We start from the raw sequence: 230686 nt of genomic DNA on the forward strand, positions 1-230686 counted from the left end.
GGACGATCCGCAGGCAACGACACCACCTCGGGAAGATCAGCCAACTCCCGCCGCCAATAGGCCAGCTGCCCGGCGATCACGCTGGCCGGATCGGACTCATCGCCGAGCCGATCATGCTGCCACAACGTGTAATCGGCATACTGCACCGGCAACGGCAGCCAATCGGGTAGCTGTCCCACGGCCCGATTGGTGTAGGCCACGCCCACGTCGCGCACCATCGGCGCCAGCGACCATCCGTCAAAGGCGATGTGATGCACCACAATTACAAGAACATGCTCATCGCCGGTCAATGACAGTATCTTCGCGCGAACCGGGATCTCGGCCGACAGGTCAAACCGATACGCCGCCAGCGCTGTCAGTTCACCTGCGACGTCGGCCTCTGACACCGACTGGACCGCCGGCCCCGCACCCCGCCACATCCCCGCCACGGCGGGCAACACAACCTGCAGCGGCACCCCGTCAACGTCGAGGAACACCGTGCGCAATGACTCATGTCGGGCGATCACATCGTCAAGAGCCGCCGCCAACGCCGCCACATCCAGCGTTCCGGTGATCCGGAATGCGGTTGGCATGTTGTAGGTCGCCACCCCGCCCTCGAACCGGTTGAGGAACCACAGCCGTTGCTGCGCATAGGACAACGGGATGCGCTCGGGGCGCGGGCGAGCCTGCAACGGCTCGCGCCGACCCGTACCCGCACCGATGAGCGGTGCCAACTCGGCCACCGTCGGTGCGTCGAACACCGTGCGCACCGCAAGATCGGTGTCCAGGCCGGTGTTGACCTCAGCGATCACCCGCATCGCCGACAGCGAATCCCCACCCAGGTCGAAGAACGAATCGTCGATCCCGACCCGGTCCAGGCCGAGAACCTCGGCATAGATTCCGGCGAGGATCTCCTCGGTGGGAGTCGCCGGCGCGCGGTAGTGATCACCGTCGCTGTATTCCGGTGCAGGCAGGGCTCTTTTGTCGAGCTTGCCGTTCACCGTCAACGGCAGACCATCCAACACCACTACGGCCGCCGGCACCATATAACCCGGCAACCGCTCAGCCAACGCTGCACGGACGGCAACGGGGTCGAGCATGCCCGCCACCGACTCGGTGACATAACCGACCAGCCGTTTGTCCCCGGGGCGATCCTCGCGGGCCAGGACAACCGCCTGCGCCACACCATCCAGCTGCGCCAAAGCCGTTTGAATTTCGCCCAACTCGATGCGGTAGCCGCGGATCTTGACCTGTTCGTCGGCACGGCCCAGGTATCGCAGCTGCCCATCAGCGCCCCATGACACCACATCCCCGGTGCGGTACATGCGCAGCCCGGTGTCCCCGAACGGGCATGCCACAAAACGCGATCCGGTCAGCCCGGCCCGACGCCAGTATCCGACGCCGACATTGCGACCTGCCACATAGAGCTCACCCACCACACCGGTGGGCACCGGACGCAACCACTGATCCAAGACGAACAGCGCCGCACCCGGGAGCGGCGATCCGATCGGCGGTACGCCCGATCCGGCGGTCAGTGGCGAGCTCAGGGCCACCCACATCGTGGTTTCGGTCGGGCCGTACTGATTGATCATCACCCGGCCCGGGGCCCAGCGGTCCACCACCTCGACCGGGCAGGGTTCGCCACCGACCAGCAAGGCCACCGAGTCCAGACCGTCCGGTGACAACGCCGCGGCCGCGGTCGGTGTCAGACCCAGAACATTGATGCCTTCCGACTGCACCAGGGTGTGGAAGTCATGCGGTGAGCGGGCTGTCTCTTCGCTGACGACCACCAGCCGCGCACCGCTCAGCAGCGCATTGAAGATCTCCCAACCCGAGATGTCGAAGCTGTAGGAATGCCACTGCGACCACACCTGCCCGGTCGGGTCGAGCATGCCGTCGAGAGATCCGATCAGCTGCGTGACGTTCCGGTGGGTGATGGCCACGCCTTTGGGAACACCCGTTGTTCCAGACGTATAGATGATGTAGGCGATGTCGTCGGGGTCCGGTTCCGCAAGGCTCGTGCACGGGTAGGTCTCGATGGCCGGATCCTCGGAAACGACGACCGGCAGCGCGTAGTCGGCCAACCGCCCCGCCAACGCTCGGGTGCTCACCACCGCGACCGGCCCGGCATCGGCGATCAAGAAGTCAATTCGCGTCTGGGGATGCGCCGGATCGATCGGGAGGTATGCGGCACCCGTCTTGAGCACTGCCAGAATCGACACGAGCGCGTCGGCGCACCGGTTGAACAGCACCGCCACGCACTGTCCAGGGCCTGCCCCGTGTTCGGCCACCAGGTGTGCCAGCCGATTAGATGCCTCATCCAGCTCGCGATAGGTCATCGCGTGCCCGTCACCGCTGATCGCCACGGCGTACGGTGCGTGAATCACCTGCTCTGCGAACAATTCCGGTATCGAGGTCGCGACCGGCGTCTCGGACAGCATCCGGTGATTGCCATGGTCGAACAGCCGAGCACATTCGGTTTCATCCAGCACGTCCACCGAGGACAGCGACCGTGACCAGTCCGCCGTCATCGCGGTCAATACCTGTTGTAACCGCTCGGCCAGGTCGGCCACCCCAAGATCGGCCAGCGGATGGCCCGTGCCTGTGGTGCTCAGCATGAGCTGCTCTCCCACACCGGAGAAGAACAGTCCGAAGCCACCCACCACACCCGCGTTGGTCAGACACGCCGATGCCGTCGAACCACCGAAGTCCAACGTGAACGTCGACGGGAGGAAATTGATGCTCACTCTCCTGGCCGGCAGGCTCGCGACGCGAAGGTTGGCCTTGCGCTCGAGCGCGTGCACGGGGAACCGTTGGTGCTTCACGGCGTCCCGTATGCGGAGATCGACTTCTTCGCAGAAGCTCGCAACCGAAACGTCCGGCGATGCCTTCAGAACCAGCGGCACCACACCCGCGATCATTCCTGGAAGCGTCTTCGTCTCAGGACGCACCCGTCGACTGACGGGGAAGTCCAGCACCACCTGCGAGCCGTCACCCTGCCATCCACGCACCAACAGCGCGCACGCCGCGGTGATGACCGATGACCGGGGGAGATTCTTCGACTCGGCGAGCGCATCGGCGTGACGCAGCACCGCCGGGTCCAATTCCACCGGCGTCGAGGGCCAGCGCGCTTCACCGGCATCGACGGCATCGGCCGTCGGAGGAAAGGTCTGCGTTGGTTGCGGTACGTTGCCGGCCCAGTAGTCGGCGTCGTCGACGTAGTCCGGGGATGCTTCGTATTCCGCTTCGCACTTGATCAGTTCAGCCAGCGAGCCGAACAGCGTAGGTGGTATCGGGGCGCCCGACACTGTGGCCGAGTAGACCGAGGCCAACCGCTGACCGAACAGCGCAATGCCCGTGCCGTCCAGCACGATGTGGTGGCAGCACGCAATCAAGAACAGTTCATCGATCCGTGTCTGGAACAGGCCAAATCTGAACAGCGGTCCGGTCAACGGCATTGGCGTGTTCTGGATCGCGACTGCCATCTCGCGGGCTTGCCGCACCGGATCGTCCGCGCCGCTCAGATCGTAGAAATCCAACTCGATATCGGGGTAGTCGTGCACCCTCTGAAAGACGCGCCCGCCCGCCTCGCAGAAGCCGGCCCTGACTGGTTCGGCCTCTCGCATCACTCGGCGGATCGCCCATTCAAGGGCATCGCGTTCTATCGCTCCCGCGATTTTCACGAACAATCCCAGTTGCCACTCCGTACCGGAGCGGGCCAGGCCTTGCGCAAGCCATATGTCCAGCTGCGCACGTGTCAACGGCAGCGACTGTTCACCAAGCTGCATCGGAGCTCTCCCACCGCGAGACGTATACGTGCCCTCCCGTGGGCGTCAGTTGCCGGAGGGCTGGCGTTGCGCCAGCCGCTCGCGGAGACTCTTCGGCCGAATATCAGGCCAATTCTGCTCGATGTAGTCCAAACACGAAGAGCGGTCAGCCTCGCCGTGAACCACCTTCCAGCCGCCGGGAATGTCGGCGAAGGTGGGCCATAGGCTGTGTTGCTCCTCGTCATTGATCAGGACGAAAAAGCTGCCATTGTCATCATCGAACGGGTTGATCGTCACCTGGTTCTCCCCACGTCTGAGTGGACCGGAAATATCGTTCAACGAACCAGCTGCAAGGCAGTCCAGCCTTACACCTTGCCCCCCGTTGCCTGTTTCCTGCGGCCCACTACAGCTATGCCTTGAATAGTTGCAGGGCGCTAGCATATCCACTTCTTCTTGACGTTCGTGCAGAAATCGGTGATCCGGACTCCACCTGTTGCTACACCACGGACATTCGACTTCATGATCAACTCGAGCGTAAGCATGTAGCAAATGTTGTAGCATTTCGCATGCGGGACTTAGTAGCTGGTACAGTCACTAATTGTCTGCACTGTCGACGCACACGCATCATCATAGCAAACATTTTTCGATGAAAAATAGTTAGATGCTCGACAAATTGCGATAACAGTCGAGCGGGTGCATGTTAGCCAGAAATCTCACAGGATTCGATATTCAAGATCATGATCTACTCATTTGCGATTGCAAAAACAGGCGAACTTTTGCATCGAGTGATCGCAGCACATCGCCGGTGCACCGAGCGCATCCGAGCGTCCGGGCGGCACCACGAATTCGGTCACAGATTCCAGGACGTGCGACGTGACGGCTCGACGCTTATTTGAGTGAACAAACACCTTTATTTGACTTGTGAAAGACATTGACATCGACGTTGCTAGATACGCATATTGATGCGTCGCTATACACCGCTCAATCAATGATTTCCCGCACGGTGACCGAACACCTCAGCTGACGCTGGCCAACACGAACGGGAGCACCGCCGGCGCGCCCGCGTCGCGCAGCAGCCGGGTGGCCATGGTCAAGGTCCAGCCGGTGTCCGACATGTCGTCCACCAACAGCACCGGGCCCTCCCAGGGCACCTCTGGCCGTTCCCAGGCGCCGTCGAGGGCTGCCACCCGGTAGGCCGAGTTCGCGGCGGCGACGGGTCGGTGCTGTGAGGTATAGCGCAGGATGCCCAGGTTCGTCAGCCGCCCGATCTGCGCGAGCCGCTGCACGGTCGAGGAGATCAGCACCGGATGGGTGGCAGAGTCCAGCCCCATCACGGCAACCGGGCGCCGACCCCAATCCCAGGCCTTGAGTACGTCGACGGCCGCGGCCATCACCTCGTCGGGAACCTCGCCATCCGGCGCGGCCAGCAGCCGCCGCAATCGCGCTCCCCACCCAAGGTCGGTGAGCCTGCCGATCGCGCGTCCGGGTGCGGCGCCTCCGGTGATACGGCCCGACAGTTCCACACCCAACGCGGACAGCCCCGACGGCCACTGTTTGCGTGGGGCCACCACGACACCGGGCCTGGCCAGCCGCTGCGCGGTGTCACTCAGGATGTCCTCGGCGACCGCGGCCTCGTAGTGCTGGCCGGTGCAGTTGTCGCAACGTCCGCACCGCTCGTCGGGCGCCAGCTCGGGGTCATCAAGTTGACTGCGCAGGAACACCATTCGACATTCTCGGGTCGCCTGATAGTCCAGCATCGCCTGCTGCTCGCGTCTGCGGGCCTCATCGAGTGCGCGATAGCGGGCCTCGTCGTAGCTCCAGGGTTCACCCGTACCGATCCAGCCGCCCTTGACGCGGCGGACGGCACCGTCGACGTCCAGCACCTTGAGCACCATCTCCAACCGCGACCTGTTGAGGTCAACCAGTGGTTCCAAAGCCGGTGTGGATTGGGGCCGATCGGTTTCCAGCGCATCGATAACGTTGCGCACCATCGATTCCGAGGGGAATGCCACCGAGGCGAAGTACCGCCACACATCCTGATCCTCGGATCCCGGCAGCAGGATCACCTCGGCACTGTCAGTGGCACGCCCCGCACGGCCCACCTGCTGGTAGTAGGCAATGGGTGAGGACGGTGCCCCCAGATGCACGACGAAGCCCAGGTCAGGTTTGTCGAAGCCCATGCCGAGCGCTGACGTCGCAACCAGGGCCTTGACCCGATTCTCCAGCAGGTCCGCTTCGAGCTGCTCACGTTCAGCGGTGTCGGTGGAGCCGGTATAGGAGGCGACCTTGTGACCGCGCTCTGCCAGGAGCGTCGCCACATCATGAGCCTGGGCGACCGTGAGGGTGTAGATGATTCCCGATCCGGGCAGCGAATCGAGTTGCGCGGCAACCCATGCCGCGCGTTGAGCCGGGTTACCGGCACAAACCACCGACAGCCGCAAGGATTCCCGGTCCAGTCCCCCGCGCAGCACCAGCGTGTCACGACCGCCGACGCCCAACTGCGTTGCGACATCACCCACCACGCGGTCGTTGGCTGGTGGTGGCCAACACCGGGACGTCGGAACCCAGATCAGCGATCAGCGTGCGAATGCGGCGGTAGTCCGGCCGGAAGTCGTGCCCCCAATCGGAGACGCAGTGCGCCTCGTCGACCACCACGAGACCCGCGTCAGCCGCCAGCGACGGCAGTACGTTGTCGCGGAAGTCGGGGTTGTTGAGCCGTTCCGGGCTGACGAGCAGCACATCGAGATCGCCGTCGCTGACCTGCCGGTGGATGCCGTCCCACTCGGTGACATTGCCCGAGTTGATCGTCGCGGCCCGCACACCGGCCCGCTCGGCCGCGGCCACCTGGTTGCGCATCAACGCCAGCAGCGGCGACACGATCACCGTCGGACCGCGGCCCGCGGCACGCAACAACTTGGCCGCGATGAAATAGACCGCGGACTTGCCCCAGCCCGTGCGCTGCACGACCAGGGCCTGACGACGCTGGACCACCAGAGCCTCGATCGCAGTCCACTGATCATCGCGCAGCGTCGCCGTGGGCCCGGCCAGTTGTTCGAGTATCGACTGCGCCTGCTCGCGGGTTGCCATGGCACCTATGGTGCCCGGCCACTCCGACAGGCTGCCGTCACAGTCCCTGCAGTGCCTTCGAGACCGGCGTCGGCGTCACATCGACACCGCATCGGGCCGACAGTTCGGCCACCGGATGGTTGATCTGTCGCAGTTCGGAAGCGACCTGCGGGTTGTTCTCGAAATACGTCCGGTAGCCCGCGTCAGGGTTCCCGTCGGTCTGCCGGGCGATATCGGTCAACGCCTGGTCGACCTGTGGATTCGCGGCCAGGTACGTGCTGGTCGAGGCCGTGACCGTACTGACGGTGCCGGCAACTCCACTCTCTTGGCACGCATCGGGCGCCGCATTGGCCATCGGCAAGGTGAACGCGGCGGAGACGACGCCGCCGGCGCACATTCCGTAGAGACAACGGCGGACTGTGCGTGCGGACATCTTCTGCATCGAACTTCACTCCTTCGGTTGGCGATCTGGTGATCGCTACCGAAGGGTTATCCGTCAGCCGCCCACGCTAAACAGCTTGTGGCCTATCCGGCCGCGGCCTGCGCTGCCTCCTGCTCGCGCTTGATCTCCAGCGCGATGTCGATGAGCTGGTCTTCCTGGCCACCGATGAGCTTGCGCTGGCCGGCCCGGTGCAGCAGCTGGTGGGCGGGCACGCCGTAACGCTCTGACTGGCGGATGGCGTGCTTGAGGAAGCTCGAGTAGACGCCGGAATAGCCCATGATGAGCGCGTTACGGTCCAGCAGGCATTCGGCGGGCATGGCGGGAGCCACCACCTCTTCCGCGGCGTCGGCGATATCGAAGAAGTCGATGCCGGTCTTGACGCCGATCTTGTCGAACACCCCGATCAGGGCCTCGACCGGCGCGTTCCCGGCACCGGCGCCGAAGCGACGGCAGGAGCCGTCGATCTGCTTGGCACCGGCACGGACGGCCTCGATCGAGTTGGCGACGCCGAGGCCGAGGTTCTCATGCCCGTGGAAACCCACCTGCGCGTCGTCGCCGAGTTCGGCGACCAGCGCAGAGACCCGGTCGGCCACCCCTTCGAGCACCAGCGCGCCCGCGGAGTCGACGACGTAGACACACTGGCAGCCCGCGTCGGCCATGATGCGGGCCTGGGCGGCAAGCTTCTCCGGCGAAATGGTGTGGCTCATCATCAAGAAACCCACGGTCTCCAGGCCCAGCTCACGGGCGAGCCCGAAGTGCTGGATGGACACGTCGGCCTCGGTGCAGTGGGTGGCAATCCGGCAGATCGATCCGCCGTTGTTCTGCGCCTCTTTGATGTCCTCCTTGGTGCCCACGCCCGGCAGCATCAGGAAGGCGATCTTGGATTCCTTGGCCGTCTCGGCGGCCAGCTTGATCAGCTCCTGCTCGGGGGTTTTGGAGAAGCCGTAGTTGAAGCTCGACCCGCCCAACCCATCGCCGTGGGTGACCTCTATAACAGGAACGCCCGCACTATCTAGGGCCGCGACGATGGCGCCGACCTCGTCCTTGGTGAACTGATGACGCTTGTGATGACTGCCGTCGCGCAGCGACGTGTCCGTCATCCGAATGTCCCACATCGGGTTGAAGTAGATGTCGTCGATGCTCATGCTTGTCCTCCTCCGGCCGTCGCGGAAAGGCTTTCTTTGGCGATCTCTTCGCCGACCTTGGTCGCCGCCGCGGTCATGATGTCCAGGTTTCCAGCGTAGGGCGGCAGGTAGTCGCCCGCACCCTCCACCTCGATGAATGTGGTGACCAGCGCCTGTCCGCCGGAGTTGATCGACGGGTCGTCGAACTGCGGTTCGTTCAGGAGCCGGTAGCCGGGCACATAGGTCTGCACCTCGGCGACGACGTCGCGGATCGACTGCGCGATCGCCTCCCGGTCGGCGTCCTCGGGAACCGCGCAGAAGATGGTGTCCCGCATGATCATTGGCGGATCCGCCGGGTTCAGGATGATGATCGCCTTACCGCGCTTGGCGCCGCCGATGTTCTGCACGCCCGCACTGGTGGTCTTGGTGAATTCATCGATGTTGGCGCGGGTGCCCGGCCCGGCCGACGCCGAGGACACCGACGCCACGATCTCCCCGTAGGGCACTTCGACCACGCGGGACACCGCGTGCACGATGGGAATCGTGGCCTGTCCGCCGCAGGTGACCATGTTGACGTTCGGCGCATCGAGATGCTCACGGAGATTGGCCGGGGGGATGACGCCGGGACCGACCGCGGCGGGCGTCAGATCGATGGCGCGGATTCCCGCCTCGGCGTAGCGCGGGGCCGCGTCGCGGTGCACATAGGCACTGGTGGCTTCGAACACCATGTCCGGCTTCTCGCTCTGCGCCAACAGCCAGTCGACACCTTCGTGTGAGGTTTCCAGACCGAGTTTGCGGGCACGGGCCAGCCCCTCGGACTCCGGATCGATGCCGATCATCCAGCGCGGCTCCAGCCACTCCGAGCGCAGCAGCTTGTAGAGCAGGTCGGTGCTGATGTTGCCTGATCCGACGATCGCGACAGATGCTTTGTTCGGCATTAGTTTCTCCCTACCTATTCGAAACTCAGGTGTACTGAACCTAACCCGGTGAAGTCAGCGATGAAATCGCTGCCAGGGGGTGCATCTATCGCACGCGTGCACGAACCCGGCAACACGATGTCACCGGCCTTCAACCGCACCCCGAAACCCTCCACCTTGCGGGCCAGCCAGGCCACCGCGGTCACCGGATTGCCCAGCACCGCATCACTGCGACCCTCCGCGACGACCTCACCGTTGTTGGTCAGGACGGCGTCGATATTGCGGATGTCGATGTCTTTGGGCGACACCCGTGCCTCACCGAGCACCCAGCCGGCCGACGACGCGTTGTCGGCGATGGTGTCGCACAGTTTGATCTGCCAGTTGGTGATCCGAGTGTCGATGAGCTCGATGGCCGGGGCGAACGCGGCCGTCGCCGCCAGCACGTCCTCCTCGGTGCAACCCGCGCCGGGCAGGTCGTCGGCCAGGATGAACCCGACCTCCACCTCGACCCGCGGGTACAGGAAGTTCGACGAGGGGACCGGCCGGTTCTCGAACACCTCCATGTCATCGAGCAGATGGCCGTAATCCGGCTCGTCGACGCCCATCATCTTCTGCATGGCCTCACTCGACAGCCCGACTTTGTGACCGATCACGCGCGCGCCTTCGGCGACGCGTTGACGGATGTTGATCAGCTGGATCTCGTAGGCATCGACAACATCGATGCCGGGATTGCCGTCCGTCAACGGAGTGATCGGGACCCGGCTGCGTTCGGCTTGCGCCAGGTCAGCAGCCAACTGATCGCGCACCTCGACACTGAGCATTCTGGTGAAGTCCCCTCGCTTCTTTGACCGGGGCGGTTGTTGGATCGCTGGCCCATTCTATAACGTGTTCTACATGACTGGACAGGAGTACGACGTCGTCGTGGTCGGCAGCGGCGCTGCGGGCATGGTCGCCGCCCTCACCGCTGCCCACCAGGGCCTCTCGACAGTAGTCGTAGAGAAGGCTCCGCACTATGGAGGTTCCACTGCGCGGTCAGGTGGTGGCGTGTGGATCCCGAACAACGAGATTCTCAAGCGTGACGGGGTGAAGGACACGGCCGACGCCGCCCGCACCTATCTGCACGAGATCATCGGGGACGTGGTGCCTGCGGAGAAGATCGACACCTATCTGGACCGCGCCCCGGAGATGTTGTCCTTCGTGCTCAAGAACTCTCCGCTCAAGCTGTGCTGGGTGCCGGGGTACTCCGACTACTACCCCGAAACTCCTGGTGGCAAGCCCACCGGCCGCTCGGTGGAGCCCAAGCCGTTCAACGCCAAGAAGCTGGGCGCCGACGAGCCGGGCCTGGAACCGCCGTACGGCAAAGTGCCGCTGAACATGGTGGTGATGCAGCAGGATTACGTCCGGCTCAATCAGCTCAAACGGCATCCCCGCGGTGTGCTCCGCAGCCTCAAGGTGGGCGTGCGCTCCGTGTGGGCCAACGCGACCGGCAAGAACCTGGTCGGCATGGGCCGAGCGTTGATCGGCCCGCTGCGTATCGGCCTGCAGAAGGCCGGGGTGCCGGTGCAACTGAACACCGCGCTGACCGATCTGTACGTCGAGGACGGCATTGTTCGTGGGATCTGGACGCGGTCCACTGATGCGGCCGAAGATGCTGAGCCCGTGCTGATCCGGGCTCGCCGCGGCGTCATCCTCGGATCGGGCGGATTCGAGCACAACGAGCAGATGCGGGTCAAGTACCAGCGCGCGCCGATCACCACCGAGTGGACGGTCGGCGCCAAGGCGAACACCGGAGACGGCATTCTTGCCGCTGAGAAGCTCAATGCCGCACTCGAATTCATGGAGGATTCGTGGTGGGGCCCGACGGTCCCACTGGTCGACTCGCCATGGTTCGCCCTGTCGGAGCGCAACTCCCCCGGGTCGATCATCGTCAACATGGCAGGCAAGCGGTTCATGAACGAGTCGATGCCCTATGTCGAGGCCTGCCATCACATGTATGGCGGGCAGTACGGCCAGGGCGCAGGCCCCGGGGAGAACATCCCGGCCTGGCTGATCTTCGACCAGCAATACCGCGACCGCTACATCTTCGCGGGACTACAGCCGGGACAACGCATTCCGAAGAAGTGGCTGGAGTCCGGCGTCGTCATCAAGGCCGACACGCTTGCCGAGCTGGCCGAGAAGACCGGGCTTCCCGCCGACGCGTTCGCTGCGACGATCGAGCGGTTCAACGGCTTCGCGCGCTCCGGCGTCGACGCGGACTTCAAGCGCGGCGAAAGCGCTTATGACCGCTACTACGGCGACCCGACCAACAAACCCAACCCGAACCTCGGCGAGATCGACCACGGCCCGTTCTACGCGGCCAAGATGGTGCCGGGCGACCTGGGCACCAAGGGCGGAATCCGCACCGATGTGCACGGGCGGGCAGTGCGTGATGACGGTTCGGTGATCGAGGGACTGTATGCCGCCGGTAACGTCAGCTCACCGGTGATGGGCCACACCTATCCGGGACCGGGTGGCACGATCGGTCCCGCCATGACCTTCGGATACCTCGCAGCGCTGGACATAGCCGCCGGAAAGGTTTGACATGCCGATCGACGTCGACAAGGCGCTTGCCGCCGACCTGGATCCCATCGAATTCTCCTGGACCAGCAGCGATATCCAGCTCTACCACCTGGGCCTCGGTGCGGGCGCCGACCCGATGGACCAGCGTGAGTTGCGCTATCTGACCGACAACACGCCGCAGGTGTTGCCGACGTTCGGCAATGTCGGCGTCAGCTTCCACATGACCGAGGCGCCGACCGTGCAGTTCCCCGGCATCGACATCGAGCTGTCCAAGGTGCTGCACGCCAGCGAGGCGGTCACTGTGCCCGGCCCGATTCCACCCAGCGGGACCGCACAGTCGAAGCAGCGCTTCACCGAGATCTGGGACAAGGGCAAGGCCGCCGTCATCGTCAGTGAGACCACGGTGACCGACCCCTCCGGCACGGTGCTGTGGACGACGAAACGATCCATCTTCGCCCGCGGCGAAGGTGGCTTCGGCGGCGAGCGGGGCCCGTCGGCGTCGGTCGAGCCGCCCAGTCGCGCACCGGATATCGAGATCGCTCTACCGACGCTGCCGCAGCAGGCGCTGCTGTACCGGCTCTGCGGCGATCGCAATCCGCTGCACTCCGATCCGGCGTTCGCCGCCGCCGCGGGATTCGACCGGCCGATCCTGCACGGGCTGTGCACCTACGGCATCGGTTGCAAGGCCATCGTCGACAACCTGCTCGACGGCGATGTATCGGCCGTGAGCTCCTACGGCGCCCGTTTCGCCGGCGTCGTCATCCCGGGCGAGACGCTGCAGGCCAACATCTGGAAAGAAGACGGCAAGTTCGTCGGCAACCTGACTGCGCCGGCCCGCGACAACACCATCGTGCTCTCGGGTGTGGAGCTGACTCCGGTTTAGGCGACCGAGCAGGTTTCCCTCCGAGATGGCGTGAGGTTCGCAATAATCGTTTGACGCTGATGGTTGATGTCCCGACAGCCGGGCGCGTCGGTGGTGTGCGAGCGGAACGGCCCCGAACAGGAGCCGCCCCGATGGCGGGAGGCTGGCGGTGACATCAAAAGTGCTGCGCGGCTTCGGCTCTGGGGCAATATTGCTGAGCCTGCTGACCACCGGATGCGCGGAACCCCCCGCCGGGTATACCGATTTGCACGAGGATTACACCACCAAGCCGAATGGTGACCATCCCCCGACGTTCGACTCAGGCCAGGAAGCCGTCCTCACCTACACGCCGAACGAAATGGCGATTCCCACCATTTCTGGTGGGAGATCGGTCATCACCTACCGCGGCGACGGCAAAGGGGCAGGCTACGCGTCCGGTCAGCTCAATGTCACTGGCGCATACATCGAGGCCGACTGGGACTTCAGTTCATCGGGCACGACGGAAAGCGGCGTGTTGGCCCTGGGTCTGTACGCGAGCCCCCTGCCGCCCGGCGACCTCGGGTCCAGCCGCGTGCCCGACAGCCCAGCGCACGTTGTCTTTTCCAACGACCATTTCGAATACGGCGTGTGGAAAAACGACAACCTGACCGTGATCGCAAATGTTGCATACGGAACAACATTCACGACCGAAACTCAGCACGTGGCGGTCTTCGTCCGCAAAGACCTCGGCCAAGCGTGGGTCCTGGCCCCCACCGGCGCCCTATATGGCCCGTTCTCGCATCAGTCCATCAGCGATACCGAAGCCCCGTATGCCGCCGCCGAACAGTTCTACGACAATGCAGACACCGACAGGCGCGTGGAGATACAAAAGTGGCGTGCGACGGGCGAGCACATCGATATCCCTTGAAATCGAAATCGACTGCGCTGAGAAATAGTTTGACGCCGGCAACCATTGGCGCATTTCGGTGTAGATTGACCCCGTGACCTGGGCGCTCATCGACTTCGACGCGCTCGAAGTGAATCAGCTGGCCGAATGGCGTCAAGTTCGCGATGCTGATCCCACGCTCGACAGCCCGTATTTTCATCCAGCATTCGCCGGCGCGGTACACGCGACGTTCGGCGATGTTCAAGTAGCGACCAACGGCCACGAGGCCTGGTTTCCCATACAGGTCAAAAACCGGGTGGCACGGCCGGCGGGATGGCCGGGGGCCGACTTTCACGGTCCGGTCGCGGCGCCGGGGGTGTCGATCGATCCCCTCGATCTGGTGCGCTCCACCGGTCTGCGGGCGCTACGTTTCGATCACGTGTCTGACGACCGCACCGAATTCGCACCGTGGGTCGACGAACGCGAAGAGTCGCCCCTCATCGATGTCACTGACGGCCTCGACGGCTACCTCGGCCGACTCGGCAAGGCGAGCCGGGACAAATTGTCACGGGTGCGCAGGATGACCAACAAAGCAGCGCGTCAGCTTGGCGAAGTCCGTCTGGTTCACGACGTACAGGACCCGGCCCTCCTCGATTGGGTGATCTCCAACAAGCGTGCGCAGTACAACGCGACCGGTGCGTACGACTTCTTCGCGATGGCGGGCCGCCGCGAGTTCGTACACCGCCTTGCCGAGACCAGAGCCGACACCTTCGCCGGCATGCTGTCGGCGGTATATGCGGGCGAGACATTGTTGGCTGCACATTTCGGGTTGCGGGACGGCGGCGTCTTGCACTGGTGGTTCCCCGTATTCGACCGCGAGTATGCCGAGCTGGCGCCCGGGTGGATCCTGTTGCGCGAGTTGATCTCCGCCGCGCCTGCGTTGGGAATGACGCGCATCGACCTGGGACCGGGCGAAGAAGAGTACAAGCTCAAGGCCATGACCGGTTCGACCGTCGTGTGCCAAGGCGAAGTCACGCCCGACCGCCTCCGCCGAAAGTTACGGGTAACCCGGGTAGCCGCCCGCCGCGTTGCCATTGCGCGGCTGAAGAATTCTCCACTCAAACCTAAGCTCAGTGCAATGCGGGCAGCCGGATACCGCGCTCTTTCCACGCGCGACGCCAAGCGTTAGCCTTATCCGTGTAGTCCGGGAATGCGCCAGTACCCATTCCTTCGAGTCGGTTTGGTGAACGCCATGGTCGCCCGTGAACAGCGGGTCCTTTCATAATATTTCCATCTTCAACAGGAATCCCGATGCGCCGATTACTCATCTTGTGTCTTCCACTCATCGACCTGCTCCTGGTGCCGGTAGCGGCCTCGGCATCCGTGGCGATGCGACTGATCCGCCGAGCGGGTATAGATCGCCTACCGAACACATTGCGAGTTTTCCGCAGAATCGGCGTTTACCCTCTCCGAGACCACTACTACGAGCCGCTGTTCAACCCTGCCCATCTCGGAAAGCCACTGAGCGCGGATCGCGAGTTGCCTGGCGTGAATTGGAATGTCGACGAGCAGTTGGAGCTGCTGAAAGGATTCGACTTCAACAACGAGTTGGAGGCTATCCCCCTCGAGAACCGCGGCGAACTCGAATACTTCTACAACAACGAAGCCTTCGCGTCCGGTGACGCCGAATTCCTGTACAACATGATCAGGCTGTACAAGCCACGGCGCATTTTCGAGATTGGCAGCGGATCGTCAACGCTGCTGGCTGCGCGCGCCGTTCAGCGGAATCAGCGGGAAGACCCCGGTTACACGTGCGAACACGTCTGCATCGAGCCCTACGAGGCCGACTGGCTGGAAAGCTTGGGCATCACCACGATTCGTGAGCCGGTGGAACGGGTGGAGCTCTCGTTGTTCCGTGAACTCGAAGCGAACGACATCCTGTTCATCGACTCGTCGCACATGATCCGGCCCCAAGGAGACGTTGTCGTCGAATACCTTGAGATACTGCCGATTCTCCAGCACGGGGTGTTGATCCATGTCCATGACATCTTCAGCCCGAAGGACTATCTCGACGACTGGATCCGCAACGGCGTTCGGTTCTGGAATGAGCAGTACCTGCTGGAGGCCTTCCTGAGCTTCAACGCCGAGTTCAAGATTATGGGAGCGCTGAACTTCCTGAAGCATCGATATCCAGCAGAACTGGCAAGCTGCTGCCCAGTGCTCGAAGACCAGATGAACTCGCGGGAACCCGGATCCTTCTGGATCCAACGAGTCTGATCGCGAAACGACGCAAGCTACGTTCGTCGCCTGAGCAGACGCGGAATCCAGATGAAGTCCGGAATGACTTGCGCGGCGACCATCGCGAGGACGGCTGCGGCGATTACCCCACTCCCGCCCCATCTCCCAGCCCACCAGATGCCGAGCAGCACTGTCGTCACTCCCATAATGGTGATACAGGCCGACTGCCAACGTGCTTCCCGCGGCATCGTCAGCATCACACCGCCGGGTAAGTGGATACATTCGACGACGAGCAACGCGGCGAACGCCACTGCCAGAGTGCGCGTTGTTACCACTTGACCGTCCGATAGCAGCGAAGTGGCCCATGGCGCGAACGCCACGATGCCGATACCGGCAACCACGGACAGCGTCCCGAAGACGACTACGGACTTCAACCACAACTTCATAGAGGCATCGACGTCCGAACGGCGTTTGACGAACACCGGCCACAATGCCATCCCGGCAGTGTCGAACACCATCCACACCACCCCGAAGATCTGGGCCGTCAGCGCGTACCGGGAGAGTTCATCAGGGGTGGAAACATGCGAGAGGATCAGCCGGTGCGATTGAAGTCCCAGCGGGAGGCCGATACTCAACACAAACATCCAAAGCGAACCCTGTAGGAGCTTGCTTCTCGCGTACTCGACACTCGGACACGAGAACGCCGCCAGTCCCAGCCCGCTCAGCCGCAGCGCCAACGCCGTAGCGATGCAGTTTCCCGCCAAGGCACCAAAAGGTCCCGATACCGCATACCAAATACCGACAGCACCAATATTTTTCAGAGTCAAAGTAATCAGCAACGCGAATACCGCGTTTGACATGCTCAGCAGCACCGCCAGCGGATTCATGTTCAATCCGATGATGATCCGAATCCCGATGCCGGCCGGAATACCCAGAGCGATCAGGCATGTCGCCGAGGTGATCGCCCAGCGGTCGGCGGACCCCGTCGTGGCGCCGATGAAATAATGCCAGGTGTCCGTGGCCATGATGGCGGCACTGATCAGAATCAACACTGCCGCAACCGACATCAGCGTGCGCAGGCCGCGCTGGACTGTAGCAACGGCCTCCCGGTCTTCAGACAGGCGACCGGCCCGCGAGCACGCGGTGGTCACCACCGCGCCGATTCCGAGATCGGCGAACGGTATGAGCAGGGTCAGCGTCGTGACCAGTGACACCAGGCCGAACACGGCCTCTCCGGTCTGACGGACTATCAAAGCGGTATTCGCCAGCCCGATCAGAGCTATCAGCGGTGTCCCAGCCACTCGGAACGCCGTTCCCATCACAATTGCCTTGCGCTCCACGGGATGCAGTGTTGCGTCGTACCGGTCAGGGCCGGCGGTGCTCACGATCATGTTGCGAACGATTTACGGATTGACAGCGAGAAATACGCTGAGCGCCGGACAGTGCCCGACGCCATCAGTCTGGACAGCGTGGTGCTGTGCAACGAACGCAGCTGCAGGCCATCGACAATCAGCTGCACTGTTTTTGCCCGGTCGAACGTGCATGCAGGGTTGTCGGCGAGTACGTCGTGCAACAAGACGATGCTGCCGGGCTCAGCCCGATCAAGCACATCGGACGCCACCTTCTCCTCCGCCAGTCCGCGCCAGTCGAGACTGTCCACGTCCCACATCACCGTTTCCAGGCCTGCGTCGCGCTCCCCGAGGAATGTGCTGACAGTCTGAGCTCCGAAAGGTGGACGAAAATACTTGACTGGCATTCCGGTGATCTCGGCCAGCTCCGACGCAGCCGCGCCGAGCAGCAGTCGTGTTGAACGTCGCGAACCGCCCGCAAGTCTTCGATGATCGAGCCCGTGCAGACCGACTTCGTGGCCTTCGGTGACGACCCGACGCACCAGCTCCGGAAAGCAGCGAGCATTCTGCACCAGCATGAAAAAGCTGGCGTGAGAATCCTGTTCGGCGAGTATGTCCAGTATTCTGGGTGTCCATCCAGGATCAGGACCATCATCGAACGTCAACGCCACCAGGGGTTCATCGGTTCTCACATACCCGACCGAACCCCAGCGGGCTCCCCCGAGCTTATCGACAGTTCGGTGCGCAGCACGTTGGATGCGGCGGGTGAATGGATCGTTCATCTCAACTCCGTCATCACAGCAGTCCCGTGATCGGATCTGAGTGCTGCCTGCGTCTTCAGCGTCGTGACGGCACGGGATCCCGCCAACTTGATCTGAACCAGGTATTCCCAGCAGCGCAGATAGACCAGTGATGCCAACCGACCGTTGAACGGGTAGCGGTCCACCCGGTCCCACATCCGTCGCATGTCTTGGAAGCACTCGCTGACGGCCCGCACCGATCCGGCACCACCGGTGTCGAAGTTGGCCACCACGCGTGCGACCGTGATCGGTTCCACCACCAATGCGGCGCGAAGCATGAACAGTTGGTCAGCGGCAATCGGGAACTCGACGTCGTATGCACCCAGCCTTTTCACCAGCGAGGCGCCGAAGAACGCTGCTTGGTGTGGAATCGTGCCACGTAAAGTCAGAAATTTCCGCAGGTCAAACGGTATGGGCGCCTGGAAACCTGCGCTCGTACCATCCGGTGCGATCTCGTGCTCAATCCCGTAGCCCCACAGCTGGTCTACCTGACCATGGCGGGAGAGTATCCGCACCACGTCGTTGACCGCCGAGGCATCCGAGTAACAGTCCGCAGAATGCAGGAACCACAACAGATCTCCCGAAGCGTGTGCGATACCTTGGTTCATCGCGTCGTACCTTCCGGCATCGGGCGTTGATTGCCAGTACGCCAACGCGGGTTCATACCGGGACAGATAGTCCACGACGTCGGCGCCGGACCCACCGTCGATGACGATGTGCTCGATGCGTCCCGGGTAACACTGGCCGCGTACGCTTTCCACCGTCCGTTTCAGACCACTCAGGTCGTTCAGCGTGATCGTGATGACCGAGACGGTGGGCGATGATGTCACTGGGTTCTCCGTGCACTCATGCTGATTCCGCTCCTCGCATGCCGCAACCCGATTCTGAGCGCAGCAACCGACGCGTAGATCCATGCCCAGATTCCCGGACGTCCCCATCGGAGCGCAGCCACAACAGACCTGAAAACTCCACAGATCGAACCCACTTCGAGCGCTGAGCTGATCGGGCTGTACAACATGTAGTCACCCCGGACGCGCCTCGATTCATCGGCGAGCTCGCGAACACCCCAGTCGATGTAGTCCTGACTGCGATCCACCCCCGGTCGGGAGGTCGAACAAGCGGTTACGTTGACCTCCACCAGGCACTCAGGAATCTGAAGGATTGACACATCCGGAAGCGCGCGCTGCACTTTCATCAACCACATCGGATCGTCGTGAATCGAACCCGCCGAGGCCGACAGTGGTACCGCATCGGCAACGGTTTTCGGGAACACCAGCGTCGGCACCGCCAACGACGGTCGCGCCCTGCGCATCGAGCACAGTTTCATCAGGTACGGCGCCACGCGTTCGTGTGACCCGATCAACCTTTCCGGAATGATCAGTGGCTTCCGCCCGTTCGCGCGCCGCACGTAACGGCAGGACAGAATCCACCGCTCGCTCTGCGGCGCTGCCGCGACCTGCTTTTCGAGCTTGTCTTCATGCCACCGATCGTCGTCGTCGAGCAGAGCGATGATTTCCCCCTTCGCCGAGTCGATTCCAAGCTGTCTGGCACGACCGGGACCAACCTGACCTGAGGTCCGCAATACGCGGACCTCGGCGGCACGCGGTACGTCGGGTTCACAGTCCGAGTCCACTACCACGATGACCTCCATGGGGCGCATCGTCTGCTTCAAAGCGGATTCGACCGCCGTGCGCAGGCTCGCTCTACCCACCGTTGGGATGATGACACTGATTTGTGCCGTAGAAGTCATGCGAGACTCCCCTCGATCGAAGTTGAAGTGGAAGGCAGATGTCGCGCCGAAAAGGCGACCGCGAGAACGGCTAGTCCCGCAAGCAGCCCATAGGACCACGGTGAGAACAGCAGATCCCAGATGGCCTGGACCGAAACTACGATAACGAGTGCGGCCCAACGGCCATATCGCGGCGCGTTCCAGATCATCATCAGTGCTGCGACGAACAGACCCAGTGGGAGAAGCGCGGTGAACAGTCCCCCTTCGGCCCAGACGCCGAGCAAGATCGAGTGCAGGGAGACGTCGCCATTGGCGTAGTACCAGCCGCTCTCCAACGGAACGGCCGGGTTGAAGCCAACGGAAATCGCGAGCCTCTGAGCCTGGTCGAAAACCTGTGCGCTGATGTTGTTCGCGCTTGCCCATCCGAACCACGGACGCTCCATGATGGCCGCGATCGACAATGGTGATTCTGTGCGGCCGGCAAGTATCAGGGGAACACCCTCGTCCAGCTGGCTTTCCGTCTTACGTTGAATCGCCGTGCCCAAGAGCCCGCTTGCCGCCAGCCGCGGTAACAACATGTATACCGCGAGTCCCGACGTTGCGGCGAAAGCAAGCTGCCACCATCGCGGAATTCTCGCGGCAGCGGCCCATCCCACCAGAACGATCACCCCGGCCAGAAGACAATTTGTGGCCAGCGATCGATAGTCCTGGGCCAAGCTGAAGGCTCCGATCAGGATCAACAACAAGGCCTGCAGCGGTAGCGCGAGCTTCAGCGCTACCGCAGCGAACAGGACGATGATCACAATCCACTGGCCCAACCCGTACTTCCACACATCCGCGAGAGATCGATAGAACATCGCAGACGCGCTGCCGGGCAGCATGCCGTAAACCACTGTGCCGATTGCTATCCCGCAGTAGATCGAAAAACAACGAAGGAGGTCTCTGCCGCCCAGCACCAGGATGCCGAGGTAATACACGGCGAACGCCGCCCATTGTTGTACTCGTTCATCAACCATACTGAGACCGTTGATCTGCGCAGAGATACAGAAGGCGGCGAATCCGGTCAGAGCGAGCGCGAGTGGAAGCCACTGCCCAACCGTCGGTCGCGTGAGAAGCCATGCAGGAGCCAGGAAAAGGCAGATAGGGGCGAGCATCGTCAAGGTGTACCCCTCAACCTGGAACGCCGAGGTGGCCCCCAACCCCATCAGTACGACGACGCTGAGCACCCGCCGTGCGCCCGCTCGGCGACGGCGAAACGTCCCACCCGCCGATGCAGGATTGTGGCTTGGAACGTGAACGAGGTCGCGCGCGTCCCTGCTCAGCGGCCCGGAGAAGGTTCCCAGATCCGTCACCGCAGGCACGGTCCGTCAACCAATCCGCAATCGGTCCGCCATGCTCGATCACGCACGGTAGGATCACCAACCGACGGCAGCACGACCGATTCCCGGGTTTGTTCTCGCTCGATGTCGCACCCCGGGTTGGTGAGCTGCACGGGAGGCAGGCCTTGAATCACCTCAGAGACCGGAACGCGGCCGGCGGATTCTCGCGCCGGCTTGCCGCATTTGCCACCATCCCAATGATGCTCTTGGCCGGGTGCGCCGATTCTGCGCCGCCCGCGACGAGCAGGTCGCCCGCGACGAGCGCGTCGCGTACAGCCAGCCAGCTGCCCGCGCCCTTGCCAAATTCCCTGCAGCCCGGAACTATTGGACTGAACGCCGTCACCCTGATCCTCCCCGCGACGCGAACCCAGCAGTACGACTACCTCAAAGCCGAGGGCTTCCCTGCTGTCAGGCTGGCCATCGAATGGGATCTGATCGAAAGGTCTCCCGGCGAATTTGATTGGCGTGAAACAGATTCCCTGATCAACGGTGCGGTCAGACGCGGATTGAAGATACTCGGCCTCCTGACCTACGCCCCGTCGTGGGCGGTTCCGCCGCAATCCCGTCCTCTTGTCCACCCGGGGCCTGCGGACGCCAAGGCCTGGCGCAATTTCGTGGCACACGCTGCCCAGCGCTACCGGGATGTCGTCCACAATTGGGAAATCTGGAACGAGCCGAACGTCGACGACAGCTTCGCGCCGGCGCCCGACCTCGCCGTGTACTCGGCGATGCTCAAGGAGTCGTATTCGGCCATCAAGGCGGTGGATCGCGATTCGGTCGTAATTACCGGCGGGACATCCCCAGCCGTCGACACTCCGACAGAGATGTCGCCTCTTACCTTCATAAAAGGTCTGTATGACCATGGCGTGGGTGACTCCTTTGATGCGGTGGGCATGCATCCCTACAGCTCGCCCGAACTGCTCAGCACCGAGGGTGCCGCGGAGACGTCCAACTCGAATCGGGCGATCAAGGACGTTACTGAACTGATGGCTTTTCACGGACAGAGCGGAAAGCGGATTTGGTTCACGGAGTTCGGTGCATCGACGGCCGCCCCCGGTGGAACCGCACCTGATCTGTCCGGACAGCAAGTCGGCGTAACACTGGACCGTCAGGCCGATATTCTGACCGACGGCATCAACTACGTGCGGTCTCTGTCCAATGGCGGCCCGATATTCCTGTTCGACCATCGTGACATCGAAACAGGCAGCCGCAACGTGGAATTCAACTATGGTCTGCTCCGATCAGATTTCACAGCCAAGCCTTCGCTCGCTGCGGTCCAAGCCCTCCTACGCATCAGATGACGCCTGAGCAGTGACGAAGGCGCGGCCGTTCACCATCGAGGTTGCGCCACGGGGAAGGTCGATCCTCAGTTTGGTCGTAGCGCTGTCCTTTCGCTCGAACCACGTCTCACCTTCTGTCGGGTTTGACCTGATGAACTGGGCAGGAGAGCCTCCGTAGATGCCCGGAGCCGGACTGAGCTCCCTGCTCCTGCTCAGCGTCGAGTTCGCGACCAGTAGCGAGCGAGGCGGCAGGATGGCCCCCTTCAGCACCAGGCAGTTGGTCAGGACCACGGAACGCTCGCCGATGCTGACCAGTCCTACTGACTGGACGTTGAGCATTATGTCGATCTCGTGGCTCAGAATCGTGGTTCGCTGACCAGCGATACCGGACATGTCGCCGATCTGAACTATCCCGGAACAGTCGATATTGTGTCGACTGGTGATGATTGCGCCGTCACCCATGATCAAGCTGCCGACATCGGCATGCATCGCTTGATAAGCCGGATGCGCAGAGATGGTGTTGAAGGACCCCATCGTCGCGCCGTCACCCATCTTCAGCAGCCGAAGAGACCGAAAGACGTTCAGCCCGGCAATCGTTGTGTCCCTGCCGATGACGGCGCGGTGGACATTCAACGCCAGCACGGGACCGATGCGGGCCGCCTGAGAGATATCGTGTCCGAAGAGCCGCAGCACCTTGTTCTTCAGCGCACTGCTGGGCAGCAGCCAAACCAGCAATTCGATCCTCCTCACTGCGGCCTCCCTGCTGAGCAGTCCCCGTCCGGTGACTCGGTGAACCACGCGTACATCTTCTTCAAACCGGCTTCGAGCGTGACTGTGGGGCGCCAACCGAGGCCACTCAGTTTGCTGTTGTCCATGATCTTGCGCGGAGTCCCGTCCGGCCGGTTCGGATCGAACGTCACCTCACCATCGAAGCCCACGATCGTTTTGGTCAACTGGGCAAGGTCTCGGATGGAGATCTCCTGTCCAGAGCCGACATTGACGATTCCTCCGTCGTCGTATTCGCTCAACAAGAACACACAGGCGTCGGCAAGGTCGTCCGCGTCAATCAGTTCCCGTAGCGGTGAGCCGGTTCCCCACACGACCACTTGCGACAGGTTCGACAGCTTGGCTTCGTGGAAGCGACGCATCAAACCGGCGACCACGTGAGAGTTTTCCGGATGAAAGTTGTCCCCTACCCCGTATACGTTGGACGGCATCGCAGCGAACGCGTTGAAGCCGTACTGTTTTGCGTATGCGTCGCACATCGTCAGCCCGGCGATCTTCGCGATCGCGTACGGCAGGTTCGTCTCTTCCAGTGGACCGGAGAGAAGCGCATCCTCCCGGATCGGCTGTTGCGCGTATTTGGGGTAAATGCAGCTCGATCCCAAGAACATGAACTTCTTCGTGCCGTAGCGGTATGCAGCGTCGATGACATTTGTCTGGATCTTGAGATTCTCGCGGATGAAGTCGGCTCCCTGAGTCGAGTTGGCGATGATGCCACCGACTTTCGCAGCTGCGAGGACAACGTACTCAGGCCGCTCAGCGGCGAAGAACTCCGTCACCGCCGTCGCGTTGTCGAGAGGGAGTTCCTGGTGCGTGCGGGTCAGGACATTCCGATAGCCCGCGTCTCGCAGCCTTCGGGTGATTGCAGAGCCGACCATGCCACGGTGGCCCGCAACGTAGATGAGCGAATCAGTTTGCATGAGTGCCTCCATATTTGGGTAGATTGAACTCAGGACCTCTGGGCTGCCAGCACTGTTGTGCCAGCCGAAACATCGGCGGTTACCAACGCCGTCGCTCCGACCGTCGCGCCGTCTCCGACACGGACACCGCGCAGCACTGACGCCTTCGCCGCGACCCAGACCGAATCTCCGACGACTACCGGCGCGTTGTCGAATTCGAAAGTGGGACTGCGTCGGTCATGACTGCCAGTGCACAGGAAAACGCCCTGAGAAATACAGGTATTCGATCCTATGGTCACTTGTTCGAGGTTGAGGATCCAGACCTCTTCGCCGATCCAGGAGTTGTGTCCGACCTCCAGCTTCCACGGCCAATGGATCTTCACTTCGTGCCGAACGATCACTCCTCCGTCGATCTTGGCGCCGAACAGGCGCAACATCCCAATTCGCGCTCGGTTCGGACACCACCACCTCATCAACAGTCCGCGCGACATCAGCCACAGGATCTGAATCGGCAGCCCGCGACCGCGGTCGTATCCACGTCCGGTGAAGCCCTCGAGGGAAAAGCGGTTGCCTGCGCTCATCCTGGTGTCTCCCTTCATTCGACCTGATACCCGCCGGCTCACGACTTGGTCAGCACGACTGCGAGAAGGTGAGCCCGGGCAGCCTTGAGTTCGCCCAATGCCCTGTCCAACTGCCGGCGATGTGTCCGTCTCTTCTGGACCACCAGTAGGTCGGCGTCGACGACCGCCGACAGCACCGACGCGGCACTGCTGTCGATGACCGACGGAGTGATGATGACGACCCGGTCGCACTCTTTGCGGAGATCGTCGATGAATGCGCTCGTCGACGCCGAGGAGAGCAACGCCTCCAGGCCGGGCATACTGCCGCCCCGAACCAGGAACAAATTCTCACAAGAGGTGCTGTGGACGACTTCCTCGAAGGACGACTTTCCTTCGATCAGCTCGGCGAGACCGGGCGCGCCGTCCTCGATGCCGTAGGACGGCGCATACGCGGGATCGAGCTCGACGAGAGCGGTGGCTTCCCCGGTCTCTGCGAATGCCAACGCAAGGCCAGCCCCAACCGACGCAGCCGCCGGCCCGGCGAATGCCGGCGCGATCAGAAGGACATGTGGCGAAGGGTCGTGTGCCTCAAGTTGGACTCGAAGCCGCCGGAGCTGTTCGGCCTCCTCAGGAACCCAATCCACGAGTCGGTGTTTACCTACCCGCGCGGCGTGGTCGGGCGTTGCGATCGGACCGATGGTCGGCGCACCGGTGAACCGTCTGAGTTCTTCGACGGAATTGATCCGGGTTGACAGCACTCGCGTCAGCATCAGGACCAACAACCCGACAGCGAGACCGCCGACGACCCCGTACGCGGCATTCCTGCCGATCTTCGGCGAACTCGGTACCTGCGGCACCTCGGCGGGACTGACTACTGAGACCGTTGAGCGAGGTGTGCTCTGCCCGGCCGGTGTCTCCAGCGGTTGGACATAGCCGATGAAGGACTTGGCCAGTGAATTGGCGATAGCGGCTGCGCGTTTCCCGGAAGGATCTGTCGCAGAGACATCCACGAGTACGGTGCGAGGCACGATGGCTGCGTCCACCCTGCCTGACAACTCTTGCGCCGACATCGGCAGGCGGAGGTCGTCGACCACGCGCTGCGTCATCTGCTCACTGGTGATGATGTGTACGTACGATTCGGCACGCTGTTCGGCGAACTGCCCTCCGGAGAATGCCTCAGAAGAACTGTTTCCGCCCGTTGCGGAGATGAAAAGCCGTGTCGTCGCCGTGTACTCGGGAGTGACCTGCCTGCTCGCCAGGACGCTGACGAACACCCCCGCGGATATCGCGACCGCGAGGATCCACCAGCTACGCCGTATCGCGGCAACGATGGTATGAAAATCCACCGTGATCTCCTTGCTGTATCGGTTTGACGGGGGCGCCTAGCTGACCGGAAAGCGGATTGTCATCGATGAACACCACGCCCACCACATGTCCGCCTGCGAGCAGCAACCGATCGGACACCTCGCGAAGTTCGTCGAACGATGTGCGACTCGCCTTCGCTGTCAGAACGATCGCGTCCGCATGGCGGGCCAGCCGCGATGCCTCGCTGAATTCGATTGCCGCTGGAGTATCGATGATCACCCACTCGTAGGTGCTGCCGAGTGTTCGCAGCATTGCTCCGCTACCCGGCTCATCTGCCGTCGACCCTTCGTCCTCAGGATGAGATCCGAATGGAATAACCTTGATCCCATGCCAATTGGCTTGCGGGTCCGGCGACAACAATCCTGAGTGTTCACCGCGCGTTACCGTGCCGCAGACGAGATCTACGACGGTCTGCTGATTGTCGAGCGACAACGCCGACTCGAGGCGGGAGCCGCGGGAATCGAAATCCACGAAAGCCACCGCCGAGCCGCGGTCCGACAGCACTCGCGCGGCGGTGAGTGCGACCCCCGTCTTCCCGGCACCTCGTTCAGCTGAGGCCACCATGATGATTTTCGATCCGACGATGGAGAGTCGGTCGAGTGTGCTTCGAAGCGATCGGCCGGACTCACCGTCCAGCGGCAGGAATACAGATTTCTCCCACGGAACTGAAGAACGGAAGCTCGCCAGTACCGGTACCCCGGAGGCTTCCGCCGCGTCCTGGGCGCGACGGATCTTTCCGTCGAGCAGCGCCACCACCACCGCGGTGAACGCGCCGGTGATCAGACCCAGCGCACCCATCGCGCCGAGGATCACCCAGGCCGGGAACATTCCTACATGGCCCTGCACCGAAGGAGGTTGCACGGGGATCAACTCGACCCGCGAGACCAGGCCACCCGACACGGACTCGAGTGCGGCGACACTCCGACTTAGTTCATCGATATATGCGTACCCAATGGCTTCGGCTTGCTCCGGTGTATCTCCGGTGGTGATGAGTCGAAGCAGCACTGTGTCGACGACGGGAGCCAGGATGGTCCGGCCGATCAACTCCTGGCCGTCGATATCCAGTCCGACGTCGTTGATTACCCGCTCTGCGATCGACGGACTCCTACTGAGCGCGAGAAAGGTATCCCCCCGCTTCTTGGCGTAGTCGTTGCCCGCGTAGTCGCTCTGAGCATCATCGCGCGGTGTCGACACGAAAAGGATTGACTCGGCGCTGTATTCAGGAGGCGTCACGATGAAGTACAGCGCGGTTGCCGTGACCGCCAACAATGGAATGACCACGAGGATGCGCCACCACCGGCGCAGCACCCGTAGGTAATCATCGAGCGCGCGATTCATGACGGACTCGCAAAACCTTCGCTGATCAATGCTGCGGTGAGCAGATCAGCGATCCTCTTGGCCCCGTTGAAGTTGGGATGGATACCGTCATCGCCCACGTACGGCGACACGTCCGTGCCGGTGAACCAGCCGAGCGCGCCAGGATCGATGAGATCCACTTTGTCGAACTCAGGTGACGAGCGCAGGGCCGACAGGAATTCTTCGCCGACGGTGCGGCCTTCGAGCGTCGGCGGCCGGATCACCAGCTCATTGAGGAACCAGGGGGCGATCACCACGATGCGGCTGTTGGGCCACGCATCGATCACCTGGCTGACCGTGTACAAGACCGTCGGCATCACATCGCTCATGCTGTACACCACGTCATTGCGACCCCCGTCGAGAATGACGATGTCTGCCCGGTACAGCTCTCGTAGCCTCGGCAGGCGCTCGAGGAAAGAGGTTGACGGTCGGTAGTCCTGGCCCAACGGGAGTCGGTGGCCCGGACCACCGTTGATATAGCCAGTTCCCGGTTGAGCCGCGACGTTACATTCCCAACCCATTTCCGTGGCCGACATGTAGCCGTAGCTCAGATCCGGCGTAGTCGGGCCCTGTGTGTAGGAGTCGCCGATGAACAGCACGGCAGGATGGGCCTTACTGGGTAGGCTCGGCGGGATGCCCTCCGCCGCAAACGCCGGTTGCACCACCTGTTGGCCGACTGCCTGCGGGTGAGCGGCAACAAGCGATACACCTGCGACGATCGCGGCCGATAAGGCCAGCACAATCGTGGACAGCCGGGGTTCGCGGGTGTGGCTCACGGCAACACCGACTTGCGTGGATTGCGGATCTGATCCAGCAGAATCGGGTTCAGCTCACGTGCCAACACCGACTGCCCATCGTCGGTGGGCGCGGAATCACCCTGCATCAAACCGTCGGCGACAAGCCAATCCTTGTGGATCAGGGATATGTAGGTGGTATGCGTGACCCGGGCGGCCCTTTCGATGTCGATATCCAGTGTGATGAACACGTCTGGAACCGGCTGGGTATGCCATATCGGGCCGATGATCACAAGCTTCGTGGTCGGTGCTCGTCTTATCAGCTCTGCAAACAGATCGATCGCGGACTGTGTGATTTGTGCGTCGGGTTCTCCGACATCACCCAGCCCGCCGAAAACAACGATCACCGAAGGTTTGGACGCAAGCGCCCTGTCGATTTGTTCTGCGAAGCGTCCGCTTTGGCCGGCGCCACCCGCATAACTCGCGTCACGGGCAGCGGCGATGGAGATACTCAGCGGCGATCCCGCGGCGATCAGGATGGGCCACACGACCTGATTGTTCGTTCCGACACTGTAAGAATCGCCGATCACCGAGACCCGCACCGGGCCATCGTCCGGCGGAGGCAGCGACGGCCGCGTGCGGTCGGTCACCGCGGCCGTCGTGGTAGCGGTCGCAGCGATCAGCAGAAGCGACAACGCAATGGTGCCGAATGTAGACATCCGTGACGCAACCCAGTCCTTCATACGAGCTGCCTCGTATTGCATGCTGCGGCCACGTAGCTGGCCTCCAGTCGTTGCCCGACATTGGACAGTCCGAGATCGTGGATCACCGCGGCGCGCCCGCGATGCCCCATCGAGCGCGCTGCGTCGGGCGCCGCAAGCAGATCGTGGACGGCTCGGGCAACGTTGTGCGCCCCCGGCGCAATCACGATCCCACAGTTGTACTTCCGCACGGTTGGCGCCAGCCCGCACTGCTCGGTGACCACCACCGGCAGGCCCACGGACATCGCCTCGAGCACCGCCATCGGGTATGGTTCGGGCCCCACGGAGGGCAGCACGTACATCGTGGCCCGCCGCATCCGTGCCGGACCGTCGCCGCCGGCAACCGGCCCTTCCCAATTGATGTTGTCGGCCGGCGCCGCTGCTTGCCGGACCCGGCTTCCTTCCCCTTCATCGGGGCCGACAAGTGTGTAATCGGCCGTCACCCCGCGCGCGTTCAATTCGATCGCCGCTTCGACAAAATCAACCGGGCGTTTACGCGGGTGCAGACGAGCCAGATACAGCACCTCCGGTATCGCACGTGCATGAGATGCAGCTTCGTACAGCGGAACTCCGTTCGGCAGTAGCGTGAGGCACGCTTTGCCGGCGGAGATCTCGTCCAACGCATCCCGCTCATCGGTTGTCAGGTAGAACACCTCGTGGGCGCGGCGCAGCAACTTGCCCACGACCGCGTGATCCAGCAGTGGCGCCAACGGATGGGTACCCGGAAGGATCATGCCGTGCGGCTGGATTACGAAGGGAATTTTCAGTTTTGCCATGGTCACCGCGAGCGGAAGCAGTACCAGGTCGCGCGCGAGATGGATATGGGCCACGTCGAACTGAACGCGGGTCCGGATCAGCCAGGTGACCAGATCCGGCGCGCAGATGCCCGCGAAGCCGGTTCGCGGCACCAATCGTCGAGCCCGTCGGAGCACGAGAGGTGTTCCTTCTGTGGACGTCGGCGCAGCAGCGAAACCTCTTTCTGCGGCGGCGAGAGTGACCGCGTGACCTCTGCTCCGCAATGCCTGGGCTTGGTTGAGTGAAACCCGGATCGGTCCGCCGAAGGCGCCGTCGGGGCTCAGCAGCGTTGCCGCATGCAGAATTCGCAAATGCCCGGAAGCGGTTGCGCTCGTCATGATCCTGTCTCGCTCTGCTATTCCCAGTCGACCAGGGTCGGTTTGTCGACCCACGGCGTCCCTGCACATCGGAGTGCTGCGATGTCCGCGTCCACCATGATCACAGCGAGTTCAGGGGCGGACACCTCCGCCTTCCAATCGAGCAATCGGGCTGCCTTGGAGGCATCTCCGATGAGTGCGTCGACCTCAGTGGGGCGCATGTAGTACTCGTCGAATCTCACGTGGTCCTGCCAGTTCAGACCCACGTGTTCGAATGCGATTCGGACGAACTCCCGCACGGTGTGCCCCTGGCCGGTCGCCAGTACGTAATCATCCGGCTCGTCGGCCTGCAGCATCCGCCACATTCCTTCCACGAACTCAGGGGCATATCCCCAGTCACGCACGGCATCAAGGTTTCCCAGGAACAGCTCGTCTTGCGTACCGGCTTTGATCCGGGCGACAGCGCGCGTGATCTTCCGGGTCACGAAGGTCTCACCGCGCCGGGGCGACTCATGATTGAACAGGATGCCGTTGACCGCGAACATTCCGTAGGCTTCGCGGTAATTCTTTGTTATCCAATAGGAGTACACTTTCGCCGCGCCGTAAGGAGACCTGGGATAGAACGGCGTGTTCTCACTTTGTGGGGGCGGGGAGGCACCGAACATCTCAGAGCTCGACGCCTGGTAGTACCGGCACTCAAGCCCGGCCTGTCGCACCGCCTCCAATAGGCGAACCGAGCCCACGCCCGTGACACTTCCAGTGTGCTCCGGCTCATCGAACGACACCCGCACATGCGATTGCGCTGCCAGGTTGTACACCTCGTCCGGATTGACCTTGCTCAACAGCATCGACAGCCTCGCACCGTCGGACATGTCACCGTAGTGCAGGAACAACCTGGCACCAGGTAGGTGTGGGTCCTGGTAGATGTGTTCCACACGAACGGTGTTGAACGTCGACGCCCGCCTGATCAGGCCGTGAACTTCATAGCCCTTGGCTATGAGGAGTTCAGCCAGATATGAGCCGTCTTGACCGGTGATCCCGGTTATGAGTGCGACTCTGCTCATTGCTCCCCCTCGTGATTCGTCTGGGTGAAGGAAAAGTTCGCCTGCATCAGTGCGCCCCGACTGTCCCGGAGTCGACGGCGAGCGCTCTGGCGAAGTCCACGTAGTGCCGCCGGCCGTTCCGCTCCGAGAACTCCTCGCGCCCGAGCCGGCGGGCGTTGTGCACCAAGCGGGCTTGCAGAGCAACGTCGGTACGTACCTCAAACAGGCCATCGACAAGCGCTTCCGGATCGCCGTTGGGCACCAGCAGGGCGGCATCGTGGGAACGCAGAAACGATGCGGTGATGCTGTTCTCGGCGACCGCGGCCACTATCGGCCGAGACGCGGTGGTATATGAAGTGAGCTTGCTGGGAAGCGACATTTCCCTGACTTCGGGACGTTCGTGGACCAGCAGGATGTCTGCCGCTGCGAGCACGACTGGGTAGTCATCCTCGGAGACCGGGTCGACAAACCGGACACCGTCGAGGCCTGCTGCCTTGTCTCGCAGCGCCTGTCGGGTGTTGCCATCGCCGACAAGAACAAATTCAATGGCACCCGGATATCGCTCAGTGGCGAGCCGGGCCGCGTCCAGGACATGCTCCAGACCTTGTTTCATGCCCATATTTCCGGTATGCACGACAGTGAGTCGACCGGTGTCACGCCAGCCCAGTGCGCGGCGGGCCGCGGTCGGCGTGAGGTCAACGGGGTCCACATGTGAAAACAGGGGCACCTCGAGGATCCGGTCGGCGTCCACTCCGCCCGCGATCAGAGCGGGATTGAACCGCTTCGTGATCACGCCAACCCGATCAGCGTGGCGTAGCACCCAGTACTCTGCAGCGGCAACGGCATTCGCCACGCGCTCGCCTGTGCTACCAGACTGGACAGCGCCCTTTCCCACCTGGTCGTGCACGATGGCGCCGAACGGACGTCGATGCCGGCCCACCATGCCCGCGAACGCGGCGCTGACCAAGGGCGTCACGGCGATCACTATGTCGGCACGCGTTGCGGCCACGACAGGTGCGCTCAGCGCCGCAAAGCTCATTTCCTGTCGCATCCGCCCGATCAGGTCGGGTCTGGTCGGTACTGCATGCCGTAGGCGGAAGATGCTCACCGAATCGAAATCGTTTCCGGCAGTGTTATCTTCGCGCCACCAGAGGCCCCTCCGATAGTGCGGGTCTGCGAGGCGCCACTGAGGGTAATGCGGTACCCCGGTAACGACTCTCACGGTTGCCCCAGCCTCGGCGAGTGTGTCGACCAGAAGCGAGTTGTAGGGCGCGCTGCCTGACGGTTCGGGCCGGAAATGGCAGGCCACCACGCAAACCTTCAGACCGGACAGCGAGCCGGAGTCCGAGGCCGACACGCCTACCCGCATCGAAGCGGGCCGATTCACGATCAGTGCGTCACTGTGTCTCATGGTTAGTAAGCACCGTGCCCTTCGAGCACTGCCCGCACGGTTCGCAAGATGATCACCATGTCCTGGACATAGGACCAGTTGTCGACGTAGAAGTGATCGAGGCGGATGCGCTCCTCTGCAGAGGCGTCAGACCTGCCAGATACCTGCCACAGGCCTGTCATTCCTGGCTTGACAAGGCCCCTGCGCTCGATGAAGTACTCAACGGACGAGCCCTCGCCGGGCACCAGCGGCCGCGGACCCACAATGCTCATAGAACCGGCGATTACGTTGAACAGCTGGGGAATCTCGTCGATGCTCGTCTTCCGGAGCCACCCGCCGATCGGTGTAATGCGCGAGTCCGTAGCCGATTTGTAGAAGATGCAGTCGGTCTGTCCCGAGACGGCCCGCTCTGCATCAAGCTGTGTCTCGGAGGCACAGTTCATCGTTCTGAACTTGACGATGCGAAATGGAATGCCTTTGTAGCCTATGCGTTCCTGGCGGAAGAACACCGGCCCACCGTCGTGGAATTTGATCGCGAGCGCCGCCAACACGATGACCGGGCTGAGCATCACCAGCGCAACGGTTCCGAACACCATGTCGAAGAACCGCTTGTGATATCGCAACGCACCGTCGTGCCGAGGCCGGGCGACGTGGAACAGCGGCACATTGTCAATCGGACGGATCTTGAGCCGGGGGCCGACGATATCGACCATGCCCGGTACGACGATCAGGTCGATGCCTAACGCGTCGAGCTGCCAGGTCAGCGTCCGCATGTTCTCCTGGCCGAGTTGCTCGGCCGAAGTAACCGCCAAAGCATCGGCGTTGGTGAGGCGAACCACCTCCGCGACCGAATGTTCGTCCCCCAGAACCGGAACAGATCCGGTGGGCGTTTCGAGCTCAGACCCGACCGGCCCGTGGAAATCGGACAGACAGGCGCCGACCACCCGGTAGCCCGCAGAACTACACCGGTTCAAGGTGTTGCACAACGCGACTACCGAAGGCGGCTTGCCCAGCACCACAATCTGGTTCGTGAACGCACCGCACGCTCTCCTGCGGGCCAGGTTGCGTCGCAACAAGTACCTGCCGGCGAGCAGTCCGGCCACCCCGACCGGCAGGGCTATGGCGAGATAGCCCCGGACAATGCCCACTTGAAACAGCAGATCAGTGACGGCGATGATGCCGAATACCCAGGCGGTGGCGGTAACCACCCGGCGGTACTCCTCCGAACCGATTCCAGCCAGTGACAGATCCCACGACGCCTGTAGTCCCAGGGCCGCGATCCAGATGGCCGCGAGGCCGATCGAGTAGGCAGTAATGTACAGCCAGTCGTGACTGATCTGTGAGCCGTCCGGTGGTAGGCCGAACCGTCCGAGCTGGGCGACGGCGACCGCCGCAACCACGGCGACGGAATCCGTCACCACGACGCGCGTTCGATACGACCGCTTCCATTGACGGCCGCGTGCTTCGGCCTCCGCCATCTTTCGCATGACCCGGTCGGGAGATTCTGATCGGCCACCGGAGTGTGGCCGGAATACGCGGTTCCGCGTTCTGATCGGACGATCCCGCAGCTCGCGGGGAGGTGCGGTCATGATTCACCACCCTGGATAGTTGCCATGCCACTCTTCCGCCAGGATTCCTGGCCGGACACCGGTAAGCTGTCGATCGGATCGTAGAACGGGTAAACGCGGTTGGTGACATCGATATCCGTTGTCTCCAAACCGGTTCGGTAATTCTTGCTCCAGTAGGAGATCCCCAGTTCACGGTCGTAACTCACCGCCTGATGGACCCACCGCTTGCCGACGTAGGGCACATCGCACACGATTCGCGGCGTCGCGAATCCGGGCAGGTAGCCCATCATCGCCGCCTGCAGCTGTTGCGCTTGCGCCAGCGAGGTTCGCCAGTGCTCGGCGTTGGGGATCATGTCGCACATATAGAAGTAGTACGGGAGGATATTGGCCTCGCCCTGCAACGCAAAGCAGAGGTCGAGCAGATCGGTGAGGGTGGCGTTCACCCCGCGCAACAACACCCCCTGGTTTCGCACATCCCGCAGGCCCGCGTCGAGCAGTGCCCGGGTGGCTGCCGCGACCAGTGGAGTCACCGACTGCACATGGTTGATGTGGGTGTGCAGCGCCACGTTGACGCCGCGGGCAGCGGCGGTACGCGCGACGCGATTCACTCCCTCAATGACCTTCGCCTGCAGCCAGTGCTGCGGCAACGCGGCCAATGCCTTTGTTGCCAACCGGATATCGCGGATGGTGTCGATCTCCAGCAACCGCATGATGAACGATTCCAGTCGCGGCCAGGGAACGTTGGCCACATCTCCACCCGACACCACCACGTCACGGACCGTCGGGGTAGACCGAAGATAATCCAGCATCCGGTCTTGGCGATCGGCGGGTTGCAGGGTAAGCCTGCTCTTGATGGTCGTCGGTGTGGAATTGCCGACCAGGTCCATCCGCGTGCAGTGGCCGCAGTATTGAGGACAGGTCGAGAGCAGTTCGGCAAGTACCTTGGTCGGGTATCGATGGGTCAGGCCCTCCACCACCCACATGTCGCTCTCGTGCAACGAATCCCGCTCGGCGTACGGGTGTGATCCCCATTCCGGGGCGCGATCGCTGAGCACCGGCAACATGTAACGCCGGATCGGATCGACATAGAACGCCTCGGTGAGGCTGCCACGGTGCGGAACACATTGCGGAGCCATGGTGTTGAGCATCTGCGGCGGCAGCAACATCGACATGGTCGCGCGCTGTTGCTGATCAGCAGCCAGGTCGGCATAGAATCGCTCGTCGAGCAGATCTCCCACCACATTGCGCAATTGCACAATGTTCTTGATGGAGTGTGCCCGCTGCCATTGCGGTTCTCGCCACTCCGCCTCGGTGACCCGCACCCAGCCCGGATAACGGCGCCAATCCGGCTCGGACAACTTCCGACGTTGGTAGGTGTACGGCTGATCCGCAGCAGCGGTGAAACCAGTGCTCTCAACGCGTTCGGCGAGTGTGGTCATAACGCCATGGCCTTTCGCGAGACGGTTACTTGTTCGGTACCGTGGATCAATTCGGCTGCTACCCGGCGACCCGATCTGATTGCGCCCTCCATGAGCCCGAAGAACTCCAAGCTGGTTTCGGTGCCCGCCCAATGAACGCGGCCATGCGGGGCGGTCAGACTCGGCCCCAGCCGCAGCCAGTCGCCGGGGCCGAACAACGCGGCGTAGCATCCCCTGCTGTATTTCTCGGCCAGCCAGTCGGTCACCGTGCACTGCGTCGGCGGTGGCAACTGCGGAAAGAGCACGCGGGTGTGGGCGAGCACCGCCTCCCGCTGCTCGGCCGCCGAAAGTGCGGAGAAGGCTGATGCCGCCGCCCCGGTGACGAATCCCGTGAGCACACCGGCAGATCCATCCGGCGGAGAATCATCGACCGTGGACAACAACGGTCCGGCCGAGCTCACGGACCAGCCGGACAAGCCAGACTCACGCCACATCGGAGTCGGATAGCTCAGGTGGACCTTGACCGCGCAGCCCCGGCCGGTTGCCGCCGTGGCTCGCGGCATGCGCAGTGCGGGACGGAATTCGATGCGCTGCGCCAACAGCGGGGGTATGGCGACGACCACCTGATCGGCTCGATACTCCGAACAGGTGTGCGCAACATCCGGGACGGTCTGCACCACGACCTCGCCGGCGTCCTGTTTGATCGCACAGACCGGATGGCCCAGCCGCACCCGGTCGCCGAGCCGTCGTGCGAGCGCCAGGGTCAGTAAGTGCGCGCCTCCGTCGATCCGCCACTGCTGAGCCCCACCCTCGAACGCGTTGAGATAGCGGATGCCGCCGCCGGAGCGTAGATAGAACGCCATGTGCAGAGCAGATATCGCCGTCGGATCGGCCGCCATCATCTCCCCGATGAACAGTGGGAAGAACGTACCCGCGTCGGGATGCCTGATCTCCTCGGCGAGCCAACGCGCGGCGGACATCCGGTCGAGACGTCCCGCCTGGCGGCTCTGCCACGGCGCGTCAGTCCGGACCTGTCCGACGAGATCCTCAAGCCGATCGAACAGTTCGCCCAACGCGACTGCGTCCAGCGGAGGCACCCGGCTCGCTGTCGTCGTCCGGTGATCCGACATCAGGAACGTGCTGTCGCCGGTCATCGCTGTCGATGCCACGTCAAGCCCGTGTTCCCGGATCAACGCGAGTAACTCGGTGTGCCGCACGCCCAGATACGCAGCACCCCCGTCGGCCACGACGCCCGACATTCCGACGCCGTGCATCCGGCCGCCCACTCGATCACGGGCCTCCAACACTGTGACATCCGCGCCCGCGGTGGCCAAATCGACCGCAGCCGTCAGTCCGGCCAGTCCGGCACCGACCACGACGACCCGCAGGCCTGGCCCGTTCATGGCACCACGGCGGCAACTTTGGCGAACAGCCCCTCCGCCGAGGGGTTTTCGATGAAGTCCTCCCATGAGAGTTCCGGCCCGAATTCACGTGCGATTGCACTGAGCACGCGGGTGGCGAGCAACGAATCTCCGCCGAGTTCGAAGAAATCGGAGTTCGCATACACCCGTGGGGCATCGAGAACCCGACGGAAGATCTGCACAATATGGTCCGGGCTCATCAACCTGCTCCTTTGTTGCCATAGTCCGCCGCGGCAAGCCGCGTTGCGGTCCGATCGATTTTTCCGCTGGCGGTGTAGGCCAGCGCGTCGACGAATTCCACTCGGCTGGGCACGAATTGGCCGGGTAACCGATCGCGTAGATAGCGTTTCAACTCACCCGCGGTAGTTGCGCCGGCCGCGACTACGTAGGCCGTCAGGACGGTACGGCCCAGCCGCCGTTCACCGGTCACGACGGCGCCCGCTACCGCCGGGTGGGCGGTCAGCTGCATCTCCACCTCAGCCGGATGGACCCGAACGCCAAGGACTTTCACCTGCTCATCGGTCCGGCCAAGTGCGTACAGCAGACCGTGTTCGACGCGCATGACCAGATCTCCGGTGTGGAACCATCGGGTCGCTCCCCAGCCGTGATCGTCGATCGGGAACCCGGTCGCGGTGAGTTCCGGCAACCCGAGGTACCCCGTGGCCAATGAGGGCCCCGACACCAGCAGTTCACCCTCATCGGTCAGGTGGTCGCGCACGTGGGGCAGCGGTCGCCCGAGTGGCGCCTCTGCGCCGTGCGACGTGACATCGGGCTCGGTCCCAGGGCCGCTCAGCTGCACCGCATGGGTGATCATCGTCGTTTCGGTGCACCCATAGGTGTTGAGCAATCTGATGTGCCCGAGCTCGAGAGCACGCCACTGATGCAATCGGGTCGGATCGATCCGTTCACCGCCGATCACCACGAGCCTGACGCAGGCCGGCAGTGTCGCGCCCTCCTCGTGCAGGAAGAACACCAGTTCGTGCCAGAACGCCGTCGGCAGGTCGAGCACGGTGATTTCACGCGCCTCCAGCATGCGAACGAACCGTGGGAATGAGCCGGAATGGGCCTCATCGTCGAAAACCAATGCCGCGCCTGCGGTGAGCGCGGGCAGGATCTCCTCCAAGCAGGTATCCCAGCCGAGCGAGGCGAACTGGAGCACGCGGTCCTCGGGGGTCAGGGCGAAGAGGCGGCGTAGCGCACGCACCGTGACCGTCAGGGCACCCCGCGAGACCACCACCGGCTTCGGCGCCCCGGTGGAACCGGAAGTACACAACACATAGGCTGGGTCGCCGGGGTGCCATAACGGCTGCGGCAGTTGGTCCATCGGTTCGTGTGGGCTTCCGGCGGCGACGAACAATCGGTCCAGGCCGAGCACCGAGGCGAGCATCTCTTTTCGGGCGGCAGGAAGGCTCGCGTCGATCGGGCAATAGGTGGCGCCGGCCTGCAGTATCCCCAACAGGTGAGCGACTACAGCGGGGGTGTGCGAGACCAGTGCACCGATCAGACCGGCTGATCCGGCGGCACCTGTTCTGCGTGCCCGGTAACCCGACGCGGTAGCGCCGACCCACGCTGCGAGATCTCGATACTCGATGCTGCTCCCGCTGTGCACGACAGCAGCGCGATGCGGCCAGTCTCGGGCCGCGGCGGCGAAGTCCGCCACCACATCGCCGACAAGGTTGCTTTCGGGAATGTCGATTCCGTTGGCAGCTGCCAACTGTGCATGCAACATGTCCTCACTCCACCGTGACCGATTTGGCGAGGTTTCGGGGCTTGTCGACATCCCGCCCCAACGCAAGGGCAAGGTTGCGGGCCAGTATCTGCAGCGGCACGGTTGCGGTGATCGGACCCCACGGCGCCGCCGGGTTGTCGATCACGGGAATCGCACTGTCCGCGGAGCCGATAGTGATGATGCGACCGCCGCGAGCCTGAACCTCTGCGACGTTGACGGCCAGCTTGGCGTCGCCGTTGTCGACGACAACGACGGGTGTGCCAAGGTCGATCAGGGCCAGGGGGCCGTGCTTGAGTTCGCCGGCCGGGTAGTGTTCGGCCCACCGGTAGGTGAGTTCCTTGAGTTTGAGGGCACCTTCGGCCGCGTACGGTAGGCCCGTTCCGCGGGCGATGAAGATGAAGCCGCCTGCCGAGACGAGGTCGTCGACGATCGGCGGCACGACGCACTTGGAAACCGCACCGGCGGCGGCCAACTGGTCCGGCAAGCGCCGGAGATCGTCAACAAACCTGGTGGCCGATGCTCTGGACAGCCGATTCGTGGCGACGAGCGCCGACATCATCAGTGCTGCACCAGAAATCACCTGGCACACGAACGTCTTGGTGGCGGCCACCCCGATCTCCGGGCCGGCGGAGCAGCCGATGACAGCGTCGGCGAGCCGCGCCAGTGTGGAATGTGAATTGTTGGTCAGCGCCACCAACGGCGCCTCGCCCATTGACGGAGATTCGACTGCCCGCAGGACATCGGTGGTCTCGCCGGACTGACTTATCGCCACGCACAACTGATGCTCATCGGGTACGTCCGCGGCAGCTTCGCTCCCCACAGAGACAGTCACAGGTACTCCACCGAGCTGGCGCGTCAAGTTGGCGATCACGCCGCCTGCATTCAACGACGTTCCACACCCGATGAGCCTCAACCGTTCGAACCGTGGCAATCCAAGTTGCTTCCAGACCGCACCGTTTGCGATTCCGTCAACCAATTCATCGAGGACCCTGGCAGCCGCTTGGGGCTGCTCGTCGATTTCCTTCGCCATGTAGTCCGTGTAGCCGTCGAGTTGGACATCTCGGCCACGCCACCTGCAGCGGGTGGCTACCGGTGGTCGTACGGCTGATCCCGAACGGCTCCATCGGCCATTCGTGAGTTCGACGACGTCCCCGTGATCGAGTACTCGAAACTCGTCTACCCAGTCGGCGATCGCGGCAATGTCACTGGCTGCGAAGTCACCGTGTGGGGTGTGGGCCACCAGCAGAGGAGACCCGTTGGCAGCCACTGTGATACATCCGGTACCGCGCTCCAGTGCAGCCAGCGCCCACGACCCCTGAGCCCTGGCTAGCGCATGCTGCACAGCTTGGGCAAGATCCCCGCAACTGCGTCGTTCATCCTCGATCAGATGGCACAGCACCTCGCTGTCGACTGTCGTCGCGAACCGGTGCCCGGCAGCCGACAGCTCGGCCCGCAGATCGGCGGCATTCTCGATAATGCCGTTGTGGACGAGGCTGATTGTTCCGGTGCAGTCGGCGTGGGGATGGGCATTTCCTTCACTGACGCCCCCGTGGGTCGCCCATCGCGTATGCCCGATCCCTACCCCGTCGAATGCGGGGCCGGTCCACTGGTCCAGCAGTTCCTCCAAGGCGCCGATCCGCCCGGTGGTGCGTAACCGGATAACGTCCCCGGACGTGGTCCCCAGTGCGACTCCGACAGAGTCGTAGCCGCGATATTCAAGCCGGCGCAATCCCACCCGCAGGTATTCGATTGCCGGCCGATCTGTCCGGCACGCAATGATTCCGCACATCACCGGGCCCCTCGATCGAAGCCGGGGAATGGTGGCTCAGCATCCAGCGACCCTGACGGATGACTCTGAGTTAACTCTCCAAACACCCCTTTACTATGGATGTCTGAAAGCTGTTGGTATATGGGTCAATCGAGCGATTTTGGGATTGGACCTAGCACTAGATCGCGAACTAGTTCCTGGGAGGATCCTCGGCATGCAGCACCGTGCGGGCAAGCGCCGCTGCTTGAGCACGCGTACTCACACCCAGCTTGGCCAGCAGGCTGTGTACATGGTTCTTCACGGTGTGAACTGCGATGCAGAGCTTCTCGGCAATGTCGCGATTGGACAGGCCTAGTTCCAGCATCCTCAAGATCTGGATCTCACGGGCTGTAAGGACCAGTTCCTTGGCAGCCGGCTGCCGCTGAGAAGCCAGGGCTGACAACCGTCGGAGCAGTATCGCCGAAACTCGTGGCGAACACAGCGATTCGCCGGCAGCTACCTTATGTGTCAATACAAGCAAGTCCTCCAGGGACTCATTACGTAAGTGGTAACCCGCCACACCCGCCTCGGCACATGCCACAATTTCCGATTCGTCGTCCTCGGATAATCCGGAAACCACCACGCGCACATGCGCGCTCATATTCAAAGCGTGCCGCAATAGCGTCGCGCTGTCACGAGTCGCCATATTCAGCAGAATGACGCGCGGCAGCGTCGCATCAAATGCCGCGATCAACGAAGGCAGATCCCAGGCCACCCCGGGAACAAGAGCGCCCTGTGAGGCAATAGCGCCTGCCAGGTACTCGCGGTAGAGGGTGCAGTCATCGACGACCAATATCCTGGTGTCGTGGAGTAGGCCGAAAACACCAAGCTTCTCCCGGTACGAATGCGCCCAGACTCCCGCGGTCAACGACGGATCGCCATCCAGACGCCCCCCTGGCGCTGAGAATGCTCGCGAGTTTGCCGCAGCTCGTCCGTTGCCTGGGGCATGGACGGACACCGTGCCAAGGCCGGCATCCGGGTCATCCGGTAGTTCATCGACGCCGGCGACCGAATCAAGTAGCTGGAATTTGTCTGGCTGCCCTAGTTCGCGGACCTGTCCTCCACGATCTCGGTCAAGCCCGAAATTTTCGCTGGTCATTCCCTCTGCGGGGCGCACATGCTGCACTATCGACTCTCCTCCCCGACGAAAATGTGGTGCTCCCCGACGACCCAGTCAGGGTTTCGCCGATGGTATGCGTTTGCCATAACTGGCGTCAACGGAACAAATACGAGGCAGGAGGCAAATATTGCGGTCGCAACTAGGTCGCTCGACAGCCACATGCGGGCCGCTCAAGCCGCAGGCGCATCAGCCCTGGTACCACAAGATCACCAGACTAAACGTCCTATGCGGACGGCTTTTTCATACCTTAAGTTTGTTTTCGGCATTTTTGTTACCGGAATGATACTGAAAACAGGTTTGAGCTCAATTGCGGTCCGCACCGACGTTCCATCTTTGCCGCAGCGCGCATAGGAGAATCATGACATTCGGCCAGCAAGGCAACTGGCACGGAAACTCGGGCGACCGCAGCATATTCTTTGCTGGAGGCTTGGTCGGCAGATCCGGCGGGATCTACATCCGGCGTGCAAGATCGTCGTCGCCGCTATGACGCGGTGGTTCATGCGGGGCCACCGGAGCCTGAGGCGGCGCCACCGGCGCGGGCCCGGCACTGGGCCGATTCTCGCTGGGTCCGGCGGCAGCCGCGGGCGGAGCGGCGGCCGGGGCTCCCGACGATCCGGCTGGTGCAGACCGTTCGTTGAGCTGTGACTCGCGTGCGTCCTGGGCGGCCTGACGTTCGTTCTGCCGGGTCTCCCGCTCGTCCTGCTGGTGGTCGCGTTCGTTCTGCCGGGCTTCCCGCTCGGCCTGTTGCTGTTGCGGATTGTTCGGTCCCTGGCCGGGCCCGGCCTGGCCGCCACCGGGAGCACCCTTGTCGCCGTCCCCGCCCTTGGCACCCTCCATGGCCTTCATCAGCGGCTCCATCAGCGAACCGAACTGCCCACCCATTTGTCCCGCGGCTTGTGCCGGCGCGCCTGCCATCTGGCCCATCTGGCCGAGCTGACCCATCATCTGGCCCAATTGCCCGACGCCCTGCTGGCCGGCCTGGTCGGCGTTCTCGTACGCGCCTTGAGCGTCGCCGAGCTTCCCGTTGAACATGTTCTCCTTGGCCGACAGTGCCGTGACGTTCGCAGTCAACGACGCAGCCAGGGTCGGAAGCAGTCCGGCGATCGTCATGCTCATGGCATCCTCGCCCGGCGCGATCGTCGGCATCTCCGGCAGTTGTATCGGTGCGGCATTCCAGTTCAGCGCACCGGGTGTGGTCATCGGCTGATTCATCGGGGACCTCCATCTACGTTCACGGCTGAGATCACGACCGGCTCACCAGTCATCGTCGACGTCCTCGTCACCAAGGTCGTATTCCAGCGGTGCGGGCAGAGACAGGCCCGTGGCGGAGCCTCCGCTTGTCCCGCGCTGGCCACCCATCATTCCCATACCGCCCATGCCGCCGCCCATTCCACCGGCGGCAACCGGCGCGACTCCGCCGACCGCGGTGGCAGCCGCGGCCTGGTCGGCCGCGACCGAAACCGGTGCGGTACTGCCGACGAGCTTGGCCATCACGGGAGTCTGCGGACCGACACCGCCGCCGCCACCGGGCAATCCGGCGGCCTTGACCAGGCCGGCGCCTCCGCTCGGGCCTGACCCGCCCGCCGCGGGGTGATTGGAGAAAGCCGAGAAGGGACTCGGCCCTCCGCCGGTACCCCCCTTGCCTGCCGAACCGAACATCTGCGTCAGTTGCTGCAACGGCTGCGAGAGCTGCTGTAGCGGCTGCATCATCTGCTGTGGCATCTGTCCCAGCTGGCCGAGCATCTGGGGCAGCTGACCCGCCATCTGCATCATCTGTTGCATCATCTGCTGGCCGGCCTGCTGAGCCTGGGCCGTCGGCGGGGTGCTGACCTGCGGAACGTTGGCGACAGTGCCGAGGCTGCTCGCAAGCTCGGTGGTGCCCGCGGTAACGGTGGCGATGTTCTGCGAAAGCCCCATCTTGATGCGGCTCTCGATCAGCTCCTGCTTGTTGCTGAACGGGAGCGCCTGCAGTGCGGTCACTTCCTGCTGCACTTCCTGTGCAGCGGCGTTGACCGCCGTTTTCGTCTGGACGACCGCGGCCGCCATGGCAGTGAGCGAGGTGGCGATCGCCTGAGCCTGCGCGGCGTTCGCCTCATGCCCGGCGATCATCGTGGTGGCCTCACCGGCGGCGGCCGCGGATCCACCGCCCTGCCACACCTCGGACAGCTTCATCAGCTGACCGTGCTGCTCGGGCACGACCGAACCGCTGATCTTCGCGGCTAACTTCTCATACGATGCCGCGGCTGCGGTGAGCTGCTCTTCGTCGACGTTCGGCCAGCCGGGGCCCGTCACCGTCTGAGATCCGAACGGGCTGCTGTCAGGCATCATGCCCACGACACGGCCCCCCTTCCACGCGTCCTGCTGTGTGTAGCAAAGATTACCGTGTCGAAGCGGGGTGGCAACGCACCTTTATCCCAAGATCAAGCCAGAAGTCGGCACCCCGGTGCCCGCGGTGACCAGCACATGCTCCACCTTGTCGACCTGGTTGACCGAGGTGCCCCGCAGCTGGCGCACTCCTTCGGCAATGCCGTTCATCCCGTGGATGTACGCCTCGCCGAGCTGGCCGCCATGGGTATTGATCGGCAGCCGGCCACCGATCTCGATCGCGCCACCGGCAATGAAGTCCTTGGCTTCGCCCTTGCCGCAGAATCCCAGCTCCTCCAGCTGGATCAGCGTGTAGGGGGTGAAGTGGTCATAGAGGATGGCCGTCTGGATGTCCTCCGGTGACAGGCCGCTCTGTTGCCAGAGCTGGCGGCCCACCAGCCCCATCTCGGGCAGCCCGAGCTCGTCGCGGTAGTACGAGTACATGGTGAACTGGTCGACACCCGCACCCTGAGCGGCCGCTTCGATGACGGCCGGCCGATGCTTGAGATCCTTGGCCCGCTCGGGGGTGGTGACGACGATCGCGACGCCGCCGTCGGTTTCCTGGCAGCAATCCAGTAGCCGCAACGGTTCGGCGATCCACCGGGAGTTCTGGTGATCCTCGATCGTGATCGGCTTGCCGTAGAAGTGCGCTTTGGGGTTGTTCGCGGCATGCCTGCGGTCGGCCACCGACACGGCGCCGAAATCCGCACTCGTCGCGCCGTATTCGTGCATGTACCGCTGGGCGATCATCGCCACCGAGGCGGCCGGTGTGCTCAACCCGTGCGGGTAGGACCAGCTGTATTCGACCCCGCGCGAATCCGCATTGGTCGTCAGACCGCTCATCACCTGGCCGAAGCGGAACTCCGAACGCTCGTTGAAGGCGCGGTAGGCCACCACCACTTCGGCCACGCCGGTCGCGACCGCAAGCGCCGCCTGCTGCACGGTAGCGGCGGCCGCACCGCCGCCGTAACCGATCTGGCTGAAGAACTTGAGCTCCCCGATCCCGGTGGAGCGGGCAACCGCGGTCTCCAGGTTGGAGTCCATCGTGAAGGTCACCAGGCCGTCGACATCTGAGGGCGACAGGCCGGCGTCGTCCAGCGCGTCGAGCACCGCTTCCGCGGCGAGCCGCAGCTCGCTGCGGCCGGAATTCTTGGAGAAGTCGGTGGCGCCGATACCGGCGATGGCCGCCTTACCGGAGAGCATCAGTTGTCCCCCACTGTGAGAGTTGCGGTGGCGATGACGTGGTCGCCAAGACTGTTGCTGCCCACCACTTTCACCGTCGCCACGCTGGCGCCATCTTTGCTCCTCGCGTCCGCGGCATCCACCGCGGTGACCTCTCCGCGGAAGGTCACGGTGTCATACGCATACCAGGGCACACCGAGCCGAAGCCCGATCGACTTGATCCGCGCCGACGGACCGGCCCAGTCGGTGAGATACCGCTGCACCAGGCCGGTGTCGGTGAGGATGTTGACGAAGATGTCCTTGGAACCCTTGGCCAGCGCCTTGTCCCGATCATGATGGACGTCCTGGTAATCGCGCGTGGCGATTGCCGTGGAGACGATGAACGTCGGATCGCCGTAGAGCTCGAGTTCGGGCAGTTTGGTACCGACCGCGATCACCGGCGCGCTCACTGGGCCGGCTCCCATGTGTACAACGTCCACGCCGGGCTGACATCGCTGTCCGGGAAATCGATAAAGGTTGCGCGCACTGGCATTCCGATCTGCACCTTCGCGGGGTCGATGTTGCGCAGCTCGCCGAGCATCCGCACGCCTTCGTCGAGTTCGACGAGCGCGATGATGAACGGCAGGCTGCGGCCCGGCACCTTCGGCGCGTGGTGCACGACGTAGCTGAATACGGTGCCGGCTCCGGACGCCACGACATAATCGGACGGCCCTACCGGATCCTGGTGGTCCTTCCACATCGCAGGCACCGGCGGGTGCTGCAGCGTCCCGTCGGGACGCTGCTGGATCCGCAGCTCATGTGCGTTGACGCCGTCCCAGAAGAACTGGGTGTCCTTGGACGCGGCAGGCCGCATCAGCTTCTCCGGGTCCAGGTCTGCGGGGATCTCCGCCTTGGACGCCCTATCGGCAGGGATGAACTTCATGATCCGCCAGTCCATTTCGGCGACATCCTCGTCGCCGACCTGCCAGGTGATCTTCTGGTTGATGAAGTAGCTCTCGCCCAGAGCGGTCTGTTTGGGCCCGATCACGTCGGTGAGCTCAGCGCTGACGCTGACTTCCTCACCGGGCTGCAGATAACGGTGGTAGGTCTGCTCACAGTTCGTCGCCACCACACCGACATACCCTGCGGCATCGAAGATCTCGATGATCTTGCCCAGCGGATCATCGTCGGGCCGCACACCGCCGAGCCCCATCATGGTCCACACCTGGATCATGGCAGGCGGTGCCACGATGCCGGGGTGTCCGGCCGCTTTGGCGGCCGCCTCGTCGACGTAGATCGGGTTCCTGTCGCCGATGGCGTCCACCCAGTGATGAATCATCGGCTGGTTCACCGGATCCCGACCGACCCGTGGCTTGCTGCGGCCTGCCGCCTTGACCTGCGCGACCGCATCGTCGAATTCGCTCATCGCGGAACCCTCGGTACTTTCAGACCCGATGCGGCGATCATCTCGCGCATCACCTCATTGACGCCACCGCCGAACGTGATGACCAGGTTGCGCTTGGTCATCTTGTCCAACCAGTCCAGCAGGTGGGCGGTATCCGGATCTGCGGGGTTGCCGTACTTGCCGACGAGTTCCTCGGCGAGCCGGCCGACCTCTTGAATACGTTCGGTGGAGAAGACTTTCGTGGCGGCCGCATCCGCGACAGCGATCGTCTCGCCCGATGCCGCCACCTGCCAGTTGAGCAGCTCGTTGACCCGCCAGATCGCCTTGATCTGGCCGAGCAGCCGGCGCGCGTCATCGTGTTCGATCGGCGTCACCCCGTCCGAACCCGGCTTGGAGGCCCAGGCGTGGACCTGGTCATAGATGCCGGCCACCCGACCGGCCGGACCGAGGCCGACCCGCTCATGGTTGAGCTGCGTGGTGATCAGCTTCCAACCGCCGTTCTCCTCACCGACCAGCATGTCGGCGGGCACCCGCACGTCGTTGTAATAGGTCGCGTTGGTGTGGTGGGCGCCGTCGGACAAGATGATCGGGGTCCACGAGTAGCCCGGGTCTTTGGTATCGACGATGAGGATCGAGATGCCGCGGTGCTTGGCCGCTGTCGGGTCGGTGCGGCAGGCCAGCCAGATGTAGTCGGCGTCGTGGGCACCGGTGGTCCACATCTTCTGTCCGTTGACGATGTACTCGTCACCATGGCGCACCGCGGTTGTCCGCAGCGAGGCCAGGTCGGTACCGGCGTCCGGTTCGGAGTAGCCGATCGCGAAATGGATGTCACCCGAAAGGATCCCGGGTAGGAACTTCCTCTTCTGCTCCTCAGTCCCGTAGACCTGCAGGGTGGGGCCTACGGTCTGCAGGGTCACCAGCGGCAGCGGTACGTCGGCGCGGTTGGCCTCGTTGACGAAGATCTGCTGCTCGATCGGCCCGAACCCGAGGCCGCCGTACTCCTTGGGCCAGCCGACGCCCAGCTTGCCGTCGGAGCCCATCCGTTTGATCACCGAACGGTAGGCCTCGTTGTGGCGATCGGTTTCCATCGCCGCGGCCTCATCGGGGGTGATGAGTGTCGAGAAATACTGTCGCAGTTCAGCTTGCAGCGCACGCTGCTCGGGTGTCAGCTCGATGTACATGTTTTAGTTCCCGTCGCTTCGCTCGCCCATGTCATGCTCCCACCAGGTCAAGACGATGCGAAGGACCGCCGAGCAGCCGGGTCAGATCCTTGATCGAGGAGTAGTAGCGGTCCATGGGATAAGTGATGTCCATACCCATACCACCGTGCAGGTGATGGCAGATGCGCATTGCCGGAGGCGCCTGGGCGGTCAACCAGTATCCGAGGATGAGCAGGTCGTCGCCGGCGTCCAGGCCCTGGGAGAGCCGCCAGACCACCGAGGTGGACACCAGATCGATGGTGCGCGAAGCGATGTAGACCTCGGACAGCTGGGCTGCGACAGTCTGGAAGGTGGACAACGGCCTGCCGAACTGCTCGCGGGTGGCCACATAGTCGGCGGTGAGCCGTAGCGCCCCCGCGACCAGGCCTGCGGCGAACGCGCCCGTCATCGCCAGCGCGAGCTGGTTGACCCGCGCCACACCGGCACTGTCCAGGACGTCCTCGGCGCCAACCGCGACATCGGCGAACGTCACCACGTACTCGTCGGAGCCGGTGGCGGTCGGCACTTTGGTAACTGTCACGCCGGAGGCCTGCGGCGATACCACGACGACCGCGGTATCTGCGGTGACCACCAGAAATTTCGCCGACTCGGCGTAGGGCACACCGATTTTGGTGCCGTTGAGTTTCCCATCGGCAAACGTGACCGACGGCCGGTCCGGAAGCGAGGTGCCGGGTTCGTTGAGCGCGGCGGACAGCAGCGCACCCTTGGCGACATCGGCCAGGTAGCGGTCCTGCTGGGTATCTGTTGCCAGGTCCAGCAGCGGCACCAGGCCGAGGCCGAGAGTGGCCAACGCGGGGCTGATGGTGCCGCGCCTGCCGATCTCGGTCAGCGCGGTCGCGACCTCCAGCAGACCGAGCCCGTCACCGCCCAGCCGTTCAGGCACCGCCAGGGCGGTGACCCCGCCGGAGACCAATGCGTCCCAACTGTTGTCCCGCTCCAGCACGGACGTCACCACATCGGCGACAGCCTGCTGTTCCGGGTTCGGTGTGAAGTCCACCCGAATCCTCCTCGATCCGATTTCGGCTCAGTGGCTGACGGGACACTGTGCCGGATTTGCCGGCCCGCCGGCGCCGGTGTAGTCGACCTGCCAGTGCTTGATGCCGTTGAGCCAACCCGACTTTAACCGCTCCGGGTCACCGATCGGCTTGAGATCCGGCATGTGATCGGCGACCGCATTGAAGATCAGGTTGATGGTCATCCGGGCCAGGTTGGCGCCGATGCAGTAGTGCGCTCCGGTGCCGCCGAACCCGACGTGCGGGTTCGGATTGCGCAGAATATTGAAGCTGTGCGGGTTTTCGAAGACCTCGTCGTCGAAGTTGGCCGAACGGTAGGACATCACCACCCGCTCGCCCTTCTTGATCTTGATACCGCCCAGCTCGGTGTCCTCCAACGCGGTGCGCTGGAAAGCGGACACCGGAGTGGCCCACCGGACGATCTCGTCGGCCGCGGTGTCGGGACGGTCGCGCTTGTAGAGCTCCCACTGCTCGGGGTGCTGCGAGAACGCGATCATGCCGTGCGTGATCGAGTTGCGCGTGGTCTCGTTGCCGGCCACCGCGAGCATCACGACGAAGAAACCGAACTCGTCGTCGGACAGCTTCTCGCCGTCGATATCGGCTTCGATCAGCTGCGTGACAATGTCGTCGGTCGGGTTCTTGGACCGTTCCTCGGCCATCTTCATGGCGTAGCTGATGAGCTCGAACGAGGACATCGCCGGATCGACATCGGCGTACTCGGGGTCATCGCCCGCGGTCATCTCGTTGGACCAGCGGAACAGCTTGTCGCGGTCCTCCTGCGGCACTCCCAGCAGGCCGGCGATGGCCTGCAGCGGCAGCTCGCACGACACCTGCTCGACGAAGTCGCCGGTCTCGGCCGCCCTGGCACTCTCGGCGATCTTCTGGGCGCGCTCGGCGAGTTCGGCTTCGAGCCGGCCGACGGCGCGCGGGGTGAAACCGCGGGAGATGATCTTGCGCAGACGGGTGTGCTGAGGCGCGTCCATGTTCAGCAGCACGGCCTTCTGCAGATCGACGGCCTCGCGCGTCATCTCCTGTGGCCATACCGGGATGGCACCGTCGGGCGAGCTACCGAAGATGTCGTTGCGCTTGGACACCTCCTTGACGTCCGCGTGCTTGGTGACCAACCAGTAACCTTTGTCACCGAAGCCGCCGGTTCCTCCGGGCACGTCGACCCAGTGGACGGGCTCGGACTCGCGCAGTTCGGCGAGTTCAGCGACCGGGAGGCGCTCAAGGTTCAAGGTCGCGTCGAGGAAGTCGAAATCGTCGGAAATATTCGGGCATGGCATAGGTGTCAGCTCCTGGAATGCAACGTGTTCTAGTTCCAGTAAAACATGCCTTCGTAGCAGATAAAAGGCACGGTCACATCGTCGCTTGTCAGACTAATGAAACGTGTTCTAGCCTGACCTCATGGGTACACCTGTCATCGTCGAAGCCACCCGCAGCCCGATCGGCAAGCGCAACGGCTGGCTGTCCGGCCTGCACGCCACCGAACTCCTGGGCGCGGTGCAGAAGGCGTTGGTCGAGAAGGCCGGCATAGATGCCGGAGACGTCGAACAGCTCATCGGCGGCTGCGTCACGCAGTACGGCGAGCAGTCGAACAACATCACCCGGGTCGGCTGGCTGACCGCAGGTTTGCCCGAGCACGTGGGTGCAACAACCATCGACTGCCAGTGCGGCAGCGCTCAGCAGGCCAACCACCTGATCGCGGGCCTGATCGCGACGGGCGCGATCGACATCGGCATCGCGTGCGGAATCGAGGCGATGAGCCGGGTCGGGCTGGGTGCCAACGCCGGGCCGGACAGGTCCATCATCCGCGCCTCGTCGTGGGACATCGACATGCCCAACCAGTTCGACGCCGCAGAACGCATCGCCAAGCGTCGCGGCATCACCCGCGCCGATGTGGACGCGCTCGGCCTGGCCTCCCAGACCAAGGCCAAGCAGGCCTGGGCCGAGGGCCGTTTCGACCGGGAGATCTCGCCGATCTCCGCCCCGGTGCTCGACGAGAACAAGCAGCCGACCGCCGAGTGGGCCCCGGTGACCCGCGACCAGGGCCCGCGGGAGACCACCGCCGAAGGACTGGCCGCGTTGAAGCCGGTGATCGAGGGGGGTATCCACACCGCGGGCACGTCCTCGCAGATCTCCGACGGTGCCGCTGCGGTGCTGTGGATGGACGAGGACAAAGCGAAAGCCCTTGGCCTGAAGCCACGCGCCCGCATCGTCAGCCAGGCCAACGTCGGCGCGGAGACCTACTACCACCTCGACGGGCCCGTGCAGTCCACCGCCAAGGTGCTGGAGAAGGCCGGCATGAAGATGGGCGACATCGACCTCGTCGAGATCAACGAGGCCTTCGCCTCGGTGGTGCTGTCCTGGGCACAGGTGCACGATGCCGACATGTCCAAGGTCAACGTCAACGGCGGTGCGATCGCCCTGGGGCACCCCGTCGGTTCGACCGGCGCCCGGCTGATCACCACCGCGCTGCACGAACTCGAGCGCACCGACAAGACCACCGCGCTCATCACGATGTGTGCCGGCGGCGCACTGTCGACCGGCACGATCATCGAGCGGATCTGAGAGCCTGTGCCTTTCTCCGACACCGAGCGCATCGCGGCGGCTCAGGCGTATATCGATGCGCTCGTCACCCATCAGGCCGACGCGGTGCCGTTCGCGCCGGGCTGCATCCGCATCGAGATGGGCCTCAAGACCGGCCGGTCCGGAGATCATCTGCGCCGCAGCCTGAATCGGGGGCCACAGTTCCGGTTGATCGAAGAGACGACGACGCCGGAGTTCACCGTCGACGGTGACCACATCCGGGCCCGGTTCGACGTGCTGACCAAGCCCCGTCTGGCCGGGCGGCGCGTGTGCTCGCATGTCGACGAGACGTTCCTGATCCCCGCCTCGGACGGGAAAATCCACCACATCCGCGCCACTCTCACGCCGTTCATCGGGCGATAGGTCCAGACCATGGCCAACCCGCCCAGAGCACTCAATTCGAAGCCCGTCGGCTTCCTCATCAAGCAGATGTCGCGGGCCAACACGTGGATTTTCAAAAAGTCGGGCGGCAGGTTCGGCGACAAGTTCCTGCGCGGGGCGCCGGTCGGAATTTTGACCACCACCGGACGCAAAAGCGGCGAGCCGCGGGAGAGCCCGCTGCTGTTCCTGCAGGAGGGCAAGCGCATCGTGCTGGTCGCCTCGCAGGGCGGACGCGCGACCAATCCCATGTGGTATCTCAACCTCAAGGCCGACCCCAAGGTGTCGTTCCAGACCAAGACCGAGGTGCTCAACCTCGTCGCCCGGGAGGCCACCGACGCCGAGCGTGACGAGTACTGGCCGAAGCTCGACGCCATGTATCCCGATTTTGCCGACTACCGCACCTACACCGATCGGAAGATCCCGATCATCCTCTGCGACCCGTAGCTTCCCCGCGAGCAGACGCGTAGGTACCCCAAACCCGACAGTTTGGAGTACCGCCGCGTCTGCTCGCCGGCAAAATCAGGCCCCGTAGACCGGGACCGGCGGACGCGACTTGGCCAGGAGGTCGGTGACGACCTGGCCGAGTTCGGCCGGATCCCAGCGCGCGCCCTTGTCGACCTGCGGGCCGTGGGCCCAGCCTTCGGCGACGCGGATCTTGCCGCCTTCCACCTCGAACACCTTGCCGGTGACGTCACGGGCCTCGACGCTGCCCAGCCACACCACCAGCGGCGAAACGTTCTCCGGTGCCATGGCGTCGAATTCGGCGCCCTGCGTGGACATCATCTCCGCGAAGACCGTCTCGGTCATCCTGGTCCTTGCGGACGGGGCGATCGCATTGACCGTGACGCCGTAGCGGCCCATCTCGGCCGCGGCGACCAACGTCAGGGCCGCGATACCGGCCTTGGACGCGCTGTAGTTGGCCTGCCCGACGCTGCCCTGCAGGCCGGCACCGGAGCTGGTGTTGATGATGCGGGCGTCCACGGTGTTTCCGGCCTTGGACTGTGCGCGCCAGTAGGCCCCCGCGTGCTTCATCGTGGCGAAGTGTCCCTTGAGGTGCACGGCGGTGACGGCGTCGAATTCCTCTTCGGAGGTGTTCGCGAACATCCGGTCCCGCACGATGCCTGCATTGTTCACCAGGATGTCGAGACCACCGAAGGCGTCGACCGCGGTCTGGACGAGCCCTTCTGCCTGCGCCCAGTCGGCGACATTGGCCCCGCTGGTGACGGCTTCGCCACCGCCGGCGACGATTTCGTCGACCACGCCTTGTGCGGCACTGCCACCACCGGCGGGCGATCCGTCCAGACCCACGCCGATGTCATTGACCACCACACGCGCCCCTTCGGCGGCGAATGCCAGCGCGTGCGCGCGGCCGATGCCGCCGCCGGCACCTGTAACAATGACCACGCGGCCGTCGAGCAGTCCCATCTGAGATGTCTCCTTATTTGTTCGCGCTTGAAGCTGCCAGGTACTGCGGCGGCTCGCCGCCACCATGCACTTCGAGAGTCGCCCCGCTGATGTAGGACGCGGCCTCCGAAGCGAGAAATGCTGCGGACCAACCGATGTCGGCCGGCTTGGCGAGCCGACGTAACGGCACGGTCGCGGCCACGGCAGCCACCGATTCGGCGTCGCCGTAGAACAACTCGGACTGTTCGGTCTCCACCATGCCCACGACCACCGAGTTGACCCGGACCTTGGGCGCCCACTCCACCGCCAGGGTGGTGGTGAGGCTGTCGACGCCTGCCTTGGCGGCGCCGTAGGCCGCGGTGCCCGGCGTGGGCCGCCTGCCGCTGACGCTGGAGACGTTGACGATCGAGCCGCCCGTGTCCTGCGTCTGCATCACGGCATTGGCGTGCTGTGCCACCGACAGCGGCCCGAGCAGATTGAGCTCGATGATCTTGGTGCTGAACTTGGCCGACGCGTCTGCGGCGAGGACATAAGGCGAGCCGCCGGCATTGTTCACCACGACGTCGAGGCGGCCGTGCTCGGCGACGATCGCCTCGATCATCGCTTTGACCGAGTCGTCGTCACGGACATCGCAGGCGTGGAATTCATACGGCAGGTTCTCCACCGGGCGACGCGCACAGGTCACCACGGTGGCCCCTTGAGCTGCGAAAACCGAGCTGATGCCGGCGCCGACCCCTCGTACGCCGCCGGTCACGAGAACCACCCGGCCTGCCAGCTGCAGATTGATTCCAGACCCGTCACTCACTGTGCTAGCGTACCAAGCAAGTGCTTGCTTAGGTAGCCGCCCCCCACCTCGAAAGTCCGCTGGGAGATCTCATGACCATCAGCACAAAGACCGTCGAACCGGGCATCGTCTCGGTCACCGTCGACTACCCGCCCGTCAACGCCATCCCGTCACGCGGCTGGTTCGAACTCGGCGACGCGATCACGGCCGCGGGTCGCGACCGCAGCACCCACGTGGTGATCCTTCGCGCCGAAGGCCGCGGCTTCAACGCGGGCGTCGACATCAAGGAAATGCAGAACACCGAGGGCTTCACTGCACTCATCGACGCGAACCGCGGGTGCTTCCACGCCTTCCGTGCCGTCTATGAATGTGAAGTCCCCGTGATCGCCGCGGTGAACGGCTTCTGCGTCGGCGGCGGTATCGGCCTGGTCGGCAACGCCGACGTCATCGTCGCCTCTGACGACGCCAAATTCGGTCTGCCGGAAGTGGAACGCGGCGCACTCGGTGCGGCCACCCACCTCTCACGACTCGTCCCACAGCACATGATGCGCCGGCTGTTCTTCACCGCCGCGACCGTCGACGCCGAAACCCTGCACCACTTCGGCTCGGTGCACGAGGTGGTGCCCCGCGCCGAGCTCGACGAGTCCGCGCTGCGCGTGGCGCGCGACATCGCCGCCAAGGACACCCGCGTGATCCGGGCCGCCAAGGAAGCGCTGAACCTGATCGACGTTCAGCCGGTCAACGCCAGGTACCGCATGGAGCAGGGCTTCACGTTCGAACTGAACCTGGCGGGCGTCTCCGATGAACACCGCGATACCTTCGCGGGAACTGACAAGGGATCGAAATGACCGACAAGAGAACAACACTCGACGAGGCCGTCTCGTCGATCAAGAGCGGCATGACCATCGGCATCGGTGGCTGGGGTTCGCGCCGCAAGCCCATGGCGTTCGTGCGGGCCCTGCTGCGCACCGATGTCACCGATCTGACCGTCGTCACCTACGGCGGACCGGATCTCGGCCTGCTGTGCTCGGCGGGCAAGGTCAAGCGCGTCTACTACGGCTTCGTCTCGCTGGACTCCCCACCGTTCTACGACCCGTGGTTCGCCAAGGCCCGCACCAGCGGTGCGATCGAGGCCCGCGAGATGGACGAGGGCATGCTGCGCTGCGGCCTGCAGGCGGCCGCGCAGCGTCTGCCTTTCCTGCCGATCCGCGCCGGCCTGGGCAGCGATGTGCGGGCCTTCTGGGGCGATGAACTCAAAACGGTCACCTCGCCCTATGAAACCGATGGGGCCCATGAAGAACTCATCGCCATGCCGGCGCTGAACCTGGATGCCGCGTTTGTTCATCTGAATCTCGGTGATACCCAGGGCAATGCGGCCTACACCGGAATCGATCCCTACTTCGACGACCTGTACCTGATGGCCGCCGATCGCCGATTCCTGAGTGTGGAGCGCGTGGTCACCACCGACGAACTGGTGAAAGCCGTTCCGGCACAGGCGCTGCTGGTGAACCGGATGATGGTCGATACGGTGGTCGAGGCGCCGAACGGCGCCCACTTCACCACCGCCGAACCCGATTACCGGCGCGACGAGAAGTTCCAGCGCCACTACGCCGAAGCCGCGGGATCCGAAGAAACCTGGACAGAATTCGTCAAGACCTATCTGTCCGGAAGTGAGGCCGACTACCAGGCCGCGGTCCGTGCGTTCAAGACGGCACAGGAGGAAACCAAATGATTGCCGCGACCCGCGCCGAGGTGTGCGCCGTTGCCTGCGCCGAACTGTTCCGTGACGCGGGTGAGATCATGGTCAGCCCCATGGCGAACATGGTGGCGATCGGCGCCCGGTTGGCCCGGCTGACCTTCTCCCCCGACATTCTGCTGACCGACGGCGAGGCCCGACTGCTGGCGGACACGCCCGCGATGGGTGCGACGGGCGCGATCGAGGGATGGATGCCGTTCGGGCGCGTCTTCGAAACTCTGGCCTGGGGCCGACGCCATGTGGTCATGGGCGCCAACCAGATTGACCGGTACGGCAACCAGAACCTGTCTGCCTTCGGCCCGATCCAGCACCCCAAACGCCAGATGTTCGGGGTTCGCGGTGCACCGGGCAACACCATCAACCACGCCACCAGCTACTGGGTCGGCAACCACAGCACGCGGGTGTTCGGCGAGTCGGTCGACATCGTCTCCGGCGTCGGCTGGGACAAGGTGGACAGCGACAATCCGGCCTACCGTTTCCTGAACGTCTACCGGGTGGTCAGCAATCTGGGCGTGTTCGACTTCAACGGGCCCGACCACCAGATGCGGGCGGTCTCGCTGCATCCCGGTGTCGAACCCGCACAGGTGGTCGAGAACACCGGCTTCGAGGTGCACGGATTGGAGTCCGCTGACATCACGCGCCTGCCTACCGAGGACGAACAGCGACTCATCCGCGAGGTGATCGATCCGAAGTCACTGCGTGACAGGGAAGTCCGCTGATGAGCCGGCTGCATACCCCGCTGACCGAGCTGATCGGGATCGAGCATCCCGTCGTGCAGACCGGGATGGGTTGGGTCGCCGGCGCGCGTTTGGTCGCCGCGACGTCCAACGCAGGCGGGCTGGGCATCCTGGCCTCGGCGACGATGACGCTCGACGAGCTGCAGACCGCCGTCACCAAGGTCAAGGCCGCCACCGACAAGCCGTTCGGCATCAACATGCGCGCCGACGCAGGCGATGCCGGTGAGCGCGTCGACCTGCTGATCCGTGAGGGTGTCAAGGTGGCGTCGTTCGCGCTGGCCCCCAAGGCCGATCTGATCGCCCGACTCAAAGATGCAGGCGTGGTGGTCATTCCGTCGGTCGGGGCTGCCAAACATGCCAAGAAGGTGGCGGGCTGGGGCGCCGACGCGGTGATCGTGCAGGGCGGCGAAGGCGGCGGGCACACCGGCCCCGTGGCCACCACGCTGCTGCTGCCTTCGGTGCTGGATGCGTTGAAAGGCAACGACATCCCGGTGATCGCGGCCGGCGGGTTCTTCGATGGCCGCGGCCTGGCCGCCGCGCTGTCCTACGGCGCCGCCGGGGTGGCGATGGGTACCCGATTCCTGCTGACCGCCGACTCCACAGTCCCCGACGCCGTCAAGCAGCAGTATCTGCAGGCAGCCCTGGACGGCACGGTGGTGTCCAGGCGCGTCGACGGGATGCCGCACCGGGTGCTGCGCACCGGTCTGGTGGAGAAACTGGAGAGCGGGTCGGGGGTGCGCAGCCTCACCGCCGCAGTGCTCAACGCGCAGAAGTTCAAGAAGATGTCCGGTATGACCTGGCCGTCGCTGGTGCGTGACGGGTTGGCCATGCGTCGCGGCAAAGAGCTGACCTGGTCGCAGGTGGTGATGGCCGCCAACACGCCGATGCTGCTCAAGGCCGGTCTGGTGGAAGGCAATACCGATGCGGGCGTGCTCGCTTCGGGGCAGGTTGCCGGGATCATCGATGATCTGCCGTCCTGCGCCGAGCTGGTCCCTGCGATCGTGACCCAGGCGATCGAACACCTGCAGGCCGCCGGCTCGTTCATCGACTGACTGGCACAGTGGCGGTATGGACGTCCGCCATACCCAGCATCCCGTGATCCGGCGCGCCGCCGAGTGGCTGCACATGGTGAACAGCCGGCACCCGTGGAGCCACAACGACCATTTCCACCGCTGGATCCTGCGCAATCTGCCCGCGCGTCGCGGGCGCGCGATCGACATCGGTTGTGGGCAGGGTGCTCTGGTTGCGCTGCTGGCGGGCCACTTCAGCGAGGTCCACGGCACCGATGCCGACCCGGGCATGCGCACCGAGGCCGCCCGGCGCTGCGCTGATCTGACCAATGTGACGATCGACGGCGCCCAGCTCGACGAGCTGAGCGGCGCCGTCGATCTCATCACGATGATTGCGGTGCTGCACCATCTCGACGCGGAATCAGCCCTGTCCGAGGTCGCCCGCCTGCTGGCCCCCGGCGGCCGGTTCCTCGGCGTCGGCCTGGCCCCGCCGAAGTCGGTCCGCGATATCGCGTGGGACCTGGCCTCGGCGGTGACCAATCCGATCATCGGGATGGTCAAACATCCGCGTCCGGTGCGGGGCGGGCCGCAGCCACCACCGTTTCCGGTCCGCGATCCGGAACTCAGTTTCGACGAGTTGCGGACCGTGGTCGACCGGATCATGCCGGATGCACGGATGCGGCGCCGGCTGGCGTTCCGGCACACCATCGCCTGGACCAAGCCGACCTAAATCAGGCCAGTGTTTCCACCAAACCGGACAGTTCGGCAACGCTGTCCAGGATGTGGGTGGCACCGGCCGCGGACAACTGCGCCGTATCGTGGGCGCCGGTGAGCACGCCTACCACAGCGCGCGCACCGGCCCGCACGCCGCTGGTGACGTCGGAGGACGTGTCGCCGACGACGATCATCGAACGCACAGAATCGGTTTCGGTGCGCATCAGCGCGGTCAGCGGCATATCCGGGTACGGCCGGCCCCGCACGCCCGGCCCTGGGCACAGCACGATGTCGGCCAGGTCGCGCCAGCCGAGGGCGTCGATGATCGCCGACTGTGTTTCGGTGGCGAAGCCGGTGGTCAACGCGGTCTTGATGCCGCGGGACCGCAGATCGCGAATGAGCTCTTCAGCGCCAGGGATCGGACTGCAGTTGCCGTCGGCCACCAGTTGCGCGTAGCAGCGTTCGAACTCCTTGTTGGCATCCTGCGCCTGCTGCTCGTTACCGCGGGCGAGGTGACGGAAGACCACGATCTTCGACTGGCCCATGGTGTCGGAGACGTAGCGCAGCATCTCCTCGCGGTCGGCGTCGGTCTTGGACAGGCCCGCGTGGCGGTCGGCGGCGAGGAACGACTGCTGGACCAGCCCGCTGTCCTCGACCGTGGTGCCCGCCATATCGAACACAACCAGGCTGATCTGATCGTTTGTGTTGGTGCTCATTGGGTTACGCCTTTCATCTTGGTTGATGTCTGTCAGTACTTGATGCAGGCCGACCGGAGGTCGGTGTAGAAGTTCCAGACGTCCGGCGAGCATTCCGGCGCGCCGAGTTGGGATGCCTTCGCCCCCATGTGTGGCAGGTGCGCATAGGAGCCGACGCCGGCACGGTTGACGTGCAGCATCCCCGCCTGAAAATCATTGAGTGCCTGAAAGATCAGGGTTGGGCTCTGCGTGAAGATCGTCCCGGACATCCCGTAGCGGACCGAGTTCGCAATTCGCATCGCCTCGTCGTAGCCGTCACAGGTGATCACGGACAACACCGGCCCGAACACCTCTTCCTGGGCCACCTCGCTGTCCCATGCCACGTTGATCAGCACCGTCGGTTCGACGAAGTACCCCGGCGTATCGAGTACGGCGGCCTTTCCACCGCAGGCAATGTCGGCACCGTCGTTGACCGCCCGCGCGACCGCGTCCAGGCAGGCCTGCTGCCGCTGCTCGTTGACCACCGGACCGATGTCGGCCCAGTGCGCATCACCGCGCCCGATCTGCATCTGCTGAACCCGCGGTAGCAGTCGCGACAGCAGCGCCTGTTCCACGTTGCGGTCGACGATGACCCGGCTGGTGGCGCTGCAGCGCTGCCCGCTCTGGCTGAACGCGCCGTGCAGGATTGCCTCGACGGCGTCGTCGAGATCGGCGTCGGCCAGCACGATCAGTGCGTTCTTGCCACCGAGTTCCAGCTGGGTGCGCATCAGCCGTCCCGAACCTGCCCGGTTGATCTCGGTGCCGACCGACAGTGAACCCGTGAAGGAGATACCTGCGACGCGGGGATCATCGACCAACGCAGCCCCGGCCTCGCGGTCGCCCTGAACCAGGTTGAGCACTCCGGCCGGCACCCCGGCGTCGGCGAAAGCCTGCACCAGCAGGGCCGAGGTGAGCGGCGTGAGCGGTGAGGGTTTGAGCACGGCGGCACAACCGGCCAGCAGGGCGGGTGCGACTTTCCACATCGGGACGGCCAACGGGAAGTTCCACGGGGTGATCAGGCCGACCACCCCGAGGGGACGATGGAAGGTCATGGCGATGGTGCGCGGGTCCTCGGCGGGTGTGGTGACACCGTTCATGCGCCGTGCTTCACCAATGGTGAAGTCCAGGATCGCCAGCGCCCGGTTCGTCTCACCGATGGACTCCGACAACCGTTTACCCTGCTCGCGGGTGATCGCCGCGGCGAACTCGTCGACGCGCTCGCCGATGAGCCGTCGCGCCTCGGTGAGCACCGCTGCTCGCGCGACCGGACCGATGGCGTCCCAGGCGGATTGTGCGGCCGTGGCCGCGTCGACCGCGGCGGTGACGTCGACGGTGACCGACTCGGTGAATGCGCCGATGACGTCATCGGTGTTCGCCGGATTGAGGTTGGCCCGCACCTGCCCACCGACACTGGCTTGCCAGGACCCGTTGATGTAGTTGAGAAGATGCTCGGGCTGGGTCATCAGCGGCTCCTTCAATCCATCCGGACGGCGACGCGCGGCGCGGCTCCATTGCGGGCCGCGGTAACCGCATTGTCGATGTCGGCCAAGGGAAACGGCTCGGAAACCAGATCGGCGAACAGCTTTTGCGCGCCGGTGCGTGCCAGGAAGTCGACGGCTTCGGCGAGGTCGTCCAACCGGTAGTTGTGGCTGCCCACCATGGTGGTCAGATTCTTGACGTAGGCGCTCGGCTCGAAGTTGATCTCCGGTGCCGGCGACACGGAGCCCACCAGCGCGATCCGGCCGCCCAGATCCACGACCTCAAGCGCGCTTTGCACGGCCCGGCTACTGCCCGACAGTTCGAAGATGACGTCGGCGCCGTATTCCTTTGCCGCACTGCTCAAATCGTCGGGCGCGACGGCGACGGTCGCACCGAACCGGCCAGCCGCCTCGCGGCGGCCCGCGTCGACATCGCAGGCAATGACGTTCTCGACACCGCGGTCACGCGCATAGGCGAGCGCGGTCAGGCCGAGCATGCCGCAACCCAGCACGATCACGACATCATCGGCGGCCAGGCCGACGCGCCGAGCCGCGCAGACCACGGTCGCGGTGGCGCAATTGGCCGGCGCGGCCAGCGCCGCAGGCAGTTCGTCGGGCACCCGGACCAGGCCGGTTCCGGCCACCAGGTGGCAGTGGGTGGCCAGACCGCCGTTGAGTCGCCAGTGGTCATCGATCGCCTCGTGGCCGTATTTGCGCACCGACAGGCATTTCTGCGGGATCCCGCGGCGGCAACGCCGGCATTCGCCGCACGATGTGCCGATGGTCCAGGTGATCCGGTCACCGGGCGCGAGCAACTCGCCGTCGTGGGCCCGGACAGACCCGCCGGTGGCGACGACGGTTCCGACGGTTTCGTGTCCGAGGACCGTGGGCAGCGGTGTGGGTCGATCCCCGTTGATGGTGTGCAGGTCGCTACCGCAGATGGTGGCCAACTCGACGCTGACCAGCACTTCGCCGGCCCGCAGGTCGGGCGGCGGCTGCGATTGCAGGGAGAATCCCTCATCGACGCCCGACCATACCGCTGCGTTCAGGGTGGTTTCCATGGTTACTCCAGTTCGAGATCAGCGGCGGATGGTGAGGGCGACCAGTGCGCTGGCCACACATGAGCACGCGACGATCGGGAAGATCAGTGAGGTGTTGCCGGTGTCGTCCATGATGTGTCCGACAATCGGCTCGGCGGCCCCGGCGAACAGGTACGAGAAGAAGTTCACCACACCGGTTGCCGTTCCGGCCATCTGCTTTCCGGCGATGTCCGGGCACAGCGCCCAGAAGGAGGACTGCGGGCCGTAGACGAAGAAGCCGGTGAGGAACAACACCACGATGCCCGCGGCCGTGCCCAGGTGAGCGAGATACATCGTCATCGCAAAGACTGCGCCGAGCGCCATGAACAGGATGATCGGCCGGTCCCGTCGGGATCCGAAGATGCGGTCGGACAGCTGCCCGTTGATGAGCGCGCCGACGGCCATACCAATCGGCAGCGCCACCGAGATCCACAGCGGGCTGATGCCGCCGCCGTCGTTTTCTTCCCAGTCCTTGCCCAGGAAGTACACCGGCACCCAGATGAGCAGCCCGTAGCGGGCGGCGTTCTGGAACCCGATCGCGATACCGGTGGACCAGATCTTCGGGTTACGCAGGACTGCCTTGTAGCGGTCGAGCGAGCGGCCTGGATCGGCTTCGGCGACCGACTGTTCCACGTGCTCCTCGTCGCGGGTATACGACGCCGGCGGGATGACCCGGGCCTCTTTAGGATTCTCGCGTGCCACCAGATAGAAGGTGACGCCACCGATGAGCATGAGCAGCACGGGAACGCGGAAGATCCACTGCCAGTCCAGGTTCAGAGTGTCGACCACGATGGTGGAGGTGATGAAGGCCAACACCGATGCCATACCGGCCGCGAAGGTGTAGAAGCCGAAGCTCTTACCCCGCTCGTGGGGTCCCCACCAGTTGGAGATGACCCGTCCCCCGGATGGCCAGCCCATGGCCTGGGTGAATCCGTTGGCTCCCCAGAAGAATGCCAGTGACTTGGTGCCGACCGAGAAGCTGGTGCACCAGTTCATGATCGTGGACAGAACCGCACCCAGCGCCATCAGGCGGCGGCCCCCGAACTTGTCGGCCAGGTTGCCGTTGATCATCTGGCCCGCGGCATAGCACCACAGCATCGCGCCGCTGATGGCGCCGAGCGTGGTCTTGCTCAGCCCGAGGTCTTCCTCGATGCCGGGGATGGCGAAACCGAACGTCTGCCGCCCGGTGTAGAAGAACAGGTAACAGAACATCGCCGCCAGCAGCATGCGCCACTTCAGCCGCGAGAACTGCGCTTCCGAGACCGCCACGGGGTCCAGAGCGCCCTTTGGCTTTTCAAACGTGTTGGACATCGTCTCTTTCCACCAATCTGGTCGGGCTATACCGCTGGCGCGGCTTGGGGCTGGTCCTGGTGCTGGGCAACGAGGGTGGTGGCCACCCAGAACGCGTCGTAGTTGTGGACATATGCCGGTTGGCCGTAGGGCTCGTCGAGCATTTCGGGGCACGGCAGGCAGCGGTTGATCACGAACGGGATCTGCAGTTCCCCGAGCGCGCCGTGCGAGCGGAGCGGCGCATCGAGTCCGCTGAGGTCGTGCCATTCGGCATACCGGCCCAGTGCGGTACCGGCGTCGGCGAGTAGCACGATGTCCCCGATGCGGTCGGGCGGCAGGCGGTAGAGGCGCGCGGCTTCATCTCGATCGTGGACTGCTTGGACGCCGTCGATGCTGCGCAACCGCGTCATCAGCGACTCGCGGTCGGCGCCGGGCGGCAGATGGATACTGGCGAATGAGCCGAGGGCACCGTGGTGGACGGTGTAGGGGTCGGTGATCGGCAGGATGACCCGAACCCCTTCGACGCCTGCGTTTTTGCAGGCGTCTTCGACGTAGACCACCTTGGGGGCGCCGGCCTGATCGGTCTTCGCGCTCATGCCGTGATCGGCGGTGAGCACCACGATCGCGCCCAGCTCGTCGAGTTGCGCGGCGTAAGAGTCGATCATCTCGTAGAACGCATTGGCGGTCTCGGTGCCCGGGGCGTGCTTGTGCTGGATGTAATCGGTCAACGACAGGTACATCAGGTCGACGTTGCGGGACTTGGCGATCGCCACGCCTGCCGCCAGTACGAATTCGGAGAGGTCGGCCGAGTAGACGTCGGGCAGATCCCTGCCTGCGAGTTCGAGGACGTTGTCGATGCCGTTGTCCGCCATCGTGGCCTGATCCGCCCGTTCCGCCGAGAAGCAGATACCCGTGCGGCTGGGGGCGACGAAGCCGCCGCCCGGGCCGGGGCCGTCTTCGACCAGCCCGGCACCGAGTAACCGACGCAGCTTGTCCTTGGCGGTGACCACGACGACGTCGAGGCCGGCTTCATTGGCGGCGGCGAAGAGGGTCGGTGCGCGCAGGAATCGCTTGTCGTTCATCAGCACTTCTTCACCGGTGGTGGTGTCGAAGATGTAGTTGCCGCTGATGCCGTGCACGTCGGGCGGGTGTCCGGTCGCGATGGACAGGTTGTTGGGGTTTGTCAGCGCCGGCAGCGCACAGTGCGCCTGCCAGGAGCTACCTGCACCGTCGAGTACCCGGCTCAGCCACGGCATCTGGCCTGCGTTCACGGCCTCCACGTGATAGGCGGGCTCGCTGCCGTCGATGCAGATCACGACGACCGGCACACCCGACGTGCGGTACGTCCGGTCATTGACACTGAATGAGTGGGAATCCACTGGCGCGCTCCTGTTGCGTACTCACAAGGATGAGATCGCCCGTAACAGTGCACGTGATCGGCGCCACACAGAACCCCCGATTTGGCTATGGAAGCCATAGCCGCGGGACGTGTCAGGCGGGCCAGGCAGAAATACCGTCGACAAGCGCCACGAACGCCTGCTCCGGAGGGGTCAGCACCCGGTCGGCCCGGCGCACCAGGTAGACCGTCCGACTGGGTGGTGGCGGTTCGACCGAGAGGGCCACGAGCAATCCGGAGACCCGCTCGCGGGCTGTTGAATGGTCCGACAACAACGCCAGTCCGAGGCCTGCGTGCACGGCTTCCTTGAGGGTGTCCGGACCCCACAGATCCCACTGCTCGGCCGAGTCGAGTTCCCACAGCCGTAGCGCGCTCTCCTGCTGGCGCCGGGTCGCCGAGCCCATCTCGCGCATGAGGAACCGTTGGTCGGCAAGGTCTTTCGGCCGTAGCGCCTGGCCGGCCAACGGTGTTCCGGCGGCCGCCACCAACACCATCTCCTCTTCGAACAGCGGTTGGGCCAGCAGCTGCTCCTCACGCGGCGTGTCCGCGCACAAACCGAGGGCGACTTCACCGCGCAGCAACCAGTTCTCGACCGTGTCCTCGTTGCCCACCCGGATCTGGCATTCGACCTTCGGCGCGGCCTCGGTGAACTCGGACACCAACCGGGGCAGCAGATACGTGCCCAGTGTGGTGGTGCCGGCCAGCACCAGGCGCCCGGACTCGAGTCCCTGAAGACCCGCCACCTGGCGTTCCAGGCTGGTCAGCAGCTCGAACACCTTGCGTGCGTGGTCGACCACCACATCACCCGCCGGGGTTGTCCGCGCACCCTGCGTGCTTCGTTGCACGAGGTGTACGCCGAGCGAACTTTCCAGGTTGCGGATGTGGTTGGAGACCGATGGCTGGCTCATGAAGAGTTTCTTGGCGGCGCCCGAGAACCCGCCAGACTCGACGACGGCGACCAGTACCTCCAGCTGCGTCAGGCTCACCACCATGCCGCCACATTAGTGGCCTACCGCGACGCCCTGACCGCGTCGGCGTCCTAGAGACGCTCGATGATCGTGACGTTGGCGGTGCCGCCGCCTTCACACATCGTCTGCAGGCCGTAACGGCCGCCGGTGCGCTCCAGCGTGTTGAGCATGGTGGCGAACAGCTTTGCCCCGGTGGCGCCGAGCGGGTGACCCAGCGCGATCGCGCCGCCGCTGGGGTTGACCTTGGCCGGGTCGGCCTTGAGGTCCTTCATCCAGGCCATCACGACGGGAGCGAAGGCCTCGTTGATCTCGACGGTGTCGATGTCATCGATCGACAGTCCGGTCTTCTCCAGCGCGTACTGGGTGGCCGGAATCGGACCGGTCAGCATCAGCACCGGGTCCGCCCCGCGAGCGCTGATGTGGTGGATGCGGGCGCGCGGGGTCAGGTTGTGCGCCTTGACAGCTTGTTCCGAGGCCAGCAGCACCGCGCTGGCGCCGTCCGAGATCTGGCTGGCCAGTGCGGCAGTCAGCCGACCGCCTTCGACCAGCGGTTTGAGGGTGGCCAGCTTCTCGAGCGTCGACTCACGCGGTCCCTCGTCGACACCGAAGTCCCCCACCGGCACGATCTCGTTGTCGAAGTGTCCGGCGCGGATCGCGGCGAACGCGCGCTGATGACTGTTGTAGGCGAACTGCTCCATCTCCTCGCGGGAGATGTCCCAGCGTTCGGCGATCAGCTCCGACCCGCGGAACTGGGAGATCTCCTGGTCACCGTAACGGTGCCGCCAGTTCTCGGATTCCGCTGTCGGAGTGCTGAATCCGAGCTCCTGGCCGACGATCATCGCCGAGGAGATCGGCACCCAGCTCATGTTCTGCATGCCGCCGGCCAGGATGATGTCCGCGGTGCCCGACATGATCGCCTGTGCGCCAAACGAAATGGCCTGCTGACTGGAGCCGCACTGCCGGTCGACGGTGACACCGGGAACCTCTTCGGGGTACCCGGCCGCCAACCATGCGTTGCGGCCGATGTTGCCTGCCTGCCCGCCGATCGCGTCGACGCAGCCGACGATCACGTCGTCGACCGCGCCCGGATCCACGTCAACCCGGTTGAAGATGCTGCGGAACGCGTGGACACCGAGGTCGATCGGGTGGACCTGGGCCAGCGATCCGTTCTTCTTGCCGATGGGGGTGCGTACGGCATCGACGACATAAGCCTGCGGTGTTGAAGCCATATCTAGTCTCCTTTGACCCTGTGAGCGGTGATCCCGCCGAGAACAATCGCGAGGTATTGCCTGCCGACCTCTTCGGCCGAGAGTGGTCCGCCGGGCTGATACCAGCGGACCGAAACCCAGGTGGTGTCGCGGATGAACCGGTACACCAGGTCGACGTCGATGTCCGGCCGGAACGACCCGTCTGCAACACCTTGATGCAGGATGTCGACCCACATCTTGCGTTGCTCTTTATTGCGTGCGTCGACGAACGCGAATTGCGGTTGTGAGGACAACCGCTTCGCCTCGTCCTGGTAGATCACCACCTGCGCGTGCCGGTGCTCGATGGCCTCGAACGATGCCAGGAACAGGCCCTTGAGGCGGTCGAGTGGAGTGGCCTCACTATCCACGATCTGCTGATAGCGCGTGAAGAGCCAGTCCAGGAAGTCCCGCAGCACCTCTTCGACCATTTGCTCTTTGGATTTGAAGTGGTGATAGAGGCTTCCCGAGAGGATGCCTGCAGAGTCGGCGATATCGCGGACTGTCGTCGCCTTCAGGCCGCGTTCGGCAAACATGGTCGCGGCGAGGTCAAGGAGCTCATCGCGTCTGCTTGCCGGCTGGGTGGGCGTATCCGGCGCCATGAGCACAGCATAGCAACCAAGCGCTTGCTAGGTCGAGCTCGGGCTCGGCGGCCAGCTGAGCGGCCGCGTCATGATGGTGCTCATGTGCTCGGAGCTGTCAGCCAATCCAACTGCCCACGCCCGCCACACCCGGGAGGTCTATGACCGATTGGCGCCGGTGTGGTCCGCCGCGACCGACGAGGGCCCCTTCAACGGAGGACTGGAACGGCCCGCGGTCCGGCAGCTGGTGCCCACCATTCTGGACGGAGCAGCGGTCCTCGATGCCGGCTGCGGTTCCGGCGCACAATGCGAATGGCTGCTGGACGCCGGCGCCGATGTGACCGGTATCGACCTGAGCCCACAGATGATCGAGGAGGCCGCGCGCCGCTGCACAGGGCGCGGTCGATTCGTCGTGGCCGATCTGGCCGAGCCGCTGCCGTTGGATGCCGGCACCTTCGACGGGATCACGTGCTCGCTTGCACTGCATTACCTGCGCGACTGGACCGTTCCGCTTCGATCCTTCGCCTCGGTGCTGCGTCCGGGCGGCTGGGTGGTGCTCTCCTCAGATCATCCGTTGGGCCCGCCACTGCCCGGCCAGCATGACGGGTACTTCGCCACCGAACTGGTGAGCGACACCTGGACCAAGAACGGCGTCGAGGTCACTCAACACTTCTGGCGCCGGCCCCTGTCGGCCGCTATCGCGGCATTCGCCGACGCCGGATTCGCCATCGACCGGATTGCCGAACCTCAGCCCAGCGCCGAGTCGCTCGAGAGGTGGCCCGATGCACTCACTGGAATCGTCGGAGTGCCGACCTTCATCGTGTACCGCTTGCTGAAAACTGGCGCTCGGTGAGGTGGCCCCTGCCACGCCGCGCGGACCAACTGCGGCAAGCCCGGCACAGCAGATGCTGCACCGGGCTTGACTCCGACTAGATCAGCAGGGCACGAGCGGCAGGCAGGGCCCGCGCCCCGGCGGTGGTGCGATACCGGGTCCTGGACCCGGGTTGAACATTCCCGGCCCGCCCGGGCCGGGCGGTGGTAGCCCCGGACCGCCCGGGCCGCAAGGCGCACCAGGTGGACACGGCGGAGGCGGTGCCGCTGCAGCGATGGCAGACCCGATTGTCGCTCCCGCACCCAGCGACAGCGCGACCAGGACTGAACCGACAGCCGCCCGGCGTTTTGTCGTAGACATTCTTCCACATCCTCTCGTTCTCAATATGTTTCACAAACCACCGCCGCGATCACGGCTAGGCGGCACACACATCGTGTCGAGGTCGGCTATGGCCGAGCTATGGTCCCACTATCAGCATCCTATGAATTCGAGACTGCCGGACACCTGCATGGCAGATCAGTAAACTTGCACGTGCTGGTCGAATCCTCATGTAGTGCAACGACATCTATCACATTCTCACTCGGTCGACCACGCCTGGAAATGCTCATGCTGTAGCTAGCGGCGTCACATCTTCGTAATGCACGATGTCCGGACAGCGCCCATGATCCCGGTTCCCTTGGTGCGCAATCGAGACACAGTTATGGTGGTATCCCCGTTGATCCTCACGAAGTTCCTCAGCGCAGCAGCGACTGGCGCCGCCCTGCTCAATGTTGCGACTGGTATTTCGCACGCCGAACTGGTTCCCGCCCCCGACGTTGTCCGCACGATCGACACGGTGGACGGCTGGCGGATGACGCTTGCGCTCACTGAAGTTCGAGTCGACGCGGTGCGCAATATGGCGGTCGCACCGCTCACCAAAGAGGGATACCTCAGTGGGCGGGTGACTCTCACCATAGAGGGCGAAGGTGCCATGCCCGTGACGACCGGACAATTGGTGCTCGGCGCACAACTCGGATGTCAGGTCGACGTAAGCGAGGGACTGGACCTCGGAGTGGATTTCGACACCGACCTCTTCGACGATGTCCCTGTCATCGGGCTCGGGCCGGACATCGGGTCGACACTACACTCGGGGGGAATCACGACCGTGGGTCTCGGTACCAAGTCGCTGAAGGGCCGGACCGCAACCATATCGGTCTTGGCGGCCCACGTATCGGTCGATGAGTGCGGCGGCGTAGTGACCGCCCGTCTCTTCACATCGGCCCAGATAGGTACCGACACCGCCGATGACAGCATCAACCTCTACAGCGCCGTGCTTCCACTCTGATGCGCACGAAGAGTTTCGGCGTCGTGCTACTGACCATGGCATCGATCGCCTTGAGTTCGGCCGGCGTCGCATATGCCGACGACGATGACGACGATGACTACAGTTCGCACCAGACCTCGGGTTCGGTCGAAATCTGGCCTCCCACAACGGTCCAGTGGCCACCGTTGACTCCGGCGGACCCATCCAGTTCTGACAAATCGCCGCCCATCCAGGTTCGTGAACAAATAGCTGGCCAATAGCCGGCTCTCACGTAACGCATAGCTCCCCACGCTTAGCTGGATGAACAGGAATCGAACGTCGGTGAAAGGGCCAAAATCTTCATGGGTGTGTTCAAACGGTTTGCGAAGACCATGCCGGTTCATCACGACCGCCGGCATGAGGACGTGCCCACCCAGCCCACCGGCTATCAGCAGACGGCGAGCCGCCTGCATTCCTTCAATCGGTATGAGATCAAATACCTGCTGGATGAATTCAAGGTCCCCACACTGCGGGCAGAACTGGCCGAGCACATGGGCTCTGACCCATATTCACCACACGGTGGGTACCCGGTGACATCGCTGTACTACGACACCCCTGATCTGCGCTTCTACTGGGAGAAGATCGAGGGCCTACGGTTCAGGCGCAAACTGCGCATGCGGATCTACGGCGAGCCTGCTGCGTGTACCGACGACACGTCGGCCCAGATTGAGATCAAGCAACGGGTCAACCGGGTCACACAGAAGCGACGGATCGCGCTGCCCTACGGCGTCGCACGCCGATGGCTGGACAACCGCCAAGAAATCCCGTGTGCTCCGGCTCAGCGCCCGTTCGTCGACGAAGTCACCACCCTTGTCGGCAACCTGGATCTGCGTCCCATCGTCACGACGGGCTACCTGCGTGAGGCGTTCGTGGGGCGTGACGCCGATCTCGGCCTGCGGGTGACCATCGATCACAAGGTGCACGGGCGCGACCGCGACTTCCACTTCGCCTCGAGCGCGCCGAACCGCTACATCATCCCACCCAAACTGGCGATCGTGGAGATCAAGGCCAACGAGCGAGTGCCCTACTGGGTTACCGATCTCGCCGCACGGATCGACATGTCGGTGGTCCGCATCTCCAAGTACTGCCAATCAGTGGAGGCCTTCGAGCTCGCACCTCGGTCCAGGTTCGGCACCCCGGAGATCATCGGCTATCAGCCTGAAAAAACGTCCGGGGATCCCGGCCTTTTCGGCGAGATCTCTACTGCTACCCGCTGATCCAGCACATCGCATACCGCTCCTTTCAGTCGACACAGAAAGCTAGAATGTGACCATCAATCTGCAGGACCTCAGCGGCACTTTCACCGTGTTCGACGTGATCGCCTCGCTGGCCTTGTCGTTCGTACTCGCAACGATCATCGGATGGGTCTACCGCTACACCCATAAGAATGTTTCCTACAGCCAGTCCTATGTGCAGACGTTGGTCATGGTGTGCATGGTGATCTCGGTGATCATGCTCGTCGTCGGCTCCAATATCGCCCGCGCATTCGCACTCGTCGGCGCGCTCTCTGTGATCCGATTCCGCAACGCCATCAAGGAAACCCGAGACGTGGGCTTCATCTTTCTGGCGATGGCGGTCGGTATGACCACCGGCACCCGGTTCTATGTCCTGGCGATCGCTGCCACAGTGGTGATCTGCTTGGTGCTGCTGATCATGTATCGCTTCAACTGGTTCAAGCTGGACGTACAGCGGCAGGTGGTCAAGGTTCAAGTACCGCCGGGACCCGAGTACGCCGCACGCGTGGAGGACGTACTCATCGAGTTCTGTACCGAATTCGAGTTGGTGTCAACGGAATCTGCTCGGTCGGGAGCACTCAACGAGCTCTACTACACGGCGCAGTTGAAGAAGGGCCGCAAGTCCGGTGAATTGATCGCTGCGCTGGGTGCAGTCAATACGGGACAGCGAGTGACAGTGCTGACCGGCTACGACCAGACCGACATCTGATGCCCGAACCGAATCGGGATGTTGGCGGCCCACCGCCAAAACGACGCTTCGTCCACCGCCTGCCGGTGCGCCTGCGTCAGCACTGGAAGCTGCTCGTATCGCTCGTCGCGGTTGCAGTGAGCCTGACGGTGGCCTTCGGCCAGACAACGATACGTCCGTACATCACCAGCGACACCGCGGTGATGGTTTCGGAGATCACCGACAACATCACTGGCACCGTCGACCTGTTCGACCCCACCGTGGCGCACACCCTGACCATTGACCTCACTCCTGCCGAGCACCACGACATGCTGTCGGCGTATCAGAAAGACGGCGAGAAGAAGTGGGTGACAGCCGACGTGACTGTCGACGACACCACGGTCAGCGACGTCGCCGTGCGGCTGAAGGGAAACTCCACATTGATGACGCTACGAAGCGACGGCAATCGGCCGCCCGGATTGCCGGAAGACGCCGAATTCGGTGCTGACTTCGTGCCCGATGAAGCCATGATCGCGATGAGCGCGTCCGCCGATGATCCGACGTCATTGCCGCTATTGATCAGCTTCGACGAAAACGCCGAAGGACGTGGCTACCAAGGACTGACCGAGCTCTCGGTGCGGCCGGGAACCCCGGTGTTGAACGAGTCGCTGGCGCTGTCGCTCACCGCCGAAACCGGCCAGCCCAGCCAGCGCTATGCCTATGCGCGGTACACCATCAACGGACGGACGACCACACGCCTACTCCTCGAGCACCCCGACGAGACCTACGCCAACACCCTGTTCGACTCCGACGGCTATCTGTACAAGGCGGACGCGAACTCACGTATGGAGTTCGTCGGTACCGACCAATCCGCTTACTCCGACCAATTCAAACAGATCAATTCCGCCGACAACGGCAACCTCCAGCCGATCATCAACTTCCTCGAATGGCTGGACAGCGCCGACCAGGAAGAGTTCGATGCGCACCTGTCTGATTGGTTCGATACCGACTCCCTCGCCCGCTACCTAGCTACCCAGAATCTCTTGGTCAACGGCGACGACATGGGCGGCCCAGGACAGAACTACTACCTGTGGTTCGACCTCGAAACCAAGAAGCTCTCTGTCATCTCTTGGGATTTGAACCTCGCCATGCACGGCGACGCCACGGCAGGGCCCGTAGAGAAGATACAGATGGGACCGCCTGGCGGTCTCGGCGCGAACATTCGTGCGGGAACGCAAACGGTCACGCCGGGCGCCGCAGGGCCCGGCCCAGCACACGACAACCCGCTCAAGACACGGTTCCTTGAATCAGAGAACTGGGCGGACGCCTACAACCGCGAGTACTGGGAACTGTACGACGAGATGTACGCGGATGGAAAGGCACATAACGTCCTGGATGAGATCCTCGCAACCATCCCGGAGACCGACGGGCTCAGCGAGCAAGAGCTCGCCACCGCAGCCGATTCCATGCACAAATGGATCGACGAACGGGTCACCGCACTCGACGACGCACGTGGGGAATGATCTCGCATGAATTCACAGTTGCCACATACGCTATAGACACTCGGCGCCTACAAATACTGCCTAAATTCGTTACGGCAACACAGAATACAACCGAGAGGAGTTTCAAGTTGTCCAATGGAAGGACATATCGGCGCAGCTTGGCCGGGGCCGCCGCGGTTTGCGGTGGCATCGCCTTGGCCGCGGTCGGCATCGGCCCGGCTGTCGCCAATGCGGCTCCGCCGCCGCCCCCGCCCCCGTGTGGCCCCCATGCGCCATGCCCGCCGCCACCCCGTTGATCACGAGGATGATGCCAACTGAATAGATAGGACGTGCGGCACGTGCCCCGACTCACACGTGCCGCACGTCCGATTTCTGTTGCCATCGAACAGAATCCCGAAGTTCATAGCTGGGCCATAGAGTCGCCATAGTCGGCTCCTAGGACGGCCCAGGACAATCTGAGAGTGCCGAAATCTGATGATTGCACGCCCGTTACACCTGCGCAGCCTACGGCGCCGGCGACCACACGGGCGGTAATGACTCGTGCCGACGGCAGCCCGATCAGAGTGCTTGTTGTCGATGACGAGCCAGGGCTGGCTGAATTGGTGTCAATGGCGCTGCGCTATGAGGGATGGCAGGTCTCGACCGCCGGAGACGGCGGCGCGGCAATCCGCCAAGCCCAGGCCTCTGCTCCCGACGTCGTGGTGTTGGATGTCATGCTGCCGGACATGAGCGGCCTTGAGGTGCTACGGAAACTGCGTGAAGCCAAACCAGGACTGCCGTTACTTCTGCTGACGGCCAAGGAGTCCCTTGAAGACCGTATCGCCGGGCTCGCCGCCGGCGGCGATGATTATGTGACCAAGCCATTCAGTGTCGAAGAGTTGATTCTGCGGCTACGCGCACTCATGCGGCGCACCGGAGTATCGGACGATACCGGGGCGGCGAAACTGGTTGTCGGCGATCTCGTCCTCGATGAGGACAGCCATGAGGTCACCCGTGGAGGGGACGAAATCCGCTTGACAGCAACAGAATTTGAGCTTCTCAGATTCATGATGCGAAATGCCAGACGGGTGCTGACGAAAGCCCAGATCCTCGATCGGGTGTGGAACTACGATTTCGACGGACGCTCTAATGTCATCGAGCTGTACATCTCCTATCTCCGCCGCAAGATCGATGCCGGCCGCACACCGATGATCCATACTCTCCGCGGATCTGGATATGTACTCAAAGCGCCCCGCTAACCGCTCCAAGTTGATCAGCTTCCGAAGACCACGCACCTGGGCGTTGCGGACCCGGCTGCTGGCAGTGCTCGTCGCACTCCTGGTTGTCGTCTGCGCCGGCATCGGAGCGGGGACATTGCTGGCGATGAATCGCTTTCTGCTCCAGCAGCTCGAGAATCAAGTCGTTGACGCGGCTACCCGGTCTGCGGGATTCCAGGGGCTGGGGCCACCGCCGTTCGTGCGGTACGCCGGTCCTGGCCCGATGTTCCTCGATGGACCCGGACAGTCGGTGGGCACGGTGGGCGCGCTGATCGTCGGGAATCATGTCACCGAGGCCGCAGTGATATCTGCCGATGGCACCCGTATTCAGTTGTCGACGAAGGCATTTCGCCAGCTCGCAGACATCACCGAAGGCAACTTGGTCCGGCTCGATCTCGACGGCCTGGGCGACTACGAACTGATCGGAATTCCGGCCATGGGCCAAGAAGGCCTCATTGTCGCCGGCCTACCCCTGACCACTGTGAACAACACCCTGCTGACGATTCTCGGGTTTTTCAGCGCGGTGGCAGCGGCTGCCCTGGTACTGGCCGCCGCGGTGGGGGTCTTGATCATCCGTCGTCAGCTCGTCCCGTTGTCCGAGGTCGCATATGCAGCACATCAAGTCGCACGGCTCGACCTCGTCCGCGGCGAAGTTCGCCTACCTACACCCGTGGTTCGGATCGACCCTGATGCGGCCCACACCGAGGTCGGGCAGCTCGCCGCGGCATTCAATCAGATGCTCGACCGGATCGCAGACGCACTGGCAATACGCCACGCCAGCGAGACGCGCGTCCGCCAGTTCGTCGCCGACGCCAGTCATGAGCTACGCACCCCACTGGCGTCCATCCGCGGCTACATCGAGTTGGCCCGACGCCGGCCATCCACCAGCCCAGAGGATCTCGCACACGCCATCGGTCGCGTCGACGCCGAATCCAAACGCATGACCCAACTGGTGGAGGACATGCTCTTACTTGCACGCATGGACGCCGGCCGGCCACTCGACTACGAGCTGGTGGACCTGTGCCAACTCGCGGTAGACACAGTCAGCGACGCGCACGTCGCCGGGCCGGAGCACCGTTGGTCGGTGAATGTCCCCGACGAACCGGTTCTGGTCGTGGGGGATCGAATGCGACTACACCAGATTCTTGCCAACCTGTTATCGAACGCGCGCGTGCACACGCCACCCGGTAGCCGGGTGAACGTATCGTTGTCACGCCCGGCCGACGGCCAAGTCCTCTTGGCTGTCACCGATAACGGACCCGGTATCCCTGAACGTCAGCAATCCGAGATCTTCGAGCGCTTCGCCCGCGGCGATTCATCCCGCTCCCGCCGCGCCGGCAGCACCGGACTCGGTCTGGCCATCGTCGCAGCGCTCACGAGGGCACACAACGGGACTGTTGAGGTCCGCAGTGTGCCACATGAAACAACCTTTGTGGTAACACTTCCCGCGATCTTGGCCGCGGACTAGGCGTGCTGGCTGGACACCGAGATCACTTCGCCCGTGAGGTAACTGGAGTAGTCACTGGCCAGGTAGGCGATGGTGGTGGCGATCTCCCACGGCTCGGCGGCACGGCCGAACGCCTCATCGGAGGACAGCCGGTCCAGCAGGGCGGCGTCGGCCGAGCGCTCGAGGAACTTGTGCCGCGCGATGCTCGGCGAGACCGCGTTGATCCGCACGCCGTACTCGACGGCCTCGACCGCACTGCACCGGGTCAGCGCCATCACGCCGGCCTTGGCGGCCGCATAGTGGGACTGGGAGTGCTGTGCGCGCCAGCCCAGCACGCTGGCGTTGTTGACGATGACGCCGCCGTGCTCGACGCCGCGGAAGTACCGCAGCGCCGCCCGGGTGGCCCGCATCACCGAGGTCAACGTGACGTTGAGGACGCGGTCCCATTCGTCGTCGGTCATGTCGACCAGCGGCGTCTCGCCGCCGAGGCCGGCGTTGTTGACCAAAACGTCCAGGCGGCCCGTCTTTTCGACCGCTGAGGTGATCAGCGCGTCGACCGCGTCGGTGGAGGTGACGTCGCAGACCACGGCCTCGACCCGGCCCAGGCCGAGCTCGGCCAGCTGGTCGCGGGTCTCGTTCAGACGCCGCTCGTGATAGTCGGACACCACGACGTCGGCGCCCTCCAGCAGAGCGCGTCGGGCGGTGGACGATCCGATGCCGGTACCGGCGGCGGCGGTGACCAGGACGACCTTGCCTTTGAGCAGGCCGTGGCCCTCGACCTCGGTCGGGGCGATGGAAAGATCGGTCATCCCTTGGCCTCTCGGGGTAGGCCGAGCACCCGCTCGGCGATGATGTTGCGCTGGATCTCGTTGGACCCGCCGTAGATGGTGTCCGAGCGGGAGAACAGGTACAGCCGTTGCCATTCGTCGAACTCGCCATTGTCAAGGGTGAGCCCAGCGGTACCCTGCACGTCCATCGCGATCTCACCGAGCTCGCGATGCCAGTTGGCCCACAACAGTTTCGACACATTATCTTGGCCGGGCTGCTCGGCATCCATAGTTGCCAGCGAGTATGAGCGCATGGCCGCCAAACCGGTCCAGGACCGGGTCAGCCGTTCCCGGATCAGCGGATCGTCGGCCGCACCGGTCCGTTTGGCCAGCTCAACCAGGTTGGAGTGCTCACGCGCATAGCGGATCTGCTGTCCCAGCGTCGACACCCCGCGCTCGAAAGTCAACGTTCCCATCGCAATCCGCCAGCCGTCACCTGGCGCACCCACAACCAGCGAGGCGTCGGTACGGGCGTTGTCGAAGAACACCTCGTTGAACTCGGAATCGCCGGTCAGCTGGATGATCGGGCGGATCTGGACACCGGGCTGGTCCAGTGGCACCAGAAGATAGGACAAGCCGGTGTGCCGCTTGGAACCCTTCTCGGTGCGGGCCACCACGAAGCACCACTGCGCCCAGTGCGCCAGCGACGTCCAGACCTTCTGTCCGTTGATGTGCCACTGTTCACCCTCGGCATCAAGCTCGGCCGTCGTCGACACGTTGGCCAGGTCACTGCCTGCGCCCGGCTCGGAATAGCCCTGCGACCACAGCTCGGTGACATTGCGGATCTTGGGCAGAAACCGCTGTTGCTGCTCGGGGGTGCCGTATTCGATCAGTGTCGGCCCGAGTAGCTCTTCACCGAGGTGGTTGACCTTGTCCGGCGCGTCGGCACGGGCGTACTCCTCGTAGAACGCGACCCGGTGCGCGACCGACAACCCGCGCCCGCCGTGCTCGACGGGCCACCCCAGGCACGTCAGCCCGGCGTCGGCGAGATGCTGATTCCACGCCCGTCGCTCCTCGAACGCCTCGTGCTCACGACCGGGTCCGCCCAAGCCCTTGAGCTCAGCGAACTCTCCAACGAGATTGTCTGCGAGCCACTGCCGGACCTCGGCCCGGAACTCCTGGACCTCTATCACCCTTGTAGGCTAACCTACCAAGCACTTGCTTTGTTAAGGGAGCATCGATGGCTTGGGGACACCACCCGCTCGCGGGGCAAGACCGCCGTACCGTTCCAGCGGTACTGGACCGGATTGCCGTGCAGTTTTCCGACCACGAGGCGCTGATCTCACCCGACCGGCGGCTGACGTATGCGGAACTGCGCGGCGACGTCCGGCGTGCCGCAGCCGCCATGATCGACCTGGGCGTAGACACCGGGGACCGCATCGCAATCTGGTCTCCGAACACGTGGCACTGGGTGGTGGCGTGCCTGGCCGTGCACTACGCCGGCGGCGTCGTCGTGCCGCTGAACACCCGGTACACCGCCAGCGAGGCCACCGACATCCTGGCCCGGACGGAAGCACCGTTGCTGATCGCGGCGGGCAAATTCCTGGGCGCGGACAAGACCGCCGAACTCGATCGCGGCGCGCTGCCTGCGCTGAACCACATCGTGCGGGTGCCCGTAGAACCGGACGACGAGGCCTCGATCTCGTCATGGGATGAGTTCGTCACCCGAGGTACCGACCTGGCGGCGGTCGACGTGCGCGCCGCCGCAGTGCAGCCCGACGATGTCTCCGACATCCTGTTCACCTCCGGCACCACCGGCCGGAGCAAGGGTGTCCGGTGCGCACACCGCCAGTCACTGGACGGCTCGGCCGCGTGGGCCGCGTGTGGCCAGGTCACCAGCTCCGACCGCTACCTGTGCATCAACCCGTTCTTCCACAACTTCGGTTACAAGGCCGGCATCCTGGCCTGCCTGCAGACCGGGGCAACGCTCGTCCCGCAGCTGACATTTGATCCCGAGCAGGCGATGAAAGCGGTTGCCGAGCACCACATCACCGTGCTCCCCGGACCGCCGACCATCTACCAGACCCTGCTGGACCATCCCCGCCGCTCCGCCTTCGACCTGAGCTCGCTGCGGTTCGCGGTGACCGGCGCGGCGGTGGTCCCGGTGGTGCTGATCGAACGGATGCAGTCCGAGCTGGACATCGACATTGTGCTGACGGCCTATGGGCTGACCGAGGCCGCCGGTTTCGGCACCATGTGCCGCGCCGAGGACGACGCGGTCACCGTTGCCACCACATGCGGACGTCCCATCGCCGATTTCGAACTCCGCCTGGATGGTTCGGGAGAGGTCCTGCTGCGCGGCCCCAATGTCATGCTCGGCTACCTCTACGATCCGGACGCCACCGCGGCGGCCATCGACGCCGACGGATGGCTGCACACCGGTGATATCGGGACGTTGGACCAGGCCGGAAACCTCACCATCACCGACCGGCTCAAGGACATGTACATCTGCGGCGGGTTCAACGTCTATCCCGCTGAGATCGAACAGGTGCTGGCACGGCTGGACGGCGTGGCCGAGTCGGCGGTGATCGGGGTGCCCGACGAGCGACTCGGCGAGGTCGGCAAGGCGTTCGTGGTGGTGAAAGCCGGGGCCGCGCTGGACGAGGACGCGGTAAGAACTTATGCACGTGAGCATTTGGCGAACTTCAAGGTGCCGCGTTCGGTGGAGTTCCTTGACGTGCTGCCGCGCAATCCGGGCGGCAAGGTGGTCAAGCCACTACTTCGGGAGAGGGTGTAATGGACCTGAATTTCGACGACGACTCCGAGGCGTTCCGCACCGAGGTCCGCGAGTTTCTCGAGCGCAACCGCGAGTCGTTCCCCACCAAGTCCTACGACACCCTTGAGGGTTTCGAGCAACACCGCCGCTGGGACAAAGTGCTGTTCGACGCGGGCCTTTCGGTGATCGCCTGGCCGAAGAAGTACGGCGGTCGCGACGCGACGTTGTTGCAATGGGTGGTGTTCGAGGAGGAGTACTTCCGCGCCGGTGCCCCCGGTCGCGCCAGCGCCAACGGCACCTCGATGCTGGCGCCGACACTGTTCGCACACGGCACCCAGGAGCAGCTGGACCGGGTGCTGCCGAAAATGGCCAGCGGCGAGGAGATTTGGGCCCAGGCCTGGTCCGAACCCGAGTCGGGCAGCGACCTGGCGTCCTTGCGGTCGACTGCCACGCGCACCGACGGCGGTTGGCTGCTCAACGGCCAGAAGATCTGGAGCTCCCGCGCGCCGTTCGGCGAGCGGGGATTCGGGTTGTTCCGCTCCGATCCGCAAGCCCAGCGCCACAAGGGTTTGACCTACTTCATGTTCGACCTGAAGGCCGAGGGCATCACCGTGCGCCCGATCGCCCAGCTCGGCGGGGACACCGGATTCGGGGAGATCTTCCTCGACGACGTGTTCGTGCCCGACAACGACGTGATCGGTGGCGTGAACGAAGGCTGGCGCGCCGCGATGAGCACGTCGAGCAACGAACGCGGGATGTCACTGCGCAGCCCGGCGCGGTTTCTGGCCCCGGCGGAGCGACTCGTCGCACAGTGGAAGGAAAACCCGGACCCGGTGTTCACCGACCGCGTCGCCGACGCCTGGATCAAGGCTCAGGCCTACCGGCTGCATACCTTCGGCACAGTCACGCGGCTGGCGAACGGGGGTGAACTGGGCGCCGAGTCGTCGGTGACCAAGGTGTTCTGGTCCGATCTCGACGTCGCCCTGCATCAGACGGCGCTCGATATGCAGGGTCCTGATGCGGAGCTGGTCGACTCCTCGACCGAGGGTCTGCTGTTCGCCCTGGGCGGTCCGATCTATGCGGGCACCAATGAGATTCAACGCAACATCATTGCCGAGCGGCTCCTCGGGTTGCCTCGGGAGGCAAAGTGAACTTCGAAATCGACGAACAGCAACGGGATTTCGCCGCCAGCATCGATGCCGCACTCGGCGCCGCGGACGTGCCTGCCGCGGTGCGGGCGTGGTCGGCTGGTGACACCGCGCCGGGCCGCAAGGTATGGGCACAGCTGGCCGATCTCGGAGTCACCGCACTGCTGGTGGCCGAGAAGTTCGACGGCATCGGGGCCAGCCCGGTCGACCTCGTCGTGGCGCTGGAGCGGTTGGGCTACTGGGCCGTCCCCGGTCCGGTGACCGAATCCATCGCCGTCGCACCCATTCTGCTGGCCGACGACGAACGATCCGCACATCTGGCCGCAGGCGAGCTCATCGCCACGGTGGCAATGCCGCCCCAGGTGCCCCGCGCCGTGGACGCGAACACCGCGGGCCTGATCCTGACCGCTGCCGACGGCCAGGTGAACGCCGCTACTCCAGGCGCCCAGCAGGAGTCCGTCGACCCTGCCCGAAAGCTGTTCGAGGTCACCCCATCCGGCACGGCACAGCCGGCCGATACCGCCCGCGCCTACGAGTTCGGTGCGCTCGCGGCGGCCGCTCAGCTGATCGGCGCGGCCCAGGCAATGCTCGATCAGTCCGTCGAATATGCCAAGCAGCGCACACAGTTCGGCCGGATCATCGGCTCGTATCAGGCCATCAAACACAAACTGGCCGACGTGCACATCGCCGTCGAACTGGCGCGCCCGCTGGTGTACGCGGCCGCGCTCTCGCTCGCGGACGCATCGCCGGACACCGCCCGCGACGTCAGTGCCGCCAAGGTCGCCGCCGCGGATGCCGCCCTGCTGGCCGCCCGGTCCGCGCTGCAGACCCACGGCGCCATCGGTTTCACCCAGGAACACGACCTGTCACTGCTCCTACTGCGGGTGCAGGCACTGCGCTCGGCCTGGGGCGATCCGACCTTGCACCGCCGTCGACTGCTGGAGGCCCTCCCGTGAGTGAAGAACGCGAACTACTGCGCCAAACCGTGGCGGCGCTCGTCGAGAAGCACGCGTCCCCGGAAGCGGTGCGCGCGGCGATGGAGTCCGAGCCCGGTTATGACGTGCGGTTGTGGCGCCTGCTGTGCGAGCAGGTCGGCGCCGCGGCCCTGGTGGTCCCCGAGGAGCTCGGCGGCGCCGGCGGTGAATTGTCCGACTCCGCAGTGGTTCTCGAGGAGCTCGGCAAGGCACTGGTACCCACGCCACTACTGGGCACCACCCTGGCCGAACTGGCGCTGCTCGCCGTCGATGAGACCGGCCCACTGGAGGGGCTTGCCGAGGGCACATCGATCGGCACCGTGGTGTTCGACCCCGAGTACGTCATCAACGGCGACATCGCCGACGTGATGCTCGCGACCGACGGTGAGAAGCTCAGCCGCTGGACCGCCTTCCTCGCCCAGCCCAAGGTCACCATGGATCTGACCAGAAGGCTCTCCTCGGTGTCGGCCGCGGAATCCGCCACGCTCGGCACCGACCCGGGCCTCGCCGACACCGCCGCCCTGCTGATGGCCGTCGAACAGATCGGGGCCGCCTCGCGCTGCCTGGACCTGACCGTCGCCTACACCAAAGACCGCGTGCAGTTCGGCCGTCCCATCGGCAGCTTCCAGGCGCTCAAACACCGCATGGCCGACCTCTACGTCAAGGTCGCCTCGGCCCGCGCCGTCGTCTACGACTCCATCGCCGACCCGACGCCGAGCGGGGCCGCCCTCGCACGCTATTTCGCGAGCGAAGCGCTCTCGGCCGTGGCCGCCGAGGCCGTCCAGATGCACGGCGGGATCGCCATCACCTGGGAACACGACATCCAGCTGTATTTCAAACGGGCGCATGGCAGCGCGCAGCTGCTCGGCCCGCCGCGTGAGCAACTGCGCCGGCTCGAAGCCGAGGTGTTCTAGCTGATATCTGCGCCGGCCAGCCATTTCTTGGCGATGTCGGCGAGATTCGCGCCGGTCGCAGCTTCGGCATTCATCGCCACGAGGTCCGCCGTGGTGAGTTTCGCCGATACCTCGTCGAGTGTGGCCGCCACGGTGTCGGTCAGCTTGGCCTTCTTGATCAGCGGTATGACGTTCTCCGCGGCGAACAGGGATTTGTCGTCGTCCAGCGCGACAAGGTCGTTCGCGACGAGCCCGGGATCGGTGCTGAACAGGTCGCCCGCCTGGATCTGACCGTTGGTCAGCGCCGTCATGGTCAAGGTGCCTCCGGCATCGAGGCTGACGAATTCCTTGAAGTTCAACCCGTACACGTCACGTAGACCGATCACGCCTTGCTTGCGGGACTTCCATTCCGCAGGCCCACCCAGCACGAATTCGCTTGCGACGGGCGCCAGGTCCGAGACCGACTTCAGGTGGTACTTGTCGGCGGTGGCCCTGGTCACCGCGATCACGTCCTTGTCTTCCGCGGGTGAGGGATTCAGCATCGTGATCCCGGCCGGCAACTTGGCTTCGAGTTCGTCGGCCACCGCTTCGGGCGTCGCGGCGGTCGAATCCGGATCAAGGTAGTGCAGGAAGGCGCCCGAGTACTCCGGCACCAGATCGATCGAGGTGTCTTTGAGCGCCGCGACGTAAACCTCCCGGCTTCCGATGTTGAGTTGTTCGACCACCTTCACTCCCCTGGCCTGCAATGCCTGCGAGTAGATGCTGGCGATCAGCTGGCTTTCGGTGAAGTCGGCGGAACCGATGATGATCTGGGATCCCGGCGATCCGGCGTTGTTCCCGTCTCCGGAAAGGGGGTCGCTTCCAAGGCCGCACGCCGACAACGCCAGCACCGACAGGGCACCCAGGGCTGCGAGCTTCCTGGCTTTGCGCATGTGTCTCCTAAGGTCAGCTAGGCGGCGGCCGGGACGGCAACGGGTGAACTGGATTTCGTCGCAACGCGCCGCAGTCCGGGCGACACGATGAGCCGTCCCAGCCAGGCGAAACTGAGTTCCAGAACGAGCGCAAGAACCGCGACGACGATGGCGCCGCCTGCCATCTCGGCGAAGTTCGCCTGCGCTCTGCCATCGAGGATGAACCGCCCGAGCCCTTGCAGGCCGAGATAGGCGGCAACAGTCGCGGTCGAGACGATCTGCAAGGTCGAACTCCTGATCCCGGAGATCAGGAGCGGCAGTGCGCACGGCAGCTGAACGCGCAGCAGAATCTGCCGTTTGGTGAAACCCATCCCCCTGGCTGCGCCAACGGCGTCCTGGTCGACGCTCTGAATTCCGGCGTAGGTTCCGGTGAGAATCGGCGGAACTGCCAGCAGCACAAGCACAATGATGGTGGGCAGCACGTAGACGAGCTTGCCGTCGACGACCGGGGCGATGACAAGGAAGAGCAGTACGAGCAGGCCAAGGCTCGGCAGGGCACGAAGGGCATTGGCGAACCCGGCGACCAACGCCTCACCCCGGCCGGTGTAGCCGATGAAGATGCCCAGTGGAACCGCAACGGCAAGCGCAACCAGCAGCGCGAGGACCGAGTACAGCAGGTGATAGCCGACCTGGATGGGGATGCCGTCCGAGCCGCTCCAGTGTGCCGGGTCGGTGAACCAGCCGACGATGTTCACGAGGTCACCGTCCTCTGCCGCCACGGGGTGGCGAGTTTGTTCAACCAGATGATCAGCCCGTCGAAGATGACGGCGAGCACCGCGCACAGCACGACACCGGTGATGAGCGGAACGTAGAGCCGCAGTTGGAATCCCTGGGTGAACAGCGATCCCAATTGCGGGATACCCAGCAGGGCAGCCATCGTGACGATGCTGACGTTGGACACCACCGCGACCCGCAGTCCGGCCGCAATCACCGGCACCGCGACGGGTAGCTCCACCAGTAGCAGTCGCTGCCAGCTGCGATATCCCATGGCCTCGGCCGCCGCCACCGTGTCGTGCGGCACGGAGGCGAGACCGTCCGCAACCACGCGGACCAGCAGGGCCACCGTGTAAAGCGTCAGCGCGACAACGATGTTGACCGGATCGAGGATCTTTGTGCCGAGAATGACCGGCAGCAAAATGAACAGCGCCAGCGACGGGATGGTGTAGAGCAGACCTGCCGTGCCGACGATGCCCGCGTATCCACGGCCGGACCGGTGCGCCCACCACCCCAGCGGCAGGGCCAGCAGCAGACCGAGGACGGTCGGCACCACCGTGAGCCAGGTGTGGCTGATCGTGAGCGCCACGATGCGGTCCAGGTTGGATGAGATCCAGTTCATGCGGTTCCAACTCCCCGGTCGCGGCGCTCCAGCCCGCCGATCCGAGTCTCCTTGGCACGCCTGATGGCGTCGATGACATCGTGGTCGGTGGCGGTGCCGAGCAGCACGCCGGATTCGTCGGTGACCACGCAGCGTCCGCTCGGGCTCGACAATGCCGAATTGAGCAGGTCCCGCAGAGGTTCGCCGCGACGGGCAGACGTTGCGCAGAGATTCACGTCGCCCTCACCGACATGTTCGCCTGACACCGTCGCGGTATCGACCCAGCCGATCGGTGCGTTGTCGTCGTCGACCGCGAGCACCCACCGCCCATTGGTGGAGGAAATGGTCGAAACCGCCTGCCCCACCGTGATGGTCGGCTCATCGGTGAGGTTGAGCAGGTCGTCGGGGTGGTGAAATCCGAGCGCCCGGTACCCGCGGGCCGACCCGACGAAATCGGCGACGAATCCGTCCTTCGGAGAAGCCAGCAGTTCGGCGGGCGTCGCTGCCTGGGCGAGCGTTCCGCCCTGCCGCAACACCACGACCTGATCCCCCAACTTCAGCGCTTCGTCGATGTCGTGCGTGACCATGACGATCGTCTTCGAGATGTCGGCCTGCAGTCGGAGGAACTCGTCCTGCAGCTGGTTGCGGACGATCGGGTCGACGGCGCTGAACGGCTCGTCCATCAACAGGAAGGGCGGGTCGGTCGCGAGTGCGCGGGCCACCCCGACACGCTGCTGCTGGCCGCCGGAAAGCTGCCATGGGTACCGTCGGGCGAATTTGGCGTCAAGACCCACCCGTTCGAGCAATTCCATTGCCTTGTGGCGGGTTTCCTTCTTGCCGCCACCCAGTAGTCGCGGCAGGGCGGCCACGTTGTCCACGACGGTGCGATGTGGGAACAGGCCGGCGTTCTGGATGACGTATCCGATCCTGCGCCGCAACGCGACCCGATCGAGAGTCGCAGTGTCGACCTCGTCGAGTTCAATCGTGCCCGAGCTGGGATCGATCAGGCGGTTGATCATCCGCATGGAGGTGGTCTTTCCGCATCCCGATGGGCCCACCAGAGTGGTGATCTTTCCGCTCGGTGCAGTGATCGTCAGCTGGTCGACGGCCACTGTGCCGTCCGGATACACCTTGGAGACGTTGTCGAATGTGATCATGGCTGTCCTTCTTCCGAGCCTTTGTCGGAGCCTGATTTCGGGGAACCACTCAGCTGCGCAGACACTTCCGCTGCCGCCGAGACCAGTAGTCGGCCATACTGCGCGGCATCCGACCCGGTGAGCCGGTAGCTCGGGACGACGATGCTCAGTGCAGCGACGATGCGCGCCTGCGAGTACAGCGGGCAGGCGATCGCCGTCACGTCGGCCTCGACCCCGCGTTCGATGACGATGTAGCCGTCGCTGTTGACCTCGCCGCGAAGCGCATGTCCCGCGGCCGATACGTCCAACGGAATGGTTCGCCCGACCCAGCTGGTGTGCCGGACCGAGTGGGTGCCCTGCATGATGCCGATGTAGAGCGCGGTTGCGGCGTGCCCCTCGACGGACAGATAGGCGGATTCACCGGTCTTCGCGACGAGCTTCTCCATCACCGGCCTGGCCAGATCGACCAACGACTCGCTGCTCAGCGCCGTGGCGCCGAGTTGGATGATCCGGCTCCCCGGGCGATAGATGCCCATCTCGTCCTTCGCGACAAAGCCTGTGTTCTCCAGGGTCCGTAGGAGTCGCAGCGCGGTGCTCGGCGCCAGGTCGCACTCCCGCGCACTGTCGGCGAGATTCGCGCTGCCGCGATCGCAGATGGCCGCGAGCAGGGCGAGCGCCCGTTCCACGGTCCTGGTGGGTGCCTCGACCAACCGTGATCTCCCTTCTGCCTGATTTCATTAGATGGAATTTGATTTCTATCTAGCGGCATTTAATGTCCTGGGCGATGATAGGTCCTGACGCTCGCCAGGGATAGAGATTGAGGAGAATTAGATGGTTGTGCTGGCCGGGATGAGCACGATTGCCGATGTTGTCGCACTTGCCGACCGGCACGAGCAGGTCTCGATCTCACCGCGCGTTCTCGAAGCCGTCAGGCACGCATATGCGCAGGCCGCCGACATCAGCACACGTTTTCCCACCTACGGCCGCACCACCGGCGTCGGGGCCAACCGCAGCACGCCGGTGCCGCCCGACGACCGGGACTACGGGATGCGCCTGCTGCGCAGCCACGCGGCCGATGCGGGCGATCCACTCGATGACCGCACAGTCCGGGCAATGCTCGCGGTGCGACTGGCGCAGCTGTGCATACCCGGGGCGGGGCTGGATCCCGAGATCCTGGGCGGCCTGGAACGGATGCTCAACGACAATGCCCTACCCGAACTCCTACACTATGCGTCGATCGGCACCGGTGACCTCGCAGCGCTCGCAGGTACCGCGCTGACCTTGGTCGGCGAACGGCCGGCTACTGCGCCGTTGCCTGCAATGGCACCGTGGGGGCCGGACAGCGCGCTGCCCTTCATGAGCAGCAGCGCACTGACCGTCGGACGCAGTTGCCTCGCCGCGTCCGAGCTGACCCTGCTCGAACGCGCCTCCAGCGTGATCTATCTGCTCAGTTTTCTTGCGCTCAAAGGCAACCCGTCGGCATTCTCGGCGGCGGCCGCGCGGGCCGCGGCGGCCCCACAGGTGGAGAGCGTCGCGGACCGGTTACGGTCCCTGTTCGCGGGCGCCGGAGCGCCCGACCACATCCCGGCGCGCATCCAGGATCCGTACGGACTGCGGGTGTATCCGGTCGCGCAGGCCAGCGCCGTCGCATCGCTTGATTCCCTTGTCGGCCAACTGGAACGGACGCTGAACACCGCGCAGGAGAACCCGCTATTCGACATCGAGAGCGACGAGGTGGTCCATCACGGCGCCTTCTACCAGGCCGCGTTGTCACTCGAACTCGACGGGACCACGTTGGCGTTGGCACTGACCGCACCCATCACGCATTCGCGCATCAGGATGCTCAACGATCCGGAGACCAACGGCCGCAATGCTTTTCTCGCGGTCAGCGAGGACGGGTCGTCCGGGCTGATGATGGTCGAGTACGTTGCGGCAGGTGCGATCGCCGAGATCCGCGCTGCGGCGCAACCGGCATCCGTCGGGACGCTTGTGCTGTCCCGGGGCATGGAGGAGGACGCCACCTTCGCCTCCCAGAGCGCACTTCAACTCGAACGGTCGGTGGCCGCCTACCGGGTCTTGTTGTGCTGCGAACTGGTTGGCGCGGTCCGGCTGTTACGCCAGCAAGGCCGCCACGACGGGTTCACGGGTGTTGCCGGTGCCGCTCTCGCACTGGCAGCCGACCTGCCGTGGAACGATGACGATCGCGACTTGCGCGGTGATCTCGCGGCGGCCCAGCCGCTCCTCGACGACATGGGCCGACTGGTGCCCGACTGCGCACGGGTGTTCTAGCCTGCTGGCATGGCTGTCTCCCTGCGCGCCGGTATCCCGCCGTTCTATGTGATGGATGTGTGGCTGGCCGCCGCCGAGCGGCAACGCACGCACCGCGACCTCGTCAACCTGTCGGCAGGCCAGCCCAGCGCCGGCGCGCCGGCGCCCGTGCGCGAGGCCGCAATCGCGGCGCTGAACCGCAATGAGCTCGGCTACACGGTGGCGCTGGGAATCCCGGAGCTGCGCGCCGCGATCGCGGACGACTACCGCGCGCGCCACGGCATCGAGGTGGACGTCGACGACGTGGTGTTGACGACCGGCTCCTCGGGCGGATTCCTGCTGACCTTCCTGGCGTGCTTCGACGTCGGCGATCGGATCGCGATCGCCAGCCCGGGTTACCCGTGCTATCGCAACATCCTCACCGCGTTGGGCTGCGACGTCGTCGAGATCCCGTGCGGACCGCAGACCCGGTTCCAGCCGACGGTCGAGATGCTGGCCGCGCTGGACCTGCCGGTGGCCGGGGTGATCGTGGCCAGCCCGGCCAACCCGACCGGCACGGTGATCCCGCCCGAGGAGCTCGCCGCCATCGCCCGCTGGTGTGACGCCGAGGGCGTGCGGTTGATCAGCGACGAGGTGTACCACGGGCTGGTTTACGAAGGCGCCCCCGAGACCAGTTGTGCATGGCAGACCTCACGCAATGCCGTGGTGGTCAACAGCTTCTCGAAGTACTTTGCGATGACCGGGTGGCGGTTGGGCTGGCTGTTGGTGCCCGCGGAGCTGCGCCGTGCGGTCGACCGCCTCACCGGGAACTTCACCATCTGTCCGCCTGCACTGGCCCAGCATGCCGCGGTGGCCGCATTCACGCCGGAGTCGATGGCCGAGGCAGACGGTCTGCTCGCTCATTACGCCGAGAACCGGCGGTTGCTGCTCGACGGTCTGCGCAACATCGGTGTCGAACGGCTCGCGCCGACCGACGGCGCGTTCTACATATATGCCGATGTCAGTGAGTTCACCGGCGACTCCCTGTCGTTCTGCTCAAAGCTGTTGGCCGACACCGGCGTCGCAATCGCTCCCGGGGTCGACTTCGATACAGTCCGGGGCGGTTCGTTCGTCCGGCTGTCGTTCGCGGGTCCCACCAGCGATATCGAGGAAGCGCTGCGCCGGATCGGACCGTGGCTGAGCTAAGGCAAAGGTTGCGCAACCCGTTTACTTGTCGGCGGAAGCGTGTAGCATCGGTGACATGTTCGAACACCTGTTCGATATCGATCCTGAGGCCAGCGAAGAGGAGCTGCGCGCCCAGGTCGCCACGTTTGAACGTCTGAAGTCCACCGCGGCCGCGGCACAGGCCCGGGCAACCGCACTGTGGGCGGACAAGCGCCGCGCCGCAGAGGCCGCCGCCGGGGTACCGGCCCGCAAGCGCGGCCGGGGGTTGTCCAACGAGGTGGCACTGGCGCGCCACGATGCCCCCAAACGCGGCGGAACCCATCTGGGCATGGCTACCGCCCTGGTGCACGAAATGCCGCATACGCTGGCCGCTTTGGAGTGCGGCGCGTTGTCGGAGTGGCGGGCCACCCTGATCGTGCGCGAATCCGCATGTCTGAGCGTCGAGCATCGTCGTCAGCTGGATGCCGAGCTCTGCGCGGATGTCTCACGGCTGGAGGGCTGGGGCAACCGGAAGGTGAAGGCCGAGGCCAAGAAGATCGCGGTCGCCCTGGATGTCGCGGCGGTCGTGGAGCGTTCGGCCAAGGCGGCCGAGGATCGCTGCGTGACGATCCGGCCCGCACCGGACACGATGGTCTACGTGACGATCCTGCTGCCCGTCAAACAGGGTGTCGGGATGTATGCGACGCTGAACCACACTGCCAATACCACTTTTGACGCTCGGTCACAGGGCCAGATCATGGCCGACACAGCCTATGAGCGGGTGACGGGTCGGCCGGCAGAGCAACCCGTGCCGTTGGCGCTGAACCTGGTGATGGCAGACACCACGCTGGCCGGCGACGATGACGCACCCGCCTGGCTCGCCGATTATGGTCCGGTGCCTGCCGGCTTCGCCCGCACCCTGGTCGGGGACACAGTCAAGAATGAATCGACGAAGGCCACGCTGCGTCGGCTGTACCGCCATCCGCGGAGCGGACAGCTGGTCGCGATGGAGTCACAGTCACGGATCTTCCCGAAAGGCTTGGCGACATTGCTCGACCTGCGGGACCAGACCTGCCGAACGCCTTACTGCGACGCACCTATTCGTCACCACGACCACGCCGTGCCAAAACGCCGGGGCGGCCCGACCAGCGCGCTCAACGGCCTCGGTGAGTGCGAAGCATGCAACTACGCCAAAGAGGCGCCAGGCTGGTCGGTCACCACATCTGAGGTCGATGGCGTGCACACCGCCGAATTCACGACACCGACGGACGCGGTCTACCGATCGACCGCGCCACCCCTGCCGGGGCCGCCGGTCAGAACGGTGAGCGTGGTGGAAGGCGGGTTGAGCATCGACCTCGTCACGTTCGACGCTGCGTGACGTACCAGTCGAGCAGATCGGGGTTGTCGACCGCGCTGCGTTCGACAACTTTGCCCGGCTCGGCGCCCTGGAACAGCTTCTTGATCGGCACCTCGAGCTTCTTGCCCGTGCGGGTGTGGGGTACGCCGGGCGCGACCAGGATGTCGTCGGGCACATGCCGGGGCGAGACCTCTGTGCGGATGGTCGCTTTGATGCGCTCGGTGAGTTCATCGGTAAGCTCGACGCCGTCGGCCAGCACCACGAAAAGTGGCATCCAGTAACCGCCGTCAGGCTGCTCGGCGCCGATCACCAGTGCTTCGGCGATCTCGGGCAGCCGCTCCACCGACTGGTAGATATCGGCGCTGCCCATCCGGATCCCGTGCCGGTTCAGCGTGGAATCGGAACGACCGTGCACGACGATGCTGCCGTGATCGGTGATGGTGATCCAATCGCCGTGCCGCCACACCCCGGGGAACATCTCGAAATAGGCGTCCCGGTAGCGGGATCCGTCGGCATCGTTCCAGAAGGCGATCGGCATCGACGGCAGCGGTTTGGTGATGACCAGCTCACCGACCTCGCAGCGGACCGGTTTGCCGGACTCGTCCCACGACTCCAGCGCGACCCCCAGATACGGCGCCGACAGCTCCCCCGGCCACACCGGCACTGTCGGAACCCCACCGATGAAGGCCGACACCACATCGGTGCCACCGCTGATCGAGGCAACCTGCACCCGCTCACCGACGTTGTCACGCAACCACAGTGCCGACGACGGCGGCAGCGAGGAGCCGGTGATGCCCACGGTCTTCAGCGCGGACAGGTCATGCTGCGTCTTGGGCACCGCACCGGCTTTGGCGCAGGCCAGCACGTAGCCGGGACTGGTGCCGAGCACCGTGGCACCGATACTTGCCGCGACGTCCCACAGCGCATCGGGAGCAGGAAAAGTGGGGCTGCCGTCGTAACAGACGATGGTCGCTCCCACCAGCAGGCCGGCGACCTGGAAGTTCCACATCATCCAGCTCGGGCTCGTGTACCAGAAGAAGACATCGTCGCGGCCGATATCCGATTGCAGGGCAACTGCTTTGAGGTGCTCGAGCAGCACGCCACCGTGACCGTGGATGATGCCCTTGGGCAGGCCGGTGGTGCCCGACGAATACAGAATCCACAGCGGATGGTCGAAATCGACCGGGGTGGTCACCAGCTCGGCATCTCCTGGCGCACTGGCCGATTCCCAATCCAGCCAACCATCCTGACCCGACCCGAGGCGCGACACCAGAACCGAGGCTTTCAGGCTGGGCAGCCCCGCCCGCAGAGCGGCGATGTCCCCGCTCTTGTCGTGTGCCTTACCGGCGAAGCGGTAGCCGTCGGCGGTGACCAGAACTGTCGGCTCAAGCTGGCCGAGCCGGTCCAGCGCGGCCTTGGCGGTGTAGTCCTGCCCGCACGCGCTCCACACCGCGCCGATGCTCGCGGTGGCCAGAAACGCGATGATCGCCTCGGGAATGTTCGGCAGATAGCCCGCCACCCGGTCGCCCGGTTGCACACCCACCGATCGCAACGCGTCGGCGAAAGCGGCGGTACGGCTGATCAATTCGGCCCAGGGCAGCTCGGTGACGGCGCCGCCCTCGGCCACGTAGAGGATTGCCGGCCGGTCGGTGTGCGCGTTGCGCCGTACCTGATCGACATAGTTCAGCTGCGCTCCAGGGAACCACCGCGCGCCCGGCATCCGATCATCGGGAAGCACCTCGGCGGGGCGGTCACCGAGCTCGAAGTAGTCCCAGAGTGCAGCCCAGAAGACCGCGGGCTCATCAACCGACCACTGCCACAACGTCTGATAGTCGGTCAGTTCCCGGCCTGCCCGGGACGCCACGAACCGGGCGAAATCAGTGACCCTGGCCGATTCGATATCGGCCTGTGTGGGCTCCCACTGCGGGGAATGTGGAGGATGCGGAGCAGAGGTCATCGCGCGCTCCACCCTCCATCCATCGTGTAGGACGCTCCGGTCACCATCCGGGCACTCGGAGACGCCAGCCAACCTACCAAAGCGCCAACCTCTTCCGGTTCGACCAACTGCTTGATAGCGCTCTCCTTCAACAGCACCTCGGCGATCACCTCATCTTCGGGAATGTCGTGGATGCGTGCCTGGTCGGCAATCTGTTTGGCTACCAGGGGTGTCCGAACATAACCCGGGTTGACGCAGTTACTGGTCACCTGGTGCGGGCCACCCTCCAGCGCGGTCACCTTGGACAGGCCCTCCAGCGCATGCTTGGCGGTGACGTAGCCGACCTTGTACTCGGAGGCCCGCAGCCCGTGTACCGACGAGATGTTGATGACACGACCGAACCGTTGGGCGTACATGTGCGGCAACGCCGCACGGATCAACAGAAACGGCACCTCGACCATCAGCGCCAGCAACATCCGAAACTTCTCCGGCGGGAATTCCTCGATGGGGTTGATGCTCTGCACGCCGGCGTTGTTGACCAGGATGTCGCAGTCCAGCTGCAGCGTCTCCAACGGGCCGATGTCGAGAAGATCCACCGCCCAGGGTTTTCCGCCGATCTCGTCAGCCAGGGCGTCAGCCCCAGCCGCGTCGCGGTCGGCCACGATGACCCTCGCCCCACGAGCGGCGAGCTCACGCGCACACGCCGCCCCGATACCGCTCGCCGCCCCGGTGACCAGTGCGGTGCGACCAGTCAGGTCACTCACACCATCGCCGTCCGTCGCGCATCTTCGGCGTCCACCTCGGCCAGGTCGATCCCCTTGGTCTCCCGTGCGAAGAACACCGCGACCAGCGTCACCGCCGCCGCCGCGGCGAGGTACACCGCGATCGGCACCGACGAGTCGAATTCGCGAAGCAGCCACACCGCGATGATCGGTGCCAGTGACCCGGCCACGATCGAGGTGACCTGATAGCCCAGGGACACACCGGAGTACCGCATCCTGGTCGGGAACATCTCGGCCATGATCGCCGGCTGTGGTGCGTACATGAGGGCGTGGATCACCAACCCCAGCGTGATCGCGCCGGTGACCAGCAGGTAGTTGCCGGTGTCCATCATCGGGTAGGCGATGAATCCCCAGCACGCCGCGCCGATCGCCCCGACGAAGTACACCGATCGCCGCCCGTAGCGGTCGGACAGCCGTCCCACCGTCGGGATGGCCACCAGATGCACCGTGTGCGCGACGAGCAGCCACCACAGGATGTCGCTCGTATCGGAGTGCACCTGCTCTTTGAGGTAGGTGATGGAGAACGTGACCACCAGGTAGTACATGATGTTCTCGCCGAACCGCAGACCCATCGCCGTCAGAACTCCGCGCGGATAGCGCTTGAGCACCTCGATGGCGTTGAATGAGCTCTCCTTGATCTTCTCGGCTTCTTGTTGTGCTGCAAGGAAAATCGGGGCATCGGTGACCTTGGTGCGGATGTAGTAGCCGATCAGCACCACGACCGCGGACAACCAGAACGCGACGCGCCAACCCCACGACATGAACGCTGCGTCCGACAGCACGCCGTACAGCACCAGCAACACCACGGTGGCAAGCATGTTGCCGACCGGCACGCCGGCCTGTGGCCAGCTGGCCCAGAATCCGCGGCTGCGGTTGGGGCTGTGCTCGGCGACCAACAGCACCGCGCCGCCCCATTCGCCGCCGACGGCAAAGCCCTGCAGGAACCGCAGCACCACGAGCAGGGCGGGCGCCCAGTAGCCGATCTGCCCGAAGGTGGGCAGGCAGCCCATCAGGAAGGTGGCCGCTCCGACGAGAAGCAGGCTGAACTGCAACAACTTCTTCCGGCCGTACTTGTCGCCGTAGTGGCCGAAGACGATGCCACCGAGCGGGCGGGCGAGAAAGCCGACGGCGTAGGTGACGAACGCTGCCAGGATGGCGTCGAGGTCGTTGGCGCCCTGAGCGAAGAACACCTTGCTGAACACGAGAGTGGCGGCGGTTCCGTAGAGGAAGAACTCGTACCACTCGACCACGGTGCCTGCCATCGAGGCGACGACGACGCGTTTGAGGCCAGTTGAGATGGGTGCACTCATCGGCGTCTCCTTATGATCTGGGCCACAGCTCCTGAGTGAGTATTCATGCAGGTGCGTTGGGCCGCAATGCCCAAATCCGCAAAAGCAGTCTGCGAAAATGCAGATATGGATGATGGACGCCGCCCCAGCGCCGATGACCTGCTGGTGCTGCTGGCCGTCGGCCGGTCGGGCCGCTACACCACTGCCGCCGATGAGCTCGGCATCAACCACACCACCATTTCGAGACGCATCGCCGCGCTCGAACAGGCAATCGGCGGCCGGGTGCTGACCCGGACACCAGGGGGCTGGGAGCTCACCGACCTCGGCCGCGACGCCCTGGCCGCGGCCGAAGCCGTCGAATCCGCAGTGGACTCGCTGAGCACCACCGGACCACGGCAGCTCGAGGGCGTCGTGCGGATCTCGGCGACCGACGGTTTCAGCGCCTACATCGCCGCGCCGGCGGCCGCCCAGGTTCAGCGGAGTCACCCGCGGATCGCAGTCGAGATCGTCGCCACCACCAGGCGCGCGTCACAACAGCGGTCCAGTCTCGACATCGAGATCGTCGTCGGCGCACCGCAGGTCCGCCGTGCCGAGGCGATCCCGCTCGGCGACTACTGCCTCGGCCTCTACGGCTCCCGTGACTACCTCACCGAACACGGCACCCCGGAGAGCGTCGATGACCTCGTGCACTACCCGCTGGTGTACTTCATCGACTCGATGCTGCAGGTCGACGACCTCGACATGACAACCGGCTTCGCCCCTGCCATGCGGGAGTCGGTGACATCGACCAACGTGTTCGTCCACGTGGAAGCCACCCGCGCCGCCGCCGGACTCGGCCTGCTGCCGTGCTTCATGTCAGATCGTCACGACGACCTGATCCGCGTCCTGCGCGACAGCGTGTCCATTCAGCTGAGTTACTGGCTGGTGGCCCGCCCCGAGACGCTGCGCAGGCCGGTCGTGGCGGCGGTCGTCGACGCAATCCACGACCGCATGGCCGAACAGCGGGAGGTCCTCCTCGGAACCGTATGACGCATCATGATGCGTAGTGGTGATGTTATGATGCATCATGCGCACCACGGTCAATATCGACGATCACCTGCTGGCCGAGGCCAAGGTCCTGGCTGCGCAAACCTCTCGCTCCTTGGGGTCGGTCGTTGAGGATGCGTTGCGCGCCTTGCTTCGTCGCGACGCCAACGAGCGCGACGCTGTCGCATTTCGGCTGCCAACCCACGGCAGTGGTGGCCTGCTACCTGGCGTGGACCTCGAGGACAAGGAAGCCCTGGCCGAGTTGACCGGCGACAATGCTGCTCGTTGACGTCAACGTCCTGATCTACGCGATCCGCGAAGACAGCGTCGACCACTCGCGCTACCGCGACTGGATCACTGACGGACTGAGCGGCGACGAGCCGGTCGGGATCAGTGAACTGGTGCTCTCCGGCGTCATCCGGCTCCTTACCAACCATCGAGTGTTCCAACAGCCGAGTTCGACCGCGCAGGCCCTCGAGGCATGTCGCGCAATTCGGTCCGCTCCGAGCGCAGTTCCACTGCGGCCGGGACCACGCCACTGGGCGATCTTTGACTCGCTGTGCGGGGACGTGGGGGCCAAGGGAAACACCGTTCCGGATGCCTACCATGCAGCACTTGCCATTGAGAATGGTGCGACGTGGATTACCACCGATCGGTCGTTCGCGCGCTTTCCCGGACTGCGCTGGCGACTACCGTTCGAGTGATCATGTCTGATCACACGCCGTGCCACACGGACCGTCGTCGCGCCGATTCGTTCGGCGAGGCCGCCGACGCCTACGACCGCTTTCGCCCACGCTATCCGCAGTCCCTGATCACCGAACTGGTGACACGCGTCGGCATCCGGACACTCGACGTCGGCGCGGGAACCGGCATAGCTTCTGTCCAACTGGCTGGTGCCGGTGCGGAAGTTCTTGCCGTAGAGCCCGATCCGCGAATGGCAGCCGTCGCCGCGGGCAAAGGTGTTTGCGTCGAACAAGCCACATTCGAAGACTGGGCACCTGACGGGAGGCAGTTCGATCTCGTGGTCTTCGGTCAATCGTTCCACTGGGTAGAGCCGCGACAGGCCTTGCCGAAGGTCGCGACCATCCTGAGCGCCGGCGGCAGGTTGGCGCTGTTGTGGAACCGCATCACACCCACCTCACCTAGCCGGGCCGAACTCGACGAGATCTATGCCGGCTACCTGGATGCTTCCCAGCGCCCTACCGTCGACGCCGGGCGCAACGTCGCGGTGGCGGCTCTCATCGAAGAGTGCGGGTTCGGCATCGAACACCGGAACCGCATCGAACAGCTGCACTACTCCACCGATGACTGGCTGGACATGGTGTTCACCTACTCCAACGTGCTGACCCTCACGCCGACAGCACGATCAGAGCTACGGGCCAGGCTCGAAAAGCACATCGGTGACGGCGGCGTCGATGCGGAAAACAGCGCGATTGCACTCATCTGCACCCCACATTGACCAGGATGGTGAGCATGCCATTCCTCGAACACGAACGTGGGCGCGCCTATTACCGGCACTGGGCAGCAGCCGAGCCGCGCGCCGCGGTGATCTTCCTGCACGGCTTCGGTGAGCACACCGGGGTATATCACCGCTACGGCTTCACGCTGAACGCCGCCGGGATCGACCTTTGGGCGGTCGACCTGTTCGGTCACGGCCTGACACCTGGCACCCGAGGCGACTTCGGCTCGATCGAGGACAGCCTGGCGCTGACAGACTCCCTGACCGGACAGGCTGAAGAGACGAATCCCGGCCTGCCGCTGGTATTGCAGGGACATTCGTTCGGATCAGTCGTCGCGTTGTTCGGGCTGCTGGGGTCACCTGACCGGTATCGAGCCGGCGTCATCTCCGGCGCACCGCTGGTGCCGATACCCGAGATGCTCGACCCGGACACGTCATTGGACCTCGACCCGTCATGGCTGTCGAGTGATCCGTTCTACCTCGACTCGCTGGAGAACGATCCGCTGGCGTTCGTCGACGCCGACGGCGCGCCGCTGACGCGTGAGCTGGACCGGGCGTGGGACCGGTTCGGCGCAGAGCTGCCCAAGCTCGCGGTGCCGACGCTGGCGCTGCATGGTTCAGTTGACCCGATCGCACCGGTCGACCCGGTGCGTGCCTACGCCGAGCAGATAGAACCCTTGCAGTTCAAGGAGTTTCCCGGCCGCCGTCACGACATCCTGAACGAGGATGTGCATCGCGAGGTCGCCGCGACGATCGTGGATTTCATCAGCGGGCAGATCGGCTGAGGTCCGCACGGGTCGCCTCATACCCGGTGGTCAGCCACCGCACCGTGCGGTCGAGGCTCGGCAGGATGTCGGTGATCGCGATCTCGCCGGCGGCAAAGCGCCCGGTCAACCCGAACACCAGGCTCGTGACAATGGAGTCCAGGTCGTTGATGAAGTCCTCGTCGACACCGGCGAGAATCTCCAATCCGGCCGGCACCACGGCGTCGAGCCCCCGACGGACCAGCCGGTCCCCACCGGGTGCGGCCCGGGCCCGCGAGTAGGCCATCAGCATGCCGGGATGTTCCTCCCACGGCTCAAAGACGGTGCGCAGCATGCGCATAAGCCCGTCGTAGAGAGATTCACCGGGCTTCCGAGTCTGCCCCGCCAGGCCCGAGTACCGGTTCTCCGCCATCCATGAGTCGAGTGCGGCCAGAATCAGTTCGTCGCGTGTCGCATAGCGCTTGTAGATGGTGGACAGCGACGTCCGTGCGCGTTTGGCGACTTCGCGCAGCTGCACGGCGTCATAGCCGTCGGTTTCGAGGAGTTCGACGACGATGTCGAGGATCCGGTCGCGCTCACTAACCACTTTCTAGAACACCCTTGCCGCTGGAGAGTAACCCCGTTACCGTACCTGGTGTAACACGGTTACTGCACGCAACGAAGCGAGGAACAATGGGTCGTCTCGACGGAAAAGTCGCCTTCATCACCGGCGTGGCCCGCGGTCAGGGCCGTAGCCATGCGCTGCGGCTGGCCGGCGAAGGCGCGGCCATCATCGGCGTCGACATCTGCGCCAACATCGCCTCCAACGGCTACCCGATGGCCAGCCGAGAGGAGCTCGACGAGACCATCTCACTGGTCGAGGCCACGGGCGCCACAATGGTCGGTTCGGTCGCCGATGTGCGTGACTTCCACCGGCTGCGGGACGCACTCGAGGCCGGCGTCGAGCAGTTCGGCCGGCTCGACATCGTGTGCGCCAACGCCGGTATCGCCTCGATGGCCTTCCGTGAGCTGACGATCGAAGAAGAACTCGAGCAGTGGACCGATGTGCTCGACGTCAACCTGGTCGGCGCGTTTCACACCGCGAAGGCGGCCATCCCGCACCTCATCGCCGGCGCACGCGGCGGGTCGATCGTCTTCACCAGCTCGACGGCAGGCCTGGTCGGTTTCGGCGGGCTGCAGGGCGGCGGCCTCGGCTACGCGGCATCCAAGCACGGCATCGTCGGCCTCATGCGCACCCTGGCCAACGCCCTTGCACCACATAGCATCCGGGTCAACACCGTGCACCCCACCGCCGTCAACACCATGATGGCGGTCAACCCGGCCATGACCGCGTTCCTGGAGAACTACCCCGACGGCGGTCCGCACCTGCAGAATCCGATGCCGGTGAGCCTGCTGGAACCCGAGGACATCAGCGCGGCGGTCTCCTACCTGGTTTCCGACGAGGCGAAGTACGTCACCGGGGTGGCCTTCCCCGTCGACGCCGGCTTCTGCAACAAGTTATGAGCACCGGAAGGGTCGCCGGTAAGCGGGTGCTGATCACCGGTGCGGCGCGCGGCATGGGCCGCAGCCACGCGGTGCGCCTCGCCGAGGAGGGCGCCGACCTGATCCTGGTCGACATCTGCGAGTCACTGCCCGATGTCGAATACCCGCTGGCCACCCGGCAGGATCTCGACGAAACAGCCCGGCTCGTGGCCGAACTCGGCCGCCGCGCGGTCAGCTGTGTCGTGGACGTGCGCGACGCCGCGGCGTTGAGTGCCGCCGTCGACGACGGTGTGACCCGGTTGGGTGGTCTCGATGCCGCGGTCGCCAACGCCGGCGTGATCACCGCGGGCACCTGGGACACCACCACACCGCAGCAGTGGCGGGCGGTGGTGGACGTCAACCTCATCGGCACCTGGAACACCTGTGCGGCAGCGCTGCCGCACCTGGTCGATCGCGGCGGCAGTCTGGTCAACATCAGCTCGGCCGCGGGCATCAAGGGCAGCCCGCTGCACACGCCCTACACCGCGTCCAAACACGGTGTGGTCGGCATGAGCAAGGCCTTGGCCAACGAGCTTGCTGCACAGCATGTCAGGGTCAACACCGTGCATCCGACCGGCGTCGAGACCGGTATGCGCCCTGACTCATTGCACGAGTTGCTGGCCCAGAAGCGTCCCGATCTCGCACCGATCTTCGGCAACGCCATGCCGATCATCATGGCCGAGGCGATCGACATCAGTAATGCGGTGCTGTTCCTGATCTCCGACGAATCGCGCTACGTCACGGGCCTCGAATTCAAGGTCGACGCCGGGGTGACGATCCGGTGAGCACCGCGGAGCGGACGGAGCGGGGCCGACGCGAGTTCGCCGAGGTGATGACATTCCCGGTACCCACGGACAGCACGCCGGCCACATCCGCGCTGATCGGCTTCGTGTTCGCGGAGGTGTGGCCGCGCCCGGCGCTGTCCCGGCGGGATCGGCGGTTCGTCACGTTGGCGTGTGTGGCAGCTGCCGACGCCGACCCCCCGCTGCGCGACCACGTATACGCGGCGCTCAACAGTGGCGATGTGAGCATCACCGAAATGCGTGAAACTGTCTTGCATTTCGCAGTGTATGCCGGCTGGCCCAAGGCGTCGCGGTTCAACTCCATGGTCGACGAGCAGTGGGACCGTATCCATCGGGAACGGGGTGAAGCCCCACCACCGCCGGAACGGCTGCTACCCCTGTCCACCGCAAGCGACCCAGAAGACCGGTTGTCCGGTGGGGAGCGATCGTTCAAGGACATCAACTGCATGCAGTTCGCCCCGATACGGGACAACCCCTACTCGGGCGCGGGCATTCTCAACTTCGTTTTCGGCGAGATGTGGCTGCGCCCCGGCCTGGGGATGAAGGAGCGGCGGCTGATCACGGTCGCCTGCGTCGCCTTCCAGGACGCGCCGCTGCCCATTATGAGCCATGTCTATGCGGCATTGAAGAGTCGCGATCTGTCATTCGACGAGATGGACGAGGTGGCACTGCATTTCGCCGCCTACTACGGCTGGCCCAAGGCCGCCAATCTCAACCAGGTGATCGGCGAACAGAAACCGCGGGTCCTCGACGAGTGGCGCGACGAGGCATGAGCACACCGCTGGCTGTGGGCGGCCAAACCGCCCGCACGGTCATCACGGCTGCCGCACAGAACCTGACCCCCGTGGTGGCCGAACTCGGCGGCAAGTCGGCCAACCTCGTCTTCGCCGGCGCCGAATTGGTTACGGGCGGCCGACGCATCGGCGGCAAGCTTGCCGAGGGGTTCTACATCGAACCCACGGTGTTCACCGGCGTCGACAACTCCTCGGCCCTCGGCCAGACCGAGACCTTCGGCCCGGTGGTGTCGGTGACGACGTTTCGTGACGAGTCGAGGCGGTGCGCATCGCCAACGACACGGGTATGGGCTGAACGCATTCATCCACACGCGCGACCTGGTCCGCGCGCATCGCGTGGCACGCCGACTCGAGGCGGGTTCGGTCGGACCGGCGGTCTCGATGGTCTCTACGAGTTCCTTCAGGTGAAGAACATCCGCATCAGCATGGAGTGAGATCTCGGCTTGACGTGAGCCAGACAACACCCCACAATTGCCGTCATGCTCGGTCAGAAATCCACAGAACTGGTCGCGAATGCTGCCGGTTGAGCGTCACGAAGCGATCGTCGAGGCGATCGGCACCGCCCAGGCGGTCAGCACGGACGAACTGGTCCGCCGCCTTGGCGTGTCCGCCGAGACCGTTCGCCGTGACCTGGCGCTTCTCGAAGAGCGCGGCGCCCTGCGGCGGGTTCACGGCGGTGCAGCCGCGGTCGCCGATCGCCGCGTCATCGAGCCGTCCTACACCGAGCGTTCGCTGATCCGCCATCAGGCCAAAGCCCAACTGGCCCAGGTCGCGGCCGGGCTGCTGGAAAACGGGCAGACCGTCGTCATCGACATCGGCACCTCGGCGGTGGCCGTCGCCCAGGCAATCTCCCGAAGCTTCACCGGCACGGTGGTGACACCGTCACTGCCGGTGGCCGTGGAACTCGCCGACCGACCAGGCATCCAGGTGCTGCTGTCCGGCGGACGCGTCCGCGCGGGCGACCTGGCCTGCTCGAACGCCCACACCAAGGCCTTCTTCACCGATATCTACGCCGATATCGCGCTGCTCGGCTCGGGCGGTGTCGACGCCCAGGCCGGCCTCACCGACTTTCATCTCGATGAGATCGACGTGCGGCGCACGATCATCGCCAACAGTGCCCGCAGCTACATCCTCGCCGACTCTTCCAAGCTCGGGCAGGTTGCGCCTTACCGCGTCTGTGAACTCGGCGCAGTCGACGGACTCATCACCGAATGCAATACCTCCCCGGCGCTCGCAGCGGCCATGCAGGAGACGGGAGGTGTGGTTCTGACAGCACGTCCAGTTGCGTCAGACACCTGAGAGCTTTGGGTGCGGGCGACGTTGCAGCGCCGCCCGCAGACCGGACCCCCACCCCGAAACAGTCAATTCCAGTCAGAAAGCCCGATCCGATGACAGATTCTTCCACACCACGCAGCCCCGACAGCGTGTCCGCATACGGCTATACCGAGACCCTCGAACGGGGCACCGGCAAGTTCGCCTCGTTCGCGGTGGCGTTCGCGTTCGTCTCGATCGCCACCGGCATCTTCACCACCTACGGCAGCGTGCTGGCCAGCTCCGGACCGATGGGCATCTGGACGTGGCCGATCGTCATCGTGGGCCAGCTCGCCGTGGCACTGCTGATCGGTTCACTCGCCGCGCGCATCCCCGTCACCGGCTACGCCTACCAGTGGGTGTCCCGGCTGGCCAACCCCATCCTGGGCTGGATCACCGGGTGGATCTCGTTCACCTTCCTGGCGATCGTCGTCGTGGCCGTCGACTACACCGTCGCGGCCACCGTGGTGCCCGCCCTGTTCGATTTCACCGGCACCCCGGCCACCGCATTCCTGATCACCGCGGGAGTGCTGCTGCTGCAGGCACTTCTGGTCGGCCTGTCGACGAAGTGGACCGAGCGGGTCAACAACTTCGCGGTCACCGCCGAACTGATCGGCATGGTCTCGCTGGTGGTGCTGCTGTTCGTCGTCGGCGTGATCGCCCACAAGCTCTCGGTCGGCAATCTGTTCTCCCGCGGCGACATTCCCGCCGAGGGCTACTGGGACTTCGGCACCGCGACCTCGGCGGGCCCCTGGATGCTCGGCTTCCTGCTCGGCGCATTCACCATCGTCGGCTTCGAATCGGCCGCCAACCTCGCCGAGGAGACCAAGAAGCCCGAAATCGTGGTGCCGCGCGCCATGTGGCAGGCCGTGCTGGCCTCGGGGGTGCTGGGCTTCCTGTTCCTGTTGGTGGTGACGGCCGCAGTCGACGACCCCACCGCACTGGCAGAGTCGGGCACGCCGATCGCCGACGTCATCCGAGACATTCTCGGGTCGTTCGTGGGCACCGCGCTGCTCATCCTGGTCGCGATCGCGATCTTCGCCTGCGGCCTGGTCATCCTGATGAGCGGTGTGCGACTGGTCTGGGCCATGTCACGCGACCAGCGGTTCCCGGGTTGGCAGGTGCTGCACAAGGTTTCGCCGCGATTCCGCACACCGCTGAACGCCACGATCGCCATGGCCACCATCTCGGCCTTGATCCTCGGGTTGTTCTCCACCAGCACCGACGCGCTGTTCCAGCTGTTCGCCGCGGCGACGCTGCTACCCGCCACCATCTACGCGATCACCGTCGCGCTCTACATCGCCACCCGCAAGAAGCTGCCCCCGAGCAAGGGCTTCCAACTGGGTCGCTGGGAGACCCCGGTTCTCGTGGTCGCGGTGGTGTGGCTCGTGTTCGTGCTGTCCCTGTTCCGGGACGCCTCCTTCAAGGACCCCTGGCTCTACGCCGTGACCATGGTGGCACTCGGCGCGGTCTACCTGGGCTACCTGCTGATCACCCGCGGCAAGGACGGGTTGAAGATGCCCGAGATGACCTCGATCGACGCTGAACTCGACGAGGTGGCGACCGACACCGGGGACGCCGTGCGATGACGGTACTGGCCATCGACCAGGGCACCTCGGGCACCAAGGCCATCGTGGTCGACGAGTCCGACGGCGTGGTCGGTCTGGCTGAAGTCCCGGTGCACCCGCGCTATCTCGACGGCGGCGGCGTCGAGCAGGATCCGGCAGAGCTGCTGGACTCCGTGCTCGACGCCGGCCGCGCGGCGCTCGCACAGGCCGACCGGCCCGTCGACGCCGTCTCGCTCGCGAATCAGGGCGAGACGGTGCTGGCGTGGGACCCCGACAGCGGCCGACCGTTGACCACCGCGATCGTCTGGCAGGACCGCCGCGCCGAGGCGCTGTGCGCCGAGATCGGCGAGTACCGCGAAATGTTCGCGGCCCGAACCGGTCTGGTGCTCGACCCGTATTTCTCGGCACCCAAGATGGCGTGGTTACGCCGGAATCTGACGACCGCAGGCGTGGTGACGACCTCGGACACCTGGTTGCTGCATCAGCTCACCGGCGCGTTCGTCACCGACGCCACCACCGCGAGCCGATCGCTGGCCGCCGAACTGGGTGCCACCGAGTGGAGCGGGGAGCTGCTCGGCCTGTTCGGATTGCAGGACGAGCGGCTGCCCGCGATCGCGGCCAACGACGAAGTCATCGGCACCACAACAGCGTTCGGCGCCGAGGTACCGGTCGGCGGGATCGTGGTCGATCAGCAGGCGGCGCTGCTGGCCGAGGCGTGTTTCGACCCGGGCATGGCCAAATGTACGTTCGGCACCGGAGCGTTCCTGCTGGCCAACACCGGTGACACCCCGGTGCACTCGACTGCGGGCCTGACCTCTTCTGTGGCCTGGCGCATCGGCGGCGCGGACACCTTCTGCGTCGACGGTCAGGTGTACACCGCCGCGTCCGCGGTCAAATGGCTGTCCTCGCTGGGCATCATCGGCGGCGCCGCGGAGATGGACACGGTCGCCGCCGAAGACAGCAACGGGGTGCTGTGCGTGCCCGCCTTGGCCGGGCTCGCGGCTCCGTGGTGGAAATCGCAAGCCACCGCCGCGATCTCCGGCATGACGCTGTCCACCGGACGCGGCCATATCGTGCTCGCGGTACTGCAGGGTATCGCCGCACAGGTCGCCGAGCTGGCCTCGGCCATCAACGCCGATGCCGCGCCGCTGAGCAGGCTGCGTGTGGACGGCGGGCTCACCCAGTCAAGAGTCCTCATGCAGGCCGTCGCCGACGTGCTCCAGATACCCGTCGACGTCTACCCGTCCGCGCATGCCACCGCACTCGGAGCGGCCGCGCTGGCCCAGCTCAGCGTTGAACCCGAACGTTCCATCCGCGAGGTCGTCACCGGCTGGACGCCGTCGGCGAGCTACGAGCCCAGCTGGCCCCAGCACCGTGCCGACGAATTCCGTTCCGGCTGGCGCGAACTGGCCGCCACCACCTACGCCCAGGAGTTTTCGTGAACACCCAGGACGTCTACGACGTTCTCGTCATCGGAGCCGGCATCGTCGGATCAGCCATCGCCCGTGAACTGGCAGGCAACGACTTGTCGGTCGCACTGCTCGAAGCCCGCGACGATGTGGGCGACGGCACGAGTAAGGCCAACACCGCGATCCTGCATACCGGATTCGATGCCAAACCCGGCACCCTGGAGTCAGCGATGGTCGGCCGCGGCTACCAACTGCTCTCCGAGTACGCCGTACCCACCGGCATCCCGATCGAACACACCGGCGCCATCCTGGTCGCCTGGGACGACGAGCAGCTGGACGCTCTGCCCGCCCTGAAGGAGAAGGCCGAGGCCAACGGCTACCACCATTGCGAGATCGTGGATTCCGACGCGGTGTATGCGGCAGTGCCGCACCTTGGACCGGGGGCACTCGGCGGACTCACCGTCCCTGATGAATCGATCATCTGCACCTGGACGGTCAATCTGGCGCTGGCCACCGACGCCGTGAACCGGGGTGCCACGCTGCTGCGAAACCATCGCGTGGAAACCGTCGACATCGCACCGGAGTTCACGACCCTGCACACCACCGGCGGGGCAGTGCGTGGGCGTTGGGTGATCAACGCCGCCGGGTTGGGTGCGGACACGGTCGACGGCCTGTTCGGCTATTCACGGTTCACCGTCACCCCGCGCCGCGGCGAACTCATCGTCTACGACAAGCTGGCCCGCCCGCTGGTCGACAAGATCGTGCTGCCCGTACCCACCTCCCGTGGAAAAGGGGTCCTCGTCAGCCCCACCATCTACGGGAACGTCATGCTGGGCCCCACCTCCGAGGACCTCACCGACCGCACCGCGACCGGCACCTCGGAAGCAGGTTTCGAATTCCTGTTGGAGAAGGGCCGCGCGTTGATGCCCAGCCTGCTCGACGAGGAGGTCACCGCCACCTACGCAGGCCTGCGGGCGGCGATCGACCACGGCGACTATCTCATCGAAGCCGATCCTCAGCAGCATTACCTGCTGGTGGGCGGAATACGTTCCACCGGCCTGACCGCCGGGATGGCCATTGCGGAATATGTTCGCGACCAACTGGTCTCGGCGGGTCTGGCCCTCACCCCACGGGACGCTCTACCGGAACCGCCCAGGATGCCCAACCTCGGCGAGGCGTTTCCCCGGCCCTACCAGCAGGCAGAGGACATCGCCGCGGATTCCGCCTACGGCCGCATCGTGTGCTTCTGCGAGCGCGTCACCGAGGGCGAATTGCGCGATGCCTGTCATTCCGTCGTGCCACCCGCAGCACTCGACGGCCTGCGCCGGCGCACGCGCGTGATGAACGGCCGCTGTCAGGCGTTCTTCTGCGGTGCCGAAGTGCAGACCATATTCGAGCGGGAGATGCGCGCATGACCACCACCCACACCGTCGACGTCGCGATCATCGGTGGCGGTCCCGCCGGGCTGACAGCTGCGGCCAATCTGGACCCCACATTGAACGTCCTTGTCCTCGAACGGGAATCCGTGGCCGGCGGCATTCCCCGCCACAGTGACCATCCCGGCTACGGCATGCGGGACATGAAAACCTTCATCAGCGGTCCCGCCTACGCCCGGCGCCTGGTGCAGAACGCAGTCGCCGCGGGAGCAACAATCCGTGCCAGCACCATGGTGACCGGATGGGCGGGCCCCAGGACGCTGGAGATCACCTCACCTCGCGGCAGGGAACTCATCGAAGCCCGCGCGGTGGTCCTTGCCACCGGAGCACGTGAACGACCTCGCCCCGCGCGGATGATTCCCGGTGACCGGGCCGCGGGCATTTACACCACCGGGCACCTGCAGAACACCGTGCATCTGCAGCGACGCAAGGTGGGCAGCCGCGCGGTGATCGTCGGTGCGGAACTGGTCAGCTATTCCGCGGTGCTGACGCTCAAGCACGCCGGTTGCGCCACCGCGCTGATGACCACCGAATACCCCTCCCCCGAGTCGTATGCGGTGTTCAACCTCGCCGGGCGCACCCCATTGCTCGGCGTCGACGTCGCGACCAGGACCAGGGTCACGCGGGTGATCGGCAAGCCTGTCGTGCAGGGCGTCGAAATCGAGCAGATCGACACCGGCCTGCGACGTGTCATCGATTGCGACACCGTGGTTTTCACCGGCGATTGGATTCCCGATCACGAGCTTGCCCGCGCCGCGGGCCTCGACATGGACGCGGGCACGCTGGGCCCTGCCGTGGACACGGCGCTGCGCACCAGCAGGCCCGGTGTGTTCGCGATCGGGAACCTGCTCCATCCGGTCGACACCGCCGATATCGCCGCGCTCGACGGCAGGCATGTCGCCGGGCAGGTGCGCGACTACCTCGACGGGCGTGCGGCTCCGGGCACCGCCGTGCGTATCCAGGCCGATGCCCCGTTGCGCTGGGTGGCACCGACCCTGTTGCGCCCCGGCGATCCCGCCCCGGCCAGGGGACGGTTGCTGTTGTGGACCGACGCGCTCACACGGATCCCGAAAGTCACTGCACGCCAAGGCGGCAACGTGATCGGGCGTAAGACGCTGCCCTGGGCCGCCTCACCCGGGCGGGTCTTCCGAGTGCCGTCGAGCATTCTCGACGGCGCCGATCCGCACGGCGGTCCCGTCACTCTGTCGCTGGGGTGAACTCGATGTTGAGTTCGGTGAGCCCGCGCAGCAGGAACGTGGGCTCGTAGGTGTAGCTGCGGTTGCCGGCCGGACCGTGCGCGGTTTCGCTGATCGTGATGTCGCGCATGCGGTCCAGGAGCCGGCGCACGGTGATCTGCCCCTCGACCCGGGCCAGCGGCGCACCAGCGCAGGTGTGGATGCCGCGGCCGAATGCGATGTGTTCGCGGACGTTCTTGCGATTCGGATCGAATGTCTGGGGATTGTCGAATTTGCGGGGATCACGGTTTGCCGCACCGAGACAGAGCATCACAATCGTTCCGGCCTTCAAATGCACCCCACCGAGCGTTGTGGTCTTTCTCACCAGCCGGAAGTCGATCTTCGTCGGGGCGTGCATCCGTAGCGCTTCCTCGATGAATGTCGGTATCCCCGACGGATTCTCGCGTAACAGCTGCTGATAGTCCTGGCGGTCGCCGAGGGTCTGCACGGCGGCGGTGAGCAGCTTGGTGACGGTCTCCTGACCGGCGGCGAACAGGAATGTCGCGGGCTTGACCACCTCCAGCAGATCCGGCGTCGAGCCGTCGGGATAGGTGGCCGTCGCCATGCCCGACAACACGTCGCCACGTGGCTCGCGCCTGCGCTCGGCGAGGTATCCGGCGAACTTGTCGTCGAGGTACTGCAGGGGGTCGCGGCCCACGGCCGACCCGTCCAGTGCTCCGACGTGGTTGCCCTCCGGAGGCCCGGCACCCAACTCGGCGAGGAACTCCGGCCGGTCCTGCTCCGGAACACCAAGCAGGTCGATGATCGCCGAGGTCGCGAAGGGTTTGGCGTATTCCGACAGGAATTCGCATCTTCCGTTGTCGATGAACTTGTCGAGCTGACGATCGACCAGATGCCACATGTAGTCCTCGTTCTCCTTGAGGCGTCGTGGCGTCAGCAGCTTGCTCAGCAGCGAGCGGGCCCGCTCGTGGGCAGGCGGGTCCATCACCACCATGTGCTCGTGGATCGGAAACTCGTGGCGGTGCGCCTCGATCTGCTCGGTGATGTCGTCACCCTCGGGCACGAACGGCAGCGGCGGAAACAGCCCACCGATCGCGTTGACCGCCGAGAACGAATCGTGGTCCTTGAATGCGGCCAGCACTTCCTGATAACCGGTCACGGCGATGACGCCGTGGTGCGGTTCGGCGCACACCGGTCCCCGACTGCGCAGGTATTCGTAGTACTCGTAGGGGTCCTGGGTGACTGCCGGGTCGGTGAAGTAGTCGACTGAGGCGAGATCGGTCATGGCTGGCGTGGCCTTTCGGTCATTCCGTCGAGCATCGGTCTTCCTCGGGATCAATATTTGATCGATCGATCAAACTGATAAGGTGGCTCATGCCTACCACCTCTTGTCGTGCCCGGTCAAGGGATGCAGCACCGGTCCCATATCGGATGTTCTGCAACGGTTCTGGGGGCCCCGCCTGATGCCGGCCGCACGCCGCCCCAGGGAGAAGGACGCGGGCACCCGTCAACGTTTGATCGAGGCAACCGCTCAGATCATGCGGACCGAAGGCTATGCCGCCGCAACATCGCGGCGCGTGGCCGCCGAGGTCGGAGTGAAGTCGGCCCTGGTCTACTACTACTTCGACACGATGGACGATCTCTACATCGCGGTCCTGCACAACGGCGCTGAAGCCGCGCTGGCCCGGATGCGCGCGGCGATCACCGACGACGACCCGTTGCGGGCATTGTGGCTGATGAACACCGATTCCCGTGTCACCGGGCTGAACATGGAGTTCATGGCCCTGGCCAATCACCGCAAGGCGATCGGCGCGGAACTCAAGGCGTTCTCGGAGCGCGTCCGCGACATCGAGACCGCGGCCATGGCAATGGTGCTGCGCACCCACGGCATCGACATGGAAGAGTTTCCGCCCGTCGTCATGTCGATGCTGCTCACCCAGACCGCACGCGGTATCAGCTACGAGAACGCCGTCGGCGTCAACCAGGGCCACGAGGAGTTCCGCGCCTTCATCGAACGGCTGTTACAGCGGTTCGCCACCACACGTTGACGCCTACTTCAGCATGCTGCCCGCGTCGACCGTGAGCGGCAGGCCGGTCACGTACCGGGCTTCATCAGAGGCCAGGAACAGCACGGCATTACTGATATCGACCGGCTCGACCCAACCGATCGGCAGTACGTGCATCATCTGCGCGACCACAGCCATATCGTCGGGGCCCGGGCTCTCAAGGTCCGGGCGGAACAACTTCATGGTGCCCTCGTTCATGAACAACGGGGTGTTCACATTCGTCGGATGCACCGAGTTGACCCTGATCGAGTGTTGCCCGAGCTCGACGGCGAAAGTCCGCATGAGGCCGACGACCCCGTGCTTGGCCGCGATGTAGTGACCGGTGTGCGGATAGGCCTTGAGCCCGCCCACTGAGCTGGTCAAGATGATCGATCCGCCGTGCCCGCCCGAAAGGAGATGCGGCACCGAGGCTTTCACAGTTTTCCAGACGCCGGAGAGGTTGACGCCGATCATGTCGTCCCAGTCCTGCTCGCTGGTCTTGTCCAGGGTCTCGCCGCCGTTGCCGATGCCGGCGTTGGCGACGATGATGTCGAGGCGGCCCAACTGCTCGACGCCGCTGTCCACCGCAGCCTTGACCGCATCGAAATCACGCACGTCGACTTCGGCCGTGACGATGCGCCGATTGAGCCCCTTGACCAGATCAGCCGTCTCAACCAGATCCTCGGGCGTGGCCGCAGGAATATCGGCGTTACTGCTGATCCGCCGACACACGTCGACCGCGATGATGTCCGCGCCCTCCTGCGCCAGCCGCAGGGCATGACTGCGACCTTGACCGCGTGCGGCCCCGGTGATGAATGCGACTTTTCCCTCAACGCGACCCGCCATTGCCATCCTCTCAACAAATTTGATCAGTCGATCAAACAGTTGCATCGAAGATACCTGGTGTCAAGGGGGTTTTTGATCGATCGATAAATCGGTCTCTGAGTCTCAGAGCCAGGTGTCGTTGGTGGTGGCGGTCAGGAACGCCTCCAGGTCATTGCGCCATGTCGCCGGGGTGTTCTTGTCCGGCTCGATCCCGGTGTATTCGCCGCGGTAGAACAGAAGCGGACGCGGCTTGCGTTTGGGCACTTCGGAGAGTGACTGTACGGCGCCGAACACCACGAAGTGATCGCCACCGTCGTGCACCGAATCCACCGAGCAGTCGATGTGGGCCAGCGCACCCTCGATCACCGGAGAGCCGAGTTTCGATGGCCGCCAATCAATCCCGGCGAACTTGTCCGGCTCCTTCGAACCGAACCGCGCCGACACGTGCTGCTGGTCCTCATGCAGCATGTTGACGCAGAACTTGCCGCTGGCCTCGATGGCCTGCCACGACCGCGACACTTTCGTCGGGCAGAACAGCACCAGCGGCGGGTCAAGGGACAACGCCGCGAACGACTGGCAGGCGAAGCCGATGGGCGCTTCTTCATGCACGGTGGTGATGATCGTGATACCAGTGCAGAACTGTCCGAGCACATTACGGAACGTGCGCGGATCGCGCGGTTCGGCGCTCACTGGTTCTTGAATCCGACGGTGAAGTCGTGTCCCCACAGGCTCACCGCGGTGGATTCGCGGGCGACCCAATCCGTATCGTCGACTTCGAGGCCCTCACAACCGAATTCGATGTCGAACCCACCGGGCGTCTTCATGTAGAAGGACAACATCTTGTCGTTGACGTGGCGACCCAGTGTGGCCGACATCGGCACCTTGCGGCGCAGCGCACGATCCAGGCAGAGACCGACATCGTCATTGTTCTCCACCTCCATCATGAGGTGCACGATGCCGCTGGGTGTCTGTCCGGGCATGAAAGCGAGGCTGTGGTGGCGGGGATTGACCCCGAAGAACCGCAGCCATGCCGGGGGGCCGTCGGCGGGTCTGCCGACGAGTTGCGGTGGCAGCCGCATGGAATCACGCAGCCGGAACCCCAACACGTCACGGTAGAAGTGCAGCGACTCGGCGTCGTCCTTGGTGGTCAGCACGACGTGACCGAGCCCCTGCTCCTCGGTGACGAACCTGTGCCCGTACGGGCTGACCACGCGCCGGTGCTCGAGTGCGACGCCGTGGAACACCTCGAGGGTGTTACCCGAGGGATCGTCGAAGATGATCATCTCGTCGACGCGGCGTTCGGCCAGTTCCGCGGCCGTCGCTTCCTTGTAGGCGGTGCCCTCGACGTCGAGGCGGTTGCGGATGTCCTGCAGGTCGGCGGCGTTCGCCGTCTCCCACCCCGATTGCAACAGGCGATCGTGCTCGCCGGGCACGATCACCAACCGCGCCGGAAACTCGTCCATGCGGAGGTAGAGCGCACCTTCGGTGGCACCCTTGCCTTCGACCATGCCGAGCACCTTGAGCCCATACTCGCGCCAGGCCGCCATATCGGTGGCCTCCAGCCGCAGGTAACCCAATGACCGGATGCTCATCGTTCAGCCTCCAAGGAAATCGATCGTGAGCTTGTTGAACTCGTCGAATTTCTCGACTTGAGCCCAGTGACCACACTGCCCGAAAACATGCAGTTGCACCCGCGGAATCTGCTTGACCGCAACCAGTGCACCGTCAAGCGGATTGACCCGGTCCTCGCGGCCCCAGATCAGCAGCACCGGCTGGCGCAGCTTGTACACCTCGCGCCACATCATGCCCAGCTCGAAATCCGCCCCGGCGAACGAGCGGCCCATCGCCCGCGCCGCAGCCAACGACTCCGGCTGCGAGGCAATCGCGAAGCGCTCGTCGATCAGCTCCGGGGTGATGAGCTTCTGGTCGAAAACCATGATGCGCAGGAACTTCTCGATGTTCTCGCGGGTGGGCTCTGCGGTGAACTTGCCGAGCAACTTGACGCCCTCGGTGGGATCGGGGGCGAACAGGTTGACGCTCAGACCGCCCGGGCCCATCAGCACCAGCTTGCCGGCCCGGTCCGGATAGTCCAGCGCGAACCGCACCGCGGTGCCGCCGCCGAGCGAATTGCCCAGCAACGGGATACGCCCCTGCAGACCGAGGTGGTCGAACAGGCCCAGCAATGCCTTTGCGCTGTACCGGTTGTACTGCTCGTGCTCGGTGTGCTTGTCCGAATGGCCATAGCCGGGTTGATCGACCGCCAGCACGTGGAAACGCTCGGCCAACACGGCGATGTTGCGGCCGAAGTTCGACCAACTCGACGCGCCGGGTCCACCACCGTGCAGCAACACGATGGTCTGCGCATCGGGATCGCCTGCCTCGTGGTAGTGCAGCCGCATGTCTACGGGATTACCCGTCGCTTCGCTCGCCCCGGACCGCACCTGCGCGTACCGCGAGGTGGCTTCGAAGGTGATCTCCTGTGTTGCAGTCATCAGACCATCGTGTCCGCAGGCGGCAGCCCGAACTCGTGGTTGCCGAAGATCATGTACGCCCGCTCGGGGTCATTGGCGGCGTGCACACGACCGGCATGGGCGTCACGCCAGAACCGTTGCAGCGGCGCACTGTTGGCCAACGCGGTGGCGCCGGCTGACTCGAAGAGCCGGTCGACCGAGGCGATGGCACGGCCGGTGGCGCGCACCTGGTCGCGCCGGGCCCGGGCGCGCAACTCGAACGGAATCTCTTTGCCCGCCGTCAGCAACGCGTACTCGTCGCCGACGTTGCCGATCAACTGCCGCCAGGCGGCGTCGATATCGCTGGCGGCCTCGGCGATCCGGACCTTGGCGAAGGGGTCGTCCTTGCCCTTCTCGCCGGCGAACGCCGCACGGACGCGCTTGCCCTGGTGCTCGACGTGCGCATCGTAGGCGCCGTAGGCCATGCCGACGATCGGCGCCGAGATCGTGGTGGGATGCACAGTGCCCCAAGGCATCTTGTAAACCGGCGCGGTGTTCTTCTCGTATCCGCCTGCCGTGCCGTCGTTCATCGACTTGTAGGACAGGAAGCGGTGGGTGGGGACGAACACGTCCTTGACCACAACGGTGTTACTGCCGGTGCCGCGCAGGCCGACGACATGCCACACGTCGTCGATCGCGTACTCGGTGCGCGGGATGAGGAAGCTGCCGAAATCGACCGGGCGACCGTCCTTGATCACCGGGCCGCCGAGGAACGCCCAGGTGGCGTGGTCACAGCCGGAAGACCAGTTCCAGGAGCCGCTGACCAGGTACCCGCCGTCGACCACGGTGCCCGCACCCATCGGCGCGTACGAGGACGACACCCGGACCGTCGGGTCCTCGCCCCACACCTCTTCCTGTGCCCGCTGATCGAACAGCGCCAGGTGCCAGTTGTGTACACCGATGATCGAGCTGACCCAGCCGGTCGACCCGCAGGCGCTGGCGATACGGCGCACCGCCTCGTAGAACGCCGTCGGATCGCACTGCAGGCCGCCCCACTGTTCGGGCTGCAGCAGCTTGAAGAAGCCCACCTCGTCGAGCGCCTTGATCGACTCATCAGGGATCTTGCGCAGATCCTCGGTGGCCTGGGCGCGCTCGCGCACCTGCGGCAACAGTTCGTCGATGCCGGCCAGGACCGCCTGCACGTCACGCTGTTCAATGGATGTCACTGAATGCCTCCCGAGAATCGGATCTAAAGAGAGATTAGAACACGTTACGATTTGTGTCGAGCAGCGCCGTGATACAGCCGCTGGACCTGGGCAAGTATGTTTTTGTAACATGTTCTAGTTATGAGCGAAGAGAGGGGGCTACCCGTGACGGATGAGCCACTGGGCAGCCACGTGCTCGAACTACAGGTGGCCGCAGTCATCGAGGAAACCGCCGACGCCCGTTCCGTGGTGTTCACGGTCCCCGACGGGGCCGACATTCCGTCCGACAGACTCCGCTACTCGCCCGGCCAGTTCCTGACCCTGCGCGTGCCCAGCGACCGCACCGGGTCGGTGGCGCGCTGCTACTCGCTGTCGAGCTCGCCGGTCACCGACGATCAGCTGACCGTGACCGTCAAGCGCACCGTCGACGGATATGCCTCGAACTGGTTGTGCGACAACGCGCACGCCGGTATGCGGATACATGTGCTGGCGCCGTCGGGCACCTTCGTCCCCAAGGACCTCGACACGAATTTCCTGCTGTTGGCGGCGGGTAGCGGTATCACTCCGATGATGGCGATCTGTAAATCCGCGCTCGCCGAGGGCAGCGGGAACGTGACGCTGGTCTACGCCAACCGCGACGAGAACTCGGTGATCTTCGCCGCGACGCTGCGCGAACTCGCCGCCAAGTACCCCGATCGACTGACCGTCGTGCACTGGCTGGAGAGCGTCCAGGGCCTGCCGAGCGCATCGGCGCTGGCCGCCCTGGCCGCTCCGCACGCCCACGCCGACGCGTTCATCTGCGGGCCGGGGCCGTTCATGGCGGCCGCCGAGGAGGCGCTGCGCCAGGCAGGCACCCCGGACGAACGCATCCACATCGAGGTGTTCAAGTCACTTGAGTCCGATCCGTTTGCCGCCGTCGTCATCGAAGAAGACACCAGCGACGAGGGGCCTGCCACCGCCGTGGTCACCCTGGACGGCGAGACCCACGAAGTCAGCTGGCCGCGCTCGGCGAAACTGCTCGACGTGCTGTTGGCCAAGGGACTCGACGCGCCGTTCTCCTGCCGGGAAGGACACTGCGGGGCATGCGCGGTGCTCAAGAAATCCGGTGAGGTGAAGATGGAGATCAACGACGTGCTCGAACCGTCCGATCTCGAAGAGGGGCTGATTCTCGGCTGCCAGGCCACGCCGCAGTCGGATTCGGTCGAAGTCACCTACGACGAATAGCGACGGGATACCTTTCTTGACGATGACCGTAACGATGAACCGGCTCGCCGCGGCAGGCGCGGCGGCCCTGGCGACCGCGGTGCTGGTGCACCCCGCGTCGGCAGCCGCCGCCTCCAACTCCGCGACCACCTCGATCGCTGTCGATCCGGCCACCCAGATCGAAATGCACGTCAACGCCGACTGCGCGGGCGACCGGTGCACGTTCAACACCACCGCCAACCTGCTGGCAGGCGGCGCGCCCACCGGCTTCCCCGGGGACACCTGGGCCAGGCAGACCGTGACGCTGCGCAGCACGGACCGCAACGTCTGGCAGCAGGTCTCCTACAGCTCACCCTCCGGTATGCCGCGGGAGACCAAGGGCTCCAATCACGACAACGTGGTCTCCCGGATGCTCAAGTCGCTCAACAGCGTTGAGATCTCGGTGACCTACTTCGGCGGCGGCCCGATCGAGCGTTTCAAGCTCGACGGCGATTCGATGCCGATCGACTGGGGCAGCGGCCGGCCGGCCACCAACTCCACCCTGATCGCGTGCAGTCACATCCAGGTGGTCTACGGCGGGGTGAACCTCACCACCCCGGACGCCTGCGCGCAGACCACCTTCTGAGACTCCACCCCTACCGCGGCAGGCCGAGCAGCCGTTCGCCTGCCAGGGTCAGCAGGATCTGTTCGGTGCCGCCTGCGATGGTCAGGCAGCGGGTGTTGAGGAAGTCGTGCACCGTGGGGTTCTCCACCACACCGCCGCCTTCGGAGCGCTCCATGCGGAACTCCGACAGACCCTGCCGGTAGCGCACCCCGATCAGCTTGCGGGCGCTGGCCTGGGCACCGGTGTCGTGTCCTTCGACGGCCGCCTGCGCGATGCGCTGATCGAGCAGTGAGCCCACCTGTGCCCCCAGGATCAGGTCGCCGAGGCGGTCCTGATCGGCCGGATCGATGCCGGGGCCGCGCAGCGAATGCAGCAGTTCCTCCATCGGATTGCCCAGCGCGGTACCGCCTGCCATCGCCACGCGTTCGTTGGCCAGCGTGGTGCGGGCCAGCCGCCAGCCGTCGTTGACCGTGCCCACCACCATGTCGTCGGGCACGAACACGTCGTCGAAGAACACCTCGTTGAACAGTTCGTCGCCGGTGATCTCGCGCAGCGGACGGATCACGATGCCCGCCGACTTCATGTCGACGAGAAAATACGTGATGCCTTTATGTTTCGGCGCGTCCGGGTCGGTGCGGGCCAGGCAGACTCCCCAGTGCGCCTTCTGCGCCGCCGAGGTCCACACCTTCTGGCCGGTCAGTTTCCAGCCCGGCTTCCCATCCGAGCTCTCTGCGCGGACGGCCTTCATCCGCAACGCAGCCAGGTCCGAACCGGCACCGGGCTCGGAGAACAGCTGGCACCAGTTCAATTCGCCGCGCAGCGTTGGCGGCACGAACCGGTCGATCTGCTCAGGGCTGCCGTGCTCCAAGATGGTCGGCACGGCCCACCAGCCGATCACCAGGTCCGGTCGGTCCACTTTCGCCGCGGCCAGCTCCTGATCGATCAGCAGCTGCTCGGCCGGTGAGGCGTCACGGCCGTAGGGTTTCGGCCAGTGCGGCGCCAGCAAGCCGGAATCAGCCAGCGCCACCCGCTGTTTGTCGGCCGGCTCGGCAGCGACCGCAGCGACCGCGGCGCTGATCTCCGGACGCAGCTCCGCCACGGACTCCAGATCGATGCGCAGCTCGCGACGCACGCCCTCCTGCGTCAGCGCGGCAACGCGGCGCACCCAGCGGCGTCTGCCACCGAGGAAATGCGAAATGCCATATGCGCGACGCAGATACAGATGTGCATCGTGCTCCCAGGTGATGCCGATACCGCCGAGCACCTGAATGCAGTCCTTGGCGTTGGCCTGGGCGGCGTCGATACCGGTGGCCGCGGCGACCGCGGCCGCGATCGAGCACTGAGCGTCATCGGCCGCACCGGCGGCGCGGGCCGCATCAGCAGCCGACACCGAAGCCTGCTCGGACCGCAGCAGCATTTCGGCGCACATGTGCTTGACGGCCTGGAAGCTTCCGATCGGCTTGCCGAACTGCTCGCGCACCTTGGCGTACTCGGTGGCGGTCTGCAGCGCCCAGCGGGCCAGTCCCGCGGCTTCGGCCGACAGCACGGTTGCGGCCACATCCTCGAACCGCTGCACAGAGACCGCCAGCACCTCGCCAGGCACGGAATCCAGCACGACCCGGGCCAGCGGTACCGAGAAGTCGGTCGCCTTGAGCGGTTCGATCGTCACGCCCAGGGCCGCGGCGTCGATCAGCACGACCACGTCACCGACCGGTAGCAGCAGCACTCCGGCAGTGTCGGCGCCCAGCACGTGCTCGACGGTGCCGGAGACCAGGCCGCCATCGATCTGCAGCTCGGTGTTCAGCGCGACGCCTGCGCTGCGCTCCCCCGAGACCAGGGCTTCGAGCACTTCGGCGTTGCCGGTGACCAGGGTCGCCAACGCCGTCGTGGAGACCGGCCCCGGAACCATGGCTGCGGCTGCCTCGTCGACCATCGCGCACAGATCCTCGACGGTCCCACCGGCGCCGCCCTGGTCTTCAGCGACAGCGACACTGAAAATGCCCAGCTCAGACAGGCCGCGGTAGGTCGCCCGCCAAGCTTGCGGATCGTGCTCGACCTCACGCACGGCGGCCACCGCGCCGGACGCCGCGGCCCAGCTCCGCACCAAATCGCGGGCGGCGAACTGCTCGGAGGCACTGGTCCCCTGGGACAACACTGACACGGTCGACTCCTAGCCGTAGGACGAGAAGTCCATGCTTCTCACTAGAACGTGTTCTAATGGTGACAGTGTTCGACCGTCAAGTCGACCGGCGTTGCAGCAGGACACGCCCGTGTCTTACCGGCTCGGGGGTGAGATGAAGGAGACCGGCGTGCGTATCGTTTTCGACGAGGTACGCAATGAGAAGGAGTCGCCCACGACATGGCCGGATTGTCACAGCCAGCACGGCCCGAATCATCCGGCTCGGATTCGCGACCACGTGAGGTGACGAACGTGGCGGTCCTCACCGAGTCGGAACTCGGCTCCGAAGCCCAGCGCGAGCGGCGTAAGCGCATCCTCGACGCCACGCTGGCCATCGCCTCCAAGGGCGGTTATGAAGCGGTGCAGATGCGCGCGGTGGCCGAACGGGCCGACGTCGCGGTCGGCACGCTCTACCGTTACTTCCCGTCCAAGGTGCATCTGCTGGTATCGGCGCTGGGACGCGAGTTCGAGCGCATCGACGCCAAAACCGACCGGGCCGCACTGGCAGGCGGCACCCCGTACCAGCGGCTGAATTTCATGGTCGGCAAGCTCAACCGGGCGATGCAACGCAATCCGCTGCTCACCGAGGCCATGACGAGAGCCTTCGTCTTCGCTGACGCCTCGGCCGCCGGCGAGGTCGACCACGTCGGCAAGCTGATGGACTCGATGTTCGCGCGCGCCATGAGCGACGGCGAGCCGACCGAGGACCAGTACCACATCGCCAGGGTCATCTCCGATGTGTGGCTGTCCAACCTGCTGGCCTGGCTGACCCGGCGCGCCTCGGCGACCGACGTCAGCAAGCGACTGGACCTGGCCGTGCGCCTGCTGATCGGCGCAGAGGACCAACCTAAGATCTAGCGGGTGAGCGATACCCGGGCCGACCTGTCGCGTGTTCTCAGCGAGGCGGCGCGGGCCACCCGCTTGCTGGTCACCTCGGACTTCGACGGCACGCTCGCCCCGATCGTCAACCATCCGGCCGATGCGCGTCCGCTGGCCGATGCCGCTGAGACGCTGGTCGCCCTGTCCGAATGTCCCGACACCGTCACCGCGCTGATCTCCGGGCGCGCGCTGGAGGTGCTGCGGGACCTGTCGGGGATGCCCGCCGCGGTGCATCTGGTCGGCAGTCACGGTGCCGAGTTCGATTCCGGTTTCACCCATCCCATCGACGAATCCCTGTTGCGCACGATCGCCGCGGAGCTGGCCTCGATCGCGGCGGACAAGCCCGGCGTCACCGTCGAACTCAAGCCCGCCAGCGTCGCCCTGCACGTACGCAATGCCGACCCCGCCGACGCCGAGGCCGCCCTCACCGAGGCCCGTAACGCGTCGCAGTCCTGGAACGCCCAGTTGACCGAGGGTAAGGCCGTGCTCGAATTCGCGGTGATCTCAACGGACAAGGGTGAGGCGATCGACATCCTGCGTGACACGCACAACGCCTCGACGGTGGTGTATTTCGGCGACGACGTCACCGATGAGAAGGCCTTCCGGGCGCTGCGCGGCAACGACGTCGGCGTCAAGGTCGGCCCGGGCGACACCCTGGCCGGCTACCGGGTGGCCGAGCCGAAAGACGTTGCGGCAGCATTGAAGTACCTGCTCGGCGAGCGGCGGGCCCGCTAGGCGGGCGGACCCGACGTGCGGCCACGCACCACCTCGGTCTCCAGCACGTCGATGACCGGCAGTCCCGAGCGCGGCGGATGATGCAGCACCCGACCGGCCCGGCGGCCCTTCTCCACGCTGGACTGCACGACCGTGGTCAGGCCGCGCCGCAATGCCTCGGGGACCCCGTCGAATCCGGTGACGGTCATCTGTCCCGGCACGTAGATGCCGCGGGAGCGCAGGTGGTCCATGGCCGAGATGGCAAGCACGTCGGCCGTGCACATCAGCGCGGTGATGCGCGGGTTGGCCTGCAACGCCACCTCCGCGGCCGCACCACCGGAACTCGCCAGGTGCTCGTAGCTTTCCACCACGGTCAGCGAGCCGGGCGGCAGACCGGCACCGAGGATCGCGTCGTACACACCGTGGATACGCTCCCGTTGCACGTGGAAGTGGGGTGTCTGGACGCGCTCCGGGTCGGCCAGCGCCGGCTTCTGTGGATCGCCGTGGGGCCAGTCGCGGCCCAGCCGCATGGTGAGCAGACCGATATCACGGTGACCGAGCTCCAGCAGATACTCGGTCAGCTGCCGCATGGCGGCCCGGTCGTCGATGCCGATGCGCGACACACCGGACACGTCCTTGGGCTGATCCACCACCACGACGGGTAGATGCCGCTGCCGCACGAGCGGCAGGTACGGGTCGTCGTCGGAGACGGAGTACACCACGAAGCCGTCGACCCCGGCGGAGAGCACCGCCGCCGAGCCTTCCTCGAAGGTGCGGTTGGGCCCCACCGCGACCAGCAGTAGGCCCTGGCCGGCTTCCTCGCACGATTCGGCAAGCCCGGCAACGAAATCCAGCGCGGCCGGATCGCTGAACGAATAATTGAGCGGTTCGGTGACCATCAGCCCCACTGCGCCCGCCCTGCGGGTGCGCAGTGAACGTGCCACCGGATCGGGTCCGGGATAGCCAAGCCGCTTGGCCGCCTCGAAGATTCGGTCGCGCAAATCCGCCGAAAGCTGATCCGGACGGTTGTAGGCGTTGGAGATCGTGGTGCGCGAAACCTTCAGATCCGCCGCCAGTGAAGCCAGGGTGGCCCGTCTCGGCGGGTCAGGACTCCTGGACATGCTCTCTGAGGCTAGTGGATGGCCGAGTGCACAGCCCGGTTGCCCACCCATACCACCAGCCAGATCACGCAGGCGATGGTCACGATGACGAAACTGGGGGGCATGTTGAAGATCGCGGACACCGCCAATCCCGCCCACACCGACGCCAGGCTGATGCCCGTCGAAATCGCCATCGCGGCCAGCGGTTGAGCCGTCAGCATGATCGCCGTCGCCGCAGGGGTGACGACCAGCGCGAACAACAACAGCGTGCCCACGGCCTGCACGGCCATGGTGACGGCCACCCCGAGCAACGCCATGAACAGGATTGACAGGGCCTTGACCGGAACCCCCTTGGCCTCGGCGACCTGCGCATTGACCGACGCGAACAGCAGCGGACGGTAGACGAAGATGATGGTGGCGGCCAGGAGCACCAGCAACGCGGTGAAGGTCAGCAACTGCTGATGCGTGATCGCCAGCAGATTGCCGAAGAGCACGTTGGTCAGTGTCGACGAGTTCTTGGTGGCCAGCGAATTGAAGAACAGGCCGAACCCGGTGGCCAGTGCCAGCACCGTGCCCGTAGCCACCTCCCGGTCGGCGGCGCGTTTGCCCATCGCACCGATCACCAGGGCGCCGCCGATACAGAACACGCCGAGGCCCAGCACCACGGGCAACCCGAGCAGCGCGGCGCCGGTGGCACCGGGAAGACCGATGTGTGCCAGCGCGTGTGCGGCGAACGCGGTGTTGCGCACGATGATGAAGTATCCGATCAGCCCGGCGGCGAGAGCGACGAGCGTGCCGCCGATCAGCGCGTTGCGCATGAACGCCGAACTCAGGATCTGCCACCAGTTGTGCTGGTAGCCCAATGCCAGGTTTCCCGCAGCCAGCAGGCCCGTCGGCATCACCCCCCGCTCCTCATGTACATCTGCCCCTGCAGCGTGTTGGCGACCTGCACCCTGGTGCCGTACAGATGCGTCAGCAGGTCGGCGTCGACGACCTCGTGGATGGCGGCATGGTGAGCATGCCCGTCCAGCAGATAGATTGCGCTGTCCAACACCTCCAGCAGTGGGTTCAGGTCGTGGGCGACCACCAGAATCGTCACATCGAGATCGTTGTTCAGGCGCGCCAGCAGAGACACGATCTCGTGCTGGTTGCGCAGGTCCAACGCGGCAAGCGGTTCGTCGAGGATGAGTAGTTTCGGCTGCCCCACAAGAGCATTGGCCAGGGCCACCCGCTGACGCTGGCCGCCGGAGAGCTGCGAGACGCGCATATCGGCGAAGTCGGTGGCCTCCACCCAGTCCAGCGCCTCGGTGACCCGGTCCTGGTCGGCGCGGCTGGTGCGACCGAACCCCCAGCGGCGCCCGGTCAGGCCCAATGTGACCGCATCCCTGGCACGGATCGCCTCACCCGCTCCGGCGACGTAGTCCTGCGGTACGTAGCCGATCAGGTCGTTGTGCTCACCGGGGCGGCCGTCGAGCACCTGTACCGAACCCGATGCGACCGGCAGCAGGCCCAGCACGACCTGCAGCATGGTCGACTTACCGGACCCGTTGGATCCGATCAGCGCGACGATGCCGCCTGCCGGGATCGAGAAGGTGCCCTCCGACCAGATCAGGCGGCCGCCGCGGACCACGCTGACATCGTCGAAGACCAGTGCCGGTGCCGTGTCGTCGTCGGGCACTAGGGCTGGATTTTCAGGGCGTCGGCTAACGCGGTGAGTTGGTTCACCTGCCAAGCCTCGAACGAATCCGCTCCCGGCGCCACCGTTTCGGTGACATCCACCACCGGAACACCCGCACTCTCGGCCGCGGCGCGCAGTTGCTGGGGCACCGAGCCCTCGGTCTGGGTGTTGTAGATCAACACATCGACGCCCTTGTCACCGAGCAACCGCAGGAACGCGTCGAGATCCGCGGGCGAGGGATCGGCCTCATTGGAGGAGGCGACCTGATAGCCCGCAGGCGTGCGGTTGGTCAGGCCGGCCGCAGCGGCCATGTCGTCGAAGACGGCTTCCGTCGCGGCGTAGCTCTTACCGGAGGCTCCGTTCTTGATGTCATCGATCAGCTTCTGGTAGGGACGCATCGACTCGGTGAACTCCGTGTGCCTTTCGGCGAAGTAATCCTTTGCCTCAGGGGACAATTCGCTGAGCTTCGCGGTGACCGCATCGGACACTGCGGTCACCGCGGCCGGGCTGTACCAGGCATGCGGATTGGTTTCCTCGGCATGAGCGTCGTGGTCGTGGCCCTCGTGATCGTGGTCGGTGCTGTCCTCGATCGCCGCGACCACCGGTGCGTCCGGCGCCGAACTTTCGGCGAGCTTGCTCGCCCACTCGTCGTAGTGACCCCCGTTGATCACCACGAGTTGCGCGCCCTCGAACTTCGCTGCGTCCGACGGCGACGGCTCGAAGTCGTGCGGGTCGACCGACGATCCGGCAAGCACCGTGGTCACCTTTGCGCACGCGCCGCCCAGGCTTGAGACGATGTCGCCCCACTGGTCGACGCTGACCACCACGTCGACCGGAGCGGCCGGACACTCACCCGTCGGACCCGCACTCCCGGAGGTGTCGTCGGAGCCGCAGGCCGCCAGGCCGAAGGGGGCAACGAGCACCAATCCGGCGGTCAGCATGCGGAGCTTGAGGTTCACGGGCAAAGTCACGCCGATAACGATAACCGTTTGCATTAGCTGGCGCACATCGGGCTCCTAGTGCTCGTGACCCACCGCACCGCTCAACTCGTTCGGCGTGTGGTCGAGGGTCACCGAAGCGGTCACCTCACCGGATTCCACGTCGAGAAGATGCAGCTCGTTGGTGGCGGAGTCGGCGACGTAGACATCGTGGCCCCGCGCGAACACGCTGGGTCGCGGCTGCTGCCAGTCGTCGGGCTCGGTCCACGGCTTCGCCACGGTGATGGTCTTCTCGGTGGCGCCAGAGACCGGATCGACGACGTGGAGATTTCCGTCGGTCCCCAGGATCAGCCCTTCACCGTGCGGGCCACGCGCCAGTGAACGGAACGAGTAGCTGACCGACGGGGGCAGTGCCACCAGCCGCAGTTGGTCGCTGGCGGTGTCGATGAGCGCGAACTGGTTCGGCCGCTCGAGCTCGGCGTCGGGATCGACCTTGAAATCAGCCAGCGCCACCGGCGAATCGTCGTGCCCCTTGACCGTGCCCACCCGGCCGTAGTCGCCAGGCGCCGCGACCTTGGTGAAGGCGCGGTCGGCGTAGGTCAATACCCCGTTTTCACAACCGAACACCACCGTCCCGCCTTCGACGACGCCTTCACCGTGAATACCGGGGCATTCGGCGTTGCGGGCGATCTCACGGTTCTCGGCGTCGAACGCGACGGCGCCGGTGCGCTCGTCGGGATCGCCCTCGCTGCGCACCCAACTGCCGTCGGCCAGTACCACGGCCACCCCGTGATGCGGAGTCGGCGAGCTCAGCTTTGCGGTCTCGACGAGGTCATGCGGGTCCAGAACGGTGATCTCACCTGACCCGTCGGCGAACAGCGCGGTGCGTTCGCCGTGCGGCACCACGTGGCCCGGTTCTGCTGCGGGGAATGTGGTCTCGGTCAGCGCGCCGGCGCGGGCGTCGAGCACCTGGAAACCCTGATCGGTGGACACCAACACGTGTGCATCGTCCCCGGCCGGGTTCACCCGAAGGAAGCCTTCCATCGGGATGTCGGCCTTGACCTCCAGATTGGTCCCGTCGAGCACGTACATCCCGCCGTCGTACGTCACCACCAGTGGCTCCGCGATCTGTTGCTGCTCAGGCTCACTGCCGCACCCGGCCGCTACCAGGGTCAGCGCTCCGAGGGTTGCCGCCACTGCAATGGGTCTTGTCATCCGGTCTCCTTGTTGGGTAATGACGTCACATCAGGTTGGTAACAATGGTTTCGGTGTTGGCCCGCATCATGGCGAGGTAACTGTCCGCGGGTGTTCCCGGCTCGCTGAGGGATTCGGTGTAGAGCGTGACGACGTTGACGTTCACCCCGGCGTGCTCGGCGAGCACCCGCGCCAACCGGTCGGGCTGCGAGGAATCCACGAAGATGGCAGGCACACCGGCGGTGCGCACTGCCCGCGTCAGCGATTCGAGGTCCGATGCGCTGGGTGAGGCAAGGGTGGTGCCACTCGGTATCACCGCACCGATCACGGTGAAGTCGAATCGATCGGCCAGATAGCCGAGCACGTGGTGGTTGGTGACGAGTTTGCGACGCTCGGCGGGTATCACCGCGAACCGGGCGGCCATCGCCTCCGACAGGCGGGTCAACTCGTCGCGATACCGTCCGGCATTGGCCGTTATTGCCCCACTGTCGATTCCTGGCAGCTCACCGATCCGGTCCGCGATCACATCGACCGCCAGGACCATCCGCTGCGGATCGGTCCAGAAATGCGGATCGATCCCGCTGTCGTCGGTGCCCGAAAGCCGGAGCGGATCGACATGATCGCCGACGGGCAGGGTCGCGACACCGTCTTCGGCTGCGGCGTCGACATGACGTTGCATGGACTCTTCCAGGCCCAGCCCGTTGTAGACGACGAGATCGGAATCGCTCATCTGGGCCGCGTCGGCCGCCGACAGACTCGACGAGTGCGGATCGGCGTTGGGCTTCATCAGCACGCGGACATCGGCTGTGTCACCGACGATCTGGCGTACCACATCGCCCAGGATCGTGGTGGTGACCACGATGTCCGGCCGGCCGTCGCCACCCCCCTGGGCGCCGCAGGCTGCCGTCACCGCCACGACCACACCGATGACCAGCAGCCGCCACCACCGCCCGCTCATCGGCCCGTCTCCACCATGAAGCCAGGAGCGACAGAGGTTTTCAGCGTGCGCGCCAGCCGCAGCGGGTCGGCGTAATCGATCTCGTAGACGGCCCGGGCGGCGACGTCGTTGATGTAGGCCCGGTCGGCATCGACCTCGATCACGGGCGCCGCCGATGACACCGGCCCACTGAACAATTGGAGGGCGCCGGTCTGCGTTCCGGAGGGCACATCGAAGGCACGCAGCTGTCCGTCTTCGGTCAGTGCCAGCACAGATTCGGCTGAGATGGTGTTGACCGCGACCGCACCGGGAATCCGAACCGACGCCCAGTCACCACGCTTGGCGTTCAGCACCCAGACGTCGTCTCCGGCGATCGCGGCCAGCGTCATACCGCCGTGACGGTGCACGAGCGGGCCCGGCTGCACTGTGGGACCGCCGTTTCCGAACGGCAGCTGTTGCGCCACGAGCTTCCCGGCCCGTTTCGAGATCTTCACCGCACCGTCGGCACAGCCGAATACGACCGCACCACTCACCAGAGCCGACCCCGTCACCCCGGGGCATTGCCCCAACGTCTGCCGCGCACCGTCCCATGTGATGGCATTGACCGCGCCGCTGGGCGTCACCGCCACCAGATCCGCACCGAGCGGCATGACTGCGGCGGCATCGCGCAGACCGTCGAACCCGGCTGCGGATGCGATGTGGTGCTCGCCCAGGCGTTTCCGGTCGAGCACCTCGACTGTGCCGTCGCCGCGGCGCAGCGCGGTGAGATCGCGCTGTCCATCGGCGCGCTCGACCCGGCCGTCGACGGTGCCTGCCACGCCGGGGGCCATGACGTAATAGTGCGAGTGGTCGCCATGGTCGAATGTCCACGATCCGGCGTCAACGATCGTCAGCCCTGTCTCGCCGTGCAGGTAGGCAAACCGCCCATCACCGCTGACCCCGCCGGTCGGACCGAACTCGCCGAGCGACTCCTCGGTTTCGCCACCGGCGTCGTACACCACCGTCGCACCGGTGCCCGGCTCGACCAGCACCAGCCGGGTCACGGGATCCGCGCTCTCCCGCGCATCGATTCCTGTGTCGTCGTGGGCTGCCGACGTGGCTGGCACAGCGGGCTTTTCCGCGGGGGCGCAACCGGCCAGCACCAGCACGGCGGCCAGGACGAGAGACAGCGTCCTCATGCGGGTACCGCCTCCCGGCGCGACGTCACGGCGACAGCGGTGGCTGCGCAGAAGAAGATTCCGACGGCCACGGCGGCAATGCTCGCGCCGCCTGCCGTCGCGGCGTGCCAGGACAGCAGCAGGCCCAGCCAGACCGACAACACGCCGATGACGGCTGCCAGCGCCATGATGCGGCCGATGGAATGTGCCAGGAGCGTGGCGGCCGCAGGCGGTGCCACCAGCAGGCCGAGCACCAGCAGGGTGCCGACCACGTGGAACGAGGCGACGATCGCGACGGCGATCAACACCGTGAGCGCAATGCCTGCGAGCTGCGGTTGCAGCCGCAGCGTGGCCGCCTTGCGCGGGTCGAAGGTCACGGCGACGAACGCGCGACGGCCGACGAATGCGACGGCGGCGATGCCGACCAGTGCTACGCCCAGCATCGCGATATCGCCCGTGCGCACACCCAGGACGTCACCGAACAGGAAAGCCGTGAGATCGACTGCGTAGCTGCTGGAATGGGATACGGCGATGACCCCGACGGCGAGCATGCCGACCAGCAGCAGACCGATACTGGTGTCGGAGGAGAACCGCGCCGACCGGTTCAGCGCCGCGACACCGTAGGCCATTCCCAGCGCAGCGATCATCGCACCGACGAACACATTTCCGCCCAGCGCCGAGGCCAGCGCGACACCGGGCAGCATGCCGTGCGACATCGCGTCACCGAGGAACACCGCCCCCCGCAGCACGACCCAGGTTCCGACGATCGCGCACATCAAGGCCACCGCCGACCCCGCGATCGCCGCTCGCACGACGACCTCGGAGCCGAACGGTGCGCCCAACCAGTTCAGCATGCTTAAACTCTTATCATTAATGATAATCGTTTTCAATTTGGAGGTATCGTTGCATCCCGTCCTGCTGGACCGAGTGACGTTCGGCTACAACCGAAATCAGATATTCACCGAGCTGACGATCGAGATCGCCGGCTCGGCGACCACGGCGGTACTCGGCCCCAACGGCTGCGGCAAGTCGACCCTGCTCGGCCTCATCGCGGGCCTGCTACGCCCCCAGCAGGGTGTCGTCGACCTCGGAGGTGTCAATGACATCGCGCTGGCCGTACAGCGCGATCAGGTCGCCGACAGCTTTCCCATCACCGTGGCCGAGGCCGTGGCGATGGGACGCTGGCGGCGACGCGGCCTGCTGGGCCGGCTCAACGCTGCCGACCGCGACATCGTCGACTTCTGGGTGGCCGAGTTGGGGCTCGACGATCTGCGCAAGCGCCGGTTCGGCGAGCTGTCCGGCGGGCAGCGCCAGCGCGTGCTGCTCGCGCAGGCCTTCGCACAGCAGGCGCCGATCCTGCTACTCGACGAACCCACCGCCGGTCTCGACGCGGCAAGCGCCGAGACCGTCTACCGACAGTTGCGCAGGCTCGCCGAGTCCGGCACCACAGTCATCGCCGCCACCCACGACGACGATGCGTTCGATCGGTTCGACCACCGCCTCGACCTCGCCGGAATGTCGACCGCTACCGCAGTTCGTAACGGATGAGCCGAGCGCTGTTGGCCACCACGGCAACTGATGACGCATTGTGCAGAACTGCGGCGAGCACCGGGGACAACGAACCACCGGCCCCCACCAGGAGACCAATGGCATTGACCGCGATGGACATCGCATAGTTCTGCTGGATCACGTCGACGGCTCGCCCGCCCAGGTCCCGCACGTCGAGGAGCCGCCGCAGATCGTCACTGGCCAGCGCCACATCGGCGGTCTCGACCGCGACATCGGTGCCCCCGAGTCCCATCGCGATGCCGATGTCTGCCGCCGCCAGAGCGGGTGCGTCGTTGACGCCGTCACCGACAACCGCGACTGTGTGACCTTCGGCCTGCAGATCCCGGACCACCGCTAGCTTGTCCTCGGGCATGACCTCGGCACGCCATTCGGTAATACCGAGTTCCTCGGCCACCGCCGCGGCAGCGTCGGGATGATCGCCGGTCAGCATCACCAGTCGACACACCCCGGCGGCCCGCAGCGCCTGCAGCACCTCTACAGCCTCCGGTCTGACCTCGTCACGCAGGCTGATCAGACCGATCAGCTTTCCATCCACCGCCAGCAGCAACGGCGTCTCGGCACGCTTGCGCAGCTTGTCCACCCAATCCGATGCACGCTTGGTCACCCGGACGTTCTCCTGCTGGAGCAGCGACGGACTACCGAGTAGGAGCGTTCGCCCATCGGCCCTGGTCCGCATTCCCAACCCGACGAGCACCTCGCACTCCTCGTGCGGAGGTATTTCGATATGCCGTTCTTTGGTCGACCTGATGACGGCCGCGGCCAGCGGATGCCTCGCGTGGATCTCGGAACTCGCGGCGTAGGCAAGAACCTGTTCTGGCTCCCAGCCCTTCTGGAAGGCAACAACATTGGTGACAATGGGCCGGCCGACGGTGAGGGTTCCGGTCTTGTCGAAGACGACCGCGTCGACCTGGCCTGCTTGTTCCAGGTGCGACCCGCCCTTGATCAGGATGCCGCGCCGGGCGCCATTCCCGATCGCGGCGCTGATCGCGGTGGGCGTCGCCAAGCCCACCGCACAGGGGCAGGCGACCAGCAGCATCGTCATGGCACGGCGCACATCCCCGGTCACCATGAGCGTTGCAGCCGACAGCAGGAACGATGCGGGCACGAAGCGGCGGGAGAAATTCTCACCGATCGTCTGGATCGGCGCCCGGTCCTGCTGCGCTTCCTCCACCCGCGCGATGATCCGTCCGATCGTCGTCTGGGCACCGACCGCTTCAGCGGTGATGACCAACTCTCCACGCACAACGACAGAGCCTGCGTACACCTTGTCACCGGGAGTGATCGCCACCGGGAGGCTCTCTCCGGTGATGGCCGACTGATCGACGATGGCCTCGCCGGCACTGACCACGCCGTCGACTGCGATCGCCACCTGTTCGTGGACGATCACCTCGTCGCCGATTCGCACAGTGTCGATGGCCACCTCGATTTCGCCGCCGTCGGGCAGCCGGAGCCACACCGTATCCTGGGTGCCCTGAAGCAGATTGGCGATCGCGCGACGGGTGCGCCGCAGGGTCAGATCCTGGAGGTATTCGCCGATGTTGAGCAGCCATAGCACAGTCAGCGCCACCACGTTTTCGCGCAGCACCAGGCTGGCCACCGTGGCCGCTGAGACCAGCACGTCGGTCCCCGCGGCGCGATTGCCGGTCAGGGACCGCAGCGCACCGCGCAGAAACGGGTAGCCGGTGATGATGGTGGCCCCGGTGGCGAAAGTTCTGCTGGTTGGGCCGAGCAGCGGTGGCCGGGCTAAGCCGTAGCGTCGAATTCCCAACAATGCCAACGCAATCGCACCGATCGCCATGCGCATGACGTCGGCATTGTGGATGTCGGCGGAACGGGGTGTCCGAACCGGCACCAAACTGCGCGCCACGTCCGCGGCCGCCGAGATCGCCGCCATCACCGCGGCGCGATCACAGCGCTTCGGCGAGTACCACACCACCACGGAGGCGGTCCGCGGATAGGCGTGCACCACCCGAACGCCCGGCACCTGGTCCACCGCGTCCTCGATGGCAACCGCACGTATGGCGTCGCCACGGAACCATGGCGCCTGCACGCGCATCCGACCGGCGGCGTCGGACACGACCGTCAGGGCTGCCACAGTGCTCAGTGGTCGTGGGTGTGTCCGGCGTCCGAAACGGCGGGAGGCTGCGCTTCCTCACCGATCCGCTCCCGCGCCTCGGCCATCACGTCCGCAGCCTTCAACCGGGCCGATTCTGCGCCCTCTTCGGCCTTGCGGGTACCGCGCAGCGCCCACGCAGTGGTGGTCACCGCAGCCTCCCGCACCGGGGCCTTGGCGATCGCTTTACGCAACCCCTCATACGCCGCAACGCCAACAGCACCCGTGACGACCGTCGTCGCCGCTTTCGCCAGCAAACCGTGCAACACCATGCCGACAGCCTAACCCCCGGCGCCAGTGGGGGAAAATGATTGTCATTTTCGCCGCGCCGCGCGGTCGAACACCCAGGATCGGCTGGCATCATGGCCGCCGTGGCCATGAACCCGCCGGTGACGCGTTGGCGGCCCACGTCGATGCAAGCGCTCGTCGCCGGGATCGTGACCCTGGCACTCGTCGGCGGCCCGCTGCGCGGATTCGTGGTCGACACACCGGATGTGGCGACAGCCGCCACGGTGTTCTGCGGAGTGTTCGTGCAGGCGCTGCCGTTTCTGGCGCTCGGTGTGGTGATCAGCGGGCTGATCGCGGTGTTCGTGACCCCCGAGCGTCTGGCCCGCTGGCTGCCGCGCCGCACCGGCGCGGCAATCCTGGCCGCCGGTGTCGGCGGCGCGGCCCTACCTGGCTGTGAATGCGGTTCGGTTCCGGTGGCACGCAGGCTTTTCGGCGAGGGAGCGGTGGGCGCGGCGGCGCTGACCTTCATGCTGGCCGCACCTGCCATCAATCCCGTGGTGCTGGTGGCGACCGCGGTGGCGTTTCCCGGCCATCCGGAGATGGTGGCGGCGCGGTGCGCGGCCTCGCTGCTCACCGCGCTGGTCATGGGCGCGGCGTGGGCGCGGTTCGGCAGGCCGGAGTGGATCTCCCGGCGACTGCCCCAGCCGCACCACGGTGGCGGTTCCCGGTGGGAAGTCTTCACCGAGGCCGCCCGGCACGACTTCCTGACCGCTTGCTCCTACCTGGTGATCGGGGCTGCCGCCGCGGCCGCCCTGCACGTGCTGGTTCCCGTCTGGGTGTACGAGCATCTCGCAGGCCAGCTGCTGCTGGCAGTGGTGACAATGGCGTTGCTCGCGGTGGTGCTCGCCCTGTGTTCGGAGGCCGATGCCTTCGTCGCGGCGAGTCTCACGATGCTGCCACTGCTGCCCCGGCTGGTCTTTCTGGTGGTCGGACCGGCGGTCGACATCAAGCTTTTCGCCATGCAGGCCGGGATGTTCGGCCGCGCATTCGCAATCCGGTTCGCCCCGGCCACATTCGTGGTGGCGACCCTGGTGGCCACCGGGGTCGGGCTGCTTGTCCTGGGATCGGGATGAGCCGCGAAACCGAGAACGCACTACTGCTGCTGGTCGGGGTCAGCGCAGCGATCATCGCGGCCACCGGCAGCTACACCCGCTACGTCAAACCGTCCGTACTGCCATTCCTGATAGCGACCGCGGTGCTGCTCATCGCGCTGGCACTGGCGGCGATCACCCGCGACATCCGCCGGGGCGCCGCCGCCGAGCCCGGGCACGACCACGCGCACCGGTCGGGCACCGCCTGGCTGCTGCTCATCCCGATTGCCATGCTGGCGTTTGTGGTACCGCCGGCCATCCGGCCCGACGCGGCCTCGGTCAGCGAAGTCTCGACCGATGTACTGCGTCGGCCGTTCGCACCGCTGCCCGACGGCCGCGCCCCCGAACTCTCCTTACCCGATGTGCTCATCCGGGTCGCCCAGGACACCGCAGGCACACTCGACGGCCGCACCATCACGGTCCGCGGCTTCACCATGCGCGACGGCGACCGCACTGACCTGGCCCGGGTGGTCATCATCTGCTGTGCGGCCGATGCGCAACTGGCCCGCATCAGGTTGTCCGGACCCGCGACCGCCCAGATTTCGGGGTATCCGGAGAACACCTGGATCACCGTCGAAGGCACAGTTCCTGCCGGGCAGGGTGATTCGAGCCGACGGCAGCTCCCGACCATGTCCGTGCTGAGCGCCGCGCGCACCGATCCGCCGGCACACCCTTACGCGTGACCGCGGGCATCACGCCAGCAGTGCCATCTCCCTGGCGTTCTTGATCGCCGTGGCGACCTGTCGCTGCTGCTGCGGTGTCAGTCCGGTGATGCGCCGGGCGCGGATTTTGCCACGCTCGCTGATAAAGGTCCGCAGCAACTGAACATCCTTGTAATCGACCTTCGTGACACCGAGCGCGTCGAGTTGGTTGCGCCGGGGTTTCTTGACCTCGCTGACGGGTGGACGCTTTTTCGCCTTGCTCTTGCCTGCCATCACCAACTCGACTTCCGTACGCCCGGGAGCTCTCCCCGGTGCGCCATTTCCCTGACCCTGACCCGGGACAGGCCGAACTTGCGCAGATGCCCGCGCGGTCGGCCGTCCACAACATCACGGTTGCGTAGCCGGACCGGGCTGGAATCACGAGGCAGCCGCTGCAACGCCGAAACCGCGGCCGCCCGTTGCTCACGGGAACTGGCCGGGTTACGGATGGTCTCCTTGAGTTCGGCGCGACGTTCGGCGTAGCGCTCCACCAGTTTCCGGCGTTGTTCGTTCTTGACGATCTTGGACAGCTTCGCCATCAGCGTTCCTCTCGAAAGTCGACGTGGCGGCGGATCACCGGGTCGTACTTGCGCAGCACAATCCGGTCCGGGTCGTTGCGGCGGTTCTTGCGGGTCACGTAGGTGTACCCGGTCCCCGCGGTCGAGCGCAGTTTCACGATCGGGCGAATATCGTTGCGGGCCATCAGATCTTCACGCCCTGGCTGCGCAGCCGGGCGACCACCGCTTCGATGCCGTCCCGGTCGATGACCTTGATTCCCTTGGCGCTCACGCGCAACCGGACGCGACGGCCTTCCGAAGCCAGGAAGTACGTCTTGTTCTGAATGTTCGGGTTCCAGCGTCTACGGCTTCGCCGGTGTGAGTGCGACACCGTGTTCCCGAATCCGGGCGTTCGCCCGGTGACTTGGCAGTGGGCAGACATGGGGCTCCTTCGTCGTGCGGTAATCTAGCTAAACCGTAATGATAATCGTTTTCAATAGTCAATCGGGAGGCCAGGTGCGAACCCCTGTTGTGCTGGTCGCCGGCCAGGGCGATACCGACGGCGTCGTCGGAGAACTCAGTCGCAAACCCGGAACCGTGCTGGTCCGGCACACCTTCGACGGCCAGGTGGTGGTGCGCACGGTCGGCACCGCGGCGGCCACCTCGGACTGGGCCCTGGAACTGGCGCACGGCTGCATGTCCTGCACGGTGCGCGACGACCTGCTGATACTGCTGCGACGCCTGCACCGGCGCAGCGACGTAGAGCGCATCGTCGTGCAGTTGATGGCATGGATGGAACCGGAGCCCGTGTGCTGGGCCGTCAACAACATCCGGGTGCGCGTCGGACCCGGTTACCTCGACGGCCCGGCCGCGCGTGACGTCCGCATCGAGGCGGTGATCGGCTGCGTCGACACCATGCACTGGCTGCACCAGAGCGTCGGTGAGGACGAACTCGACGACGGCCGCACCGCCGCCCAGGTGGTGGTCGGGCAGGCGGAGTTCGCCGACGTGCTGGTGCTCACCGAGCCCGAGGCCACCACGCTGGCGGTGCTGCGGCGGCTCGCGCCGCGCGCCAGGATCACCGTCGGTCCGGACCGCGTCGAGCTTGCGTTGGCACACCTCGAACCCGACAGTCGCCGCGGCGGGGCCACCGCACCGCACGACCCGCTGCTGGCCGGTGAGCCACCACTGGACCGCGACGGGGAGGTCGGGATCGTCGAGTTCACCGCGCGCCGCCCCTTCCATCCGCTGCGACTGCACGCCGCGCTGGACCTGCTACTCGACGGCGTGGTGCGAACCCGCGGCAGGGTCTGGCTGGCCGGGCGCGCCGACGACGTCATGTGGATCGAATCCGCCGGCGGCGGATTGCACTTCAGGAATGCCGGAAAATGGCTGGCGGCAATGGATTCCAGCGAGCTGGCTTACACGGACCCACAACGACGCGCGCTGGCCGCGATCGATTGGGACGACGAATTCGGTGACCGGCACGTCTCACTGACGGTGCTGGCGTGCGGCGCACGCCCGGACGAGATCGTCGCCGGGCTGCGGGGCGCCCTGCTCACCGACACCGAATTCGCCCGCCCCGGCGAGTGGGACCGGTACCCCGACCCGTTCGGCGACTGGCACGAGGAACCCTGCGAGGAACCGGCCGACGAACCCGCCACACCAGGCCACCACGAAGGAGAAGCCCGATGAAACGCGACATCCACCCCGACTACCACCCGGTGGTCTTCCAGGACGCCGCCACCGGATCCCGGTTCCTCACCCGATCCACGGCGACCAGCGAGCGCACCATCGACTGGCCCACCGCCGAAGGCACACAGCGCTACCCGTTGATCGTGGTGGATGTCAGCTCCGATTCACACCCGTTCTGGACCGGCTCCAAGCGCCACATCGACGCCGCCGGACAGGTGGAGAAATTCCGCCGCCGCTACGGCTAGGTTTCCACCTTAGGGTGGGTCCATGCGGCTCAAACCCGGCAGGCCCGACCTGGCCGACTACGCACGGTTCGTCGATGCGCCGTCGGCCACCGCGGAATCTCCGCTGTGGGTGACGTGGGCAGGGGTCACCACCCTGTTGATCGACGACGGCTCATCGGCAGTGCTGACCGACGGGTTCTTCTCGCGGCCCGGCCTGCTGACCGTCGGCCTGGGGCGGCTGGCCCCGTCATTGCCCCGCATCGACGGCTGTCTGTCCCGGCTCAGGGTGGATCGCCTCGACGGGGTGCTGCCGGTGCACAGCCATTTCGACCACGCCATGGACTCCGCCGTCGTGGCCGAGCGCACCGGCGCGCCCTTGGTGGGCGGCACCTCGACAGCCCAGATCGGCCTCGGGTACGGCCTGTCCGCCGACCGGCTCATCACCGTCGACCCGGGCGCACCTGTGCGCCTTGGAGCCTTTGACGTCACGCTCTTCGAATCCGTTCACTGCCCACCCGACCGGTTCCCCGGCACGATCACCACACCGGTGGTACCCCCGGTCAAGGCGTCGGCATACAAGTGTGGCGAGGCGTGGGCGACGCTGGTGCACCACCGGGCCTCTCAGCGCCGCATGCTGATCGTCGGCAGTGCCGGGGCCGTCCCCGGCGCACTGGCCGGGCAACGCGCCGATGTCGTCTATCTGGGCATCGGGCAGCTCGGGATCCAGCCCGAGCGGTATCTGATCGACTACTGGACCGACACCGTGCGCACGGTCGGCGCCCGCCGGGTGGTCCTGATCCACTGGGACGATTTCTTCCGGCCCCTGGACAAGCCGTTGCGGGCACTGCCGTATGCCGGTGACGACCTCGATGTCTCGATGCGGGTGCTGACCCGGCTGGCCGATGAGGACGGTATCGGCTTGCATCTGCCCGCGCTGTGGGAACGCGCTGATCCGTGGCGCTGACGCTGGCGCTGATCGCGCTGGCGGTGGTGTTGGTCTTCGCCATGGTGCGCCCGAACGGGTGGCCGGAGGCCGTCGCCGCGGTGCCCGCCGCGGCGCTGCTCATCGCCTTCGGGGTGATTTCACGTGACGACGCGCTGGCCGAGGTGGGGCGCTTGCTACCCGTGGTCGGATTCCTGGCCGCCGTGCTGGTGCTGGCCCACCTGTGTGACGACGAGGGTCTGTTCCACGCCGCAGGCACCCTCATGGCCCGGGCCAGCAGAGGCAATCCGCGGCGCCTGCTGACGCGGGTCTTCGTCATCGCCGCGACGACCACCGCCGTGCTGAGCCTGGACGCCACGGTCGTGCTGCTCACCCCGGTGGTGCTGGCGACCGCGCGCACGCTGTCGATCCCGTCGCGGCCGCACGCCTATGCCACCGCGCATCTGGCCAACACCGCGTCGTTGCTGTTTCCGGTGTCCAACCTGACGAACCTGCTGGCGTTCACGGTCGCCGGGTTGTCATTCGTCCACTTCACCGCGGTGATGGCACTGCCGTGGCTGGCCGCGATCGCCGTTGAATTCCTGGTTTTGCGTTGGCTTTTCGCACGCGAGTTGCCGCGGGGCCGGGTCGCCGACGTCACACCGCCACCGGCCGAGATCCCTGTTTTCGTGCTTGTGGTGCTCGGGCTGACGCTTGCGGGTTTCGCGGCCGCCTCGGCGCTCGGCGTCTCCCCCGCCTGGGCGGCCCTGGCCGGTGCGGTAACTCTCGGTGTACGCAGCCTGGCTCAGCGGCGCAGCACATTTCGCGGTATCGCCCACGCCGTCAATCTGCCGTTCCTGGCGTTCGTGCTGTGCCTGGGTGTGGTCGTGTATGCGGTCGTGCAGAACGGGCTCGGCGACGTCATGAGCGGGGTGCTGCCCCAAGGTGATTCACTGCCCGCACTCCTGGCGTTCGCGGCGGTGGCCGCGGTGCTGGCCAACCTCGTCAACAATCTTCCCGCCGTGCTGTTGCTGTTGCCGCTGGTGACGGCCTCCGGGCCGGCGGCCGTGCTCGCCGTGTTGATCGGGGTGAACATCGGACCGAACCTCAACTACGTCGGGTCGCTGTCAAACCTGTTGTGGCGCCATGTCGTACACCGCCATGGGCTCAAGGCTGGATTCGGCGAGTTCAGCCGGGTCGGGCTGGCCACCGTGCCGCTGACGCTGGTGGTCTCGGTACTCGGATTGTGGGTCGGAGTCCGGTTGTTCGGGGTGTAGCTCACCACTCCTTGAGCACGCGAAGCTTGTTCGCATTGTTCATCGCCGCACGCCGCAGGCGCTTCAGCTCCGGGTAGAAGGCGTTGCCCTTGTTGGCTTCCTGACCGTTGAGCGGCAGGTCGAACGTGGCGATCAGCTTCTCTTCCAAATACCACGGCTCAGGGTGAACCAGCCACGACACCAACGCGTTCTCGGCCATCCACTGCGTCAGAACGGCTTCACCCCCGGCAAAGGTCCGCCGGTCGCCGTTGCCGATACGGCGCAGCTTGAAGCCGAGCTCTTCCGCGAGCAGGATGCCGAGCGTCTTGCGCAGCGTAGAGCCGTCCGCGTCCGCGTTGGCCGCGCCGTAGTGATACCTCACCCGCTTGCGCAGATCCTGGGTGCTCGGCGGCTTTCCGCTGACCGGCGGGCGGGTGGGGCTGATGCCGACGTAGAGCAGGGTGAGGCCGTCCCGCTGTTGACATCCCGAAACGTCGATGTCCGCAGGCACCTTACGAAACCACCAACCGTTGGCACCGGGCGCCTCGGGAACCGGGCAGGGATCGCTGAACACTTCCTCCCGGGTGAACGGCCGGGCGGCAAGAAAGCCCGCCGGGCTGCTGGCACTTCGCCCTTTGGACACCGGTTAGCTCCGGCGCTGACGGGCGATCTCGGCGAGCACCACACCGGCGGCCACCGACGCGTTCAGCGACTCCGTGGGCCCGGCCATCGGGATCGACACCACCGCATCGCAGTTCTCGCGGACCAGTCGGGACAAACCCTTGCCCTCCGAACCGACCACCACGACCATCGGACCCTTGCCCTCGAGCTCGTCGAGTGTGGTGTCGCCACTGGCGTCCAACCCGACGATCTGCAGGCCCGCGTCGGCACAACTCTTCAGTGTCCGAGTCAAATTCGTCGCACGTGCCACCGGGACCCGGGCGGCGGCCCCGGCACTGGTCCGCCAGGCCACCGCCGTCACCGACGCCGAGCGACGTTGCGGGATGACCACACCGTGCCCGGCGAACGCGGCCACCGAACGCACGATCGCGCCGAGGTTGCGGGGATCAGAGATGTTGTCCAGCGCCACCAGCAGCGCGGGGGCACCGTCTGCCTTGGCAGCGGCCAGCAGATCATCCGGGTGCGCATACGAGTACGGCGGTACCTGCAGGCCCAAGCCCTGATGCAGCGCGTGCGCACTCATCCGGTCCAGGTCGGTGCGGGGCACCTCAAGAATCGAGATGCCCGAATCCGCGGCGAGCTGGACAGATTCGGTGACCCTCTCGTCGGCCTCCGTGCCCAGCGCGATGTACAGGGCGGTGGCAGGGACCTTCGCCCGCAGGCATTCGAGCACCGGGTTGCGGCCGAGCACCAACTCGGTGTCGTCGGTTCTGCGGTTGGAGCGCTGCTGCTGCGCCTTCTTGGCGGCCCTGGCCTTCTTGGCCGCCGGATGATGGGGGCGTTGGGCTGCAGGCGGGGTGGCTCCCCGGCCCTCCAGCCCGCGGCGGCGCACACCTCCGGAGCCGACGGTCGGACCCTTCTTCGTGCCTGGTTTGCGGACTGCGCCGCGGCGCTGCGAATTGCCGGCCATTTACTTAGTATCCCCGTCCAGAGCCCACTGTGGTCCGTCGGCGGTGTCGGTGACCTCGATGCCCGCCTCCTTGAGCCGGTCGCGGATGGCATCGGCCGCCGCCCAGTCCCGGTTCTGCCTGGCCTCGGCCCGGCTCGCCAGCGCCCACTGCACCAAAACGTCGACAGCAGCCAGCGCGGCGGAGGTTTCGTCGCGCGACTCCCAGCGTTCGTCGAGCGGGTCGCATCCGAGGATGCCCATCATCGACCGGATCGCGGTGGCCTGCGCCATCGCGCCGTCGTGGTCACCGGCGTCCAACGCGCGGTTGCCCTCGGCGCGGGCGGCATGCACCTCGGCCAGCGCGATCGGCACCGACAGATCGTCGTTGAGCGCATCGGCGAACTTCTGCGTCCACTCACCGACGGCCACGTTGCCCACCCGGTTGCGCACGCGGTGCAGGAAATCCTCGATGCCGGTGTAGGCCTTGACCGCATCCTGCAGCGCGTTCTCCGAGAACTCGAGCATGGACCGGTAGTGCGCGCTGCCCAGGTAGTAGCGCAGTTCGGCGGCCCGGACCCGCTGCAGCACCGCGGGAATCGCGAGCACATTGCCCAGCGACTTGCTCATCTTCTCGCCGCCCATGGTGACCCAGCCGTTGTGCAGCCAGAAGCGGGCGAACCCGTCGCCCGCGGCCTGAGCCTGGGCGATCTCGTTCTCGTGGTGAGGGAAAACCAGGTCCATGCCGCCGGCATGGATGTCGAACGCCTCACCCAGGTAGGCCTCGCACATCGCGACGCACTCGGTGTGCCAACCGGGGCGTCCACGTCCCCACGGAGTCGGCCACGACGGTTCACCCGGCTTGGCGGCCTTCCACAACGTGAAGTCGCGCGGGTCGCGTTTGCATGTTCCCGCGCCTTCGCCCTGGTGGACGTCGTCGATCCGGTGGCCGGACAGTTGGCCGTAGGACGGCAGGCTGAGCACGTCGAAGTAGACGTCCCCGCCGGCGGCGTAGGCATGGCCGTTGTCGATCAGCCGCTCGATCAGCTCGACCATCTGGGTGATGTGCCCGGTGGCCCTGGGCTCGGCCGACGGCGGTAGCACACCCAGCGCGTCGTAGGAGGCCGTGAATGCGCGCTCGAAGGTGGCGGCCCATTCCCACCACGGGCGGCCTGCGTCGGCCGCCTTGTTGAGGATCTTGTCGTCGATGTCGGTGACGTTGCGAATGAACGCGACGTCGTAGCCGTTCGCGGTCAACCAGCGGCGCAACACGTCGAACGCCACCCCGCTACGGACATGTCCGATGTGCGGCAGCCCCTGAACGGTTGCACCGCACAGGTAGATCGAGGCGTGCCCGGGCCGCAACGGTACGAAATCGCGAACGGCACCCGCCATGGTGTCGTATAGCCGCAATCCGGCGCGATCGGTCACGACGCGCCAGCTTACCGGCCTATTCAGGCTTCCTTGACATCGCCGAGGACCAGGGCCGTGGCCAGGGCGGCCAAACCCTCCCCGCGGCCGGTCAGCCCGAGACCGTCGGTGGTGGTCGCAGACACCGACACCGGCGCCCCGATCAGCTCGCTGAGCAGCCGTTGGGCCTCGTCGCGGCGCGGACCGACCTTCGGCCTGTTGCCGATCACCTGGACCGCGGCATTGCCCACGCGAAATCCTGCTGCCTGCAGCAATCCGTGCACATGGCGCAGCATGTCGGCACCGGTGACCCCGCGCCATTCGGGTCGGTCGGTGCCGAATACCGCACCGATGTCGCCGAGACCGGCCGCTGACAGCAGCGCATCGCACAGGGCGTGGGCGGCAACATCACCGTCGGAGTGTCCGGCACAGCCATCGGCGTCGTCGAAACGCAGGCCCAGCAGCCAGCACGGACGGCCGGCCTCGATCGGGTGGACGTCGGTGCCCAACCCGACTCGTGGAATGTTCACGCGCGGCCTGCCAGGACCGCTTCGGCCAACAACAGATCCATCGGAGTGGTGATCTTGAAGGCCAGGACGTCGCCTTCGACGATCTGCACCTGGGTGCCGAGTTGCTCGACCAACGAAGCGTCGTCGGTGAAGCCACCCCCACCGGCCCGCGTATAGGCGCGGCGCAGCACCTCGGTGTGAAAGCCCTGCGGTGTCTGCACCGCACGCAGCCCGCCCCGCTCCGGGGTGCCCAGCACCACTCCGTTGGCGTCGACGGCCTTGATGGTGTCCGCGGGCGGCAGACCGGGAACCACTGCTGCGTGGCCTGATTTCAGTGCCTGCACCACGCGGGCGATCAATGACGCCGGGGTCAGTGCGCGGGCCGCGTCGTGCACCAGAACGAGTTCGGCATCACCGACGGCCGCCAGCGCCAGCCCCACAGACTCGGTGCGGTCGACGCCACCGGCCAATATCTCCGCGGCACCACCGAAGACCAATTTGGCCTCATCGGTGAGCGCCGGCGGCACCGCGACCACCACGCGGTCGACGACGCCGGAAGCATGCAACCCATCAAGGGCATGCTCCAAGAGGGGCTTACCGCCCAATTTGACGAATGCTTTCGGCCTGCCCGCGCCGAGCCGCTCACCAGAGCCGGCGGCCGGGACGACGGCTACCGTTGCCACAACGCGTCAGGACGCGGCGGCCAGAACCTCGTCGAGGATGGTCTCCGCCTTGGCGTCATCGGTGTTCTCGGCCAGCGCAAGCTCGCCCACCAGGATCTGCCGGGCCTTGGCCAGCATCCGCTTCTCGCCCGCAGACAGGCCGCGTTCCTGATCGCGGCGCCACAGATCACGCACGACCTCGGCGACCTTGTTCACGTCACCGGAGGCCAGCTTCTCGAGGTTGGCCTTGTAGCGGCGCGACCAGTTCGTGGGTTCCTCGGTGTGCGGCGCACGCAGCACCTGGAAGACCTTGTCGAGGCCTTCCTGGCCGACGACGTCACGGACCCCGACATACTCGGCATTGTCAGCGGGTACTCGAACGGTCAGATCGCCTTGGGCGACCTTCAGGACGAGATATTCTTTCTGTTCGCCCTTGATGGTCCGGGTTTCGATCGCCTCGATCAACGCAGCACCGTGGTGTGGATATACAACGGTGTCTCCGACCTTAAAAATCATCTGATTCGAGCCCCTTTCGCTATTCCATCCTAACACGGGCCCGGTTCGCGCGCCGATCAACTATGCAGGTCAGGGGCACTGCAGGTGAAGCGCAGGGGTTGACACGGTGACGAAACCATGCAACGCGGAGGCGTTTTCGGCGCCCGCGCACTGTGGTTTCGCACACTCATCGCCGACCCGATCCGACGGTTGCCAACCCTGCCGGTTCCGCGGGTCACCGCTACCTACTACTGTGCATAGTCGAAGTACGGCGACCCAGTTCAGGAGGCTTGAGTGAACCGCTTCACATTGCGCGCCTCGGCCGGTCTAGCCGCGTGCGGCCTGGCCGCTGCCGCGCTCACCGGCTGCAGTGCCGGACAGGTCTCCCAGACGTCGGTCCAGGAACCGGCGGTCAACGGTGTCAACGCGCAGGCGGGCGACATCTCGCTGCGCAATGTTCACCTGCGGGCGCCGCAGCAGTCCGACTACGTCGAGCCGGGCTCCGAGGTCGAGTTGCTGTTCGTCGCCGTCAACAATTCACCGGACCAGAACAACAAGCTCGTGTCGATCTCCTCGGACGTCGGCAACGTGACGCTGGCGGGCGACGGCGCCCTGCCCGCCACCGGCACCCTGGTGGTGGGCGAACCCGACGGCCAGCTCGCAGCACTGGAGAGCGCCGAGACCGCCGACGCGGTCACGGCCGACGTGGCGCTGAACAAGCCGATCACCAACGGGCTCACCTACGACTTCACCTTCACGTTCGAGAACGGCGAGGCGACCGTCGCAGTACCGATCTCGGCGGGCAATGAGCCGCGGCGCGACAAGACCGGCGAGACCGAATCCGCCGAGGGTGGCGAATCCGGCGGTCATCACTAGGAACCGCCCGGTGTCCTGACCCGTTTTGTCGGGACGAGCCGATACTGTCACGGCGTGGTCGCTTCGAAAGTACGTTCGCAGTATCGCTGTTCGGAATGTCAGCACGTCACACCCAAATGGGTCGGCCGCTGCGCGCACTGCGGCACCTGGGGCACGGTCGACGAGGCCCCCACCCTGGCTTCGGTAGGCGGCGGCGCAGTCCGACGCTCGGTCGCACCCAGTTCCCCGGCCGTGCCGATCACCTCGATCAAACCCGGCGTCACCAGCCATCATGCAACCGGCGTCAGCGAACTGGACCGGGTCCTGGGCGGCGGGCTGGTGGCAGGTTCGGTCACGCTGCTTGCCGGTGATCCCGGCGTCGGCAAGTCCACTCTGCTGCTCGAGGTGGTCAGCCGGTGGGCGCACAACGGCAAGCGGGCGTTGTACCTGTCCGGCGAGGAATCCGCGGGGCAGATCCGCCTGCGCGCGGAGCGCACAGGCTGTACCCATGACGAGGTCTACCTGGCGGCCGAGTCTGATCTGCAGATCGCACTGGGCCATATCGAGGAGGTCCGCCCCAGCCTGGTGGTGGTCGACTCGGTCCAGACCATGTCCACCACCGAAGCCGACGGTGTCACGGGCGGGGTAACCCAGGTGCGGGCCGTGACGACGGCGTTGACCTCCTACGCCAAGGCCGCCCCCGGTGACCGGCCGGTCGCGTTGATTCTCGTCGGGCATGTCACCAAGGACGGCGCCATCGCAGGGCCCCGGTCATTGGAACATCTGGTCGACGTCGTGCTGCATTTCGAGGGGGACCGCACCTCGGCACTGCGGATGGTCCGGGGTGTGAAGAACCGGTTCGGCGCGGCCGACGAAGTCGGATGTTTCCTGTTGCACGACAACGGGATCGAATGCGTCAGCGACCCGTCCGGACTGTTCCTCGACCAGCGGCCCGCGCCCGTTCCCGGCACTGCGGTGACGGTGACGCTCGACGGTAAACGCCCGATGATCGGCGAGGTGCAGGCCCTCGTCGGCACCCAGGCCTCCGGTACGCCGCGTCGCGCCGTCAGCGGCATCGACTCCGCGCGGGCGGCGATGATCGGCGCGGTGCTGGAGGGTCACGCCGGGCTGCCGATCGGGCGCAACGACCTGTACCTGTCCACGGTCGGCGGGATGCGCCTGACCGACCCGTCCTCGGATCTGGCCGTCGCACTTGCCATCGCATCGGCGTCGATGAACCTGGCGCTGCCGATGAACACGGTGGCCGTCGGCGAGGTGGGTCTGGCAGGTGACCTGCGCCGGGTGACGGGGCTGGACCGCAGACTTGCCGAGGCCGCCCGGTTGGGCTTCAACTGCGCGGTGGTGCCGCCCGGCGTAACCGCCCCTCCGGCTGGAATGCGCGTGATCACCGCAGACAACATCAGGACGGCGTTGCGGGCGATCAGGGATATCGCGGACAATAGCGGCCGATCCTAGGAGGGCCGATGGCCGTCAAATCCGGCAGGGCAGGCCGCAACGTCGTACAACTGGCGCGGCCGACGCTGCGCGAGACACTGGGCCGGCTGGCCCCGGGCACGCCGCTGCGCGACGGGCTGGAGCGCATCCTGCGGGGTCGCACCGGGGCGCTGATCGTGCTCGGCTACGACGACAGCGTGGAATCCATCTGCGACGGCGGATTCGAGCTGGATGTGCGGTACGCGCCGACCCGGTTGAGGGAGCTGTCCAAGATGGACGGTGCAGTGGTGCTGTCCAGCGATGCCAGCCGCATCCTGCGCGCCAACGTCCAGCTGGTACCCGACCCTTCGATCCCGACCGATGAGTCCGGCACCCGGCACCGCTCTGCCGAGCGCGCCGCGATCCAGACCGGCTATCCGGTGGTGTCGGTGAGCCATTCGATGAGCATCGTCACGGTCTATGTCGCAGGTGAGCGCCATGTGGTGCCCGAGTCCGCGACGATCCTGTCACGGGCCAACCAGACCATCGCCACGCTCGAGCGCTACAAGGGCAGGCTCGACGAGGTGAGCCGCCAGTTGTCGACCGCCGAGATCGAGGACTTCGTGACGCTGCGTGACGTCATGACCGTGGTCCAGCGCCTGGAAATGGTGCGCCGCATCAGCCTGGAGATCGACGCCGACGTGGTTGAACTCGGCACCGACGGCCGCCAGCTGAAACTGCAACTCGACGAACTCGTGGGTGACAACGACATTTCCCGTGAGCTCATCGTGCGCGACTATCACGCCAACCCAGACCCACCGACCGCAGCGCAGGTCAGCGCGACCCTCGACGAGCTGGACGCCCTTACCGACAATGAGCTGCTCGACTTCACCACGGTGGCAAGGGTTTTCGGCTATCCGTCAACTATGGAGGCGCAGGACTCGGCGATGAGTTCACGCGGTTACCGCGCCATGGCGGCGATCCCACGCCTGCAGTTCGCCCACGTCGATCTGCTGGTGCGCTCATTCGGCTCATTGCAGGGTCTACTGGCCGCGAGCTCCGACGATCTGCAGTCGGTGGAAGGGATCGGGTCGATGTGGGCCCGCCACATCCGCGAAGGTTTGTCGCTGCTCGCCGAATCGACTATCGCCGACCGGCTGGCCTGAGCCGGCTCAGTTACCGGGAATCGGGCCGGGTGCGGCCGGGGCACCGCCCGGCGGCGGAGCGGGATGCTGGGCGGGATCAGCCAGGGTGAACGGCACCGACGCGGATCTCAGATTGCCCAGTTGGACGATGAGGTTGTAGGTGCCTGCGCCGATCGGCTGGCGCGGCAGCGGGCATTGCGGCGCCGATCCCATTCCGGTCCAGGTGACCTCGGTGGTGACCTGCTCCCCCGGATTGAACGTCTTGACCAGGGTCTCGTTCGACGGTGCGCAATCCAGGTTCGACCACAGCCGGGTGTTGTCCAGTGAGTAGACGTAGGCGGCGAGCACCGCTGCACCCACGTCGCGCTGGCAGGCGACCAGCCCAATGTTGGTGACCACCATGGTGAACTTCGGCTGATCGCCGACGACGTATTCGGGTTGGCTGGTGATGCCCTTGACTGCGAGCGTCGAATCCGGGCAGTCGTCGCCCTCCTTGAGCACCGGAGGCGGCGTGACGGCGGCGGTCGGGGTCGCCGTGGGTGGTGGAGCTTGCTGAGCCGGTGGCTTCACCGGCGTCTTGACCTCGGGGTTCTCGCCAGGCAGCGGCGTGGGTGGGGCCGCCTCGGCAGACGATTCGTCGGCGGGCTTGGTCTCAGCGCCTGAGCTGTTGGTCATGATCACCGCGACGATCGCGGCGATGACCCCGATGACGACTACCGCAATTCCGATAGCCAGCGCCCTGCGCCGCCAGTAAATCTGAGCGGGCAGCGGGCCCTGAGGATCCAATTCCAACACGACCTTCACGGTAAGCCCAGGTCATGCCCAGTTGCCCGAGGCGGCCCGGCGTGTCGTCTGTGGGCTTTATGTGCTCCTGGCCTCAGGATTCGCCGATATCGCCCAGATGATCCCGCAACTCCACCCGGCCGTCGGCCAGATGATACGTCGCGCCGACGATGGCCTGCGTGCCCGCGGCGATACCCTGCGCTATCGCCGCCGAGCGCATCCGCAGTTGCGCAACCGTCTCCTTGACGTGCTGGGCCTCGAATTCGTCCACGCGGGTGAGCCCGGAATGCCGGCCCATCAGGATCGACGGGGTCACCCGCTCCACGATGTCGCGCACATAGCCCCCGGGCATCTCGCCTTCGTCGAGTGCGGCGATCGCCGCCTTGACCGCACCGCAACTGTCGTGGCCCAGCACCACGATCAGCGGCACGTCGAGGATTGAGACCGCGTATTCGATCGAGCCCAGCACCGCGTTGTCGAGGACATGACCGGCGGTACGCACGACGAACATATCGCCCAGACCCTGGTCGAACAGGATCTCGGCGGCCACCCGGCTGTCTCCGCAGCCGAACACCACCGCGGTCGGCTTCTGCGTGTGCGCCAAGCTTGCCCGCCGCGCGATGTCCTGGCTGGGATGCTGCGGTTCGCCGGCAACAAAGCGCTCGTTACCCTCCTTGAGTGCCTTCCAGGCGGATATGGGGTTCGAGTTGGGCATGGCTACCATTTTGCCTGAACGCGTCATGACCATCGACGCGGGTGAGCTTTTGCGCTGGTATTCGCACGCGCAGCGGGATCTGCCGTGGCGCCGCAACGGCGTGACGCCGTGGCAGATCCTGGTCAGCGAGTTCATGCTCCAGCAGACACCGGTGGCGAGGGTGGAGCCGATCTGGCTGGCCTGGATCGAGCGTTGGCCCACCCCGTCGGCCACCGCTGCGGCGGGGTCCGCGGAGGTGTTACGGGCCTGGGGCAAGCTCGGCTATCCACGGCGCGCCAAGCGCCTGCACGAGTGTGCGGTGACGATCGCCGCCGATCACGGCGACGAGGTGCCCTCGGATGTCGAGACGCTGCTGGGCCTGCCTGGCATCGGCGCATACACCGCGCGGGCGGTGGCGTGCTTCGCTTACGCGGCCCGGGTTCCGGTGGTCGACACCAATGTGCGCCGGGTGGTGGCCCGCGCGGTACACGGCCGGGCGGATTCACCCGCGAGTGTGCGCGACCTCGACGAGGTGGCGGCGCTGTTGCCCGAGGATGAGACGGCACCGCGATTTTCGGCCGCACTGATGGAACTCGGCGCCACGGTGTGCGTCGCTCGCGGACCACGGTGCGGCACCTGCCCACTGAGCGAGTGCCGTTGGCGTTCAGCGGGATACCCGGCGGGGACACTCGCCAAGCGGGTGCAGCGCTACGCAGGCACCGACCGTGAGGTCCGCGGAAAGTTGCTGGATGTGTTGCGCGGCAGCACTACCACGGTCACGCGAAGCGAACTTGACGTGGCATGGCCGGCGGATCCGGCGCAGCGTGACCGCGCCCTGGATTCGCTGCTCGTCGACGGTCTGGTGGAGCAGACGGCCGACGGCCGGTTCGCCCTCGCCGGCGAAGGCGACGGTTAGGCGCTCACCTCGACTTCAGGTGCACCACAGGCAAATCGGCGCCGATAGTCCGACGGCGTCACCCCGATGACACGGCGGAAGTGGTGACGCAGCAGGGTCGCGGTACCGAAACCCGACCGCTCGGCGATCCAGTCGACGTCGAGGTCTGTCTCCTCCAGCAGCCGACGCGCGTACAGCACCCGCTGATCGGTGATCCACTGCATCGGCGTGGTACCGGTCTCCTCCACGAAACGACGGGCGAACGTGCGCGTGGACATCGCCGCCCGCCTGGCCAGCGTGGTCACCGTATGCGGCTTCTCCAGATTCCCGATGATCCAATCCAAATGCGGGGCAAAGCGTTCCGAACACCGGACCGGGATCGGCTGATCGATGAACTGGCGTTGACCGCCGTCACGCTGCGGCGGCACCACCATCCGTCGCGCGATCTTGTTGGTCACCTCACTGCCCAGCTCGCGCCGGACCAGGTGCAGGCACGCGTCGATGCCTGCGGCGGTGCCTGCACTGGTGATGAGGTTGCCGTCGTCGACGAACAGCACGTTGCGGTCCACCTTCGCAGTGGGGTACATCCGCGCCAGCGCGTCGGCGTGCATCCAGTGGGTGGTGCACGGCCTGCCGTCGAGCAGACCGGCCGCGCCGGCCAGGAAGGCACCCGAGCACACCGTCAGGATGATCGAGCCCGCGTCGGCGGCGGCCCGAACCGCCTCCAACGCCTCCGGCAGGTACTCGGATCCGCCGATCGCCGGGATCGCCACAAGATCGGCACCCACCAACGCACTGAGGTCGTGGTCGGGGGTCAGTTGGGCGCCCACCGATGTCCGCAGCGGTTGGCCCGCCACCGGTCCGCACACCTTGAAATCGAAGTTGGGCACGCCGTCGGCGGAGCGGTCGATGCCGAACACCTCACAGATCACCCCGAACTCGAAAACCGCGAGCCCGTCGAGCACCAACGTGGATACGCTTTTGAGCATGGCAGTATTTTACCCAAAGGTGTCCTCACTGCCACTGTTGGCAGAATGTGATGTCCACGAGCATTACTGCCATGACTATTGCACTCGCCCTGTTGATCATCGTTTCCCCGTTCGCCGTGGCCGCCGCGCTGAGTTGGGCCGCCCACCGTGGCGATGCGCTACGCATCCGACTGGACCAGTTCCGGGTGGCCTCCCCGCTGGCGGGCCTGCTGGGCGCCGATGCCGCGAACTATGAGGTGTACCGCGCCGAGCGGGACCTCGACGCGATCCGGACGCGCTTCGAGCATCACCCGACCTGGCCGACACCGGGCGTGTTAGGTGAGCGACGCTAGAAACTTCTCGACGGCCGACCGGTACACCCCGGGCTGCTCGTCGTGGACCAGGTGGCCTGCCCCCGGTGCATACAGATAGGTCGCCCGACTCGCCATCTGAGCCATCTGACGCATCTGCCCGGGCGGTGCCACGGAGTTACCCGCTTCGATCAGCAGTGTCGGCGCCGCCACGGCGCGCCACTGCGACCAGTAGTCGCGCGTTCCCCACTGGGCAGCGATGTCCAACCACCACTGCGGTTCACCGTGCAACCGCCAACCGGTCGACGTCCGATCGAATGCCTCCAGGAAGTACTGCCCGGCGATCGGACCGAATTCGTCGTAAACCTCCTGCGCGGACCCGAATTCGACCGGCAACGCATGCACCCACGGTTCCCACGGACCGGTGGTGCGGCCGCGGAAGTCCGGCGCCATGTCTTCGACCACCACCGCGGTCACCAGCTCGGGGCGGGCGGCGGCCAGACACCACGAATGCAACGCCCCCATCGAATGCCCGACCAGCCGGACCGGCCGGTGCAACCCCGCCACCGCCTCACCCAGATCCTCGACAAACCGTTCGGTACTGATCGGGTACGGATCGCGGACGTCACGCCCGCGATGCCACGGCGCGTCGTAGGTATAGACCTCACCCAGCCCGACCAACCACGGCAACTGGCGCGACCAGGTACTGCCACGCCCCATCAGCCCGTGCACCAGCACGATGGGCTCGCCCTGACCACCGCGGTGGGTGAGGAATTTCGTGACCATGCCGTTATCTTGCCGTGGCCGCGCGGTAGCCTGAACGGCATGCCCGTCGTGAAGATCAACGCCATCGAGGTCCCGCCCAACGCCGGCCCGGAACTGGAGAAGCGGTTCGCGAACCGTGCACACGCCGTCGACAAGCAGCCCGGCTTTCTCGGCTTCCAACTGTTGCGTCCGGTCAAGGGCGAAAACCGCTACTTCGTGGTCACACAGTGGGAGTCCGATGAGGCGTTCCAGGCGTGGGCGACCGGGCCGGCCGTCGACGCCCACAAGGGGCAACAGTCCAACCCGGTGGCCACCGGAGCGTCACTGCTGGAGTTCGAGGTTGTGTTGGACGTTGCGGGGTCCGGCACTCAGGCGTAGTCGCAGCCGGGGGCTGCGCCGGACGACTGGCCTGGCGGCCATCGTCGCGGTTGCCACCGCCCTGGCTTGCGGCTGTTCGCACAGCGTGGCCCCAGCGGCCGAGGTGTCCTACGGCGCCCACATCGACACCAACACTCCCCCAGGACTGCGGGCCAAGCAGACCATGGACATGCTGAACTCGAACTGGCCCATCGGTCCTGTCGGCGTACGCACACTCGCCGCCCCCGAGAAGGTCGACCTGGTCGGGACGAAACTGGACTCCATCTGGTGGGATCGGCCCTTCACGGTCACCGCTGTGGACATCGGCGCCGGCTCGGCCACCCTGCATGTGCTGACGTCCTACAACGTGTCCCAGGACATCGAGCTGAAAACCAATGACGCCGGCCTCGTGGACCGCTTCGAGGTCACCACCGAGAAGCCGGTGATCCACAAATGGGCCGACATCGACACCGAATTGGCGAAGTCGGGCGCGCGCTACTCCTACCAGGTGTCCAAGGTGAACGACGGCAAGTGCGAGCGCGTCGCGGGCACCAACACCGACCTGTCGTTGCCACTCGCCTCGATCTTCAAACTCTATGTGCTGCTTGCCGTCTCGGATGCCATCAAAGCGGGGACACTGAGCTGGGACGATCAGCTGACCATCACCAAGGACGGTAAGGCGCTCGGCTCGGCAGGGCTGGACAAGCTGCCGCCGGGGGCCCAGATCACGGTGCGGACCGCTGCCCAGCAGATGATCTCCGCAAGCGACAACATGGCCACCGACCTGCTGATCGGTCGCGTCGGGACCGGCGCGGTGGAACGCGCACTGGTCACCGCCGGTCACCACGATCCGGCGAGCATGACACCGTTCCCGACGATGCATGAGGTGTTCTCGGTCGGCTGGGGCGAACCGAATCTGCGTGAGCAATGGAAGAACGCGTCACCCAAGGACCGCGTGCAACTACTCAAGCAGACCAATTCCCGTCCCTACCAACCAGATCCGACCCGCACGCACCTGCCGGGGTCCAATGACGGACTGGAATGGTTCGGCACCGCGACCGACATCTGCCGGGTGCATGCCGCGCTGCAGGCTTCCGCCTACGGCGCCGCCGCACCGGTCAAGGACATCCTGTCGGCCCTGCCCGGGATCGACCTGGACCCGGACAAGTGGACCTACATCGGCGCCAAGGGCGGAAACCTGCCGGGGGATCTCACCTTCAGCTGGTACGCCGTCGACCACACCGGGCAGCCATGGGTGGTCAGCTTCCAGTTGAACTGGCCACAGTTCCGCAGCCCCACCGCCGCGGGCTGGCTGTTGTCGGTCGCCAAACGCGCGTTCGCCCTCGCACCGGTGGGCTAGTTGCTGCGCAGTGTCCAGGCGTGGCCACGGAAGTGCATCACCGTCCGGCTCACCGGCGCGATGTCGATGCGCCAGAACGATTTCGGCGGGGCATCGAGGGCGACGAGGATGGCGGCGCGCACTACCGCGGGATGTGTCACGGCCACCAGCCGGCCGCGGCGGTTGGTGAGGGTGCCCAGCCAATCGCGCACCCGGCCGATCAGGTCGACCACGGATTCCCCGCCATGGGGTGCCTGGGCGGGTTCGGTCAGCCAGATGGCCAGTTCGGCAGGGCGCACCCCGCCTAACACGTCGCCACGCCACCGGCCGAAGTCCAGATCCGCCAATCGCGGTTCCACCTCGGCGCGCACGCCGAGCAGTTCAGCGGTCTGCCGCGTCCGCTTCTCGGGTCCGCAGTAGGCAGCGTCAACGGTGCCCAGTTCGATCGATGCGTCGGCCTGGCGGTGGCCCACCGGGCTCAGCGGCTCGTCGGTGGGGAACCGTCCGGCTGCCATGGCGTCGGTGAGTGCATGCGAAACCAGGGTCAGCCGGACGACCTCACTCACGCGGTGACGGGCTCCCGCTTGGCCTCCAGCAGCCGGGACACCATCGCCCCGAACACCAGGCCGATCGTCGTCCACATGACCACCTGGGTGCCCAGTGAGTACAACCGGAATTCGTACAGATCATCGGCCGGGAAACCGGGGAAGACGATCGCGCCCGCCTCGTCGACAACCGGACCCGGGGTCTCGTCGATCGTCGGCAACACCAGGTAGACCACCGCGATGGCCACCACATAGGCACCCGTCGCCGCGAGCGTGGCATTCCATGCGCCGAGCCTGGGCACCAACCGACGGCCCAGGTACACCGCGGCGACGAACAGCGCCACCGAGAGCGCAACCAGCAGCACGTACAGCAGGGTGCGCTGGTTGATCGTCTCGTCCAGGCTGACCGCAGGCGGGTTGGGCGGGTACTTCAGCGCAGGCACGATCCACAACGAAACGAGCATGCCCCCTGCGCTCAATGCCGCCAGCGCGCGGACCGACAGGTTGGTGCGGCCGTAGGCGACGACGAAGACCACCGCCAGCAACACCCCCATCGCCACGCTGAACGCCAGCACGCCGAAACCCATGCCGATCGTGGATTGCACCGTGCGGGTGATCTCAGCGCCCTCGCCGCCGTGGCTGTGGCTGTGACCGCCGTGGGCGTGCTCGAGGGCGGCACGTGCCGTACCGACGCCGTCTTCGAAGTCGATGGCACGGCCGATCACGGGTTCGACGAAGATCTTCGCCCAGATGAATGCGAGCACTCCAGCGATGGCGCCGGCAAGAACGCCGCGCCAGATGATGAACTTTTCCATCGCGTCAGGTGTCCCCGCCGGTCAGTGGCAGGGGAAACCGAGCAGGTGGCGAGCGTCGTGGACGAACTCGTGAATGTAGGTGCTGTTGCCGAACACCGAGGTGGCGCCTTGATCCATGCCCACGAAGTACAGGATCACCAGTGCCAGGAAGGCGGTGAGGGTGAGCCAGGCGACGGCCTTGGTGGCCGAGAGGTCTACGGGCCGAACACGACTCTGGTGAGCCTCAGGAGATGTCATCGGGGGTCCTTTCCGGGAGTTCGCGTCCCAGTCCGCGGAGTGACAGGCGCAAGGGTCTGACTGTTCACAGTGGCGCGACCGTTCTGGATTCTCACCAGATTCCTTTGCGTGTCGATTACATCAGCATCGTATGCCACGCAAAAGCCCCCCGAGGCTACTCGGGGGGCTTTCGCGATTACGTACTACTCGGCGGGGGTCGCAGCAGCGCCCGGCGAACCGGCCACAGTGGCGCCGGCCAGATCCGGCTCGACAGGCTCGGACTTCTTGGCTGCGCCGGAGAACGTGAACTTCGCGTCCTCACCCGCGCCTTCGCCGTCCCAGCCCTCGACATCGACCGTCACCAGCTGGCCGGGGCCGATCTCATCGAACAGGATCTTCTCCGAGAGCTGGTCCTCGATCTCGCGCTGGATGGTGCGCCGCAGCGGGCGGGCTCCCAGCACCGGGTCGAAGCCGCGCTTGGCCAACAGGGACTTCGCCTTGTCGGTCAGCGTCATCTCCATGTCCTTGGCCTTCAGCTGGATGCCGACCCGGCCGATCATCAGCTCCACCATCTGGACGATCTCGTCCTGCGTCAGCTGATGGAAGACGATGATGTCGTCGATACGGTTCAGGAACTCCGGGCGGAAGTGCTTCTTCAGCTCGTCATTGACCTTCTGCTTCATCCGCTCGTAGTTGTTCTCGCCGCCACCCTGGGTGAAGCCGAGGCCAACCGCCTTGCTGATGTCGCTCGTACCGAGGTTGGACGTGAAGATCAGCACCGTGTTCTTGAAGTCGACCGTGCGACCCTGACCGTCGGTGAGCCGACCGTCCTCCAGAACCTGCAACAGGCTGTTGTAGATCTCCTGGTGGGCCTTCTCGATCTCGTCGAAAAGAACGACCGAGAACGGCTTGCGGCGCACCTTCTCGGTGAGCTGGCCGCCCTCCTCGTAGCCGACGTACCCCGGAGGGGCACCGAACAGCCGCGAGGCGGTGAACCGATCGTGGAACTCGCCCATGTCGATCTGGATGAGCGCATCGTCGTCGCCGAACAGGAAGTTCGCCAGTGCCTTGGACAGCTCGGTCTTACCGACACCGGACGGGCCGGCGAAGATGAACGAGCCCGACGGGCGCTTGGGGTCCTTCAGGCCGGCGCGAGTGCGGCGGATCGCCTTGGAGACGGCCTTGACGGCGTCCTCCTGGCCGATGATCCGCTTGTGCAATTCCTCCTCCATGCGCAGCAGCCGAGTGGTCTCCTCCTCGGTCAGCTTGAACACGGGGATACCGGTCCAGTTACCCAGCACCTCGGCGATCTGCTCGTCGTCGACTTCCGCCACGACGTCAAGATCACCTGAACGCCATTGCTTTTCGCGCTCGGCCCGCTGTGCAACCAGGGTCTTCTCCCGGTCCCGCAGGTTCGCGGCCTTCTCGAAGTCCTGCGCGTCGATCGCGGATTCCTTCTCCCGGCGGGCGTCGGCGATCTTCTCGTCGAACTCGCGCAGGTCCGGCGGAGCGGTCATCCTGCGGATCCGCATCCGGGCACCGGCCTCGTCGATCAGGTCGATGGCCTTGTCCGGCAGGAACCGGTCGTTGATGTACCGGTCGGCCAGCGTGGCCGCCGCGGCGATGGCGCCGTCGGTGATCGACACCCGGTGGTGCGCCTCGTAGCGATCACGCAATCCCTTGAGGATCTCGATGGTGTGCGCAACCGTCGGCTCACCCACCTGGACCGGCTGGAAGCGTCGTTCCAGCGCGGCGTCCTTCTCGATGTACTTGCGGTACTCGTCGAGGGTGGTGGCACCGATGGTCTGCAGCTCACCGCGAGCCAACTTGGGCTTGAGGATGCTGGCGGCGTCGATGGCGCCCTCGGCCGCACCCGCACCGACGAGCGTGTGCAGCTCGTCGATGAACAGGATGATGTCGCCGCGGGTGTTGATCTCCTTCAGCACCTTCTTGAGGCGCTCCTCGAAATCACCGCGGTAGCGGCTGCCCGCCACCAGTGACCCGAGGTCCAGGGTGTAGAGCTGCTTGTCCTTCAGCGTCTCGGGCACGTCACCGTGCACGATCGCCTGGGCCAGGCCCTCGACCACGGCGGTCTTACCGACGCCGGGCTCACCGATCAGCACCGGGTTGTTCTTGGTGCGCCGGCTCAGCACCTGCATGACCCGCTCGATTTCCTTCTCGCGGCCGATGACGGGATCGAGCTTGCCTTCCATCGCGGCGGCGGTCAGGTTGCGGCCGAACTGGTCGAGCACCAGCGACGTGGACGGGTTGCCGGACTCGCCGCCCCGCCCGCCGGTGCCTGCTTCGGCCGATTCTTTGCCCTGGTAGCCGCTCAGCAGCTGGATGACCTGCTGGCGCACACGCGTCAGCTCCGCGCCGAGCTTGACCAGAACCTGGGCGGCCACGCCCTCACCCTCACGGATCAGCCCGAGCAGGATGTGCTCGGTGCCGATGTAGTTGTGGCCGAGCTGCAGCGCCTCGCGCAGGCTGAGCTCCAGCACCTTCTTGGCGCGCGGCGTGAACGGAATGTGCCCGGACGGGGCCTGCTGGCCCTGGCCGATGATCTCCTCCACCTGGCTGCGCACACCTTCGAGCGAGATGCCCAGCGATTCCAGCGACTTGGCGGCTACGCCCTCACCTTCATGGATGAGGCCGAGCAGGATGTGCTCGGTGCCGATGTAGTTGTGGTTGAGCATCCGGGCTTCTTCTTGCGCCAGGACGACGACCCTGCGGGCACGGTCGGTGAATCTCTCAAACATCGGTGGTTACCTGCTCTCCATCGCGTGGCGGTACTGACGCGCAGTACTGGCCACGTAGTACCTGGGGTCCACTGTAGTGGGCGGCAGCCACGGGTGCGGAGGTTGGCGGTCCGTTCCGCCCAACACCGTGGCCCTGCACCCGTCGCTGTCAATGAGCAACGTCAATGGTCACGGATTCGTTTCCCGTTACGCCCGGTCGGCAGTTCGCCGCTAGCGAAAGAGCGGCCGGGCGGTCACCACCCGGCCGCACCGGCAACTTTTGCCTACGTTGCCGCGTGGAATGCGTCGATCACGTCGGCGGGGATACGTCCACGGGTCGAGACGTTGTGTCCGTTGCGCCGGGCCCATTCGCGGATGGCCGCACTCTGCTCGCGGTCGATGGCCCCACGGCCACGGCCGGCTCCGGCAGAACGGCCGCGGCGACGGCCACCCACCCGGCGCCCCGCCTCTACCCACTGCTTCAGATCGTTGCGCAGCTTGGTCGCGTTCTTTGACGAAAGATCAATCTCGTAGCTCACCCCGTCGAGCCCGAATTCGACCGTCTCATCGGCGGTGGCTTCGCCATCAAAATCGTCGACCAACGTGACAGTAACTTTTTTTGCCATTACCCCACACCGAACCCTTCTGCGCACGCATTGGTGAGTAGCCCGTACTGACACGAGTATCCCGCGCCCCGGCACCAATGTGCCACAAAGACGCGGACCATTTCAACAACGCACAGGTCGCGCCAGTTCAGTTGCTGTGCCGTCGAACAATCGGGAACAAAACCGTCTCCCGAATTGACAAGCCGGTCAACGCCATCAACAACCGATCGATACCCATTCCGGTGCCGGTGGTCGGCGGCATCGCGTACTCCAATGCGGCAAGAAAATCGTCGTCGAGAACCATTGCCTCGTCGTCACCGGCAGCGGCCGCCCTGGCTTGCGCCTCAAACCGTTCGCGTTGGATTACCGGGTCAATGAGTTCTGAGTAACCCGTCGCCAGTTCGAAGCGGCGGACATACAGATCCCATTTCTCCGTTACCCCCGGGATGCTGCGGTGAGCGCGCGTGAGCGGGCTCGTCTCGACGGGGAAGTCGCGCACGAACGTCGGCGCCCACAACTTTTCACCGACGGTGTGCTCCCATAGTTCCTCAATCAATTTTCCGTGACCGAAACCACGGTCACGGGGAATCTCGACTTCGAGACGGTCGGCAATCTGCCACAACTGCTCGGCGGGAGTATCCGGGGTGATCTCCTCCCCCAGAGCTTCGGACAGCGACGGATACATTTCGACGGTGTCCCATTGTCCGTCGAGGTCATAGAGGCTGCCATCCGGCAATGGCACCTGCCTGGTGCCGATCGCCTCGTCGGCCACCTCTTGAATAAGCTCACGCGTGACGTTGGCGGATTCGTTGTAGTCGCCATACGCCTGATATGTCTCCAACATCGCAAATTCGGGTGAGTGGGTGGAATCCACACCTTCGTTACGAAAGTTGCGATTTAACTCGAAGACCTTCTCGAATCCGCCCACCAGAGCGCGTTTGAGGAACAGTTCAGGCGCGATACGCAGGTAGAGGTCGACGTCGAGCGCGTTGGAGTGGGTGACGAACGGCCGTGCCGCAGCACCACCGGCAAGCGTCTGCAGCATCGGCGTCTCGATCTCGAGAAAACCGCGGCGCTCCAGGGCTGAACGCACCGCCCGCACCACCGCCACCCGTTGGCGCGCGATCGTGCGAGCCTCCGGGCGCACGATCAGATCGACGTAGCGCTGACGCACCCGAAGTTCTTCGCTCATTTCTTTGTGAGCAACCGGAAGCGGGCGCAGAGACTTGGACGCCATCTGCCACGAATCGGCCAGCACGGACAGCTCACCGCGCTTGGAGCTGATCACCTCGCCATGAACGAAGACGATGTCGCCCAGATCGACGTCACTCTTCCATGCGTCCAGCGACTCCTGCCCGACCTGCGCCAGGCTGATCATGGCCTGCAGTTGGGTGCCGTCACCCTCCTGCAGCGTCGCGAAGCACAACTTGCCGGAGTTCCTGGCGAAAACCACCCGACCTGCGACGCCGACCACCGCACCGGTGTGGGTGTCAGCGGCAAGATCCGGATAGGTGGTGCGCAGCTCGGCCAGCGTGTGGGTGCGGGGAACCTCCACCGGATACGGTTCGCGACCTTCTGCCAGCAGTCGCTCCCGCTTGGCCTGCCGGATGCGGAACTGCTCGGGTAGGTCGGCCTCGTGCTGGGACGTATCGTCACTATCGGCTGGGGTCACAGAGTGCCAGCTTAAATGAATGCCGGCCCACCCCATCCGTTGCGATCAGTGGGCCGGTTTGAGGCGGCCCCGCTGATTGTCCCGGTTGCGCTCGAACACCAGCCGCAGGCCGTCCAGCGTGAGGTGCCGGTCGTAGTGCTCGACGCTGCGCAGGTCGGGGAGCACCAATGGTGCGGTGGACCCGGTGGCCACCACCGCGACGTCGTCACCGGAGAACCCGTCGACGTCCTCACGTACCCGGTTGACCAGGCCGTCGACCAGCCCGGCGAACCCGAAGACCGCACCCGCCTGCATGCATTCCACGGTGTTCTTGCCGATCACAGACCGCGGGCGGGTCAACTCGACGCGGCGCAGCGCGGCGGACCGGGCCGCGGCGGCATCCGAGGACACCTGCACGCCCGGGGCGATCGCGCCGCCGAGGAATTCGCCCTTGGCCGAGACGACGTCGACGCAGATCGACGAGCCGAAGTCGACGACGATCGAGGCGGTACCGTATTTGTGGTATGCCGCAAGGCAATTCACGATGCGGTCGGCTCCGACCTCTTTGGGATTGTCGACAAGCAACGGGATGCCGGTGCGCACGCCCGGCTCGATCAGCACATGCGGCACCGCAGGCCAGTACTGTTCGAGCATCAACCGCACCTCATGCAGCACCGACGGCACGGTGGACAGGCCCGTGGCACCGGTCAGGCGCTCGGAATCATCGCCGATGAGACCGTCGATGGTCAGCGCGAGCTCATCGGCGGTGGCCTCGGCTTCGGTGCGAATCCGCCACTGTTGCACCACCTTCGCATGGTCTCCCGTTCCGGAGAGTAGCCCGACGATGGTGTGGGTGTTGCGGACGTCGATGGCGAGCAGCACTGGATCTACCTGCTTGCGAGCAGGCCGGCGCCCGCGGGAACGTAGGCCGGGTCGTGGCGGTGGACTCCGAGGTCGATCTGTCTGTTCTCGGCGTCGACGAACACCACCCTGGGCTGGTAGCCGCGGGCTTCAGCGTCCGCCATGACGCCGTAGGCGATCAGGATCACGAGATCCCCCGGGTGGATGAGATGGGCTGCGGCGCCGTTGATCCCGATCACGCCGGTGCCCCGTTCACCGGTGATCGCATAGGTCACGAGCCGGGCGCCGTTGTCGACGTCGACGATGGTCACCTGCTCCCCCTCGAGCAGGTCGGCGGCGTCCATCAGATCGGCATCGATGGTGACCGAGCCGACGTAGTGCAGATCGGCCTGGGTCACCGTGGCGCGATGGATCTTCGATTTCAGCATCGTGCGCTGCATCAGTTCCTCCAGGGCAGTTCGTGATTGTCGTCCGAGGAGACCCCGGGATGGCCGTCGATACCTGTGGGAGCTCCGATGTCGACCGCGATGTTGTCCAGCAGTCGGGTGCGCCCTAGGATCCCCGCCACCAGCAGCCGAGCCGGACCCGCTGCAGGCGCCGGGCCCATCATCGGGTCGAGGACCTGTAGGTAGTCCACCTCGATGGCGGGCACCTCGTCGAGCACGGCCCTGGCGGCGTCCACGGCTGCGGCCGCACCCCCAGAGGCGGCGTACATCCCCGCGAGCAGGGCAGCCGACAACGCCCCGGCCTGCTCGCGCTCGACCTCGTCGAGGTAGCGGTTGCGCGACGACAAAGCCAGGCCGTCCGACTCCCGCACGATCGGCACGCCGACGATCTCCACGTCGACGTTGAGGTCGGTGACCATCTGCCGGATCAGCACCAGCTGCTGGTAATCCTTCTCCCCGAAAAACGCCCGGTCGGGCCGCACGATCTGGAGCAACTTGAGCACCACCGTCAGCACCCCGGCGAAATGGCCTGGGCGGGAGCTGCCTTCGAGCTCGGCGCCGAGCGGTCCCGGCTGCACCGAGGTGCGGGTGCCGTTGGGGTACATATCGGCCGCGGTCGGGGTGAACGCGATCTGGACCCCTTCGGCACGCAGCCCGGCCAGGTCGTCATCGAGCGTGCGCGGGTAGGCGTCGAGGTCCTCCCCCGCTCCGAACTGCAAGGGGTTGACGAAGATCGACACCACCACGACGGCGCCGGGAACCCGCTTGGCCGCCCGGATCAGAGCGAGATGCCCGTCGTGCAACGCACCCATGGTCGGCACCAGCATCACCCGGCGCCCGGTGGCCCGCAGTGCGCGGCAGACCGAACCGACATCATCGGGGCGGGAATACACGTTGAGCGCGCCGGCATCGAACTTCGGCGCATTGCTGACGGTCATCGTTGACTCGCTTCTGCCAGCACCGCAAACACATCCTCCGGCGCGTGGGCACGCTGGGCGGTGCGCAGTGAGTTTGCCCGATATGACTGTGCAATTTGCTGATCGACTGTGGCCAGGGCGTCCAGGTGGGCCGCCACCGCCGCGGCGTCACCACGGGCCACCGGCCCGGTCAGCGCGGCCTGACCACGCTGCAACGCGTTCTCCAGTGCAGCCTGCGCCAGGGGCGCCACGACACGTTCGGCAAGACCGCCCGGTTCGTCGCCGACCAGTTCCTGGCCGAGAAGCTCCTGGCCCCTCAGCGAGGCGCGCAGTACCTCCACGGCGTCCAGCGCCAGGGTCACGAGGTGATTGCTGGCATGCGCCAACGCCGCGTGGTACCGGGCTCTGGCAGCCTCGGAGACCCGGAACGGCTCACCGCCCATCTCCAGCACCAACGCCTGGCCGATCGCGTAGCCGACCTCGTCGGCGGCGGTGATACCGAAGCAGGTATCCGCCAGTCGCGCGATGTCCTCGTCCGAACCGGTGAAGGTCATGGCGGGGTGGATGGCCAGCGGAATGCATCCCTGCTCGGCCAACGGTGCCAGTACCGCCACCCCGTTGGCTCCCGAGGTGTGCACGACGATGGTTCCCGGCCGCACCGCACCGGCTGCGGCCAGCCCCGAGATCAGCCCGGCCAGCTCCGCATCAGGAACCGTCAGCAGCAACAACTCGGCCCGCTGGGCGACCTCGTGCACCGGCAACACCACAGTGTCGGGCAACCGGCGCTGTGCCCGCAGGCGCGATGCGTTCGAGATCGCACTGCAGGCCACCACGACGTGTTCGGCCCGCTCGAGCGCGTAACCGAGCGCCGTACCCACCCGGCCTGCAGAGATGATGCCGACCGCGAGCCGCGCCGGACGCAGTCCTTCGCGGGGGCACCACCCGCTTGCGGGGGACTGCTCCATCGCAGACGACCTCACAAGTTGACGTAGTTTCGTTCGTTCCAGTCCCGCAGCGCGGGTACCGGACGGTCGTCACGAGACTAACTCACTCGTCTTTCCGCCTGCGACGGCCGCCACCGGACGGGGCGGCCTGGAACCGGGCCAGCAACTCGGTCACCGACTGACCGCCTGCGTGCTGGCCGTTGGAATCCTCCGGTTCGGGCTCCGGTTCCGGCTCGGCCTCGGCCTCGGCCTCGGGCCGGCCCGGATCGGCGGCGTCGGCCGGGGCCGAGTGACGGCCACGGGGAGGCACTGCAGCGGGGCCCGATTCCGGTTCGGGTGCCCGTCGCCGCCCGACGTACTCGGTCGATGAGCCGTTCTCCTGCACCGGCGCGACCCAGTTGCTTCCCGGCGCACCTGCGGGGATCCACTCCCCTTCGGCGGGCGCCGGTTGCCAGCCGGTCGGGGCCGGTTCGGGTTGTTCTGGCGGTTCCGGTTGCGGCGGCTCGGGTTGCCACGGAGTTCTGGGCGGCTGCGGCGTCTCGACGCTGGGCGCCGGTGCCCATTCGGGGGCGACCGGTTCCGGTGCGGCAGGCGGGGGCTCAACCGGTGGTGACGGCGGCGGAGGCTCGAACGGCGGTGACGCGACGGGCGGTGGCGCAGCCGGCGGCTCGACCGGCGGCGGTGGTGGCGATTGCGGTGGCGGTGGCGCCCAGGTCGAGACCGGCTCGGGTCTGCGGGCATCGGTGCCACGGCGGGGTGGTTCCGGTCGACGCGGCGTCGGTGGGCTCTCCGGCTGCCGTCGCCTGCGGGCCTGCTGGTCCGGGGCAGGCGGCGGTTGCGACGGCAACCGGTGCGCGCCGCCCCCTGCGGCCGGTGCCGCCCAATCGCCCTCAGGGGGATGCGGCTCGGCCGGTACGTCGATGATGGGGCTTTCCTCAGTTCGGATGTCGGCGCGGAGGTCGTTGTGGATGTCGGTCACTTCGGTGGCAGGCACGTCGAGTCGGCTGGCGGTGACCCGACCGGCGGCCCGCCGTGCGGTCTTGTCGGTCTCGAGGGCGGGCCGATGGGCCAGGTCCGTGTCGAACAGGATCTCGAGGTTGGTCCGCAGCGCGGCCAACTCGGCGCGCAAAGCCGCCACTTCGTCGGCCGCCTGCGCCCGCAGCTCGGAAGCCAGTTCACGGCGCAGCTGCGTCTCGACGGTCAACTCGTACTCACGCCTGGCGGAGATCTCACGGTCCAACTGCAAGTCGTAGACGAGTTTCAGGTCCCGCGCCTTGGCCTGGTCAAGGTCACTCTGGCGGCGATAGATCACGGAGACGAAGGCCGCCACCACAGCGGCCCACAACGCCAGGATCACAGCAAGTTTCAGCAACTCCACACGGTCGGTGAACACCAGCGCTGAACTCGCGAGGATGGCGAGCACCAGCAACACCGTCAGGAGCAGCCAGCCTGGCCTTCGGCCGCCGCGCCGTGGCCGAGCGCCGCGGGGCAGAACGGTCATGGGGCGACTGTACCTGCCACAGGTCACTGCGCGTGTCGACCGCTGCGGCGATTCGGCGATCTACCTTCCGCGACGGACTATTCCGGTGCCGCGTCGGTGTTCTCGGGCGGTTCCGGCGGAGACTTGCAGCAATGCTGCAACCACAGCGCCGCGATTGCCAGCGCCACCGCACTGATGACCGCGACCACCACACCTGCGGTGTCCTCGAGCGCGACACGTTGCGTGCCGCGCCGCGGCAACACGTAGACCAGCACGCCGATCCACCAGCCTGCCACCAGGGCGCCCACCCAGGCTGAGGCTTTCGCGATCAGCACCGAACGCGCCACGGCCAACGGGTCCAGCCGGCCCCCGCCGACACCGACCTTTCCGTCGTTGACCTTTGCCCGTACATAGAACGCCCAGGCCGTCTCGACCACGGCGACGCCGAGCAGTGACAGCCCCGTCCACATCGTGATCGGCGGGAACCAGCGATACAGAATGTGCACCAGCAGGTAACTCACAATCGCGACACCGGCCGCGGCGCCCGCGAGGTCCCGTTTGCGGGTCGGCCCCATCAGTCGACCGCGGGTTCGGATCGCAGTTCCAACACGAGGTCGGTCGGCCTGACCCCGGCTCGTTCGGCCGGGTCGATCTCGGAGAGCAGGCGCTGCACAGGGCGCGATTCGCCGGACACGGTCAGCGCTGCATCGGGGTCGAGCGCCAGCCACGGGATCAACACGAAGGCCCGCAGGTGTGCCAACGGGTGCGGCAAGGTCAGACCGTCCTCGCGCGAGGTCACCTCGACCGCGCCGGCGTGGCAGGTGACCAGGTCGACGTCGAGGGTGCGGGGTCCCCAGCGTTGACCACGTACCCGGCCCGCCGCCTCCTCCAACTCCTGACCACGCCGCAACCAGCCGTGACCGTCAAGGCGCGGATCCTCGGCGATCAGCACGGCGTTGAGGAACGGCCCCTGCTCGACACCGCCCCACGCATCGGTTTCGTAGACCGGGGACAACCCACGCACCGCAGCGCCCAACCCGTCCAGGACCGACTGCAGCCGCGCCATCCGGTCACCGAGGTTGGATCCGATGGACAGAACAACTGAAGTCATCCGGTGCTCCTCGCGTCCGCGCAATTCATCGGGACCGCCTCGCCACCACAGCCACATCGTCGAACGTCAACGGGATCGGCGCACTGGGCTTGTGCACGATGACCTCGACGGCGTGCAGCCGGTCGTCGGCCATGATCGCATCGGCGATCTCGGCGGAGACCGTCTCGATCAGATTGCGGGGCGGGCCTGCCACGATGTCGGCGGCGCACTGCGCCAGCGCCCCGTAGTCCAAGGTGTCGGCCAGGTTGTCACTGGCCGCGGCCACACTGCAGTCCAGCCACGCGATGATGTCGACGATGAAGTCCTGACCGTCGCGACGCTCATGCTCGAAGACACCGTGGTTGCCGCGGACCTTCAAGCCGCGCAACTCAATTCGATCAGCCACCCTGACCTCCCGAATTCCACGCGTCCAATACTTTCAACGCGTCCACCGAAGCCACCACGTCGTGCACTCTTACCCCCCACGCCCCGTTGACCCCGGCCAGGGCGGAGATCACCGCGGTTGCGGTCTCACGCCCGCCCGGCGGACGAGGGGTCCCGTCCGGATCTGCCAGCAGGGTACCGAGAAACCGCTTGCGTGACGCCCCGACCAGCACCGGGATGCCGGTGCTGACCAGTTCGGGCAGCGCGTGCAGCAACGCCCAGTTATGTTGTGCCGTCTTGGCGAAACCGAGACCCGGGTCGATGATCAGCTGCTCCGGGTCGACCCCGGCGGCGACAGCGGCGTCCACCGCTGCGAGCAGTTCGGCACGCACCTCCGCGACGACGTCGCCATACCCCGGCACCTCGTGCGTCTGCGCGGCACCGATCGACCGCCAGTGCATCAGCACCCACGGCACTTTCGCCTCGGCCACCAGAGGCGCCATGTTGGGATCGGCCAGGCCACCTGACACGTCGTTGACGATCTGCGCCCCGTGCTCGAGCGCGGCCGCCGCAACATCGGCATGCATGGTGTCGATACTGACCGTAATGCCCTGGCCGACAAGCTCTTCGATCACCGGAACCACGCGGGCCGCCTCGATCAAGGGGGCGACACGGGTGGCGCCGGGCCGCGTGGATTCACCGCCGACGTCGACGATCGCGGCGCCCGCGGCGGCCAGTTCCACGCCGTGAGCCACGGCGCGTTCCCTGTCGAGGAACAGTCCACCGTCGGAAAACGAATCGTCGGTGACATTGACGACCCCCATGACCTGCACGCGCGTCCCGGGAGGGGCCATTGGGCTCGGTGGTTTCACTTGCGCAGGATGAGTTCCAGCGCCTCGGCTCGAGATGCCTTGTCGGTCTTGAACTGCCCGCGCACCGCCGATGTCGTCGTCACCGCGCCCGGCTTCCGGACCCCACGCATCGCCATGCAGAGATGTTCGGCCTCCACCACCACGATGGCGCCCCGCGGAGCCAGCTTGCGCATCAACGCGTCGGCGATCTGAGCGGTCAACCGTTCCTGGATCTGGGGCCGCTTGGAGTACAGGTCGACCAGCCGGGCGATCTTCGACAGGCCGGTCACCCGGCCGTCCTCGCCCGGGATGTAACCGACATGGGCCACGCCGTGGAACGAGACCAGATGGTGCTCGCAGGTGGAGTACAGCGGAATCTGTTTGACGAGAACGAGTTCGTCGTGTTGCTCGTCGAACGTGGTGTTGAGCACCGCATCCGGGTCGGTGTACAGACCGGCCATCAGCTCCTTGTAGGCACGGGCGACCCGTGCCGGCGTGTCGACGAGTCCCTGCCGGTCCGGATCCTCTCCGATGGCGAAGAGCAACTCCCGCACAGCGGCCTCAGCGCGCGGCTGGTCGAACACCCTGGTGGTGATCGTGGCTGTGCTGTTGTTGTGGTTGGTGCTCAGCGACTCCGTCATCGAAGCTTCCGTTCTCGATCACCCATGGGCCGGTGGATTGGACCGGTCCCCTGCATGACCGCCATCCTGGCCAGATTCCTCATTCGAGCTCGGCGTTCCGGGCGCTTCCGGCGTGCCGCCCGGTTGGCCGGGATGTGGGTAGGGCTGATACGGGTACGGCTGGGGCTGTTGCCATCCCGACGGATGTGGTGGCGGATACCAGTACCCCTGCTGCGGATGGTATCCCTGCTGCTGTGGCTGCTGCTGTTGCGGCGGCTGTTGCTGTTGTTGTTGTGGGGGTGGCGGCCAGCCGGGGGCGTGCCAGCCGGCCGGGGCGCCGTAGTCGGGCTGGGTCGAGCCGGGTGCGCCGTTGCTCGGCGCACCGTTGGTCGCCGAACCGTTCTGTCCGGAGGCCTGCGCCTCCTTGCTGGCCGCGGCGATGGCGGCCTTGAACGCCGGCTCCGGAACGGGCGGCGGCCAGGGCTCGCCACGTTCGATGGCCAGCTCGCCCGGGGTCTTGATCGGCGGCTTGTCCGACGGCACGCGGCCTCCGAAGTCGTCGAACATGGTCAGGCGCGGCCGCTTCTTCACCTCACCGAAGATGGCTTTCAGCTCCGCGCGGTGCAGGGTTTCCTTCTCCAGCAGCTCGCCGGCCAAGGTGTCGAGCACATCGCGGTACTCGGTGAGGATCTCCCACGCCTCGGTGTGCGCGGCCTCGATGAGCTTGCGCACCTCGTCGTCGATGATCTGGGCGACCTCGTGGCTGTAGTCCGCCTGGGTGCCCATCGAGCGGCCCAGGAACGGATCACCGTGCTCGGTGCCGTACTTGACCGCGCCCAGCTTGCTGCTCATGCCGTATTCGGTCACCATCGCGCGGGCGATCTTGGTGGCCTGTTCGATGTCCGAGGAGGCACCGGTGGTCGGCTCGCGGAAGATCAGCTCCTCGGCGGCGCGGCCGCCCATCGCGAACACCAGCCGGGCGATCATCTCCGAGCGGGTCAGCAGGCCTTTGTCGTCCTCGGGCACTGACATCGCGTGGCCGCCCGTACGACCGCGGGCCAGGATCGTCACCTTGTAGATCGGCTCGATGTCGGGCATCGCCCAGGCCGCCAGTGTGTGGCCGCCCTCGTGATACGCGGTGATCTTCTTCTCGTGCTCGCTGATGATGCGGCTCTTGCGGCGCGGTCCGCCGACCACCCGGTCGACTGCTTCCTCCAGCGCCGCGCTGGTGATGACGGTGCCGTTCTCCCTGGCGGTGAGGAGTGCGGCCTCATTGATGACGTTGGCCAGGTCGGCGCCCGACATGCCGACGGTCCGCTTGGCCAGCCCGTCCAGGTCGGCGTCCGGGGCGATCGGTTTGCCCTGCGAGTGCACCTTGAGCACCGCACGCCTGCCGGCGATGTCGGGGTTGGACACCGGGATCTGCCGGTCGAACCGGCCGGGACGCAGCAACGCCGGGTCGAGAATGTCGGGTCGGTTGGTGGCTGCGATCAGGATGACGCCCTGGCGTTCGCCGAAGCCGTCCATCTCGACCAGCAACTGGTTGAGGGTCTGCTCACGCTCATCGTGGCCACCGCCGAGGCCTGCGCCGCGCTGGCGGCCGACGGCGTCGATCTCGTCGACGAAGATAATGCAGGGGTTGTTCTGCTTGGCCTGCTCGAACAGGTCACGCACCCGGGAGGCGCCGACGCCGACGAACATCTCGACGAAGTCCGAACCCGAGATCGTGAAGAACGGAACGCCCGCTTCACCCGCCACGGCGCGGGCCAGCAGCGTCTTACCGGTACCGGGCGGACCGTAGAGCAGTACGCCCTTGGGGATCTTGGCGCCCAGCGCCTGATACCGCGACGGGTTCTGCAGGAAGTCCTTGATCTCGTAGAGCTCCTCGACCGCCTCGTCGACACCGGCGACGTCGGCGAAGGTGGTCTTGGGCATGTCCTTGGAGAGCTGTTTGGCCTTGGACTTGCCGAAGCCGAAGCCCATCCGGCCGCCGCCCTGCATGCGGGAGAACATCACGAACAGGCCGACCAGCAGCAACAGCGGCAGCATGTAGATGAGCAGCGAGCCGAACACGCTGCCCTGATTGACCACCGTGTTGATCTTCGCGTTCTTGGCGGTCAACGCGTCGAAGAGCGGTACCGCGTAACCCGTCGGGTACTTGGTGATGATCTTGTCGCTGTTCTCGGTGTCGCCGTTGCCGCTCTTCAGATCCAACCGCAGTTGCTGTTCGCGGTCGTCGATCTGGGCGCTGTTGACGTTGTCGGCGTTGATCTGGGACATCGCCACCGAGGTGTCGACGGGTTTGTAGCTGCGGGTGTCGTCACTGAAGTAGAAGAACGACCAGCCCAGCAACAACACCACCGCGATCACGGTGAGCGTGCGGATCAAATTTTTCCGGTTCATCGATCATCGCCCTCGTCGGGCAGGTCCTTCCGATACGCGCAGCTGGGCAAGTTATAAGGCTACCGCTAGACCAACGTCCGGCGGTTCCCGACGGTGTCTGGTCCCCGGCCGCCCACTGTGCCAGGGTGAGATCGTGATCACACCAACCCAACGGTTAGTCGATACCAATGGCGTGACGTTGAGGCTGACAGAAGCTGGTGAACGCGGTAATCCGGTCGTCGTGCTGGCCCATGGATTTCCCGAGCTGGCCTACTCCTGGCGGCATCAGATTCCGGCGCTGGCGGCGGCCGGCTACCACGTGCTCGCCCCCGACCAGCGCGGTTACGGCGGCTCGTCGCGACCCGAGGCTATCGAGGACTACAACATCACCGAACTGACCGCCGACATCGCCGGCTTGCTCGACGATGTCGGCTGTCAGCGCGCGGTGGTGATCGGGCATGACTGGGGATCGCCGGTCGCGACGAACTTCCCGCTGTTCTTTCCCGACCGGGTGGCCGGGGTCGTCGCGATGAGCGTGGCCCCGGTGCCACGCGCATCACGACCGCCCACCGAACTCTGGCGCAAGATCTTCGGCGACAACTTTTTCTACATCCTGTATTTCCAGGAACCCGGGGTCGCCGACGCCGCGCTGGGCGCCGACCCGCGCGAGTCGATGCGCCGCATGATCGCGCTGGAGGGGTTCGGCGGGCCACCCGAGACCTTGGCCGGCCGACCGCTGCCGCCGCTGCCGAGCTGGATGAGCACCGAGGAGTTCGACCGTTACGTCGAGGCATTCTCGGAGACCGGCTTCACCGGACCGCTGAACTGGTACCGCAACTTCGACCGCAACTGGGAGCTCACCGAAACCACCCCGGCCCCGACCATCACGGTGCCGACCCTCTTCCTTGCAGGCAGCGCCGACCCGGTGCTGAGCTTCACCCCCCGCGACCGGGTGCGGGAGGTGGCCACCGGTGATTACCGCGAGGTGCTGCTCGACGGCGCGGGCCACTGGCTGCAGCAGGAACGGCCCGAGGAAGTCAACGCGGTGCTGCTGGAGTTCCTCGCGGAGTTGCCGCGATGAGCGCTCGCGCGGAGAGTCAAAGGACTGCGACGAGACCCCTGAACTTCGGCGCCTTCATCACACCGTTCCATCCCGTCGGCCAATCCCCCACCACCGCACTGGAATACGATCTGGACCGCACGGTGGCGCTGGACCGGCTCGGATTCGACGAGGCCTGGTTCGGTGAACACCATTCCGGCGGTTATGAACTCATCGCCTGCCCGGAGGTGTTCATCGCCGCGGCGGCCGAACGCACGCGACACATCAGGCTGGGAACCGGAGTGGTGTCCCTGCCGTACCACCACCCGCTGATGGTGGCCGACCGCTGGGTACTGCTCGACCATCTCACGCGCGGCCGGGTGATGTTCGGCACCGGGCCCGGTGCGTTGCCCTCGGATGCCTACATGATGGGCATCGACCCGGTCGATCAGCGCCCGATGATGCAGGAGTCCCTCGAAGCGATCCTGGCGTTGTTCCGTGCCGCACCCGACGAACGCATCGACCGGAAGACCGACTGGTTCACGCTGCGGGATGCGGCCCTGCACATCCGGCCCTACACCTGGCCGTATCCGGAAATATCGACCGCGGCAATGATTTCGCCGTCCGGGCCGCGTCTGGCCGGGACGCTCGGCACATCGCTGCTGTCATTGTCGATGTCGGTGCCCGGCGGCTACGCCGCACTGGAGACCACCTGGGGCATCGTGGCGGATCAGGCCGCCAAGTCCGGCCGGGACGCCCCGGACCGCAAGGACTGGCGCGTGCTGGGAGTCATCCACCTCGCTGACAGCCGCGAACAGGCCATCGAGGATTGCACGTACGGGCTGCAGGACTTCGCGAACTATTTCGGCGCGGCCGGTTTCGTCCCCCTGTCCAATGCCACCGACGCGCGCGACAAATCAGCCTATGAGTTCGTCGAAGCCTATGCGTCCAAGGGGAATTGCTGCATCGGCACGGCCGCCGACGCGATCACCTACATCCAGGACCTGTTGGACCGCTCGGGCGGCTTCGGCACGTTCCTGATGCTCGGCCACGACTGGGCTCCGCCTGCGGCGACCTTCCACTCCTATGAGTTGTTCGCGCGTGAAGTCATCCCGCACTTCAAGGGGCAACTGACGGCGCCGCGGGCTTCCCACGACTGGGCCAGTGGCAAACGGGATCAGCTGCTGGGCCGGGCGGGCCAAGCCATCGTCAACGCCATCACCGAACACACCACCGAGGGGAAGAGCTGATGCGGGCCGCCGCGCTGGGAAACACCTCCCCACGGCCCGCCCTTGTCCATTCGCAGGCTTGCTGATACGCAAAGAGATTGTGAATAACTGACCTGCACGACAACTAGCGAGGTGACGAGCACGTGGATTCCACTGACGCCGTCGATTATGCGCTCGGGGGGCTGTGGCAGCCGGCATTGGACTGGGGCAACCTGCTTCCCAATGACGCTGTATCCACCTTCGACACATTTGTTGCCCATGATCGCGATTCAGCCGAGGAACGAGCCGCGCAGGTACTGTCGCCACACCGGCTCACCCTCGAGGACCCCCGGAGCAAGATCGATACTGTTTACCGCATCGGTCCATATGGAGCGGTGAGCATCTACGCAGCGCAGTACGGGGCCGGCGTCACGATTGACCGTTCCGCCCAGAGCAATTACATGATCGCCATGCTTCCATTCGGGGGGCGAATGGATGGGCGTCATCAGCGTCAGGAGTTCTACGCGCCGCCTGGAGTGTCCACCGTCGTCCTGTCTGAGGGCGATCCCGTCCACATGCGATGGGAGCGTAGAACCCGCGTGCTGGGGCTCCGTGCCGACTTGGGCCCGCTGACTGATCGACTTACCATGCTTGCCCCCGAGACGCGGGTGCGCAGCCCACTGCGATTCGATCCCGTGCTGGTGTCGCGTCCGATACACCAAATTTTGTTGGGCACAATGCAATTGCTCGCTCAGTCCTCGGTGAGTGGCGTCGGGCCGAGCAGGATGGTGGCTCGACTTGCCGAGAACGCGATGGACGCAGTACTCCTGGCATTGCCACACAACTACTCGCGGGCACTCAACGAGCCGATGCCGCCGATATCGCGGCGCACAGTGAAGTCGGCGGTCGACCGCATTGCCAGTGAACAGGGCGCTGAGTACACGGTGGGCGAGTTGGCAAGACTGGCCGGTGTCAGTCTGCGCACCCTGGAGGCGGGGTTCCGTGCGGAGCTGGACTGCACACCCCTTCAGTATCTGCGCCGGAGCAGGCTCGCAAAGGCTCACGCCGAACTCGTTGCGCTGAAGGGTGCTTCGGAGACAACCGTGGGCAGCGTGGCCGCACGATGGGGCTTTTTTCACATGGGGCGGTTCGCCGCAGATTTCCGACAACAATTCGGAACATCGCCGTCACAAGTGCTGCGCACCACATCGCGCGGGCACTGAAGCGGGAGGGGCGGGGCAGCGTCGCCCGAGCCGCAGATGTTGACTCAGATGCGCAGGAGGCTTTCGGCGTTCCGGTGAGCGATCGCGGCTCGCTGGTCGGGGGTCAGATCGGCAAGGTCGAGGAACTGCGAGACGCTGTCGCTTTGAACATACGGGTAGTCCTCCGAGTAGAGGATGCGCGCGGTGTCTACCTCGGCGAGAACGTATTTCCAGTACTTCTGATTGTACATACCCGAGGGTGTCACCCACACGTTGTCGCGGTAGTACTCGCTTATCGGTCGGTCCAGATGCTTGCAATACCCGAAGAGTTCGTCGAGACGGTCGAGCCACCCCGCAACGAACTCACCCCAGTGACCGCTGAGGAGTTTGAGGGTGGGATGTCGGTCCAAAGCGCCCGACAAGATCAGGCGCAATACGTGGATGCCCGCCTCTGCGTGCCAACCAAACCCTGGTCCTGCAAAAACCCATTGCACTGCCTCTGGCCAGTTTCCCGCATAGTAGGTGCGTGACACCGATGCCGGCGGCGGTCCGGGATGGACATAAATGGGAAGGTCGACTTCTTCGGCTGCGGTTAACAGCGGAGTAAACCTCTCATCGTCGAGGAACCGTCCGCCACAGGTTCCCATAGTGAGCGCGCCGACGAAGCCCAACTCGTTCACGCATCGCTTCAACTCGTCCGCGGCTGCAGCCGGATCGTACAGCGGAACGCTCGCAAATCCCCGGAACCGAGTGGGATGCTCTGAGATTTGTTGTGCTAGAGCATCGTTGACCTGTCGACATAGTGTGACGGCCTCTGGGTGGTCCAAGCTGCCGGGATGATTTGCGCCGTGTGACACCACTTGCACATCGATCCCGACACGGTCCATGTGGGCCAACCGGTTTCCACCGAGCCGCTCAGCAGAATCACTGTCCGGCATGAACGCCTTGACAAAACTCGCGAAGCTCGTATCAGACGATACCGCGGGTACGCCTGCAAGCGCCTGGACGCGCGCGATGGCGTCGGGATGGTGAAAATGCTCTTCTACGGTGATGATGCGCATGATTTCCTTAACCTCTACCTGACGGCTGTATGGCGCGAGACACCATACAACGATCCAATACCCTTGCTGTCCAGAGTTTCTCGCGCGGACGCAATCGGCTCGTCTCTACCACCAAGGTTCCGTACCCGCGATAAGGGCGCGAGCCGCGATACGCAGGTGGACGTCCGAATTTCGCAACGTTGGAACTTTTCTCTTCGGCGGGCACCGAATTCTGGTGATTCGCTCACCAAATCGCACGAAGCTCACGTGGTCCGCGGAATATCCACCCCCGTACCTCGGGTTCGTGGACAGGATCAAGCCGTATACCAGGGAAGTTCCCGAACAGTTCCTCCATAGCGATGCGCGCGACCTGCGGCGCGAAAGCTGCCCCCGAACAAGTGTGGCGGCCACGCCCAAAGGCGAGATGGCGATGCGCCTGACGGTCGATGTCATAGATCTCGCTACTGGGAAATTCGGACTCGTCGCGATTTGCCGAACCATAAGCCAGCCAGACGGTGTCGTAGGCCTTGACGTCTTGCCCAGCAAGCACACAGTCCTGCGGCGGGCGGCGGCTGGATCCGCTGTACAGGGGCGAGATCCACCGCAAGCCTTCGTTGATCGCCGCCCCGATCAACGACTTGTCCTTGGCGACCCGCTCCAGCAGGTCAGGTTGAGTGTTCAGGCCTAAAAATGTTGAACCGCAGGCATGCCCGGGTTCTTGTAACCCGCCCAGCAGTAGCACGTGCAGCGTGGGGTAAAGCTCAGCCAAATCGCCGGCCTGTCCCGGTCGGTCCTCGGCATAGAGCCAGTGGGCCACGATTCCGGTTACCTCGGCCGCCGGCCGGCGGGCGAGACCCTCAACCATCGATCGGATCTCGGCCTTGGCCGTGTCAGCGGCGATGAACCCAGAAGGATTCGCAAAGTTGCCATTCTCATCCATCGCCAAGTTGGCGATGCCCGAGGAGAGCTGGTGGAACCAGCGGCGCAGCGTGACGTCGTCGGTTTCGGTGAACCCGAGGACGTCGCCGACGCTGCGCACGCTGACCGGCTCGAAGTAGTCGGCCATCAGTTCCGCCGAGCCCTGTTCCCGTATTTTTTCGATCTGTGCCTTGGCCAATGGCCGTATCTGCTCTTCAAGCCGCCCAGCGAAGCCACGTGGCCGCAATGGGGGATCGATCGCGGCGCGCAACCGCTTGTGTTGCTCGCCATCGGTGAGCCCGACGTGCGGGACGCCGAAAACCCGTTCGTGCACGAGGCTGGTGCCGCCGACGAATCCGTCGCTGCTGGGGATCTGCATACACAGCTCCCATGTGCTGGCGACCCAGGCACCGATCGCGGGGATATACGCGAGTGGAGCCTCTCGGCGCAACCGTGCGAAGACCGTATCGGTGTTGGTTTCCATCTCGGTCACGGTGAGGTGCTGAATCCAGTCACGCGTTTCCGACGACATCGCAGCGGACGCTGCTTGATCAGTCATGAGTCCTCTTCATTCATCTCTACGGGTGCCAACACCGCAATCTCAGATGATGTGGGTGATCTGGTCCTGCCCGCCGACCAGTGCTTTACCGTAGGTTTCCATCGATATATGAGGCAGCATGACTCCGTGCCGGGCCGCGATGTTCGAGTCGCGCCAAATCCTCTGCAATGCATTGACTTCGGCAAAACTGCCCGATCCGTTGGCGTCGAGCAGCAGGTTGAGTGCCTGGTTGATGCTGCGCAGTGCGACCCCCGCATCGCTTCGTATCCGGGCACGGGCCACCAGGTCGGGAAACTCGCCTCGCTCTGCGTAACGCTGCACATCCGCACAGGCGCGGTAAGCATGCAAATGGGCGGTGTCGACTTTGACCGCGGCTTCGGCGATGAGGAGCTGGAAAGCCACCGAGTCACCGCGACGGTCGAATATTGTGTAAGCCTGGGACTTCCCGGCACCTTTGATCGCGATGTCCAGTGCCGCACGGCCGAGCCCGAGCTGGGGTCCGACGAGCACCATCACGAGCATCGGCCCCATCGCCGATCGGTACAGGGCCGAATCAGGGTGCTGGCCGATGTTGGCGCCGTCCATCGCCGGCGCTACGGGTATGAGTCGGTGTTCAGGTACGAATACATCTTCGGCGACGATGGTGTTACTTCCCGAGGCACGCATTCCGGCCACATACCACGTGTCTTCGACGTGAAATTCGCCTCGGGGGATCGCCACCATGGCCTGGTCGATGACGGTCTCGTCGTCGCCGAGCACCGAGACTCCCCCGTACGCCCAGTCAGCGTGCAGGCTGGCCGATGAGTAGGCCCACTTTCCGGACACGCGATATCCCCCTGGAACTCTGCGCGCCTGGCCGGAAGGTGCCAGCACACCGGCGATGACGGTGTCCGGACCAGTCCCATAGAAGTCATCGACGAGACGACCGCCGGTCTGTGCGGCCACCCAAGCGTTGATATTGGACAGCGCCACAACCCACGCGGCACCTCCGTCTGCTTCGGCGACGGCTGCAGAGACATCGAGCATTGTCCGCAGATCCGTTTCCGTGCCGCCATATCGATGCGGTACGGCGATGCCGAAAGCGCCGGCTTGCTTCAGCGCGGTGATGACCTCTTCGGGAACACGCCTGGCCCGTTCGCCATCGGCAGCATGTTGCCGGATGAGCGGAGCCAGATCGCGGATCCGTTCCAGGACAGCCTGCCCCGTTTCGGCAGGACTGTTCTCCACCATCGTCATTGCGAGTTCCTTAACTGTTGTACGGATGTGTCGGGTTCTGCGCGACTTTCCCCGGTTTACGCGGTGGGCCGCAGGAAGCGAGAGCCGTGGAAGATGAGCGGTTCTGCCAGTGGTCTGGCAAGTACAGCCTCGACACTGAGCAACACCACCGTGTGGTCGCCGGCCGCGATCTCACGTTGAAGGTCAACTCCGCAACGGCAATACGGCCGACAGTGCGTGATGAGAACGCCTCGCAACCTACCGGGCCAGTGCTGCCGACGGCGCAAACCACCGCGACGCCACTGGGGAAACAGCTGAATGCGCGCTTGAGCTCCGTTGTGCCAGCCACTGGGCTCAGCGCTGGGGGCGCCCACCTCTATCTGATCCCGCCAAATATGCACTGGCCCACGGTAATCCTTTCGTTGATTTTATGTCAATGACTGAAAGTCAAATGGAAGGCCCCGAGGCTTAGACTGTTCTGTCGAAGGCTGCAGTGGAAGGAACGCATGACCAGAACGTCGGGAAGTCGGCGGACCACCACACGGGCGGCGCAGGCGATCGACACACGCCGACGCCTTCTCGCTTCTGCGGTCGAGTTGTTTTCGGACACCAGCTACGAGGACGTCGCCGTTGCGGACATTGCAAAACACGCCGGGGTGGCACACGGATTGTTGTTTCACTACTTCGGCAACAAGCGCGGCATCTTCTTAGAAGCGATGGAACATGCCGCCGACCAGCTGCGCGAGGCATTTGTCGCCCCGACAGACTTGCCACCGGGTGCGCTGGTCCGGGAGGCGTTGCGTTCACACCTGACCTACCTCGGTGCCCACCGCGGCCTGGCGCTACGCCTTGTCCTCAGCGGTCGCAGTGTCGATCCGAAAGCTTGGGAGGTTTTCGAGTCGGCCCGTTGGCTGGCACTCGACCGCATCCTCTCCGCGCTCAACGTGCTCGACGAAAACGATGCGCTGCGAATGACCATGCGAGCTGCAGCCGCTGCGGTCGACGAGGCGTCTGTGCACTGGCTGCGCAACGGTGAACCCTTCGAGACAGAACCGCTCGTGGAGTTCATGGTTGAAATGCTGGCTTCGGGCCTTCGCGGTGCTGCTCTACTCGATCCCAGCCTTGATGTCAGCGACGCGCTGCGGAAGTTGGCAGACCCAGGTGTTGAGTAAGGGCCCGGTCGTAACGCGTTGGCCGTCGAGACTGAAAACACCGTTGCTCACCGGCCGGCACTGCAAGATCCTGGTGACGCCGTGACGGGCCGGTAGTGTCCCTGGCATGCCGATCGCTGCGCACACGAAGTTGCGGACCCGTGCCCTCGTCATCGCGGTGGCGGGCCTGATCGCTGCCGCGGTCTCGGCCTGCGATGCCACCTCAGGTCCCACCGCCGGTGGCGCCAACACCGAGACGCGGCAGGTCACCGTGATCGGGTCCGGGAAGGTCCAGGGCACGCCGGACACCCTGACCGCCGATGTGGCGATGGAGTTTCTCGCCGCCGACGTCACCGGGGCGCTGAACCAGTCCAGCCAGCGCCAGCAGGCGGTGATCGACGCGCTGGTCGGGGCGGGCATCGACCGCAAGGACATCAGCACCACCCAGGTCAGTGTGCAACCGCAGTTCGCCCCCGACTCTGCAGGCAACGGGGCGATCACCGGTTACCGGGCCAGCAACGCCATCGAAGTGAAGATGCGGGACATCACCAAGGCTTCGCAGAACCTGGCGCTGATCGCCGGCACCGGTGGCGATGCCACCCGGATCAACTCCGTCGGTTACTCGATCGAGGACGACTCACAGTTGGTGCGTGACGCCAGGGCCGGCGCCTTCGAAGACGCCAAGGACCGTGCCCAGCAGTACGCCGAACTGTCCGGGCTCGACCTCGGCAAGGTGATTTCCATTTCCGAACAGTCGGGCTCCACACCGCCGTCGCCACCCACCCCGATGCCGCGGATGGCGATGGAAGCCGTACCGGTCGAGCCCGGCCAGCAGACCGTCAACTTCAGCGTGACGGTGGTCTGGGAACTGACCTAAGACTGCTCGTAGACCCTGGGTTCCAGGGTGCCGATGTAGGGCAGATCGCGGTAGCGCTCGGCGAAGTCCAGGCCGTAGCCGACGACGAACTCGTTGGGGATGTCGAAGCCCACATAGGCGACATCGAGTTCGGCCCGCACCGCCTCGGGTTTGCGCAGCAGCGTGCACACGCGCAGTGACCGCGGGCTGCGGGTGGCCAGGTTGCGCAACAGCCACGACAGGGTCAGACCGGAGTCGATGATGTCCTCGACGATCAGCACGTCCCGGTCATGGATGTCGCGATCGAGATCCTTGAGGATGCGCACCACGCCCGACGACGAGGTCGACGAGCCGTACGAGCTGACCGCCATGAATTCCAGCTGGGTCGGCAGCGGGATGGTGCGGGCCAGGTCGGTGACGAACATCACCGCGCCTTTGAGCACCGTGATGAGCAGTAGATCGTCATCACCCATATCGTCCCGGTACTGCTCGGCGATCTGGGCGCCGAGTTCGGCAGTGCGGGTCCGGATCTGCTCCTCGGAAAGCAGCACCGACTTGATATCCCCGCAGTACAGCTCGGCAGATTGTGCGGCCACCCCGACAGCGTGCCATGCGGTCCCCGGCATAACCAACGCGACCAGCCAGTCGGACCGTGTCAGCTGGGTCTACGGGGCGAGATAGCCGCCGTCGACCACAAGCGAGGTCCCGGTGACGTAGCTGGCTTCGTCGCTGGCGAGAAACAGGGCGGCATATGCGGTTTCGATCGGGTTGCCCGGGCGGCCGAGCACGGTACCCGCGATCAGGGCCGCGTTGATCTCCGGAGCCTGATGCTCGTTCATCGGCGAGAGGATGTAGCCGGGGTGAAGCGAGTTGCACCGCACGCCGTCGGGCCCGTGCGTTGCGGCGACGTTCTTGCTCACGTTGAGGATCGCGCCTTTGGCCGCCTGATAGGCGTAGGAGTTCGGCACTCCGGCCAGGCCCCAGATCGACGAGACGTTGATGATGGAGCCCTTCCTGGCGTCGACCATGTGCGGCAACACCGTCTTCATGCCGTGGAAGATGCTCTTGAGGTCGATATCGAGCACGCGGTCGTAGATCTCGTCGGTCGTCTCGAGGATCGGCTCGTAGAGGCAGATCGCCGCATTGTTGATCAGGATGTCGATCCGGCCATGCTCGGCGACGATCTGGTCGACCACCGCCTTCCACTGGTCGGATTTGGTCACGTCCATCTTGAGGAAGGTGACCTTGCTGTCCTCGGTGTCGGCAGCGTCAAGGACGTCGGCCGAATACACGGCCGTCGCGTTCTCACGCATGAAGAGTTCGGCCATCTCGCGACCTTGCCCGCGGGAGGCGCCGGTGATGAGCGCCACCTTGTCGTCGAGTCGTCCCATGCTGGTGTCCTTTCGGCGGGTTCCTCCACAAATTTGTCATATCGTCTGACGATCCTTCGGATTGTATTACCATCCGATGATCGCCTGTCAACGGGCAAATCGTATGGAACAAGGGAGGTCTCATGACAGCAGGCTCGGCGCCGATCAGCGTCTGGCAGGTCAAGTACGGCGAGCGGGTGGTGCGTCGCAGCGACGTGCTCAACGACTATGCGCAGTACGGGCTGCCGGACGGCGACCTGAACATGGACTACAACTTCTGGGTGTTGCGCGCCGGGGAGAAGACCATCCTCGTCGACACCGGCTACGACATCTCCGCTCGCGACTGGCTCGGCGAGATCAGCGTGACTCCGCCGGCCGTCGGCCTCGAACTCGTAGGGATCGACCCGACGACGGTCGACATGGTCATCACCTCGCACTTCCATTACGACCACATCGGTGAGCTGCGCCTGTTCACCAACGCGCAGGTCGTCTCGGGGCAAGCCGAGTACGACTACTGGTTCGGCAAGTGGGATGCAGGCACGCTGGAAGGCGAATTCACCACGGCCGAGAATCTCGAGCCGGTGCGCAAGGCACGCGACGAGGGCAGGTTGCGGTTGATCGCCGAGGAGACCGAGGTCTTCCCCGGGATCACGGTCTATCCCATCGGCGGGCATTGCCCCGGCGAAATGCTCGTCCGCATCGAGACCGCCGGGGGCGGCGTGATCCTCGCCGTCGACGCCGCCCACTTCTACGAGCAGATCGAGAACGAATGGCCGTTCTTCGCGTTCACCGACCTTCAGCAGATGAAGGACGGCCTCGCCTTCATCAATCGCCTGGCAGCGCAGACGGGCGCCGAAGTCATCCCCGGACACGACGCGCGCGTCCGTGACCGCTATCCCGCAGCACCGGGCCGTGCCGCCGAAGTTGCCAATGTCCTCGCCTGAGTCGCTCACACGCGTCCGCGATCACCTCGCCGACGCATAGGCTGGACGCCATGCCTGGCAATTCGCTCGCCGAATCATGGTCGGCCGCGCCGGTCGGTCGCACTGCTGCGCCCCTGCGCGAGCAGGTCATAGCGGCGCTGCGGCAGGCGATTCTCGACTTCAAGCTGGTGCCCGGTCAGCGCCTGGTGGAACGTGAGCTCATCGAAAGCCTCGGGGTCTCCCGCACCACCGTCCGAGAGGCGCTGCGCGAACTCACCTCGGAAGGGCTGGTGACGGTCGTGCCGCAGCGAGGCGCGATCGTCAGTGCGCCTTCGCTCGACGATGCCATCGATCTCTACGAGGTACGCGCCTCACTCGAATCGCTCATGGTGCAGCGATTCGTCGAACGGGCCTCCGATGACCAGGTGGCGCAGCTCGGCCGCACGGTCGAGCAGTTCGCCGGAGTAGTCGAGTCGGGTGCCGAGGTCCGCGACATTCTGGCGGCCAAGAGCGAGTTCTACGTCGTGCTCATCGCCGGGGCCGCGACCAATGCGGTCCAGCAGTTGCTCGAAGCCATCCAGGCCCGGGTACAGGCATTGCGTGCGACCTCTCTCGCCGAACCGGGGCGCGCCCACGACGTCATCGGCGAACTGCGGGGCATCGTCGAGGCCGTATCCGCCAGGGATGCCGCGCGGGCCTCTGAGCTCATGGCCGCCCACGTGCGCACGGCGGCACATACCGCGCTGTCCAGCCTCAAAGACGGCATCGCCTGACGGCGACGCCACTCTGTTCTCACCGTATTTCACCGCGCCGCAGCGGTCCCTGGTGTGCCCGAAAACAAATCAGCCCGAAGCCAGATCTTGGGCACCGCACAAACTTGCCCAGATTGAATGACTGTCATACAAAATTGGGGTACGTTACGACCACTGCAGCGCGTCATCGCCAGACAACGCAACAGGAAGGTCGCGCGTGGACACAACAAGGACCGGGGCACCGCCGAGCCGCGCCCGCATCGCGGTCGCCGTCGGCATCGGCAATTTCATGGAGTGGTTCGACTTCGCGGTCTACGGGTTCTTCGCCGCGATCATCGGACAATTGTTTTTCCCTCCTGGCACCTCCCCGTTCGTCGCACTGCTGTCGTCGCTGGCCGTATTCGCGGTCGGATTCGTCATGCGCCCGCTGGGCGGCTTCGTCCTCGGCCCCATCGGGGACAGATTCGGCCGCCGGATGCAGCTCGCCGTCTCCGTCGTCGCAATGGGCACCGCGACCACGCTGATCGGCGTGCTTCCCGACTACGCGACCATCGGCATCGCGGCGCCGTTCCTTCTCGTGCTGCTGCGATGCGTCCAGGGCTTGTCGGCCGGGGGTGAGTGGACGGGTTCCGCGGCGTTCCTCGTCGAGTCGACCCCGACCAACCGTCGCGGCATCTTCGCCAGCGTCGTGTCGGGAACGGCCGCGCTGGCGACGATCGTCGGCAGCCTGTTCGCCCTCCTGCTCAACACCGTGCTCACCGAAAGCCAGATCCTCACCTGGGGATGGCGCGTGCCGTTCCTGATGGCGGCACCGCTGGCACTGGTCGGCCTCTACATCCGGTCGCGCCTCTCCGAGACCCCGGTGTTCGAGAAGGTCAAAGCCCAGCAGTCCGCGCAGGCCCCGGATCGGCTTGCCGTGTTCCGCGGATTCCGGCACAACCTCAGGCCCATCCTGCTGACCCTGGCGATCGCCTCAGTCCAGGGTCTCGGTTTCTATTACCTGGCGACATATGTTGTGAATTACCTGATTTCGACCGTGCGGCTGGATCGCGGCACAGCGCTCGGACTGGCCGCGATCGGCCTCGCCGTCTACATGGTCCTGTGTCCGGTGGCCGGTGCGCTCTCGGACCGGTACGGGCGCCGCAGGCTCAACATCATCGGCACCATCGGCTACGTCGTGCTGCCCTTCCCGGTTTTCCTGATGATGTCCGGCGGCCATGGCCTCGCCGTCATCGCCGGGATCAGCATCCTGAGTCTCGCCCAGTGCCTCGTCAGCGTCACGACCGTGGTGATGCTCGTCGAGCTGTTCCCCGCCTCGACACGCGCCTCGAGCAGCGCTCTCGGCTTCAACTTCGCGCTGGCCTTCATCGCCGGTCCCGGGCCTTTCATCGCGGCCTGGATAGCCGGCCTGACGGGCAGCGCGGTCGCCCCCGCCGGCTACCTCGTGCTCGTCTCGGCGATCGCGCTCGTGGTGATCGTCAAGTGGCTTCCCGAGACGGCCGGCCGGAACATCGCCATCGACCACCCTGCCGGCGACCATCAGGCAGGTGAGCGCTCAACTGCGGACGTACCCGCCGATGCGGTCGGATCGAAGGGAATCGCCTGATGAGCTCCGAAACCTACCGGGTGACCATCGTCAAGTACGGCGAGCGTGCCACCCACAAGTCGGACGTCTATCTCAACCACCACATCTACGGCCAGGAAGACGGCCCGATCGGGATGGACTACTTCTTCTGGGTACTGCAGAACTCCGATCGCACGATCGTCGTCGACACCGGGTTCTCCAGGCACGGCGGGCAGGTGCGCAACCGCACGTTCGGCATCGAGCCCCTGCGCGCCTACGCGGCGCTCGGGGTGGATCCCGCCGCCGCACCGGACGTCGTCGTGACACACGCGCACTACGACCACATCGGCAATCTCGACCTCTTCGGCAAGTCGAAACTGTTTATCGCCCAACGCGAGTACGACTTCTGGACCGGCCCCCTCGGCGCGCGCAAGCAGTTCCACTATTCGGTCGAGGATGACGAGATCGCCGCACTCGTCGCAGCAGACAAGCAGGGCCGCGTGCACACCTACTCCGGATCGCTCGAACTCGCGCCCGGCGTCACGCTGCTTGAACTCGGTGGACACACGCCGGGGCTCAGCGTGGTGCTCGCCGGAACCGACGAGGGCACCGTCCTGCTCGCGTCCGACTCGATGCACTATTACGAGGAGCTCGAAGCCGACATGCCCTTCGCATTCGTCGCCGACCTGCCCGCCATGTATTCGGGTTTCGACACGATCAACGAGCTCGTCTCGTCCGGTCGGGTCGCACACCTGGTGTCCGGCCATGACCCGGACACCCTGTCGCGCTTCACCCCCGTCACCGAGGGTGAGCTCGCGGGGATCGCCGCGACGATCGGGTCACTCACGTGACGACACCGGGCAGATTCTCGGGACGCGTCGCGGTCGTCACCGGGGCCGCATCCGGCCTCGGACGCGCCTCGGCGCAGCGGCTGGCCGACGACGGGGCGAACGTCATCGCGGTCGACCTCGACGGCGACGCCGTCGAAGCGCTTGCCGCCACCTTGGCGACCGAGTCGATCGGCGTACGCGCCGACATCGCCGAGGAGAAGGATGTCGATGCCTACGTGGCCGCGGGCCTCGAGAAATTCGGGCGGATCGACCTGCACCATCTCAACGCCGGAATCTTCGGCAGCTTCGCCGAGCTTCCCGATCTGACCGTCGACGATTTCGAGCGGGTGATGGCGGTCAATGTGCGCGGCCAGTTCCTCGGCCTGCGGGCCGCGTTCCGGCTGTATCGCCGGCAGGGCACCCGCGGGTCGATTGCGGTCACGGCATCCATTGCGGGACATACCGGTTCGGCTGATCTGCTGCCGTATCAGACCTCCAAGCACGCGGTCGTGGGGCTCGTGCACGCGGCGGCCGTCTACGGCGGACCGCTCGGCATCCGCGTCAACGGCGTCGCCCCAGGCATCGTGCCGACCGAGCTGTTCGCCGCGGCCGCCTCGACGTCGGGTGGCAAAAACGACATGGTGCAACGCGCCTCGACGACGCCGTTGCGACGGGCAGGCACCGCCGACGAGATCGCCGGGGTCGTCTCGTTCGTGCTGAGCGAGGACTCGGCCTACATGACAGGAGAAATCCTCGCGGTCGACGGCGGTGCCTCGATCGTGAACACGGTGCGGCCATCCGGCGGTGCCGGAGCGTGGGACGCGGGCGGGCTCGACGCCGCCCTGTACGGGAAGGAGTGGGGCCGATGACGGCACAGCTACCGCGAATCGGTTTCATCGGTCTGGGCAACATGGGCGGGCGCATGACGGCGTGCATCGTCCGCGCCGGCGTCGGGGTGCTCGGCTTCGACACCCGCGACGGGGCCGCCGAGGCGCTCGGCGCGAAGACCGCAGCCACCGCCGCAGCGGTGGTCCGGGATTGCGACGTGGTGCTGCTGTCCTTGCCCGACAGCAGTGTCGTTGAGGCCGTTGTCTATTCGGATCCGGCGTTTCTGGAGGCGGTACGGCCCGGGCAGGTGATCGTCGACCTGTCGACCTCGGCACCCGCGTCGACCCGGCGCATAGCCGCGGACGTGGCCGCACGTGCGGCGAGCTATCTGGACGCGGGCATCTCGGGCGGGGCCGCAGCCGCCGAGAAGGGCACGCTCACCCTGATGGTGGGCGGTGACGCTGCCGCCGCGGAAATCGCCCGGCCCGTGCTGGAGCTGTTCGCGGACAAGATCTTTCTGTGTGGCCAGAGCGGCGCGGGTCACACGGTAAAACTCCTCAACAATTTCCTCAACGCGGTGACCCTCTCTGCCACGGCCGAGGTCATGGTCGCCGCCAAGAAAGCCGATCTCGACCTCAAGACCGTGCTCGACGTCATCAACGCCAGCTCGGGAGTGAGCTTCGCCAGCACCAACCGCTTCCCGAAGATCATCGAGGGCGACTACCTCAAGGGCGGGCTCACCAACACCCTGATGCTCAAAGACGTCACGCTCTACCTCGATCTGGTGGCCACGCTCGGCGTCGCGAGCCTCAACGCACCCGGGCCGGTCGCCGCGTTCGGCCTCGCCCGCCAACTCGGCTATGCCGACGAGATCAGCAATACCGTCGTCGACGCGATCGGCGACATCTCAGGTGGAATCCGCCTACACGACCCGAAAGGAGACGCTTCTTGATCATCACCACAGCGCGTTCGCAGGCCGGGGTTGCCGGCAAGCCGGGCTCACAGTTCACCGGTGCGGCATACCCGTACCTGACCATGCCGGCTACTGACGGCGTCACGATCAACACCGTCGATTTCACCCCGGGTGCCCGTACCCATTGGCACTCGCACGAGCGTGGCCAGATTCTTCAGGTCCTGGCCGGCCGTGGACTCATCCAGTCGGAGGGCGGACCTGTGCACGTGTTGCGCGCCGGTGACACCGTCTGGGCGCCTCCCGGTGAGCGGCACTGGCACGGCGCAGCTCCCGACAGCTTCATGGTGCACACCGCGATCTCACTCGGTGTCACCGCGTGGGAGGTCCCGGTCACCGACGACGAATACACCGCACCCATCACCGAGGAGAACGCACCATGACCAGCGACGGCACGCACGGCGAGAGTTACCGACGCGGAATCGCGATCCGTAAGGAAGTGCTCGGCGACGCGCACGTGCAGAAGTCCCTCGACGCGGTGAGCGAATTCTCCCGGCCCATCCAGGAACTGGTGACCGAGTACTGCTGGGGCGAGGTCTGGTCCCGCGACGGCATCGACCGGCAGACCCGCTCGATGCTGAACCTCGCGATGCTGACCACGCTCAACCGGATGCACGAACTCGGGGTGCACGTGCGCGGGGCGATCAACAACGGTGTCACGCCCACCCAGATTCAGGAGGTGCTCATCCAGTCGGCGGTCTACGCCGGCGTGCCCGCGGCGCTCGAGTCGTTCCGCGTCGCGGAGCGGGTGTTGAAAGAGATGGGCGTCGATGTCTGAATCCGCAGCGCCGTCACTCACGATCGGGTTCATCGGGCTCGGCAGGATGGGCAGTCCCATGGCCCGGTTGCTGATCGACGGCGGGCACCGGGTGCTCGGATTCGACCTCGCCCCTGAGGCACTCACCCACCTTGCCGAGGCCGGCGGCACTCCGGTGCACTCCGCCGGTGAAGCCGCGGCCGCCGATGTCGTGGTGTTGATGCTGCCCGACTCCACGGTCGTCACCGCGGTGCTCCGCGATCACGACGTGGTGGCCGCACTTGCCGCCGACAGCATCGTGATCGACATGAGTTCATCGGAACCGATGCGTACCCGCGAGCTCGCCGGCGAGTTGGCAGAACGTGGCATCCACCTCGTCGACGCCCCCGTGTCGGGCGGCGTCCGCGGCGCGGAGACCGGGAAGCTGACGATCATGGTCGGCGGCGAGGCCGGCATCGTCGCCCGCGTCATGCCGGTGCTCGAGTTGCTCGGCCGGCCCGTGCGGGCCGGCGACGTCGGCGCAGGCCACGCCGTCAAGGCACTCAACAATCTGATGTCGGCCACGCATCTCTGGGTGACCAGCGAGGCGATGATCGCCGGGCAGAAGTTCGGGCTCGACCCCGAGGTCATGTTATCGGTGTTCAACGGGTCGAGCGGTCGAAGCGGTTCCACCGAGAACAAGTGGCCGAACTTCGTCCTGCCGGGTGGCTACGACTCCGGCTTCGGGCTGCGACTCATGCTCAAGGACATGTTGATCGCGACCGCGCTGGCCCGTGCGGTCGGGGTCGAACCGGCCCTCGGCGACGAAGCCGTCCAGCTCTGGAGCCGCGCGGCCGATGATCTCGAACCGACCGCCGACCACACCGAGGTCGCCCGGTGGATCGGCTCGTCCGCGCACCCGTCCGGCCACTGACCAATCGACCGAAACTCAAAGGAGAGAACACATGACGCTGTCGACCCGCCAGCATCAGGTCAAGGACGACTTCATCCGCATCCGGGGCACCTGGAGCGACCTGTGGGAGAGCATCCTGCTGCTCGACCCGGAATTCCTGGAGGCCTACACGGCGTTCTCTTCGGTGCCGTGGCGTGAGGGCCACAACCACCTCGACGACGTGACCAAGGAGCTCATGTTCATCGCGGTCGACGCCGCCGCGACACACATGTACGCCCCCGGCGTGCGCCAGCACATCAAGGCGGCCTTCGCCGCGGGTGCGACGCCGAGCGAGATCATGGAGGTGATCGAACTGACCTCCACACTGGGCATCCACGCCATGAACATCGGGGTTCCCATCCTGGTGCAGGTGCTCGTCGAGAAAGGCCTGCGCACCGGTCCGGCACCGCTGGACGCCAACCAGGAGCGCATCAAGGCCGAGTTCACCGAGAATCGCGGCTACTGGCATTCCTTCTGGGACGAGATGCTCGAACTCGACCCCGACCTGTTCGAGGCGTACACGGCCTTCTCGAGCGTGCCGTGGAAATCGGGCACCTTGTCGCCGAAGGTCAAAGAGCTCGTCTACATCGCCTTCGACACCGCCGCGACCCACCTGTACGTCCCCGGACTGAAGCTGCACATCGAAAACGCGATCGGCTACGGCGCGACGGCAGGCGAGATCCTCGAGGTGATGGAGATCGCCAGCGTCATCGGCATCCACGCCGCCACGACGGCCGTGCCGATCCTCGTCGAGGAAGCCCGCGAAGCCGGTCACGAGCTCTAAACCTCTTCGACACGCAGCCGCAGCACCCCGTCGCGCCGGCCCGCGATCAGCCGCTGCCGACGCAGCTCTGATCCGACGGCCACCCCGCCCTGTCCGCGCCACCCGGTCACCAGCCGGTCCACCCCGCGGATCTGGGTGTCGGTCAAACCACTGGCGCCTCCGGCCAGCAACCAGGCCCGGATCACCCGCCGCCGGACCGCGTCGGGCAGCCCGTCCAGTCCGGCGATGTCCAGGCCGTCGTCACCGGTCGACGCCACCTCGAGTGCGTCGCGGGCGAGTTGGTCGAGGGTGTCGGTGTCCTCCCGCAGTGCGGTGGCGGTGCGGCCGAGCGCCTCGGCCACGCCGCCGCCGAGCACTTCCTCCAGCAGCGGCATGACATCGAGGCGCAGCCGGGTGCGGGTGAACCGCGGTTCGAAGTTGTGCGGGTCGTGCCACGGGCTGAGTCCGAGCTCGCCGCACGCGGCATATGTGACGCTCCGGCGCACCTCCAGCAGCGGCCGGTGCCACGGGGGATCATGCGGACGCATGCCCGCGATGGACCGCGCCCCCGATCCGCGGCCCAGGCCCAACAACACCGTCTCGGCCTGGTCGTCGAGGGTGTGGCCGAGCAAAACCGGCGCATCGTCGCAGGCCGCCCGCAGCGCGCTGTAGCGGGCCGCACGCGCGGCGGCTTCCGGCCCGCCGACCCGGCCGACCACGACGGGCAGCACGTGGGCTGCCGTGCATCCCACCGTCAGCGCCTGATCGCGCGCAGTCTCGGCCACCGCCCGCGACCCCGGCTGCAGACCGTGGTCGACGATCAGCGCGGTGGTCGGTCGCTGGGCGGCCGCAACAGCGGTGAGCGCCAACGAATCCGGGCCGCCGGACAGTGCGACGCACCAGCGGTCGCCATCGATCTCGTTGTCGAGGGCCGCCACCGCGCGCCGCAACGCCGCTACAGCACCCGATCGATCCATTGCTGCGGCTCATCGATTTCGCTTGGGAGCGGGAGGGTTTCGGGGCTGGTCCACACAGTGTTGAACCGGGCCATGCCGACAGCCGACACCACGTGGTCGACGAACGCCTTGCCACGGGTGTACTGGCTGAGCTTCGCGTCGAACCCGAGCAGCGCCCGGAGGATCCGTTGCACCGGAGGCTGCTTGCGGTGCCTGCGCTCGTCGAAGCGACGCCGGATGGTGGCCACCGACGGGATGACCGCGGGTCCCACCGCATCCATCACGTGGTCAGCGTGCCCTTCCAGCAGCGTGCCGAGCACCAGGAGCTGGTCCAGCGCGCGGCGTTGCGGTTCGGACTGCACCGCACGAAGCAGCCCCAGAACGCCGGTGGAACCGGGGTCGGTCTGCGCACCGTTGCGCTGGTTCCGCACGAACTGCGCGAGCCTGCCGATCGCCGCGGCGACCTCCTGATCGGCATCGGAGGTGAGCACCGCCAGGGCTTGCGACATGTGGCCCGTGAGCCAGGGGTTTGCCCGGAACTGGACCCGGTGGGTGACCTCGTGCAGGCACACCCACAGCCGGAAATCGCTTGGGCTGACCCGTAGTTGGCGTTCCACCGCGATGACATTCGGGTACACCAGCAACAGCTCGCCACCGCCTGGCGCGAAGGGGTCGAACTGGCCGAGGATGCCCGCCGAGATGAACGCCAGCACGGCCCCGGTCTCGGCGCCGGTGACGCGGCCGGTGATGAAGCCGGGTTTGTGGTTGTCATCGGTGGCGCCCGTCATCACCCGCATCGAGCGGGTGGCCGCGCGGATCCAGTCTGGACGGTCGATGACGCGGGCCTCGGGCACCTCCGCGCCCTCGTTGAGCCCGGTCACGTCGCGCACCGGCAGTTCCGCGGTACGTGCGCTCTCGAAGAGTTGTTCGATGGCCTGATTGCGGGTGTAGTCGGTGGAGGCAGGCCCGGGCCGGGCCAGCTTCGCGCCGACTGTCGCGGCGAACTCCCAGTCCACGGCGCGGCCTGCGGTCATGTTGGCGGGATTGCTCATGCACCACATCCACAGGAGCGCAACACCGCGGCCAGCGCATCGATCGCGGTGCGACCGGAGAGCCCGGCATTGTTGGAGAGCAACGCGAACGTCAGCACCCGGCCGTCGTCGTCGGTGACGATTCCGGCCAGCGCGTTGGTTCCGGTCAACGAGCCGGTCTTGGCGCGCAGCCAGCCGGCGGCGATGCGTCCGGCGTCGGTGTCGAGATAGCGGTTGGACAGGGTGCCACTGCCGCCGGCGATCGGGAGCAGATCGACCAGCGGCCGCAGAGTGGGTTCGGAGTCGCCCGCCGCGGCGTTGACCACCTCGTCGAGGGTCTGCGCGGTCAGCCGGTCCTCGACGGACAGACCGCTGGAGTCGACGAGGTCGGCTCCAGCGGTGTCGATGCCGACGCTCTCGAGCTGGCCCAGCACGGCCTCGACGCCGCCGGTGAAGCTCTGCGGACGGTGCAGCTCGTCGGCGACCTCACGGGCGATCGATTCGGCCATCACGTTGTCGGAGTCGTTCATCATCTGCCGCAGCCGCTCGATGAGCGGCGCGGACTGCACGGTCGCGATCTCCCGGCCACCGGGGGCACCCGAGGCCAGCACCGTGACCGTCTCGGGATCGACTTTGAGCGCCACCGCCAATGCCCGGCCCGCGTCGAGCGCCGGGGTGACGGAGCGTCGGGACTCCACGGTCACCGGTTGGGTGCGGCCACCGTCGAGCATCACCGACTCCATCGGTGCGATGTCGCCGCCCTCGATGTCGGCCGGATCCCAACCGGGCGCCATGGTGGGGCCCGAATAAGCACTGGTGTCCACCTGGACCGCGGTCACCTTGATCCCGCTCTGCCTGATCTGGTCGGCGAGATCGCTGATCCGGGCCGCGCCCTTGTACCAGGTGTCGGTACCGGCTGGAGCGGCCGACAGGGTGGTGTCGCCGCCGCCCTTGAGGATCACCAGGCCGGGTCGGGAGCTTGCGGCCAGCACGGTCGTGGCCAGGCGGGCGTCGCGCTCCAGGGTGAGCAGTGCGGCGGCAGTGGTCAGGACCTTGTTGACCGACGCGGGCTGCATCGGCACGTCAGAGTGCTGTTCCCACAGCTGCGCCCCGGTGCTCGCGTCGGTGATGCGGCCGGTGACATCGCCGAGGTTGGGGTCGGCCAGTGCGGGTGCCAGCGCCGCGGCCAGACCACCCAGCGTGGGTGTCGGCGCGGAATCGGCGACCGGGGTGATACCCGGGTCGGCCGTCGCGGCCGGCGGCGCCGGCTTGACCGACTGCGCCTCGCTGGAGCGGTGCCCGGTCGTCACAGCGGCCACTGCGACGACGGCGGCGACCAGCACAATGACCGCGACGCCTACCGCCACATGGGTGGACCGCCGCCACCGAGTGGGCCGCATAATTCTCCTGCTCTCGATCGATCCGGATGAGCCACCCCTTTGGAGCAGCCTATCGCTCCATTAGGGTTGACCCGCGTCGTCGCCCGACGACCCCATTTACCAGCAGATGCGAAGGAGCCGCGACGGTGGAGTTCGACGTCGTCATCGAGATCCCGAAGGGTTCGCGCAACAAGTATGAGGTGGATCACGAGACGGGCCGGGTGAAACTCGACCGCTACCTCTACACCGCGATGGGTTATCCCGCCGACTACGGGTTCTTCGAGAACACCCTCGGCGAGGACGGCGACCCGTTGGACGCGCTCGTGTTGCTGCCGGAATCGGTCTTCCCGGGTTGCGTCGTCGAGGCCCGGCCCGTGGCGATGTTCAAGATGACCGATGAGGCCGGCGGCGACGACAAATTGCTGTGTGTGCCTGCCGGTGACACCCGCTGGGACCACATCACCGATCTCGGCGATGTGTCGCAGTTCGAACTGGACGCGATCAAGCATTTCTTCGTGCACTACAAGGACCTGGAGCCGGGCAAGTTCGTCAAGACCGCCGACTGGGTGGGTCGCGAGGAGGCCGAGGCCGAGTTGCAGCGTTCGGTGGAGCGGTTCAAAGCGGGGCATTAGTACCGCGCGGCACTGATTTTTCCCCGTCGTAACACGGGGTAACCCAGCTGTCCCACGCAGCTTCGATGATTGAGCTGTGTTGCTGCATCAGGGCATGGGGCTTGAGGCGTACAACGCCTTGCCGATGCGCCGTGCCGTGCACGCGGTCTACGAATGCTGCTTCTGCGTGGCGCTGGCCGCCGATCTGGCACGCCAACGCCCGTACGCCGACTACGACACACTGTTCCGGCAGGCCGACGCGCTGCTGTTCGACCTGGGTGCGGAATCCCTCGGTGCGGTGTTGCAGGCGTATCCGCCCATCGCACTGAGCCCGGGTGACCAGTCGGTGGTGCTGGCGCAGCTCGCGAAGATCAACCGCACCCGGCTGAGCCGCATGCTCGGGCCGGAGGGCGGCTTCTCCAACTGGTAGGGCAGCTAACGCCCCGGAGGGTGAACCACGTTCCGCAACGGTTCGCCACGCTGCAGCCGGCCGATGTTGGCGGCGATGTCATCGGCTCTGGCGGCGAAGGTGTTGGCGGTGACGCCGGATACATGGGGTGTCATCAACACGTTCGGCAAGGTGTGGAAGGGCCGCTCCGCGGGACTGCCGTAACCGGTGGAGTCGGGGTAGGTGTACCACACGTCGATCGCCGCTGCCGCGATGGAACCGGTGGAAAGTGCTTCGTAGAGCGCTGATTCCACCACCAGCGGTCCGCGGCCGACATTGATCAGCACACCGGCAGGCCCGAGCGCGGCCAATTCCTCGGCACCGATCATGCCGACGGAGCGCTCGGTGAGCGGCGCGCAGACCACGACCACCTCGGATTCGGCCATCAGTCGGCAGAGTTCGCCGGTGTCGGCCGCCCAGTTCAGCCCGGCGGCCGCGGCGTCCAGCGTGCCGCTGCCGGTGACGGCCCTGCCTTCAGCACCGAAGGCGCGCAGCAGCTTCCAGGCGCTGCCACCAATATGGCCGAACCCGACGAATCCGACGCGGGCGCCCTGCAGCGAACTGGACTGACCGATCGAAGCGTCGTAGCCGGGCGAGGCCCACCGGCCGGTGCGCAACGCGCGGTCCTGCTGGGGCATCTGCCGCCGCAGCATCACCGCGGCAGCGGCGACGTACTCCGCGATCGACTGCTCGTGGTGAAAGGTGTTCGCTACCTGGACATCCGGGCCGAGTGCGGTGAGGTCGACCCGATCGGTACCTGCCCCGTTGACATGCACCAGCCGCAGCTTGGGTGCGGCGGCGGCCATCGGGGCGGTGAAGCGGCTGCCGACGAAGACATCGGCATCGGCCAGCTCGGCTGTGATGCCGTCGTCTCCGGGAACAACCCAGCGCACGGTCGCAGACGCCGGCAGGCCGGCCTCCAGGCGCGTGCGATGGGCGGGCAGGTGAGTATCGGCGACCAGTATTTTCATGATTCAGTTCCGTTGCAGTGCGGGTTTTTTGCTGTCGAACTTCCAACCGGGGATCAGGTACTGCATCGCCACGGCGTCGTCGCGCGTGCCGAGGCCGTGGGCGAGGTAGAGCTCATGCGCCGCCGCGACGCGCTCGTCATCCAGCTCGACCCCCAGACCCGGCGTCGTAGGCACGTCGAGGTAGCCGTCCACGATCCGGTACGGCGCCTTGGTGATGCGCTGACCGTCCTGCCAGATCCAGTGGGTGTCGATCGCGGTGATGTCGCCCGGCGCGGCGGCGGCCACGTGGGTGAACATCGCCAGCGACACGTCGAAATGGTTGTTGGAGTGCGAGCCCCAGGTCAATCCCCACACATCGCACAGCTGCGCGACGCGGACAGACCCGCTCATCGTCCAGAAATGCGGATCCGCCAGCGGGATGTCCACGGCGCCCGACCGGATGGTGTGCCCCAGCTCGCGCCAGTCGGTGGCGATCATGTTGGTCGCGGTCGGCAGTCCCGTGGCCCGCTTGAACTCGGCCATCACCTCCCGACCCGAGAACGTGCCCTCAGGTCCGACCGGATCTTCGGCGTAGGCCAGCACATCGGTGAGGCTGCGGCAGGTCTGGATCGCATCGGTGAGCAGCCAGCCGCCGTTGGGATCCAGGGTGATCCGGGCGTCGCCGAACCGTTCGGCCAGCGCGGTGACCGCCTTTGCCTCATCGGCCGCGGGCAGCACGCCACCCTTCAGCTTGAAGTCCCGGAAGCCGTACCGTTCCCGCGCCGCCTCGGCCAACCGGACCACCGACTCGGGCGTCAGCGCCTCATCGTGGCGGATCCGCAGCCACTCGTCGGCATCGGCGTCTTCGTCGGCCGCCGACCGGTACGCCAGGTCGGTGCGGTTGCGGTCCCCCACGTAGAACAGGTAACCCAGTGCCTGGACGCGGGTACGCTGCTGCCCGTCGCCCAGCAGCGCCGCCACCGGCACCCCGAGGTACTTGCCCAGCAGATCGAGTAGTGCGGATTCCACCGCGGTCACCGCGTGCACCGTGATCCGGAGGTCGAAGGTCTGCGCTCCGCGGCCGGCCCGGTCTCGGTCGGCGAAGGTCTTCCTGATCGCACCCAGGGTGGCGTGATAGGCACCGAGAGAGCTGCCCACCACCAGCCGACGGGCGTCGTCGAGGGTGCGGCGTATCGGTTCCCCGCCCGGCACCTCCCCCACCCCGGTGTTCCCGTCGGAATCGGTGAGGATCACCAGGTTCCGGGTGAAGAACGGACCGTGCGCACCGCTGAGGTTCAACAGCATGCTGTCGTGGCCGGCGATCGGGATCACGGTCATCTCGGTCACGGTCGGGGTTTGCGTATTCACGATGTGCTCCTGTCTGCGAACCATTTGTCGCCGTTGGCAACCGGGCGGACCACTCGGGAGACCTTGTCGCACACCATCCGTAGGGCCTCGACGATCTCGCCTTCGCGTTGGGGGGTCAGCCGCGCGCACGGGATCGATGCGCTGATGGCGTCCTGCGCCGGCTTCAAGTACCGCAGGGTGACCGCGAAACACTTGATCCCGACGGTGTTCTCCTCGTTGTCCGTGGCGTATCCGCGGACCCTCGCCTCGTCCAGCTCGGCCTCCAGGGCACCACGATCGGTGATGGTGTGTGCGGTCAGCGGGGCGAGCGACTGCGGGATGTGCACGTCGAGTTCGCTGCCGAACCGGTCTGCGAGCAGCGCCTTGCCCAGCGCGGTGGTGTGGGCCGGTAACCGGCGCCCGACCTTGCTGGCGGCCCGCACGTACTGACGGGATTCGCGGGTCGCGAGGTAGACGATGTCATGACCGTCGAGCCTGCCGAGATGAAACGTCTCATCGAGCTGACCGCGCAGGTCGTCGAGAAACGGCATGATCATCGGCAGATACGGATCGGCGTCCAGGTAACTGGTGCCGACCAGCAGCGCCCGCATCCCGATGCTGTAGTGGGTTCCCGCGTTGTCGGAGCGAACCCAGCCCTGGGCCACCAGCGTCCGCAACAGCGCATGTGCGGAGCTGCGCGGCATCTCCAGTGCCGCACAGATCTCCCGGATCCTGCTCGGCTCATCGGGGCGCGCCGCCAGATACTCCAGCAGTTCCACGGTGCGTACCGCCGACTTCACTTTCGTCAATTCAGCCTCCCATCAACTGACGGACGATCAGGACCACGGCCCCCAACGCCGAGATCACGATTGCCGCCCACCGCTGCCGCTGCCGGTCCAGGTGACGGTTGACCAAGCGGGACAACAGGTATCCAGCCAGCCCCGCCGGGACCAGCATGGCGAACATGGTGACGGTCCGATGGTCGATCGAACCGGTGAGTGCCAGCAGCAGGATCGACAACAGCGAGCCCACCAGAAAGAACCCGTTCATGGTGCCGCGCAACCGGGCACCGGTGTTGTTCTGCCACACCAACGCCATGGGCGGGCCGCCGATCGCGGTCGCGGTGCCGAGCACGCCCGAGGTGGCGCCGGCCAGCACCAGGTTGCGCCGGTGCGGCGTCGGTATCCAGCCGAAGCTGGTGAGCGCTACCCCGCCGAGCACCACCGCGGCCAGGATGTAGCCCAGGGCACGTGCCGGCAGCACCGTGAGCAGCAGGGCCCCCGCGACGGTTCCCGGTATCCGCCCGGCCAGGGCCCAGCCGGTACCGGCCAGGTCTATCTGCTGGTGTTCGCGCACCACGACCATCAACGTGACCATGGTGGCCAGCATGATGAGCGTGCCGGGGATCAGGCCGGGATCGACGACCGCGACGATGGGCGCGGCCAGCATGCCCATGCCGAACCCGATCGACGCCTGCATGCACGCTCCCAGCACGATGGCGGCGGCGATGATCACATAGCCTGCGACACTCACGCCGACGCCGGCATCGCCGGTTGCAACCGGTGATGGCATTCGGCGATATGCCCGGCGGTCGACGGGTCCGGCAGTGCGACCGGTGCCTGCGTCGAACAGATCTCGGTGGCATGGGAGCACCGGGTCCGGAAACGGCAACCCGACGGCGGATTCAACGGCGAAGGCACCTCTCCGCTGAGCAGGATCCGGTCAGTGCGTTGCGCGGCATCCAGTTTCGGTGCGGCGGACATCAGTGCGGCCGTGTAGGGGTGGCTCGGGTTCTGGTAGACGTCCTCCGTGGCGCCGCTCTCGACCATGCGGCCCAGGTACATCACCGTCACCCGGTCCGCGACGTGCCGGACCACCGACAGGTCGTGGGAGATGAAGATGTAGGAGATCTGCAGCTGCTGCTGCAAGTCGTTGAGCAGGTTGAGCACCTGGGCCTGCACCGAAAGGTCCAGCGCCGACACCGGCTCGTCGCAGATGATGACGTCGGGATTGAGTGCCAATGCCCTGGCGATGCCGATGCGCTGCCGCTGCCCGCCGGAGAACTCCTGGGGATACTTGTCCGCGGCCTTGGCACCGAGACCGACCAGATCCAGCAGGCCGCGTACCCGCATGTCACGGTCCTTGCGGTTCGGGTACAGGGTCTTGTGACTGCGCCACGGCTCGGCGATGATGTCCCCCGCGGTCATCCGTGAGTTCAAGGATGCGTAGGGGTCCTGAAATACCATCTGCACCCGGCGACGGAACTTCAGCAGATCCTTGCCGCGCAAGCTGAACGGGTCGATGCCGTCGAAGGCCACGCTGCCCTCGTCCGGTCGCTCCAGCATCATCAATGTGCGTGCCAGCGTGGACTTTCCGCAGCCGGATTCACCCACCAGGCCGAGCGTCTCACCGCGGGCCAGGTCGAGGTTGATGCCGTCGAGGGCCACCAGCCTGCTCTTGCCCACCCGGAATGATTTGCGCAGGTCGCGAACCGCTAACAGTTGATCAGACATTCTCTACCTTCTCCGGGAAGTGGCAGGCACTGCGCCGGCCATCGCCTTCCAGCACCGGCCTGGTGGTGATGCAGATGTCAGCGGCCAGCGGGCACCGGTCCTGGTACACACAACCCGCCGGGATGGAGTGCAGATCCGGTGGCACGCCGCCGATCGATTTGAGTGCCTCACCGCGCGCGGCATCCACCGGTACCGAACTGAGCAGGCCCGCCGTATACGGGTGCCTCGGATTCCCGAACACCTCTGCCACCGGCCCGGTTTCGACGATCTGACCGGCGTACATCACGGCGACCCGGTCGGCCTCCTCGGCCACCAGCGCGAGATCATGGGTGATCAGCACGACGGCCATGTGGTATTCGGTGCGCAGGTCCCGTAACAGCGCCATGATCTGCGCCTGCACAGTGACATCCAACGCGGTGGTCGGTTCATCGGCGATCAGCACGGTGGGGTTCAGCGCCACCGCCATTGCGATGAGCAGCCGCTGACGCATGCCTCCGGAGAACTGGTGCGGGTAGGAGCCCAACCGGTTCTCCGGCTCCGGGATGCCCACCCGGGTCATCAGCTCGACCGCTTTCTGTTTGGCTTCCTTGGCGCTCAGGCCGCGGTGGATCCGAAACGGCTCGGCCAGTTGGGTTCCCACGGTGTAGAGCGGATTGAGTGCAGTGAGGGCATCCTGGAACACGATGGCCAGTTCGGTGCCGGCGAGCTTGCGTCGCTGCTTGCGATCGGCCTCGAAGAGATCGACGCCGTCCCCCTGCCCGGCCAGCACCGCCGAGCCGGAGACGACGCGCGCGACAGGCTCCAGCAACCCGACCAGCGCGGTGGCGGTCATCGACTTGCCGCAGCCCGATTCGCCGAGCAGCGCCAGGGTCTCGCCCCGGTGCGCCTCGAAAGACACATTGTCGACGGCGCGCACGGTGCCTGCGATGGTTCTGATGTCGACGCACAACCCGTCGACCTCCAAAGCCGGGTGATCCAGCGCTGCGGTCATGAGAGGGCCTTTCCGGTCTTGGTGAAGCGGGACAGGCGGTTCTGCGGGACGGTGAGCCGCCAGCGCTGGGCGGGATCGGTGGCGATGCGCGCCCAGGCTGCGAGGATCGTGGCCGACACCGTGGTGATGACGATGGCCAGGCCGGGGAAGAACGACAGCCACCACGCGCTGTGCAGGTAGGTACGGCCCTGCGAGACCATCAGGCCCCAGCTGACGTCGGGCGGCTGGATGCCGATGCCCAGGAAGCTCAAGGAGCTTTCCGCGAGCATCACGTAGCAGAAGTCCAGTGTCGCAACGGTGAGCAGCGTCGGCAGCACGATCGGGAGCACGTGGCGGCCGATGATCGAGGTTGCGCTCGCCCCGAACGTGCGGGCCGCATCGACGAAGATCCGGCTCTGCAGTTCGGCCGACTCGGCGCGGGCGGTGCGCAGGTAGACCGGGATCCGGGTAATCGCCAGCACCAGGATGATGTTGGCCGCGCTGGGCGAGAACACGTACAGCACCACCACGGCGAGCAGCAACGACGGGAAGCTCATGATGACATCGGCGACCCGCATCGCCACCGTCTCGCGCCAGCCACGGTGAAAACCGGCCCACATTCCGATCACCGATCCGATCACCGCCGAAATCAACACGGCCGGAACGGCGACCGACAATGTGGTGCGGCAGGCGACGATGAGCCGGGCCAGCATGCTGCGGCCGAGCGGGTCGGTGCCCAGCACGTTGGCCCAGCCGTGGGCGAGCGTGAAGGGGGCCTGATTGGAGTTGTTCAGGTCGATGTCGGTGGCCAGATTGCCGACCAGCATGGGACCGAATATCGCGGTGAGAAAGACCAGTCCGAGCGTGACCGCGGCGACGGCGGCCACGCGGTCGTTGACGAGCATCCGCAGCCACACACTGCGGCGGCCGCGGCGGGCCGATTCCGTTTCGGCCTCGCCGACGATCGCCGTCGTCGGCTTCACCGGCACCAGGTCGATTTGTGCGCTCATATCGCTGAACTCCTAAACCTTGACCGGTTCCCGAACGCGGGCGTCGAGCAGCGCGTAACAGGCGTCGATGATGATGTTGAGGACGAAAATGCTGACCGCGGTGAGCAGTACGGCAGCCTGCAGCACCGCGAAATCGCGTTGCAGGATCGCGTCGATCATCAGCTTGCCGATGCCCGGCCAGCCGAAGATGGCCTCGACGACCACCGCACCGTTGATCAACCCGACGGCCAGATCACCCGCCACGGTGAGGGCAGGGGCCGCCGCGTTGCGCAGGGCGTGGTGGCTGACCACCCGCAGATCGCCTGCGCCCTTACTGCGGGCCAGCCTGATGTAGGGCGCCGACAGCGCCGAGACCATGGCGCCCCGGACCACCTGGGTCAGTACCCCGAGTGGACGGATCATCAGCGTCGCCACCGGCAGAATCCAGGACAGCACACCACTGTCGACGCCGGAGGTGGGCAACCATCCCAGCAGCACCGCGAACAACCACACCCCGGTGATGGCGAACCAGAAGTCCGGGATCGACGCGGCGGTCATGGACAGCAGGCTGGAGAACCGGTCGGCCAGTGAGTTGGGCCGGTAGGCCGCCCAGCAGCCGATGATCACCGCGCAGACGATCGCCAGCAGCATTGTGGTGACCGCGAGCTGCAGGGTGGCGGGGAAGGCGCGCAGTGCCATTTCCGACGCAGGCTGGCCGGTACGCAGTGAGGCGCCGAAGTCGAGATGGATGACGCCCTTGAAGTAGTCCGCCAGCTGAGTGAGCAACGGTTGGTCGAAACCGTTGGCGGCCCTGAACGCATCGCGCTGCTCGGCGGTGGCCGACTCGGGCAGGTACAGGTTGGTGGGGTCACCGGTGAGGCGGGCCAGCAGGAACACACCGAGCAGGACGACGATCAAAGGGAGTGCGCTGGTGTACATCCGGCGCCGCACGAACGGGAACATTGCTAAGGCCTTCCGCTGATCACTGCTTGTCGGTGCGGTCGGTGGCGAACGTCATCGCAGACAGCCGCATCTCGTCACCGGTCGCGGAATCGGGCTCGTAGTCCACCCGGGGGGACTTGGCGAGCACACCTGTCATGTGGGCGATGTAGGCGAACTGGCCGATCTCTTCGGGTTCGTCGGCGAACACCTTGGCGTAGGCCTGCTGGCGCTGTGCCCCGGTGAGCTCGCCGGCCGCCTCGATCTTCTTGTCGAAGGCCGGTGTGCCGTACGCACTTTGCGCCCCGTCGCTGCGCATGTACTGATCCACGCTGAAGGCCGCGTCACCGGCCTGGTTGCCGTGCATGATCAGCGCGATGAACGCCCCGGCGTCGGCCGGGAACGGCCGTAGCTGGTACTGCAGCTGCGCGGCGGTGTCCATCATCTCGATCTTGACGTTCAGACCGATCTTGGCCAGTTCATTCTGGATCACCTCGACGGTCTCGGTGACTTTCGGGAACTGACTGTTGCGGCCGATCAACCGGATCTGGTGGTCGACAGGGACACCGTCTGCCCTGGCCTCGTCGACCAGTTGCTTGGCTTTGTCCGGATCGTAGGGCCAGGGCTGCAGGTTTTCGTTGTAGCCGACCACGCCTTCCGGGATGAGTTGAGAGGCCGGATCACCGAGGCCACGGAACAGGGCCTTGACGATTCCGGTGCGATTGACCGAATAGTTGATCGCATGGCGGATCCGGATGTCGTCCAGCGGCGGTTCGGTGGCGGTGATACGCAGCGCGGTGGTTTCGTTGTTGGGGAACGGCACACCGAGATCTCCGGCTCCGTCCTCGGGGCCGACGGACGTGCCGATGTCGGCTTCGTCGTTGACCACCATCGCCGCGCGCACGCTGCCTTCGCTGCGCCACTGGTATTCGGCGCGCGCGAAGGCCGGTTTGTCACCCCAGTACCTGTCGTTGCGGTGCAGCAGGAGCTTCTGCCCGTACTCCCACTTCTCGATGGCATAGGGCCCGGTGCCGATGGGCTCCCGCACCTTCTCGGTCGCGCTGGTGGACTTCGGCACGATCTCGACGAATGAGATACGCAGCGGCAGAATCGGATCCGGTTTGGGTGTGCCCACAACAACGGTGTTCTCATCAGGCGTGGACACCTGGAGTTTGTCGTCGCCGAAGACGTAGCCGTCGACGTTGCACTGCAGGTCGGAGTTGACCGCCCGGTCGATCGAGAATGCGGCGTCGGCGGCGGTGAACGGTGCCCCGTTGGAGAACACGACGCCGGGACGGACATCGAAAGTCCATTGCGTGGGCGCGGTCTGGCGCCAACCGGTGGCCAGCAGCGGTAACAGGTCGCCGGTTTTGGGATCGCGTTCGATGAGCGGCTCGGTGATGTTCGACCGGACCACCACGCCGGTCGAGGTCAGCGAACTCTCGCAGGGCTCCAGCGTCGGCGGCTCCTGGGGCAGCACGATGCGCAGGGTGTTCGGGTCGTAGCCCGCGTGACCGGTGTTGGCGACCGAGCAGCCGGCGGTGGCTACGCACGCGGCCAGCACGACAAGAACACGTCTCATGGATCCTCCAGGATGTGACGTCCACGTATGTGGATGCTGGTTGTGACCGCAGACACACGCTAGGAACGGTGCCCACCCGCGTCAACCCGGTGAAATCGGCTGGACAAGCCCCATCGGGCGGTTCGGTCACGTCGGCTGGAGCACTGCAATAACGGCGCTGAGCTGGACTTTCCAATGCGCCGCCAATCGATCGATGCGGCAAATGCGCTCTCGTCGAGCTAATTATGCAGCTTCGATATCAAGCCATGCTATTTCCGTGTTGGACGGGTATTTGCAGGCAGGCTTACCGTGAGTTCCGTGAACACCCCCGATTCCACCCGCCGGGTCCTGCAGGTGGGACCGCTGAAGCCGTCCCTGGTCGACACTCTGCGAACCGACTATCACGCCCATGTGCTGCCCGATGGTGCCGAACGCGACGCTTTCCTCGCCGAGCACGGCGCCGGGATCATTGCGGCGGTCACCTCAGGACGGACCGGCGTCGACGCGGAGTTGATGTCGGCACTGCCGAACCTGCGTGCAGTGGTGAACTTCGGCGTCGGGTACGACACGACCGATATCGAGGCCGCCGCGGCCAGAAACGTCGCGGTCAGCAATACCCCCGATGTGCTCAGTGACTGCGTGGCCGATACCGCGGTCGGATTGGTCATCGACGTCATGCGCCAGTTCTCCGCGGCTGACCGCTACCTGCGCGCCGGCCGCTGGCCGGTCGACGGAAATTATCCACTGACCCACAAGGTTTCGGGCGCCCGCGTCGGGATCATCGGGCTGGGCCGCATCGGAACGGCGATCGCCACCCGACTCAGTGCGTTCGGCTGCCCGATCAGCTACCACAACCGGCGGCAGGTGGAAGACAGCCCGCACACCTATGTGTCCTCCCCTGCCGAACTGGCGCGCGGCGTCGACGTGCTGATCATCGCCGCCGCCGGCGGCAGTGGGACGCGCCACCTGGTGGACCGGGACGTGCTCGAGGGGCTCGGGCCGGACGGCTACCTGGTCAACATCGCCAGGGGCAGCGTTGTCGACGAGGAGGCGTTGGTCGAGGCGCTCGCGGCGGGCCGGTTGGCAGGCGCTGGGCTGGACGTGTTCACCGACGAGCCCAACGTGCCGGCGGCACTGCTGACGATGGACAACGTGGTGCTGCTGCCGCACGTGGGCAGCGGCACCGTCGAGACCCGCGCGGCCATGGAGGAGCTCACGCTGGCCAACCTGGACAAGTTCCTGGAGTCCGGCGAGTTGGTCACCCCGGTGCCGATGCCTGCACACACCACGCGCTGACCGACACCTAACCGACCGTATCCTCCACCAGGTCGTCGGTGGTCCATTCGCGCTGCGGCAGCACGTCACGCAGCAGCCGAAGCAGCGCCGGGTTGGTGCTGTCGCCCCGCCAGACCGCGTCGAGTTCGACCGGCCGTTCGCGGAACGCGCCGATGGACCGGAACACGACACCCTCGGGGTGCAGCGTCGCCGCCGAGGCGGGCACCAGTGCGATACCGATGTCGGACCGCACCAGCACCAGCATGGTGTGCACCTGTGTGACGTACTGGATGTAACGCGGTGTGGCGCCTGCGATCGTGAAGGTGCTGATCAACAATTCGTTGAAATACCGCGCCTGCACCGGCGAGTACATGATCATGTCCTGGCCGTCGAGGTCGCCCAGGGTCAGCTGGCGGGTGACCTCTACCAGCGGATGCCTGGCTGGCAATGCGGCGATGAGCTGTTCGTGCAGCAGAGGCCGCGAAACCAGGCCCGGACGTTTGAACGGCGGCCTGGCCATCCCCAGATCGAGCTCACCGGTCATCAGCCCTTCCAGCTGAGCCGCTGTCACCATCTCCCGCAGATCGAGTTTCACATCGGGCAGCTTGTCGCGGGCCGCCTCCAGCAGTGGCGGCAGGACGGCGTGGGCGGAGGCCGCAGTGAACCCGATGACCACCGTGCCGAGGTCGCCCGCAGGAACCCGTTTCACGTTGAGGGCGGCGCCCTCGGCCAGTTGCAGGATGCGTCGCGCATCGGGCAGGAACGCCACCCCGGCAGGCGTCAGGGTGACCGAACGGGTGGTGCGATCGATGAGATGGACGCCGAGCTCGTTCTCCAGTTGTTGAATCTGCCTGCTCAGCGGCGGCTGAGTCATGTGCAGGCGTTCCGCCGCCCGGCCGAAGTGCAGCTCCTCGGCCACCGCGATGAAACACGACAGCCGCGACAGTGAGAACATCGACGCAGCCTATCGGCCGTAGGCTGGGATAACTCGTGTGCGGCCACGTCCCGGCTAGTATTTTGGCGATTGTCGCCGTAGGCGCACGAACACGTCGGAGGTGACGATGAGTAGCCAGCAGGATCCCGCCCTCAGCGGTAGCAGTGCGGCAACCAGCTGCGCGGTCGAGGAACGCCGCATCGGCGAGGTCAGCGTGGTAGCGGTGACCGGAACGGTCGACATGCTCACCGCGCCTCAACTCGAAGAGGCGATCGCCGCGGCCGCGAAGAGTTCACCACCGGCCATGGTGGTCGACCTCAGCGCAGTGGAGTTCCTGGCCTCCGCCGGTATGGGAGTGCTGGTCGCCGCGCACGGCGACCTGACCCCGGCGGTGCGATTCGCCGTGGTCGCCGACGGACCCGCCACCAGCCGACCGCTCAAACTCGTCGGGATCGCCGACGTCGTCGACCTGTACGCCACACTGGATGAAGCACTGAGCGCCCTGCGCGCATAAAACGGACTGCAATCGGGTAGCCAACAAGCGATATGAAAGAAGCGCAACCAAGCTCAAGCGCAGGCTTCGCGAAGGTTGACCTCGCCGCTCCGGAACGCGCCGCGCAGCTTCGGCATGAGTTCACGGCCTGGCTGCGCAGACACTTCGCCCTCGATCCGATCAAGGCCAGCGACGTGGTGCTGGCCGTCAATGAGGCGTTGGCCAACGCCGCCGAGTTCGCGTACGTGAGCGCGCACCGTCCCGGCGTCATGCACATGCGGGCCGACTACGACCGTGATGCGGCAACCCTCACGGTGACCGTCGCCGACGAGGGCGCATGGCGGGCCACCGACCACGAGGTCAACAATCCCGCGCGCGGCCGCGGTATCCCCCTGATGCGCGCACTCACCGACCGGGCCACCATCGATCCCACTCCCCACGGCACCCACGTGCGCCTGCAGTGGGATCACATCGCCACGGTGCCGGGCGCCGCGGCCGACGCTCAGAACTGAGGCAGCCGCACCACCTGAACGAAGAATTCGTCGATCTGGCGCACCGCACTCATGAACTGGTCGAGATCAACAGGTTTGGTGACGTAGGCATTGGCATGCAGTTTGTAGCTGCGCAGAATGTCCTCCTCGGCTGAGGAAGTCGTGAGCACGACGATCGGGATATGGCACAGATCGGCGTCGGACTTGATCGTCTCCAGTAGCTGCCTGCCGTCGTACTTCGGCAGATTGAGGTCCAGCAGGATCAGTTCCGGTCTCGGCGCGTTCTTGTGGGCACCTCGCCGGTAGAGGAAGTCCAGGCCCTCTTCGCCATCGTGGGCAACATGCAGATTGTTTTTGATCTTGTTGTGCTCGAAGGCTTCCCGGGTGATGAGCTCATCTCCCGGATCGTCCTCGACCAGCAGGATGTCGATCGCTCGGGATTCTGATGACGTCATGGGGAATTGCCTTCCAGCTGGGCCGCGGGCATACCGTCCGGCACGGTGGTGGGGGTGACGGGCAGGGTGAAACAGAACCGGGTGCCGCCTGTGTACGAGGTGTCGATCCAGATCGCTCCGCCGTGGTGCTCGACGATCTTTTTGGACAGCGCCAGCCCGATTCCGGTGCCGCCGTAGGAGTCACGGCCGTGCAGCCGCTGAAATATGACGAAGACCTTGTCCACAAACTCCTGACCGATACCGATTCCGTTGTCCGCCACGCTGAATACCCAGTTCTCGGAGTTTTCACCCGTGCCTTCGACAAAGTCCACGACGATGCGGGGCGAGATGTTCTCGGAGCGGAACTTCACCGCGTTGCCGATCAGGTTCTGCCACACCATCGTCAGCAGCGTCGGGTCTCCGTCGACCTGAGGTAACGGCCGGGACGGCAGCACCACCTCGGCGCCCGATTCATCGATGGCGGTGGCGAGGTTCCGCAACGCGCTCGCCACCACGGCATTGAGGTCCACCTCGGTGTGGGTTGCGTTGAGCCGCCCGACGCGTGAGAAGGTGAGCAGATCGTTGATCAGCACCTGCATGCGCTTGGCGCCGTCGACGGCGAATCCGATGTATTCGACGCCACGCTCATCGAGCTGGTCACCGTAGCGCTTCTCCAGCAGCTGGCAGAACGAGGCGACCTTTCTCAACGGCTCCTGCAGATCATGGGATGCCACGTAGGCGAACTGCTCGAGTTCGGCGTTGGACCGCCGCAGTTCGACGGCCTGCTCATCGAGCGCGATCCCGGCTGATCGCGCCGCCTCGAGTTCCTCCACGATCCGCTGCCGCATGTCATCGACGTCTGAGGCGATGGCCCGGATGTCTTTGGGCCCACGCCCGATGACGCGTTCGGAGAACTTGCCCTGACTCATTCGCCTGCACGCGCTCGCGAGCGCAGACAGCGGGCGGGTGACCGTCCTGCGCACCAGCACCGCCAGCAACAGCGTCATGACGAAGAAGGCCACGATCATCGCGATCATCACGCCGTCACGCCAGCCGCGTACCTGGGCAAGCTCGTCGAGCGCCGCCGCCCTGGCCTGACCGAGATTCTGGTTCTGCACATCGAACAGCCCACGCAGGCGCTCGAATTCGGCCTCCCCGTCCACCGCGACAGCGGCGGTCGCCTCCGGGCGGCCCGGGATTACGCGCGCAATCAACGGCTCCGCGTATCCAGTTCGCCACGCCGAGGCCGCCCGTTCGATCGCATCGAGGTCGGCGATGAGATCGGTGCGGTCTGCCACGTAGCTCCGGATGCGCTCGGCGGCAAGTGCTTCCGCACGCTGCCCGTCGGTGTAGGGCCTCAGGAACTGGCGGTCGGCCGCGAGCGCGTAACCCCGGACGGCCGTTTCCTGATCGCGCAGCGCCGCCTGCAGCTGGTAGGCGGCGACTCCCGCCGGCTCGATGTGGTTGGTCAGCTCACGCGTCACACCGTCGGTGCGACTCACCAGGAGCACCCCGGCCACCGCACCAGCGAGGACCACCACGCCCATCACCGACAACACGAGATCCTGCCAGCCGCGGACGGTCAATGTCATGTAGCGGATCGTTCCACCCGGATCACCGCTATGTCATCGCTGAGCCCCCCGTGTTGGCCTGCGCGCGACTCCGCCTGGCCGATGAGCGCATCGACGAATTCCGGGCCGGGCAATGCCGCGAGGGAACGCGCCATCGCCAGCAGCCCGTCTTCCCCGAGACGTTCGTCGCCGCGCCCCGAATGGCCCTCGAACAACCCGTCGGTGAGCAATAGCAGCCCATGTCGCTCGGGCAGTTCGAGATGATTGACCGGCCATTCGGTGGCCCCGAGACCCAGGGCGGGCCCGGCCGGAGGTTCCAGCCAGTCGACGGTGTTCCTGCCGTGCAACAGCATGCCGGGATGGCCGGCGCGGACCACGTCGAAACGTCCGCTGTCAGGTTCGAGCACCACGCTGAGCAAGGTCGCGAAAATCCCGCTGCCGGGGCGTTCGGCGGTCAGCACCTGTTCGAGCTGACGCATCCGATCGTTGCCGCGCAGCCCGGCGAATGTGAGCGCCCGCCACCCGATGCGCAAGGCCACCCCCAGCGCCGCCTCATCGGGCCCGTGACCGGCGACGTCACCGATCATCACGTGAACGGCCCCGTTCGGCGTCTGGACCACATCATAGAAATCACCGCCGACCAGGGCGTGCTGCCTGCTGGGTCGCGACTGGGTGACGATGTCGACACCTGGATGCTCCGACAGCACCGGAGACGGCAACAGACCACGTTCGAGCCGCGCGTTCTCCCGCTCGCGCATCCGGCTGGCGTGCAGATCGACCGCGGTGAGCTGGGCGCGTTTGCGCTCGATCGAATACAACACCGCACGGCGCAGCGTCTCCGGGTCGACGCGGCCTTTGACGAGGTAGTCCTGGGCCCCTGAGGCCACCGCTGAGGTTCCGAAATGTTCGTCGTTGAGGCCGGTGAGCACGATGACCGGGATGGTGGCGTCCAGATGGCCCAGGCGGTGCACCGCATCGATGCCGGTCGAGTCGGGCAGGTTCAGATCGAGCAGCACACAGTCCGGCCGGCCGGCCGCCAGACGGCGCTCGGCCTCGGCGATGGACTGCGCCCACTGAAAGTCGATGTCAGGGGCGCCCGCGATGAGTTCTTCGACCAGGAGCGCATCAGCCCGGTCGTCCTCGACGAGCAGCAACGACAGCCGACGTCGGGCCGCCGTATCGACGATGCCCGGACCGGGCTGCACGTATTGCGGATCTAGTGGCGCGCGCATGGGAAATCACGTCCTTCACGTAACGAAGTCACCCGGTCGCGCTGACCCTGCTTTAGTGACGCTTCAGACAATACCCACGCTTGGCGTCGATTCAGTACGTGTCCGGCACATACCGGCGTATCTCGACTGCTCCACTACCACCGCTGTGAGCTACCAGCGCGGGCTCCGCGCCTGGTAGGCAGGATCGATGCTGCGCATGTAGCCGGTGTCGTCGCGATCGGTGATGCCGCAGCGCAGATACTGCTCGTGCAGCGACGCCAGGTTGTCCTCGTCGATCTCCACGCCGAGTCCGGGCGCCGCGGGAACCGGCACCGCACCGTCCCGGAACTCCAGCACCCCAGGCTTGACGATGTCCTCGGTCTTCCAGGGCCAGTGGGTGTCGCACGCATAGGTCAGGTTGGGGGTGGCCGCCGCCAGGTGCACCATGGCCGCCAGGCTGATGCCCAGATGCGAATTGGAATGCATCGACAGTCCGAGCCCGAATGTGTCGCAGATGCCGGCAAGAAGCCGGGAGCGCTGTAACCCACCCCAGTAGTGGTGATCGGAGAGCACGACCCGCACCGACTGTTTCGCCACGGCGGGCGCGAGTTGGTCGAAGGCCACCACACACATGTTGGTGGCCAACGGCATCGGGGCCTGCGCGGCGACCTCGGCCATGCCGTCGAGATCCGGCGTCGGATCCTCGAGATACTCAAGCACTCCGGCCAGTCCCGAAGCCACCTTCACCGAGGTCTGCGGTGTCCAGGCAGCGTTCGGATCGAGCCGCAGCGGGTGATCCGGGAATGCGGTCCGCAGCGCCTCGATGGCCGCCATCTCCTCCTCGGGCGGGAACACCCCACCCTTGAGTTTGATTGCGGTGAACCCGTATTCGTCGATGATGCGACGGGCCTGCGCCACGATCCCGTCCGGATCGAGCGCCTCACCCCAACTGTCGGGTTCCGCACCGGGATGGGCGGCCCACTTGTAGAACAGGTAGGCACTGAACGGCACGGCATCACGGACCGCGCCGCCGAGCAGATCGGATACGGGCCTGCCGGTCGCCTGACCCTGTACGTCCAGACACGCCACCTCGAACGGTGAGAACACCTGGTCCAGCGCGCTGGCGGTGGTGATCATGCCCGCGGTCCCGACCGCGGCGTCGTCACCGCGCAGCCGCTCGCCGATGGCCGAGCGGATAGCGTTGAGCGCAAACACATCCTGACCGGTGATGGCGTCGGCTGCGGCCCGCAACCGTTCCAGGTGCACGGTATCGGCGTAGGTTTCGCCCAGACCGGTCAGCCCCGCATCGGTGTCCAGTTGAATGATCGCCCGCAGCGCAAAGGGCTGGTGCACGCCGACGGTGTTGAGCAGCGGTGGATCGGCGAACGCGATCGGGGTGATCCGCGCTCCGGTGATGCGGATCGAGTGGCGTGCCATCAATGCACGAGCGCGTCGGCGAGCACCGCACGCCCGGCGGCCAGGATGCGGGCCAGTTCAGCGACATCCTCGGGGCTGGCCTCGATCAGCGGGGCCCGTACCGGCCCGGCAGGCAACCCCTCCATCGTGACGCCGGCCTTGATCAACGACACCGCGTACCCGGGCACCTTGTCACGCAGCCGCACCAGCGGATGGAAGAACTCACGCAGCAGTGCGGCGGTCAGCGGCTCGTTGCCGGTTTCCAGTGCCTGGTAGAACGCCAGCGACACGTCGGGGGCGAAGGCGAAGGTGGCCGACGAATACAGTGTCACCCCCAGGGCGCGGTAGGCCTGCTGGGAGACCTCGGCGGTGGGCAGCCCGTTGAAGAACTGGAAGGGCTTGCCCGTCGGTGCCAGCGCATCGGTCACCGCACGCACAATGCGACCGACCTGATCGAAATCTCCTGTGCCGTCCTTGAACCCGACCACGTTGGGCAGCTGGGCCACCTCGATGGCCGAGTCTTCGGTGAAGCGTGCGTTGTTGCGGTTGTAGACCACAACCGGCAGGTCGGTGACGGAGCTGACCTCGCGGGTGTAGGCCACCAGGCCGGACTGCGGCATTTCCACCAGGTAGGGCGGCAGCAGCAACAGACCGTCGGCGCCCGATTCGGCGGCGACCCTGGCGAAGGCCTTCGCCGACGCCAGCGACCCGCCCGCCCCGGCGTAAACCGGCACCCGGCCGGCTACCACATCGACGGCGGTCCGCACCACGGCGCGCATCTCGTCGGGGTCCAGCGCGTGGAATTCTCCTGTGCCACAGCCGATGAAGACTCCGCCGGGGCCGGCTTCGACACCCTTGGCGACGTGCTGGGCGAGTCGGTCCACGTCCACCTCGCCGGTCGGCGTGAGTGGTGTGACGGGGAAGAACAGGACACCGTCGAGCATTGCTTCTACTCCTCTAACGTAGGGGTCGGTCAGTCTTTGGTGAGTTGGCCGTCGACGCGTCGCCACAGGCCATCGGGGTTGCCGTCAGCAATAGCACTGGGCAACAGAGACTTTGGGGCATCCTGGTAGCACACCGGCCGCAGGAATCGTTCGATCGCCCTGGCACCCACCGAGGTGGTGCGGGAATCGGAGGTCGCCGGGAACGGCCCACCATGCACCATGGCGTGGCCGACCTCGACGCCGGTCGGCCAGCCGTTGAACAGGATTCGGCCCGCCTTGAGTTCCAGTACTTCGAGCAGTTCACCTGCGGCGTCGTAGTCGGATTCGTCGGCGTGGATGGTAGCGGTCAGCTGTCCTTCGACGCGGTTCGCGACCCGACTCATCTCGGCAGCGTCAGCACAGCGCACGATCACGCCGGATGCACCGAACACCTCTGCCTGCAACGCCTTTGAACCCAGGAATGCGGTGGTGCCGGTGGTGAACAGCGCTGCGCGGCACGACACGGACGGGCCTTGCGCCTCGGTACCCTGCGCGACGAGTTCGGCCTCGTTCTGCAGCGCCGCCACGCCGTCGCGGTAGGTGTCGGCGATACCGGGGGTCAGCATCGCCGTCGGGGCTGCCGCGGCCACGGCCTCGGCGGCCGCGGCCACGAAGGTGTCCAGGTCGGGCCCGTCCACCGCGATCACCAGGCCGGGGTTGGTGCAGAACTGTCCGGAGCCCAGGGTGAGGGAGCCGACGAACGCGCGACCCAGGTCGGCGCCGTGGCTGGCAAGCGCACCGCCCAGCAGGAACACCGGATTGACGGCGCTCATCTCGGCGTACACCGGGATGGGTTCCGACCTGCCCGCAGCGGCGGACACCAGTGCCATGCCGCCGGCCCGGGATCCGGTGAAGCCCACGGCCTTGATGCGCGGGTCCGTGACCAGGGCTGCGCCGAGGTCCGGGCCGTACCCGTAGAGCAGCGAGAACGTGCCCGCAGGCAGCCCGGCCGATGCGACGGCCTCGGCGATGGCGCGACCGACCAGTTCTGAGGTGCCGGGGTGGGCGTCGTGCGCCTTGACCACGACGGGGCAGCCGGCGGCGAGCGCGGAGGCGGTGTCACCGCCGGCCACCGAGAACGCGAGGGGGAAGTTGCTGGCGCCGAACACCGCGACGGGGCCCAGCGGCACGCTGCGCGCCCGGATATCGGGGCGCGGCAACGGAGTTCGGTCGGGCAGCGCGGGGTCGATGCGGGCCTGGTTCCAGCCGCCTTCGCGCAACACACCGGCGAACAGTCGGAGTTGCCCTGCGGTCCGCCCGACCTCACCGGTGAGCCGGGGGCGGGGCAGCCCGCTCTCCGCGTGCGCGCGGTCGACGAGGGCGTCGCTGATCGACTCGAGGTTGGTGGCGATCGCCTCGAGGAACCGGGCCCGGGTTTCGGCCGTCGTGGAGCGGTACGCGCGGAACGCGTCGTCGGCCGCAGCGCACGCGGCTTCGACGTGTGACGCGTCGCCATAGGCATAGGCCGGTTCGAGCGTCGCACCCGTCTGCGGGTCGATTCCCCGGATCTGAGCGCCCGCGCCGCGTACCGGCGCCCCTGCGATCAACATCTGTCCGGTCAGGTCTGTCGTCTGCACCATGGATGTCATAGTGGCACCGTACGACCCCGATAAATACATGTCCAAGTCAAATTTACGGCTTACTAATCCACTAATTGGATTAGTAGGCGCCTATCTGCCCTGGGTTACGAGGCCCTCGGTTGACCGCGCAATTGGAGCCGCCGCAGCACATCGTCGCCCAGGGCGCGCAATGTCTGATCCGGCGCCGCGGAGATGAGCGTCACACCGTCGGCAACCCCGGCCGCCTCGATGTCGGCGATCAGCCCGGCCAGCCCGTCGACCGTACCGACGTAGCGCACCGCGCCGTCCGCACCGGCCATCGACAGGCGCCGGGCCGACCGGTAGTCGGCGGCCACCGCAACGGTGACATCCAGGATCACCGAGACACCGTCGTCCTCGGCCCGGATACCGACCCGCTTGCGGCGCGCCTGCGCCAGGTCAGGTGCCGAAACCCGCACCGTCGGCAGTTCACCGTCGGTCAGCTCGGCCCAGTCCCCTGCATCTGCCACGAATAGCCGCACCCTGGCCACAGTAGGCCGACCTGTCAGGGCCGCCCATGGTTGCGCTCAGGCGGAATCCAAACCGTTTACGTGGCGTCGCGGACCCGGGTCTTGTAGAGGCTGGCGGCCGTGGTGATGGCCAGCGTCACGATGATCACCCCGAGGCTGGCAAGCGTCGGGATCTCCGGCACGTGCACCGGCTCACCACCGTTGATGAACGGCACTTCGTTCTCGTGCAGCGCGTGCAGCACCAACTTCACCCCGATGAACGCGAGGATGAACGCCAGGCCCTGAGACAGGTACACCAACCGCTTGAGCAGATCGCCCAGCAGGAAGTACAGCTGACGCAGACCCATCAGCGCGAACACGTTGGCCGTGAACACCAGGTAGGGCTCCTGGGTGAGCCCGTAGATGGCGGGGATCGAGTCCAGCGCGAACAACAGGTCGGTGGTGCCCAGCGCGACGATCACCAGGAACATCGGCGTCATCAACCTCGCGCCGTTCTCATGCACCCACAACTTCAGGCCGTCCCACTTGTCGGTGGTCCGCAGGTGCTTGCGGGCGAACCGCACCACGCCGTTGTCGCCGTCGTCGTCATGGTCGGTGTCGCGGACCAGGTTGATCGCGGTGTACACCAGGAACGCGCCGAAGATATAGAACACCCACGAGAACTCGTTGATGGCCACTGCACCGAGTGCGATGAAGATGCCGCGGAAGATCAGCGCCAGGATGATGCCGACCAGCAATGCCTGCTGCTGATAGATCCTCGGCACCTTGAAGCTGGCCATGATGATCAGGAAGATGAACAGGTTGTCCACCGACAGGCTGTATTCGGTGAGCCAACCGGCGAAGAACTCCAGCCCGAACTGGCTGCCGTGGAAGAACCAGACCCACAGCCCGAACGCGATTGCAAGGCCGATGTAGATCGACAGATAGGTCGCGGTCTCACGCGTCGACGGTTCGTGTGGCCGCCGTCCGATCACGATCACGTCGAACAGCAACACCGCGATCGTCACGCTGAGCGTGATGATCCATTCGAGCTGAGTTACCTGCATCAATTACCTCCGGTCGCCGAACACGCCGGAGGTCTCTTCCACCGGCGACTGGGCCGGCCTGCGGCACCGATCGGTTACTGGCGACCGACGTGATGACGACACCGCAGCGAAGGAATACTCCCCTCCGCCGACAAGTGTGCCTGACACCGACCGCGAACCGAAATCGCACCGGGCGCGCCGCACACGCGCTCAGCCGTGTTCACCCGGGCTTAGTAGTTTGTAGTCGTGACAGCTGCGGACGACGGGAACCGGATTCCCGCCCAGTACGTGCTCTCCCCATCCGCCCCCGAGCCGCGCACTCTCATCGACATCCTGCGTGACACCGCTTACCGCTTCCCAGATGCGCCGGCACTGGACGACGGCACCGTTCAGCTCACCTACGCCGAGCTGGTCGCCGACGTCGACGACAGCGTGGCCTGGCTGGCCGCCCGCGGCATCGGCCGCGGGGACCGGATCGGCATCCGGATGCCGTCGGGCAGCTATGCGCTCTACGTCGCGATCCTGTCCGCCCTGGCTGCCGGTGCAGCCTACGTTCCGGTGGACGCCGATGATCCCGACGAGCGCGCCGACCTGGTTTTCGGCGAAGCCAATGTGGTCGGTGTGATCACCGAGGCCGGCCTCGTGCGCGGACCCGGTTCATCGCGGGGCTGGCGCGCCGCCGCGCCACTCGGCCGCGACGACGCCTGGATCATTTTCACCTCGGGATCGACCGGTACCCCGAAAGGTGTTGCGGTGACGCACCGCAACGCCGCGGCGTTCGTTGATGCCGAAGCGGAGATTTTTCTGCGGGACAACCCTCTTGGCCCGGGTGACCGGGTACTGGCCGGCCTCTCGGTGGCGTTCGACGCGTCGTGCGAGGAGATGTGGCTGGCGTGGCGGCACGGCGCCTGCCTCGTTCCGGCGCCACGGTCGCTGGTGCGCAGCGGCATGGACCTCGGTCCGTGGCTGGTGAGCCGCGACATCACCGTGGTGTCCACGGTGCCGACCCTGGCCGCGCTGTGGCCTGCCGAGGCGCTGGAGGCCGTGCGGCTGCTCATTTTCGGCGGCGAGGCCTGCCCACCCGAACTCGCCCAACGGCTGGCGGTGGACGGCCGCGAGGTGTGGAACACCTACGGGCCCACCGAGGCGACCGTGGTGGCCTGTGCCGCCCCCCTCGACGGCCTCAGCCCCGTGAGCATCGGGCTGCCGCTGGCCGGCTGGGACCTGGCGGTCGTCGACAAGGACGAACTGCCGGTAGCCCTCGGTGAGATCGGGGAACTGGTCATCGGCGGCGTGGGCCTGGCCCGTTACCTCGACCCGGACAAGGACGCCGAGAAGTACGCACCCATGCCGACCCTGGGCTGGAGCCGCGCGTACCGCAGCGGTGACCTGGTGCGGCTGGAATCCGACGGGCTGTATTTCCAGGGTCGCGCCGATGACCAGGTCAAGGTCGGTGGACGCCGCATCGAACTCGGCGAGGTGGATTCCGCGCTGGTGAACCTGCCCGGTGTCAGCGGTGGCGCTGCCGCGGTACGCAAAACTGCCAGCGGGACCCCGCTGCTGGTCGGCTATATCGCCAGTACCGACCCGGAGTTCGACCTGGCCGCCGCCCGCGCCACGCTGGCCGAATCGCTGCCCGCCGCGCTGGTGCCCCGCCTCGTGCTGCTCGACGACCTGCCCACGCGCACGTCGGGCAAAGTGGACCGCAACGCGCTGCCCTGGCCGCCCCCCGGCAACCCCGAGCAGGGCGCCCCCGAACTCAGCGGCACCACGGGTTGGCTGGCCGGCCTGTGGCACGACGTGCTTGCCGCGCCGATCGACGGGCCGGAGGCCGACTTCTTCGCACTCGGGGGCGGCTCGCTCTCGGCGGCGCAGCTGGTGGCGGCGTTGCGGCAGCGCTACCCGCAGGTGACCGTGGCCGATCTCTACGATCACCCCCGCCTCGGCTCGCTGGCCGGGTACCTGGACGAACTCAAGCCGCCGCCGCGGGCGCAGACCCGGATGGTCAGACCAACGCCGCGGTTCACCCAGGCCGCGCAGGTGGCATTGTCCCTCCCGCTGGCCACGCTGACCGGCGTGCAGTGGGTGGTGTGGCTGGCGCTGCTGAACAACCTCGCCGCCACCGTGGGGCTGGTGCCGTGGGCGGTGCCCGTCAACTGGTGGTGGCTGCTGGGCGGATTTGTGCTGTTCATCACCCCGCTGGGCCGGATGGGCATCGCGGTGCTGTGCGCCCGGATGCTGCTGGGCGGGCTGGAGCCAGGAACCTACCGGCGCGGCGGCCCGGTACACCTGCGGGTGTGGATCGCCGAGCGGCTGGCCGATGCCAGCGGCGCGGAGAACCTGGCCGGTGCGCCGTGGATGGTCTACTACGCCCGCGCGCTGGGCAACACCGTCGGCAAGGGCGTCGACCTGCACTCGGCGCCCCCGGTGACCGGGATGCTCAAGCTCGGCCACCGCTGCTCGATCGAACCCGAGGTGGATCTGACCGGGCACTGGATCGACGGTGACCTGTTCCACGTCGGGCCGGTGTCGGTGGGCAACGACGCCACCATCGGCGCGCGCTCCACACTGCTGCCCGGCGCCAGCGTCGGTAAGAACGCGGACGTGGCGCCCGGTTCGGCGGTGATCGGAAAGGTCAAGAACGGCCAGTTCTGGCGGGGCTCACCAGCGGTGAAATCCGGCAAGGCGCGTCACCCGTGGCCGGACCACCGACCGCATCGCGCTCCGGTGTGGGTGGTGGTCTACGGGATGACCTCGATCCTGCTGGGCAGCTTGCCGCTGACCGCACTGGCCGTCGGGCTCGCAGTGATCGGCTGGGGCATCCACAACACCACGTCACCGGTCGAGGCGATCCTGCCCGCCCTGGCCTGGACGCCCGTTGCAGCATTGGCGGCACTGGTCAGCTACGCCGTGCTGACCGTGATCGGCGTGCGGGTGCTGTCGCTGCGCCTGTCCGAGGGTTACCACCCGGTGCGCAGCCGCGTGGGCTGGCAACTGTGGGCCACCGAGCGGCTCATGGACGCCGCCCGCAACTATCTGTTCCCGATCTACGCCAGCCTGCTCACCCCGGGCTGGCTACGCCTGCTCGGCGCGAAAGTGGGGGCGGGAACCGAGATTTCGACGGCGCTGTTCACCCCGAAGTTCACCGAGGTGCAGGACGGCGCCTTCCTGGCCGACGACACCATGGTGGCCTCCTACGAACTGGGCGGCGGCTGGATCCATGTCGCGAAAGCCACCATCGGCAAACGCGCATTCCTGGGCAACTCCGGCATCACCCAGCCCGGCCGGAAAGTGCCCGACGATGGATTGGTCGCGGTGCTGTCCGCCACCCCGCACAAGGCCAAGGCGGGGTCATCGTGGCTGGGCAGCCCGCCGGTCCGGTTGCGCCGCAACGCCACCGCGACCGACGTGCTGCGTACCTTCCACCCGTCAAACCGGCTGAAGGTCATGCGCGCCACGGTGGAGACCTGCCGGCTGATCCCGGTGATCATCACCTTCGCCATCGGCATCGCGGTGCTCGGTGCAGCCCAGGCGCTGACCGTCCGGTTCGGCTACCTGTGGGCCGCACTGGCCAGCGGGCTGGTGTTGCTGGCCGCGGGGGCGGTGGCCGGGACGATCGCCGTGATTGCGAAATGGTTGGTGATCGGCCGGATTCGCGCCGTCGAGCATCCGCTGTGGTCGTCGTTCGTGTGGCGTAACGAGGTGTCGGACACGTTCGTCGAGACCGTCGCCGCCCCGTGGTTCGCCCGCGCCGCCAGCGGCACCCCGGTGATGAACCTCTGGCTGCGTGGCCTGGGCGCCTCGATCGGCCGGGGCGTCTGGTGTGAGACCTACTGGCTGCCGGAGGCCGACCTGGTGACCCTGGGCACCGCGGCCACGGTCAACCGCGGTTGCGTGGTGCAGACGCACCTCTTCCACGACCGCATCATGCAGATGGACACTGTTGTGCTCGAAGAAGGTTCGACGCTGGGCCCGCACTGCGTGGCGCTGCCCGCCGCACGGCTGGGCGCCGGCGCCACCGTCGGGCCGGGCTCGCTGGTGATGCGTGGCGACGAGGTGCCTGCCTCGACACGCTGGCAGGGCAATCCGATCGCCCCGTGGAATCTGTTCGGTAAGAAACGCAGCTCCGGGTCGGCCAAGAAAACAGAAGACGCCGCCGCGTGACGCGATCGAAGAAGGCCGCAAAAGCGGCGTTTCCCGCCCCTGTCATCGATCCCTACCTGCCCGGTAACGGCAACTTCGGCTACCGGGTGTCGCGCTATGAACTCGACCTCGAATACAAGGTGGCGATCAACCGGCTGGCCGGATCGGTCACCATCACCGCGGTGACGCTGGCCGCGCTGCGCGTATTCACCCTGGATCTGTCCGACGCGCTGACCGTCTCCAAGGTTTCGGTGAACGGGCGCAGGCCCGCGCAGTTCCGATGTTCGGGCGGAAAACTGCTCATCACACTGTCCTCGGAACTACCTGCCGGGGCCGCGATGTCGGTGGTGGTGCGCTACAACGGGAACCCGCGGCCGATCGACTCCTACTGGGGTGAAGTGGGTTTCGAGGAGCTTTCCAACGGGGCACTGGTGGCCGGACAACCCAACGGGGCCGCATCGTGGTTCCCCTGCGACGACCATCCCAGCTCGAAAGCCAGCTACCGCATCCAGATCAGCACCGACAGCCCGTACCGCGCGATCGCCAATGGCGAGCTGGTGTCACGCAAGGTCCGGGCCGGGCATACTGTGTGGACCTATGAGCAGGCCGAACCGACCTCGAGCTACCTGATCACGCTGCAGATCGGCATGTACGACAGTCACCGGCTGGCCAAATCATCGGTGCCGATGCACGCGGTGTTGCCGCCGGGTTTGCGGCGAGAGTTCGACCACGATTTCGCCCGGCAACCGCAGATGATGAAGCTGTTCGTCAAACTGTTCGGGCCCTACCCGCTGTCCACCGGCTACACCGTGGTGGTGACCGAGGACGACCTGGAGATTCCCCTTGAAGCACAGGGCATCTCGATCTTCGGGGCCAACCACTGCGACGGGCACGGCAACGCCGAACGGTTGATCGCCCACGAACTCGCCCACCAGTGGTTCGGCAATTCGGTGACAGCGCGCCGCTGGCGGGACATCTGGCTGCACGAGGGCTTCGCCTGCTATGCCGAATGGCTGTGGTCGGAGCACAGCGGCGGGCCCACCGCCGAGCACTGGGCACGCCGCTACTACCAGCGGTTGGCCGATTCGCCGCAGGATCTGCTGCTGGCCGATCCGGGGCCGAAAGACATGTTCGACGACCGGGTGTACAAACGCGGGGCGCTGACGTTGCACACGTTGCGCGGCCGCCTCGGTGACGACAAATTCTTTGCGCTGCTGCAGGATTGGACTACGCGCTACCGCCACAGCACCGCGTTCACCGGTGACTTCACCGGGCTGGCCGCCGGATACACCAGCGAGTCACTGCAGCCGCTGTGGCAGGCCTGGCTGTATTCGAAAGCGCTGCCCGAGCTATGACCGACGGTGGCGGCCTACCTGCTGCCGGCGGCGCGGTCACCCGCGGCAGCGTCGCCCGCGTCGGCGTCGCCACCGCGATCACCGCGATCTGCGGCTACGCGGTGCTCTACCTGGCGGCCCGCGATCTCGAACCGGAGGGGTTTTCGGTCTTCGGCGTGTTCTGGGGCGCGTTCGGTCTGGTCACCGGGGCCGCCAACGGCCTGTTGCAGGAGGCCACCCGCGAAGTCCGCTCGGCACCGTACGCCGGGGTGGCCGCCGAGCCCCACACCCATCCGATGCGGGTGGCCGCGATGGTGGGTGTCGTCGCGGCGATGGTGATCGCCGGGAGCTCACCGTTGTGGGCCTCGCAGGTGTTCGTCGAATCGCGAGCCCTGAGCGTGGCGCTGCTCAGCATCGGACTGGCCGGGTTCTGCCTGCACGCCACCCTGCTCGGCATGCTGGCCGGGGTGAACCGGTGGACCGAATACGGAGCCCTGATGGTCACCGACGCCGGTATCCGGGTGGCGGTGGCAGCGGCGACCTTCGCGCTCGGTTGGGGGCTCGTCGGGTTCCTGTGGGCCACCGTAGCCGGCGCGGTGGCGTGGCTGATCATGCTGCTCACGTCTCCGGCGTCACGAAGTGCGGCCCAGCTGGCCACCTCGGGAGGCACCGCGACCTTCTTGCGCGGCACCGCCCATTCGATCGCCGCCGCAGGTGCCAGCGCCGTTCTGGTGATGGGCTTCCCGGTGCTGTTGAAGGCCACTTCGGGCGATCTGGGCGCGACCGGCGGCGTGGTGATCCTGGCGGTGACGCTGACCCGGGCCCCGCTGCTGGTGCCGCTGACCGCGATGCAGGGCAATCTGATCGCCCATTTCGTCGATCAGCGCAGCGCCCGCCTGCGCGCACTGCTGGTCCCGGCCACAGTGGTGGCAGGCCTGGGCGCCATCGGTGTGCTGGCCGCCGGGGTGCTCGGACCGTGGCTGCTGCGGGTGGCGTTCGGCGAGGAGTACCTCGCCGCGGGCGAACTGCTGGCCTGGTTGACCGCGGCGGCCGTGGCGATCGCGATGCTGACGCTGACGGGTGCCGCGACGGTGGCCGCCGCGCTGCACCGGGCATACGCGCTCGGCTGGATCATCGCCACCGTCACCGCGGTCGGGTTGCTGCTGCTGCCGCTGGCGTTGGAGACGCGCACGGTGATCGCCCTGCTGGGCGGCCCTCTGGTGGGAATCGCGGTGCATCTGACCGCGCTTGCCCGGCAGGCACCTGCCCCTTCGGAGCGGCTCCGGCCGCGACATTGAGCTTCAGTGTATTTTGGTGCCCATCGACATGGCCTACCACGACGTTTGGATCGTCATCCCCGCCTACAACGAGGCGAGCAGCATCGGCGACGTCATTGCTGACGTTCGTTCGGTATTCGCTCACGTGGTGTGTGTCGACGACGGCAGCCGCGACGACACGGCCGCCCTTGCCCTGGCGGCGGGCGCGCACGTAGTCCCCCATCCGGTGAATCTGGGGCAGGGCGCGGCGATCCAGACGGGCGTGGAGTACGCGCGCAGCCGCCCCGGTGCCCGCGTCTTCGCCACCTTCGACGCCGACGGCCAGCATCAGGTCAAAGACGTGGTCCGGATGATCGACCGGCTCGACTCCGACGACGTCGACCTCGTCGTCGGCACCCGGTTCGCCGGCCGGGAGATTCAAGCCGTCACCCAGACACCTGCGTTGAAGCGGGTCATCCTGCGCGCCGCGGCGTTCCTGAGCCCGCAGAGCCGGGCGCTGGGGCTGACCGACGCGCACAACGGGCTGCGGGTGTTCAACAAGAAGGTCGCCGACGCACTCAACCTCACCATGAATGGGATGAGCCACGCCGGTGAGTTCATCACGCTGGCATACGAAAACCGTTGGCGGGTGGCCGAGGAACCGGTCGAGATCCTGTACACCGACTATTCGAAGTCGAAGGGCCAACCGCTGCTCAACGGCGTCAACATCGTCTTCGACGGACTGTTACGCAGGAGGCTTACCCGATGAACTGGATCCAGGCACTGTTGATCGTGTCAGTGCTGGCGCTGCTGGTGTACCTGTTGCGTTCGCGCACCAGCGCCCGATCCAAAGCGTGGGTGAAGGTCGGTTACGTGCTGTTCGTGTTCGCGGGTATCTACGCGATCCTGCGGCCCGACGACACCACCGTGGTGGCCAATTGGCTTGGTGTGACACGCGGTACCGATCTGATGGAGTACGTGCTGATCATCGCGTTCGCCTTCGTCACGCTCAGCACCTACATGCGGTTCAAGGACATCGAACTGCGCTACGCCAGGCTGGCCAGGGCGGTGGCGCTGCAGAACGTCCGGGTGCCCACTACCGACTGAGCAGCGTCGTCAGCAACCCGATCCGGGCATCCTCCAACTCCGGCTGCGGCAACACCGCCCGCACGATCGCGGCACCGTCGAAGGCATTGATGAGGACGGCGAGCACCGCGGCGAAGTCATCCTCGGGGAACTGGTCGGCGCCGGGCACCGACGTGGCGGTCTCATAGATGTTGGCGGCGTACTCGGACAGGACGTCCTGCAGGGTGGCCCTGAGCTTTTCGTCGGTACGCGCGGCGACCATCAGCTCATACATCACGGTGTTGGTGTCGTTGGCCGTGACATCGCGGACGATCCTCAGCACCGCCTCCAACGGTGGCTGCTCGGCCGGGATCTCGGTGACCAGCTTGGTGAACAGCTCCAGTTGCCTGCGCATCACTTCATAGGCGGTGGCCGCCATGAAGTCACCCATGGTGGAAAAGTGCCGGAACAGTGCACCGTCGGAAACCTTGGCCCGCCTGGCGATGACCGCCGCCGAGGCGCGGGCGTAGCCGACCTCGATGATGGTCTCGATGCTGGCATCGAGCAGGCGGGCAACGGTTTCCTCGCGACGTTGCTGCTGGGTTCTGGCCATGTCAGACAGGCGTTTTCACACGTCGGTCAGCGCCCGCACGCAGGTAACGGCCGGACTTCACGGTCTTACCATAGCCGTCGCGGAACTGCCCGTTGCGGAACACCACGGCCCCGTTGACCGCGGTGGCCACGATCGCGTCGTCGTTGCGGTTGACCATGCGACTCAGGCCGCCGTAGAAGGGAACCGTCTCCTCGTGATAGCCGTCCACCGCGTCGTCGAGACCCTTCGGATCGATGACCACGAAATCGGCCCGCTCCCCTTCCCGCAGAGTGCCCGCGTCGACACCGAACCAGTCGGCAACCTCGGCTGTCAGCCGGTAGACCGCGTGTTCGGTGGTCAGAAACGGACGCCCGGCCAGCTGTGCGTCGCGGACACGTTTGAGCAGCCGCAGCGCGTAGTTGTAGAAGGCCATGTTGCGCAGGTGCGCACCGGCATCCGAGAACCCCATGTGCACGGACGGCTCTTTGGCCAGCTTGTCGAGCTGCCGGGGGCGGTGGTTGGCCACGATCGTGGTCCATCGAACATTTCGTTCACCATTCTCGACGAGCACGTCCAAAAAGGCGTCGAGCGGGTGCAGGCCTCGCTCCTGCGCGATCTGGCCGAAGCTCTTGCCGATCAGTGTCCCGTCGGGGCATTGGACGATGGTGGCGTCGTGAAAGTCCCGGTGCCACAGGGTGGGACCGAGCTTGCGCCGGTCAAAGGACTTGCGGAACCGGTGTCGGTACTCGGGGTCGGCGAGCAGCTTGTTGCGTTCCAGTTGGTCCTTGAGGTGCAGGGCCGCGGTGCCGGCACCGAACTCTTCGAACACCGGCAGATCGATTCCGTCCGAATACAATTCGAACGGCACCGGCAGATGCTGGAAGCGGACTTTGGCATCCAGGATCCGGTTCAGCAGCCGGGTGCCCGGGCCGAGAACCTTGACGGCCCCCGGTGAGGACTTGGCGTCGGCCGAAACCAGCAGGCTCACCCGCACCCCGCGGCGGCGGCCGAACATACCGCTGCTCTGCAAGAAGAAGTTCAGGGCTTCCTGAGCCTTGGCGACATTCGGGGCGCTCTGCAGCACACGACCCCGCTTGCGCAACACCTTGATCAACCGTTTGCGTTCGCGCCAGGTCGCGAAGGTCGACGGCAGCGCGCGGGACCGGAACCGGTCGCCGTCGAGTTTGTCGATCGCGGCATCCATCCCGGACATGCCGAGCAGGCCGGCATCCATTGCCTCCTCAAGCTTCTCTGCCATGGTTTCCAGCTCGGCGTCGGTGGGTGTCACGCCCCTGGTGGTGGCGCGGTCCAGGCCGAGCACCGAGGTGCGCAGGTCCGAATGGCCAAGCAGCGAGCTGATATTCGGTCCCAGCGGCAGACTGTCGATGGCGTCGATGTACTCGGCCGGATTTGTCCAGGTGCGGTTCTTCTCCAACGCGCCGAGCACGAATTTGCGCGGCACCGCCTCGACGCGGCTGAACAGGTCGGCGGCGTCCTCGGTGTCGGCGTAGACGGTCGACAGCGAGCACATGCCCAGCAGGACGGTGGTGACGCCGTGGCGCACCGACTCACGCAGGCCGGGGTCGAGCAGGACCTCGGCGTCGTAATGGGTGTGCACGTCGATGAATCCGGGGACCACCCACTTTCCCGCCGCGTCGATGACATCGGGGCAGCCGGTCTCATCGAGGGGATCGACCGACACGGCGGCCACCACGCCATCGCGAATGCCCAGCGTGCGGACCTTTGGAGGGCTGCCGGTGCCGTCGAACCACAGGCCGTTGCGGACGATCACGTCATAGGGCATGACGTCACGCTAGCGCTAAAAGTGAGTACTCACAATCTTTTCTACCGGGGATTGTTGCGGAAAAAATCAACCGTCTTCTCGATACCCGGTCCCAGCTCGACGTGCGGCTGCCAGCCCAGCACCTCGCGCGCCCGGGTGATGTCCAGCTTGGAGCGTCGCAAATCCCCCAACCGCGGCGGATGGAACTCCGGCTCATCCCGCGCCCCGACCGCCGTGGCGATGGCCGAATGCAGTTCGCGTGTCGAGGTTTCCACCCCGGTGCCGACGTTGAAGCGCTGCCCACCGCCGTGGGTTCCCGACGCCTTCACGAACGCGTCCACCACATCGTCGACGTAGACGTAGTCCCGGGTGTCGGTGCCGTCGCCGAAGATCTTGGTCGCACGCCCGGCCAGCAGAGCCTGGGCGAAAATCGCCACCACCCCCGCCTCGCCGTGCGGATCCTGCCGCGGGCCGTAGACGTTGGCGGGCGCGATGTGCGAGCAGTCCAGGTCGTACAGGTTGCGATACATGTTCAGGTACACCTCGCCGGCGACCTTGCCCGCGGCATATGGCGAGGCCGGGTCGGTCGCGATGTCCTCGCTGGTCGGGTACGTCGGCGGGGTGCCGTAGACCGAGCCGCCCGATGAGGTGTGCACGATCTTGCGCACGCCGGCCCGACGCGCGGCCTCAGCCAGCCGGACGGTGCCGACGACATTGACCGTGGCATCGCGCTGCGGGTCATCTACCGAGCGCTTCACCGAGATCTGGGCCGCCAGATGAAAGACGACCTCGGGTCTGGTCTCGGCGAGCAGGCCCGACAGGTCCGCGTCGACGATGTCGGCCTTCACGAACTCGAAGTCGTCGCTTGCCTCCGCGCCGGTCATGTTCTCCGCGCGCCCCGAACTGAGGTCGTCAAGTCCGATGACTCTGTGCCCATCGGACAGCAGCCGGTCCACCAGCGTCGATCCGATAAAGCCTGCCGCTCCGGTCACCAGTGTTCGCACGGGCACACCATACCGACGGCGGCTATGGACCCGCTCGGTCCGTACAGTCGGCAAGAGTGAACTGGGTCGCCCGCACCGCTGCTGCGCTGATCGTGCTGCAATTGGTGGTCCGGGCAGTGCTGGCGTTCGGCGGCTACTTCTACTGGGACGACCTCATCCTGGTCGGGCGCGCCGGTACCCAGGATCTGCTGTCCCCGTCATTCCTGTTCGACGATCACGACGGCCACGTCATGCCTGCCGCGTTCCTGATATCCGGGGTGATCACGCGGCTGGCCCCGTTGAACTGGGTGCTGCCTGCGCTGAGCCTGATCGTGCTGCAGCTGCTGGCCTCGCTGGCGTTGCTGCGGGCGCTGTGGGTGATCCTGGGCTGGCGTCCGGTACTGCTGCTGCCGTTGACGTTCGCATTGTTCACCCCGCTGGGTGTGCCGGGCTTCGCCTGGTGGGCGGCCGCGCTCAACTCGCTGCCGATGCTGACCGCGATGGCATGGGTGTGCGCCGAGGTGGTGCTGCTGGTCCGCACCGGGTCGTCTCGGTACGCGATCACCGGGCTGCTGGTGTACTTCGGCGGGTTGTTGTTCTTCGAGAAGGCCGCGGTGATTCCGTTCGTCGCATTCGCGGTGGTGGCGCTGCTGGGCTACGTGACCGGGTCGTTCGGTCTGGGCGACGTGTGGCGCCGCGGAATCCGGTTCTGGACGGGTTCGCTGGCACTGACGCTCGCCTGGATCGGGGTGTATCTCGTTGTCGTCGACCAGAAGCGGTGGAGTTTCGACCTCTCGATGACCTGGGATCTGCTGAGCCGGTCGGTGACCCATGGCATCGTCCCGGGCCTGGTCGGCGGGCCGTGGTCGTGGCAACGCTGGGCCCCGGCCTCGCCGTGGGCGACCCCGCCGGTGAGCGTGATGGTGCTGGGCTGGATAGGCCTGGCGGCTGTGGTGGCGGTGGCGCTGGTCCGCAAACAGCGAATCTGGCCCGTACTCGCGGTGGCGCTGGGCTACGCGATCGCCTGCCAGGTGCCCATCTACCTGATGCGCTCATCGCAGTTCACCGCACTCGAACTGGCACAGGCACTGCGATACCTCCCGGACCTGGTGGTGGTGCTGACACTGCTGGCGGCCGTGGGGTTGTGTGCGCCCAACCGAAAGTCCCCGCGGCTGGACGCTTCAGTGCCCCGCACTGTTGTAACAGTCTGTCTGGCCGCGGCTTTCGTGGCCAGCAGCCTGTTTTCGACGCTGACGTTCCTGCGGGTGTGGCGGGACAACCCCGCCCAGTCTTATCTGCAGAACGCCCAGGCCGGGCTGGCGATGGCCTCGGCGGCGCCGCAGTTGGACCAGGAAGTCGACCCGCTCGTGCTGCAGCGGGTGGCCCACCCCGAGAATCTGGCCAGCCACATGTTCGCCCTGGTCCGGGCCAGGCCCGAATTCGCCCCGGCGACAACCGAACTGCGCATGTTCGACCGCAACGGTCACCTGGTCAACGCGCAGGTGACCTGGGTGCGTGCCCTCACCGAGGGCCCGGCACCGCAGTGCGGGTACCTGGTGCAGCCGGACTTCCCGGTGCAGATGCCCCTGGACGGGCCGCTGCTGCCCGCCGACTGGACCGCCGAGATCAACTACCTGGCCAACAGCGATGGCTCACTGACCATGTCCCTGGCCGACGGTCCGGAAGCCAAGGTGCCCGTGCACCCCGGGCTCAACCGCGTATACGTCCGACTCCCGGGAGCCGGCACCGCGATCAACGTGCGCGCCAACACCGCCGCCCTGTCGGTGTGCATCTCCCCCGGACCCGTCGGATTCCTGGCACCGAGGTAGCCGCAGGGTGACCGCGGGCGTAAATCCTCGACACCACCCGCACCTGGGTCGATAACATGGTCAAGTCATTACCGGGGGACGGCGCCTTGTCTGGCTGGCAGTCCTGGCCACTCTCCCGTAGGACATCACACGTCTGTCGTGGTTCCTCGGTTGGCCACTCGGACTGTCGGACGCGATGTTCACCAGCCTGCACGATCCGCCCATGCTCCCCACCCTGGGATTGGCACTGGCCTTGCTATCCACGGGAGCGGCCGCCCTGACCCATGGTCTGGTCCGCACGATGGGCGAGGTCTTTCCCCGCTAGATCTGGTTTCTCGCCGGGCGGCGCGTCCCACCGCTGTTGACGATCAATCCGGCCAGCATCGTCGCTGTCTCGCTGTCACCGGCATTGATGAGTGCGTCATGACTTCGACTATGGCAGTGAGATCACCGCCCGCACGGCCTTATGGTGGGACGTCAACCGACGCCCCGACGACCAGAGTCGGCGCCGCGGGAAGGTATTCATCCGGCTCCCGGCCGCGAACGACGGCCGCGATGTAGTCCGCCGCAGCGCGCGCATGAGCAGCGAGGTGAACGTCCACGGTGGTCAGGGTGGGTTGTGAGTACAACGACAGCCTGGTGTGGCCGAGGCCCATCACCGAAACATCCTGCGGGACCCGCTTGCCCACGGCATGCACCCCACTGATGGCGCCGACGGCCATGGAGTCGGCTGCGGACAGGATCGCGGTGACTTTCGGATGATCTGTCATCAACTGCTCGGTCGCCGCCCGACCGGATTCCGGGAAGTATTCGGCGTGTCTGACGTGCACCTGCACACCAGCACTGCGCAGTGCGTTCTCCATGCCGCGCAACCTCTGGATCGTTGTCTCGCTCCTCGGCGCACCCGTGACGATGCCCACGTGTTCGTGCCCGAAGCTGACGATGTGCTCAGCCATGAGCTTGCCAACTGCTTCGTTGTCGGCGGTGAAGGACGGGACACCTTCAAGCCGAGGAGACATGGTCACGACAACCACGCCAGATGCGGTTATCTGCTTCACCAAAGCCTCAAACTCTTTGGCATACGTGATCTGGTCAAAGCCCCCGCCAGCGATGATCAAACCGTCGACACGCTGCTCCCACAGGCGCCGGCACTGATCCAGTTCGAGCTTGGCGGACCGCTGCATGTTGGAAACGATCGCCAACATCGAATGCGCCTCTTCGGCTCTGACCGTCACCGATTCGGCGATTTCTCCGAAATAAGGGTCCAGCATGTCGCCGACGACGCATCCCACGGTGTTACCACTGCCGCGGCGCAGGTTACGGGCCACGATGTTCGGAACATAGTTCAACTCAGCGGCGGCGGCCCGCACGCGCTCTGCCAAATCCTGGTTCACGGACGGCTCCGCGCGCAGCGCTCTCGCGGCCGTGGCCACCGAGACTCCTGCGCGGCCCGCTACGTCAATGACGGTTGCCTGCTTCACGCGACGTTCACGATGCGCCATCTCGAACTTGCCTCCCGAACCCCTGCTTCCTCCCAGCCCTCTGTGCCGGCCGAGGGAGCCTATCGCCGACTCTCATCGCCCCTGAAATTGCGGGACCCTCCCTTCAGCGAAGGCCCGACGACCCTCGATTCTGTCCTTCGTGTCCCGCAGACTTCCCCACACGAACAGCTCCAGTTCAAGTGCTGAAGCCAACGGCATCGCCATGCCCTCGCGAACAACCCGCTTGATAGCACGCACCGCCAGAGGTCCATTGCGCGCGATACGGTCGGCCACTTCCCGCGCTCGCGGAAGCAATCTCTCGGGCGTTTCCACTTCGCTCACCAGACCACATGCCAGCGCCTTGGCGGCGTCGATGCGGTCGCCGGTCAAGAGCAACTGCATCGCGACAGACTGCGGTATGGCCCGCGGCAGGTGCTGGGTGCCGCCTCCCCCCGGGATCGTGCCGTGCCGAACCTCTGCGAGACCCAGCTCAGCATTGGACGACGCGAGCCGGATGTCACAGGCCAAGGCCATCTCCATTCCCCCGCCGATGGCGTAACCGTTGATTGCGCAGACGATGGGCTTATCAATGTCCATCCCCGCGAGAAGATGGTTGGACTCCGCCGAACCGAAAGTCAGCTCGGCAAAACTCTCAGGAGGAGGCATGGTGCGCTTCAAGTCGGCCCCAGCGCAGAAAGCCTTGGTCCCGGCCCCTGTCACCAGCGCTACGCGGATGTCGTCGTCACAGCCGACTCGCTGCCACGCCTCACGCAAATCACGTCGCATTTGCGCATCGATCGCGTTGAGCGCCTCGGGTCGATTCAACGTAATCTCGGCGACACCATCGTTTACCACCACATCAACGGGCACGTGCCTGCTCCTTCACGACAAGGTTTGGCGAATAAAACGAAGATCGGCACATCGCTCACAGACTCACCGGGTCGCTGTGCTCGTATTCCAACAGACCAGCGCGCTCCAGGGCAGTACGAATGTTCTGCTTGCGCTGAGCTGAGACTTGCACCGCAGGCATACGCACTCGAGAAGACGGAATCTGCCCCAGTTGGACCAGTGCCTCCTTTGTCGCACTCGCTTCACTCGCCAATCCCCGTGGGACTTGATTTTCGAAGACAGCATCCATCAGAGGAAGACACGACCGGACAAAAAGATCCCGGGCGTGTTCCAACCGATCCTTCTCGACGAGTTGCAGCAAGTCCGCCCACAGCCTCGGCTGGATCGCACCAATGCCGATCAGGGCACCGTGCGAACCGTGCAGGAGCATGCCCAACATCCCCGGCGCATCAGTAGCGATGAGGACACGCGTCTTTTCTGACAGCAGGTCCCATAGTTCGGTGTAATCCGTGATATCAACTGAAGCGGCCTTGACGGCTACCACATGATCAACTTCAACCAATCGCGACAACACATCGAGCGAGTACGCCGAACCCGTGTAAGCCGGATACTGGTGAACGATCATCGGCAAGCCGACTCGCCTATCCAGCTCGGAAAAGAAGTGCAGCACTGATTCAGCATTCGATGCAAGCCGACGGTACGGCCGCACGTCCACCGGCGGCAGGACCAGCAGACCGTCTGCGCCGGCGGCTTTGGCCTGCAGACCCTGTTCCACCAGATCCTCAGCGTGGTAACCGAAAATACCGCTGTACACCGTCTGATCCTGGGTGCAGTTCTTCTTCGCTACGGTGATCACTTCCGCGCGCTCCCGGGCGTTCAGCGTGAGAAGCTCACCCAGGTGTCCGTTGACGGCCAGGCCACGGACACCATCGACTGCCGCTGTTGCACCCAGATGTGATTCCAACGCCGGAAAATCGATCTCCAGACTGCTGGCAAACGGCGTTACCGTCGCGGGATAAAGCCCAGTTGGCTCTGCCTCGTTCATCACGAAATCTCCTTGTTATTCGAACATAATCGGGAAGGACCGGGTGCAGCGTCGATGGTGCACACGATCAAAACTCATGCCCCAACGTCGGTGGTGACCAGGTTTCCGCCCGGAGCAGGCTGTCTGCTCGACTGAGCACTGGCGACGATGCGGCACACCTCAGGCGGCGCAGTCACCTGCACCCAGTCACGATCGGTCCGGTTCTCCGCCGAGACCGTGGCGATCAGGTCCACCTGCCCCACTTGAAGGGAGTAGGTGACCTGAGAGCCGAGATAAGTCCTGTGCTTGACCCGTGCCCTCCAACTGTTGGGGCCGGAATCGCCGTGCGTCTCGATCTTGAGAGCCCCGGGACGAACGAGGACCGATGACTTCCCGGCACCTGGGAGCGGATCTGACGTTGTGGTGCACCTGACCTCCCCGAGTTCGGTCTTGGCCACCACCCGGTCGCTGTCCTGCCGAAGATCAGAAATGGGAAGCAGATTGACCGGCCCGACGAAATCCGCCACAAATTCATTGACCGGCCGTTCGTAGATCTCTTCGGGAGTACCCGCCTGGACGACGGCGCCATCACGCATCACCAGAATGCGATCAGAGAGCGACAACGCCTCCTCGCGGTCGTGTGTGACATACAAGGCGGCAAAACCGATGCGCTGCTGGAGTTCTCGCAACTCGAACCGCATCCGCTCCCGAAGCTTCGCATCAAGGTTGCTGAGCGGTTCGTCAAAGAGCAGAAGGTCCGGCTCGTAGACCAGTGTGCGCGCCAATGCAACACGTTGCTGCTGCCCACCACTGAGTTCGGAGGGGTACCGCCGGGCAAGATGCGTACAGTCCATCAACTCCAGCATTCGCCCAACACGATCATCAACTTCTCCATGCCGAGCCTTGTCGCGTTTGCCAATCCCGTGACGCAGCGGGAAGCCAACATTTTCGGCGACGGTCATGTGTGGCCAGACTGCGTACGTTTGAAACACCATTCCCAGTCCGCGCCGTTCAGGCGGAACATAGGCGCCGGACTCCGACGAAAAGACGACCTGGTCACCGATTTCGATCACACCGCTCGTCGGCGTCTCCAACCCCGCTATGGCCCGGAGCGTCGTGGTCTTCCCACACCCGCTGGGTCCGAGCAGACAGATGAACTCGCCGCGCTCGAGCGTCAGATCCAGGTTGTCCACGGCCACCGTGGTGGTGCCATGGGACTGATACGCCCGGCGGAGGTTTCGTACACGAACTAGTGGCATCTCAAGTCCTCACATCGATGTGGCCGGCGAAGCCGGAGTGGGCTCGAATTGGATCAGGGTGAACTCGGGCGACGAGCCGGCTGTGGTGAATCGTGCGGAAAGCGGCATCCCCATGACAACGTTCTCGGGATCAACACCCACGACCTGACCCATCAATCGCACCGGAACGTCATCCAGCGCAATGATGCCCACGGTGTAGGGAACGTCCAGGTATCCAGGTGCAGTCGCGCGACCGACAACGGTCCAACTGAACAAGGTGCCGCTCGGCCGCTGTTGCTCCCAGGCGAATTCAGCGGCTCGACATCCCAGGCAGATCGCTCTGGGTGGCCAGTTCATCCGACCGCAACCGCAACAACGGGGTAGCACCAACTTGCCTAGTGCGGTTCCCTCCCAGTAGGGGGCGAACAACGGATCCTCCAGATCCGGCGCCGGTACGCTACGCAGGTCCATGACGCCTCCCGAGAACAGCGATGGATCCATCTCCGAGATTGCCCCATCCGGTCACGGCAATATGACGCGCGTTCTCAACTTGCCGTTCTTCGCATGTCCCACGCAGTTGGCGAGTGGCTTCCACAATGTGATTGAGCCCGACCATGTGGCCCTCCGACAGCAGCCCGCCGTGCGTATTGACCGGCAGCTTTCCGCCCAGCCGAATGCCATCCTCGAGGATCAGGCGCCCGATGGTCTCCGGTGTCGCAAACCCGGCAGCCTCTAGTTGGTGGGCAACCTCGAAGGTGAAACAGTCGTAGACCATCGCCGCGTCCATATCGCTGGGACCCAACGAAATCGAGTTCCACAGACGCGCGGCCGCCTTCTCGAGGCCGACGTGGAGGAATTCATCCCGGTTGGTGATGTCATCAGGCGGGTCGGCGTGCCCCTCTTCCGTCGCGAGAATCCCGACGCCGGGCCTCTGGCTTACCTCGCCCGGTTGGGCCGAAACGATGACCGCACAGGCGCCATCAGATTCCAGACAGCAGTCGAAGAGCAGATACGGATCCGCGATCATCCGTCCCGAGAGGTATTCCTCCAGACCCAGAGGGCGCCCGTACATCTGCGCGTCCGGGTTGAGGTTCGCGTGCGCACGAGCCGCCAGCGCGATCTCGGCGAGGTGCTCTCGCCCCAGCCCGTATTCATACATATACCGTCGACAGAGAAGGGCGTACCGCTGCGACGGCGTATTGCACCCGACCACATATTCCAGATGTGTGCGGAACTGCTGTGACGGAAGGAAAGACTTCCGTTGCGCTTTGCGCGGGCCGGAATTTCCCTTGATTGCCCGAATGAGAAGCACATTCTCGGCAGCACCGCCGAGCACATACAGCGATGCCATGCCGAGGGCTGACACAGCGCTGGCACCGCCTATGTCGATGAGTGCGCGCAATCTGAC

The 230686-nt window shown here is 65.6% G+C and carries 227 protein-coding genes, 2 pseudogenes and 1 riboswitch (1 of these 230 cut by a window edge); of the genes and pseudogenes, 87 read left to right on the top strand and 142 right to left on the bottom strand.

Annotated features, from left to right (window positions below):
- From M1247_RS27405 to M1247_RS27435, 7 genes and pseudogenes are all read right to left on the bottom strand, one after another.
- The coding region (locus tag M1247_RS27405) for a non-ribosomal peptide synthetase (RefSeq protein ID WP_317159556.1) at positions 1–3767 on the bottom strand (3767 nt) is incomplete at its 3' end.
- A 45-nt stretch (positions 3768–3812) separates the two neighbouring features.
- A complete protein-coding gene (locus M1247_RS27410; RefSeq protein WP_317159557.1) occupies positions 3813–4043 on the bottom strand; it encodes an MbtH family protein in 231 nt (76 codons plus the stop codon).
- Between the two features lie 719 nt (positions 4044–4762).
- Positions 4763–6833: pseudogene (locus M1247_RS27415) on the bottom strand (RecQ family ATP-dependent DNA helicase).
- 37 nt (positions 6834–6870) lie between these two features.
- Positions 6871–7254 (bottom strand): hemophore-related protein, encoded by a 384-nt coding sequence (locus M1247_RS27420; protein WP_317159558.1) that lies wholly within the window; start codon positions 7252–7254, stop codon positions 6871–6873.
- A gap of 83 nt (positions 7255–7337) precedes the next feature.
- Entirely contained in the window at positions 7338–8399 is a 1062-nt protein-coding gene (gene dmpG / locus M1247_RS27425; protein WP_317159559.1) for a 4-hydroxy-2-oxovalerate aldolase, read from the bottom strand.
- Positions 8396–9316, bottom strand: coding sequence for an acetaldehyde dehydrogenase (acetylating) (locus M1247_RS27430; RefSeq protein WP_317159560.1), 921 nt, complete (start codon positions 9314–9316; stop codon positions 8396–8398). The genes dmpG and M1247_RS27430 overlap by 4 nt, the downstream gene beginning before the upstream one ends.
- A 14-nt stretch (positions 9317–9330) precedes the next feature.
- On the bottom strand, positions 9331–10116 hold the full coding sequence (locus tag M1247_RS27435; protein ID WP_317159561.1) for a 2-keto-4-pentenoate hydratase: 786 nt from the start codon (positions 10114–10116) through the stop codon (positions 9331–9333).
- 73 nt (positions 10117–10189) lie between these two features.
- Between M1247_RS27435 and kstD the strand changes: the two genes are divergently transcribed.
- From kstD to M1247_RS27460, 5 genes are all read left to right on the top strand, one after another.
- Complete coding sequence (gene kstD / locus M1247_RS27440) at positions 10190–11875, top strand: 3-oxosteroid 1-dehydrogenase (RefSeq protein WP_317159562.1); 1686 nt, start codon at positions 10190–10192, stop codon at positions 11873–11875.
- A 1-nt stretch (position 11876) separates the two neighbouring features.
- Positions 11877–12737, top strand: coding sequence for an enoyl-CoA hydratase ChsH3 (locus M1247_RS27445; protein ID WP_317159563.1), 861 nt, complete (start codon positions 11877–11879; stop codon positions 12735–12737).
- Between the two features lie 148 nt (positions 12738–12885).
- The gene (locus M1247_RS27450; RefSeq protein WP_317159564.1) at positions 12886–13623 is read left to right on the top strand and encodes a hypothetical protein; all 738 of its coding nucleotides are present in this window, start codon (positions 12886–12888) and stop codon (positions 13621–13623) included.
- A gap of 73 nt (positions 13624–13696) precedes the next feature.
- The gene (locus M1247_RS27455; protein WP_317159565.1) at positions 13697–14770 is read left to right on the top strand and encodes a GNAT family N-acetyltransferase; all 1074 of its coding nucleotides are present in this window, start codon (positions 13697–13699) and stop codon (positions 14768–14770) included.
- Positions 14771–15129: 359 nt separating this feature from the next.
- Positions 15130–15858, top strand: coding sequence for a class I SAM-dependent methyltransferase (locus M1247_RS27460; protein WP_317159566.1), 729 nt, complete (start codon positions 15130–15132; stop codon positions 15856–15858).
- 17 nt (positions 15859–15875) lie between these two features.
- Here M1247_RS27460 and M1247_RS27465 read toward each other — a convergent pair whose 3' ends face one another.
- Genes M1247_RS27465 through M1247_RS27485 form a run of 5 tightly spaced genes read right to left on the bottom strand, consistent with a single transcriptional unit; the run spans position 15876 to position 21049 of the window.
- Positions 15876–17210 carry a lipopolysaccharide biosynthesis protein gene (locus M1247_RS27465; RefSeq protein WP_317159567.1) on the bottom strand — a complete coding sequence of 445 codons (1335 nt, stop codon included), beginning with the start codon at positions 17208–17210 and terminating at the stop codon, positions 15876–15878.
- Entirely contained in the window at positions 17207–17950 is a 744-nt protein-coding gene (locus M1247_RS27470) for a polysaccharide deacetylase family protein (protein ID WP_317159568.1), read from the bottom strand. Before M1247_RS27470 ends, M1247_RS27465 begins: the two co-directional genes overlap by 4 nt.
- Positions 17947–18798 carry a glycosyltransferase family 2 protein gene (locus M1247_RS27475; RefSeq protein WP_317159569.1) on the bottom strand — a complete coding sequence of 284 codons (852 nt, stop codon included), beginning with the start codon at positions 18796–18798 and terminating at the stop codon, positions 17947–17949. The genes M1247_RS27470 and M1247_RS27475 overlap by 4 nt, the downstream gene beginning before the upstream one ends.
- On the bottom strand, positions 18795–19718 hold the full coding sequence (locus tag M1247_RS27480; RefSeq protein WP_317159570.1) for a glycosyltransferase family 2 protein: 924 nt from the start codon (positions 19716–19718) through the stop codon (positions 18795–18797). Before M1247_RS27480 ends, M1247_RS27475 begins: the two co-directional genes overlap by 4 nt.
- A complete protein-coding gene (locus M1247_RS27485; RefSeq protein WP_317159571.1) occupies positions 19715–21049 on the bottom strand; it encodes a hypothetical protein in 1335 nt (444 codons plus the stop codon). Before M1247_RS27485 ends, M1247_RS27480 begins: the two co-directional genes overlap by 4 nt.
- A gap of 98 nt (positions 21050–21147) precedes the next feature.
- Between M1247_RS27485 and M1247_RS27490 the strand changes: the two genes are divergently transcribed.
- Positions 21148–22377: a cellulase family glycosylhydrolase gene (locus M1247_RS27490; RefSeq protein ID WP_317159572.1), complete on the top strand. Its 1230-nt coding sequence runs from the start codon at positions 21148–21150 to the stop codon at positions 22375–22377.
- Here M1247_RS27490 and M1247_RS27495 read toward each other — a convergent pair.
- From M1247_RS27495 to M1247_RS27615, 25 genes are all read right to left on the bottom strand, one after another.
- Positions 22363–23106 carry an acyltransferase gene (locus M1247_RS27495; protein WP_317159573.1) on the bottom strand — a complete coding sequence of 248 codons (744 nt, stop codon included), beginning with the start codon at positions 23104–23106 and terminating at the stop codon, positions 22363–22365. The genes M1247_RS27490 and M1247_RS27495 overlap by 15 nt on opposite strands.
- Positions 23103–24059: a GDP-L-fucose synthase family protein gene (locus M1247_RS27500; RefSeq protein WP_317159574.1), complete on the bottom strand. Its 957-nt coding sequence runs from the start codon at positions 24057–24059 to the stop codon at positions 23103–23105. Before M1247_RS27500 ends, M1247_RS27495 begins: the two co-directional genes overlap by 4 nt.
- 29 nt (positions 24060–24088) lie before the next feature.
- Positions 24089–24475, bottom strand: coding sequence for an LbetaH domain-containing protein (locus M1247_RS27505; RefSeq protein ID WP_317159575.1), 387 nt, complete (start codon positions 24473–24475; stop codon positions 24089–24091).
- 182 nt (positions 24476–24657) lie between these two features.
- Positions 24658–25944 carry a tyrosine-protein kinase domain-containing protein gene (locus tag M1247_RS27510; protein WP_317159576.1) on the bottom strand — a complete coding sequence of 429 codons (1287 nt, stop codon included), beginning with the start codon at positions 25942–25944 and terminating at the stop codon, positions 24658–24660.
- Entirely contained in the window at positions 25907–27301 is a 1395-nt protein-coding gene (locus M1247_RS27515) for a Wzz/FepE/Etk N-terminal domain-containing protein (RefSeq protein WP_317159577.1), read from the bottom strand. Before M1247_RS27515 ends, M1247_RS27510 begins: the two co-directional genes overlap by 38 nt.
- The gene (locus M1247_RS27520; protein WP_317159578.1) at positions 27298–28095 is read right to left on the bottom strand and encodes an SGNH/GDSL hydrolase family protein; all 798 of its coding nucleotides are present in this window, start codon (positions 28093–28095) and stop codon (positions 27298–27300) included. The genes M1247_RS27515 and M1247_RS27520 overlap by 4 nt, the downstream gene beginning before the upstream one ends.
- Complete coding sequence (locus M1247_RS27525; protein WP_317159579.1) at positions 28092–28817, bottom strand: SGNH/GDSL hydrolase family protein; 726 nt, start codon at positions 28815–28817, stop codon at positions 28092–28094. Before M1247_RS27525 ends, M1247_RS27520 begins: the two co-directional genes overlap by 4 nt.
- Positions 28793–29947 carry a glycosyltransferase gene (locus M1247_RS27530; RefSeq protein ID WP_317159580.1) on the bottom strand — a complete coding sequence of 385 codons (1155 nt, stop codon included), beginning with the start codon at positions 29945–29947 and terminating at the stop codon, positions 28793–28795. The genes M1247_RS27525 and M1247_RS27530 overlap by 25 nt, the downstream gene beginning before the upstream one ends.
- Before the next feature lie 17 nt (positions 29948–29964).
- Complete coding sequence (gene gmd / locus M1247_RS27535; protein WP_317159581.1) at positions 29965–30990, bottom strand: GDP-mannose 4,6-dehydratase; 1026 nt, start codon at positions 30988–30990, stop codon at positions 29965–29967.
- Positions 30991–31036: 46 nt separating this feature from the next.
- Positions 31037–32380, bottom strand: coding sequence for a glycosyltransferase family 4 protein (locus M1247_RS27540; protein ID WP_317159582.1), 1344 nt, complete (start codon positions 32378–32380; stop codon positions 31037–31039).
- A 2-nt stretch (positions 32381–32382) separates the two neighbouring features.
- Positions 32383–33948 (bottom strand): sugar transferase, encoded by a 1566-nt coding sequence (locus M1247_RS27545; RefSeq protein WP_317159583.1) that lies wholly within the window; start codon positions 33946–33948, stop codon positions 32383–32385.
- Positions 33945–35366, bottom strand: coding sequence for a KamA family radical SAM protein (locus M1247_RS27550; protein ID WP_317159584.1), 1422 nt, complete (start codon positions 35364–35366; stop codon positions 33945–33947). Before M1247_RS27550 ends, M1247_RS27545 begins: the two co-directional genes overlap by 4 nt.
- Positions 35363–36748, bottom strand: coding sequence for a flavin monoamine oxidase family protein (locus M1247_RS27555; protein WP_317159585.1), 1386 nt, complete (start codon positions 36746–36748; stop codon positions 35363–35365). Before M1247_RS27555 ends, M1247_RS27550 begins: the two co-directional genes overlap by 4 nt.
- A complete protein-coding gene (locus tag M1247_RS27560; protein ID WP_317159586.1) occupies positions 36745–36966 on the bottom strand; it encodes an acyl carrier protein in 222 nt (73 codons plus the stop codon). The genes M1247_RS27555 and M1247_RS27560 overlap by 4 nt, the downstream gene beginning before the upstream one ends.
- The gene (locus M1247_RS27565; protein ID WP_317159587.1) at positions 36966–38495 is read right to left on the bottom strand and encodes an AMP-binding protein; all 1530 of its coding nucleotides are present in this window, start codon (positions 38493–38495) and stop codon (positions 36966–36968) included. The genes M1247_RS27560 and M1247_RS27565 overlap by 1 nt, the downstream gene beginning before the upstream one ends.
- A gap of 4 nt (positions 38496–38499) precedes the next feature.
- Positions 38500–40284 carry a glutamine--fructose-6-phosphate transaminase (isomerizing) gene (glmS, locus tag M1247_RS27570; RefSeq protein ID WP_317159588.1) on the bottom strand — a complete coding sequence of 595 codons (1785 nt, stop codon included), beginning with the start codon at positions 40282–40284 and terminating at the stop codon, positions 38500–38502.
- Positions 40285–40453: 169 nt separating this feature from the next.
- Positions 40454–41428 carry a LuxR C-terminal-related transcriptional regulator gene (locus M1247_RS27575; protein WP_317159589.1) on the bottom strand — a complete coding sequence of 325 codons (975 nt, stop codon included), beginning with the start codon at positions 41426–41428 and terminating at the stop codon, positions 40454–40456.
- Positions 41429–41872: 444 nt separating this feature from the next.
- A complete protein-coding gene (locus M1247_RS27580; protein ID WP_317159590.1) occupies positions 41873–42634 on the bottom strand; it encodes a hypothetical protein in 762 nt (253 codons plus the stop codon).
- A 42-nt stretch (positions 42635–42676) separates the two neighbouring features.
- The gene (locus M1247_RS27585) at positions 42677–43756 is read right to left on the bottom strand and encodes a hypothetical protein (protein ID WP_317159591.1); all 1080 of its coding nucleotides are present in this window, start codon (positions 43754–43756) and stop codon (positions 42677–42679) included.
- Between the two features lie 75 nt (positions 43757–43831).
- On the bottom strand, positions 43832–44989 hold the full coding sequence (locus tag M1247_RS27590) for a 17-hydroxy-3-oxo-4-pregnene-20-carboxyl-CoA lyase (protein ID WP_317159592.1): 1158 nt from the start codon (positions 44987–44989) through the stop codon (positions 43832–43834).
- The gene (locus tag M1247_RS27595) at positions 44989–45417 is read right to left on the bottom strand and encodes a MaoC family dehydratase (RefSeq protein ID WP_458695258.1); all 429 of its coding nucleotides are present in this window, start codon (positions 45415–45417) and stop codon (positions 44989–44991) included. The genes M1247_RS27590 and M1247_RS27595 overlap by 1 nt, the downstream gene beginning before the upstream one ends.
- Complete coding sequence (locus M1247_RS27600; RefSeq protein WP_317159594.1) at positions 45414–46373, bottom strand: bifunctional MaoC family dehydratase N-terminal/OB-fold nucleic acid binding domain-containing protein; 960 nt, start codon at positions 46371–46373, stop codon at positions 45414–45416. Before M1247_RS27600 ends, M1247_RS27595 begins: the two co-directional genes overlap by 4 nt.
- Entirely contained in the window at positions 46370–47533 is a 1164-nt protein-coding gene (gene fadE29 / locus M1247_RS27605; RefSeq protein ID WP_317159595.1) for an acyl-CoA dehydrogenase FadE29, read from the bottom strand. The genes M1247_RS27600 and fadE29 overlap by 4 nt, the downstream gene beginning before the upstream one ends.
- A 31-nt stretch (positions 47534–47564) precedes the next feature.
- Positions 47565–48569 (bottom strand): acyl-CoA dehydrogenase family protein, encoded by a 1005-nt coding sequence (locus M1247_RS27610; protein ID WP_317159596.1) that lies wholly within the window; start codon positions 48567–48569, stop codon positions 47565–47567.
- Between the two features lie 27 nt (positions 48570–48596).
- On the bottom strand, positions 48597–49871 hold the full coding sequence (locus M1247_RS27615) for a cytochrome P450 (protein ID WP_317159597.1): 1275 nt from the start codon (positions 49869–49871) through the stop codon (positions 48597–48599).
- A gap of 121 nt (positions 49872–49992) precedes the next feature.
- Between M1247_RS27615 and M1247_RS27620 the strand changes: the two genes are divergently transcribed.
- The 3 genes from M1247_RS27620 to M1247_RS27630 are packed head-to-tail and all read left to right on the top strand — an operon-like array spanning position 49993 to position 51999.
- The gene (locus M1247_RS27620; RefSeq protein ID WP_317159598.1) at positions 49993–51156 is read left to right on the top strand and encodes a steroid 3-ketoacyl-CoA thiolase; all 1164 of its coding nucleotides are present in this window, start codon (positions 49993–49995) and stop codon (positions 51154–51156) included.
- Positions 51157–51162: 6 nt separating this feature from the next.
- On the top strand, positions 51163–51537 hold the full coding sequence (locus M1247_RS27625) for a DUF8021 domain-containing protein (protein WP_317159599.1): 375 nt from the start codon (positions 51163–51165) through the stop codon (positions 51535–51537).
- Between the two features lie 9 nt (positions 51538–51546).
- Positions 51547–51999: a nitroreductase family deazaflavin-dependent oxidoreductase gene (locus M1247_RS27630; protein WP_317159600.1), complete on the top strand. Its 453-nt coding sequence runs from the start codon at positions 51547–51549 to the stop codon at positions 51997–51999.
- A 75-nt stretch (positions 52000–52074) separates the two neighbouring features.
- Here M1247_RS27630 and M1247_RS27635 read toward each other — a convergent pair whose 3' ends face one another.
- A complete protein-coding gene (locus M1247_RS27635; RefSeq protein WP_317159601.1) occupies positions 52075–52980 on the bottom strand; it encodes an SDR family oxidoreductase in 906 nt (301 codons plus the stop codon).
- Positions 52981–52993: 13 nt separating this feature from the next.
- Entirely contained in the window at positions 52994–53764 is a 771-nt protein-coding gene (locus M1247_RS27640) for an SDR family oxidoreductase (RefSeq protein WP_317159602.1), read from the bottom strand.
- A 71-nt stretch (positions 53765–53835) separates the two neighbouring features.
- Here M1247_RS27640 and echA20 point away from each other — a divergent pair, with 71 nt between their 5' ends.
- Genes echA20 through M1247_RS27665 form a run of 5 tightly spaced genes read left to right on the top strand, consistent with a single transcriptional unit; the run spans position 53836 to position 57976 of the window.
- The gene (gene echA20 / locus M1247_RS27645; RefSeq protein ID WP_317159603.1) at positions 53836–54591 is read left to right on the top strand and encodes a (7aS)-7a-methyl-1,5-dioxo-2,3,5,6,7,7a-hexahydro-1H-indene-carboxyl-CoA hydrolase; all 756 of its coding nucleotides are present in this window, start codon (positions 53836–53838) and stop codon (positions 54589–54591) included.
- The gene (gene ipdA / locus M1247_RS27650; RefSeq protein WP_317159604.1) at positions 54588–55475 is read left to right on the top strand and encodes a cholesterol ring-cleaving hydrolase subunit IpdA; all 888 of its coding nucleotides are present in this window, start codon (positions 54588–54590) and stop codon (positions 55473–55475) included. Before echA20 ends, ipdA begins: the two co-directional genes overlap by 4 nt.
- Complete coding sequence (gene ipdB, locus M1247_RS27655; protein ID WP_317159605.1) at positions 55472–56218, top strand: cholesterol ring-cleaving hydrolase subunit IpdB; 747 nt, start codon at positions 55472–55474, stop codon at positions 56216–56218. The genes ipdA and ipdB overlap by 4 nt, the downstream gene beginning before the upstream one ends.
- Positions 56218–57288 carry a (3aS,4S,5R,7aS)-5-hydroxy-7a-methyl-1-oxo-octahydro-1H-indene-4-carboxyl-CoA dehydrogenase gene (ipdC, locus tag M1247_RS27660; protein ID WP_317159606.1) on the top strand — a complete coding sequence of 357 codons (1071 nt, stop codon included), beginning with the start codon at positions 56218–56220 and terminating at the stop codon, positions 57286–57288. The genes ipdB and ipdC overlap by 1 nt, the downstream gene beginning before the upstream one ends.
- Positions 57289–57304: 16 nt before the next feature.
- Positions 57305–57976, top strand: coding sequence for a class I SAM-dependent methyltransferase (locus M1247_RS27665; RefSeq protein ID WP_317159607.1), 672 nt, complete (start codon positions 57305–57307; stop codon positions 57974–57976).
- 1 nt (position 57977) lies between these two features.
- Here the strand turns inward: M1247_RS27665 and M1247_RS27670 are convergent, their stop codons facing one another.
- The 8 genes from M1247_RS27670 to kstR2 all read right to left on the bottom strand — a co-directional run bounded on the left by M1247_RS27670 (position 57978) and on the right by kstR2 (position 66751).
- Positions 57978–58676 (bottom strand): phosphonatase-like hydrolase, encoded by a 699-nt coding sequence (locus M1247_RS27670; RefSeq protein ID WP_317159608.1) that lies wholly within the window; start codon positions 58674–58676, stop codon positions 57978–57980.
- Between the two features lie 32 nt (positions 58677–58708).
- Positions 58709–60157: an aldehyde dehydrogenase family protein gene (locus M1247_RS27675; protein ID WP_317159609.1), complete on the bottom strand. Its 1449-nt coding sequence runs from the start codon at positions 60155–60157 to the stop codon at positions 58709–58711.
- A gap of 11 nt (positions 60158–60168) precedes the next feature.
- Entirely contained in the window at positions 60169–61233 is a 1065-nt protein-coding gene (locus M1247_RS27680; RefSeq protein ID WP_317159610.1) for a zinc-binding dehydrogenase, read from the bottom strand.
- A gap of 18 nt (positions 61234–61251) precedes the next feature.
- Positions 61252–62562: an MFS transporter gene (locus tag M1247_RS27685; RefSeq protein WP_317159611.1), complete on the bottom strand. Its 1311-nt coding sequence runs from the start codon at positions 62560–62562 to the stop codon at positions 61252–61254.
- Between the two features lie 26 nt (positions 62563–62588).
- Entirely contained in the window at positions 62589–63920 is a 1332-nt protein-coding gene (phnA, locus tag M1247_RS27690; protein ID WP_317159612.1) for a phosphonoacetate hydrolase, read from the bottom strand.
- Positions 63921–64032: 112 nt separating this feature from the next.
- Positions 64033–64929 carry a LysR family transcriptional regulator gene (locus M1247_RS27695; protein WP_317159613.1) on the bottom strand — a complete coding sequence of 299 codons (897 nt, stop codon included), beginning with the start codon at positions 64927–64929 and terminating at the stop codon, positions 64033–64035.
- A 47-nt stretch (positions 64930–64976) separates the two neighbouring features.
- On the bottom strand, positions 64977–66134 hold the full coding sequence (fadA6, locus tag M1247_RS27700) for a steroid 3-ketoacyl-CoA thiolase FadA6 (protein WP_317159614.1): 1158 nt from the start codon (positions 66132–66134) through the stop codon (positions 64977–64979).
- A 2-nt stretch (positions 66135–66136) separates the two neighbouring features.
- The gene (gene kstR2, locus M1247_RS27705; protein WP_317159615.1) at positions 66137–66751 is read right to left on the bottom strand and encodes a TetR family transcriptional regulator KstR2; all 615 of its coding nucleotides are present in this window, start codon (positions 66749–66751) and stop codon (positions 66137–66139) included.
- Positions 66752–66908: 157 nt separating this feature from the next.
- Here kstR2 and M1247_RS27710 point away from each other — a divergent pair, with 157 nt between their 5' ends.
- The 4 genes from M1247_RS27710 (at position 66909) to M1247_RS27725 (ending at position 70848) form a co-directional block, all read left to right on the top strand.
- On the top strand, positions 66909–67583 hold the full coding sequence (locus M1247_RS27710; RefSeq protein ID WP_317159774.1) for a class I SAM-dependent methyltransferase: 675 nt from the start codon (positions 66909–66911) through the stop codon (positions 67581–67583).
- 679 nt (positions 67584–68262) lie between these two features.
- Positions 68263–68886 (top strand): MspA family porin, encoded by a 624-nt coding sequence (locus tag M1247_RS27715; RefSeq protein WP_317159616.1) that lies wholly within the window; start codon positions 68263–68265, stop codon positions 68884–68886.
- Between the two features lie 320 nt (positions 68887–69206).
- Complete coding sequence (locus M1247_RS27720; RefSeq protein WP_317159617.1) at positions 69207–70121, top strand: polyphosphate polymerase domain-containing protein; 915 nt, start codon at positions 69207–69209, stop codon at positions 70119–70121.
- A 49-nt stretch (positions 70122–70170) separates the two neighbouring features.
- A complete protein-coding gene (locus M1247_RS27725; protein ID WP_317159618.1) occupies positions 70171–70848 on the top strand; it encodes a DUF4956 domain-containing protein in 678 nt (225 codons plus the stop codon).
- A 76-nt stretch (positions 70849–70924) separates the two neighbouring features.
- Here M1247_RS27725 and M1247_RS27730 read toward each other — a convergent pair whose 3' ends face one another.
- On the bottom strand, positions 70925–71056 hold the full coding sequence (locus M1247_RS27730) for a hypothetical protein (RefSeq protein ID WP_317159619.1): 132 nt from the start codon (positions 71054–71056) through the stop codon (positions 70925–70927).
- A gap of 31 nt (positions 71057–71087) precedes the next feature.
- Here M1247_RS27730 and M1247_RS27735 point away from each other — a divergent pair, with 31 nt between their 5' ends.
- The 3 genes from M1247_RS27735 (at position 71088) to M1247_RS27745 (ending at position 75032) form a co-directional block, all read left to right on the top strand.
- Entirely contained in the window at positions 71088–72329 is a 1242-nt protein-coding gene (locus tag M1247_RS27735) for a CotH kinase family protein (protein WP_317159620.1), read from the top strand.
- Positions 72330–72841: 512 nt separating this feature from the next.
- Positions 72842–73546, top strand: coding sequence for a response regulator transcription factor (locus M1247_RS27740; RefSeq protein WP_317159621.1), 705 nt, complete (start codon positions 72842–72844; stop codon positions 73544–73546).
- Positions 73524–75032 carry a sensor histidine kinase gene (locus M1247_RS27745; RefSeq protein WP_317159622.1) on the top strand — a complete coding sequence of 503 codons (1509 nt, stop codon included), beginning with the start codon at positions 73524–73526 and terminating at the stop codon, positions 75030–75032. Before M1247_RS27740 ends, M1247_RS27745 begins: the two co-directional genes overlap by 23 nt.
- Here the strand turns inward: M1247_RS27745 and ipdF are convergent.
- Positions 75029–75820, bottom strand: coding sequence for a (5R,7aS)-5-hydroxy-7a-methyl-1-oxo-2,3,5,6,7,7a-hexahydro-1H-indene-carboxyl-CoA reductase (ipdF, locus tag M1247_RS27750; protein WP_317159623.1), 792 nt, complete (start codon positions 75818–75820; stop codon positions 75029–75031). The two genes, M1247_RS27745 and ipdF, sit on opposite strands and share 4 nt — an antisense overlap.
- Positions 75817–76971: an acyl-CoA dehydrogenase IpdE1 gene (gene ipdE1, locus M1247_RS27755; RefSeq protein WP_317159624.1), complete on the bottom strand. Its 1155-nt coding sequence runs from the start codon at positions 76969–76971 to the stop codon at positions 75817–75819. The genes ipdF and ipdE1 overlap by 4 nt, the downstream gene beginning before the upstream one ends.
- Before the next feature lie 47 nt (positions 76972–77018).
- On the opposite strand from ipdE1, the gene fadD3 reads away from it, so the two are divergent.
- From fadD3 to ipdE2, 4 genes are read left to right on the top strand one after another with little or no spacing between them, the layout of a single operon-like run.
- A complete protein-coding gene (gene fadD3 / locus M1247_RS27760) occupies positions 77019–78575 on the top strand; it encodes a 3-((3aS,4S,7aS)-7a-methyl-1,5-dioxo-octahydro-1H-inden-4-yl)propanoate--CoA ligase FadD3 (RefSeq protein WP_317159625.1) in 1557 nt (518 codons plus the stop codon).
- The gene (locus tag M1247_RS27765) at positions 78575–79705 is read left to right on the top strand and encodes an acyl-CoA dehydrogenase family protein (RefSeq protein ID WP_317159626.1); all 1131 of its coding nucleotides are present in this window, start codon (positions 78575–78577) and stop codon (positions 79703–79705) included. The genes fadD3 and M1247_RS27765 overlap by 1 nt, the downstream gene beginning before the upstream one ends.
- A complete protein-coding gene (locus M1247_RS27770) occupies positions 79702–80658 on the top strand; it encodes an acyl-CoA dehydrogenase family protein (protein ID WP_317159627.1) in 957 nt (318 codons plus the stop codon). Before M1247_RS27765 ends, M1247_RS27770 begins: the two co-directional genes overlap by 4 nt.
- Positions 80655–81590, top strand: coding sequence for an acyl-CoA dehydrogenase IpdE2 (gene ipdE2 / locus M1247_RS27775; RefSeq protein ID WP_317159628.1), 936 nt, complete (start codon positions 80655–80657; stop codon positions 81588–81590). The genes M1247_RS27770 and ipdE2 overlap by 4 nt, the downstream gene beginning before the upstream one ends.
- On the opposite strand, the gene M1247_RS27780 is transcribed toward ipdE2, so the two are convergent.
- The 5 genes from M1247_RS27780 to M1247_RS27800 are packed head-to-tail and all read right to left on the bottom strand — an operon-like array spanning position 81587 to position 85701.
- The gene (locus M1247_RS27780) at positions 81587–82501 is read right to left on the bottom strand and encodes an ABC transporter substrate-binding protein (protein WP_317159629.1); all 915 of its coding nucleotides are present in this window, start codon (positions 82499–82501) and stop codon (positions 81587–81589) included. The genes ipdE2 and M1247_RS27780 overlap by 4 nt on opposite strands.
- A 17-nt stretch (positions 82502–82518) precedes the next feature.
- Complete coding sequence (locus M1247_RS27785) at positions 82519–83229, bottom strand: ABC transporter permease (RefSeq protein WP_410506961.1); 711 nt, start codon at positions 83227–83229, stop codon at positions 82519–82521.
- A 2-nt stretch (positions 83230–83231) separates the two neighbouring features.
- Complete coding sequence (locus tag M1247_RS27790) at positions 83232–83876, bottom strand: ABC transporter permease (RefSeq protein ID WP_317159631.1); 645 nt, start codon at positions 83874–83876, stop codon at positions 83232–83234.
- Positions 83873–85012 (bottom strand): ABC transporter ATP-binding protein, encoded by a 1140-nt coding sequence (locus tag M1247_RS27795; RefSeq protein ID WP_317159632.1) that lies wholly within the window; start codon positions 85010–85012, stop codon positions 83873–83875. The genes M1247_RS27790 and M1247_RS27795 overlap by 4 nt, the downstream gene beginning before the upstream one ends.
- On the bottom strand, positions 85009–85701 hold the full coding sequence (locus M1247_RS27800) for an IclR family transcriptional regulator (protein ID WP_317159633.1): 693 nt from the start codon (positions 85699–85701) through the stop codon (positions 85009–85011). The genes M1247_RS27795 and M1247_RS27800 overlap by 4 nt, the downstream gene beginning before the upstream one ends.
- A 121-nt stretch (positions 85702–85822) precedes the next feature.
- Between M1247_RS27800 and M1247_RS27805 the strand changes: the two genes are divergently transcribed.
- The 3 genes from M1247_RS27805 to M1247_RS27815 are packed head-to-tail and all read left to right on the top strand — an operon-like array spanning position 85823 to position 89780.
- Entirely contained in the window at positions 85823–87280 is a 1458-nt protein-coding gene (locus M1247_RS27805; RefSeq protein ID WP_317159634.1) for an aromatic amino acid lyase, read from the top strand.
- A 9-nt stretch (positions 87281–87289) separates the two neighbouring features.
- Positions 87290–88444 (top strand): pyridoxal phosphate-dependent aminotransferase, encoded by a 1155-nt coding sequence (locus M1247_RS27810; protein WP_317159635.1) that lies wholly within the window; start codon positions 87290–87292, stop codon positions 88442–88444.
- A 55-nt stretch (positions 88445–88499) separates the two neighbouring features.
- Entirely contained in the window at positions 88500–89780 is a 1281-nt protein-coding gene (locus M1247_RS27815; RefSeq protein ID WP_317159636.1) for a DUF222 domain-containing protein, read from the top strand.
- On the opposite strand, the gene M1247_RS27820 is transcribed toward M1247_RS27815, so the two are convergent.
- The 3 genes from M1247_RS27820 to M1247_RS27830 are packed head-to-tail and all read right to left on the bottom strand — an operon-like array spanning position 89761 to position 93787.
- A complete protein-coding gene (locus M1247_RS27820) occupies positions 89761–91716 on the bottom strand; it encodes an acetoacetate--CoA ligase (protein ID WP_317159637.1) in 1956 nt (651 codons plus the stop codon). The genes M1247_RS27815 and M1247_RS27820 overlap by 20 nt on opposite strands.
- Positions 91713–92459, bottom strand: coding sequence for a 3-hydroxybutyrate dehydrogenase (locus M1247_RS27825; protein WP_317159638.1), 747 nt, complete (start codon positions 92457–92459; stop codon positions 91713–91715). The genes M1247_RS27820 and M1247_RS27825 overlap by 4 nt, the downstream gene beginning before the upstream one ends.
- Positions 92456–93787 (bottom strand): MFS transporter, encoded by a 1332-nt coding sequence (locus M1247_RS27830; RefSeq protein ID WP_317159639.1) that lies wholly within the window; start codon positions 93785–93787, stop codon positions 92456–92458. Before M1247_RS27830 ends, M1247_RS27825 begins: the two co-directional genes overlap by 4 nt.
- A 105-nt stretch (positions 93788–93892) precedes the next feature.
- Between M1247_RS27830 and M1247_RS27835 the strand changes: the two genes are divergently transcribed.
- Genes M1247_RS27835 through M1247_RS27855 form a run of 5 tightly spaced genes read left to right on the top strand, consistent with a single transcriptional unit; the run spans position 93893 to position 97036 of the window.
- Positions 93893–94795: a LysR family transcriptional regulator gene (locus M1247_RS27835; RefSeq protein ID WP_317159640.1), complete on the top strand. Its 903-nt coding sequence runs from the start codon at positions 93893–93895 to the stop codon at positions 94793–94795.
- 37 nt (positions 94796–94832) lie between these two features.
- Positions 94833–95081 carry a type II toxin-antitoxin system VapB family antitoxin gene (locus M1247_RS27840; protein ID WP_317159641.1) on the top strand — a complete coding sequence of 83 codons (249 nt, stop codon included), beginning with the start codon at positions 94833–94835 and terminating at the stop codon, positions 95079–95081.
- Positions 95068–95496 carry a type II toxin-antitoxin system VapC family toxin gene (locus M1247_RS27845; protein ID WP_317159642.1) on the top strand — a complete coding sequence of 143 codons (429 nt, stop codon included), beginning with the start codon at positions 95068–95070 and terminating at the stop codon, positions 95494–95496. The genes M1247_RS27840 and M1247_RS27845 overlap by 14 nt, the downstream gene beginning before the upstream one ends.
- 2 nt (positions 95497–95498) lie before the next feature.
- Positions 95499–96251, top strand: a complete 753-nt coding sequence (locus M1247_RS27850; protein ID WP_317159643.1) for a class I SAM-dependent methyltransferase — start codon at positions 95499–95501, stop codon at positions 96249–96251.
- A gap of 14 nt (positions 96252–96265) precedes the next feature.
- Positions 96266–97036, top strand: a complete 771-nt coding sequence (locus M1247_RS27855; protein ID WP_317159644.1) for an alpha/beta fold hydrolase — start codon at positions 96266–96268, stop codon at positions 97034–97036.
- Here the strand turns inward: M1247_RS27855 and M1247_RS27860 are convergent.
- A complete protein-coding gene (locus M1247_RS27860; protein ID WP_317159645.1) occupies positions 97017–97601 on the bottom strand; it encodes a TetR/AcrR family transcriptional regulator in 585 nt (194 codons plus the stop codon). The genes M1247_RS27855 and M1247_RS27860 overlap by 20 nt on opposite strands.
- Before the next feature lie 86 nt (positions 97602–97687).
- Between M1247_RS27860 and M1247_RS27865 the strand changes: the two genes are divergently transcribed.
- The 9 genes and pseudogenes from M1247_RS27865 (at position 97688) to M1247_RS27905 (ending at position 107074) form a co-directional block, all read left to right on the top strand.
- Complete coding sequence (locus tag M1247_RS27865; RefSeq protein WP_317159646.1) at positions 97688–98518, top strand: mycofactocin-coupled SDR family oxidoreductase; 831 nt, start codon at positions 97688–97690, stop codon at positions 98516–98518.
- Positions 98515–99321 carry a mycofactocin-coupled SDR family oxidoreductase gene (locus tag M1247_RS27870; protein ID WP_317159647.1) on the top strand — a complete coding sequence of 269 codons (807 nt, stop codon included), beginning with the start codon at positions 98515–98517 and terminating at the stop codon, positions 99319–99321. Before M1247_RS27865 ends, M1247_RS27870 begins: the two co-directional genes overlap by 4 nt.
- A gap of 47 nt (positions 99322–99368) precedes the next feature.
- Positions 99369–100112: a carboxymuconolactone decarboxylase family protein gene (locus tag M1247_RS27875; RefSeq protein WP_317159775.1), complete on the top strand. Its 744-nt coding sequence runs from the start codon at positions 99369–99371 to the stop codon at positions 100110–100112.
- 17 nt (positions 100113–100129) lie between these two features.
- Positions 100130–100567 (top strand): annotated as a pseudogene (locus M1247_RS27880) (aldehyde dehydrogenase family protein); the annotation flags it as partial.
- Between the two features lie 79 nt (positions 100568–100646).
- A complete protein-coding gene (locus M1247_RS27885; protein ID WP_317159648.1) occupies positions 100647–101432 on the top strand; it encodes a DeoR/GlpR family DNA-binding transcription regulator in 786 nt (261 codons plus the stop codon).
- Between the two features lie 89 nt (positions 101433–101521).
- Positions 101522–103033 carry an amino acid permease gene (locus M1247_RS27890; protein ID WP_317159649.1) on the top strand — a complete coding sequence of 504 codons (1512 nt, stop codon included), beginning with the start codon at positions 101522–101524 and terminating at the stop codon, positions 103031–103033.
- Complete coding sequence (locus tag M1247_RS27895; protein ID WP_317159650.1) at positions 103030–104454, top strand: FGGY family carbohydrate kinase; 1425 nt, start codon at positions 103030–103032, stop codon at positions 104452–104454. The genes M1247_RS27890 and M1247_RS27895 overlap by 4 nt, the downstream gene beginning before the upstream one ends.
- A complete protein-coding gene (locus M1247_RS27900; protein ID WP_317159651.1) occupies positions 104451–105836 on the top strand; it encodes an NAD(P)/FAD-dependent oxidoreductase in 1386 nt (461 codons plus the stop codon). Before M1247_RS27895 ends, M1247_RS27900 begins: the two co-directional genes overlap by 4 nt.
- Entirely contained in the window at positions 105833–107074 is a 1242-nt protein-coding gene (locus M1247_RS27905) for an NAD(P)/FAD-dependent oxidoreductase (RefSeq protein WP_317159652.1), read from the top strand. Before M1247_RS27900 ends, M1247_RS27905 begins: the two co-directional genes overlap by 4 nt.
- Here M1247_RS27905 and M1247_RS27910 read toward each other — a convergent pair.
- Positions 107055–108338 carry a cytochrome P450 gene (locus M1247_RS27910; RefSeq protein WP_317159653.1) on the bottom strand — a complete coding sequence of 428 codons (1284 nt, stop codon included), beginning with the start codon at positions 108336–108338 and terminating at the stop codon, positions 107055–107057. The genes M1247_RS27905 and M1247_RS27910 overlap by 20 nt on opposite strands.
- 178 nt (positions 108339–108516) lie before the next feature.
- On the opposite strand from M1247_RS27910, the gene M1247_RS27915 reads away from it, so the two are divergent.
- Positions 108517–109101, top strand: coding sequence for a TetR/AcrR family transcriptional regulator (locus M1247_RS27915; RefSeq protein WP_317159776.1), 585 nt, complete (start codon positions 108517–108519; stop codon positions 109099–109101).
- Positions 109102–109104: 3 nt separating this feature from the next.
- Here M1247_RS27915 and M1247_RS27920 read toward each other — a convergent pair whose 3' ends face one another.
- From M1247_RS27920 to hsaA, 5 genes are all read right to left on the bottom strand, one after another.
- Positions 109105–109944 carry a mycofactocin-coupled SDR family oxidoreductase gene (locus tag M1247_RS27920; protein ID WP_317159654.1) on the bottom strand — a complete coding sequence of 280 codons (840 nt, stop codon included), beginning with the start codon at positions 109942–109944 and terminating at the stop codon, positions 109105–109107.
- 102 nt (positions 109945–110046) lie between these two features.
- Positions 110047–110613: a 3-hydroxy-9,10-secoandrosta-1,3,5(10)-triene-9,17-dione monooxygenase reductase subunit gene (hsaB, locus tag M1247_RS27925; RefSeq protein ID WP_317159655.1), complete on the bottom strand. Its 567-nt coding sequence runs from the start codon at positions 110611–110613 to the stop codon at positions 110047–110049.
- Positions 110610–111515, bottom strand: coding sequence for an iron-dependent extradiol dioxygenase HsaC (hsaC, locus tag M1247_RS27930; protein ID WP_317159656.1), 906 nt, complete (start codon positions 111513–111515; stop codon positions 110610–110612). Before hsaC ends, hsaB begins: the two co-directional genes overlap by 4 nt.
- A 3-nt stretch (positions 111516–111518) precedes the next feature.
- Entirely contained in the window at positions 111519–112415 is an 897-nt protein-coding gene (gene hsaD, locus M1247_RS27935; RefSeq protein ID WP_317159657.1) for a 4,5:9,10-diseco-3-hydroxy-5,9,17-trioxoandrosta-1(10),2-diene-4-oate hydrolase, read from the bottom strand.
- A complete protein-coding gene (hsaA, locus tag M1247_RS27940; protein WP_317159658.1) occupies positions 112415–113599 on the bottom strand; it encodes a 3-hydroxy-9,10-secoandrosta-1,3,5(10)-triene-9,17-dione monooxygenase oxygenase subunit in 1185 nt (394 codons plus the stop codon). The genes hsaD and hsaA overlap by 1 nt, the downstream gene beginning before the upstream one ends.
- Before the next feature lie 144 nt (positions 113600–113743).
- On the opposite strand from hsaA, the gene M1247_RS27945 reads away from it, so the two are divergent.
- Together M1247_RS27945 and M1247_RS27950 are read left to right on the top strand one after the other, a co-directional pair.
- The gene (locus tag M1247_RS27945; RefSeq protein ID WP_317159777.1) at positions 113744–114802 is read left to right on the top strand and encodes a 2Fe-2S iron-sulfur cluster-binding protein; all 1059 of its coding nucleotides are present in this window, start codon (positions 113744–113746) and stop codon (positions 114800–114802) included.
- 34 nt (positions 114803–114836) lie between these two features.
- Positions 114837–115406 (top strand): hypothetical protein, encoded by a 570-nt coding sequence (locus M1247_RS27950; protein WP_317159778.1) that lies wholly within the window; start codon positions 114837–114839, stop codon positions 115404–115406.
- A gap of 10 nt (positions 115407–115416) precedes the next feature.
- Here the strand turns inward: M1247_RS27950 and M1247_RS27955 are convergent, their stop codons facing one another.
- Positions 115417–117546 carry an acyl-CoA dehydrogenase family protein gene (locus M1247_RS27955; protein ID WP_317159659.1) on the bottom strand — a complete coding sequence of 710 codons (2130 nt, stop codon included), beginning with the start codon at positions 117544–117546 and terminating at the stop codon, positions 115417–115419.
- 198 nt (positions 117547–117744) lie between these two features.
- Here M1247_RS27955 and kstR point away from each other — a divergent pair, with 198 nt between their 5' ends.
- Together kstR and otsB are read left to right on the top strand one after the other, a co-directional pair.
- A complete protein-coding gene (kstR, locus tag M1247_RS27960; protein WP_458695261.1) occupies positions 117745–118422 on the top strand; it encodes a cholesterol catabolism transcriptional regulator KstR in 678 nt (225 codons plus the stop codon).
- A 3-nt stretch (positions 118423–118425) separates the two neighbouring features.
- Positions 118426–119178, top strand: a complete 753-nt coding sequence (otsB, locus tag M1247_RS27965; protein WP_317159661.1) for a trehalose-phosphatase — start codon at positions 118426–118428, stop codon at positions 119176–119178.
- On the opposite strand, the gene M1247_RS27970 is transcribed toward otsB, so the two are convergent.
- The 8 genes from M1247_RS27970 to aztB are packed head-to-tail and all read right to left on the bottom strand — an operon-like array spanning position 119175 to position 127015.
- The gene (locus M1247_RS27970; protein WP_317159662.1) at positions 119175–120278 is read right to left on the bottom strand and encodes an Rv3575c family transcriptional regulator; all 1104 of its coding nucleotides are present in this window, start codon (positions 120276–120278) and stop codon (positions 119175–119177) included. The two genes, otsB and M1247_RS27970, sit on opposite strands and share 4 nt — an antisense overlap.
- An 11-nt stretch (positions 120279–120289) precedes the next feature.
- Positions 120290–121156, bottom strand: coding sequence for a metal ABC transporter permease (locus M1247_RS27975; RefSeq protein WP_317159779.1), 867 nt, complete (start codon positions 121154–121156; stop codon positions 120290–120292).
- Positions 121156–121935: a metal ABC transporter ATP-binding protein gene (locus M1247_RS27980; RefSeq protein WP_317159663.1), complete on the bottom strand. Its 780-nt coding sequence runs from the start codon at positions 121933–121935 to the stop codon at positions 121156–121158. The genes M1247_RS27975 and M1247_RS27980 overlap by 1 nt, the downstream gene beginning before the upstream one ends.
- On the bottom strand, positions 121935–122930 hold the full coding sequence (locus tag M1247_RS27985; RefSeq protein WP_410506957.1) for a metal ABC transporter solute-binding protein, Zn/Mn family: 996 nt from the start codon (positions 122928–122930) through the stop codon (positions 121935–121937). The genes M1247_RS27980 and M1247_RS27985 overlap by 1 nt, the downstream gene beginning before the upstream one ends.
- Positions 122931–122951: 21 nt before the next feature.
- A complete protein-coding gene (gene aztD / locus M1247_RS27990; RefSeq protein WP_317159664.1) occupies positions 122952–124088 on the bottom strand; it encodes a zinc metallochaperone AztD in 1137 nt (378 codons plus the stop codon).
- 25 nt (positions 124089–124113) lie between these two features.
- Complete coding sequence (aztC, locus tag M1247_RS27995) at positions 124114–125025, bottom strand: zinc ABC transporter substrate-binding protein AztC (RefSeq protein WP_317159665.1); 912 nt, start codon at positions 125023–125025, stop codon at positions 124114–124116.
- Entirely contained in the window at positions 125022–126182 is a 1161-nt protein-coding gene (locus M1247_RS28000; protein ID WP_317159666.1) for an ABC transporter, read from the bottom strand. Before M1247_RS28000 ends, aztC begins: the two co-directional genes overlap by 4 nt.
- Positions 126179–127015, bottom strand: a complete 837-nt coding sequence (aztB, locus tag M1247_RS28005) for a zinc ABC transporter permease AztB (RefSeq protein ID WP_317159667.1) — start codon at positions 127013–127015, stop codon at positions 126179–126181. Before aztB ends, M1247_RS28000 begins: the two co-directional genes overlap by 4 nt.
- 37 nt (positions 127016–127052) lie before the next feature.
- Between aztB and aztA the strand changes: the two genes are divergently transcribed.
- The gene (gene aztA, locus M1247_RS28010) at positions 127053–127709 is read left to right on the top strand and encodes a zinc ABC transporter ATP-binding protein AztA (RefSeq protein ID WP_317159668.1); all 657 of its coding nucleotides are present in this window, start codon (positions 127053–127055) and stop codon (positions 127707–127709) included.
- On the opposite strand, the gene M1247_RS28015 is transcribed toward aztA, so the two are convergent.
- Both M1247_RS28015 and M1247_RS28020 read right to left on the bottom strand, forming a co-directional pair.
- A complete protein-coding gene (locus M1247_RS28015; protein ID WP_458695262.1) occupies positions 127687–129825 on the bottom strand; it encodes a heavy metal translocating P-type ATPase in 2139 nt (712 codons plus the stop codon). The genes aztA and M1247_RS28015 overlap by 23 nt on opposite strands.
- A 5-nt stretch (positions 129826–129830) precedes the next feature.
- A complete protein-coding gene (locus M1247_RS28020) occupies positions 129831–130115 on the bottom strand; it encodes a DUF1490 family protein (protein ID WP_317159669.1) in 285 nt (94 codons plus the stop codon).
- A gap of 90 nt (positions 130116–130205) precedes the next feature.
- On the opposite strand from M1247_RS28020, the gene M1247_RS28025 reads away from it, so the two are divergent.
- Both M1247_RS28025 and M1247_RS28030 read left to right on the top strand, forming a co-directional pair.
- Complete coding sequence (locus tag M1247_RS28025; RefSeq protein WP_317159670.1) at positions 130206–131204, top strand: permease; 999 nt, start codon at positions 130206–130208, stop codon at positions 131202–131204.
- The gene (locus tag M1247_RS28030) at positions 131201–131905 is read left to right on the top strand and encodes a TIGR03943 family putative permease subunit (protein WP_317159671.1); all 705 of its coding nucleotides are present in this window, start codon (positions 131201–131203) and stop codon (positions 131903–131905) included. The genes M1247_RS28025 and M1247_RS28030 overlap by 4 nt, the downstream gene beginning before the upstream one ends.
- A gap of 9 nt (positions 131906–131914) precedes the next feature.
- Here the strand turns inward: M1247_RS28030 and rpsR are convergent, their stop codons facing one another.
- The 4 genes from rpsR to rpmB are packed head-to-tail and all read right to left on the bottom strand — an operon-like array spanning position 131915 to position 132862.
- Positions 131915–132157 (bottom strand): 30S ribosomal protein S18, encoded by a 243-nt coding sequence (gene rpsR, locus M1247_RS28035; protein WP_317159782.1) that lies wholly within the window; start codon positions 132155–132157, stop codon positions 131915–131917.
- The gene (gene rpsN / locus M1247_RS28040; RefSeq protein WP_317159672.1) at positions 132157–132462 is read right to left on the bottom strand and encodes a 30S ribosomal protein S14; all 306 of its coding nucleotides are present in this window, start codon (positions 132460–132462) and stop codon (positions 132157–132159) included. The genes rpsR and rpsN overlap by 1 nt, the downstream gene beginning before the upstream one ends.
- Positions 132462–132626: a 50S ribosomal protein L33 gene (gene rpmG / locus M1247_RS28045; protein WP_317159673.1), complete on the bottom strand. Its 165-nt coding sequence runs from the start codon at positions 132624–132626 to the stop codon at positions 132462–132464. Before rpmG ends, rpsN begins: the two co-directional genes overlap by 1 nt.
- A complete protein-coding gene (rpmB, locus tag M1247_RS28050; protein ID WP_317159674.1) occupies positions 132626–132862 on the bottom strand; it encodes a 50S ribosomal protein L28 in 237 nt (78 codons plus the stop codon). Before rpmB ends, rpmG begins: the two co-directional genes overlap by 1 nt.
- A 74-nt stretch (positions 132863–132936) precedes the next feature.
- Between rpmB and mrf the strand changes: the two genes are divergently transcribed.
- From mrf to M1247_RS28070, 4 genes are read left to right on the top strand one after another with little or no spacing between them, the layout of a single operon-like run.
- Positions 132937–134115 (top strand): ribosome hibernation factor-recruiting GTPase MRF, encoded by a 1179-nt coding sequence (gene mrf / locus M1247_RS28055; RefSeq protein ID WP_317159675.1) that lies wholly within the window; start codon positions 132937–132939, stop codon positions 134113–134115.
- Positions 134112–134360, top strand: coding sequence for a type B 50S ribosomal protein L31 (locus tag M1247_RS28060; RefSeq protein WP_317159676.1), 249 nt, complete (start codon positions 134112–134114; stop codon positions 134358–134360). Before mrf ends, M1247_RS28060 begins: the two co-directional genes overlap by 4 nt.
- Before the next feature lie 22 nt (positions 134361–134382).
- Positions 134383–135303 (top strand): MBL fold metallo-hydrolase, encoded by a 921-nt coding sequence (locus tag M1247_RS28065; protein WP_317159677.1) that lies wholly within the window; start codon positions 134383–134385, stop codon positions 135301–135303.
- Entirely contained in the window at positions 135300–136538 is a 1239-nt protein-coding gene (locus M1247_RS28070) for an SLC13 family permease (protein ID WP_317159783.1), read from the top strand. Before M1247_RS28065 ends, M1247_RS28070 begins: the two co-directional genes overlap by 4 nt.
- Position 136539: 1 nt before the next feature.
- On the opposite strand, the gene M1247_RS28075 is transcribed toward M1247_RS28070, so the two are convergent.
- The 6 genes from M1247_RS28075 to carD are packed head-to-tail and all read right to left on the bottom strand — an operon-like array spanning position 136540 to position 141181.
- Positions 136540–137160, bottom strand: coding sequence for a GIY-YIG nuclease family protein (locus tag M1247_RS28075; RefSeq protein ID WP_317159678.1), 621 nt, complete (start codon positions 137158–137160; stop codon positions 136540–136542).
- 3 nt (positions 137161–137163) lie between these two features.
- A complete protein-coding gene (gene rlmB, locus M1247_RS28080) occupies positions 137164–138108 on the bottom strand; it encodes a 23S rRNA (guanosine(2251)-2'-O)-methyltransferase RlmB (protein WP_317159679.1) in 945 nt (314 codons plus the stop codon).
- A complete protein-coding gene (gene cysS / locus M1247_RS28085; RefSeq protein ID WP_317159680.1) occupies positions 138109–139515 on the bottom strand; it encodes a cysteine--tRNA ligase in 1407 nt (468 codons plus the stop codon). It abuts the gene before it with no gap.
- 23 nt (positions 139516–139538) lie between these two features.
- Positions 139539–140024, bottom strand: coding sequence for a 2-C-methyl-D-erythritol 2,4-cyclodiphosphate synthase (ispF, locus tag M1247_RS28090; protein WP_317159681.1), 486 nt, complete (start codon positions 140022–140024; stop codon positions 139539–139541).
- Positions 140021–140686 carry a 2-C-methyl-D-erythritol 4-phosphate cytidylyltransferase gene (gene ispD, locus M1247_RS28095; RefSeq protein ID WP_317159682.1) on the bottom strand — a complete coding sequence of 222 codons (666 nt, stop codon included), beginning with the start codon at positions 140684–140686 and terminating at the stop codon, positions 140021–140023. The genes ispF and ispD overlap by 4 nt, the downstream gene beginning before the upstream one ends.
- A 6-nt stretch (positions 140687–140692) precedes the next feature.
- Positions 140693–141181 carry an RNA polymerase-binding transcription factor CarD gene (carD, locus tag M1247_RS28100; protein ID WP_011731020.1) on the bottom strand — a complete coding sequence of 163 codons (489 nt, stop codon included), beginning with the start codon at positions 141179–141181 and terminating at the stop codon, positions 140693–140695.
- Positions 141182–141454: 273 nt separating this feature from the next.
- Between carD and M1247_RS28105 the strand changes: the two genes are divergently transcribed.
- Genes M1247_RS28105 through disA form a run of 3 tightly spaced genes read left to right on the top strand, consistent with a single transcriptional unit; the run spans position 141455 to position 144615 of the window.
- Positions 141455–142036: a copper chaperone PCu(A)C domain-containing protein gene (locus tag M1247_RS28105; RefSeq protein ID WP_317159683.1), complete on the top strand. Its 582-nt coding sequence runs from the start codon at positions 141455–141457 to the stop codon at positions 142034–142036.
- A gap of 54 nt (positions 142037–142090) precedes the next feature.
- Positions 142091–143491 carry a DNA repair protein RadA gene (gene radA, locus M1247_RS28110; RefSeq protein ID WP_317159684.1) on the top strand — a complete coding sequence of 467 codons (1401 nt, stop codon included), beginning with the start codon at positions 142091–142093 and terminating at the stop codon, positions 143489–143491.
- Between the two features lie 8 nt (positions 143492–143499).
- Positions 143500–144615 (top strand): DNA integrity scanning diadenylate cyclase DisA, encoded by a 1116-nt coding sequence (disA, locus tag M1247_RS28115; RefSeq protein ID WP_317159685.1) that lies wholly within the window; start codon positions 143500–143502, stop codon positions 144613–144615.
- 6 nt (positions 144616–144621) lie between these two features.
- Here disA and M1247_RS28120 read toward each other — a convergent pair whose 3' ends face one another.
- Together M1247_RS28120 and M1247_RS28125 are read right to left on the bottom strand one after the other, a co-directional pair.
- Positions 144622–145389, bottom strand: a complete 768-nt coding sequence (locus M1247_RS28120; protein WP_317159686.1) for a hypothetical protein — start codon at positions 145387–145389, stop codon at positions 144622–144624.
- Between the two features lie 82 nt (positions 145390–145471).
- Entirely contained in the window at positions 145472–146092 is a 621-nt protein-coding gene (locus M1247_RS28125; protein WP_317159687.1) for a carbonic anhydrase, read from the bottom strand.
- On the opposite strand from M1247_RS28125, the gene M1247_RS28130 reads away from it, so the two are divergent.
- Positions 146091–146987 (top strand): HhH-GPD family protein, encoded by an 897-nt coding sequence (locus tag M1247_RS28130; RefSeq protein ID WP_410506958.1) that lies wholly within the window; start codon positions 146091–146093, stop codon positions 146985–146987. The genes M1247_RS28125 and M1247_RS28130 overlap by 2 nt on opposite strands.
- On the opposite strand, the gene M1247_RS28135 is transcribed toward M1247_RS28130, so the two are convergent.
- Positions 146984–147955 (bottom strand): GlxA family transcriptional regulator, encoded by a 972-nt coding sequence (locus M1247_RS28135; RefSeq protein ID WP_317159688.1) that lies wholly within the window; start codon positions 147953–147955, stop codon positions 146984–146986. The genes M1247_RS28130 and M1247_RS28135 overlap by 4 nt on opposite strands.
- A gap of 71 nt (positions 147956–148026) precedes the next feature.
- On the opposite strand from M1247_RS28135, the gene M1247_RS28140 reads away from it, so the two are divergent.
- Positions 148027–148287, top strand: a complete 261-nt coding sequence (locus M1247_RS28140; protein WP_317159689.1) for a hypothetical protein — start codon at positions 148027–148029, stop codon at positions 148285–148287.
- Here the strand turns inward: M1247_RS28140 and M1247_RS28145 are convergent.
- Positions 148270–149031: an alpha/beta fold hydrolase gene (locus tag M1247_RS28145; protein ID WP_317159690.1), complete on the bottom strand. Its 762-nt coding sequence runs from the start codon at positions 149029–149031 to the stop codon at positions 148270–148272. The two genes, M1247_RS28140 and M1247_RS28145, sit on opposite strands and share 18 nt — an antisense overlap.
- 39 nt (positions 149032–149070) lie before the next feature.
- Here M1247_RS28145 and mhuD point away from each other — a divergent pair, with 39 nt between their 5' ends.
- Entirely contained in the window at positions 149071–149388 is a 318-nt protein-coding gene (mhuD, locus tag M1247_RS28150; RefSeq protein WP_317159691.1) for a mycobilin-forming heme oxygenase MhuD, read from the top strand.
- Positions 149363–150727, top strand: a complete 1365-nt coding sequence (locus tag M1247_RS28155; protein WP_410506959.1) for a serine hydrolase — start codon at positions 149363–149365, stop codon at positions 150725–150727. The genes mhuD and M1247_RS28155 overlap by 26 nt, the downstream gene beginning before the upstream one ends.
- Here the strand turns inward: M1247_RS28155 and M1247_RS28160 are convergent.
- From M1247_RS28160 to ftsH, 17 genes are all read right to left on the bottom strand, one after another.
- Positions 150724–151272: a histidine phosphatase family protein gene (locus tag M1247_RS28160; protein ID WP_317159692.1), complete on the bottom strand. Its 549-nt coding sequence runs from the start codon at positions 151270–151272 to the stop codon at positions 150724–150726. The genes M1247_RS28155 and M1247_RS28160 overlap by 4 nt on opposite strands.
- Positions 151269–152066: a CbtA family protein gene (locus tag M1247_RS28165; RefSeq protein WP_317159693.1), complete on the bottom strand. Its 798-nt coding sequence runs from the start codon at positions 152064–152066 to the stop codon at positions 151269–151271. The genes M1247_RS28160 and M1247_RS28165 overlap by 4 nt, the downstream gene beginning before the upstream one ends.
- A gap of 21 nt (positions 152067–152087) precedes the next feature.
- Positions 152088–152303 carry a CbtB domain-containing protein gene (locus M1247_RS28170; protein WP_317159694.1) on the bottom strand — a complete coding sequence of 72 codons (216 nt, stop codon included), beginning with the start codon at positions 152301–152303 and terminating at the stop codon, positions 152088–152090.
- A riboswitch (cobalamin riboswitch) is annotated at positions 152259–152406 on the bottom strand. (Overlaps the previous gene by 45 nt.)
- A gap of 79 nt (positions 152407–152485) precedes the next feature.
- Positions 152486–155041: an ATP-dependent protease ATP-binding subunit ClpC gene (gene clpC1, locus M1247_RS28175; RefSeq protein WP_317159695.1), complete on the bottom strand. Its 2556-nt coding sequence runs from the start codon at positions 155039–155041 to the stop codon at positions 152486–152488.
- 263 nt (positions 155042–155304) lie between these two features.
- The gene (lsr2, locus tag M1247_RS28180) at positions 155305–155646 is read right to left on the bottom strand and encodes a histone-like nucleoid-structuring protein Lsr2 (protein ID WP_317159696.1); all 342 of its coding nucleotides are present in this window, start codon (positions 155644–155646) and stop codon (positions 155305–155307) included.
- Positions 155647–155773: 127 nt separating this feature from the next.
- Positions 155774–157297 carry a lysine--tRNA ligase gene (gene lysS / locus M1247_RS28185; protein ID WP_410506960.1) on the bottom strand — a complete coding sequence of 508 codons (1524 nt, stop codon included), beginning with the start codon at positions 157295–157297 and terminating at the stop codon, positions 155774–155776.
- 45 nt (positions 157298–157342) lie between these two features.
- A complete protein-coding gene (locus M1247_RS28190; RefSeq protein ID WP_317159698.1) occupies positions 157343–158158 on the bottom strand; it encodes a type III pantothenate kinase in 816 nt (271 codons plus the stop codon).
- Positions 158159–158163: 5 nt separating this feature from the next.
- Positions 158164–158577: an aspartate 1-decarboxylase gene (gene panD / locus M1247_RS28195; RefSeq protein ID WP_317159699.1), complete on the bottom strand. Its 414-nt coding sequence runs from the start codon at positions 158575–158577 to the stop codon at positions 158164–158166.
- Positions 158577–159521, bottom strand: coding sequence for a pantoate--beta-alanine ligase (gene panC, locus M1247_RS28200; RefSeq protein ID WP_317159700.1), 945 nt, complete (start codon positions 159519–159521; stop codon positions 158577–158579). Before panC ends, panD begins: the two co-directional genes overlap by 1 nt.
- A complete protein-coding gene (locus M1247_RS28205; RefSeq protein WP_317159701.1) occupies positions 159518–160465 on the bottom strand; it encodes a Rossmann-like and DUF2520 domain-containing protein in 948 nt (315 codons plus the stop codon). The genes panC and M1247_RS28205 overlap by 4 nt, the downstream gene beginning before the upstream one ends.
- Before the next feature lie 82 nt (positions 160466–160547).
- Entirely contained in the window at positions 160548–161945 is a 1398-nt protein-coding gene (locus tag M1247_RS28210; RefSeq protein ID WP_317159702.1) for a DUF6779 domain-containing protein, read from the bottom strand.
- Between the two features lie 77 nt (positions 161946–162022).
- Positions 162023–162499 carry a DUF3180 domain-containing protein gene (locus M1247_RS28215; protein WP_317159703.1) on the bottom strand — a complete coding sequence of 159 codons (477 nt, stop codon included), beginning with the start codon at positions 162497–162499 and terminating at the stop codon, positions 162023–162025.
- Positions 162499–163035, bottom strand: a complete 537-nt coding sequence (gene folK, locus M1247_RS28220) for a 2-amino-4-hydroxy-6-hydroxymethyldihydropteridine diphosphokinase (RefSeq protein ID WP_317159704.1) — start codon at positions 163033–163035, stop codon at positions 162499–162501. The genes M1247_RS28215 and folK overlap by 1 nt, the downstream gene beginning before the upstream one ends.
- Before the next feature lie 25 nt (positions 163036–163060).
- Positions 163061–163420, bottom strand: coding sequence for a dihydroneopterin aldolase (gene folB, locus M1247_RS28225; protein ID WP_317159705.1), 360 nt, complete (start codon positions 163418–163420; stop codon positions 163061–163063).
- A complete protein-coding gene (gene folP / locus M1247_RS28230) occupies positions 163413–164222 on the bottom strand; it encodes a dihydropteroate synthase (RefSeq protein ID WP_317159706.1) in 810 nt (269 codons plus the stop codon). The genes folB and folP overlap by 8 nt, the downstream gene beginning before the upstream one ends.
- A gap of 44 nt (positions 164223–164266) precedes the next feature.
- The gene (gene folE, locus M1247_RS28235; RefSeq protein WP_317159707.1) at positions 164267–164890 is read right to left on the bottom strand and encodes a GTP cyclohydrolase I FolE; all 624 of its coding nucleotides are present in this window, start codon (positions 164888–164890) and stop codon (positions 164267–164269) included.
- A gap of 18 nt (positions 164891–164908) precedes the next feature.
- Positions 164909–167272: an ATP-dependent zinc metalloprotease FtsH gene (gene ftsH, locus M1247_RS28240; RefSeq protein WP_317159708.1), complete on the bottom strand. Its 2364-nt coding sequence runs from the start codon at positions 167270–167272 to the stop codon at positions 164909–164911.
- Positions 167273–167405: 133 nt separating this feature from the next.
- Between ftsH and M1247_RS28245 the strand changes: the two genes are divergently transcribed.
- The 3 genes from M1247_RS28245 to M1247_RS28255 all read left to right on the top strand — a co-directional run bounded on the left by M1247_RS28245 (position 167406) and on the right by M1247_RS28255 (position 170721).
- Entirely contained in the window at positions 167406–168332 is a 927-nt protein-coding gene (locus M1247_RS28245; RefSeq protein ID WP_317159709.1) for an alpha/beta fold hydrolase, read from the top strand.
- A complete protein-coding gene (locus M1247_RS28250; protein ID WP_317159710.1) occupies positions 168329–169540 on the top strand; it encodes an LLM class flavin-dependent oxidoreductase in 1212 nt (403 codons plus the stop codon). The genes M1247_RS28245 and M1247_RS28250 overlap by 4 nt, the downstream gene beginning before the upstream one ends.
- Positions 169541–169662: 122 nt before the next feature.
- Complete coding sequence (locus M1247_RS28255; protein WP_317159711.1) at positions 169663–170721, top strand: helix-turn-helix transcriptional regulator; 1059 nt, start codon at positions 169663–169665, stop codon at positions 170719–170721.
- 44 nt (positions 170722–170765) lie between these two features.
- Here M1247_RS28255 and M1247_RS28260 read toward each other — a convergent pair whose 3' ends face one another.
- From M1247_RS28260 to M1247_RS28270, 3 genes are all read right to left on the bottom strand, one after another.
- On the bottom strand, positions 170766–171761 hold the full coding sequence (locus M1247_RS28260) for an amidohydrolase family protein (protein ID WP_317159712.1): 996 nt from the start codon (positions 171759–171761) through the stop codon (positions 170766–170768).
- 223 nt (positions 171762–171984) lie between these two features.
- Entirely contained in the window at positions 171985–173142 is a 1158-nt protein-coding gene (locus tag M1247_RS28265; protein ID WP_317159713.1) for a cytochrome P450, read from the bottom strand.
- Between the two features lie 117 nt (positions 173143–173259).
- Positions 173260–174453 (bottom strand): acyl-CoA dehydrogenase family protein, encoded by a 1194-nt coding sequence (locus M1247_RS28270; protein WP_317159714.1) that lies wholly within the window; start codon positions 174451–174453, stop codon positions 173260–173262.
- Positions 174454–174938: 485 nt separating this feature from the next.
- On the opposite strand from M1247_RS28270, the gene M1247_RS28275 reads away from it, so the two are divergent.
- Positions 174939–175604: a TetR/AcrR family transcriptional regulator gene (locus tag M1247_RS28275; protein WP_317159715.1), complete on the top strand. Its 666-nt coding sequence runs from the start codon at positions 174939–174941 to the stop codon at positions 175602–175604.
- Positions 175605–175710: 106 nt separating this feature from the next.
- Positions 175711–176460 (top strand): SIMPL domain-containing protein, encoded by a 750-nt coding sequence (locus tag M1247_RS28280; protein WP_317159716.1) that lies wholly within the window; start codon positions 175711–175713, stop codon positions 176458–176460.
- On the opposite strand, the gene hpt is transcribed toward M1247_RS28280, so the two are convergent.
- Both hpt and M1247_RS28290 read right to left on the bottom strand, forming a co-directional pair.
- Positions 176457–177065, bottom strand: a complete 609-nt coding sequence (hpt, locus tag M1247_RS28285; RefSeq protein WP_317159717.1) for a hypoxanthine phosphoribosyltransferase — start codon at positions 177063–177065, stop codon at positions 176457–176459. The genes M1247_RS28280 and hpt overlap by 4 nt on opposite strands.
- A gap of 39 nt (positions 177066–177104) precedes the next feature.
- The gene (locus M1247_RS28290; RefSeq protein WP_317159718.1) at positions 177105–177830 is read right to left on the bottom strand and encodes an SDR family NAD(P)-dependent oxidoreductase; all 726 of its coding nucleotides are present in this window, start codon (positions 177828–177830) and stop codon (positions 177105–177107) included.
- A 122-nt stretch (positions 177831–177952) separates the two neighbouring features.
- Between M1247_RS28290 and M1247_RS28295 the strand changes: the two genes are divergently transcribed.
- The 10 genes from M1247_RS28295 (at position 177953) to M1247_RS28340 (ending at position 186148) form a co-directional block, all read left to right on the top strand.
- On the top strand, positions 177953–178753 hold the full coding sequence (locus M1247_RS28295; protein ID WP_317159719.1) for an N-acyl homoserine lactonase family protein: 801 nt from the start codon (positions 177953–177955) through the stop codon (positions 178751–178753).
- A gap of 50 nt (positions 178754–178803) precedes the next feature.
- Complete coding sequence (locus tag M1247_RS28300) at positions 178804–179505, top strand: GntR family transcriptional regulator (RefSeq protein ID WP_317159720.1); 702 nt, start codon at positions 178804–178806, stop codon at positions 179503–179505.
- A gap of 196 nt (positions 179506–179701) precedes the next feature.
- Complete coding sequence (locus tag M1247_RS28305) at positions 179702–181090, top strand: MFS transporter (protein WP_317159721.1); 1389 nt, start codon at positions 179702–179704, stop codon at positions 181088–181090.
- Positions 181090–181899 carry an N-acyl homoserine lactonase family protein gene (locus M1247_RS28310; RefSeq protein WP_317159722.1) on the top strand — a complete coding sequence of 270 codons (810 nt, stop codon included), beginning with the start codon at positions 181090–181092 and terminating at the stop codon, positions 181897–181899. Before M1247_RS28305 ends, M1247_RS28310 begins: the two co-directional genes overlap by 1 nt.
- On the top strand, positions 181896–182747 hold the full coding sequence (locus M1247_RS28315; RefSeq protein ID WP_317159723.1) for an SDR family NAD(P)-dependent oxidoreductase: 852 nt from the start codon (positions 181896–181898) through the stop codon (positions 182745–182747). The genes M1247_RS28310 and M1247_RS28315 overlap by 4 nt, the downstream gene beginning before the upstream one ends.
- Complete coding sequence (locus tag M1247_RS28320) at positions 182744–183658, top strand: NAD(P)-dependent oxidoreductase (protein WP_317159724.1); 915 nt, start codon at positions 182744–182746, stop codon at positions 183656–183658. The genes M1247_RS28315 and M1247_RS28320 overlap by 4 nt, the downstream gene beginning before the upstream one ends.
- Positions 183655–184059: a cupin domain-containing protein gene (locus M1247_RS28325; RefSeq protein WP_317159725.1), complete on the top strand. Its 405-nt coding sequence runs from the start codon at positions 183655–183657 to the stop codon at positions 184057–184059. Before M1247_RS28320 ends, M1247_RS28325 begins: the two co-directional genes overlap by 4 nt.
- Entirely contained in the window at positions 184056–184454 is a 399-nt protein-coding gene (locus tag M1247_RS28330) for a carboxymuconolactone decarboxylase family protein (protein ID WP_317159726.1), read from the top strand. Before M1247_RS28325 ends, M1247_RS28330 begins: the two co-directional genes overlap by 4 nt.
- On the top strand, positions 184447–185346 hold the full coding sequence (locus M1247_RS28335; protein ID WP_317159727.1) for an NAD(P)-dependent oxidoreductase: 900 nt from the start codon (positions 184447–184449) through the stop codon (positions 185344–185346). Before M1247_RS28330 ends, M1247_RS28335 begins: the two co-directional genes overlap by 8 nt.
- Before the next feature lie 31 nt (positions 185347–185377).
- A complete protein-coding gene (locus M1247_RS28340; RefSeq protein ID WP_317159728.1) occupies positions 185378–186148 on the top strand; it encodes a carboxymuconolactone decarboxylase family protein in 771 nt (256 codons plus the stop codon).
- Here M1247_RS28340 and tilS read toward each other — a convergent pair.
- The 3 genes from tilS to dacB are packed head-to-tail and all read right to left on the bottom strand — an operon-like array spanning position 186145 to position 189514.
- Complete coding sequence (tilS, locus tag M1247_RS28345; protein WP_317159729.1) at positions 186145–187104, bottom strand: tRNA lysidine(34) synthetase TilS; 960 nt, start codon at positions 187102–187104, stop codon at positions 186145–186147. The genes M1247_RS28340 and tilS overlap by 4 nt on opposite strands.
- Entirely contained in the window at positions 187083–188135 is a 1053-nt protein-coding gene (locus M1247_RS28350; protein WP_317159730.1) for an Rv3626c family coenzyme F420 biosynthesis-associated protein, read from the bottom strand. Before M1247_RS28350 ends, tilS begins: the two co-directional genes overlap by 22 nt.
- Positions 188132–189514, bottom strand: coding sequence for a D-alanyl-D-alanine carboxypeptidase/D-alanyl-D-alanine endopeptidase (gene dacB / locus M1247_RS28355; protein WP_317159731.1), 1383 nt, complete (start codon positions 189512–189514; stop codon positions 188132–188134). Before dacB ends, M1247_RS28350 begins: the two co-directional genes overlap by 4 nt.
- 125 nt (positions 189515–189639) lie before the next feature.
- On the opposite strand from dacB, the gene M1247_RS28360 reads away from it, so the two are divergent.
- Both M1247_RS28360 and M1247_RS28365 read left to right on the top strand, forming a co-directional pair.
- A complete protein-coding gene (locus M1247_RS28360) occupies positions 189640–190125 on the top strand; it encodes an inorganic diphosphatase (protein WP_317159732.1) in 486 nt (161 codons plus the stop codon).
- A 76-nt stretch (positions 190126–190201) separates the two neighbouring features.
- A complete protein-coding gene (locus M1247_RS28365; RefSeq protein ID WP_317159733.1) occupies positions 190202–190534 on the top strand; it encodes a 2-oxo-4-hydroxy-4-carboxy-5-ureidoimidazoline decarboxylase in 333 nt (110 codons plus the stop codon).
- 5 nt (positions 190535–190539) lie between these two features.
- Here M1247_RS28365 and M1247_RS28370 read toward each other — a convergent pair whose 3' ends face one another.
- From M1247_RS28370 to M1247_RS28410, 9 genes are read right to left on the bottom strand one after another with little or no spacing between them, the layout of a single operon-like run.
- Positions 190540–191523 (bottom strand): 2-hydroxyacid dehydrogenase, encoded by a 984-nt coding sequence (locus M1247_RS28370; RefSeq protein ID WP_317159734.1) that lies wholly within the window; start codon positions 191521–191523, stop codon positions 190540–190542.
- Between the two features lie 3 nt (positions 191524–191526).
- The gene (locus tag M1247_RS28375; RefSeq protein ID WP_317159735.1) at positions 191527–192894 is read right to left on the bottom strand and encodes an enolase C-terminal domain-like protein; all 1368 of its coding nucleotides are present in this window, start codon (positions 192892–192894) and stop codon (positions 191527–191529) included.
- Entirely contained in the window at positions 192867–193649 is a 783-nt protein-coding gene (locus tag M1247_RS28380) for an IclR family transcriptional regulator (protein ID WP_317159786.1), read from the bottom strand. The genes M1247_RS28375 and M1247_RS28380 overlap by 28 nt, the downstream gene beginning before the upstream one ends.
- A 10-nt stretch (positions 193650–193659) precedes the next feature.
- On the bottom strand, positions 193660–194382 hold the full coding sequence (locus M1247_RS28385; RefSeq protein ID WP_317159736.1) for a sulfite exporter TauE/SafE family protein: 723 nt from the start codon (positions 194380–194382) through the stop codon (positions 193660–193662).
- The gene (locus M1247_RS28390; protein WP_317159737.1) at positions 194379–195362 is read right to left on the bottom strand and encodes an ABC transporter ATP-binding protein; all 984 of its coding nucleotides are present in this window, start codon (positions 195360–195362) and stop codon (positions 194379–194381) included. The genes M1247_RS28385 and M1247_RS28390 overlap by 4 nt, the downstream gene beginning before the upstream one ends.
- A complete protein-coding gene (locus M1247_RS28395; protein WP_317159738.1) occupies positions 195355–196353 on the bottom strand; it encodes an ABC transporter ATP-binding protein in 999 nt (332 codons plus the stop codon). The genes M1247_RS28390 and M1247_RS28395 overlap by 8 nt, the downstream gene beginning before the upstream one ends.
- The gene (locus tag M1247_RS28400; protein ID WP_317159739.1) at positions 196350–197342 is read right to left on the bottom strand and encodes an ABC transporter permease; all 993 of its coding nucleotides are present in this window, start codon (positions 197340–197342) and stop codon (positions 196350–196352) included. Before M1247_RS28400 ends, M1247_RS28395 begins: the two co-directional genes overlap by 4 nt.
- A gap of 12 nt (positions 197343–197354) precedes the next feature.
- Entirely contained in the window at positions 197355–198284 is a 930-nt protein-coding gene (locus M1247_RS28405) for an ABC transporter permease (RefSeq protein ID WP_317159740.1), read from the bottom strand.
- 19 nt (positions 198285–198303) lie between these two features.
- The gene (locus M1247_RS28410) at positions 198304–199842 is read right to left on the bottom strand and encodes an ABC transporter substrate-binding protein (protein ID WP_317159741.1); all 1539 of its coding nucleotides are present in this window, start codon (positions 199840–199842) and stop codon (positions 198304–198306) included.
- Positions 199843–200139: 297 nt separating this feature from the next.
- On the opposite strand from M1247_RS28410, the gene M1247_RS28415 reads away from it, so the two are divergent.
- On the top strand, positions 200140–201117 hold the full coding sequence (locus tag M1247_RS28415) for a 2-hydroxyacid dehydrogenase (RefSeq protein WP_317159742.1): 978 nt from the start codon (positions 200140–200142) through the stop codon (positions 201115–201117).
- 7 nt (positions 201118–201124) lie between these two features.
- Here the strand turns inward: M1247_RS28415 and M1247_RS28420 are convergent, their stop codons facing one another.
- The gene (locus M1247_RS28420; protein WP_317159743.1) at positions 201125–202051 is read right to left on the bottom strand and encodes a LysR family transcriptional regulator; all 927 of its coding nucleotides are present in this window, start codon (positions 202049–202051) and stop codon (positions 201125–201127) included.
- Positions 202052–202157: 106 nt separating this feature from the next.
- Between M1247_RS28420 and M1247_RS28425 the strand changes: the two genes are divergently transcribed.
- On the top strand, positions 202158–202544 hold the full coding sequence (locus M1247_RS28425; protein WP_317159744.1) for an STAS domain-containing protein: 387 nt from the start codon (positions 202158–202160) through the stop codon (positions 202542–202544).
- A 32-nt stretch (positions 202545–202576) separates the two neighbouring features.
- Positions 202577–203035 (top strand): ATP-binding protein, encoded by a 459-nt coding sequence (locus tag M1247_RS28430; RefSeq protein WP_317159745.1) that lies wholly within the window; start codon positions 202577–202579, stop codon positions 203033–203035.
- On the opposite strand, the gene M1247_RS28435 is transcribed toward M1247_RS28430, so the two are convergent.
- The 8 genes from M1247_RS28435 to M1247_RS28470 form a co-directional block, all read right to left on the bottom strand.
- Positions 203026–203469, bottom strand: coding sequence for a response regulator (locus tag M1247_RS28435; protein WP_317159746.1), 444 nt, complete (start codon positions 203467–203469; stop codon positions 203026–203028). The genes M1247_RS28430 and M1247_RS28435 overlap by 10 nt on opposite strands.
- Positions 203466–205040 (bottom strand): sensor histidine kinase, encoded by a 1575-nt coding sequence (locus M1247_RS28440; protein ID WP_317159747.1) that lies wholly within the window; start codon positions 205038–205040, stop codon positions 203466–203468. Before M1247_RS28440 ends, M1247_RS28435 begins: the two co-directional genes overlap by 4 nt.
- Positions 205037–206251: a PP2C family protein-serine/threonine phosphatase gene (locus M1247_RS28445; protein ID WP_317159748.1), complete on the bottom strand. Its 1215-nt coding sequence runs from the start codon at positions 206249–206251 to the stop codon at positions 205037–205039. The genes M1247_RS28440 and M1247_RS28445 overlap by 4 nt, the downstream gene beginning before the upstream one ends.
- A gap of 150 nt (positions 206252–206401) precedes the next feature.
- The gene (locus M1247_RS28450; protein ID WP_317159749.1) at positions 206402–207667 is read right to left on the bottom strand and encodes a glucarate dehydratase family protein; all 1266 of its coding nucleotides are present in this window, start codon (positions 207665–207667) and stop codon (positions 206402–206404) included.
- Positions 207667–208590 (bottom strand): 5-dehydro-4-deoxyglucarate dehydratase, encoded by a 924-nt coding sequence (locus M1247_RS28455; RefSeq protein ID WP_317159750.1) that lies wholly within the window; start codon positions 208588–208590, stop codon positions 207667–207669. Before M1247_RS28455 ends, M1247_RS28450 begins: the two co-directional genes overlap by 1 nt.
- A 29-nt stretch (positions 208591–208619) precedes the next feature.
- Positions 208620–210218: an aldehyde dehydrogenase (NADP(+)) gene (locus M1247_RS28460; protein ID WP_317159751.1), complete on the bottom strand. Its 1599-nt coding sequence runs from the start codon at positions 210216–210218 to the stop codon at positions 208620–208622.
- A gap of 95 nt (positions 210219–210313) precedes the next feature.
- Entirely contained in the window at positions 210314–210697 is a 384-nt protein-coding gene (locus M1247_RS28465) for a hypothetical protein (protein WP_317159752.1), read from the bottom strand.
- 77 nt (positions 210698–210774) lie between these two features.
- The gene (locus tag M1247_RS28470; RefSeq protein WP_317159753.1) at positions 210775–211743 is read right to left on the bottom strand and encodes a TerC family protein; all 969 of its coding nucleotides are present in this window, start codon (positions 211741–211743) and stop codon (positions 210775–210777) included.
- A 225-nt stretch (positions 211744–211968) separates the two neighbouring features.
- Here M1247_RS28470 and M1247_RS28475 point away from each other — a divergent pair, with 225 nt between their 5' ends.
- The 5 genes from M1247_RS28475 to M1247_RS28495 are packed head-to-tail and all read left to right on the top strand — an operon-like array spanning position 211969 to position 219562.
- On the top strand, positions 211969–215886 hold the full coding sequence (locus M1247_RS28475) for a Pls/PosA family non-ribosomal peptide synthetase (protein ID WP_317159754.1): 3918 nt from the start codon (positions 211969–211971) through the stop codon (positions 215884–215886).
- The gene (locus tag M1247_RS28480; RefSeq protein ID WP_317159755.1) at positions 215883–217220 is read left to right on the top strand and encodes a M1 family metallopeptidase; all 1338 of its coding nucleotides are present in this window, start codon (positions 215883–215885) and stop codon (positions 217218–217220) included. Before M1247_RS28475 ends, M1247_RS28480 begins: the two co-directional genes overlap by 4 nt.
- Positions 217217–218497 carry a lipopolysaccharide biosynthesis protein gene (locus M1247_RS28485; RefSeq protein ID WP_317159756.1) on the top strand — a complete coding sequence of 427 codons (1281 nt, stop codon included), beginning with the start codon at positions 217217–217219 and terminating at the stop codon, positions 218495–218497. The genes M1247_RS28480 and M1247_RS28485 overlap by 4 nt, the downstream gene beginning before the upstream one ends.
- Before the next feature lie 28 nt (positions 218498–218525).
- Complete coding sequence (locus M1247_RS28490) at positions 218526–219224, top strand: polyprenyl-phospho-N-acetylgalactosaminyl synthase PpgS (RefSeq protein WP_317159787.1); 699 nt, start codon at positions 218526–218528, stop codon at positions 219222–219224.
- Positions 219221–219562 carry a DUF2304 domain-containing protein gene (locus tag M1247_RS28495; RefSeq protein WP_317159757.1) on the top strand — a complete coding sequence of 114 codons (342 nt, stop codon included), beginning with the start codon at positions 219221–219223 and terminating at the stop codon, positions 219560–219562. Before M1247_RS28490 ends, M1247_RS28495 begins: the two co-directional genes overlap by 4 nt.
- On the opposite strand, the gene M1247_RS28500 is transcribed toward M1247_RS28495, so the two are convergent.
- Genes M1247_RS28500 through M1247_RS28510 form a run of 3 tightly spaced genes read right to left on the bottom strand, consistent with a single transcriptional unit; the run spans position 219552 to position 222899 of the window.
- Complete coding sequence (locus M1247_RS28500; RefSeq protein ID WP_317159758.1) at positions 219552–220133, bottom strand: TetR/AcrR family transcriptional regulator; 582 nt, start codon at positions 220131–220133, stop codon at positions 219552–219554. The genes M1247_RS28495 and M1247_RS28500 overlap by 11 nt on opposite strands.
- A gap of 1 nt (position 220134) precedes the next feature.
- Positions 220135–221916 (bottom strand): N-acyl-D-amino-acid deacylase family protein, encoded by a 1782-nt coding sequence (locus M1247_RS28505; RefSeq protein ID WP_317159759.1) that lies wholly within the window; start codon positions 221914–221916, stop codon positions 220135–220137.
- Positions 221917–221957: 41 nt separating this feature from the next.
- Positions 221958–222899 (bottom strand): GDP-mannose 4,6-dehydratase, encoded by a 942-nt coding sequence (locus tag M1247_RS28510; RefSeq protein WP_317159760.1) that lies wholly within the window; start codon positions 222897–222899, stop codon positions 221958–221960.
- Positions 222900–222955: 56 nt separating this feature from the next.
- Between M1247_RS28510 and M1247_RS28515 the strand changes: the two genes are divergently transcribed.
- Positions 222956–224707 (top strand): hypothetical protein, encoded by a 1752-nt coding sequence (locus tag M1247_RS28515; protein ID WP_317159761.1) that lies wholly within the window; start codon positions 222956–222958, stop codon positions 224705–224707.
- 443 nt (positions 224708–225150) lie between these two features.
- Here M1247_RS28515 and M1247_RS28520 read toward each other — a convergent pair whose 3' ends face one another.
- From M1247_RS28520 to M1247_RS28545, 6 genes are all read right to left on the bottom strand, one after another.
- The gene (locus M1247_RS28520) at positions 225151–226188 is read right to left on the bottom strand and encodes a LacI family DNA-binding transcriptional regulator (RefSeq protein WP_317159762.1); all 1038 of its coding nucleotides are present in this window, start codon (positions 226186–226188) and stop codon (positions 225151–225153) included.
- A gap of 72 nt (positions 226189–226260) precedes the next feature.
- Positions 226261–227037 carry an enoyl-CoA hydratase/isomerase family protein gene (locus M1247_RS28525; protein ID WP_317159763.1) on the bottom strand — a complete coding sequence of 259 codons (777 nt, stop codon included), beginning with the start codon at positions 227035–227037 and terminating at the stop codon, positions 226261–226263.
- 55 nt (positions 227038–227092) lie between these two features.
- Positions 227093–228061 carry a dihydrodipicolinate synthase family protein gene (locus M1247_RS28530; protein WP_317159764.1) on the bottom strand — a complete coding sequence of 323 codons (969 nt, stop codon included), beginning with the start codon at positions 228059–228061 and terminating at the stop codon, positions 227093–227095.
- Positions 228062–228135: 74 nt separating this feature from the next.
- Entirely contained in the window at positions 228136–229233 is a 1098-nt protein-coding gene (locus M1247_RS28535; protein ID WP_317159765.1) for an ABC transporter ATP-binding protein, read from the bottom strand.
- Positions 229234–229308: 75 nt separating this feature from the next.
- A complete protein-coding gene (locus tag M1247_RS28540; RefSeq protein WP_317159766.1) occupies positions 229309–229749 on the bottom strand; it encodes a Zn-ribbon domain-containing OB-fold protein in 441 nt (146 codons plus the stop codon).
- Positions 229736–230686: the 3' portion of a thiolase C-terminal domain-containing protein gene (locus M1247_RS28545; RefSeq protein WP_317159767.1), read on the bottom strand. Its footprint extends 210 nt past the window's final position; only the last 951 of its 1161 coding nucleotides appear in the window; its start codon lies off the right edge, out of view; the stop codon is at positions 229736–229738. The genes M1247_RS28540 and M1247_RS28545 overlap by 14 nt, the downstream gene beginning before the upstream one ends.

This window comes from Mycobacterium appelbergii (assembly GCF_032883035.1).
Classification (GTDB): Bacteria; Actinomycetota; Actinomycetes; order Mycobacteriales; family Mycobacteriaceae; genus Mycobacterium; species Mycobacterium appelbergii.

Bases quoted from the DNA above. Each gene is read 5' to 3' on its own strand.
- M1247_RS28280 (WP_317159716.1), top strand. From the start codon at position 175,711: ATGCCGATCGCTGCGCACACGAAGTTGCGGACCCGTGCCCTCGTCATC.
- M1247_RS27620 (WP_317159598.1), top strand. From the start codon at position 49,993: ATGGGTACACCTGTCATCGTCGAAGCCACCCGCAGCCCGATCGGCAAG.
- panD (WP_317159699.1), bottom strand. From the start codon at position 158,577: ATGCAGCGCACGATGCTGAAATCGAAGATCCATCGCGCCACGGTGACC.
- rpsR (WP_317159782.1), bottom strand. From the start codon at position 132,157: ATGGCAGGCAAGAGCAAGGCGAAAAAGCGTCCACCCGTCAGCGAGGTC.
- M1247_RS28290 (WP_317159718.1), bottom strand. From the start codon at position 177,830: ATGGGACGACTCGACGACAAGGTGGCGCTCATCACCGGCGCCTCCCGC.
- M1247_RS27950 (WP_317159778.1), top strand. From the start codon at position 114,837: ATGAACCGGCTCGCCGCGGCAGGCGCGGCGGCCCTGGCGACCGCGGTG.
- M1247_RS28340 (WP_317159728.1), top strand. From the start codon at position 185,378: ATGACGCTGTCGACCCGCCAGCATCAGGTCAAGGACGACTTCATCCGC.
- M1247_RS28210 (WP_317159702.1), bottom strand. From the start codon at position 161,945: ATGACCGTTCTGCCCCGCGGCGCTCGGCCACGGCGCGGCGGCCGAAGG.
- fadE29 (WP_317159595.1), bottom strand. From the start codon at position 47,533: ATGTACATCGAGCTGACACCCGAGCAGCGTGCGCTGCAAGCTGAACTG.
- M1247_RS27865 (WP_317159646.1), top strand. From the start codon at position 97,688: ATGGGTCGTCTCGACGGAAAAGTCGCCTTCATCACCGGCGTGGCCCGC.
- folE (WP_317159707.1), bottom strand. From the start codon at position 164,890: ATGACGGAGTCGCTGAGCACCAACCACAACAACAGCACAGCCACGATC.
- rpsN (WP_317159672.1), bottom strand. From the start codon at position 132,462: ATGGCGAAGCTGTCCAAGATCGTCAAGAACGAACAACGCCGGAAACTG.
- ftsH (WP_317159708.1), bottom strand. From the start codon at position 167,272: ATGAACCGGAAAAATTTGATCCGCACGCTCACCGTGATCGCGGTGGTG.
- M1247_RS28135 (WP_317159688.1), bottom strand. From the start codon at position 147,955: ATGCTCAAAAGCGTATCCACGTTGGTGCTCGACGGGCTCGCGGTTTTC.
- kstR2 (WP_317159615.1), bottom strand. From the start codon at position 66,751: ATGGCGCCGGATACGCCCACCCAGCCGGCAAGCAGACGCGATGAGCTC.
- M1247_RS28330 (WP_317159726.1), top strand. From the start codon at position 184,056: ATGACCAGCGACGGCACGCACGGCGAGAGTTACCGACGCGGAATCGCG.
- M1247_RS28320 (WP_317159724.1), top strand. From the start codon at position 182,744: ATGACGGCACAGCTACCGCGAATCGGTTTCATCGGTCTGGGCAACATG.
- M1247_RS27765 (WP_317159626.1), top strand. From the start codon at position 78,575: ATGGACCTGAATTTCGACGACGACTCCGAGGCGTTCCGCACCGAGGTC.
- M1247_RS27850 (WP_317159643.1), top strand. From the start codon at position 95,499: ATGTCTGATCACACGCCGTGCCACACGGACCGTCGTCGCGCCGATTCG.
- M1247_RS27815 (WP_317159636.1), top strand. From the start codon at position 88,500: ATGTTCGAACACCTGTTCGATATCGATCCTGAGGCCAGCGAAGAGGAG.
- M1247_RS28390 (WP_317159737.1), bottom strand. From the start codon at position 195,362: ATGTCTGATCAACTGTTAGCGGTTCGCGACCTGCGCAAATCATTCCGG.
- M1247_RS28520 (WP_317159762.1), bottom strand. From the start codon at position 226,188: ATGGCGCATCGTGAACGTCGCGTGAAGCAGGCAACCGTCATTGACGTA.
- M1247_RS28205 (WP_317159701.1), bottom strand. From the start codon at position 160,465: ATGGAGCAGTCCCCCGCAAGCGGGTGGTGCCCCCGCGAAGGACTGCGT.
- M1247_RS27915 (WP_317159776.1), top strand. From the start codon at position 108,517: ATGCCGGCCGCACGCCGCCCCAGGGAGAAGGACGCGGGCACCCGTCAA.
- M1247_RS28505 (WP_317159759.1), bottom strand. From the start codon at position 221,916: ATGCCCTATGACGTGATCGTCCGCAACGGCCTGTGGTTCGACGGCACC.
- panC (WP_317159700.1), bottom strand. From the start codon at position 159,521: ATGACCGTCAGCAATGCGCCGAAGTTCGATGCCGGCGCGCTCAACGTG.
- kstD (WP_317159562.1), top strand. From the start codon at position 10,190: ATGACTGGACAGGAGTACGACGTCGTCGTGGTCGGCAGCGGCGCTGCG.
- M1247_RS28025 (WP_317159670.1), top strand. From the start codon at position 130,206: ATGGCCGCCGTGGCCATGAACCCGCCGGTGACGCGTTGGCGGCCCACG.
- gmd (WP_317159581.1), bottom strand. From the start codon at position 30,990: ATGAGCAGAGTCGCACTCATAACCGGGATCACCGGTCAAGACGGCTCA.
- dacB (WP_317159731.1), bottom strand. From the start codon at position 189,514: ATGCGGCCCACTCGGTGGCGGCGGTCCACCCATGTGGCGGTAGGCGTC.
- M1247_RS28495 (WP_317159757.1), top strand. From the start codon at position 219,221: ATGAACTGGATCCAGGCACTGTTGATCGTGTCAGTGCTGGCGCTGCTG.
- M1247_RS28435 (WP_317159746.1), bottom strand. From the start codon at position 203,469: ATGACGTCATCAGAATCCCGAGCGATCGACATCCTGCTGGTCGAGGAC.
- ipdC (WP_317159606.1), top strand. From the start codon at position 56,218: ATGAGCCGGCTGCATACCCCGCTGACCGAGCTGATCGGGATCGAGCAT.
- M1247_RS28165 (WP_317159693.1), bottom strand. From the start codon at position 152,066: ATGGAAAAGTTCATCATCTGGCGCGGCGTTCTTGCCGGCGCCATCGCT.
- M1247_RS28370 (WP_317159734.1), bottom strand. From the start codon at position 191,523: ATGAAAATACTGGTCGCCGATACTCACCTGCCCGCCCATCGCACGCGC.
- M1247_RS27885 (WP_317159648.1), top strand. From the start codon at position 100,647: ATGCTGCCGGTTGAGCGTCACGAAGCGATCGTCGAGGCGATCGGCACC.
- M1247_RS27840 (WP_317159641.1), top strand. From the start codon at position 94,833: ATGCGCACCACGGTCAATATCGACGATCACCTGCTGGCCGAGGCCAAG.
- hsaD (WP_317159657.1), bottom strand. From the start codon at position 112,415: ATGACTGCAACACAGGAGATCACCTTCGAAGCCACCTCGCGGTACGCG.
- M1247_RS27740 (WP_317159621.1), top strand. From the start codon at position 72,842: ATGACTCGTGCCGACGGCAGCCCGATCAGAGTGCTTGTTGTCGATGAC.
- M1247_RS28030 (WP_317159671.1), top strand. From the start codon at position 131,201: ATGAGCCGCGAAACCGAGAACGCACTACTGCTGCTGGTCGGGGTCAGC.
- M1247_RS28310 (WP_317159722.1), top strand. From the start codon at position 181,090: ATGAGCTCCGAAACCTACCGGGTGACCATCGTCAAGTACGGCGAGCGT.
- M1247_RS28145 (WP_317159690.1), bottom strand. From the start codon at position 149,031: ATGGTCACGAAATTCCTCACCCACCGCGGTGGTCAGGGCGAGCCCATC.
- M1247_RS28170 (WP_317159694.1), bottom strand. From the start codon at position 152,303: ATGACATCTCCTGAGGCTCACCAGAGTCGTGTTCGGCCCGTAGACCTC.
- hsaC (WP_317159656.1), bottom strand. From the start codon at position 111,515: ATGAGCATCCGGTCATTGGGTTACCTGCGGCTGGAGGCCACCGATATG.
- aztC (WP_317159665.1), bottom strand. From the start codon at position 125,025: ATGAGCGGGCGGTGGTGGCGGCTGCTGGTCATCGGTGTGGTCGTGGCG.
- M1247_RS27675 (WP_317159609.1), bottom strand. From the start codon at position 60,157: ATGACCCAGCCCGAGCATCTTCTCAACTACATCAACGGGTCCTGGCAA.
- M1247_RS27780 (WP_317159629.1), bottom strand. From the start codon at position 82,501: ATGCGCAAAGCCAGGAAGCTCGCAGCCCTGGGTGCCCTGTCGGTGCTG.
- M1247_RS28440 (WP_317159747.1), bottom strand. From the start codon at position 205,040: ATGACATTGACCGTCCGCGGCTGGCAGGATCTCGTGTTGTCGGTGATG.
- M1247_RS28470 (WP_317159753.1), bottom strand. From the start codon at position 211,743: ATGCAGGTAACTCAGCTCGAATGGATCATCACGCTCAGCGTGACGATC.
- M1247_RS27835 (WP_317159640.1), top strand. From the start codon at position 93,893: ATGGATGATGGACGCCGCCCCAGCGCCGATGACCTGCTGGTGCTGCTG.
- M1247_RS28445 (WP_317159748.1), bottom strand. From the start codon at position 206,251: ATGCGCGCGCCACTAGATCCGCAATACGTGCAGCCCGGTCCGGGCATC.
- dmpG (WP_317159559.1), bottom strand. From the start codon at position 8,399: ATGAGCATCGACGACATCTACTTCAACCCGATGTGGGACATTCGGATG.
- disA (WP_317159685.1), top strand. From the start codon at position 143,500: ATGGCCGTCAAATCCGGCAGGGCAGGCCGCAACGTCGTACAACTGGCG.
- M1247_RS27555 (WP_317159585.1), bottom strand. From the start codon at position 36,748: ATGAACGGGCCAGGCCTGCGGGTCGTCGTGGTCGGTGCCGGACTGGCC.
- M1247_RS28335 (WP_317159727.1), top strand. From the start codon at position 184,447: ATGTCTGAATCCGCAGCGCCGTCACTCACGATCGGGTTCATCGGGCTC.
- clpC1 (WP_317159695.1), bottom strand. From the start codon at position 155,041: ATGTTTGAGAGATTCACCGACCGTGCCCGCAGGGTCGTCGTCCTGGCG.
- M1247_RS27505 (WP_317159575.1), bottom strand. From the start codon at position 24,475: ATGTTGCGCCTGTTCGGCGCCAAGATCGACGGAGGAGTGATCGTTCGG.
- M1247_RS27445 (WP_317159563.1), top strand. From the start codon at position 11,877: ATGCCGATCGACGTCGACAAGGCGCTTGCCGCCGACCTGGATCCCATC.
- M1247_RS27530 (WP_317159580.1), bottom strand. From the start codon at position 29,947: ATGACGAGCGCAACCGCTTCCGGGCATTTGCGAATTCTGCATGCGGCA.
- folK (WP_317159704.1), bottom strand. From the start codon at position 163,035: ATGACTTCAGTTGTTCTGTCCATCGGATCCAACCTCGGTGACCGGATG.
- M1247_RS27665 (WP_317159607.1), top strand. From the start codon at position 57,305: ATGGACGTCCGCCATACCCAGCATCCCGTGATCCGGCGCGCCGCCGAG.
- M1247_RS28125 (WP_317159687.1), bottom strand. From the start codon at position 146,092: ATGCCCAACTCGAACCCCATATCCGCCTGGAAGGCACTCAAGGAGGGT.
- M1247_RS28405 (WP_317159740.1), bottom strand. From the start codon at position 198,284: ATGTTCCCGTTCGTGCGGCGCCGGATGTACACCAGCGCACTCCCTTTG.
- M1247_RS28300 (WP_317159720.1), top strand. From the start codon at position 178,804: ATGCCTGGCAATTCGCTCGCCGAATCATGGTCGGCCGCGCCGGTCGGT.
- M1247_RS28350 (WP_317159730.1), bottom strand. From the start codon at position 188,135: ATGAGCAATCCCGCCAACATGACCGCAGGCCGCGCCGTGGACTGGGAG.
- M1247_RS28215 (WP_317159703.1), bottom strand. From the start codon at position 162,499: ATGGGGCCGACCCGCAAACGGGACCTCGCGGGCGCCGCGGCCGGTGTC.
- M1247_RS27685 (WP_317159611.1), bottom strand. From the start codon at position 62,562: ATGTCCAACACGTTTGAAAAGCCAAAGGGCGCTCTGGACCCCGTGGCG.
- fadA6 (WP_317159614.1), bottom strand. From the start codon at position 66,134: ATGGCTTCAACACCGCAGGCTTATGTCGTCGATGCCGTACGCACCCCC.
- M1247_RS27720 (WP_317159617.1), top strand. From the start codon at position 69,207: ATGGGTGTGTTCAAACGGTTTGCGAAGACCATGCCGGTTCATCACGAC.
- M1247_RS27545 (WP_317159583.1), bottom strand. From the start codon at position 33,948: ATGACCGCACCTCCCCGCGAGCTGCGGGATCGTCCGATCAGAACGCGG.
- M1247_RS28000 (WP_317159666.1), bottom strand. From the start codon at position 126,182: ATGAGGACGCTGTCTCTCGTCCTGGCCGCCGTGCTGGTGCTGGCCGGT.
- ipdB (WP_317159605.1), top strand. From the start codon at position 55,472: ATGATTGCCGCGACCCGCGCCGAGGTGTGCGCCGTTGCCTGCGCCGAA.
- M1247_RS27465 (WP_317159567.1), bottom strand. From the start codon at position 17,210: ATGATCGTGAGCACCGCCGGCCCTGACCGGTACGACGCAACACTGCAT.
- M1247_RS27920 (WP_317159654.1), bottom strand. From the start codon at position 109,944: ATGGCGGGTCGCGTTGAGGGAAAAGTCGCATTCATCACCGGGGCCGCA.
- M1247_RS27870 (WP_317159647.1), top strand. From the start codon at position 98,515: ATGAGCACCGGAAGGGTCGCCGGTAAGCGGGTGCTGATCACCGGTGCG.
- ipdF (WP_317159623.1), bottom strand. From the start codon at position 75,820: ATGACCGATCTTTCCATCGCCCCGACCGAGGTCGAGGGCCACGGCCTG.
- M1247_RS28295 (WP_317159719.1), top strand. From the start codon at position 177,953: ATGACAGCAGGCTCGGCGCCGATCAGCGTCTGGCAGGTCAAGTACGGC.
- rlmB (WP_317159679.1), bottom strand. From the start codon at position 138,108: ATGGCCGGCAATTCGCAGCGCCGCGGCGCAGTCCGCAAACCAGGCACG.
- M1247_RS28260 (WP_317159712.1), bottom strand. From the start codon at position 171,761: ATGCGCATCATCACCGTAGAAGAGCATTTTCACCATCCCGACGCCATC.
- M1247_RS27745 (WP_317159622.1), top strand. From the start codon at position 73,524: ATGTACTCAAAGCGCCCCGCTAACCGCTCCAAGTTGATCAGCTTCCGA.
- M1247_RS28265 (WP_317159713.1), bottom strand. From the start codon at position 173,142: ATGGAAACCAACACCGATACGGTCTTCGCACGGTTGCGCCGAGAGGCT.
- mhuD (WP_317159691.1), top strand. From the start codon at position 149,071: ATGCCCGTCGTGAAGATCAACGCCATCGAGGTCCCGCCCAACGCCGGC.
- M1247_RS28275 (WP_317159715.1), top strand. From the start codon at position 174,939: ATGACCAGAACGTCGGGAAGTCGGCGGACCACCACACGGGCGGCGCAG.
- kstR (WP_458695261.1), top strand. From the start codon at position 117,745: ATGGCCGGATTGTCACAGCCAGCACGGCCCGAATCATCCGGCTCGGAT.
- M1247_RS28450 (WP_317159749.1), bottom strand. From the start codon at position 207,667: ATGGCACGCCACTCGATCCGCATCACCGGAGCGCGGATCACCCCGATC.
- M1247_RS28270 (WP_317159714.1), bottom strand. From the start codon at position 174,453: ATGACGATGGTGGAGAACAGTCCTGCCGAAACGGGGCAGGCTGTCCTG.
- aztB (WP_317159667.1), bottom strand. From the start codon at position 127,015: ATGCTGAACTGGTTGGGCGCACCGTTCGGCTCCGAGGTCGTCGTGCGA.
- tilS (WP_317159729.1), bottom strand. From the start codon at position 187,104: ATGGATCGATCGGGTGCTGTAGCGGCGTTGCGGCGCGCGGTGGCGGCC.
- M1247_RS27985 (WP_410506957.1), bottom strand. From the start codon at position 122,930: ATGCAAACGGTTATCGTTATCGGCGTGACTTTGCCCGTGAACCTCAAG.
- M1247_RS27550 (WP_317159584.1), bottom strand. From the start codon at position 35,366: ATGACCACACTCGCCGAACGCGTTGAGAGCACTGGTTTCACCGCTGCT.
- lsr2 (WP_317159696.1), bottom strand. From the start codon at position 155,646: ATGGCAAAAAAAGTTACTGTCACGTTGGTCGACGATTTTGATGGCGAA.
- M1247_RS28250 (WP_317159710.1), top strand. From the start codon at position 168,329: ATGAGCGCTCGCGCGGAGAGTCAAAGGACTGCGACGAGACCCCTGAAC.
- M1247_RS27430 (WP_317159560.1), bottom strand. From the start codon at position 9,316: ATGCCGAACAAAGCATCTGTCGCGATCGTCGGATCAGGCAACATCAGC.
- M1247_RS28455 (WP_317159750.1), bottom strand. From the start codon at position 208,590: ATGCTCGACGGTGTCCTGTTCTTCCCCGTCACACCACTCACGCCGACC.
- M1247_RS27560 (WP_317159586.1), bottom strand. From the start codon at position 36,966: ATGAGCCCGGACCATATTGTGCAGATCTTCCGTCGGGTTCTCGATGCC.
- M1247_RS27795 (WP_317159632.1), bottom strand. From the start codon at position 85,012: ATGATCACATTCGACAACGTCTCCAAGGTGTATCCGGACGGCACAGTG.
- M1247_RS27905 (WP_317159652.1), top strand. From the start codon at position 105,833: ATGACCACCACCCACACCGTCGACGTCGCGATCATCGGTGGCGGTCCC.
- M1247_RS27580 (WP_317159590.1), bottom strand. From the start codon at position 42,634: ATGAATCAGCCGATGACCACACCCGGTGCGCTGAACTGGAATGCCGCA.
- M1247_RS28400 (WP_317159739.1), bottom strand. From the start codon at position 197,342: ATGAGCGCACAAATCGACCTGGTGCCGGTGAAGCCGACGACGGCGATC.
- aztD (WP_317159664.1), bottom strand. From the start codon at position 124,088: ATGACAAGACCCATTGCAGTGGCGGCAACCCTCGGAGCGCTGACCCTG.
- M1247_RS27590 (WP_317159592.1), bottom strand. From the start codon at position 44,989: ATGCTCTCCGGTAAGGCGGCCATCGCCGGTATCGGCGCCACCGACTTC.
- rpmG (WP_317159673.1), bottom strand. From the start codon at position 132,626: ATGGCCCGCAACGATATTCGCCCGATCGTGAAACTGCGCTCGACCGCG.
- M1247_RS27805 (WP_317159634.1), top strand. From the start codon at position 85,823: ATGGTTGTGCTGGCCGGGATGAGCACGATTGCCGATGTTGTCGCACTT.
- M1247_RS27615 (WP_317159597.1), bottom strand. From the start codon at position 49,871: ATGCCATGCCCGAATATTTCCGACGATTTCGACTTCCTCGACGCGACC.
- ipdA (WP_317159604.1), top strand. From the start codon at position 54,588: ATGACCGACAAGAGAACAACACTCGACGAGGCCGTCTCGTCGATCAAG.
- M1247_RS28540 (WP_317159766.1), bottom strand. From the start codon at position 229,749: ATGGACCTGCGTAGCGTACCGGCGCCGGATCTGGAGGATCCGTTGTTC.
- M1247_RS27470 (WP_317159568.1), bottom strand. From the start codon at position 17,950: ATGAACGATCCATTCACCCGCCGCATCCAACGTGCTGCGCACCGAACT.
- M1247_RS28020 (WP_317159669.1), bottom strand. From the start codon at position 130,115: ATGGTGTTGCACGGTTTGCTGGCGAAAGCGGCGACGACGGTCGTCACG.
- M1247_RS27525 (WP_317159579.1), bottom strand. From the start codon at position 28,817: ATGCAATACGAGGCAGCTCGTATGAAGGACTGGGTTGCGTCACGGATG.
- M1247_RS28485 (WP_317159756.1), top strand. From the start codon at position 217,217: ATGACCGACGGTGGCGGCCTACCTGCTGCCGGCGGCGCGGTCACCCGC.
- M1247_RS28410 (WP_317159741.1), bottom strand. From the start codon at position 199,842: ATGAGACGTGTTCTTGTCGTGCTGGCCGCGTGCGTAGCCACCGCCGGC.
- M1247_RS27810 (WP_317159635.1), top strand. From the start codon at position 87,290: ATGGCTGTCTCCCTGCGCGCCGGTATCCCGCCGTTCTATGTGATGGAT.
- M1247_RS27635 (WP_317159601.1), bottom strand. From the start codon at position 52,980: ATGGGACTGCTCGACGGCCGCGTGGTCATTGTTACAGGTGCCGGCGGC.
- M1247_RS27565 (WP_317159587.1), bottom strand. From the start codon at position 38,495: ATGTTGCATGCACAGTTGGCAGCTGCCAACGGAATCGACATTCCCGAA.
- M1247_RS27895 (WP_317159650.1), top strand. From the start codon at position 103,030: ATGACGGTACTGGCCATCGACCAGGGCACCTCGGGCACCAAGGCCATC.
- M1247_RS27830 (WP_317159639.1), bottom strand. From the start codon at position 93,787: ATGAGTGCACCCATCTCAACTGGCCTCAAACGCGTCGTCGTCGCCTCG.
- M1247_RS27600 (WP_317159594.1), bottom strand. From the start codon at position 46,373: ATGAGCGAATTCGACGATGCGGTCGCGCAGGTCAAGGCGGCAGGCCGC.
- M1247_RS27420 (WP_317159558.1), bottom strand. From the start codon at position 7,254: ATGCAGAAGATGTCCGCACGCACAGTCCGCCGTTGTCTCTACGGAATG.
- fadD3 (WP_317159625.1), top strand. From the start codon at position 77,019: ATGGCTTGGGGACACCACCCGCTCGCGGGGCAAGACCGCCGTACCGTT.
- M1247_RS28530 (WP_317159764.1), bottom strand. From the start codon at position 228,061: ATGAACGAGGCAGAGCCAACTGGGCTTTATCCCGCGACGGTAACGCCG.
- M1247_RS27855 (WP_317159644.1), top strand. From the start codon at position 96,266: ATGCCATTCCTCGAACACGAACGTGGGCGCGCCTATTACCGGCACTGG.
- M1247_RS27790 (WP_317159631.1), bottom strand. From the start codon at position 83,876: ATGAACTGGATCTCATCCAACCTGGACCGCATCGTGGCGCTCACGATC.
- M1247_RS28140 (WP_317159689.1), top strand. From the start codon at position 148,027: ATGACTATTGCACTCGCCCTGTTGATCATCGTTTCCCCGTTCGCCGTG.
- M1247_RS27540 (WP_317159582.1), bottom strand. From the start codon at position 32,380: ATGAGACACAGTGACGCACTGATCGTGAATCGGCCCGCTTCGATGCGG.
- M1247_RS28430 (WP_317159745.1), top strand. From the start codon at position 202,577: ATGAAAGAAGCGCAACCAAGCTCAAGCGCAGGCTTCGCGAAGGTTGAC.
- M1247_RS27435 (WP_317159561.1), bottom strand. From the start codon at position 10,116: ATGCTCAGTGTCGAGGTGCGCGATCAGTTGGCTGCTGACCTGGCGCAA.
- M1247_RS27975 (WP_317159779.1), bottom strand. From the start codon at position 121,156: ATGCCGACGGGCCTGCTGGCTGCGGGAAACCTGGCATTGGGCTACCAG.
- M1247_RS28130 (WP_410506958.1), top strand. From the start codon at position 146,091: ATGGCTACCATTTTGCCTGAACGCGTCATGACCATCGACGCGGGTGAG.
- M1247_RS27680 (WP_317159610.1), bottom strand. From the start codon at position 61,233: ATGGAAACCACCCTGAACGCAGCGGTATGGTCGGGCGTCGATGAGGGA.
- M1247_RS28065 (WP_317159677.1), top strand. From the start codon at position 134,383: ATGCGGCTCAAACCCGGCAGGCCCGACCTGGCCGACTACGCACGGTTC.
- M1247_RS27910 (WP_317159653.1), bottom strand. From the start codon at position 108,338: ATGACCGATCTCGCCTCAGTCGACTACTTCACCGACCCGGCAGTCACC.
- M1247_RS28375 (WP_317159735.1), bottom strand. From the start codon at position 192,894: ATGGTTCGCAGACAGGAGCACATCGTGAATACGCAAACCCCGACCGTG.
- M1247_RS27845 (WP_317159642.1), top strand. From the start codon at position 95,068: ATGCTGCTCGTTGACGTCAACGTCCTGATCTACGCGATCCGCGAAGAC.
- M1247_RS27630 (WP_317159600.1), top strand. From the start codon at position 51,547: ATGGCCAACCCGCCCAGAGCACTCAATTCGAAGCCCGTCGGCTTCCTC.
- M1247_RS28060 (WP_317159676.1), top strand. From the start codon at position 134,112: ATGAAACGCGACATCCACCCCGACTACCACCCGGTGGTCTTCCAGGAC.
- M1247_RS27730 (WP_317159619.1), bottom strand. From the start codon at position 71,056: ATGTTGTCGGTGATCTCCGAAACCATCACCGCGGTGTCGCTGGTGATG.
- carD (WP_011731020.1), bottom strand. From the start codon at position 141,181: ATGATTTTTAAGGTCGGAGACACCGTTGTATATCCACACCACGGTGCT.
- M1247_RS27875 (WP_317159775.1), top strand. From the start codon at position 99,369: ATGACATTCCCGGTACCCACGGACAGCACGCCGGCCACATCCGCGCTG.
- M1247_RS27715 (WP_317159616.1), top strand. From the start codon at position 68,263: ATGGTGGTATCCCCGTTGATCCTCACGAAGTTCCTCAGCGCAGCAGCG.
- M1247_RS27970 (WP_317159662.1), bottom strand. From the start codon at position 120,278: ATGTCCAGGAGTCCTGACCCGCCGAGACGGGCCACCCTGGCTTCACTG.
- M1247_RS27670 (WP_317159608.1), bottom strand. From the start codon at position 58,676: ATGAGCACCAACACAAACGATCAGATCAGCCTGGTTGTGTTCGATATG.
- hpt (WP_317159717.1), bottom strand. From the start codon at position 177,065: ATGCCGGGGACCGCATGGCACGCTGTCGGGGTGGCCGCACAATCTGCC.
- M1247_RS28420 (WP_317159743.1), bottom strand. From the start codon at position 202,051: ATGTTCTCACTGTCGCGGCTGTCGTGTTTCATCGCGGTGGCCGAGGAG.
- M1247_RS27695 (WP_317159613.1), bottom strand. From the start codon at position 64,929: ATGGTGGTGAGCCTGACGCAGCTGGAGGTACTGGTCGCCGTCGTCGAG.
- M1247_RS27480 (WP_317159570.1), bottom strand. From the start codon at position 19,718: ATGACTTCTACGGCACAAATCAGTGTCATCATCCCAACGGTGGGTAGA.
- M1247_RS27515 (WP_317159577.1), bottom strand. From the start codon at position 27,301: ATGAATCGCGCGCTCGATGATTACCTACGGGTGCTGCGCCGGTGGTGG.
- M1247_RS28500 (WP_317159758.1), bottom strand. From the start codon at position 220,133: ATGGCCAGAACCCAGCAGCAACGTCGCGAGGAAACCGTTGCCCGCCTG.
- echA20 (WP_317159603.1), top strand. From the start codon at position 53,836: ATGACCATCAGCACAAAGACCGTCGAACCGGGCATCGTCTCGGTCACC.
- M1247_RS28490 (WP_317159787.1), top strand. From the start codon at position 218,526: ATGGCCTACCACGACGTTTGGATCGTCATCCCCGCCTACAACGAGGCG.
- M1247_RS28425 (WP_317159744.1), top strand. From the start codon at position 202,158: ATGAGTAGCCAGCAGGATCCCGCCCTCAGCGGTAGCAGTGCGGCAACC.
- M1247_RS27820 (WP_317159637.1), bottom strand. From the start codon at position 91,716: ATGACCTCTGCTCCGCATCCTCCACATTCCCCGCAGTGGGAGCCCACA.
- M1247_RS28460 (WP_317159751.1), bottom strand. From the start codon at position 210,218: ATGACATCCATGGTGCAGACGACAGACCTGACCGGACAGATGTTGATC.
- glmS (WP_317159588.1), bottom strand. From the start codon at position 40,284: ATGTGCGGAATCATTGCGTGCCGGACAGATCGGCCGGCAATCGAATAC.
- folP (WP_317159706.1), bottom strand. From the start codon at position 164,222: ATGGGGGTCGTCAATGTCACCGACGATTCGTTTTCCGACGGTGGACTG.
- M1247_RS27500 (WP_317159574.1), bottom strand. From the start codon at position 24,059: ATGCAAACTGATTCGCTCATCTACGTTGCGGGCCACCGTGGCATGGTC.
- rpmB (WP_317159674.1), bottom strand. From the start codon at position 132,862: ATGTCTGCCCACTGCCAAGTCACCGGGCGAACGCCCGGATTCGGGAAC.
- M1247_RS28395 (WP_317159738.1), bottom strand. From the start codon at position 196,353: ATGACCGCAGCGCTGGATCACCCGGCTTTGGAGGTCGACGGGTTGTGC.
- M1247_RS27890 (WP_317159649.1), top strand. From the start codon at position 101,522: ATGACAGATTCTTCCACACCACGCAGCCCCGACAGCGTGTCCGCATAC.